Below are 230,686 nucleotides of genomic sequence, written 5' to 3'. Positions count from 1 at the left end.
GGCCCCCGGCCGGCTCCAGGGCAGGGTGCACAGCGCCGCCGCGCCCGGCACCGTGCGCGGGGAGGGCGAGTCCTCGTCCGGCCAGGGGGCGAGGCAGACCAGGGCGTGCAGGCCGTCGGCGTCCGGGCCGAGGGCGGTGCGCAGGGCGGTGACGGCCATGTCGTACTGCCAGCCGCGCTCGGCCGTCAGGGCGGCACGCAGTTCCCGCGAGAGGTCCGCCCCGGCACGTTCCTCGTCGGCGAGGAGGTCGCCGATCCGGGCGGCGACCTCCATGGCGGCGGTCAGCTGCGCGTGCGAGGGGCCCGGCTCGGCGTCGAGCAGCCACACGTAGCCGAGGACGACCCCCCGATGGCGTACCGGCAGGCAGATCCGGTCGCGGAAGACGCCCGCGTCCGGGGCGGCCGGGATGCGGACCGGGCCGGTCGCCCGGGTGATGCCGAAGCCCTCGAACCAGGCGCGGACCGCCGGGGTGGACTTCCTGGTGAGGATCGACCGGGTGCGGACCGGGTCCATGGCGCTGTCGTCGTCGCTGTCGTGGGCGCCGAAGGCGATCAGGCCGAAGTCGCGGTTCTCCAGGGTGGCCGGGGCGCCGAGCAGCGCCGAGATCTCGTCCACCAGGTCCTGGTAATCGCCCTTCACGGCGCCATTCTCGCACCGCCGCAGCGGTTCTTCAGACAGATGTCTGAGGGCGGGGCCACGGATGCGTGACAGCTGTAGATGGCGGACGATCGGAGCGATCCTTAGGTTTCACGGTGGTTCTTCGTGCTGTTCCCGTTCGGTTACGTACATTCGGGTACGGCACCTTTCGTCACCCTGCCCTCTGGAGGTGCCCCGTGCTGGGTCCCGTGATCCTCGCCGCGTCGCGCAGCGACAAGATGCGCCGTTTCGTGTCGGCCGCCCCCGGGACCAAGCAGGTCGTGGCTCGCTTCATCGCCGGCGAGACGGTGAACGACGTCGTCCCGATCGTGCAGGACCTGGCGGCCCGCGGCCTGGAGGTAACCCTCGACGTGGTCGGTGAGGACATCACCACCGTCGAGCAGTCCTACGCCGCCCGGGACGCCTACCTGGAGCTGATCGGCCGCCTCAAGGAGCTGGGCCTGGGCGCCCGCGCCGAGATGTCCGTCAAGCTGTCGATGTTCGGCCAGTCCCTGGAGAACGGCCACGAGCTGGCCCTCGCCAACGTGCGCCCGGTCGTCGCGGCCGCCGCCGAGATCGGCACCACCGTCACCCTCGACGCCGAGGACCACACGACCCTCGACTCGATGTTCGCCATCCACGAGGAGCTGCGGAAGGACTTCCCGCAGACCGGCTGCGTCATCCAGGCCTACCTCTTCCGCACCGAGGACGACGCCCGCCGCCTCGCCGCGAACGGCTCGCGCGTGCGCATCGTGAAGGGCGCCTACAAGGAGCCCGCCTCGGTCGCCATCCAGGACAAGCCCGAGATCGACAAGGCCTACGTCCGGATCATGAAGATCCTGATGGAGGGCGAGGGCTACCCGATGATCGGGTCCCACGACCCCCGGCTCATCTCCGTCGGCCAGGAGCTCGCCCGCCGCGCAGGGCGCAAGCTGGACGAGTACGAGTTCCAGATGCTGTACGGCATCCGCACCGAGGAGCAGAACCGGCTCGCGGCCGAGGGTCACCGGATGCGCGTCTACACCGCGTACGGCACCGACTGGTACGGCTACTTCATGCGCCGCCTGGCGGAGAAGCCGGCCAACCTCCTCTTCTTCGTCCGCTCCATCCTCACCAAGGGCTGAGCCCCACACCCCTCCGAAGGAGTTCCGAGACTCATGGACGCTGTGACCCAGGTCCCCACTCCCGTCAACGAGCCGGTGCACGGCTACGCCCCCGGCTCCGCCGAGCGCACCCGCCTGGAGGCCAAGCTCAAGGAGCTGGCCGACAACCCGCGCGAGCTGCCGATGACCATCGGCGGTGTGAAGCGCATGGGCGGCGGCGAGCGCGTCGACGTCGTGCAGCCGCACAACCACAAGGCCGTCATCGGCACCTTCGCCGGCGCCACCCAGCAGGACGCCCAGGACGCCATCGACGCCGCCCTGGCCGCCGCCCCGGCCTGGCGCGCGATGTCCTTCGACGACCGCGCCGCGATTATCCTGCGCGCCGCCGAGCTGCTCGCCGGCCCGTGGCGCGAGACGCTGGCCGCCTCGACGATGCTCGGCCAGTCCAAGACCGCGCAGCAGGCCGAGATCGACACCCCCTGCGAGCTCGTCGACTTCTGGCGCTTCAACGTGGCCTACGCCCGCCAGATCCTCGCCGAGCAGCCGCCGGCGAACTCCCCCGGCGTGTGGAACCGTCTGGACCACCGCCCGCTGGAGGGCTTCGTCTACGCGATCACGCCGTTCAACTTCACGGCCATCGCGGGCAACCTGCCCACCGCCCCCGCCCTGATGGGCAACGTGGTGGTCTGGAAGCCGTCCCCGACCCAGACCCACTCCGCCGTGCTCCTCATGGAGCTCCTGGAGGAGGCCGGTCTGCCGAAGGGCGTCATCAACCTGGTGACCGGCGACGGCATCGCCGTCTCCGAGGTGGCCCTGAACCACCCCGACCTGGCCGGCATCCACTTCACCGGCTCGACCAAGACCTTCCAGCACCTGTGGAAGACGGTCGGCAACAACATCGAGAAGTACCGCTCCTACCCGCGGATCGTCGGCGAGACCGGCGGCAAGGACTTCGTCGTCGCGCACCCGAGCGCCGACCGCGCCGTCCTGAAGACCGCGCTGACCCGCGGCTCCTTCGAGTTCCAGGGCCAGAAGTGCTCCGCGTCCTCGCGTGCGTACATCCCGGCCTCCATCTGGAACGACGGCTTCAAGGAGGAGTTCGCGGCCGAGGTCGACGGCATCAAGATGGGTGACGTCACCGACCTGTCGAACTTCATCGGCGCCGTCATCGACGACCGCTCCTTCGCCAAGAACAAGGCCGCGATCGACCGCGCGAAGGCCGACGCCTCGTGCACGATCGTCGCGGGCGGCACCTACGACGACTCGGAGGGCTACTTCGTCCGCCCGACCGTCATCGAGTGCACCGACCCGGAGAACGAGGTCTTCACGACCGAGTACTTCGGCCCGATCCTCGCCGTGTACGTCTACGACGACGCGAAGTACGACGAGATGCTGACCCAGATGGAGTCGGTCTCGGACTACGCGCTCACCGGCTCGGTCATCGCGGGTGACCGCGCGGCCGCCGCGTACACGATGGAGAAGCTGCGCTTCGCCGCCGGCAACTTCTACATCAACGACAAGTCGACCGGCGCCGTCGTCGGCCAGCAGCCCTTCGGCGGCGGTCGTGCCTCCGGCACCAACGACAAGGCGGGCGCCCCGCAGAACCTGATGCGCTGGACGCTGACCCGCGCCATCAAGGAGACGCTGGTCCCGCCGACCGAGTACGGCTACCCGCACATGGGCTGACGCCTCTCCGCCGCTCCCCGAGCGGTCCCCGAACACCGCCCCCTTCCTCGGTCCCCCAACCGAGGTCGGGGGCGGTTTCCATGGGGCGGGCTTAGGCTGCTGGGAAGGGGGGCCGGCTCTGCGAGGAGGTACGGCATGCCTGGTTCGACGACCCTCGGCCCCGGGCACGGGGTCGACGCGATCGACCACCCCGACGCCCAGCGGATGACGCGCGTGATGCGGGAGCTGCACCGGCTGCTCACTGCGACGGGGCCGGAGCGGCTCACGGACGCGCAGGCGACCGCCCTGTGCGGGGGCGACGCGCACGCGCGCGGGGAGCTCACCGCCTGGGTGGAGCGGGTGACCCACGAGCTGGAGCGGGCTACGGCCTGACCGGGACCCGGCGCTTCAGGAAGTCGCCGATCAGCGAGGCGACCTGCGGGGCGTGGGTCTCCAGGGCGAAGTGGCCGGTCGGCAGGAGGTGCACCTCGGCGTCCGGCAGGTCACCGCGGAAGGCCTCGGCGCCGGCCGGGACGAACACCTGGTCGCCCTCGCCCCAGACGGCGAGGAGGGGCACCTGGCTGGTGCGGAAGTACTCCTGGAAGGCGGGGTACAGGGCGAAGTTGGAGCCGTAGTCGGCGATCAGGCCGAGCTGGATCCCGTCCTGGCCCTCGCGCGCCATCAGGGCCGCGTCGTGCTCCCAGGCGTCGGGGTCGAGGAGGTCGCGGTACTCGGCGGGCACGCCCGTCTCGTACTGCCAGCGGATGCCGTCGAGGGAGCGGATGGCGCGGACCGGGGCCTCGGTCTCCGGGGTGCGCTCGGCGATCAGCGCGAGGACGGGGGCCCAGGCGTCGGCGCCGAGGCCTTCCAGGTAGGCGTTGCCGTTCTGCGAGACGATCGCGGTGATCCGCTCGGGGTGGGCGAGGGCCAGCCGCAGGCCGATCGGGGCGCCGTAGTCCTGGATGTAGACCGCGAACCGGTCGAGGCCGAGTGTCTCCGTGAACTCCGAGGTGAGCGCCGCCAGTTCGGCGAAGGTGTACGAGAAGTCGGCGGCGTCCGGCGCGGCGCTGCGGCCGAAGCCGAGGTGGTCGGGGGCGATGAGCCGGTAGCGGTCGGCGAGCAGCGGGATCAGGTCGCGGAACATGCGCGAGCTGGTCGGGAAGCCGTGCAGGAGGAGCAGGACGGGGGCGTCGGCGGGGCCCGCCTCCCGGTAGAAGATCTCGTGGCCGCGGACGGTGACGGTGCGGTGGTGGATCGGCAGCACGGACATCTCTCTAACCCCTCATTGCTTGATGACTGGTTACGAGGAGAGTCAACCGTGCCGCGCCTAACCTGTCAAGAAGTATTGAGGGGTTAGAAGTTCCGAGTGGGAGGTGGGAAGTTCAGGAAGCCGACCCTCTCCCGGGCTTCGTCGACTCCAGGTGCGCGGTGTACACCCCGGACACCATCGAGCCCAGCGCCAGGGTGATCGCGAGGCCCGACATCCCCAGGACCCCGACGAAGAAGGCCCCCGTCGACGCCAGCACCAGCGCCGCCCACGCCGCGAGCACGACCTTGCCCCGGCGGCTCAGGAACAGCCACCGGCGGGGCGTCTCGGGCAGGGTGTCCAGCGCACCCGCGGGGCCCGCCGTCGCCGCCCTGGGGCGCTTGAAGTAGCCGTACACCAGCCACTCGCCGCACAACTCCCAGCCTTCGGGCGAGAGTTCGCCCAGCATCCGGGCGCGCCGCCGGCCGGCGATCACCTCCCGGCGGTACTCCCAGCGCAGCGCGGCTCCCGGCGCCCGCCGGCAGACGAACCGGCCGAGCGGGTCCAGCGACTCGACCTCCCAGCCCTGGTCGCCGTGGACCGCGAGCATCCGCCGGTCGTTGAAGAGGTCGGCGGTCCAGGTCCAGTGCTCCGCCGCCGCGCCGGGCTCCTCGGGCTCGGGCGCGCGCCCGCCCAGTGAGGCGGCGAACCGCGCGACGGGCCCGAACTCCTCCTCCGGCGCGGTCCCCGTCTCCGCCACGTGCCCCCGCAGATCGGCGACGGTCGCGGTGATCTGCTCCTCGGGCACGCCCGCGGCGCGCAGGGCGGCGGTCAGGTCGTCGAAGTACGCGGTCATGAAGTGCTTCCCCCTGGGTGCAGCTTGCCTTGTACGGCCCGGTGGAACTCGGTCCAGGCCTCGCTCTCGGCCGCGAGGTGCGTCCGGCCCGGCCCGGTGAGCCGGTAGTAGCGCCGCCCGGGGCCGCGCTCGGCGGCCCGGAACTCGGCCTCGACGAGTCCCGCCTCCTCCAGGCGGTTCAGCACGGGATACAGCGTCCCGCCCTTGATCTCGCCGAGGCCCGCCTCGGCGAGTGACTTCGCGATCTCGTACCCGTAACTCTCACCGTCGGTCAGGCAGGAGAGGACGAGCAGGTCGAGGACTCCCTTGAGCCAGCTGGAGCGACGTTCTGCGGCCATGGCGGCATTCCATCACTACATAGGTAGGAACGCAATCTAGCTAGCCATCCAGCCCCGGGCGGGCGACCAGCATCTTCCCGATGTTCTCGCCGCGCAGCATCCCCAGGAACGCCGTGACGATGTGCTCGAAGCCCTCGACGACCGTGGTGTCGAGCTCCAGGCTCCCGGACCGGAGGTGCGGCACGGCGAAGTCGTACAGCTCCTCCTGGGCGTCCATGTGGTCGCGCACCAGGAAGCCCTCCAGGCGGATGCTCTTCTCCACCACGTCGAAGAGGTTGTGGGGGGCCGGCGGGGGAGTGGCCAGGGAGTGGTACTGGGCGACGGCGCCGACCCAGGCGATCCGTCCGAACGCGCGCAGCGAGGCGATCGAGGCCTCCAGGTGGTCGCCGCCCACCCCGTCGAGGACCGCGTCGAGACCGTCCGGCGCCGCCTTCGCGAGGAGTTCGGTGACCGGCCCGTCGTGGTAGTCGAAGGCCGCGTCGAAGCCCACCCGCTCGGTGAGGTGCGCGACCTTCCGCGCCGAGCCCGCGCTGCCGACCAGCCGCCCGGCGCCGAGCAGCCGGGCGAAGCGGCCGGCCGCCGTGCCGACCCCGCCGGCCGCGGCCGACACGAACAGGTCCTCGCCGGGCTGCAGCCGGGCGATCCGGGTCAGACCCACGTACGCGGAGAGGCCGGTGCCGCCGAGCAGGCTGAGGTGCGCGGCGAGCGGGACGCCGGGGCCGAGGTCCGGCACCGGGCGGACCTCGGCGTGCGTGACCAGCGAGTGGGTCCGCCAGCCCTTGCGGTGCATGACGAGGTCGCCGGGGCGCAGCGCGGGGTCCCGCGAGTCCAGGACCCGGCCGAGGGTGCGGCCCTCCATGGGCGCGTTCAGGCTCCACAGGAAGTCGCCGTCCATCGCCTCGCGGTGGTACGGGTCCACGGACCAGAGCAGGTTCTCGACCAGGGCCGTGCCCGGCTCGGGCGCGGGCACCGGGGACTCGACGAAGTCGAAGAGGAGGGGGGTCGGGAAGCCCTGGGGGCGGGCGGTCTGCTGGACGGTGATCATGGTCTCGTTCGTCATGCCGCAGACCGTAGGGAGGAATCGCGCGGCCGGGGAGTAGGTTGCGTCGATGGCATCGAGCGATCCATCAATCCTGCTCATACTCCGAGGTGAGAACCCTGACGACCGACCCCTATCCGACGCCGAACGAACTGCGCGTGCTGCTCGCCGTCGGGCGCGAGGGCGGGTTCTCCGCCGCCGCGGCCGCGCTCGGCATGACGCAGTCGGCCGTCTCCCACTCGGTCCGGGCGAGCGAGCGCAAGCTCGGGGCCGTCCTCTTCGACCGGGGCCGCGCCGGGGCCACCCCGTCCGCGGCCGGCGAGCGGGCGCTCGCGCACGCCCGGCGGGTGCTGCGGCTGCTCGACGTGATGGGGGCGGAGGTGCGCGGCGCGGCCGCCGGCGGCGCTGACGAGGCCGTCGCCGGTCCGCTGCGGATCGCCGCCTTCCGCAGTGCCGCCCTGCACCTGCTGCCCGGCGCCCTGGCCCGCCTGACGGCCCGTCACCCGGAGCTGGCGCCCGAGGTGCGGATCGTGCGGGAGGTGGGGCGCGGCACCGCCGGCGAGGTCCTCGACGGGCGGGCCGACCTCGGCATCGCGACCCTCGGCACCACCTCGCCCGTGCCGCCCGCCCTGGTCGGCGGGGTTCTCCTGGAGGAGGGGTACGCGCTGGTCCACCCGGCCGGGCATCCGGCGCCGCGCTCGCTGCCGCTGGTCGACTGGGCGGAGAACTGCACCTCCTACACCCGGGAGTGGTGGGCCGCCCAGGAGTGGCTGCCGGCGGCGACCGTGGAGGCCGAGGACGACGGAGCAGTGCTCTCGATGGTGAGCAGTGGTTTCGGCATGGCCGTGATGCCGGAACTGTCCCTGATCGGAGCACCGCCCTCGGTGGAGATCACCGATCTCGGACCGGACCGGCCGACCCGCTCGGTCGGCTATGTCACCACCCCTGAGCTGGCGAAATCCCTTGCGGTACGGGCGCTGATCCGCGAGCTTCGCGGCCGGGCGGGTTGATCGCCGTCTCAGATAGTAGGAAGTCCGAGTAATTGTGGAGACAGATGCGGGCTCCTGCCCTAGCTTTGTAGAAGCCGAACGTCCCGCTCCATCGAGCGCAGGCGGACGCGAGCGCGATGCCCCTAGGCAGGCAACCCCTGCGGCGGCGCTCCCCGCCCCTTCCGGCGCCTTCGATCACCACTGATCTCCGCACATCCGGATCACCACTGATCTCAAGGAGTCGATCCCTCATGGCCGCTCAGACCGCCCGCCGCGTCCGCCACTCCACCACCCGCCCCAACGACGAGGCCCGCAAGAACGCCGCCGCCGCCCTCCAGCGCGCCCTCGACCGCCGCGACAACGGCGGCGCCACCGGTCACTGACCGCCGCACCGGCGCACCCTCCGGCGTCCGCGGGTCTCCGCACCCCCGCGGACTCCGCCCACGCCGCCGGGGCCCCACCGGTCACCGCCCGCGCTCCGTCACCGCCCGCGCCTCGTCACCGCTCCGGCTTCCGCGCCTCGATCAGCGTCCGCGCCGCGTGCGCCACGAAGGGGCCCCGCTCCCGGATCCGCGCGTCCAGCTCGCGCAACCGCGTCAGCTGGCGCTCCACCGTGAAGCCCGGCATGATCCAGATCACCTTGCGCAGGAACCAGACCACGGCCCCCACGTCGTGGAACTCCATCCGCAGCCGCTCCGCCCGCAGGTCGACGACGTCGAGACCGGCGGCGCGGGCCGCCGCGCTCTCGTCGTCGGGATGCCGCAGCCGGGCCGCCTCGGGCTGCGGCCCCAGGAAGTGCTCCACCAGCTCCCACACGCTGGCCGGCCCCACGTGCTGGGCGAGATACGTGCCCCCGGGGCGCAGCACCCGGGCGATCTCCGTCCACCACACGGTGGTCGGGTGCCGGCTGGTCACCAGGTCGAAGGCCGCGTCGCCGAACGGCAGCGGCGGCTCGTCCGGATCGGCCACCACCACGACCCCGCGCGGATGCAGCAGCTCCGTGGCCCGGGCGATGTTCGGCGGCCAGGACTCGGTGGCCGCCGCCGTCGGCGGCAGCACCGGCACGCCGGCGAGCACCTCCCCGCCGCCGGTCTGGACGTCCAGCGAGGCCGTGACCGTGGCGAGCCGCTCGCCGATCAGGCGCTGATACCCCCAGGACGGGCGTTCCTCGGTCGCCCTGCCGTCCAGCCAGGAGAAGTCCCAGCCGTCCACAGGCGCCCGGGACGCCTCCGCCACCAGTTCCTCGAACGTTCCGATCTCTCCGAAGGCGTGCGTCATGGCTCCATCATCGGCGGCGCGCCTCCCCGCGAGCAGGAGGATCGTCCGCATCCTGGACATGATGTGTCAGACGATGGGACGAAGAGTAGGGTGCCGACATGTCTCACAGCATCGATCTCGCAGTCATCCCCGGCGACGGCATCGGCCAGGAGGTCGTGGCCCAGGGCCTCAAGGTCCTCGCGGCCGTGCTTCCCCAGGATGTGAAGCTGGAGACGAAGGAGTACGACTTCGGCGCCAAGCGCTACCACGCCACCGGTGAGACCCTCACCGACGCCGACCTCGACGCCCTCAAGCAGCACGACGCGATCCTGCTCGGCGCGATCGGCGACCCGTCGGTCCCGTCCGGCGTCCTGGAGCGGGGCTTCCTGCTGAAGCTGCGCTTCGCCTTCGACCACCACGTCAACCTGCGCCCCTCCAAGCTGCTCCCCGGTGTCGCCACCCCGCTCGCCGGCCAGCCGGAGATCGACTTCGTCGTCGTCCGCGAGGGCACCGAGGGCCCGTACACCGGCAACGGCGGCACCATTCGCAAGGGCACCCCGCACGAGGTCGCCACCGAGGTCTCCGTCAACACGGCCTACGGTGTCGAGCGCGTGGTCCGGGACGCCTTCGCCCGTGCCCAGGCCCGCCCGCGCAAGAAGCTGACGCTGGTCCACAAGAACAACGTCCTGACCTTCGCGGGCCACCTCTGGACGAACATCTTCCACAAGGTCGCGGCCGAGTTCCCCGAGGTCACGACCGACTACCTGCACGTCGACGCCGCGACGATCTTCCTCGTCACCGACCCGGCCCGCTTCGACGTCATCGTCACCGACAACCTCTTCGGCGACATCATCACCGACCTCGCCGCGGCCGTCTCCGGCGGCATCGGCGTCGCCGCCTCGGGCAACATCAACCCGAGCGGCGAGTTCCCGTCCATGTTCGAGCCGGTCCACGGCTCCGCGCCGGACATCGCGGGCCAGGGCAAGGCCGACCCGACGGCCACCGTCCTCTCCGTCGCCCTCCTCCTGCGCCACCTCGGCCACGAGGCCGAGGCCGCCCGGATCGAGGCGGCCGTCGCCGCCGACCTCACGGAGCGCGGGGACAGCGTCCGTACGACGGACCAGATCGGTGACGCGCTCGCGGTACGCGTAGCGAGCTGACCCGCCGCTGAACTCCCACCCAGCCGCCGGGTCGCGACCACGCACCCGGCGGCTGTACCTATGCGGTCGTCGGGTGCCACCATCGAACCCTTGGACCGCGCACACACCGTTTCGTGCAGCGTCCCCCACGCGCGATAATCGAACGTGGGGCCGCGGCATGCGGGAAAGCTCGGACGTCCTAGCAGTGACTTGCGTGACTGCGGAGCGGCGTGAGCGCGGTCCGACACACACAACCGGTGAAGGACAAGCACTCATGACGACGCCCACCATCGAGCTCAAGCCCTCCTCCAGCCCGCTGTCCGACGCGGAGCGCGAGGCGATCCTGGCCAATCCGGGATTCGGCCGGCACTTCACCGACCACATGGTCACCATCCGCTGGACGGAGGGCCGCGGCTGGCACGACGGTCAGCTCGTGCCGTACGGCCCGCTCTCCCTCGACCCCGCGACGAACGTCCTGCACTACGCGCAGGAGATCTTCGAGGGCCTGAAGGCCTACCGCCGCCCCGACGGTTCCGTCGCCAGCTTCCGCCCCGACGCCAACGCCCGCCGCTTCCAGCGCTCCGCGCACCGGCTCGGCATGCCCGAGCTGCCGGTCGAGACCTTCGTCGAGGCCTGTGACGTGCTGGTCCGGCAGGACATGGCGTGGGTCCCGGAGCACGGTGGCGAGGCCTCGCTCTACCTGCGTCCGTTCATGATCGCGACCGAGGTCGGCCTGGGCGTCCGTCCGGCCAACGAGTACCTGTTCGTCGTCATCGCCTCCCCGGCCGGCCCGTACTTCCCGGGCGGCGTGAAGCCCGTCTCCATCTGGGCCTCGGAGGACCGCGTCCGTGCCGTCCCCGGCGGCATGGGCGACGCCAAGACCGGCGGCAACTACGCGGCCTCCCTGCTGGCGCAGGCCGAGGCGGCGGCGAAGGGCTGCGACCAGGTCTGCTACCTCGACGCGGTCGAGCACAAGTGGGTCGAGGAACTCGGCGGCATGAACCTGTACTTCGTGTACGGCAACAAGATCGTCACGCCGACCCTCACCGGTTCGCTGCTCGCGGGCATCACCCGTGACTCCCTCCTCAAGGTCGCCGAGGACCTCGGTTACGAGGCCGAGGAGGCCCGCGTCTCCATCGACCAGTGGCAGGCCGACACCGCGAACGGCACCCTCACCGAGGTCTTCGCCTGCGGCACCGCGGCCGTCATCACCCCGGTCGGCACGGTCAAGTCCGCCCGGGGCGAGTGGCAGCAGTCGGGCGGCGAGCCCGGTGAGGTCACCATGAAGCTGCGTGAGGCCCTGCTCGCCATCCAGACCGGGAAGTCCGAGGACGTCCACGGCTGGATGCACGAACTGGGCAAGTAGGTCCTGGGACCGGGGTTACGACTCCGAGTCCACCAGGTCCGGCTCCGCCAGTGCGCCCGGGACGGTCACCGTCCCGGGCGTCCGCGTCTTCCCGGCCGGGGTCAGCACCGCGTACAGCACACCGCCCACGATCCCGGACAGCACGAAGCTGCAGTCGATCCCGCCGGTCAGGGAGAGCAGCGGGCCCTCGTAGAGCGGGGTCGACACGCCGGCCAGGCCGACGGCCGCGCCGATCGCCCAGGAGGCGGTGGCGCGCGGGTGCCAGCCGGCCGAGAACCAGTAGACGCCGCCGCGCGAGCGCCGGTTGTAGACCTGGAGCGCCTCCGCGTCGTAGACGCCGCGACAGCGCCGGTGCCCGATCAGGGTGATCACGGCCCACGGCGTGCCGATCGCGGTGAGCAGCAGCACGAACGAGGTCATGGCGGTCTGCGCGTCCGAGGCGAAGTGGCCGAGGAAGACGAAGGCGGTGGCCACCGCCGCCACGACGAGGGTGGCGCGGGCGCGGGTCGCCTTGGGCAGGATCGCGTCGAGGTCGAGGCCCATCGAGTAGAGCATCAGGCCGGCGTTGCCGACCGAGCCGGCGGTCGCGGCGATCAGCAGCGGCACCAGATACCAGACGGGCGAGGCCGCGACGAGCGGGCCGGCGTAGTCGGCGCCGCCCCGGGCGGCGAGCGCCGTGAACGTACCGAAGAGCTGCGGCACCAGCAGGCCGATGACCAGGCCGAGACAGGTGGCGCGCCAGACCTTCTTCGGGCTGTGCCGCTCGGGCGAGATGTAGCGGGTGTAGTCGCCGAGCAGGGTGATGAAGGCGACCGGGCCGCTGAGGCCGGCGGCGACCGCGGAGAGCAGCCAGGTCGGCCAGAACGAGCCGAGCAGGTACGGGGTGTCGGGCACCGCGGCGGTGGTGAAGTCGCCGGCGTACGCGACGAGTCCGATGGCGAGCAGCACGGTCATGCCGACCGCGAGGGCCTGGCTCAGCTTGAGCAGCAGCCGGTAGCCGTAGACGGCGCCGACCACGGTGAGAGCGGCGAGCAGCGCGTACACGGCCGCGTGCGCCGCGCCGCCGGTGGGCAGCCCGACGAGGCGCTCCAGCGTGCCCACCATCACGTCGCCGCCGATCCACAGGGTCAGCGCGGTGTAGCCGAGGGAGAGCAGCAGGCCGACCACCGAGCCGACCAGCCGGCCGCGTACGCCGAAGAAGGCGCCGGAGGAGGTGGACAGGTTGGTGGCGGTGCGCAGCGAGACGAGCGCGAGCGGGGCGGTGACCGCCACGCCGACCAGGGTGCCGGCGACGACCGAGGTCACCGAGGCCCACAGGCCGAGGCCGAAGGACACCGGCAGCCAGCCGAAGACGATCACTCCGAGGCAGAGGTTGGAGCCGAGCAGGATCGAGACGAGGTCACGGGGGCCGCTGGTGCGTTCCACCTCGGGGATGGTGTCGACTCCGCGCTGTTCTATCGCCATGGGGACTCCCTGGGGGACGGGGGTGGGGGCGGGCGGGACGTGGGGGGTTTAGAGCGACGCTCAATGTCAATCAATGTGACTCATCGCGGACAGCCACGTCAATGCTTGGAAGATGCCGTGACAACATTTAGAGTGGCACTCAAACAGGAGGTGTACGGACGTGCGACTGACCCCAACGGAACGCGACCGGCTGCTGCTCTTCGGCGCCGCCGAGCTCGCCCGCGCCCGCCGGGCCCGGGGCCTGCGGCTCAATGTGCCCGAGGCGACCGCGCTCATCGCGGACACCGTCTGCGAGGCGGCCCGCGACGGCAAGCGACTCGCCGAGGCGATCGAGGCGGCCCGTTCCGTCCTCGGACCCGAGGACGTCCTCCCGGGCGTCGCAGACGTCGTCACCGAGGTCCACGTCGAGGCCGTCTTCGACGACGGCTCCCGGCTCGCGGTGGTCTCCGACCCCATCGGCGGGGGCACGCTGGGCGCGGATGCGCCGGGCGCGCTGCTGCCCGGGGCCGGGTACGAGGAGGCCGAGCCGGTGGTCCGGCTGAACGTGCGCAACACGGCCGCCGTCCCGGTCAGCGTCACCTCGCACTTCCACTTCTTCGAGGCCAACCCGCGCCTCGACTTCGACCGCGCCGCCGCCTACGGCATGCGGCTCGCCATCCCGGCCGGTGCCTCCTTCCGCTTCGACCCGGGCGGCGAGGCCGAGGTCGGGCTCGTACCGATCGGCGGCGCGCGCGTGGCCATCGGCTTCGCGGGCCTGGTCGACGGCCCGCTGGACGCCCCCGGGGCGAGGGAAGAGGCCCTGCGCAGGGCCGCGGCCTGCGGATATCTCGGCGCTGACGCCCCGAAGGAGGGTGAGTGATGGACCCCTACGAGTACGCCTCCGTGCACGGCCCCCGCGCCGGTGACCGGGTCGTCCTGGGTGACTCCGGCCTCGTCGTGCGCGTCGAGTCCGACGCGCAGAAGCCCGGTGACGAGTTCCTCGCGGGCTTCGGCAAGACCGCCCGCGACGGCCTCCTCCTCAAGGCCGCCGCGGTCCGTGAGACCTGTGACGTCGTGATCAGCAACGTCCTCGTGATCGACGCCGTGCAGGGCATCCGCAAGGTGTCCATCGGCATCCGCGAGGGCCGGATCCATGCCATCGGCCGGGCCGGCAACCCCGACACCCTCGACGGGGTCGACGTCGTCGTCGGCACCGGCACCTCGATCGTCTCCGGCGAGGGCCTGATCGCCACCGCGGGCGCCGTCGACACCCACGTCCACCTGCTCTCCCCGCGGATCATGGAGGCCTCGCTCGCCAGCGGCGTCACCACGGTCATCGGCCAGGAGTTCGGCCCCGTGTGGGGCGTCGGCGTCAACTCCCCGTGGGCGCTGCGCCACGCCTTCAACGCCTTCGACGCCTGGCCCGTCAACATCGGCTTCCTCGGCCGGGGCTCCTCCTCGGACCCGGCCCCGCTGGTCGAGGCCCTCGCCGAGGGCGGTGCCTCCGGCTTCAAGGTCCACGAGGACATGGGCGCCCACACCCGCGCCCTCGACACCGCGCTGCGGGTCGCCGAGGAGCACGACGTACAAGTGGCGCTGCACAGCGACGGGTTGAACGAGTGCCTGTCGGTCGAGGACACCCTGAGCGTCCTGGAGGGCCGGACGATCCACGCCTTCCACATCGAGGGCTGCGGCGGCGGCCACGTCCCCAACGTCCTCAAGATGGCGGGCGTGCCGAACGTCATCGGCTCCTCCACCAACCCCACGCTCCCCTTCGGGCGCGACGCGGTCGCCGAGCACTACGGCATGATCGTCTCCGTCCACGACCTGAAGACCGACCTGCCCGGGGACGCCGCCATGGCGCGCGACCGGATCCGGGCCGGGACGATGGGCGCGGAGGACGTCCTGCACGACCTCGGCGCGATCGGCATCACCTCGTCCGACGCCCAGGGCATGGGCCGCGCGGGCGAGACCGTCCGGCGGACCTTCGCCATGGCGGGCAAGATGAAGGCCGAGCTCGGTCCCATGGAGGGCGACGGCGCGCACGACGACAACGCGCGTGTCCTGCGCTACATGGCCAAGCTCACGATCAACCCGGCGATCGCGCACGGTCTCGCGCACGAGATCGGCTCCATCGAGGTCGGGAAGCTGGCCGACATCGTGCTGTGGCGGCCCGAGTTCTTCGGCGCGAAGCCGCAGCTGGTGCTCAAGTCCGGCTTCCCCGCGTGGGGCGTCGTCGGCGACCCGAACGCCGCCACCGACACCTGCGAACCGCTCGTCCTCGGACCGCTGTTCGGCGCCCATGGAGCGACCCCGGCCGACATCTCTGTCGCGTTCGTCGCCCAGGCCGCGGTCGACCTCGGCTCCGACCGCATGCCGACCCGGCGCCGTCGCGTCCCCGTGCGCGGCACCCGCGGCATCGGCCCGGCCGACCTGCTGCTCAACTCCCGGATCGGCGACGTCCAGGTCGACGGCCGTACCGGCCTCGTCTCCCTCGACGGCTCGCCGATCCGCTCCGAGGCGGCGGAGTCCGTCTCCCTCAACCGCCTCTACTTCCTCTGATCTCCCTAGGACCCGTGACCATGACGTACCGCATGCCCGCCGAGTGGACCCCGCACGAGCGCACCTGGATGGCCTGGCCCAGCCCCAACCCCACCTTCACCAACGAGGAGGAGCTGGCCGTCGCCCGCGCCGCCTGGGCGTCCGTGGCCCGCGCCGTGCGCCGCTTCGAGCCCGTGACGATGGTCGTCGCCCCCGGTGACGCCGACTCGGCCCGGGCCCTCCTCGGCGAGGACGTGGAGCTGGTCGAGCGCGAGCTCGACGACGCCTGGATGCGCGACATCGGCCCCACCTTCGTGAAGGACGAGGAGGGCCGGCTCGCCGCCGTGGACTGGGTCTTCAACGGCTGGGGCGCGCAGGACTGGGCCCGCTGGGAGCACGACTCGAAGATCGCCCGCCACGTGGCGGACGCGGCGGGCGTGCCCGTGGTGAGCAGCGCGCTCGTGAACGAGGGCGGCGCCATCCACGTGGACGGCGAGGGCACCGTCCTGCTCACGGACACCGTGCAGCTCGGTTCGGGCCGCAACCCCGAGTGGAACCGCCAGGACGTCGAGACGGAGATCCACGCCAAGCTCGGCACCACCAAGGCGATCTGGCTCCCGCACGGCCTGGCCGGCGACTACGGCCTCTTCGGCACCCAGGGCCACGTCGACATCGTCGCCGCCTTCGCCCGCCCCGGCACCGTCCTGGTGCACAGCCAGCAGAACCCCCAGCACCCCGACTTCGAGCGCTCCCGTCTCTACGTCAACCTGCTCCGCGGCCAGACCGACGCCCAGGGCCGTCCCCTGGAGGTCATCGAGGTGCCGGCCCCGACCGTCCTGAAGGACGAGGAGGGCGACTGGGTCGACTACTCGTACATCAACCACTACCTCTGCAACGGCGGCGTGGTCCTGTGCGCCTTCGACGACCCGCACGACGAGGTCGCCGCGGAGATCTTCCGCCGCCTGTTCCCGGAGCGCGAGGTGGTCCTGGTCGACGCCCGGCCCATCTTCGCGGGCGGTGGCGGCATCCACTGCATCACCCAGCAGCAGCCCGCGGTCTGAGCCGGGCGCGGCCCCCGGAGCCGCCCGGGTGGACACCGGACGTGCGGCGCCCTCCCTCCGGGTGAACGGAAGGCGCCGCCGGGCCGCTAGCATCGCGGGACCTGAGAACAGGTGTCCGGTGTTTCGGTGCAGGGACGGAGTGGGGCTGTGGCGCGACCGCGTGTGGGTGTGGCGGTGCTGACGATGGGGAACCGACCCGAGGAGCTGCGGGCCCTGCTCGCCTCCGTGGCCGGGCAGGACGAGCCGGCCACCCGCGTGGTCGTCATCGGCAACGGCGTCGGGTCCCTCGCCCAGCTCCCCGAGGGCGTGCACGGGGTCGAGCTGCCGGAGAACCGCGGGGTGTCCGGCGGCCGGAACGTCGCCATCGAGACGCTCCGGGGCTTCGGCGACGTCGACGTGCTCGTGGACCTCGACGACGACGGCCTGCTCGTCGACACGGACGTCTTCCGGCGGCTCGCCGACCTGTACGAGGCCGATCCGGGGCTCGGCATCGTGTCCTTCCGCATCGCCGACGAGAACGGCGAGACGCAGCGGCGGCACGTGCCGCGGATCGGCGCCTCGGACCCGATGCGCGGCGGCGAGGTGACCACCTTCCTCGGCGGCGGCCACGGCCTCTCGATGCGGATGCTCGACGGGATCGGCGGCTGGCCCGAGGAGTTCTTCTTCACCCACGAGGAGACCGACCTCGCCTGGCGCGCCCTCGACGCGGGCTGGAGCGTGCGGTACGAGCCGACGCTGCTGCTGCAGCACCCCAAGACCAGCCCGGCCCGGCACGCGGTCTACCACCGCATGACCGCCCGCAACCGCGTCTGGCTGGCCAAGCGCAATCTGCCGGCCCCGCTCGTCCCCGTCTACCTGGGCGTCTGGACGCTGCTCACCCTGGCCCGCACCCGCTCCCTGCCGGGGCTGCGCGCCTGGTTCGGCGGCTTCTTCGAGGGCGTCCGCCGCAGCGGGGGCACCCGCCGCCCCATGCGCTGGACCACGGTCTGGCACATGTGCCGCCTGGGCCGCCCGCCGGTCGTCTGAGGCGTGCCCCGGGCCCGTCCGTTCCCGATCCGCCGGACGGACGGGCCCGGGCCCCGGCCGCCACCCGATCCGGACACCGCCCGATCCTGTAGAACGTACGAGTGAGTCAGAGCAGCAACCCGACCCCCCACCCCCGCCGGCGCAACCAGGCCGCACCGCCCCGTGAGGACGTGCTCGCCGCCGCCATGGACACCATCGCCGAGCGTGGGCTCGACGGACTGACCATGGCCGGGCTCGGGCGGCAGGTCGGGATGAGCAGCGGGCACCTGCTCTACTACTTCCGCACCAAGGACGAGCTGTTGCTGCAGACCCTGGAGTGGAGCGAGGGCCGGCTCGGGGCCGAGCGCAGCGCCCTGCTGTCCGGGCCGGGGACCGCCCGGCAGCGGCTGGACGGCTATGTGGACGTGTACGTGCCGGACGGGCCGCGCGACCCGCACTGGACGCTGTGGCTGGAGGTCTGGAACCGCTCGCAGAACGCCGACGACGACGCCCGTGCCCGGCAGGCCGCGATCGAGGGCGCCTGGCACCGGGACCTCGTGGCGATCCTCGCCGAGGGCGTCTCGCGCGGGGAGTTCCGGGCGGTCGACCCGGACCGGTTCGCGCACCGGATGCGCGCCCTGCTCGACGGGTTCAGCGTCCATGTCGCGGTCGGCATTCCGGGGACCGGGCGTGAGCAAGTGCTCGGTCACGTAAGGGAGTTCGTCGCCGAAACCCTGCTTCCGTGATCTTTAGGCACGCAAGTACTCCTGATCGTTGCGCGATGCACCCTTGTTGTCGCCCGGCCGTCTCCGGCACGGTTCGGGGCCATGGGACGAGAGCACTGGAAGAAGATCTGGGTCGGTTCGGCCGGCAACATGGTCGAGTGGTTCGACTGGTTCGTGTACGCGAGCTTCGCGACCTATTTCGCGGGGGCGTTCTTCCCCGAGGGCAACGACACCGCCAAGCTCATGAACACCGCCGGCATCTTCGCCGTCGGCTTCTTCATGCGCCCGGTCGGCGGCTGGCTGCTCGGCCGGGTCGGTGACCGCAAGGGCCGCAAGGCGGCCCTCACCCTCACCGTGACGCTGATGTCCGCGTCGGCCGTCCTGATCGCCGTAGCGCCGACGTACGCCGTCGCGGGATACGGCGGGGCAGCCGTCCTGCTCGTCGCCCGGCTGCTCCAGGGGCTCTCCGTCGGTGGCGAGTACGCCGCCAGCGCCACCTACCTCACCGAGGCCTCCGCCCCGCGGCACCGCGGCTTCGCCTCCAGCTTCCAGTACGTGTCGATGACGGCCGGTCAGATCATCGGCCTGGGACTGCAGATCGTCCTCCAGCGGACCATGTCCGCCGAGGCCCTGCACAGCTGGGGCTGGCGCATCCCCTTCGTCGTCGGCGCCCTCGGCGCGGCCGTGGTCTTCTACCTGCGCCGCACCATGCTGGAGACGGAGGTGTACGAGGAGACCGCCGACTCCGGTGTCCCGGGCGGCGAGAAGGGCACCCTCAGGGCCCTGTGGGCGCACCGGGGCGAGGCCTTCCTCGTCGTCGCGCTGACCATGGGCGGCACGGTGGCCTACTACACGTACACCACCTACCTCACGAAGTACCTGTCCAACTCCGCGGGACTGCCCAAGCAGACCGCCACCCTGGTGTCCTTCTGCGCGCTGATCGTCTTCGCCTGCCTCCAGCCGCTGGCCGGCCGGCTCTCCGACCGGATCGGGCGCCGCCCGCTGCTGATCACCTTCGCGGTCGGCTCCACCCTCCTGACCGTGCCGATCATGACGATGCTGCGGCACGCGGGCTCCTTCTGGCCCGCCCTCGGGCTCGCCCTGCTCGCGCTCGTCGTCGTCACCGGCTACACGTCGATCAACGCCTGCGTGAAGGCCGAGCTCTTCCCGACCGGCGTGCGCGCCCTCGGCGTCGCCCTGCCGTACGCCGTCGCCAACGCCCTGTTCGGCGGCACCGCCGAGTACGTGGCCCTGTGGTTCAAGGACGCCGGGATCGAGTCCGGCTACTACTGGTACGTCGCCGGCTGCGCGGCCGTCTCCCTGGTCGTGTACGTCACCATGCGCGAGACCCGCGACATCGACCTCGGCCGGGTGGGCCGCGCGGGGACGGGGGCCGAGGGGGCGGCCGCCGGGCGGAAGGACGCCGACGCCGGGCCCGTGCGCACCCCCGGGAACGCCGTGGATTCCGCATCGTGAGATTCGTGTCCGGGCCCGCGAGCGGGTGTGGCAGACTGCCGACGTGCTTGCTACCGCCATGATTATCGGCAGCAGCGCGCCGGTCCGCAGTGACCGCTGAACCGCGGGACTCCACCCCCGCGGCAGCGGCCACCGTGCCCCAGACCCGCGCGCAGACCTCTCGCACCCGCGAGGGGTTTTTTCGTTTTCCGGCCTCACCACCGCCGGAAGCGGACGGCGCGTGAGAATGGGGGCAAGTGGATCCAGACCTTCCGGAGCCACATCCGACAGGAGCCATCACAGTCATGAGCACGGAGAACGGCGAGAGCCCGCGTCTCGACGCCGGCCGCCTCGACGACAGTTTCCATGTCTTCGACACGACGCTGCGCGACGGAGCGCAGCGCGAGGGCATCAACCTCACCGTCGCGGACAAGCTGACCATCGCGCGGCACCTCGACGACTTCGGCGTCGGCTTCATCGAGGGCGGCTGGCCCGGTGCCAACCCCCGTGACACCGAGTTCTTCGCCCGCGCCCGGCAGGAGATCGCGTTCAGGAACGCGCAGCTCGTCGCCTTCGGCGCCACCCGCAGGGCCGGCGGCAACGCCGCCGACGACCCGCAGGTCAAGGCGCTGCTCGACTCCGGCGCCCCGGTGATCACCCTCGTCGCCAAGTCGCACGACCGGCACGTCGAGCTGGCGCTGCGCACCACCCTCGAAGAGAACCTGGAGATGGTCCGCGACACCGTCTCCTACCTGCGCTCCCAGGGTCGCCGCGTGTTCGTCGACTGCGAGCACTTCTTCGACGGCTACAAGGAGAACCCCGGCTACGCCAAGGACGTCGTCCGGGCCGCGCACGAGGCCGGCGCCGACGTCGTCGTCCTCTGCGACACCAACGGCGGCATGCTGCCCGCCCAGGTGCAGGCCGTGGTCGCCACCGTCATCGCCGACACCGGCGCCCGCCTGGGCATCCACGCCCAGGACGACACCGGCTGCGCCGTCGCCAACACCCTCGCCGCCGTCGACGCGGGCGCCACTCACGTCCAGTGCACCGCCAACGGCTACGGCGAGCGGGTCGGCAACGCCAACCTCTTCCCCGTGGTCGCGGCCCTGGAGCTCAAGTACGGCAAGAAGGTGCTCCCCGAGGGCGCGCTGGCCGAGATGACCCGGATCTCGCACGCCATCGCCGAGGTCGTCAACCTCACCCCCTCCACCCACCAGCCGTACGTGGGCGTCTCCGCCTTCGCGCACAAGGCGGGCCTGCACGCCTCCGCCATCAAGGTGGACCCGGACCTCTACCAGCACATCGACCCGGAGCTGGTCGGCAACACCATGCGGATGCTGGTCTCCGACATGGCCGGCCGCGCCTCCATCGAGCTCAAGGGCAAGGAGCTCGGCATCGACCTGGGCGACGACCGCGCCCTGGTCGCCCGGGTCGTCGAGCGGGTCAAGGAGCGCGAGCTCAAGGGCTACACCTACGAGGCCGCCGACGCCTCCTTCGAGCTGCTGCTCCGCGAGGAGGCCGAGGGCCGGCCGCGCCGCTACTTCCGCACCGAGTCCTGGCGCGCCATCGTCGAGGACCGCCCGGACGGCACCCACGCCAACGAGGCCACCGTGAAGCTGTGGGCCAAGGGCGAGCGGATCGTCGCCACCGCCGAGGGCAATGGCCCCGTCAACGCCCTCGACCGGGCGATGCGGGTCGGCCTGGAGCGCATCTACCCGCAGCTCGCCAAGTTCGAGCTGATCGACTACAAGGTGCGCATCCTGGAGGGCCGCCACGGCACCGAGTCCACGACCCGGGTCCTGGTCACCACCAGCGACGGCAACGGCGAGTGGGCCACGGTCGGCGTCGGCGAGAACGTCATCGCCGCCTCCTGGCAGGCCCTGGAGGACGCTTACACGTACGGGATGCTGCGGGCGGGCATCGACCCCGCCGAGTAGTCCCGGGCCGGTCCCGGCTCGAAGGAATTCGCCCTTTATGTCTCGTTCGGTGCTGTTTCGGGTAGCGTCGAACCATGAGGACCAGGGCGATATCCGTGTGGCCGGCCCTCGTCGGCCTCGCGCTCATGCTGCTCCTGGTCCTGGCCCCGTCCGTGGGGGCCAGGGCCACGGGCGTACCCGACGTGGCCGCCGCCCTGAAACAGGGCCCGGTCTACGTCGACCCAGGCGCCGCCGCGCAGCTCTCGACGGCCGACGCGGCCGCCCTCGCGCAGAAGATCAAGAATGCCGACAAGCCGCTGTTCGTCGCCGTTCTGCCCGCGAACGCGCAGTTCCCGCCCGAGAACCTGCTGCGCAACCTGCGCACCCAGACCGGCATCACGGGGCTCTACGCGGTCCGCCTCGGCAACGGCTTCGACGCGGGCGCCGACCGTTCGGTGATGTCCCGCGACGCCGTGGACAACCTCGTCACCTCCGTACGGCAGCCCGGGGTGGACGCGAAGACCGAGCTCGACAACTTCGTCGACCAGGCCCTGCCCGCCATGCGCGGCTCCGCCCCGGCCTCCTGGGGCGCGGTCGGCACCGGCTCGGACGTCCCGGTCGGCGGACTGATCACCCTCGGCGCGGTCGTGGTGGCCGCCGGCGCCGGCGCCTACACGGTCGTCCGGCAGAAGAGGCGCCGCCGGGAGGCCGAGGAGCGCGAGGCCCTCGAACGCCTGCGGGTCGTCGTCGACGAGGACATCACCGCCTTCGGCGAGGAGCTGGAGCGGCTGGACTTCCACCCGGCCGAGGCCGGCGCCGACGACGCCATGCGCGGCGACTACGAGCGCGCCCTCGACGCGTACGACCGGGCCAAGTCCCTGATGGGCTCGGCCACCCGCCCGCACGACGTGCGCGGGGTCACCCAGGCCCTGGAGGACGGCCGCTTCTCGCTCGCCGTGCTGGCCGCCCGCCGCGAGGGCCGGGCGCTGCCCGAGCGGCGCCCGCCCTGCTTCTTCGACCCGCGCCACGGCCCCGCCACCGAGGACCGCAGCTGGGCCCCGGCCGGCGGGCCGCCGCGGGAGATCCCGGTCTGCGCCGCCGACGCCGCCCGCCTGGACGACGGGCTCGACCCGGTGGCCCGTACCGTCGAGACCGCCGGCGGCCGCCGCCCGTACTGGGAGGCGGGGCCCGCGTACGGCCCCTGGGCCGGCGGCTACTTCGGCGGCGGCATGCTGCCCGGCCTGCTCGTGGGCACCCTGCTCGGCTCGGCGCTCTCCACCCCGGCCTACGCCGCCGAGTACGGCGGCGGGGACTTCCAGGACTTCCAGGGCGGTGACTTCTCCGGGGCCGACTTCAGCTCCGGCGACTTCGGGTCGAACGACTTCGGCGGCTTCGACGGGGGCGGCGGTTTCGACGGCGGTGGAGGCTTCGACGGCGGCGGCGGCTTCTGAGTCCCGTCCGGCTCAGACCAGGGGCTTCACCGACATCAGCAGATGGCGGTGGGTCCCGGCCCCGCCGTCGAGGGAGTCCGTGAGCAGGGCCCGCTGCCCGGGACCGAGCAGCCGCAGAGCGATCTCCGGCGCGTCGAACGAGCCGAGCGCGTCCAGCAGATAGCCCGGGTTGAAGGCCACCGTCACCGACGCGGCGCCGGTCAGCGTGGCGGGGAGCCGCTGCGAGGCCACGTCGTCCTCGTATCCGGCCTGCAGATGGACACCGCTCCCGTCGAAGGCCAGCTGGACGGGGCTGTCGCCCTCCGCGACCACCGCGACCCGCTTCACCGCCTCCAGGAGCGGGGCCCGCTCGGTGACCGCCACCGCGTGCTCCCCGAGCGCGAAGAGCTTGTCGTGCCGGGGCAGGCGTCCGTCGATGAGCCGCGTGGTGGTGCGGCAGGACAGGCTCTCGAAGCCGATGGAGCCCGCGTCCAGGGCCAGCCGCACGGTGCCCGCGCCCGCGTGCGAGCGGGCGATCTCGGTGAGCCGGCGGGCCGGCACCACCACGTCGACGGGGGCCGCGGCGCCCTCGGCGGAGGCCTCGGGCCGCCACTCCAGCGTGCGCACCGCGTACCGGTAGCGGTCGGTCGCGGCGAGCGTCATCGTCGTGCCGTCCAGGCCGAGCCGTATCCCGGTGAGCACCGGCAGCGAGTCGTCCCGGCCGGCCGCCACCGCCACGTGCCCGACGGCCGCCGCGAACGCGTCCGCGTCCACCTCGCCGCGCCGCGCGGGCAGCGCGGGCTGGGCCGGGTAGTCGTCGAGGGGCAGCAGCGAGAGGCCGAAACGGGCCTCGCCGCCGGTCACCGAGAGCCGGGCCCCGTCGACGGCGCAGGCCACGGGTCCGTGCGGCAGCACCTTGCAGATGTCGAGCAGCCGCCGCCCGAGCACCAGGACCCGGCCGTCCCGCAGGGTGTCGGCGGCCACCTCGATCCGGGCCGAGGCCTCGTAGTCGAGACCGGAGACGCGCAGCCGGCCGTCCGCCGCCTCCAGGAGCAGCCCGCCGAGGACGGGGACGGGGGAGCGGGCGGGCAGCACCCGGGCGGCCCAGGCCACGGCCTCGGTCAACTCGCCGCTGTCGATACGGAATTCCATGCCGCCGACGCTAGCGACCACCACTGACAATCGCGCCGACCAGCAGTTCCAGGCGCCCTTCGGCGAGTTCGGGGCGGAGCCGGCTGCTGCCGTCGAGGGTGGCGAGCCCGTGCAGGGCGCTCCAGGTGAGCTCGGCGAGCGTGTCGGGGTCGCGACCTCCCGCGAGCGGACCGACCGTCAGGAGGAACTCGGCGAAGGCGGCCTTCAGGACCTCCGGGGTGTTCTCGGTGGCGAACTCGAGTGCGCTGCGCCGCACGAACATCGCTTCGTAGAGGGCGGGTTGGGCGCGGGCGAAGTCCAGGTAGGCGCGCGCGAGAGCGGTGAGGGCGGCGGCCGGGCCGGCGGCATCGGCCCGGGCGGCCCGCAGGACGCCGGTCAGCTCCTCGACGCCCTCGAGGGCGACCGCCGCGACGATCGCGTCCTTGCCCGCGAAGTGGCTGTAGAGGACGGGCTGGCTGTAGGCGACGGCCTCGGACAGCCGGCGGGTGGTGACGGCCTCCCAGCCCTCGCGCTCGGCCAGCTCGCGGGCGGCCCCGACGATCAGCCGGTGGCGTTCTGCTCGTTCGCGCTCACGGCGCTGCTGCGGTGCGGACATACGAGAACGCTAGCACTGCTAGACAACGGAGCGCAGCTAGGTCTAGCGTTGCTATCAGTCCTAGCGCCGCTAGAAAGTCTCGCTGTAGCGATCCCAGGGGGTACCCATGTCCGCAGCGTCCGCCGTCCTCCCGCACCGCCGCCCGCTAGCCCACCGCGCCGCCACCGTCCTGTCGGTCCTCCTCGGCCTCGCCTGCCTATGGTTCGGTTTCGACTTCACGGTCCTCCCCGAGACCGCCGCCGCCGGCTTCGGCATCCCGTCCTGGCCGGACGGGCAGGCCGCGGGCTACTTCGGCGTCAAGGCCGCCCGCGACTTCGCCAACGGGGCCGTGATCCTCACCCTGCTCGCCCTCGGGCGGCGGCGCTCGCTCGCCTGGGTGATGCTGCTCCTGGCGATCGTCCCCTTCGGCGACGCGCTCGCCGTGCTCGGCCACGGCGGCAGCTACGCGGCGGCCCTCGGCATCCACGCGGCGACCGGGGTCGTCGTCGTCCTGACCGCCGCGCTCCTCTTCGTCACCAGCCGCGACGTCACGCGGAGCGCCTCACAGACGCGATGACGGCGGCCACGGACCGGCGGGGCCGGCGGCCCTCCGGTCCCCGTACGCCTGGTCCTGCGCGAACGCCTGGTCCTGTGTGTACCCCTGGTCCTGCGCGTACCCCTGATCGTGCCCGTACCGCTGGTCCTGTGTGTACCCCTGGTCGTGCTCGTACCCCTGGCCCTGTGCGTATCCCTGGCCCTGGGCATACCGCTGGTCGTGCCCGTGCCGCTGGCCGTGGCCGGGGGCCTGCCCGTACTCGTACGCGTGTCCGTATGAGGACCCGTCGTCGTGCCGGAGCCCGCCGTCGTACCCGCGCCCGTCGTCGTACGCGTTCCCGTCGTCGTACGTGTGCCCCGTGCGCTGCGCGGGGACGGGGGGCGCGGGTTCGGCCGGCGTCACCGGCACCTGGAGGCTCCCGTAGCGTTCCATCCGCTGCCAGCGCAGCCGGGACCCGGCGAGCGCCGTGAAGACGGACTGGATCACGACCAGGTACATCAACTGGCGGTAGACGAACTGCTGGAGCGGCAGGCTCCACAGCGGTCCCGGGCGCTCGCCGTCCAGGCGGAAGGCGTACAGGCCCATCAGCACCTGGACGAACAGGAAGCCCACCCACAGGCCCAGGATGCGCACCGGGTCGAGGAAGACCAGGCCGTAGACGGCGAAGACGTCGACGACGGGCGCGAGGAGGGGCAGCAACACCTGGAACATCAGCAGGTAGAGCAGACCGCGCCGGCCGAGCTTGCCCGCCTGGCCGCGCTGGACGAGCGCGCCGCGGTGCTTCCACATGGCCTGCAGGGTGCCGTAGCACCAGCGGTAGCGCTGCTTCCACAGGGCGCCGAGGGAGGCCGGCGCCTCGGTCCACGCCTTGGCCCGCTCCTCGTAGACCACCCGCCAGCCGTCCCGGCACAGGGCCATGGTGAGGTCGGTGTCCTCGGCGAGGGTGATGTCGCTGACGCCTCCGACCCGCAGCAGCGCCTCGCGGCGGAACGCGCCCACGGCTCCGGGCACGGTGGGCATGCACTCGGCGAGGTCGAAGAGCCGGCGGTCGAGGTTGAAGCCGACCACGTACTCGATGTGCTGCCAGCGCCCGAGCAGCCCGCCCCGGTTGACCACCTTGGCGTTGCCCGAGACGGCGCCGACCCGGCGGTCGGCGAAGGGCTGGACGATCATGCGTACCGCGTCCGGCTCGAAGACGGTGTCCCCGTCCACCATGACCAGCAGCTCGCAGGAGGCCGCGGCGATACCGGTGTTGAGGGCGGCCGGCTTGCCCGCGTTCTGCTGCCGGATGACCCGTACGCCGGGCAGCCGCAGGGCCTCGACGATGTCGGCGGTGCCGTCCGTGGACCCGTCGTCGACGACGATGACCTCCACGGGATGGTCGGAGGCCAGCAGGGAGCGGACGGCCGCCTCGATGCCCGCGCTCTCGTTGTACGCGGGGACGATCACGCTCACCGGTTCGGTGACCGGCTGCCCCCACGGCCGGCGGCGCTTGCGCACGTGGCGCCGGGCGGCGACGAGGACGGCGAGCGCGCGCAGCACGCTGATCGCGCCCGCGGCGTACAGCAGCCAGGACAGCATGTTCACGACCCAGCCGCTGGCCCGGATCGCCGCGATCAGGGCCGAGCCCTGCCACTCGTTCGCCGTCGTCGCGGGCTGCTCCGCCGTGGGCAGGGCCACCGCCTCGCCGACGGTGGTGAACCGCCGGCCGTCCGCCTTCAGCCGGGGCAGCAGCCGTTCGAGCGCGGCGACCGTCTGCGACCGGTCCCCGCCGGCGTCGTGCAGCAGGACGATCTGGCCCGCGGCGCCCTTGGGCGTGGCTCCGGCGACGATCCGGTCGACACCGGGGCGCCGCCAGTCCTCGCTGTCCTGGGTCGTCAGGACGGTCAGATACCCCTCCTGCCCGGCCTGCACGACGGTGTCCCAGTCGGCGTCCGAGAGCGCGGGGTTCGTGGACGAGTACGGGGGCCGCAGCAGCGGTGTGGTGACTCCGGTGGCACCGGCGACGACGAGCTGCGTCTGGCGCAGTTCCAGCGAGCGCCGCCAGGGGGAGGCGGCGCCGAGGTCGGTGTGGGTGAAGCTGTGGAGTCCGATCTGGTGGCCCTCCGCCACGATCCGGCGGGCCAGCTCCGGGTGCTCGGCGACCCGGGTGCCGACGGTGAAGAAGGTGGCGTGCACCTGGTGGCGCCGCAGCACGTCCAGGATCCTGGGGGTCCACACCGGATCGGGGCCGTCGTCGAAGGTCAGGGAGACCGTGCGGTCCAGCGGGCGGATGGCCCGGCCCGACGCCCCTTCGATCACCGGCCCCCCGGAGGTGATCCGGGCCGGCACGGAGGTGGCCGCCCGTCGCTCCCGGGGTGCCGAGTCCGGGGTCTGGTCGAACAGGTGCTGGGTCCAGCCCTGGACGAGCAGGGCCGCCGAGAGGGTGAGCACGAGGGTGGTCAGCAGCAGCCAGTGCGTGCGCAGGGGGACGGTGCGGACCGAGCTGTGTCGGCCGCGGGCCCGGCGGCCGGAGTTCTTCGACAAGGAGCGGGATTCCTGCCTGGTGCGGGGGACTGCGACGGGGTGCGCCGGTGGGGCGCGGCGAGGAGGGAGGGGGGTAGGGAGGCGAGCGGCGGGCTCACGGACCGGCGAGGGGGGAGGGAGGCGAGCGGCGGGCTCCCGGACCGGTGCGGGGGTAGGGGGGCGAGCGGCGGGCTCACGGACGGACCGGTGCGGGGGGAAGGAGGCGAGCGGCGGGCTCACGGACCGGTGCGGGGCGATGGGCGGTCTCGTGGACCGGCGCCGGGCCCGCCCGGTGTGCCGGAAGGCGGCCCTAGGGGTGGCTGGTGGGCTTGCCGCCGCCCTGGCCGGGCGGGGCGGTGGGCTTGCCGGCGCCCGCGCCCGGCGGCGTCGGCTTGCTGGTCGCCCCCGCGGTGGCCGTCGGCGCGGTGGTCCGGCCCGACGCCGGCGGGGTGGTGGACGCCCGCCCCGCGGCCGGGGTCGTGGCACCGGGGGTGGGAGAGGCCGCCGTGTCCCCGCCGGTGGTGGAGTCGGGGCGGGGCGCGCCGCTCGTCGCGGACCGGGTGGCGTCGGCGGAGGTCGGCGCCGGGCCCGGAGCCGGGGTCTGCGGGGCGCGGGCGGAGGGCAGGAACGGCGCCTGGACGGTCGGACCGCCCAGCAGGGCGCTGACGAGCAGGGCGACGTAGCCGACGGCCGGCACCACGAGGAGATAGCCCCAACGGCGGAGGCGGCGCTGCCTGCGCCCGGAGGTGTCCACGAAGACGGGGCTGGGCTCGGGGGCCCCCGCCGCCGGCCCGGGCCGCGTCGCACCGCCGGCAGCCGCGTCGGGGAGGAAGAGCTCCACGGTGTCGTCGTGCAGGGGGGCGGGGTGAGGGTGCATGTGGGGGCGGCCTCTGGGGATCGGGGACATGCGGTCGTCTCATGCCCTACAGCGTCGGCGAACCCGTTCTCGTCACTGCCGGAGCCCCGGCCGCGCCTTTCGCGAGCCGAGGGGATCACCTCCCGGAGAGTCCCGGGACGCCGAGCGCCCGCCTTCCGCGGGTGCGGAGAGGCGGGCGCGCTCGTGGGGGACGTGCCGGGCGGGATCAGCCCCGTCGGTCCGGCGTCGGAAGGCTCAGGCGGCGTTCTTGATCGCGGAGATGTCGAAGTTCAGCTTGACCTTGTCGCTGACCATGACGCCGCCGGTCTCCAGGGCCGCGTTCCAGGTCAGGCCCCACTCGGAGCGCAGGATCTCGGCGGAGCCCTCGAAGCCGACCCGCTCGTTGCCGTAGACGTCGGTGGCGGTGCCGTTGAACTCCAGGTCGATGGAGAGCGGCTTGGTGACGTCCTTGATGGTCAGGTCGCCCTTGATCCGGTACTTGTCGCCGCCCAGCTGCTCGGCCTCCGTGGAGCGGAAGCTCATCAGCGGGAACTGCTCGGCGTCGAAGAAGTCGCCGCTGCGCAGGTGCCCGTCACGGTCGGCGATGCCGGTGTCGATGGAGGCGATCTTCACGTCGATGGCGGCGGAGGAGGCGGCCGGGTTCGAGCCGTCCAGCTTCAGCGTGCCCTCGTGCTCGGCGAAGGAGCCGCGGACGTTGGTGACCATCGCGTGGCGGACGGTGAAGCCGATGCTGCTGTGGGCGGGGTCGATCGCGTAGTCGCCGGTCAGGGCGGCCAGGGCCGGGTCGACCGGGAGGGTGGCGACGGCGACGGCGGACTCGTTGTTCTTGCGGTTGAAGAGACCCATGACTGCTCCTTGGGGACGGGGCGCGGCGGGGGATTCCGCGCTTTGTTGAAGGTTCAACGAGAACGACCATAGACCTATTCCGTTCAAGTTTCAACATCTTTGGTCCGTCGCGTCGCGATGTTCACCAGAACGGCTCCGCCCGGTTCGCCGACGCCCTCTGGCGAACGCGCGTAGACATGCGCCACCATCTCCGGCGAGCACCACCTGCACAGCCGTCCCCGTCCGTACGCACGGTCACCAGCAGGAGGCACTGTGAAGCTCCGCCCCGTCCTCACCGCACTCGCCCTGGTCCTCGGCGCCCTCTTCGCCCCCGGCTTCGGCGTCCTCTCCACGGCCACCGACGCCCACGCCGTCACCAAGATCAGCCACGCCACCGCGACCTCGATGTTCCGCGAGGTCGGCATCACCTGGTCCTCGTCCGGCAACTGCTCGGACCGCTACAACTCCACCTGCACGTCCTTCGAGCAGCTCAACCTCGCCACCGCCCAGGGCGCCCAGACCCTCAAGCGGGCCAGCGGCTGCGCCCTGAACATCACCGGTGGCACCGAGACCGGTCACGCGAGCGGCACCTACTCGCACTGGAACGGCTACAAGCTCGACTACAGCAAGTACACCTGCGTCGGGAACTACATCAAGAACACGTTCACCTACATCGGCCTGCGCGGTGACGGTGCCCCGCAGTGGAAGTCCGGCTCCGGCAACGTCTACGCCGACGAGGGCAGCCACTGGGACGTGACCTACTACAACTGCGGCGGCTGCTGAGCCCCGTAGGCGCCGCCGGGGGCAGGGGAGTGGCCCCGGGGCCGTCATCACAGGGGGAAAGCGCTTTCGGTCGACGCCGTCGTGCTCATTGATTGCGTCGGAGAAGCGGTGCTACACCGGGCGCCGACCGGTCCCACCCCTTCCCCCGGGAGGCTTCCGTGCCCCTTCCCGTCTGGTCCCGCCGCACCTTCCTCGCCGCCGGCTCCGCCGCCGCGGCCGCCCTCGCCCTCGCGCCCCAAGCCCGGGCCGCCGAGGGGGAGTTCGAGACCCTGCGGCGGCGCTGGGTCGACCTCCAGCTCGGCTCCGGCTACGACGCCGGGGCCGAGCCCTACGCCTCCCGGCTGGCCGAGACCGGCGCCCTCGCCCGGGGCTTCCGGAGCGCCATGGCCCCCACCGCCACGTCCCTGTGGCCGGATCACGCCTTCGACCCGCCGGCCGGGATCACCCAGAGCTACGGCCGCCTGTGGACCATGACCCAGGCCTACCTCCAGGACGGCACCGGCCTCACCGGCGACCCCGCCCTCCTCGCCGACATCCTGCGCGGCCTCGACCACCTCTCCGAGCGGATCTACCACGCGGGCACGGTGCGCTACGGCAACTGGTGGGAGTGGCAGATCGGTTCGCCGCGTCTGCTCATGGACATCGTCGCCGCGCTCCACCCGCTGCTCGGCGCCGACCGGATCGCTGCGGCCTGCGCCGCGGTCGACCACTTCGTCCCGGACAGCGCGCTCGGCGCGTACACCGGCACCTCCACCGGGGCCAACCGCGTCGACCTGTGCCGCTCGGTCGCGCTCCGCGGGGTGGTCGGCGCGAACCCCGCCAAGATCGCCCTCGCCCGGGACGCCCTCTCGCCCGTCTTCCCGTACGTCACCAAGGGCGACGGCCTCTACGCCGACGGCTCCTTCGTCCAGCACACCTGGGTCGCCTACTCGGGCACCTACGGCCAGGTCATGCTGGACGGCCTCGGCCGGCTCTTCACCCTGCTCGCCGGATCCTCCTGGGAGGTCACCGACCCGGGCCGGCAGATCGTCCTCGACAGCGTCGAGCACGCCTACGCGCCCCTGATCCTCGACGGGCTGATGATGGACAGCGTCAACGGGCGCGCCGTCAGCCGCGGTTACCTCAGGAGCGACGAGCGGCGGATCATGCGCTCGGACCACTTCCACGGACAGGGCGTCATCGCCGCCATAGCCCTTCTCGCCGGCGGCGCGAGCCCCGCCGAGCGCGAGCGCTGGCACGCCCGCGTGAAGGGCTGGATCGAGCGCGACACCGTCGCCCCCATCCTCGCCGCCCGGCAGTTCGGCGTCGCCGACCTCGCCCGGCTGCACGCCGTCGCCGCCTCGCCCGTCCCCGCCGCCCCCGAGCCCACCGGACACCGGCTCTTCGCGTCCATGGACCGGGCCGTGCACCGCCGCCCCGGCTGGGCGGCCAACATCTCGATGGCCTCCGAGCGCATCTCCCACTACGAGTGCGGCAACGGCGAGAACCCGCGCGGCTGGCACACCGGCGCCGGAATGCTCTACTGGTGGCCGCGCGGCCAGGGCGGGCAGTACACCGACTGGTTCTGGCCCACCGTCGACCCCTACCGGCTGCCCGGCACCACGGTCTCCACCCGGCGGCTCGCCGACCGGGCCGGCGGCGAGTGGGGCGCGCCCCGGCCGGCCGTGCAGTGGGTCGGCGGCGTCACCGACGGCGAGTTCGCCGCGGTCGGCCAGCACCTCAAGGGCCTCGGCTCCACCCTGGAGGCGCGCAAGTCCTGGTTCTGCGCCGCCGACACCGTGATCTGTCTGGGCGCCGGCATCACCGCCACCGACGGGGTGCCGGTCGAGACGATCGTCGACAACCGGTGCCTCGGCGAGAACGGCACCGCCGCGTTCACCACCGGGCCCGGCTGGGCCCATCTGGCGGGGCACGGCGGCTGGGTCTTCCCCGGCGGTACGGAAGACCTGCGCACCCTGCGCGAGGACCGCACCGGCGCCTGGAGCGACATCAACACCACCAGCTCCACCGAGCGCCGCACCCGCCGCTACCAGACCCTCTGGTTCGACCACGGCACCGATCCGGCGGACGCCTCGTACGCCTATCTGCTCATGCCGGGCGCCGCGCCGCGGACCCTGGCCGCGCGCGCCGCCGACCCGGGCTGGCTGCGTATCCTCGCCAACGGCGCCGACCGGCAGGCCGTGGCCGTCCCGTCCCTCGGACTGACCGCCGCCAACTTCTGGCGGGCCGGCACGGCGGACCGCCTCACCGTCTCCGCGCCCGCGAGCGTCCTGCTGCGGCGCGGCAGGAGCACGGTGACCCTGCGGGCGGGCGAGCCGGCGCGGTCCGGGCAGCCCTTCGAACTGGTCTGGGACCGCCCGGTGAAGGCGGTGCTCGCCCGGGACGCCTCGGTGGAGGTGCTCGCCGCCGGGACCGGCGGGCTGCGGCTGCGGATCACCCCGGGTACCGCGGGCGCCACCCACCGTTGCGATGTGGTTGTGTAGAAAACCTACAATCACCTGGGGTGTCTGGCTGTTGACTCGGCCTGGTGGGGCGAGGCTTCTGTCAAGCCCCACCAGGATTCGACACGCGAACCTGTACGGAGTCGACGGCGGGGTTTTCTTGGGAGAGTTCGTAGGGTCGGTACATGACCGTTGTGGACCAGATCCCGAGCGAGCCCGCTGACGCCCGTGGCCGTGTGGCCGAGCTGCACGAGCTGCGCGAGCAGGCTCGGCGTGGCCCGAGTGACCGAGCGACCGAGGCCCAGCACGCCAAGGGCAAGCTGACTGCTCGCGAGCGCATCGAGCTGCTGCTCGACGCTGGTTCCTTCCAGGAGGTCGAACAGCTGCGCCGGCACCGCGCCGTCGGCTTCGGCCTGGAGGCGAAGAAGCCCTACACCGACGGTGTCATCACCGGCTGGGGCACCGTCGAGGGCCGCACGGTCTTCGTCTACGCGCACGACTTCCGGATCTTCGGCGGCGCCCTGGGCGAGGCCCACGCCACCAAGATCCACAAGATCATGGACATGGCCATCGCGGCCGGTGCCCCGCTGGTCTCCCTGAACGACGGCGCCGGCGCCCGCATCCAGGAGGGCGTCTCCGCCCTCGCCGGCTACGGCGGCATCTTCCAGCGCAACACCAAGGCGTCCGGCGTCATCCCGCAGATCAGCGTGATGCTCGGCCCGTGCGCCGGCGGCGCGGCCTACAGCCCCGCCCTCACCGACTTCGTCTTCATGGTCCGCGAGACCTCCCAGATGTTCATCACCGGCCCGGACGTCGTCAAGGCGGTCACCGGCGAGGAGATCACCCAGAACGGCCTCGGCGGTGCCGACGTGCACGCCGAGACCTCGGGCGTCGCGCACTTCGCGTACGACGACGAGGAGACCTGCATCGCCGAGGTGCGCTACCTCCTGTCGATGCTCCCGCAGAACAACCGCGAGAACCCGCCGGCCGCCCCGTCCGAGGACCCGGCCGACCGCCGCTCGGACGTGCTGCTCGACCTCGTGCCCGCCGACGGCAACCGCCCGTACGACATGCACAAGGTCATCGAGGAGCTCGTCGACGAGGGCGACTACCTGGAGATCCACGAGCGCTGGGCGCGCAACATCATCTGCGCCCTGGCCCGGCTGGACGGCCAGGTCGTCGGCATCGTGGCGAACCAGCCGCAGACCCTCGCCGGTGTCCTGGACATCGAGGCCTCCGAGAAGGCCGCGCGCTTCGTCCAGATGTGCGACGCGTTCAACATCCCGATCATCACCCTTCTGGACGTACCCGGCTTCCTGCCGGGCGTCGACCAGGAGCACGGTGGAATCATCCGGCACGGCGCGAAGCTGCTGTACGCCTACTGCAACGCGACCGTCCCCCGGATCTCGCTGATCCTGCGCAAGGCGTACGGCGGCGCGTACATCGTCATGGACTCCCAGTCCATCGGCGCCGACCTGACGTACGCCTGGCCCACCAACGAAATCGCCGTCATGGGCGCCGAGGGCGCCGCCAACGTCATCTTCCGCAAGCAGATCGCCGATGCCGAGGACCCGGAGGCCATGCGCGCGCGCATGGTCAAGGAGTACAAGGCCGAGCTCATGCACCCGTACTACGCCGCGGAGCGCGGTCTGGTCGACGACGTCATCGACCCGGCCGAGACCCGCGAGGTGCTGATCAAGTCCCTCGCCATGCTCCGCACCAAGCACGCCGACCTGCCGTCCCGCAAGCACGGCAACCCGCCTCAGTAAGAGGAGCCCACCGAAGTGACCACGCCTGCCACAGCCAGTCTTCTCCGCGTCGAGAAGGGCCACGCCGACCCCGAGGAGCTCGCCGCCATCACCGCGGTCCTCCTCGCCCGCGCCGCCGCCCAGCCGGCCGAGCCCGCCCACGACGGCCGCTCCACGGCCCGCTGGCGCCGCCTGGAGCGCGAGAACGGCTTCCGCGCCCCGCACAGCTGGCGCTGACCGAGGCACCCCCGAAGGGCCCCCGCTCCCGCAAGGGAAACCGGGGGCCCTTCGGCGTGCCCGGGACGTAGCATCGCCCGATGCGGAAGATCGACACGCTGATACCGGACCGGGGGCAGCCCGACACCGACGCCCTGCGCGCCCACGACCCCGACGCCCTCGCCCGCTACGTCCTGGACCCCGGCAAGGCCTGGTGGCGCCGCCGGATCTGCGCGCACGCGCTCGCCGGCCGGGTCCCGGAGGCCCGGGTCCCCGGACTCCTCGAACGGATCCGCGACGAGGACGAGACGGCCGAGGTGCGCATCGCGCTCCTCGACCTCCTCCCGGGCCGCACGGAGCTGCTGCCCTGGCTGCGGGAGGTGGAGCGGCGGGGAGAGGACGGGGCGTACGGCGTCGCCGAGGCGGCCCTGAAGGCCCGCGGTCTGCTCGGCGACCGCACGGCCGCCCGCGCCCTGGCCACGCTCGCGGCCTCGCCCTGGCAGGGGAGGCGGGAGACCGGCGAGGCCGGTCTCGACGGCCTCGTGGCGCACCACGGCGCCGACGCGATCCTGGCGGAGCTCGGCGAGGACCGGCCCGAGGACCGCCGCTTCGCGCTCCTGACCCGGCACCGCGCGGGACGGGACGTGCTGCCGTACCTGGCCGACCCCGACCGCGGCGTCGCGCACCTCGCCGAGTCGCTCGTCACGGACCCCGACGGCCTGCGCGCCCTCCTGGCGGAGGCGCCCGGTCCCGAGACCGCCGTGCGGGCCGCCTGCGCCCTCCACCGGCTCACCGGGGACGCGGCGGAGACCCGTCGGATCGACGAGCGGATCGGCCGCCCGCGCACCGGGGTGGAGGGCCTGGACGAGGAACTGCGCCGGGTGATCGTCCACGCGTACGCGCCCTGGTGCGAGCGGCAGAGCGACCCCCGCTGGCGCCTCGAAGCCCTGTGCACCGAGCCGCCCGGCCGCCCGGACCCGGACGGGCAACTGGCGCGTGCGACGGCCGCGTTGACGGCGGCCGGTCTCGCCCCGGGCCCGCCCGTGGCCGCGGGGGACCACCACCAGCAGGGCGAGGGCACCTATCACGTGATCCCGTGCGGCGACGAGGACGTCCGGATCAGTGTCCTCGGGCGCTTCGCGACGGGCCACGACGACCGGCACCCCGCCCGGCGGGCCCTGGAGGAGGCCGGCTTCCGCTGGATCGACGGGGCCACCGGCGGCATCCGCGTCACCGGCCTGTGCGTCTACTACTTCGGCGGACGCGAGCCCCTCGACGTCGACTCCCTGCTCTTCTACTGGCAGGACTGAGCGGGCAGGACCGGGACGACCGGGCCGGGACTGCAGGACCGGGACACCAGGACCCGGACGCCACGACCGGGAAGGCCCCGCGCACCGAACCGGTGCGCGGGGCCTTCCTTCGACGTCGTACCCGTCGGGACTACCGCAGGCGGGCCATGAGGGCGTGCTCGACGAGGGTGATGAGCGCGCTCTTGGCGTCCGCGCGGTGGCGGGCGTCGGTCGTGATGATCGGGGTGTCGGGGCCGATCTGAAGGGCTTCGCGGACCTCGTCCGGGGTGTACGGCTGGTGGCCGTCGAAGCCGTTCAGGGCAATGACGAAGGGGAGGCCCGAGTTCTCGAAGTAGTCGACCGCGGGGAAGCAGTCGGCGAGGCGCCGGGTGTCGACCAGGACGACGGCGCCGATGGCACCGCGCACCAGGTCGTCCCACATGAACCAGAAGCGGTCCTGACCGGGCGTACCGAAGAGGTACAGGATCAGGTCCTGGTCCAGGGTGATACGGCCGAAGTCCATGGCGACAGTCGTCGTCGTCTTGTCGCCGGTGTGGGTGAGGTCGTCGATGCCCGCGGACGCGGACGTCATCACGGCCTCGGTTCGCAGCGGGTTGATCTCCGAGACCGCGCCGACGAACGTGGTCTTGCCCACGCCGAAGCCACCCGCCACCACGATCTTCGCGCTGGTGGTTGAACGGGCCGCGCCGCCGTTAGAGCTTGCGAAGTCCACTGAGCACCCTTTCGAGCAGTGTCACGTCTGGCTGACCGCCGGCGGCCTCGTCGCCGCCGGGCTGGTGGATGGCGACGAGTCCGGCCTCGGCCAGGTCGGCGACGAGAATCCGGGCAACGCCGAGGGGGATGGAGAGAAGGGCCGAGATCTCGGCGACCGACTTGATCTCGAAGCACAGCCGGCAGATCCGCTGGTGCTCGGGCAACTGCCCCTGCAGCCGGGACGGATCGGCCGTCGTGCTGACCAGCGCCTCGATGGCGAGCTGGTAACGCGGGCGGGTCCGGCCGCCGGTCATCGCGTACGGACGGACGAGCGGGTTGTTGCCACCCGAGCCGCCCGCACCGCCCGCGCCCCGCCGGCCGGCGGGCGCGCTCGGCGAACCGGCGTGCATGGGCTGGGTCTGCGGCTGCTGATAGGGCTGCGACACACCCTGTCTGCTCGGCGCGGAGGGAAAGTTGAAGCGGTTCTGCGCGGTGTCGCCCAGCGGCGCCTGATGCGCGTCAAAACCGTTGTAGGGGCTTCCGCCCGGGGGTGTGCCCACGTCTCCTCCTCCGACTGCCTCGCGGCCCCATGTCCCTTGGAACCGCGCCACCGCACCCTACGGTGCGGTGGCGAGAAACGCACTGTCTGTCTGTTAGTTGAGAAGACTTCCCTGAAGTTCCGCCCGCAGGTCGGGAGTCAGGACGCTTCCCGCCCGGTCGACGAGCAGTGCCATCTCGTAGCCCACGAGACCGATGTCGGACTCCGGGTGCGCGAGCACGGCCAGCGAGGAGCCGTCCGAGATCGACATGATGAAGAGGAAGCCGCGCTCCATCTCCACGACGGTCTGGTTGACCGCGCCGCCCTCGAAGATCCGGGACGCGCCCGCGGTCAGCGAGGTCAGTCCGGACGCGACCGCCGCCAGCTGGTCGGCGCGGTCCCGGGGGAAACCCTCGGACATCGCCAGCAGGAGGCCGTCGGCGGAGACCACCACCGTGTGGGACACCCCGGGGGTGTTGTCCACGAAGTTGGTGATCAACCAGTTCAGATTCTGCGCCGCCTGGCTCATCGCGCTCACACTAACGCTCCTGGTTGTAGGTGTTGCCCGGGCCGAGGCCCGATCCGTTCGTGTCCGTTCCCGCGCTGCGTCCCTGCTGGATGCCGCGGCGCAGGTTGCTCAACCTGCCCCGGACGTCCTCGGGTGCGCGGGAGACCTGGGGGCCGCCCTGCGGGGTCTGCTCCGCCGCTCCCTCGACCAGGTTGGCCTTGGGAACCCTTCGCGGAAGGCCGGAGGGGGTGACCCCGCCCGCCTTCGGGTCGCGCAGCTTCTCGGCCCGGGACCAGCGCTCGTCGTTGGCGGAGCGCCATTCACCGGGGCCGTCGGCTTCCTCGACGACCGGTCGCACGGGCTGGGCCGGCGGCGCGGGCTGCTGCGGTGCCTGCGGGGTCTGCGGCGCCTGCGGGGCGACGCTGCCGCGGCGCGGCAGACCGGCGTCGGTCAGCGCGTGGCCGGCGTCCGGGGTGGGACTCGGCGTGGCACCCGGACGGTCGAAGCCTACGCGCTCATGGTCCTGTGCGGGAGCGACCGGGACGGATTCCGATTCCGTCCCGTACTCCTGTGCGTAGCCGTCGCCGTACCCGGTCTGCTGCTGCCAGTCACCCTGGTGGGGCTGGGAATCGTAGCTGTTCTCGTACCCCGCGTGGGTACCCTGGCCGCCGTCGTACGCGGCTTCCGCATACGCCTGCTGCGGGTAGCCGGCGGTGGGCTGCTCGTAGCCCTCGTACCCCTGCTGCGGGTAGCCGTACGCGTCCTGCCCCTGCGGGTAGTCCTGCGTGTAGTCGGCGTACTCGGCGGCGTACTCCTGCTCGTTCTCCTGCTGTACGTACGCCTGCTGCGCGTGTCCGGTCCGGTCCGGCTCGTCCTGGTACAGCGGCTCTTCGCCACCGTGGTGGGCCTGGGCCTCCAGGGCCGCCCGGCGCTCCTCGCGCATCAGCGAGCGGTTCACCGGGTCGAGCTGGCGGTCGTCGGCCGGCTGCTCGTAGCGCGAGTCGTCGAAGCCGAGCTCCGCCGCGGTGCGCATCGGCTGGGCCTGCGGCTCGAACGCGGTCTGCGCCTGCTGCGGGATCATCTGCGAGACGGTGAAGTCGTCGTGCATCGGCTGCTCGCCGCCACCGCCGTGCGTGATCGCGTCCGGCAGCATGACCAGCGAGGTGGTGCCGGCCTGCTCGCCGGAGGGGCGCAGCTGGACGCGGATGCCGTGCCGGTCGGCGAGCCGGCCGACCACGAAGAGGCCCATGCGCTGCGAGACGGCGGCGTCCACGGTCGGCGGGTTGGCCAGCTTGTGGTTGATGTCCGCGAAGTCCTCGGCGGTGAGGCCGATGCCCTTGTCGTGGATCTCGACCATGACGCGGCCGTCGGGAAGACGGGTCGCGGTGACGCGGACCTTGGTCTGCGGGGAGGAGAACGTGGTGGCGTTCTCCAGGAGCTCGGCGAGCAGGTGCACGAGGTCGGTCACGGCCTGGCCGTGGATGTCGGCCTCGGGGACGCCGGCGATGTCGATGCGCTCGTACTGCTCCACCTCGGAGGCGGCGGCGCGCATGACGTCGACCAGCGGGACCGGCTGGTCCCAGCGGCGGCCCGGCTCCTCGCCGGCGAGGACGAGGAGGTTCTCGCCGTTGCGGCGCATACGGGTGGCCAGGTGGTCCAGGCGGAAGAGGTTCTCCAGCTGGTCCGGGTCGGCCTCGTTGTTCTCCAGGTCGGTGATGAGGGTCAGCTGGCCCTCGATCAGCGACTGGTTGCGGCGCGAGAGGTTCGTGAAGATCGCGTTGACGTTGCCCCGGAGCATGGCCTGCTCGGCGGCGAGCCGGACGGCCTCGCGGTGCACCTGGTCGAAGGCGCGGGCGACCTCGCCGATCTCGTCCTGGGAGTCGATCGGGATGGGCTGCACGCGGGTGTCGACCCGGCCGGGCTCGGTACGGGACAGCTGGTCGACGAGCATCGGCAGGCGCTGCTCGGCGATGCCGAAGGCGGCGGTGCGCAGCTCGCGCATCGAGCGGCTCATCTGGCGGGCCATCATGCCGGCCAGGATGAAGGCGGCGAGCAGGGCGACGACGACGATGCCACCGATGACCCAGGCGTCGGTCTTGGCCTCCCCGGAGATGTCGGCGGCCTCGGTCACGGCCTTCTCGACGAGCTCCTTCTCGACCTCGGTGTAGCCGTCGAACTTGGCGGTGGCGACGGCGGCCCAGGTCTCGGCGGTGATGCCCTGCTGCTTCAGGTCGGCGAGGGCGTCGGCGTCCTTGGCGGAGCCGATGGCCTGCGCGACGCCGGCGTAGACGGAGGAGTCCTTGCCGCCGCCCTTGGGCAGCTCGATGCCCAGCGCCGCCATCTTCTTGGAGCCCTCGGCGGCCTTGCCCGCCATGACCTGCTGGAGCCGCTCCACGTCGGCCTGGGTGCCACCCGACTGGTACTCGCCGAGGGCGATCTGCTCCAGATAGTTGTACGAGTTGAACGCAACCGACTGCTGCGCGAAGACGTCGTCCTTCTTGCTGGGGCGGATCAGCAGCTGGGTGCCGATCGAACGCTGCAGGGACTCGGCGGCCTTCGCGAGCTGGATCGCGTAGACGGTACGGCCGTAGCTGGTGATGTTGCCGGTGCCCAGCCCGAGCTCGTTGGAGAACTCCATCAGGTAGTGCTGGACCTCGGTGTACCCGAGCTGGGTGTTCACCGGGTCGAGGGAGCGGGTGTAGGCGACCTTGCGCAGCGCCGTGAGCTTGGGCTCGGCGTTGCGGAAGAGGCCGAGGCGGCGCTCGAGGCCCTGCCCGCTCGGCATGTTCTTGACGGCCTCGTCGAACTTGAGCTTGGCGGCGTCGGTGGCGGCGTAGGCCTGGGTGACCTCGTCGCTCTCGCGGTCCGCGGGCGTCTTGGCCTTGAGGAGGGGAGCGGCGGTGAGGTCACGCTCGTTGAGCAGCGCCTGGCCGTAGTCCGAGGCGGCGCGCACGATGAGCGCCGTCTTCTCGGCGTCCTGCGCCTCCTGCCAGGTGTCGATGGCGGCCTTCACCTGGAAGCCGCCCATGACGAGGCCGACGAGCACGGGTATGAGGAGGATGGCGTTCAGCCGGGTGGGCACGCGCCAGTTGCGCGGGGCCAGCTTGCTGGAGCTGCCCTTGCGTACCGGGGCCGGCGGCGTCACGGGCTCGTCCGCGTGCGGGATCACCGCGCGGGACGGCGGCGTGAAGTTGCCCCGCGTCTGCTGCTCCGCGGAGCTTTCCTTGCTTCGCCTCACTCGACCAACAACCTCTCGGCGTCGGCACCTACGTCGTGCCGGGTGTTTCGTTCAGGGCCGTACTACTCGGGAGTTCATGAATTCCAGCACGTGAAGGGGGTCCCTTCCAAACAGTGCGAAGCAGCCGGTTTCTGGGCCTCACGTGCGCGATAAAACGGGCATAAAGAGCGAGCCCCGCCAAAAAGCGGGGCTCATGTGAGCGCAGCGGCACCGATCGGATGCGTCGGGTGTCCGAGGCGCCCCAATTCTCTGTCGAAACGTTATGAACCTGGGGGCGGCCGTGTCGAAGGACACAGACCGCCCCCAAAACCTCTACGACAACTGCCGTATATCGACTTCTACTTGATGTGTACTACTTCAGACGCGCCATGAGGGCGTGCTCGACGAGGGTGATGAGCGCGCTCTTGGCGTCCGCGCGGTGCCGCGCGTCGGTCGTGATGATCGGGGTGTCGGGCCCGATCTGGAGCGCTTCGCGCACCTCGTCCGGCGCGTACGGCTGGGCGCCGTCGAAACCGTTCAGGGCGATCACGAAGGGGAGGCCCGAGTTCTCGAAGTAGTCGACGGCCGGGAAGCAGTCGGCGAGGCGCCGGGTGTCGACCAGGACGACGGCGCCGATGGCACCGCGTACCAGGTCGTCCCACATGAACCAGAAGCGGTCCTGACCGGGCGTACCGAAGAGGTACAGGATCAGGTCCTGGTCCAGGGTGATACGGCCGAAGTCCATCGCCACCGTGGTGGTCGACTTCCCCCCGGTGTGCGTCAGATCGTCGATGCCCGCCGAGGCCGCCGTCATCACGGCCTCGGTCCGCAGCGGATTGATCTCGGATACCGCACCCACGAACGTGGTCTTGCCCACGCCGAAGCCGCCCGCCACCACGATCTTCGCGCTGGTGGTGGAACGACCCGCAGGAGCGGAGCCGCTGCTAGAGCTTGCGAAGTCCACTGAGCACCCTTTCGAGCAGTGTCACGTCCGGCGTGCCGCCGGCCTCTCCGTTACCCGGCTGGTGGATGGCCACCATGCCCGCCTCGGCCAGGTCGGCCACCAGGATGCGGGCGACACCGAGCGGCATCGACAGCAGCGCCGAGACCTCGGCCACCGACTTCACCTCACGGCACAGGTGGCAGATCCGCTGGTGCTCGGGGAGCAGGGTGGCCAGGTGCGCCGGGTCGGCCGTGGTGCTGACCAGGGCCTCGATGGCGAGCTGGTAGCGCGGCCGGGTCCGGCCGCCGGTCATCGCGTACGGACGGACCAGCGGCTGGTCGCCCTCAGCTCCGTAGCCGTCGTCTATCGACGCGCCGTACGGATCGTGAGAGGCGGGGGGCGGGGTCATGAATCCTCCGGGCGTGACAGCAGAGACTTCTGCCGTCTGATGGGGCCGGTGGGGGGCCGGGTGGGGCGGCCGGACGGTGAACGGTCCAGGTCGGTGCGGAGGGGCGCACCGACCCTTGCGTGTCGGTTCGGGTGACGCGACGCGCGTACGGGACGCGGTCGCACGGGACTAGTGGAGCAGGCTGCCCTGGAGCTCGGCCCGCAGATCCGGGGTGAGCACGCTGCCCGCCCGGTCCACGAGGAGCGCCATCTCGTAGCCCACGAGGCCGATGTCGCACTCCGGGTGCGCGAGCACGGCCAGCGAGGAGCCGTCCGAGACGGACATCAGGAAGAGGAAGCCGCGCTCCATCTCCACGACGGTCTGGGCGACGGGTCCGCCCTCGAAGATCCGGGACGCCCCCGCGGTCAGCGAGGTCAGTCCGGACGCGACCGCCGCCAGTTGGTCGGCACGGTCACGGGGGAACCCTTCGGACATGGCAAGGAGCAGTCCGTCGGCGGAGACCACCACCGTGTGGGACACCCCGGGGGTGTTGTCCACGAAGTTGGTGATCAACCAGTTCAGATTCTGCGCCGCCTGGCTCATCGCGCTCAACTAACGCTCCTGCTGCTGGGTCGGACCGACATGGAAGGAACCCGTGGTGGAGTTGCCCGCCTGACGGCCCTGCTGGATACCGCGACGCAGATTGGTGAGTCGGCCGCGGACGTCGTCGGGTGCGCGGGACACCTGGGGGCCGGCCGTGTTGGCCTGCTCCTGGGCGGTCCCGGGCACGAGGTTGGCCCGCGGCACGCGCCGCGGAAGCCCGGAGGTGGTGACACCGCCGGCCGCGGGCTTGCGCACCCGCTCGGCCTGGCGCACCAGCTCGTCGTTGGGCGAGGTCCGCCAGGCGGCCCCGCCGTTCTGCCGGCCGGCGTCGGGCTGCTGCGGAGCCGTCGTGCCGGGGCGCTGGGGAGCGGTCGTCCCGGGCCGCTGCGGGGCGGACGTGCCGGGTCGCTGCGGAGCCGTCGTGCCGGGTCGCTGCGCCACCACCGGGGTCTGCATGGTGCGCTCGACGTCCGGGACGCCCTGGGCCGGAGGCTGCTGGGGGCCGTGTCCCTGGTGCGCGGCCGGGGCGGGCGCCTGGCCCTGCTCCTGGCGGAACCAGTTGGTCTCCAGCGTGTCGTACAGCGGGGTACGCCCATCACCGGAGCCCGGCGCCGCCGGCAGTGCCTCCGGCTGACGCGGCTGCTGGAGCTGCGGCTGCTGGGGCTGCTGCGGCTGCTGCGCGGCGCGCTGACGCGGAGCCGGCGCCTGCTGCTGGGCCTGCTGGCCCTGCTGGCCCTGCTGCGGGGCCTGCGCCTGCGGGACGAACGGCTGGTGACCGTACGCCTGCTGCTGCGGGGCCTGCTGCTGGGCCTGCTGCGGCTGGCCGAAGTCCGGCCGCGGGAACTGCGCGGTGGACGCCGGGTCCTGGAAGCCGCCCTGGTAGCCCTGCGGGGCCATGGGCTGCGGGGCCTGCTGCGGCGTACCGAAGTCCGGGCGCGGGAACTGGCCCGTGGAACCGGGGCCGTCGGGCTGCGCGTAGCGGCCCGTGTTCTCCGGCTCCTCGTGACCGCGCGGCGCGTCGAGCGGCGTCATGTCCTGCTGCGGCCGGCGGACCGGCTGCGCCTGCTCGTTGCCCCAGCTGGTGGCCTGCGGTCGCTGCGGGTGCTGCGGCTGCGGGGTGCCACCGGGGAGCTCGGCACGCGGGAAGTCGTCCTGCGGGGCCTGCGGGGCCGGGCCGCCCTGGCCGCCCCAGACGTCCGTACGGGACGGGATCGCGCTCTGCGCGCCGCCGACGAAGCCGCCGGGCGCCCCGGCACCGGGGCCCGGACGCTGCTGCTCCTGCGGAACGGGCGGGAGCTGCGCGGTCTGCGGAGCCTGCGCCTGGGCGGGCGCGGGGGCCTGCGAGGAGCGCTCCTGGAAGAGGTTGGGGCCGCTCTGACCGGCACCGCCCTGGCCCTGCGGGCCGTTCGGGGCGCCGTCCCGGGCCGGGAGCGCGCCGCGGGCACCGGCGGCGGCACCGAGCCGGCCGCCGGGCGCGGACGGGGCACCGCCCGGACGCCCGCCGGGGCCACCGGCCGCGCCGGGGCCGCCGGTGAGCCGGCCGCCCGGGGCGCCGGCGCCCTGCGGCACCGCACCCTGGCCGCCCGCACCGGGCTTCGGCGCGGGCTTCTTGCCGCCGTGGGCGACGTCGACCGGGAGCATGACGAGCGCCGTGGTGCCGCCCGAGTCGGACGGGCGCAGCTGGATCCGGATGCCGTGTCGCAGGGACAGGCGGCCGACCACGAACAGACCCATGCGGCGGGAGACCGAGACGTCCACGGTGGGCGGCGAGGCGAGCCGCTCGTTGATCGCGGCCAGGTCCTCGGGGGAGAGGCCGATGCCGGTGTCGTGGATCTCGACCAGGACGCGGCCGTCGGGCAGGGCGTGACCGGTGACGCGGACCTTGGTCTGCGGCGAGGAGAACGAGGTGGCGTTCTCCAGCAGCTCGGCGAGCAGGTGCACGAGGTCGTTGACGACGCGGCCGGCGACGTCCGTCGCGGGGACGGCGGCCAGCTCGATGCGCTCGTACTGCTCCACCTCGGAGGCGGCGGCGCGCAGCACGTCGACCAGCGGGACCGGGCGGGTCCAGCGGCGGCCCGGCTCCTCACCGGCGAGGACGAGGAGGTTCTCGCCGTTACGGCGCATGCGGGTCGCGAGGTGGTCGAGCTTGAACAGCGAGGACAGCTGGTCCGGGTCGGCCTCGCGGGACTCCAGCTCGGAGATGAGCGAGAGCTGACGCTGGATGAGGCCCTGGGAGCGGCGCGAGAGGTTGGTGAACATCGCGTTGACGTTGCCCCGGAGGAGGGCCTGCTCGGCGGCGAGGCGGACGGCCTCGCGGTGCACGTCGTCGAAGGCCGCGGCCACCTGGCCGATCTCGTCCCGGGAGTGCACACCGACGGACTCGACGGAGGTGTCGACGTCCTGCGGGTCGGACTCGGAGAGCTGCTTGACGAGCTCGGGCAGACGTTCCTGGGCGACCTTGGTGGCCGTGTCCTGGAGCCGGCGCAGCGAGCGGATCATGGACCGGGCCACGACGAAGGCGCCGACGAGGGAGACGCCGAGGACGAGGAGGATCAGCGCACCGTTGATGATGGCGTCGCGCTGCGACTCCTGGCGCAGCTCACGGGCCTTGGTCTCCATCTCGCCCAGCAGCGTGGCCTCGATGGTCTTCATGGCACGCATCTTGGTGCCGTACTCGTCGGTGAAGTTGAGGTGACCGCGCTTGACGTCCGGCAGGCCGCGGTCGGACTTCAGCATCCGCTCGGCGTAGTTGTCGGCCGCCTCGATCGACGGGTTGCCGTTGGTCAGCGAGGCGGTGAGCTCCTCGGCGTCGCCGCCGGACGACTCGTAGATCGCCCGGAAGGACTTGAACTCGTCGTTCTCACTGGTCTGCGCGGCCTCGCCGTAGAGCCGGTCGCCGAGCTGGAGGGTGGCCGCGCGGCTGTCGTTCGGGGGCAGCGCGGCGGCGATGATCGCCTGCTGGATGGAGGCGTACTCCTTGGCGGACGAGAACGCGGCGAGCGCGCGGGTCCGCTTGATCATCTCCGGGTTGCTGGTGGCCTGGGCCATGTCCTGGGACAGGCTGAGCAGGGACCGGATGAGACGGCTGTACGCCTCGACCGTCACCGAGTGGGCGATGTTCTTCTTGTACGCGTCGATGCGGATGGTGTTCAGCTGGTTGACCTGCGCGGCGATCTGGCTGACGTTCTGCCGGATGCTGCGGAGCGACTCGTCGTTCTCGGTCGTCGGGATGCCGTTGGTGGCGTCGAGGAAGGCCTTGTACGCGCGGTCGGCCTTCTTGCGCGGGTTGGCGACCTGGTAGTCGCTGGGCGAGTTGCCGTTGGCGAGCGGACCGGCGGAGAGGTCGCGCTCCTCCTGGAGGGCCTCCGCGAAGTTGGTGGCCTCCTTGGTCAGCTTGGTGAGCAGCTGCATGTTGTCCAGCTGCTCCATGTCCTTCAAGGACTCGCTGATACGGATGCCACCGAGGCTGGTCGCCGCGACCACGGGGAGGGTCAGCAGGGCGACGAGGCGGGTGGAGATACGCCAGTTGCGCAGGGCTATTCGAGGCCCGACCTGGTTCTCGGACTTGAGCTTGGGCAGCGGGGCGTGCTCGGCCGCGGCGTCGGCGGCGGTCCCGCGCGCGGCGGCGTCGCCGCCGTCGCCCTTCCCGTTGTTCTGGGGGTGCGAGGCCGGGGAACCGTGGTGGGTCCCGGCACGCGGCTCCTGCTCCGCCGGAGCTTCCCCTCGGCCCTTTCGGGCCTGGGAAGAGCCCGTGCCATCCCTCTTGAAACGTCCCTGCACTAGCGTCGCAACCTCTGGACCAGGCGTCCTTCCGGGTGAACGGAGAGGACGGTGTCGGCTTCGTGGGGCGCAGGTGCGCCCCAGTGGTGGTCGTCGGTGACCGGCGCAGATCCCCCCTGTCTCCCGCCACTCGGCCGGCGCTGCGTTGCGCCCCCTGCGCGCCGGCCTGAAACCCGCGACGGTGCGTGGAATTCCAGCACAGTGCCGGATCTCCAACAAGGGCCGCGGGGCGCGTCGCGAAGGGGATGACAACGCGTGAACGACGTGTCACCCCATGTAGAAGATGATCACGGGCGAATCGGGCGTATCTCCCCGAAAGGGCAGGAGGGGAGGGGTGTCCCAGTCGCCATGATCAGGAGCGGAATGGAGCATTCAGTAGCGGAATGTCCGTTTCGGTAACCCCGCATGGCGGTGCGTAATGCCCGGATTGTTCCCGGAGTGGTGAGCAAACTCACACGTAGTTCGTTGGATCCGCCGTGCAATCGAAGGGAATTGCATGTTTAGCCTGACGCTTTGACAAGATGGGGCGCTCTGCCTACGCGGCCGCGTGGGCGCCCCCCACCGCAGACAAGGGTCCGACACCGCGATGAAGACGACGTCCGTACTCCGCACCACGGCCAACCCCCGCCGCTCCACCCTCGTCCACCTGGCGGACGCCGCGCAGCTGGACCGGGGCGCCCGGCCCGAGTACGCCGCCGAGCTCCCCGGCAGCACCGCCAACCCGCGCCGCACCGTGCTCATGACGGCCCCCGCGCCGTACCGCCCCGCCGAGTAGTACCGGCGGCCGCGCCCCCCTGCCGCGTTAGCCTGGAGCGTCAGACTCCAGCCAGTAGCAAGGGAGGGGCGACAGCACTCGTGCGCATCGCCAGATTCTCCATCGACGGCAATGTCGCCTTCGGCGCCGTCGAGGGCGAGGGAACCGTCGAGTCCGGCGGCCTGGTCCTCGACATCATCAAGGGCATCCCGTACACCGACTTCGAGCTCAGCGGCACGAAGGTCCCGCTGAGCAAGGTCCGGCTGCTGCCGCCGGTGCTGCCCAACAAGATCGTGGCCGTCACCCGCAACTACGCGGAGCACGCCAAGGAGCTCGGCAACGAGGTCCCCGAGGTCCCCGTGACCTTCTTCAAGCCCACGACCTCGGTCATCGGCCCCGGCGACGCCATCGAGTACCCCTCCTTCTCCAACGAGCTGCACCACGAGGCCGAACTGGCAGTGGTCATCGGCCGCATGTGCCGCGAGGTTCCGCGCGAGCGGGTGAAGGACGTCGTCTTCGGCTACACCTGTGCCAACGACGTCACCGCCCGCGACGTCCAGAAGCGCGAGGCCCAGTGGGCCCGCGCCAAGGGCTTCGACACCTCCTGCCCGCTGGGCCCCTGGGTGGAGACCGACCTCGATCCGAGCGACCTGACCATCCAGGCCACGGTCAACGGCGAACAACGCCAGCTCGGTCGTACGAGCGACATGGTTCGCTCCATCGAGGACCTGGTCGTCCACATCTCCGAGGCCATGACGCTGCTCCCGGGCGACGTCATCCTCACCGGCACCCCCGCCGGGGTCGGCCCCCTCACCGTCGGCGACGAGGTCGCCGTCACCATCGAAGGCATCGGCACTCTCACCAACAGGGTGATCAAGCGTGGCTAACGCGAACGTCCGCGTACGTTTCTGTCCCTCCCCGACCGGCAACCCCCACGTGGGCCTGGTCCGCACCGCCCTCTTCAACTGGGCCTTCGCCCGGCACAACCAGGGCACCATGGTCTTCCGCATCGAGGACACCGACGCGGCGCGCGACTCCGAGGAGTCGTACAACCAGCTGCTCGACTCGCTGCGCTGGCTCGGTCTCGACTGGGACGAGGGCCCGGAGATCGGCGGCCCGCACGCGCCCTACCGGCAGTCCCAGCGGATGGACATCTACCGGGACGTCGCCGCCAAGCTGCTGGCCGGTGGCCACGCCTACCACTGCTACTGCAGTCAGGCCGAGCTCGACGAGCGCCGCGACGCCGCCCGCGCCGCCGGCCGGCCCTCCGGCTACGACGGTCACTGCCGCGAGCTGTCCGCCGAGCAGGTCGAGGTCTACCAGGCCGAGGGCCGCGAGGCGATCGTCCGCTTCCGCATGCCGGACGAGCCGATCACCTTCACCGACCTCGTCCGCGGCGAGCTCACCTTCACCCCGGACAACGTCCCGGACTACGGCATCGTGCGCGCCAACGGCGCCCCGCTGTACACCCTGGTCAACCCGGTCGACGACGCCCTGATGGAGATCACCCACGTCCTGCGCGGCGAGGACCTGCTCTCCTCCACCCCGCGCCAGATCGCGCTCTACAAGGCGCTGATCGAGCTGGGCGTCGCCAAGGAGATCCCGGCCTTCGGCCACCTGCCGTACGTCATGGGCGAGGGCAACAAGAAGCTCTCCAAGCGCGACCCGCAGGCCTCCCTCAACCTCTACCGCGAGCGCGGCTTCCTGCCCGAGGGCCTGCTCAACTACCTCTCCCTCCTCGGCTGGTCCTTCTCCGCCGACCAGGACCTCTTCACCATCCCCGAGATGGTCGAGAAGTTCGACATCGCGGACGTCAACGCCAACCCGGCCCGCTTCGACCTCAAGAAGGCCGAGTCCATCAACGCGGACCACATCCGGATGCTGGACGTGAAGGACTTCGCCGCGGCCTGCGAGCCGTGGCTGAACGCCCCGCACGCGAACTGGGCCCCGGAGGACTTCGACCGGGCCGCCTGGGAGGCCATCGCCCCCTACGCCCAGACCCGCCTGACCGTCCTGTCGGACATCACGGCCAACGTCGACTTCCTCTTCCTCAAGGAGCCGGTCGCCGACGAGGCCAGCTGGACCAAGGCGATGAAGGAGGGCTCGGACGCCCTCCTGATCACCGCCCGCGAGCACCTGGAGACGGCGGACTGGAACGACCCGGAGTCGCTGAAGAACGCCGTCCTGGCCGCCGGCGAGGCCCACGGCCTCAAGCTCGGCAAGGCCCAGGCCCCGGTCCGCGTCGCCGTCACCGGCCGCACGGTCGGCCTGCCGCTCTTCGAGTCCCTCCAGATCCTGGGCAAGGACAAGACCCTCGCCCGCATCGACGCGGCCCTGGCGAAGCTCGCCGGCTGACCCGCGCCGTACGCACCGGTACCCCCCTCCCGCGCCCGGGACGGGGGTACCGTCGTTTCCATGACCATCCGCGCGGTGCTCTGGGACATCGACGACACGCTCTTCGACTACGCGAGCGCCGACCGGGCCGGGATGCGGGCGCATCTCGCGGCCGAGGGGCTGCTGGGCGCGTACGGCTCCGTCGAGCAGGCCCTGCTGCGCTGGAAGGAGCTCACGGAGCTGCACTGGCGCCGGTACGAGGCCACCGGCGGGGACTTCCAGGAGCAGCGGCGCGACCGGGTGCGGGACTTCCTGGGGCGGCCGGAGCTCACCGTCGCCGAGGCCGACGACTGGTTCGACCGGTACGTGGTGCACTACGAGGCGGCCTGGGAGCTCTTCCCGGACACCGTGCCCGTCCTCGACCTGCTGGCCCGTGACTACCGTCACGGGGTGCTGTCCAACTCCAGCATCCGCAACCAGGACCACAAGCTCCGTGCCCTGGGTCTACGGGACCGCTTCGAGGCCGTGGTGTGCGCCGCCGAGCTCGGGGTGGCCAAGCCGGCCGCGGAGGCCTTCCACGCCGCCTGCACCGCCCTTGACCTGCGTCCTCACCAGGTGGCGTACGTCGGGGACCAGCCGGACATCGACGCCCGGGGCGCCGTGGAGGCGGGCCTCACGGGGATCTGGCTGGATCGCGCGGGGACCGGTGGCAGACCCGAGCTGACCCGGATCACCGACCTCCACCAGCTGCCCGCGCTGCTGCGTGCGGATACGCGTTTTGGAGCACCGTCCACCTTCAGGTAATGTTCTTCCTGCGCCGAGGGGAACGGGCCGAAAGGCCGGAAAGCCCCGGAAGCGCAAGCCGAGCAGGATCCCTTCTCGAAGTGATCAAGTTCCGGTGGCCTATGGTGTAATTGGCAGCACGACTGATTCTGGTTCAGTTAGTCTTGGTTCGAGTCCAGGTAGGCCAGCTCGCAGAGCTCATCTGCAAACCGTGGATGGCATCCACAAAGCCCCCGTTGTGTAGCGGCCTAGCACGCCGCCCTCTCAAGGCGGTAGCGCCGGTTCGAATCCGGTCGGGGGTACAGATCCTTCCCGCGGGATCACTTGGGTAGCTCCCGGTGAACCCGATGCAGGATCGCTAGGGCCCCCGTTGTGTAGCGGCCTAGCACGCCGCCCTCTCAAGGCGGTAGCGCCGGTTCGAATCCGGTCGGGGGTACCAACTGGTCTAGACCACCAGTGGCCTATGGTGTAATTGGCAGCACGACTGATTCTGGTTCAGTTAGTCTTGGTTCGAGTCCAGGTAGGCCAGCGGATCTCTTTTGATCTTGCCCCCGTTGTGTAGCGGCCTAGCACGCCGCCCTCTCAAGGCGGTAGCGCCGGTTCGAATCCGGTCGGGGGTACCAAACGAAGAAGCCCTTCCCTTCGGGGGAGGGCTTCTTCGCTGTTTCCGGCACGTCATGATCGCGCACACAACTCCGGCCCACCGCTGCGGCGTTGGAGCGGTGGGCCGGGGTCGGGACGGGCCGGAGCAGGCCCGACAGATGAAGAGAGTGAGGAACGGGAGGGCTCAGCCGTTGCGGCGGAGGGCCTCGGTCAGGCGGGCGGCCGCGTCGATGACCGCCTGGGCGTGCATACGGCCCGGGTGGCGGGTCAGGCGCTCGATCGGGCCCGAGACCGACACGGCGGCCACCACGCGGTTCGAGGGCCCGCGTACGGGCGCGGAGACGGACGCGACGCCCGGCTCCCGCTCGCCGATCGACTGGGCCCAGCCGCGGCGCCGTACGCCCGACAGGGCCGTCGCCGTGAAGCGGGCTCCCTGAAGGCCGCGGTGCAGCCGCTCGGGCTCCTCCCAGGCCATGAGGATCTGCGCGGACGAGCCGGCCTTCATGGTCAGCGTGGAGCCGACCGGGACGGTGTCCCGGAGTCCGGACAGCCGCTCGGCCGCCGCCACGCAGATCCGCATGTCGCCTTGGCGCCGATAGAGCTGGGCGCTCTCGCCCGTCACGTCGCGCAGATGCGTCAGCACCGGCCCGGCGGTCGCGAGCAGGCGGTCCTCACCGGCCGCGGCGGCGAGCTCCGCCAGCCGCGGTCCGAGGATGAACCGGCCCTGCATGTCGCGGGCCACCATCCGGTGGTGTTCCAAAGCCACGGCGAGTCGGTGTGCCGTGGGTCGTGCGAGTCCCGTCGCCGCGACCAGACCTGCGAGGGTGGCCGGACCGGACTCCAGGGCGCTCAGGACAAGGGCTGCCTTGTCGAGAACGCCTACGCCGCTAGAGTTGTCCATGCAACGATATTCGCGTCTCACTCTGTGAAACGCAAGTTCAATTTTCCGAGGAACCCGTCACTCTGGTGAGGCGGCCGCACAACGGCCCGCGAAACGGGTCTCTAGTGGTGCCGGCGCAGCCGCCGGCCGGAGGGAAAGCGATGGGTAGGACACTCGCGGAGAAGGTCTGGGACGACCACGTCGTCCGGCGCGCCGAGGGCGAGCCCGACCTCCTCTTCATCGATCTGCACCTGCTGCACGAGGTGACCAGCCCCCAGGCCTTCGACGGTCTCCGGCAGAACGGCCGGCAGGTGCGGCGGCTCGACCTCACCATCGCCACCGAGGACCACAACACCCCGACCCTCGACATCGACAAGCCGATCGCCGACCCGGTCTCCCGCGCCCAGCTGGAGACGCTGCGCAAGAACTGCGCCGAGTTCGGTGTCCGCCTGCACCCGCTGGGTGACGTCGAGCAGGGCGTCGTCCACGTCGTGGGACCGCAGCTGGGTCTGACCCAGCCCGGCATGACCGTGGTCTGCGGCGACTCGCACACCTCCACGCACGGCGCCTTCGGCGGCCTGGCGTTCGGCATCGGCACCAGCCAGGTCGAGCACGTCCTGGCCACCCAGACGCTGCCCATGGCCCGTCCGAAGACCATGGCGATCACGGTGAACGGCGAGCTGCCCGAGGACGTCACGGCCAAGGACCTGATCCTGGCGATCATCGCCAAGATCGGCACCGGCGGCGGCCAGGGCTACGTCCTGGAGTACCGCGGCTCCGCCATCGAGAAGCTCTCGATGGAGGCCCGGATGACCATCTGCAACATGTCGATCGAGGCCGGCGCCCGCGCGGGCATGATCGCCCCCGACCAGACCACCTTCGACTACCTCGAGGGCCGTGCCCACGCCCCCAAGGGCGAGGACTGGGACGCCGCCGTCGCGTACTGGAAGACGCTGAAGTCGGACGAGGACGCGGTCTTCGACGCCGAGGTCGTCATCGACGCCGCCGAGCTGGCCCCGTTCGTCACCTGGGGCACCAACCCCGGCCAGGGCGCCCCGCTTTCGGCGAACGTCCCCGACCCGGCTTCGTACGAAGACGCTTCGGAGCGTCTCGCCGCCGAAAAGGCCCTGGAATACATGGGGTTGACCGCCGGCCAGCCGCTGCGCGACATCAAGGTCGACACCGTCTTCGTAGGCTCCTGCACCAACGGCCGCATCGAGGACCTGCGCAACGCCGCCTCCCTGCTGCAGGGCCGCAAGGTCGCCGACGGCGTCCGGATGCTGGTCGTTCCCGGCTCGGTCCGGGTCGCCCTGCAGGCCGTCGAGGAGGGCCTGGACAAGGTCTTCAAGGAGGCCGGCGCCGAATGGCGGCACGCGGGCTGCTCGATGTGTCTGGGCATGAACCCCGACCAACTGGCGCCCGGTGAGCGTTCCGCGTCCACCTCCAACCGCAACTTCGAGGGCCGGCAGGGCAAGGGCGGCCGCACCCACCTGGTCTCCCCCCAGGTCGCCGCCGCCACCGCCGTCCTGGGTCACCTGGCCTCCCCGGCCGATCTGTCCGACGTCGCCACCACCGCGGGGGTCTGAGGAACCATGGAAGCTTTCACCACGCACACCGGCCGCGCCGTTCCGCTGCGCCGCAGCAACGTCGACACCGACCAGATCATCCCCGCGCACTGGCTCAAGAAGGTCACCCGCGACGGCTTCGAGGACGGCCTGTTCGAGGCCTGGCGCAAGGACGAGCAGTTCGTCCTCAACCGCCCCGAGCGGCAGGGCGCCACGGTCCTGGTCGCCGGCCCCGACTTCGGCACCGGCTCCTCCCGCGAGCACGCCGTCTGGGCGCTGCAGAACTACGGCTTCAAGGCCGTGATCTCCTCCCGCTTCGCCGACATCTTCCGCGGCAACTCGCTGAAGAACGGGCTGCTGACCGTCGTCCTGCCGCAGGAGACCGTCGACGCCCTGTGGGAGCTCACCGAGGCCGACCCGACCGTCGAGGTCACCGTCGACCTGGAGGCCCGCAAGGTCCTCGCGCCCGGGATCGACGCCGACTTCGAGCTCGACGAGAACGCCCGCTGGCGGCTGCTGAACGGTCTGGACGACATCAGCCTCACCCTTCAGAACGAAGCGGACATCGCCGCCTACGAGGCCTCTCGGCCGGGCTTCAAGCCCCGTACAATTACGGCCTGAGCAGCGCTTTTCCAGTACTGCGCCCCCCACCGTCCGGTGGGGGGCGCAGTCGCTTGTTGAGACCCTGTCGGGCGACAACTCGCCCTAGATGGCACAATCGGTGCATGGAACGCGACAGCCAACTCGAGCTCTACGAGGCAGTCGCCGCCCGATTGAAGGAAGCGCACAGAAGGGTGCGCGAACTGCAAGTCCCGGAGGGCGTAAGGATGGCGCTGTCCCGGAAGCTGCTGGTCGTCACGGCCGCGGCGAAGCACGATCTCTCGGACGCGGCAACGCGTCTGGACCGGTTGATGAAGGACCTCGACGAGGGCCGATTCCCTGAAGACGACTGACACCAGGAACTCCGCAACGGCACTTCTGCGTTGCGGCACTAGGGTGATTAGCCCGTTTCGTGTTTGATTTGCGGTATATACATGCCTAACGTGCGAAAAAGCTTGAACACTTTCGTTCCGGCAATGTCTCCGAAGGGGAAGACGTGAACAAGGCGCAGCTCGTAGAAGCGATTGCCGACAAGATGGGCGGTCGCCAGCAGGCCGCCGACGCCGTCGACCACGTGCTCGACGCCATCGTGCGCGCCGTGGTCGGCGGGGACCGGGTCTCGGTCACCGGCTTCGGCTCGTTCGAGAAGGTCGACCGTCCGGCCCGCTACGCCCGCAACCCGCAGACGGGTGAGCGCGTGCGGGTCAAGAAGACCTCGGTTCCGCGCTTCCGTGCGGGTCAGGGCTTCAAGGACCTGGTCAGCGGCTCGAAGAAGCTCCCCAAGGGCGGCGAGGTCTCCGTCAAGAAGGCCCCGAAGGGCAGCCTCACCGGCGGCGCCGCCTCGGCGACCGTCAAGAAGGCGGCGGCCAAGAAGGCCACCACCGCGAAGAAGGCCGCCGCGAAGAAGGCGACCCCGGCGAAGAAGACCACGGCCGCCGCGAAGAAGACCACGCCGGCCGCGAAGAAGACCACCACGGCCGCCAAGAAGTCCACGCCGGCCGCGAAGAAGACCACCACGGCCGCCGCCAAGAAGGCGGCTCCGGCCAAGAAGGCCACCCCCGCGGCCAAGAAGACCGCCGCCAAGAAGACCGCGCCGGCGAAGAAGGCCACCGCGAAGAAGGCGCCCGCCAAGAAGACGACGGCGCGCAAGACCACCGCGAAGAAGACCGCCGCGAAGAAGTAGGACCCACGGCGACAGGTGCTCACACGCCGGGCCGGGCTCCCTCACGGGGAGCCCGGCCCGCGGCGCGTTCCGGCGAAGACCCGACGGGACCGGCGAAGGCCCGGACCCGGAGCGCGAAAGCCCGGTGCGGACCCGCCGGCGGGTCCCTAGAAGGTCTGCAGCGTCACCAGCGTGATCCGCAGGGCGGTGCCCTCGCCCTCCGTCTCGATCCGCACCCGCTGCCCCGGACGCAGCAGCCGCAGCCCGCCCGCCTCGAAGGCCTCGGCCCCGAACTCCACCGGGGTGCCGTCGTCGAGCAGCACACTGCCGCTGCGGGTCTCGGAGTCGTACGTGTACGCGGTCGCCTGCATGACCCGCAGCCTATCCGGCCGCGGGCATCCAGCGGGCCGCCGTCCGCGGCCCCACGCCCAGCGCCACCGCGGCCGCCAGATCCTCGCCGGTGTCCACGTCCCGGCGTACGGAATCCACCCCCGCGAGCCGGATTTCCACGGCCCCCGAGGACAAATGCCGACGCCGTGAAGCCCCTCCGAAAGCCGGTTCCAATTCCACCCCCGGACCCGCCGAGAGGAATGTCGTACCTATTTCGGCGGCATCCGCGAGAAAAGCCCGCGGAAATTGCCCCGCCACGCCCAGGACCCGCGCCAGCTCGGCGGGCCGGAGCGCCGGCAGGTCCGCGTTGAGTGCCGCCACCCGCGTCCCCGGCCGCAGCGCCCGCACCGTACGGGCGCCGTGCGCGAGGGCCTCGTTGAGACCCGCGCCCGGCAGGTCCGGCACGATCCGGGCCCCCAGGGCCGACAGCGCCGCCGCGGCGGCCGGATCGTCCGTGACGACCGCCACATCCCGTACCCCCGGGCAGGCCAGGGCCGCCGCCACGGTGTCCTCGGCGAAGGCGAGCGCCAGCCTTCCCCGCAGCCGGCCGCCCACCGCGGGGCCCAGCCTGCTCTTGGCCCGCGCCAGCGGTTTGAGGGGAACGACCAGGGACCAGTCGTCGTAGGCGGTGTCGGCCACGTACTCGGCCGCGGTGTCGTCGGCGTAGCTCGTCATCGCGCCCCATTCTGTCCCGCCCGCGCGATCCGCCCGAGCGCCGGGGCGTACGGTGTCCTCGACAGGCCAGGAGCAGGAGGCGACACTTGACCCCCTGCGCACCCGTCCGGAGAAAGGTGTCCGAGTGTCCCGCCGCAGAATCGGCTTCTGGTACCGCCTGGCGGCGGTCATCGCCAAACCCCCGCTGGTGGTGCTGTTCAAGCGGGACTGGCGCGGAACGGAGCACATCCCGGCCGAAGGCGGCTTCATCACCGCGGTGAACCACAACTCGTACCTGGACCCGCTGTCCTACGCGCACTACCAGTACAACACCGGGCGCGTGCCCCGCTTCCTCGCCAAGGCCGCGCTCTTCAAGGGCTCGTTCGTCGGCGCCATCCTCCGCGGCACCGGCCAGATCCCCGTCTACCGCGAGACCACCGACGCCCTGGACGCCTTCCGGTCCGCCGTCGACGCCATCGAGCGCGGCGAGTGCGTCGCCTTCTACCCCGAGGGCACCCTCACCCGCGACCCCGACATGTGGCCCATGGCCGGCAAGACCGGTGCCGCCCGCGTCGCCCTGCTCACCAAGGTGCCTGTCATCCCGGTCGCCCAGTGGGGCGCCAACCTCGCGATGCCGCCGTACGCCAAGGAGAACAAGCTCCGGCTCTGGCCGCGCAAGACCCTGATCGTGCAGGCCGGTCCGCCGGTCGACCTCTCCCGCTTCCACGACCTCGAGCCGACGCCCGACGTGCTGCGCGAGGCCACCGAGGAGATCATGGCGGCCATCACCCGGATCCTCGAGGAGGTCCGCGGCGAGAAGGCCCCGGCCGCGCCCTACGACCACCGCAAGGCCCGCCTGGAACAGCGCCGCAAGGCCGCGGGGGAAGGCAAGAAGTGACCAAGGCAGCCGTCTTCGGCAACGGATCCTGGGGCACCGCGTTCGCCATGGTGCTCGCCGACGCGGGCTGCGAGGTGAGCCTGTGGGGCCGCCGCGCCGAACTCGCCGCGACGATCAACCGCACCGGGGCCAACCCGGACTACCTCCCGGGGGTCGAACTCCCCAAGGGCATCACGGCCACCGCAGACCCGGCCGAGGCCGCCCACGGCGCCGACTTCACCGTCCTCGTCGTGCCCTCCCAGACCCTGCGGACCAACCTCGCCGCCTGGGCGCCCGAGCTGGCCCCCGACACGGTCCTGGTCTCGCTCATGAAGGGCATCGAACTCGGCACCGCCAAGCGGATGAGCGAGGTGATCACCGAGGTCGCGGACGTGCCGGCCGAGCGCGTCGCCGTCCTCACCGGCCCCAACCTGGCCAAGGAGATCGCCGCCCGGCAGCCCGCCGCGGCCGTCGTCGCCTGCGCCGACGAGACCGTCGCCCAGCGGCTCCAGACCGCCTGCCTGACCCCGTACTTCCGCCCGTACACCAACACCGACGTCGTCGGCTGCGAACTCGGCGGCGCGGTCAAGAACGTCATCGGGCTCGCCGTCGGCATCGCGGACGGCATGGGCCTCGGCGACAACTCCAAGGCCACCCTCATCACCCGCGGCCTCGCCGAGACCACCCGGCTCGGCCTCGCCATGGGCGCCGACCCGCTCACCTTCTCCGGCCTGGCGGGCCTGGGCGACCTGGTCGCCACCTGCTCCTCGCCGCTGTCCCGGAACCACACCTTCGGCACCAACCTGGGCCGCGGCATGACCCTCCAGGAGACCATCGCCGCCACCAAGCAGACCGCCGAGGGCGTCAAGTCCTGCGAGTCCGTGCTCGATCTGGGCCGCCGGCACGGCGTCGACATGCCCATCACCGAGACCGTCGTCTCGATCGTGCACGAGGGCAAGCCGCCGATCGTCGCCCTCAAGGAGCTCATGTCGCGCTCCGCGAAGGCGGAACGCCGGTGACGCCCCGCTGAGCCGGACGCGCGCGGCACACGCGGGGCGCTCAGCAGTTCGGACGCCGCAAGGTACCCTCATCGCGATATGAGCGAGAACACCCAGAGCCCCCGCAAGCCGCGCGTCGCCGTCGTCTTCGGCGGACGCAGCTCCGAGCACGCCATCTCCGTCGTCACCGCCGGTGCCGTCCTCAAGGCAATCGACCGGGACAAGTACGACGTGCTGCCGATCGGCATCACCCGGGAGGGGCGCTGGGCGCTGACCGCCGACGCCCCCGAGCGGATGGCGATCGCCGACCGCACCCTGCCGGACGTCGCCCAGCTCGCCGAGTCCGAGACCGGCGGCGTGATCCTGCCCGTCGACCCGGCCAGCCGCGAGGTCGTCCTCAACGAGCCCGGCTCCCTGCCGCAGGCCCTCGGCGAGGTCGACGTGGTCTTCCCCATGCTGCACGGCCCCTACGGCGAGGACGGCACCCTCCAGGGCCTCCTGGAGCTCTCCGGCATCCCGTACGTCGGCGCGGGCGTCCTCGCCTCCGCCGTCGGCCAGGACAAGGAGTACATGAAGCGCGTCTTCGTCTCCTTCGGCCTGCCGGTCGGCCCGTACGCCGTCGTCCGCCCCCGCGAGTGGGAGCAGAACCCGGCCGCGGCCCGCAAGAAGATCGTGGAGTTCGCCGCCGACCACGGCTGGCCGCTCTTCGTGAAGCCGGCCCGCGGCGGCTCGTCCGTCGGCATCACCAAGGTCGACGACCTCTCCGGCCTCGACGAGGCCATCGAGGAGGCCCGCCGCTTCGACCCGAAGATCATCGTCGAGGCGCTGGTCCGCGGCCGCGAGATCGAGTGCGGCGTCCTGGAGTTCGAGGACGGCCCGCGCGCCAGCGTGCCCGCGGAGATCCCGCCGGTCACCGACCACGACTTCTACGACTTCGAGGCCAAGTACATCGACTCGGCGTCCGGCATCGTGCCCGCGCCCATCGGTCCCGAGGCCACCGCCGAGATCCAGCGCCTGGCCGTCCTCGCCTACGAGTCCGTGTCCTGCGAGGGCCTGGTGCGCGCCGACTTCTTCCTCACCGAGGACGGCGAGTTCGTCATCAACGAGATCAACACCATGCCCGGCTTCACGCCCATCTCCATGTACCCGCGCATGTGGCAGGAGAGCGGCGTCAGCTACCCGGAGCTCGTCGACCGGCTCATCCAGGCCGCGCTGAACCGCTCCACGGGCCTGCGCTAGCGGCGGCGACCCCCTGGGTCGAGGGCCCCCCGGGCCACGGACCCGGGGGGCCCGGTCACGGACTCTGCCCGGTCACGGACTCGGGTCACAGACTCGGGGGGACGGCCTTCTTCACGGGGGCGGCGAGATCCACCAGCGGGCCGACGTCGTGCGCGTACCGCTCGTCCAGCGACACCTCGACGTACGCCTTGCGGTAGGTCGTCGTGAAGCGGGGTCCGTCGCCCTCGCGCGGCTCGTAGAGCCAGTTCACGCCGTCGGCCTCCACCGCGTGCGCCTGCGGATCGTTCATCTTTTCGGGCCGGGGGACGCCGCAGCGCAGTACGATCGCCGCATCCCCCCACGCGGCGGTCAGTTCGGACTCCGGCTCGGTGCCGGTCCGGGCCAGACCCGCCACGGTGCCGGGCAGCTCCTTCGCGAGGGCACGGCAGAAGGCGGCCTCGGCCGCCGGAGGGCTGGGAACCGGGACCGACGCCTTCGCGTCCGCGGTGGAACAGCCCGCGACGGCCAGCAGTACGGCGGCCGAAGCGGCGGAAGCGGGCAGGCCGAAGGGCCGGTGGGAAGACGTCACCGGCCAAGGGTAGACGGGGGCTAGAGATGCACGACCGGGCAGGTGAGGGTGCGCGTGATTCCTTCCACTTGCTGGACCTTGGCGACCACCATGCGGCCGAGCGCGTCCACGGTGTCGGCCTCGGCTCGGACGATCACGTCGTAAGGACCGGTCACGTCCTCTGCCTGGATCACTCCAGCGATCTTGGAGATGGTCTCGGCGACGGTCGACGCCTTGCCCACCTCGGTCTGAATAAGGATGTACGCCTGTACCACGGAACCTCCAGGGCGGCCACGAGGATCTTGTGGGAGAAAGAGACGCCACGGTACCGCGTCGCCGCGGGCCGCGGGGAGACCTCCGAGCTCGGAGGTGCCCGCGGTGTGGCGTACACAGATGAGAAGTTGACGGTCTACTTGACGGTATCCGGCACGGTGACGGCCCGCGACCCGCACGGCGAGGAGCAGCGGAGCGGCGCGGCGGCCGGCACGACGACACGAGGTGACACGCGGTGAAGGGCACAGTCGGAGAGCTGGGCGAGTTCGGGCTCATCAGGGAGCTCACCTCCCGGCTCACCTCCACCCCCGCGGTGCGGATCGGGCCCGGCGACGACGCCGCCGTGGTCTCCGCCCCCGACCGGCGGGTGGTGGCCAGCACGGACATCCTGCTCGAAGGGCGCCACTTCCGCCGCGACTGGTCGACGGCCTACGACGTCGGCCGCAAGGCCGCGGCGCAGAACCTCGCCGACATCGCCGCCATGGGCGCCGTCCCCACCGCGCTGCTGCTCGGCCTGGTCGTGCCCGCCGAACTGCCGGTCACCTGGCCCACGGAGATGATGGACGGATTGCGCGACGAATGTCAGGTCGCGGGCGCGGCGGTGGTCGGCGGCGACGTCGTCCGCGGTGACACGATCATGGTCTCCATCACCGCGCTCGGCGATCTGCGCAACCACGACCCGGTCACCCGCGGCGGCGCCCAGCCCGGCGACGTCGTCGCCTACACCGGCTGGCTCGGCTGGTCCGCGGCCGGCTACGCGGTGCTCTCCCGCGGTTTCCGCTCCCCGCGCGCCTTCGTCGAGGCCCACCGCCGCCCCGAGCCCCCGTACCACGCGGGCCCCGCGGCCGCCGGGCTCGGCGCCACCGCCATGTGCGACGTCAGCGACGGCCTGATCGCCGACCTCGGCCACATCGCCGAGGCCAGCAAGGTCCGCATCGACCTGCGCTCCGGCCTCATCGACATCCCGACCCAGATGAACGACATCGGCCAGGCCGTCGGCGTCGACCCGCTGCAGTGGGTGCTCACCGGCGGAGAGGACCACGCGATCGTCGCCACCTTCCCGCCGGACGTGAAGCTCCCCGCCCGCTGGAAGGTCATCGGCGAGGTCCTCAACCCCTCCGCGCTGCCCCAGGTCACCGTCGACGGCGCGCCCTGGCACAGCGCGGGAGGCTGGGACCACTTCGGGGGCACGGAGTGACCTCCCGGCCGCCGCTCGTCCTCACCGTCGCCGGATCCGACTCCGGCGGCGGTGCCGGCATCCAGGCCGACCTCAAGACGATGCTCGCGCTCGGCGTCCACGGCATGAGCGTGATCACCGCCGTGACGGCCCAGAACTCCCTGGGCGTCCAGGGCGCCTGGGAACTGCCCGAGGAGGCCGTACGGGCCCAGTACCGGGCCGTGGTGGACGACATCGGCGTCCAGGCCGTCAAGACCGGCATGCTGGCGAGCGCGGCGCTCGTGGAGACCGTCGCGGAGCTGCTCGCCGGCACGGACGCCCCCGTGGTCGTCGACCCGGTGGGCGTCTCCAAGCACGGCGACCCGCTGCTCGCCGCGTCCGCGCTGGACTCCGTGCGGACGAAGCTGCTGCCCGTCGCCACCGTCGCCACGCCCAACCTGGACGAGGTCGCGCAGCTGACGGGCGTCGTCGTCGAGGACGAGGCCGGGATGCGCCGGGCCGCCGAGGCGATCCTCGCCCACGGGCCGCGCTGGGCGCTGATCAAGGGCGGCCACCTGCCGTCCGGCGAGGCGGCCGTCGACCTGCTCACGGACGGCGCGGAGGAGCTGTGGCTGCGCGCCCCGCGGCACGACAACCGGCACACGCACGGAACGGGCTGCACGCTCGCCTCGGCGGTGGCGTCGGGCCTCGCGAAGGGCCTGGCGGTGCCGCGGGCGGTACGGGAGGCGAAGGCGTACGTGACGGGCGCGATCGCGGCGGGCTTCGCGCTGGGCGGGGGCATCGGACCCGTGGACCACGGCTGGGTCCACCGCCGTTGACCCACCGCCGTCGCCCCACCGCCGTAGGGCATGGCAAAAGGCCGGTTCACCGAGGTGAACCGGCCTTCAAGGCAACCGGGGGGCTGCGCTACGACGAGACGTCGGCGGGGCTGTCCCCGCTTCCGCGGGGGAGCACCAATTAGCGCGAGACCTTGCCGGCCTTGATGCACGAGGTGCAGACGTTGAGCCGCTTCGGCGTCCGACCGACCACGGCACGCACACGCTGGATGTTCGGGTTCCAGCGACGAGACGTACGGCGGTGCGAGTGCGAAATGTTGTTGCCGAAGCCCGGCCCCTTGCCGCAGACGTCGCAGTTGGCAGCCACGGGTCACTCCAAAGACTTCAGATTTACAGTGAAACCGGCGCACCGGAATCGGATCAGGGATCTGAAGTGGCTTGCCGGGGAATGGCCCGACGTGTGCCGGGCAACCGAAGCAGCATACAACGGCTGCTCCCGTGGAACGAAACTACCACGGTCCGCACGGCCCCCGCCCCGGGCACCGGCCGGGACCGGGTCTACCCTGCGGTGAACCCACCGCAGCGCACAGGAGGACCACCCGTTGCCGCGAGCTCCGCAGACCCTCGACGCCGAGGCGGTCCGATCCTGGTGCGCAGGGGCGCTGGCGGCGCTCGGCAGGGAGCGCGAGGAGATCGACGCCATCAACGTCTATCCCGTCGCGGACGGGGACACCGGCACGAACCTCTATCTGACGCTGGAGGCGGCGGCCCACGCGGTCGACGAGGCCTTCGCCGAGCGGTCCGAGGCGGCCCCCGACGTGGCGGAGGCCATACGCGCCATGGCGCACGGCGCGCTGCTCGGCGCCCGGGGCAACTCCGGGACGATCCTCTCCCAGCTGCTGCGCGGCACGGCCGCGGTCCTCGCCGAGGGACGTGACGGGGATCACCTCGCCCGCGCCCTCGCGAGCGCCGCCGAGGCGGCCCGGCAGGCCGTCGCCCACCCCGTCGAGGGCACCCTCCTCACCGTCGCCGACGCGGCGGCGGGCGCCTGCGCCGGGGGCGGTGAGCTCGTGACGGTGGCCACAGCGGCCTACGAGGGGGCCAGGGCGGCCCTGGAGCGCACCCCCGGCCAACTGGACGTACTGCGCCGCGCGGGCGTCGTGGACGCCGGTGGACGCGGTCTGGTGGCGGTCCTCGGAGCGCTGGTGGAGGCGCTGACCGGCGAGGCGCCCGTACGGTCCGCGGAGCCGGCGCACCGCCCGGTCCTCGCCGCGGCGGACTGCGAGGGCGCCGCGGCGGGCCCGGCGTACGAGGTCATCTACCTCCTGGAGGCCGAGGACGGGGCCGTGGAGCGGCTGCGGGCCCGGCTGGACGAGCTGGGGGAGTCCCTGGTGGTCGTCGGCGGGGACGGCCTGTGGAACGTGCACGTCCATGTCGACGACGCGGGCGCGGCGGTCGAGGCCGGCGTGGAGGCGGGCCGCCCGTACCGGATCCGCGTCACGCACTTCGAGGGACGAGGCGAGCCGGCCGGGCGGGCGGTCGTCGCCGTGCTCCCGGGCGAGGGCCTGGCCGGGCTGTGCGCCGAGGCCGGCGCGACCACGCTGCTGGCCCGGCCCGGGGAGCCCCCGTCCGGTGCGGAACTGGCCGAGGCGATCCGCCGGGCCCACGCGCGCGAGGTCGTCCTGCTGCCCAACGACGGCGACCTGCGCCAGGTCGCCGCGGCGGCGGCCGAGCAGGCCCGAGCCGAGGGCATCCGGGTCGCCCTCATCCCGACCCGCGCGGCCGTCCAGGGCATCGCCGCCCTCGCCGTCCACGAACCGGACCGCCGCTTCGACGAGGACGTCGTCGCCATGACGGCGGCGGCCGGTGCCACCCGCTACGCCGAACTCGCCGTCGCGGAACGCCAGTCCTTCACGTCGGCGGGCGTCTGCCAGGCCGGCGACGTCCTGGGCCTCATCGAGGGCGACGTCGCCGTCATCGGCCAGGACCTCACGACCACCGCCCGCACGGTCCTCGACCGCATGCTCTCCGCCGGCGGTGAACTCGTCACCCTCATCGTCGCCGCCGACACCCCCGACACCCTGGCCGCGACCCTGGAATCCCACGTCCGCGCGACCTATCTGGCGGTCGACACGACGACGTACCACGCGGGCGACGGGGCGCCGCCGCTGCTGATCGGCGTCGAGTAGCGCGACCGCCCCGGCGTTCGCCCCTTCCCCCGGCCGCCCCGACGGTGGACCCCCGCCGGGTGCGGCTCGCTCGGGCGGTGGCCGGCGGCCCCCGGCAGGGTTCCGGGAAGGCAGGACGGGGGTCACTCCGTCGCGGGCGCCGTCGCTTGGGCGAGGAGGGACTCCGCCTCCGACCGCAGGTCCGGGGTGCCCAGCTCCAGGACCTCCCGGGCCAACGGGATCGCCGACCCGGGATCGGACAGGTCCAGGTGGATCCAGGCCATGAGGAGCCGCGCGGAGAGGCGGGCCTCGGCGGCGGGCCCGCCGGCCTCGCCGTGGGTGGCGGCCGCGCGTTCCGCGAAGGGGAGGGCGGCCCGGAGGTCTCCGCCCCGGGCGAGGAGTTCGGCGGTCTGGCGGTAGGTGTCCGCCAGCAGCTCACCGTCCTCGCCGCACGCGTCCGCCGCCGTCGCCATCAGGGCCCGCCCCGCCTCGTCCGGGCCCGCGATCCACGCCCGGGCGCGCAGGGTGCGGACGTACGCCGGTGTGTTGCCCAGCTCCCGCCACAACTCGCCCGCCCGCTCGTACGCGGCCGCCGCCTGCTCGTCCAGGTCCGCCCGGGACAGCGCCTCCGCCGCCAGGTTCGCCAGCATCGCGTGGTCCCGCTGCTCCGGCCACTCCTTGGCCAGCTCCGCCGCCTTCAGCCACTGTTCGGCGGCCGAGCGCGGCTCGTTCAGGGCCATCAGGCAGTCGCCGAGCCACCACCGCGTCTGGACGACCATCCCGTCACCGTGCTCGTCGGCCGACAGGTCGAGCAGCGCCGCCTCCAGGATCGCCGCCGCCTCCTCGCGCCGGCCCTCGCGCAGCAGCCAGCCGCCCAGCAGATGGCGGGCGTACGCGCCGATGCCCCGGCTCTCGCCCGCCTCGTCGGCCCAGTGCGCCGCCTCCAGCGCGTGCTCGGCCGCCTCGCCGTACCGCTCCGTCGCGCCGAGCACCTCCGCCAGCCGCAGCCGCAGCCGCGCCTGCCCGTCCGGCCCGACGAACGCCGCCCCGTGCTCCAGGGCGGCCCGCGCCGCGCGCTCGGCCGTCACCAGGTCCCCGGTGTGCTGGGCGAGGCCCGAGAGCCGGGCCTCGGGCTCCACCGCGTACCAGGGGAGACCGGCCCCGACGAGGAGCCCGGCCGCGCGCTCGTACCGCTCGGCGGCCGCCGCCAGGTCCCCCTCCCGCGCCGCCAGGTCGCCGAGCAGCGACTCGGCGTCGGCGATCCGGTCGGCGACGTCCGGGGCGTCCGCCCAGCCGAGGACCTCCTCGGCCGCCTCGCGCGTCAGCAGCAGCCGGGCCCGCAGCAGCAGCGCGCCCGACAGCTGACGCGCCGTCGCCACGCCCTCCGCGTGCAGCGCCCGCAGCCGGGCCACCGGCTCGTCCGTCTCCTCGGCCGCGCCACGCGCGAACGCGCCCCGGGCCCGCGCCGTCCACGCCTCCGCGGTCGCGCCGGCCGCCTCGTACGCCTCGGCCGCCTCCTGGAACAGCTCGGCGTCCACCCGGGACATCGCCCGGTGGTCGAGCACCTCGGCGCGGGCCAGGGCGTCGAGCTCCACACGCCCCTCCTCGGCGGCCTTCGCGACCGCCTCCCACGCCTCGTCCGCGTCCGGCCGCCGCTCGGCGGACAGCCGGCGCGCCTCGGCGAGCGGATCGCCGGCTGCGGCCGCTCCCGCGGCCACCGCGGGGGCGGGAACGGGGGCGGGCACGGCGGTGACGCTCGCCGCCCGCACCCCCAGCGGCAGCCGGTCCAGCAGCGGCTGCGCCGCCATCCGCTCCCGGACGGTCCGGCTCACCTGGTCCGTGCCGTTGCGCTCGTCGAAACGGCGGGCCAGTTTCTCCGCCTCCACGCGCGCGTGCCGCCCCAGTTCGGCCGCCGTCCGGTCCGTGCCCGCCGGCCCCGGCACCGTCCGGTCGCCCAGGCCGCGCGCGACCAGCCGGTCCATCAGGAGCGCCGTCACGGCGAGGAAGTCCAGCTCGCTGTCGGGGTCGCCGTGGTCGGTCAGATACGCCGGGCGCTCCGCGAGCAGCTCCAGGCCCCGCGCCTCGTTCCCCGTCAGCGCGCAGAACTCGATGTGGTCGGCCAGCGCACTCCGCATGCTCTCCATCGGCCGCACCAGCCGGTAGCCGCGCAGATGGTTGGCCCGCGCCTGCTCGGTCCGGCCGAGCCGCAGCAGCGGAAGCAGCGAGGAGGCGAGCACCGCGTGCGGCTCGTGGGCGCAGCTGTGCTCGCCCTCCAGGACGGGTGCCCAGGTCGCCAGCGCCGCCTCGTCGTCGCCGAGCTGCGCCTGCCACGAGCCCTGCCCGTGCAGCTCGCAGGCATGGCAGTCGGCCATGTCGTCCCGGTCCGCCGCCAGCCACGCGGCGTACGCGCGCCGCGCCCGCTCCTGGTCGCCGATGTGCCGCGCGACCCGGAACTCGCCCTGGCGCACGGCCCGTTCGGAGTGGCCGGCGAGCCGGTAGCGGTGCTCCATCTCGCCCAGCCACTTCTCGATCGAGGCGAGCGGGATGTCCGGCTGGTCGAGCATGCCGCTGGAGACCCACTTGAAGACCCAGTGCAGCGAGTGCGTCTCGTACGCGTCGAAGTCGCCGGGGTTCTCGTCCCACATCCGCAGCAGCCGGGCGAAGGGCACGAACATCTTCGCCTTCTCGGAGCTGTAGTTGTAGACCTGCAGCTGGTGCCCGAGCGCCTCGATGACGGCGAGCGGCTCGCCGAGCAGCTCGGCCTCGGCGAGGATCCGCTCGGCGCGCGCGTTGCGGGCCGGTCCCTCGGGCTGGGCGTAGTTGTCCCGCATGGCCTCGCGCAGGGCCTGGAAGGTCGACGTCATGCCTGGGCACCTCCGTTGTCGGTCGTCCACTCGAGCAGCCCGAGGAACGTGCGGTTGAGCAGGGCGGTGTCGGCCGGGCGAAGAGGGCGCTGGGCCATCAGGAGCGCCTGCCCGTAGAGCGCCTCGACGGCCGTGGCGGTCAGCCGCGGGTCGGCGAGGGCGCCGATCCTGCGGACCAGGGGGCTGTTGTGGTTGAGGACGAGCCGGGCGCGCGGCGCGCTGCCCCGCAAGGAGCCCAGGATCCCCGCCCACAGCCCGTCGGCCTGCTCCTCGGCCTCCGCCCGCGCCCGCTCGTGCCGCGCCGACCGGTCGTCGAAGTGCAGCGCGGGCACGGTCAGCGGATGGAACGAACGCAGCCACACGTCGCAGTCCAGCGCGTCCAGGGTCGCCCGGGCCACCGACAGGAACCCGGTGAGCGCGAGCTCCTGCGCCGGGTCCACCGCGTCCAGGTGCGCCGTCACGGTGTCCGCGTCCAGCTCGGCGACCGAGGTCCCCGGGCGCACGTCGGGCAGCCGCTCGACCAGCTCCGCGTCGTACGTGTAGCCGCCGTTCACGACGCCGATGCCCTGCGCGGCCGCGATCGCCGCGACCTGGCGGAACTCCTCGACGGTACGGGTGAAGTGGACGACCCGGTGACGGCGGGCGAACTCGTCCAGCGACAGCTGTCCGTCCGTGGTCTCGAACGGCAGCCACGGCAGCATCGCCGACAGGACGGCGTCGTCGTGCCGGGCCAGCGACTTCACGCCCAGATGGTGCACGGACAGGAACTGCCCGAGCCGCTCGGGCGAGCCGGCCGCCAGATCGGTCAGCCAGCCCCGGATCGCGTCCCCGAGCGCGTCCCGCACCCCCGCCAGGGCCTCGTCCTCGTACAGCGCTTCACGCGAGGCGGTGGGGCGCAGGGTGTCGGTGTCCAGGACGCAGCGCACGAAGAACGCCCAGTCGGGCAGCAGCCCGTCCGCCCGCTCCGTGAGCAGCATCCCCTTCAGATGGACCCGGTGCCCGGCCCGCTGCGCCGGACTCACCGCCGACGGCAGCACGTACGCGACCCCCCGGATGCCCGCCAGCGGCAGGTCGAGGTCGATCGAGTCGAGCGGCCGGAAGCCGAACAGGCTCTCGCAGTGCGCGGCGAGGGCGACCCGGCGGGCGGCGGGGGAGGCGTGGTCGCGGTCCCAGGGCGCGGGCAGGTCGGTGACGGACTGCTCGCCGACCCGGATGTCGTACGGGAGCAGGGAGCCGAAGTCGCGGGCGAGGGTGAGGACCCGGTCGTGGCCGAGCCACTCCTCGGTGCCCGGGCGGGCGGTGAGGTGGACCGTGGTGCCCGCCTCGGGGTGCTCCTCGGACGCCAGGGTGCGGACGGTGTACGAGCCGTCGTCCCGGGCGCGCCATTCGACGGGCAGGGCGCCGGGGGTGCGGGCCGAGCGGGAGACGACGCGGATCTCGCGGGCGACGACGAAGCAGGCGAGCAGGCCGATGCCGAACTGGCCGAGGAAGTCGCCGCGGGCGGTCTCCAGGCCGTGGGCGGCGTCGCGTTTGGAGCTGCGGCCGATGGTGGCCAGGAGGGTGTGGACGTCGGTCTCGGTGAGACCGATGCCGGTGTCCGTGACGCGCAGACCGGTGCCGTCCGCGTGGATGCGGACGCGCGCGGGCGCCTCGGGCTGCTCGGCGCGTCGGGCGGTGAGGGCGTCGACGGCGTTCTGGAGGAGCTCGCGCAGGAACACGCGCGGGCTGGAGTAGAGGTGGTGGGAGAGCAGGTCCACCAGGCCACGCAGATCGACCTGGAACGTGTGCGGTGTCTGGTCAGCAGTCATCGTCGCTGCGCCGGTGGGGGGACGGGCGACGGCGCGGGGTCGGGCGATCCCGGCGGCCGGTGATCGCGGATGAGGAGCGGAAGAGCGGCCATCCTAGGCGCCGCGCCGACGACGTGACCAGCGGATAAGCCGACGTGACCGGCGGATGCGGCGGGCTTGCGCGACGACTGTCGGTGCCGTGGTGTGCAATGGATCGCGTGCCTGCGCTCGACGAACCTCTGAAGAAGCTGCTCGGCGCCGCCACCGCCAAGGTGATGGCCGAGCACATGGACCTGCACACGGTCGGCGACCTGCTCCACCACTACCCCCGGCGGTACGCGGAGCGCGGCGAGCTGACCGCGCTCGCCGACCTGCCGCTGGACGAGCACGTCACGGTCGTCGCCCAGGTCGCCGACGCGCGCGTGCACACCTTCAACAAGGGCGGGCGCGGCAAGGGCCAGCGCCTGGAGGTCACCATCACCGACGGCAGCGGCCGCATGCAGCTGGTGTTCTTCGGCCGCACCGTCCACTTCCACCAGAAGGAGCTGCTGCCCGGCCGGCGGGCCATGTTCGCCGGCAAGGTCGGCGTCTTCAACCGCCGCCTCCAGCTCGCCCACCCCGAGTACAAGCTCCTCGACGCCGACAGCGGCACCGAGACCGTCAAGGCCTTCGCGAGCGAGCTGCTGCCCATCTACCCGGCCTGCAAGCAGCTGGAGTCCTGGACCATCGAGCAGTCCGTCGCCATCGCCCTCGACTCCATGGCCGCCACCGGCTGGGAAGGGCTCGTCGACCCGCTGCCCGCCGCCCTGCGCGAGGGCCGCGGCCTCACCGACCTGCCCGACGCCCTCGCCAGGATCCACCGGCCCCGGACGAAGGCCGACATCGCCGACGCCCGCGACCGCCTCAAGTGGGACGAGGCCTTCGTCCTCCAGGTCGCCCTCGCCCGCCGCCGGCACGCCGACACCCAGCTCCCCGCCGTCGCGCGCCGCCCCGCCGAGGGCGGTCTGCTCGAGGCCTTCGACGCCAAGCTCCCCTTCACCCTCACCGAGGGCCAGCGGAAGGTCTCCCAGGAGATCTTCGACGACCTCGCCACCGACCACCCCATGCACCGCCTCCTCCAGGGCGAGGTCGGATCGGGCAAGACCCTGGTGGCCCTGCGCGCCATGCTCGCCGTCGTCGACGCCGGAGGACAGGCCGCGATGCTCGCGCCCACCGAGGTGCTCGCCCAGCAGCACCACCGGTCGGTCACCGAGATGATGGGCGAGCTCGCCGAGGGCGGCATGCTCGGCGGGGCCGAGCACGCCACCAAGGTGGTGCTGCTCACCGGATCCATGGGCGCCGCCGCCCGCCGCCAGGCCCTGCTCGACCTGGTCACCGGCGAGGCCGGGATCGTCATCGGCACCCACGCGCTGATCGAGGACAAGGTGCAGTTCCACGACCTCGGTCTGGTCGTCGTCGACGAGCAGCACCGCTTCGGCGTGGAGCAGCGCGACGCCTTGCGCGGCAAGGGGAAGCAGCCGCCGCACCTGCTCGTCATGACGGCCACGCCCATTCCCCGTACGGTCGCCATGACCGTCTTCGGCGACCTGGAGACCTCCGTCCTCGACCAGCTGCCGGCCGGCCGCTCCCCGATCGCGAGCCATGTCGTCCCGGCCGCCGACAAGCCGCACTTCCTCGCCCGCGCCTGGGAGCGGGTCCGCGAGGAGGTGGAGGCCGGCCACCAGGGGTACGTGGTGTGTCCGCGCATCGGGGACGAGGAGGACCAGAAGGCCAGGAAGAAGGCGAGTCCCGAGGACGAGGCCGAGAAGCGGCCGCCACTCGCCGTCCTGGAGGTCGCCGAGCAGCTGCGGGCCGGCCCGCTCGCCGGGCTCCGCGTGGAGGTGCTGCACGGCCGCATGCACCCCGACGACAAGGACGACGTCATGCGCCGCTTCGCCGCCGGCGAGGTGGACGTGCTGGTCGCGACCACCGTCATCGAGGTCGGCGTCAACGTGCCCAACGCCACCGCCATGGTGATCATGGACGCCGACCGCTTCGGCGTCTCCCAGCTGCACCAGCTCCGCGGCCGTGTCGGCCGCGGCTCCGCCGCCGGTCTCTGCCTGCTGGTCACCGAGATGCCGGAGGCCGGCCCGGCCCGCCAGCGACTGAACGCGGTCGCCTCCACCCTCGACGGCTTCGAGCTCTCCCGCATCGACCTCGAACAGCGCCGCGAGGGCGACGTCCTCGGCCAGGCCCAGTCCGGCGTGCGCTCCTCGCTGCGGATGCTCGCCGTCATCGAGGACGAGGAGGTCATCACCGCCGCCCGCGAGGAGGCCACCGCCCTGGTCCTCGCCGACCCGGACCTCACCGCCCACCCCGAGCTGCGCACCGCCCTCGACGCGCTCCTCGACAAGGACCGGGAGGAGTACCTGGACAAGGGCTGACCGCCGCACGGCCGACTCTCTCCGGGCCCGGCCGCCCTAAGCTGTTGCTTACGCAATGGCTATGGATGACGAGGACCCCAGATGACCCGCGTGATCGCCGGCACCGCCGGCGGACGCCGAATCGCCGTGCCGCCGGGCAACGGCACCCGGCCCACCTCCGACCGCGCGCGGGAAGGCCTCTTCTCCACGTGGGAGTCCTTCCACGGCGTGGAGGGGGCCCGGGTGGCGGACCTGTACGCGGGCTCCGGGGCCGTCGGCCTGGAGGCGCTCTCCCGGGGCGCGGCCCACGCCCTCCTGGTGGAGGCCGAACCGCGCGCCGCGAAGACCGTCCGCGACAACATCCGGTCGCTCGGGCTGCCCGGGGCCGAACTGCGCACCGGCAAGGCGGAGCAGCTCGTCACGGGCCCGGCCCCGGCCGAGCCGTACGACCTGGTCTTCCTGGACCCGCCCTACGCCGTCGCGGACGCCGATCTTCGCGAGATCCTCCTCACAATGCGCTCCGGGGGCTGGATCGCCGATGATGCCCTCGTCACCGTGGAGCGCAGCACCCGAGGCGGTGAATTCGGCTGGCCGGACGGTTTCGAGCCACTGCGGTCCCGTCGCTACGGCGAGGGAACGTTTTGGTACGGTCGCGCCGCCTCTACGTGCGAAGACGCACGATGACCGGACCGGAGAGCGAGGGACTCAAGTTGCGCCGCGCCGTATGTCCGGGGTCATTCGACCCCATCACCAACGGACACCTCGACATCATCGCCCGCGCCTCCAAGCTGTACGACGTCGTGCACGTCGCGGTGATGATCAACCAGTCGAAGAAGGGCCTCTTCAGCGTCGACGAGCGGATCGAGCTCATCCGCGAGGTCACCGCCGACTTCGGCAACGTCGAGGTGGAGTCCTTCCACGGGCTGCTCGTCGACTTCTGCAAGCAGCGCGACATCCCCGCCATCGTCAAGGGGCTGCGGGCCGTCAGCGACTTCGACTACGAGCTGCAGATGGCGCAGATGAACAACGGGCTCTCGGGCGTCGAGACCCTGTTCGTGCCCACCAACCCGACCTACAGCTTCCTGTCGTCCTCGCTGGTCAAGGAGGTCGCCGCCTGGGGCGGCGACGTCTCCCACCTGGTGCCCCCGCAGGTGCTGGGCAAGCTCACCGAGCGGCTGCGCGAACGGTGACCCCCGGCCACCTCCGCTGACGCTCCGTCACCAGGTCCCGGACAGGGCCCGACTGGCCTTACAGTCGTCCCGTCCGTCTCCATCCAGCTGTAGAGAGTGGCGAGCACCGGTGGACGTGCAGAAGAAGCTCGACGAGATCGTCGCGACGGTCCAGAACGCCCGCTCCATGCCCATGTCGGCGTCCTGCGTGGTCAACCGGGCCGAGCTGCTTTCCCTGCTCGACGAGGTCCGCGAGGCCCTGCCGGGCTCCCTCGCCCAGGCCCAGGAACTGCTCGGCGGGCGCGAGCTCATGGTCGAGCAGGCCCGCCAGGAGGCGGAGCGGATCATCGAGGCCGCCCACGCGGAGCGCGGCTCGATCGTCTCCGACAGCCAGGTCGCCCGCCAGTCCCAGGACGAGGCCGAGCGCATCCTCGCCGAGGCCCGCCGGGAGGCCGAGGAGATCCGCGCCGAGGCCGACGACTACGTCGACTCCAAGCTGGCCAACTTCGAGGTCGTGCTGAACAAGACCATCGCGTCCGTCGACCGGGGCCGCGAGAAGCTGCTCGGCCGCGGCCCGGGCCTGGACGCCGACGGGTACGGCGACGAGGACGCCCCCGAGTACAGCGCGGACCCGCAGACCCTGATCCAGCGGGCGGACGCCTACGTGGACACCAAGCTGGGCGCCTTCGAGGCGGTCCTGAGCAAGACCCTGGAGGCGGTCGGCCGCGGCCGGCAGAAGCTCCACGGCCGGATCGCCAGCGACGCCCTCGGCGAGCACATGGCGGCCCAGGACGCGGCCGGCAGCCCGCTGCACACCAGCGACGCCGACTACCTGGCCGGCCTCGCGGAGCTGGCCGACCCGGAGCCCGTACAGATCCCGGCGCAGCAGGCGGCCCCGCCGCAGCCCGCGGCCGACCCGTACGCCTACCAGCAGCCGGCCCACGACCCGTACGCCTATCAGCAGCAGCCCGTCCAGGACCCCTACGCGTACCAGCAGCAGGACCCGTACGCCTACCAGCAGCCGGTCCAGGACCCGTACGGCTACCCGCAGCAGCCCCCGGCGCCGCCGCAGGCCGCCGCCCTCGACGAGACCAGCTTCTTCGACACGAGCATGATCGACCTGGAGCAGCTGCGCCGCTACGAGCAGGGTCGATGACCCTGATTGGGCCCTGAGCGAAGCGTCCAGTATCCTGGCTGTTCGGTCGCGTGCATGCCCGCGATCCATGCTGCCCTGCTTCGTCTCCCGAAGCGGACGTGGCAGCGCCCCCCCATGTGGACGACCCGAAAGCAGGAAGAGCCCTGAGCACGCGCCTCGACCATCGCAACCCCCTCGTGTTCGACACACACGAGCTGGGGCGGCGTCCTGGTGCCATGCAGCGGCTCTCCCGCACGGTCGACGCCCCCAGGGACCTGGGGATCGCGGGGGTCATCGCAGTGCCCGAGGGCGCTCCGGTGGAGATCGAGCTCCGTCTCGAGTCGGTCATGGAAGGGGTGCTTGTCACAGGCACCGCCCGTGCGTCGGCCGAGGGGGAGTGCGTAAGGTGTCTGGAGCCCGTCGAGCTGGAGCTCGACGCGGACTTCCAGGAGATGTTCTCGTACCCCGACTCCGACGACCGGGGCCGCTCCAAGGCGGCCGCGGACGACGAAGCCGAGGACGACGAGGACATGACCCCCCTCGAGGACGGCCTGTTCGACCTCGAGCCCGTGCTGCGCGATGCGGTGGTGCTCGCACTGCCCATGCAGCCGGTGTGCCGGGAGGACTGTGAAGGTCTGTGTTCCGAGTGCGGAACCAACCTGAACGACAACCCGGACCACCACCATGACGCCGTCGACATGCGTTGGGCGGCACTGCAGGGACTCGCCGGTTCGCTGGGAACCGATGAGAAGGACAACATGAGCGATGCCGCATCCGGTGTCGACGAGAAGCAGGAGAAGTAGCCGTGGCTGTTCCGAAGCGGAAGATGTCGCGCAGCAACACGCGCCACCGCCGGTCGCAGTGGAAGGCTGCGGTCCCCACCCTGGTTTCGTGTGAGCGTTGCCAGGAGCCGAAGCAGCAGCACATCGCGTGCCCGAGCTGCGGCACCTACAACAAGCGCCAGGTCCTCTCCGTCTGAGGGGCCGGTGAGAGGCACGATGTCTGACCACGTCAATTCGGCCTCGTCCCACACGCTTCTGGAAGGGCGGCTCGGGTATCAGCTCGAGTCCGCCCTTCTGGTGCGTGCGCTGACCCACCGTTCCTACGCGTACGAGAACGGCGGTCTGCCCACCAACGAGCGTCTCGAGTTCCTCGGGGACTCCGTGCTCGGCCTGGTGGTCACGGACACGCTCTACCGCACCCACCCCGACCTGCCCGAAGGCCAGCTGGCCAAGCTGCGGGCCGCGGTGGTCAACTCGCGTGCGCTGGCGGAAGTGGGCCGCGGCCTCGACCTGGGCTCCTTCATCCGGCTCGGCCGGGGCGAGGAAGGCACGGGCGGCCGGGACAAGGCGTCCATCCTCGCCGACACCCTTGAAGCGGTGATCGGCGCGGTCTATCTCGACCAGGGCCTCGACGCGGCGTCCGAGCTGGTGCACCGGCTCTTCGACCCGCTGATCGAGAAGTCCTCGAACCTCGGCGCCGGCCTGGACTGGAAGACCAGTCTCCAGGAGCTGACCGCGGCCGAGGGTCTGGGTGTTCCGGAGTACCTCGTCAGCGAGGAGGGTCCGGACCACGAGAAGACCTTCACTGCTGCCGCCCGCGTCGGTGGTGTCTCGTACGGCACCGGCACCGGCCGCAGCAAGAAGGAGGCGGAGCAGCAGGCGGCGGAGTCCGCGTGGCGCGCGATTCGCGCGGCTGCGGACGAACGCGCGGCGGCGGCGAAGGCCGCGGCCGAGGGAGAGGCCGCCGACCCCTCTTCCGGCGATTCCACCGGGGAGCAGGCTTCGGTCTGACCCCTCCGCGATCCTTCGCGGTCCTTCTTCACCCGATGCCCCCGTCCCCCAGGGACGGGGGCATCGGCGTGTCCGAGGGCGGCGGTAGGCTGCCGACAGAAGCCACCGCAACCATCTCCGGAGGAGTCCCGTGCCCGAGCTGCCCGAGGTCGAGGTCGTCCGACGCGGTCTTGAGCGCTGGGTCGCCGGACGGACCGTGGCCGAGGTCGAGGTCCTGCACCCCCGGGCGGTCCGCCGCCATCTCGGGGGCGGGGCGGACTTCGCGGCCCGGCTGACGGGGCAGCGCTTCGGCACGGCACAGCGGCGCGGCAAGTACCTGTGGCTGCCGCTCGCGGACGGCGGCGCCTCCGTGCTCGGACACCTGGGCATGAGCGGCCAGCTCCTCGTCCAGCCCGAGGACGCCCCGGACGAGAAGCACCTGCGGATCCGGATCCGTTTCACCCCGTCGGACCGCGACGCCGTCGCGGGCACCGCGGGCACCGAGCTGCGCTTCGTCGACCAGCGCACCTTCGGCGGCCTGTCCCTGCACGACACCACCCCGGACAGCGCCGACGGGATCCCGGACGTCATCGCGCACATCGCCCGCGACCCGCTGGACCCGCTCTTCGACGACGCCGCCTTCCAGACGGCGCTGCGGCTGCGCCGTACGACGATCAAGCGGGCGCTGCTGGACCAGTCGCTGATCAGCGGCGTCGGCAACATCTACGCCGACGAGGCGCTGTGGCGCGCGCGACTGCACTACGAGCGGCCCACGGCCACGCTCACCCGGCCCCGGTCCGCCGAGCTGCTGGGGCACGTGCGGGACGTGATGAACGCGGCGCTCGCCGCCGGCGGCACCAGCTTCGACTCGCTGTACGTCAACGTGAACGGCGAGTCGGGGTACTTCGACCGCTCGCTCGACGCGTACGGGCGGGAGGGCGAGCCCTGCCGCCGCTGCGGTACGCCGATGCGCCGGCGCCCGTGGATGAACCGGTCCAGCTACTACTGCCCGCGCTGCCAGCGCCCGCCGCGCCTCACCGTGTGACCGGCTCGGCCGGCTCGGCCCGCTCGGCGTCGTAGCCCTGGCGGGCGGCGAGCACCTGGGGCATCCGGCCCTCGACCAGCCGGATCAGCGTGAGGAGCTGCTCGGCGACCTCGGCGCCCAGCGGCGTGAGCCGGTAGTCCACGCGCGGCGGGTTGGTCGGCTGCGCCTCGCGGTGCACGAGGCCGTCGCGCTCCAGCGCGTGCAGCGTCTGGGACAGCATCTTCTCGCTGACGCCGTCCACCCTGCGCCGCAGTTCGTTGAAGCGGAAGCCGCCCTCGTGCAGCGCGCCCAGGGTCAGGCTGCCCCAGCGGCCGGTCACGTGCTCGAGCGTGCCGCGGGACGGGCAGGACTTCGCGAAGACGTCGAAGACGTCGCAGGTGCGCTGGGCGTCGACGCCGTCGAGGGCATCGTCGGCATCGACGGCGTCGACGCAGGAGGGGGCCGGGTCGTCGGTCATGCTCTCTACCATACTCCGCCACAGCGCTGTACTTCCGATCGCGCTATGGAATACGGCGGCGCTGTGGTGTGCATCGCGCTGAGTGGGGGTTTGCGCTTTCTGAAAGTTAGTGCTCTACTTCTCGACGTTTCCCCCTGCCGTTCCGTCGCACCGCCGAGGAGCCCTTCATGACCACGCCCGTCGTCTCCATCGCGTACCACTCCGGCTACGGCCACACCGCCGTCATCGCAGAGGCCGTCCGGAACGGCGCCGCCGACGCCGGTGCCACCGTCCACCTGATCAAGGTCGACGAGATCACCGACGCCGAGTGGGAGCTCCTGGACGCCTCCGACGCGATCGTCTTCGGCTCGCCGACCTACATGGGCACCGCCTCCGGCGCCTTCCACCAGTTCGCCGAGGCCACCTCGAAGCGCTGGTTCAGCGACGCCTGGCTGGACAAGCTCGCGGCCGGCTTCACCAACTCCGGCTCGAAGAGCGGCGACAAGCTGCACACCCTGCAGTTCTTCCAGACCCTGGCCGGCCAGCACGGCATGACCTGGGTCAACCTCGGCCTGAAGCCCGGCTGGAACACCAGCGAGGCCTCCGAGAACGACATCAACCGCCTCGGCTTCTTCACCGGTGCCGCCGCCCAGACCCCGGCCGACCTCGGTCCGGAGGGCGTCCACAAGGCCGACATCGCGACCGCCGAGCACCTCGGCCGCCGCGTCGCCGCGACCGCCCGCACCTTCGTCCTGGGCAAGGCCGCGGCCTGACGCCCCCGCGCCCTCGCCCGGCGCACACGGAAGGGCCCCGTCACCGGAGTGGTGACGGGGCCCTTCCCCGCTTTCGCGAACATCAGGGGCGGCTCGGAGTCCGGAATCCCGCCCGGAGGCGGAGGCCTGGCCCGGAGGCGGAGGCCCGGCCCGGAGGCGGAGGTCGGATCAGAAGCCGAGGTCCGGGTCAGAAGCCGAGGTCCGGCTCAGAAGCCGAAGTCCTGGGTCCACCACGGTCCGCCGTCGCCGAAGTGGACGCCGACGCCGAGCCTCGTGTAGTCGCAGTTCAGGATGTTCGCGCGGTGGCCGTCGCTGGCCATCCAGGACTTCATGACCGCGGCCGCGTCCACCTGGCCGCGCGCGATGTTCTCGCCGCCGAGGCCCGTGATGCCGGCCTTCGTGGCGCGGTCCCAGGGGGTGGCGCCGTCGGGGTCGGTGTGGTCGAAGTAGCCGCGGGCCGCCATGTCCGCGCTGAAGGCACCCGCCAGCGAGGCGAGCCCGGAGTCGGCGTGGATCGGGGTGCAGCCGACCTTGGCGCGCTCCAGGTTCACCAGGCGCACGACCTCCGCCTCGGCCGCCGACTCACGGCTGCTCAGCGAGCGCACGACGGTGGTGGGCGTGGTGACCGGGGCCTTCGTGGCCGGCGCCGGCGGGGCCTCGGTCCGGCGGACCGTCCGCGTCGGCTCGGGGGCCGGCGTCTTCGAGGCCTTGGGGGTCGGGGTGGGCGTCGGCTTGGTCGCGGAGGGCTTCGGCTTCGGCTTCGCCGAGGGGGACGCGGGCCTGCCGTTCCCCGCGGGCCTTCCGGCGCCCTGGCTCGTCGGGGTCGCGGAGGCGCCGCCCTGGGTGGTCAGGCTCGGGGCCTGCTGGGCCTCCACGTGTCGCTCGGCCGTGGCCGTACTGCCCACCGTGAAGGTGTCACCGCCGGGCAGCAGGCCCGAGGCGACGGCCGCCGCGCCCACCGCGACCGCCGCGGAGACACCGAGCAGTCCGGTGCGTACGGGCGCGCCGCGCCGTGTGCCGCGATGCCGTCCCATGTACTCCGCCTCCTGACCTCTGAACTGCGATCTTTGCTGATCTTTGCTTTCGTTGACGCCTTCGAACGGGGCTCGGCCGACCGGGTGAGCCTCATTCCGTCGGGACTGTACGCCATGAGGCGCGGGGCTGACGTGCTCCTTCCGTAATTCGCCGGTTAGCGTGCAGCCATGGACGACGACGTACGGATGACCGCCTGGGTGCGCGGCCGGGTACAGGGAGTGGGCTTCCGCTGGTTCACCAGGGCAAACGCACTGGAGATCGGCGGGCTCGTGGGCTTCGCCCTGAACCTCGACGACGGCCGGGTGCAGGTCGTGGCCGAGGGGCCGAGTGAGAATTGCCACCGTCTGCTCGACTGGCTGCGGTCCGACGACACGCCCGGGCGGGTGGACGGAGTCACTGAGATCTGGGACACCCCGCGCGGCATCTACGAGACCTTCGCGATCCGCTGAGCGCCCTTGGCGATCTTGCTTCCGCAACGCCGCCCGAGGCCCCCGAACGGGTCTCGGGCGGGTGTTCGGGGAACGTGCGGGAAAGCGGAAACGACCTGGTGGTTGCCAAGAAGGGCTTGCCGTGCCAGGCTGCGCGAGTAAGGATGATCGAAACGCCCCTCGGGCACCGAGTTGCGAGGCGCCGCCGCCCTGGGTGCGGCCGCGGACCCCCCGGTGGCCCCCTGATGCAGGGCGTGATCGTGTTGACCGTCAAACTTTTTGGTGAGACTCTGGAAGCCCCGCGCACCTTAGCTGTTCGAGCGTGAGAACGGGCACGACACAGAGCACGGTCGAGCACCGCGGGTGCGAATCCCTCACGACCCACACCGCTTCGGTCGGTCACTCAGTGTGGAGGACCATCCATCATGGCAAAGGCGCTTCTCGGTTACGTCGGCGGCTCCGACCCGCGACTCCTCGCCGAGATGCGACGGCTTCAGCAGCGCGTCCAGGACCTGGAGTCCGAGCTTGTACGGATCCAGTCGGAGAACGACGCGCTCACGGCTGCCGCCGCTCAGCACCAGGGAGAGTCGCTGCTGGACAGCATCGATCTCGACGTCACCAAGGCGGAGCCTGCGCTCACCTGAGACCTCAGCGCCCCGAGGGGCCAGGTGAGAAACACTCTCGCCAGCACCGCTGGACATGCAAGGGACGCTTCGGCGTCCCTTCTTTCTTGCGCAGGCCGCACCGCGCCCCGTGCTCGCCGCTCGCGTACCCCCCTGCCCCCGTGTCACATGTTCTTGGGGGAGGGTGTGCCCTGCACCTTCGGGGGTGAAACCCAGGACCCCGGGTAGAGTCCGCAGGCGTGCATCTCAAGGCCCTGACGCTCCGCGGTTTCAAGTCGTTCGCCTCCGCCACCACGCTGCGGTTCGAACCGGGAATCACCTGCGTCGTCGGGCCCAACGGCTCGGGCAAGTCCAACGTCGTGGACGCGCTGTCCTGGGTCATGGGAGAGCAGGGCGCCAAGTCGCTGCGCGGCGGCAAGATGGAGGACGTCATCTTCGCCGGCACGACCGGGCGGCCCCCGCTCGGCCGTGCCGAGGTCTCGCTGACCATCGACAACTCCGACGGCGCGCTGCCCATCGACTACGCCGAGGTCACCATCACCCGGATCATGTTCCGGGGCGGCAGCAGCGAGTACCAGATCAACGGCGACACCTGCCGGCTGCTCGACATCCAGGACCTGCTGTCCGACTCGGGCATCGGCCGCGAGATGCACGTCATCGTCGGCCAGGGCCAGCTCGACTCCGTCCTGCACGCCGACCCGATGGGTCGCCGCGCCTTCATCGAGGAGGCCGCGGGCGTCCTCAAGCACCGCAAGCGCAAGGAGAAGGCGCTGCGGAAGCTCGACGCGATGCAGGCCAACCTCGCGCGCGTCCAGGACCTCACCGACGAGCTGCACCGCCAGCTCAAACCGCTCGGCCGGCAGGCGGCGGTCGCCCGGCGTGCCGCCGTCATCCAGGCCGACCTGCGCGACGCCCGCCTCCGGCTGCTCTCCGACGACCTCGTACGCCTCAAGGAGGCGCTCAAGGCCGAGGTCGCCGACGAGGCCGCGCTGCTCGCCCGCAAGCAGGCGACCGAGGCCGAGCTGAAGGCGGCCCTGGCGAAGGAGGCCGGCCTGGAGGACGAGGTGCGCCGCCTCGCGCCGCGGCTCCAGCGCGCCCAGCAGACCTGGTACGAGCTGTCGCAGCTCGCCGAGCGGGTGCGCGGCACCGTCTCGCTCGCCGACGCGCGCGTCAAGAGCGCCACCGACCGGCCCGCCGAGGAGCGGCGGGGCCGCGATCCCGAGGACATGGAGCGCGAGGCGGCCCGCATCCGCGAGCAGGAGGCCGAACTGGAGGCCGCCCTGGAGGCCGCCGAGCGCGCCCTGGAGGACACGGTCGCCCACCGCGCCGAGCTGGAACGCGCCCTCGCCGTCGAGGAGCGGCGCCTGAAGGACCTCGCCCGCGCGATCGCCGACCGCCGGGAGGGCCTGGCCCGGCTGCACGGCCAGGTCAACGCGGCCCGCTCGCGCGCCGCGTCCGCCCAGGCCGAGATCGACCGGCTGGCCGCCGCCCGCGACGAGGCGCAGGAGCGGGCGGTCGCCGCGCAGGAGGAGTACGAGCAGCTGAAGGCGGAGGTCGACGGCCTGGACGCGGGCAACACGGAGCTGGGGGAGCGGTACGAGGCCGCGCGCGGCGAGCTCGCCGAGGCGGAGACCGCCCTCGCCGCCGCCCGTGAGGCCGCCGCCGACGCCGACCGCGCCCGCGCCGCGACCCGCGCCCGGCACGACGCCCTCGCCCTCGGCCTGCGCCGCAAGGACGGCACGGGCGCCCTCCGCACCGCCGGCCTCACGGGCCTGCTCGGTCCGGCGGCCGAACTCCTGACGGTCGCCCCGGGCCACGAGGTGCCCGTGGCCGCGGCCCTGGGCGCCGCCGCCGACGCGCTGGCCGTGACCGACCCGTCGGCCGCCGCCGAGGCCCTGCGCCTGCTGCGCAAGCAGGACGCGGGGCGGGCGTCGCTGCTGCTGGCGGGCGTGGTGGAGCCGGGTGAGGCGGCGGAGCCGGAGCAGGCGGGGCAGCGCGGGGAGGCGGGCCCCCGTTCGCCGCTCGCCGCCGAGGGCCTCGCCCCGGCCGGCGGCTCCTCCGCGCCGACCGGCGCCGGCTCGGGCGCGGAGCGCGGCGGCCCGGGGGCCGGCCGCCCGGCCGACTCGCCCGACGGCGCCCGGTCGACGGTCGGCGGCGTCACCGTCCTGCCCGCCGCCTCCCTCGTCACCGGTCCCCCGGAACTCATGGGCGCCGTACGCCGGCTGCTCAAGGACGTCGTGGTCGTCGACGGTCTCGACGAGGCCGTCCAGGTGGTCCGGACCCGGCCCGCGCTGACCGCCGTCACCGCCGAGGGCGACCTGCTCGGAGCGCACTTCGCGCAGGGCGGGTCCGCCGGGGCGCCGAGCCTCCTCGAGGTGCAGGCCTCGGTGGACGAGGCGGCGGCCGAACTGGCCGAGCTCGACGTGCGCTGCGCGGAGTCGGCCGCCGCCCGGGAGGCGGCCGCCGAGCGCCGCCGGGAGGCGGCACGGCACGTCGAGGAGCTGACCGAGCGGCGGCGGACCGCCGACCGGGAGAAGTCGGCGGTGGCCCAGCAGCTCGGCCGGCTCGCCGGGCAGGCCAGGGGCGCCGCCGGGGAGGCCGAGCGCACCGCCGCCGCGGTCGCCCGCGCCGAGGAGGCCCTGGAGAAGGCGCTGGTCGAGGCGGAGGAGCTGACCGGGCGGTTGCTCGCCGTCGAGGAGAGCTCCCCGGAGGGAGGGGACGAGGAGCCCGACACCGCCACGCGCGACCGCCTCGCGATCGACGGCTCCAACGCGCGCCAGACCGAGATGGAGGCCCGCCTTCAGGTCCGTACCCACGAGGAGCGGGTCAAGGGCCTGGCCGGCCGGGCCGACTCCCTCGACCGGGCCGCCCGCGCCGAGCGCGAGGCCCGGGCCCGCGCCGAGCAGCGCCGGGCGCGCCTGCGCCACGAGGCGGAGGTGGCCGCGGCCGTGGCGTCGGGCGCTCGCCAGCTGCTCGCCCACGCCGAGGTGTCCCTGGTCCGCGCCGAGCAGGAGCGTGCCCTGGCCGAGGCCGCCAAGGGCGCCCGCGAGCAGGACCTGAACGCCGCCCGCGCCCGGGGCCGTGACCTGAAGGCCGAGCTGGACAAGCTGACCGACTCGGTGCACCGCGGCGAGGTCCTCGGCGCCGAGAAGCGGCTGCGGATCGAGCAGCTGGAGTCCCGCTCCCTGGAGGAGCTGGGCGTGGAGCCGGCCGTGCTGATCGACGAGTACGGCCCGCACCAGCTCGTACCGCCGTCCCCGCCCGCCGAGGGAGAGGACCTCCCCGAGGACCCGGAGCATCCGCGCAACCAGCCGCGTCCCTTCGTCCGTTCGGAGCAGGAGAAGCGGCTCAGGTCCGCCGAACGGGCGTACCAGCAGCTCGGCAAGGTCAATCCGCTGGCCCTGGAGGAGTTCGCGGCCCTGGAGGAGCGCCACCAGTTCCTCTCCGAGCAGCTGGAGGACCTGAAGAAGACCCGCGCCGACCTGCTTCAGGTGGTGAAGGAGGTCGACCTGCGGGTCGAGCAGGTCTTCACCGAGGCGTACCGGGACACCGCCCGCGAGTTCGAGGGGGTGTTCTCGCGGCTCTTCCCGGGCGGCGAGGGGCGCCTCGTGCTCACCGACCCGGAGAACATGCTCACCACCGGCGTCGACGTGGAGGCCCGCCCGCCGGGCAAGAAGGTCAAGCGGCTCTCGCTGCTGTCGGGCGGCGAGCGCTCGCTGACGGCGGTGGCGCTGCTGGTCTCCATCTTCAAGGCACGCCCCAGCCCCTTCTACGTGATGGACGAGGTCGAGGCGGCGCTCGACGACACCAACCTGCAGCGGCTGATCCGGATCATGCAGGAGCTCCAGGAGTCCTCGCAGCTGATCGTGATCACGCACCAGAAGCGCACGATGGAGGTCGCCGACGCGCTCTACGGGGTGTCGATGCAGGGCGACGGGGTATCGAAAGTCATCAGCCAAAGGCTCCGCTGAGAGACCCCATCTTCAACTTGTGAAGCCAACGTGCCTCACTGTGCGGTTCAAGTCATACGACATCAGGTCTTGACTTCGAAACCTGAAGGCATAGTCTCTGCAACGTTGCTTTTACCTTCAAGTGGTGGGCGACGTGAAGTTGTGCGCCACTTGAAGGGCTCGCCCCCCCACCGCACCGGCGACGCTGCCGGAGCCCCGAGGAGTCCCCGTGACCAGCACCGCGCAGGCGCCCACACCGCCTTCGTCCGAAGGCCGTTCGGCCCATCCGGACCACATCGGACACGTCATCTTCATCACGGCCTCGGCCGCGATGGGCGGCTTCCTCTTCGGTTACGACAGCTCCGTCATCAACGGCGCCGTCGAGGCCATCCGCGAGCGGTACGACATCGGCTCCGCGGGCCTCGCCCAGGTCATCGCCATCGCCCTGATCGGCTGCGCCATCGGCGCGGCCACCGCCGGCCGGATCGCCGACCGCATCGGCCGCATCCGCTGCATGCAGATCGCCGCCGTCCTCTTCTCCATCAGCGCCGTCGGCTCCGCGCTGCCCTTCGCCCTGTGGGACCTGGCCTTCTGGCGGATCGTGGGCGGTTTCGCCATCGGCATGGCCTCCGTCATCGGCCCCGCCTACATCGCCGAGGTCGCCCCCGCCGCCTACCGCGGCCGGCTGGGCTCCTTCCAGCAGGCCGCCATCGTCATCGGCATCGCCATCTCCCAGCTGGTCAACTACGGCATCCTGCAGCTCGCCGACGGCGACCAGCGCGGCGAGATCGGCGGCCTGGAGGCCTGGCAGTGGATGCTCGGCGTGATGGTCGTGCCCGCGCTCCTCTATGGTCTGCTGTCCTTCGCCATCCCCGAGTCCCCGCGCTTCCTCATCTCCGTCGGCCGCACCGACAAGGCCAAGGAGGTGCTCGCCGAGGTCGAGGGCCGCGGCGTCGACCTGGACCGCCGTGTCGCCGAGATCGACCAGGCCATGCGCAGCGAGCACAAGTCCACCTTCAAGGACCTGCTGGTCGCCGGCGGCCGGTTCAAGCTGCTGCCCATCGTCTGGGTCGGCATCGGCCTCTCCGTCTTCCAGCAGCTCGTCGGCATCAACGTCGCCTTCTACTACTCCGCGACGCTGTGGCAGTCCGTCGGCATCGACCCGTCGAGCTCGTTCCTCTACTCGTTCACCACGTCGATCATCAACATCATCGGCACCGTGATCGCGATGGTCCTGGTCGACCGGGTCGGCCGCAAGCCGCTCGCCCTCGTCGGCTCCGTCGGCATGGCGATCGCCCTCGCCTTCGAGGCCTGGGCCTTCTCCGCCGACCTCGTCGACGGCAAGCTGCCCACCACCCAGGGCGTCGTGGCGCTCGTCGCCGCCCATGTCTTCGTGCTCTTCTTCGCCCTCTCGTGGGGCGTGGTCGTCTGGGTCTTCCTCGGCGAGATGTTCCCCAACCGCATCCGGGCCGCCGCCCTCGGCGTCGCCGCCTCCGCCCAGTGGATCGCCAACTGGGCCATCACCGCCAGCTTCCCGTCCCTCGCGGACTGGAACCTCTCCGGCACCTACGTGATCTACACGGTCTTCGCCGTGCTCTCGATCCCCTTCGTACTGCGGTACGTCAAGGAGACGAAGGGCAAGGCGTTGGAGGAGATGGGCTAATCCCCGCTGCCCCTCTCCTCACGCACCGCACCGCCCCGGTCCGAGGCCCCATGCCCCGGACCGGGGCAGTACGTTTTCACGCACCGCACCGCCCCGCCCCGCCCCGGCGCCCCTCCCCAGCGCCCCGGCGCCCCGCCCCGGCGCCCCCGCGCCCCGCCCCGGCACCCCCCGCCTCAGGCCCGGAGGCGGGGTAGCACGGCGTCGCAGAACAGCCGCACGCTCCGCCAGCCCTCCTCGAGCGGCATCCCGCCGCAGAGCGGATGCAGCACCAGACTGTCGAGCTCCCCGCCGAGCGCCACGCACTCCTCCGGCGTCACCACCCGGTACACCCCCTCCGCACGCAGCTCCGGCACCGTCGTCGCGGTCGAGCGGACCGCCGAGCGGATGTCCTTGGACTGCCAGGAGGCGTAGGTCCGGGCCTCGTGCAGGAAGTGCTCGCCGTGCTCCGCCCAGGTCCGCTCCGGGTCCTCCGACACGTGCAGCAGCGGGGTCTCCCGCGCCGGCATCATCGTCCAGCCCTCGGTGCCGTACGCGGCGCACTGCTCCTGGTAGTACGTCTCCAGCTCCGGCAGGTGCGCGCTGGGGAAGAGCGGCAGTCCGAGCCGGGCCGCCCGGCGGGCCGCCGCCTTCGACGAGCCGCCGACCAGCAGCAGCGGGTGCGGCTGGGTGAGCGGCCGCGGGGTGATCCGTACCGTACGGCCCTGGTAGGTGAAGGGCTCGCCGGACCAGGCCGCGAGCAGCGTCTCCAGGAGAAGGTCCTGCAGCTTGCCGCGGCGGCCCCAGTCGACCCCGCGCTCCTCGTACTCCTCCGGCCGGTAGCCGATCCCCGCGACCGTCACCAGACGCCCGCCGCTCAGCAGGTCGAGGACCGCGATCTCCTCCGCGAGCCGCAGCGGGTCGTGCAGCGGCCCGATGATCGCCGAGACGGTGACCGCGATTCTCTTCGTCGCCCCGAAGACCGCGCCCGCGAAGGCGAAGGGGGACGGGAGCCAGTTGTTGGCGGCGCCGTGGTGCTCCTCGGTCTGCACGGTGTCGACGCCGTGCGCGTCGGCGTGGACGGCCATCCCGACGGCGGCGCGATAGCGCGCCGAGAGGGAGACGGGGTCCGCGTGCGGGTCGACGAGGTTGAACCGGACGACGGTGAACGGCATGGGAAGTCCCCCTCCACGGGTGCGTCGTGGAGGGGGACGGTAGCTGACGTCGCGTCAGATGGAAACGGTCTCGCGCGTCCCGGCCGGATCGGCGCTCACGCCCGCGGGCTCCGCCGCCCGGCGCGCCCGGTCCCGCGGCAGCACCGCGTACAGCACGCCCGCCACCACGATCGTCGCCGCCCAGCCGAGCCCGTTCCGCCCGATCCAGGACGAGGCCAGCGGGCCCGCGAACCAGTCGACCTCGGTGAACAGCAGGCCGGTGACCAGGGCCACGCCCCAGGCCGTCATCGCCTGCCAGGCGAAACCGCCCCGGTACCAGTACGCGCCCGACCGGGTGGTGTCCATCAGCGCCTCCGCGTCGTACGACCGCCGGCGCAGCATGTCCACGCCGAAGACGCCGATCCACGCCGAGAACGCCACCGCGAGCAGCGTCAGGAAGGAGATGAAGGAGCCGATGAAGCTGGTCGCCACCACCATCAGCAGGAAGCCGAAGACCAGACTGATCGCCGCGTTGACGCTGACCGCCGCCGCCCGCGGCACCTTGATGCCCAGGGTCTGCGCGGTGAAGCCGGCCGAGTACATCGACATCGAGTTGATCAGCAGCATCCCGATCAGCGCGATCACCAGGTACGGCACCGAGATCCACATGGGCAGCAGCTCGCCGATGAAGGAGACCGGGTCCTGCGCCGAGGCCAGGTCCGGCGTCGACACCGCCATCACCGCGCCCATCAGCACCATCGGCAGCACGACGATCCCCGCGCCGCCGACGGTCGAGCCGACCACCGCCCTCGAGGAGGCGGTGCGCGGCAGATAGCGCGTGAAGTCGGGGCCGGACGGCACCCAGCTGATGCCGCCCGCCGCGATCGTGCCGATCCCGGCCACCAGCATCGCGGTCGAACCGGCCGGCTTGGCGAAGACCGCCGACCAGTCGGTGTTCGCCACCAGATAGCCCAGGACCAGCACCGAGAAGGCGCCGAAGAGATACGTCGACCACGTGCTGCACACCCGCAGCGCGCTGATCCCGAGCCCGGAGACCAGGAAGGTGCAGGACACGAACACCAGCAGCGTCACGACGATCAGGAAGGTGTTCGACCGCACGCCGAAGAGCAGGTCGAGGACCGTCAGCACCGCGTACGCGCCGGTGACCGCGTTGATGGTCTCCCAACCCCAGCGGGCCACCCAGATCAGCGCCCCGGGAAAAAGGTTTCCGCGCTGACCGAAGACCGCCCGCGACAAGGCCATGCCCGGCGCTCCGCCCCGCTTCCCGGCGATCGAGATCAGACCGACGATCCCGTACGACAGGACCGGCGCGGCCACCGCCACCACCAGGACCTGCCAGAAGTTCAGGCCGTTGAAGACGATCAGGCCGGCGCCCATCGTGAGCAGCAGCACACTGATGTTGGCCGCCACCCAGGTCGGGAACAGCTCCCGGACCCGGCCGGTCCGCTCGGCGTCGGGAACGGGTTCGAGGCCGCGGCTCTCCAGCCGCCCGCCGCTCGGCGCGGCTTCGGTCTCGGACGCGTGGGACATAGGGGTACTCCGTCGTACAGATGTGGGGGAAGCACCCACTTTACGTGCCACGCTCCCGTGCCCCGCGCGACGTACTCCGCCCCCGGCGCCTTCGTGGCCGATACTGGGTGACGTTATGGAACTCATCCTTGCTGTAGTCATCGCTCTGGTCGTCGCGGTCGCCGTGACCAGCGGTCTCGTGATCAGCGGTCGCAAGAAGAAGCAGCTGCCGCCGGCCGAGCCGCCGTCCACCACGCCGACCATCACCGCTCCGCCCGCCGAACCGCACGTCGGCGACGAGGCGGAGACACCGCGGGAAGAACCACGCCGCACCGTCGAGGAGGTCGAGCTCCCCACCGCCGAGGCGCTCGAGACGCCGGTCGCGGTCGAGGACCCGGTCGTCGAGGCCCCGGAGGCCCCGGCGATCGAGGTGCCCGAGCCGACCGCCGGCCGCCTCGTACGGCTCCGGGCCCGGCTCGCCCGCTCCCAGAACTCGCTCGGCAAGGGGCTGCTCACGCTCCTGTCCCGCGAGCACCTCGACGAGGACACCTGGGAGGAGATCGAGGAGACCCTCCTCACCGCCGACGTCGGCGTCGCCCCCACCCAGGAGCTGGTCGAGCGGCTGCGCGAGCGCGTCAAGGTGCTCGGCACCCGCACCCCCGACGAGCTGCGCGGCCTGCTCCGCGAGGAGCTCGTCACCCTGCTCGGCCCCGACTTCGACCGCTCGGTGAAGACCGAGAGCCCCGAGGACACCCCGGGCGTCGTCATGGTCGTCGGCGTCAACGGCACCGGCAAGACCACCACCACCGGCAAGCTCGCCCGCGTGCTCGTCGCCGACGGCAAGTCCGTCGTCCTCGGCGCCGCCGACACCTTCCGCGCCGCCGCCGCCGACCAGCTCCAGACCTGGGGCGAGCGCGTCGGCGCCCGCACCGTGCGCGGCCCGGAGGGCGGCGACCCGGCGTCGATCGCCTACGACGCGGTCAAGGAGGGCATCGCCGAGAAGGCCGACGTCGTCCTCATCGACACCGCCGGCCGCCTGCACACCAAGACCGGCCTCATGGACGAGCTCGGCAAGGTGAAGCGCGTCGTCGAGAAGCACGGCCCGCTCGACGAGATCCTCCTCGTCCTCGACGCCACCACCGGCCAGAACGGCCTCATCCAGGCCCGCGTCTTCGCCGAGGTCGTCGACATCACCGGCATCGTCCTGACCAAGCTCGACGGCACCGCCAAGGGCGGCATCGTCGTCGCCGTCCAGCGGGAGCTGGGCGTCCCGGTCAAGCTGGTGGGCCTCGGCGAGGGCCCGGACGACCTGGCCCCGTTCGAGCCGGGTGCCTTCGTCGACGCCCTCATCGGCGACTGACCGGCGACCACCCCCCCACACGCAGCCTGTACGAGAAGGGCCCCTGCCGCAGCTCAACGGCAGGGGCCCTGCTCTGTCCCGGGGCCCGGTCAGCAGTGCGTGCGGTGACAGATGTACGCGAGCGTCCCCAGCAGCAGCCGGGCCTGCGGCGGCGCCCCCGCCGCGTCCAGGGTCGGCGGCCGCAGCCAGCGCACCGGCCCGAGCCCGCCCAGATCCGAGGGCGGGGCGGTGATGTGGGCGCCCGCGCCCAGACAGTGCAGGTCCAGATCGGCGTCGTCCCAGCCCATCCGGTAGAGCAGCTGCGGCAGCTCCGCCGCCGCGCCCGGGGCGACGAAGAACTGCGCCCGGCCCGTCGGCGTCGCGCACACCGGCCCCAGCGGCAGGCCCATGCGCTCCAGCCGGACCAGCGCCCGGCGGCCCGCCGCCTCCGCGACCTCGATCACGTCGAAGGCCCCGCCGACCGGCAGGAGCAGCGCCGCTCCCGGGTAGTCCGACCACGCCTTCGTCGCGTCGTCGAGGCCCGCGCCCGCCGGCACCGGCTCGGCGAAGGCCAGCGGGTGCGCCCCCGGAGCCGTACAGCCGAGATCACCGCAGGAGCAGCGGCCGGCGACGGCCCGCGCCCCCGGGACCACGTCCCAGCCCCACAGTCCCGTGTACTCGGCCACCGCTGTGCACTCCGTGGTGCGTACGCGGCGGCGTGAGCCGGACCGCATCTCACGAATGCCGCCGATCGTGAAGCCCATGCCCCCTCCAACGGGTCGAGCGCGCCGGTGGTTACGGACCGGAGGTCCTCCGTCACGATCCGCGACCTTCCGGCCCGGGGGTGGCCCTCGCCGGGAGGTGTGCGGTGGCGTGGCGGGTGGTGCGCACCGCGACGCGCGCCTCTTCGCGCTGCGGTTCGCCGACCCCGTTCCGTCGCATGTCAAGTGAATCGTGTTCCGCGCGCGGCGAGTTCATTCGAAGGGGTGGCGAATGGTGGCGTTTCTTGAAACGCCATGCGCGGACGGGTGATCGTAGGATTACCTTCGGTACACGAACCCCGGGGCGAACCGTACGCGCGGGTATGCCGGAGGCAACCCGGTTTTCTGTTCGGGGGAGTGCAAACACCGGACGGGACCCGTGGAACACGGCATCCTGGCAGGGGTTCGCGCAGACGACATCAGGTGGATGGGGGCGTTCCAGTGGGCGGCAACGGCGCAGACGGTACGACTGCCGGCAAGCGCCCCAACGAGCAGCTGGGCTCGTGGTTCGTGCGCAGCGGCTGGTCGAAGGGCGAACTGGCGCGCCAGGTGAACCGCCGGGCCCGTCAGATGGGCGCGCACCACATCTCCACCGACACCTCCCGGGTGCGCCGCTGGCTCGACGGGGAACAGCCCCGCGAGCCCATCCCGCGGATCCTCTCCGAGCTGTTCTCCGAGCGCTTCGGCTCCGTCGTCGCCATCGAGGACCTCGGCCTGCGCACCGCCCACCAGTCGCCCTCCGTCTCCGGCGTCGACCTGCCCTGGGCCGGCCCCCAGACCGTCTCCCTGCTCAGCGAGTTCTCCCGCAGCGACCTGATGCTCGCCCGGCGCGGCTTCCTCGGCTCCTCGCTCCAGCTCGCCGCCGGGCCCTCCCTCATCGAGCCCATGCAGCGCTGGCTGGTGCCCACCCCGGCCGGCGAGGCCGTCCCCGAACCGGCCGGCGACGAGCGGCGCGCCCACCGGCTCTCCGCCGTGGAACTCGACCTGCTCGAGTCCACCACCGCCATGTTCCGCCAGTGGGACGCCCAGTGCGGCGGCGGCCTGCGCCGCAAGGCCGTCGTCGGCCAGCTCCACGAGGTCACCGACCTGCTCCAGGAGCCGCAGCCCGCCCCCACCGCCCAGCGCCTCTTCCGCTGCGCCGCCGAACTGGCCGAACTGGCCGGCTGGATGAGCTACGACGTGGGCCTCCAGCCCACCGCCCAGAAGTACTTCGTGCTCGCCCTGCACGCCGCCAAGGAGGCCGGCGACAAGCCCCTCGGCTCGTACATCCTGTCCTCGATGAGCCGCCAGATGATCCACCTCGGCCGGCCCGACGACGCCCTCGAACTCATCCACCTGGCCCAGTACGGCAGTCGGGACTGCGCCACCCCGCGCACCCAGGCCATGCTGTATGCGATGGAGGCCCGCGCCTACGCCAACATGGGCCAGCCCTCCAAGTGCAAGCGGGCCGTGCGCATGGCCGAGGACACCTTCGCCGACGTCGGCCTCGACGGCGAGCCCGAGCCCGACTGGATCCGCTTCTTCTCCGAGGCCGAGCTCAACGGCGAGAACTCCCACTCCTACCGCGACCTCGCCTACGTCGCCGGACGCTCCCCGACCTACGCCTCGCTCGCCGAGCCCGTCATGGAACGGGCCGTCGAACTCTTCGAGAAGGACCCCGAGCACCAGCGCTCCTACGCCCTCAACCTCATCGGCATGGCCACCGTCCACCTCCTCAAGCGCGAGCCCGAGCAGTCGGTCGTGCTCGCCGAGAAGGCCCTCGGCGTCGCCCGCAAGGTTCGCTCCGAGCGGGTCAACACCCGGCTCCGCAAGACCGTCGACACCGCCGCCCGCGACTACGGCGACGTCGCCGAGGTCGTCCAGCTGACCGACCGGCTCACCGCCCTGCTCCCCGAGACGGCGGAGGCCGTCTGAAAACCGGCGCCCAGCGCCCCCCCGACCCCGGCCGCGCCGGCCGTCCCGTCAAAGCCCGATCGGCTCCCCCGCCGCAAGGACACACGGACGGCCGACGCGGCCGGTTCCGTACCTCCGCCGTCCGGGCGGATGGTAGCGCCGTTACCTCCCCGTGACCCCGGCGTTCACGGCGGCGTAACACGCCCCGCCCCTTCGTCACTGCGGCGAAACATCGAGCGGCATCGGCGGAAACCGCGCTGCGCGAATCTCTGGCGCATAACCGGCCACCCCTCAGGCCGAGCCCGCTCCCGGCCGCCGCCCCGCACAGGCCGACCGACGACGAGGAGACGCCGATGGCAGCAGCCATCACGACCCTGGCAGCAGACGCGCCCACGCTGTCCGCCGCCAACACCGGGTTCATGCTCATCTGCTCCGCCCTGGTCATGCTGATGACCCCGGCCCTCGCCTTCTTCTACGGAGGCATGGTCCGCGTGAAGTCCACCCTCAACATGCTGATGATGAGCTTCATCAGCCTCGGGATCGTCACGATCCTGTGGGTGCTCTTCGGCTTCAGCGTCGCCTTCGGCACCGACTCGGCCTCGCTCTTCGGCTGGTCCTCCGAGTACGTCGGCCTCAGCGGCATCGGCCTCACCGAACTGTGGGACGGCTACACCATCCCGGTGTACGTCTTCGCCGTCTTCCAGCTGATGTTCGCCATCATCACCCCGGCCCTCATCAGCGGCGCCCTCGCCGACCGCGTCAAGTTCACCGCCTGGGCCCTCTTCATCACCCTCTGGGTCACGATCGTCTACTTCCCCGTCGCCCACTGGGTCTGGGGCACCGGCGGCTGGCTCTTCGAGATGGGCGTCATCGACTTCGCCGGCGGCACCGCCGTCCACATCAACGCCGGTGCGGCGGCCCTCGGCGTCATCCTCGTCATCGGCAAGCGCGTCGGCTTCAAGAAGGACCCGATGCGCCCGCACAGCCTCCCGCTCGTGATGCTCGGCGCCGGTCTGCTCTGGTTCGGCTGGTTCGGCTTCAACGCCGGCTCGTGGCTCGGCAACGACGACGGCGTCGGCGCCGTGATGTTCGTGAACACCCAGGTCGCCACCGCCGCCGCCATGCTCGCCTGGCTCGGCTACGAGAAGCTGCGCCACGGCTCCTTCACCACCCTCGGCGCCGCCTCCGGCGCGGTCGCCGGCCTCGTCGCCATCACCCCGTCCGGCGGCTCCTGCTCCCCGCTCGGCGCCATCGCCATCGGCGCGATCGCCGGCCTGCTCTGCGCCATGGCCGTCGGCCTCAAGTACAAGTTCGGCTACGACGACTCCCTCGACGTCGTCGGCGTCCACCTCGTCGGCGGTGTCGTCGGCTCCCTCCTCGTCGGTTTCTTCGCCACCGGCGGCGTCCAGTCCGAGGCCAAGGGCCTCTTCTACGGCGGCGGCCTCGACCAGCTCGGCAAGCAGGCCGTCGGAGTCTTCTCCGTCCTCGCCTACTCTCTGATCGCCTCCGCGATCCTCGCGCTGATCATCGACAAGACCATGGGGATGCGGGTCAGCGAGGACGACGAGATCTCCGGCATCGACCAGGTCGAGCACGCGGAGACCGCGTACGACTTCAGCGGAGCCGGCGGCGGCATCGCCCCGCGCACCACCGCCGCCCCCGCCCCCGCCCCGACGCAGAACACGAAGGTGGACGCATGAAGCTCATCACCGCGGTCGTGAAGCCGCACCGGCTCGACGAGATCAAGGAGGCCCTCCAGGCCTTCGGCGTCCACGGGCTGACGGTCACCGAGGCCAGCGGCTACGGCCGGCAGCGCGGCCACACCGAGGTCTACCGCGGCGCCGAGTACACCGTCGACCTCGTCCCCAAGATCCGCATCGAGGTCCTCGTCGAGGACGACGACGCCGAACAGCTCATCGAGGTCGTCGTGAAGGCCGCCCGCACCGGCAAGATCGGTGACGGAAAGGTGTGGAGCGTCCCGGTCGAGACCGCCGTACGGGTCCGCACCGGGGAACGCGGACCGGACGCGCTGTAGAGCGCCTGACCTTCGAAGGAGCCGCCGGGTGACGAGCATCGACGTGAAAACGGACACGGAAGATTCGGGACCCGGCGGCTACGCGGCGGCCCGGCTGCGCCTTCTCACCGAGAAGGCGCGGTCCGGGCCGCCGCGCCGTAGCGCCCTGGCCCGCCTCACCGACGACTGGCTGGCCGGCCTGTACGAGGCGGCCGGGGCTCCCCCCGGCACGGCCCTCGTCGCCGTCGGCGGCTACGGACGCGCCGAACTCTCCCCGCGCAGCGACCTCGACCTGCTCCTGCTGCACGACGGCAGCGCCGACCCGCGCACCGTCGCCGCCCTCGCCGACCGCATCTGGTACCCGGTCTGGGACCTCGGCCTCGCCCTCGACCACTCCGTCCGCACCACCACCGAGGCCCGCAGGACGGCCGGCGAGGACCTCAAGGTCCAGCTCGGCCTCCTCGACGCACGGGCCGTCGCCGGCGACAGCGGCCTCGTCGCCGCCCTGCGCACCACCGTCCTCACCGACTGGCGCAACCAGGCCACCCGCCGCCTCCCCGAGCTCCACGCCCTCTGCCGCGAGCGCGCCGAACGCTCCGGCGAACTCCAGTACCTCCTCGAACCCGACCTCAAGGAGGCCCACGGCGGACTCCGCGACGCCCAGGCACTACGCGCCGTCGCCGCCTCCTGGCTCGCCGACGCCCCCCGCGAAGGACTCTCCGACGCCCGCCGCCGCCTCCTCGACGCCCGCGACGCCCTCCACCTCGCCACCGGCCGCGCCACCGACCGGCTCGCCCTCCAGGAACAGGACGCCGTCGCCGCCGAACTCGGCCTCCTCGACGCCGACACCCTGCTCCGTGAGGTGTACGAGGCCGCCCGCACGATCTCGTACGCCTCCGACGTCACCTGGCGCGAGGTCAACCGCGTTCTCCGTGCCCGTGCCGCCCGGCCCCGGCTCCGCTCCCTCCTCGGGCGCTCCGGCGCCGCGAAACCGCCCGTCGAGCGCACCCCGCTCGCCGAAGGCGTCGTCGAGATGGACGGCGAGGCCGTCCTAGCCCTGAGCGCCCGCCCCGAACGCGACCCCGTCCTGCCGCTGCGGGCCGCCGCGGCCGCCGCCCAGGCCGGCCTGCCGCTCTCCCCGCACGCCGTACGCCGGCTCGCCGCCGCCGCGAAACCGCTGCCCGTGCCCTGGCCCGCCGAGGCCCGCGAGGAACTCGTCACCCTCCTCGGCGCCGGCGAGCCCACCGTCCCCGTATGGGAGGCCCTGGAGGCCGAAGGCCTCGTCACCCGGCTCCTGCCCGACTGGGAACGCGTCCGCTGCCGCCCCCAGCGCAACCCCGTCCACACCTGGACCGTCGACCGGCACCTCGTCGAGACCGCCGTCCGCGCCGCCTCCCTCACCCGCCGGGTCCACCGGCCCGACCTGCTGCTCGTCGCCGCCCTCCTGCACGACATCGGCAAGGGCTGGCCCGGCGACCACTCCGTGGCCGGCGAGACCATCGCCCGCGACGTCGCCACCCGCGTCGGCTTCGACCGCGCCGACGTCGCCGTCATCGCCACCGTCGTCCGCCACCACCTCCTCCTCGTCGAGACCGCCACCCGGCGCGACCTCGACGACCCCGCCACCGTCCAGTCCGTCGCCGCCGCCGTCGGCTCCCTGGGCGCCCTGGAACTCCTGCACGCCCTCACCGAGGCCGACGCCCTCGCCACCGGCCCCGCCGCCTGGTCCACCTGGCGCGCCTCCCTCGTCGCCGACCTCGTCAAACGCGTCGCCGGCGTCCTCGCGGGGGAGGAGCTCCCCGACCCGGAGGCCGCCGCGCCCAGCGCCGAACAGGAACGGCTCGCCATCGAGGCGCTGCGGACCGGCGAGCCCGTCCTCGCCCTGCACACCGAGCCGGTCGACCCCGACGACGCCGAAGAACCCCGGGAACCCGAGCCCGTCGGCGTCGAGCTCCTCGTCGCCCTGCCCGAGCGGCCCGGCGTCCTGCCCGCCGTCGCCGGCGTCCTCGCCCTGCACCGCCTCACCGTCCGCGCCGCCGACCTGCGCGCCGTCGCCCTGCCCCACGAACTCGGCGACGGCCCGGTCCTCGTCCTCGACTGGCGGGTCGCCGCCGAGTACGGCGCGCTGCCCGAGGCCCACCGGCTCCGGGCCGACCTGGTCCGCGCCCTCGACGGCTCCCTCGACGTGCCGGCCCGGCTCGCCGAACGCGACGCCGCCTACCCACGCCGGCGCGGCGTCCAGGCCCCGCCGCCCCGCGTCACGGTCGCCGCCGCCGACTCCCGCCTCGCCACCGTCCTGGAGGTCCGCGCGCAGGACGCGCCGGGCCTGCTCCACCGCATCGGCCGCGCCCTGGAGGGCGCCGACGTCCGCGTCCGCAGCGCCCACGTCTCCACCCTGGGCGCGAACGCCGTCGACACCCTGTACGTGACCCGCCCGGACGGCTCGCTCCTCGGGTCGGAGGAGGCGGCGGGGCTGGCGAAGACGCTGGAGGAGGCGTTGCGGTGAGGGGGTGACCTCCAGGGTTCGCGGCTCGTTGAGCACGGCGTGCTCCCCGCTGGGCGGGGATGGTCCGTCCCTGCGGGGCAAAGAACGCCTCGCCGAACACTCCTCCCCACTCACGCGGGGATCAGGTGCCCTCGGCTGCCGTATCCGGCGGGCGAGGGCACGCACTTCGAGCGGCCGGATACCCTGGAGGGCAGTCCGCCCGCCCGCTCACGACATCGAGGATCCGCGACCGCCGTGTTCGATACCCTCTCCGACCGCCTTGCAGCGACCTTCAAAAACCTCCGCGGCAAGGGGCGCCTCAGCGAGGCGGACATCGACGCCACCGCGCGCGAGATCCGCATCGCCCTGCTCGAAGCCGATGTCGCGCTGCCGGTCGTCCGGGAGTTCATCAAGCAGGTCAAGACCCGTGCTCTGGGCTCCGAGGTCTCCAAGGCCCTCAACCCGGCCCAGCAGATCATCAAGATCGTCAACGAGGAGCTCATCGGCATCCTCGGCGGCGAGACCCGCCGTCTGCGGTTCGCCAAGACCGCGCCGACCGTGATCATGCTGGCCGGTCTGCAGGGTGCCGGTAAGACCACCCTCGCCGGAAAGCTCGGCCTCTGGCTCAAGAGCCAGGGCCACACCCCGCTGCTCGTCGCCTGTGACCTCCAGCGCCCCAACGCCGTCACCCAGCTCGGCGTCGTCGCCGAGCGCGCCGGCGTCGGCTTCTACGGTCCGCAGCCGGGCAACGGCGTGGGCGACCCGGTCCAGGTCGCGAAGGACTCGGTCGAGTACGCCCGGTCGAAGATGTTCGACGTCGTCATCGTCGACACCGCCGGCCGCCTCGGCATCGACCAGGAGCTGATGCAGCAGGCCGCGGACATCCGTGACGCCGTCAGCCCCGACGAGGTCCTCTTCGTCGTCGACGCCATGATCGGTCAGGACGCCGTCAACACCGCGGAGGCCTTCCGCGACGGCGTCGGCTTCGACGGCGTGGTGCTCTCCAAGCTCGACGGCGACGCCCGCGGTGGTGCCGCGCTCTCCATCGCGCACGTCACCGGCAAGCAGATCATGTTCGCCTCCAACGGCGAGAAGCTGGACGACTTCGACGCGTTCCACCCGGACCGCATGGCGTCCCGCATCCTCGGCATGGGCGACGTGCTCTCCCTCATCGAGAAGGCCGAGCAGACCTTCAGCCAGGAAGAGGCCGCCAAGATGGCCTCCAAGCTGGCGTCCAAGAAGGGCCAGGACTTCACCCTCGACGACTTCCTCGCCCAGATGGAGCAGGTCCGTCGCATGGGGTCGATCTCCAAGCTCCTCGGGATGCTGCCCGGCATGGCGCAGATGAAGGAGCAGATCAACAACATCGACGAGCGCGAGGTCGACCGCGTCGGCGCCATCATCAAGTCGATGACCCCGGCCGAGCGCCAGGACCCGACGATCATCAACGGCTCGCGCCGCGCCCGTATCGCCAAGGGTTCCGGTGTCGAGGTCAGCGCCGTCAAGGGCCTGGTCGAGCGCTTCTTCGAGGCGCGCAAGATGATGTCGCGCATGGCGCAGGGCGGCGGTATGCCGGGCATGCCGGGGATCCCGGGCATGGGCGGCGGCCCCGGCCGGCAGAAGAAGCAGGTCAAGCAGGCCAAGGGCAAGCGCAAGAGCGGCAACCCGATGAAGCGGAAGGCCGAGGAGCAGGCCGCCCAGGCGAAGCGCGAGCAGGCGCAGGCCGGCGGCGCCTTCGGCCTCCCGGCGGCGGACCAGGGCCCGGGCGACTTCGAGCTCCCGGACGAGTTCAAGAAGTTCATGGGCTGACGCTCGGTACGGCGTCCCCGGGAAGGGGCCCGCGACGGTTCGAAACCGCCGCGGGCCCTTTTCCTTCGCCCGGATCATCCGGATTCCCGCACCGGGAGCATCCGGAATGCCGGGAAGATGGCGTTCTTCGATACTGGGGCCACTGCCGCCCCGAGGAGAGCCCGTGGCCAACCCCGTACCCCCGCGCGACCGGACCGACCAGCCCTGGCGCTCGGAAGGGGCCCCGCCGCCCCCGCCGGCCAGGAGGAAGATGCCCGGCGGCTGGGGCGGACTCATCCTCACCGCGCTCGTGGTCTACCTGATCGCCAACCTCGTGCTGTCGTTCTTCAACGAGAAGGACGGCCCGACGATCTCGTACACCGAGTTCGACAAGCAGGTCGCCGCCGGCAACGTCACCAAGATCTATTCCAAGGGCGACGCCATCCAGGGCCAGCTGAAGAACAAACAGCCCGTCCCGAACGGCGACGGCGACTACACCAAGTTCACCACCCAGCGCCCCGCCTTCGCCGACGACGACCTGTGGGCGCAGCTCACCAAGAACAACGTCACGGTCACCGCCGAGCCCGTCGTCCAGGAACGCAGCTTCCTCGCCAACCTGCTCATCTCGCTCGCTCCGATGCTGCTGCTCGTCCTCCTGTGGGTGTTCATCGCCCGCCGGATGAGCTCCGGGCTCGGCGGCGCCGGCGGCATGCTCGGCCGCAAGGCCCCGCCCAGGCCCGTCGAGCTGGAGGGCGGCAAGCGCACCACGTTCGAGGACGTGGCCGGCATCGACGAGGTCGAGGGGGAGCTCAACGACGTCGTCGACTTCCTGAAGAACCCCGACGCCTACCGCGCCATGGGCGCCAAGATGCCCCGCGGCGTGCTGCTCGCCGGACCGCCCGGAACCGGCAAGACCCTGCTCGCGCGGGCCGTCGCGGGGGAGGCCGGCGTGCCCTTCTTCTCCGCCTCCGCCTCCGAGTTCATCGAGATGATCGTCGGCGTCGGCGCCTCCCGGGTCCGCGAGCTCTTCGCGGAGGCCCGCAAGGTCGCCCCCGCGATCATCTTCATCGACGAGATCGACACCATCGGCCGGGCCCGCGGCGCCGGCGCCGGCATGGGCGGCCACGACGAGCGCGAGCAGACCCTCAACCAGATCCTCACGGAGATGGACGGCTTCACCGGCTCCGAGGGCGTCATCGTCCTCGCCGCCACCAACCGGGCCGACGTCCTCGACCCCGCCCTCACCCGGCCCGGCCGCTTCGACCGGATCGTCCACGTCAACCCGCCCGACCGGGGCGGCCGCGAGGCCATCCTCAGGATCCACACCCGCGAGATCCCGCTCGCCACGGACGTCGACCTCGAACACGTCGCCAAGACCACCCCCGGCATGACCGGTGCCGAACTCGCCAACCTCGCCAACGAGGCCGCGCTCCTCGCCGTCAAGCGCCGGCAGCGGTCCGTCACCCGGTCCGACCTCTCCGACGCCCTGGAGAAGGTCCAGCTCGGCGCCGAACGGCCGCTGGTCATGCCCCTCGAGGAGCGCCGCCGCACCGCGTACCACGAGAGCGGCCACGCCCTCCTCGGGATGCTCCAGCCCGGCGCCGACCCGGTCCGCAAGATCACCATCGTGCCCCGCGGCCGCGCCCTCGGCGTCACCCTCTCGACCCCCGAGTCCGACAAGTACGCCTACACCGAGGAGTACCTGCGCGGCCGGATCATCGGCGCGCTCGGCGGCATGGCCGCCGAACAGGTCGTCTTCGGCGTCATCACCACCGGCGCCGAGAGCGACCTGGAACAGGTCACCAACATCGCCCGCGGCATGGCCGGCCGCTGGGGCATGAGCGAACGCGTCGGCCGCCTCACCGCCATCCCGGCCGACGCCCAGCAGGCCTACGGACTCTCCGCCGCGCCCACGACCCTCGACACCGTCGACGAGGAGATGCGCCGCATCGTCGACGAGTGCTACGAGAGCGCCCTGCGCCAGCTCCGCGACCACCGCGACCGACTCGACGCCCTGGCCGAGGCCCTCCTGGCGAACGAGACGCTGGAGGAGGCGGAGGCGTACCGGGCGGCGGGGATCCCGCGGATGGAGAAGGGGGCGTAGGGGAGGGGGCGGGTGGGGGAGGTGGGAGGCGGAGGGGCGGGTGGGGTCCGGCGCCGGGGGCGGGGAGGGGAGGCCGGCGAGCCCGGGAAGGACGGCGAGCCCGGGAAGGCCGGCGAGCCGGAGGGAGCCGGCGGCCGGGCGGCTGGCGTGCGGGGAGGCCGGCGCTCCGGAGGGCCGGTGATCGGGAGGTAGGGCGTGCGGGGAGGTCGGCGCCCGGAGTCGGCGGCCCGGAGGTCCGGCGCGCCCGGGACACGACGACCGGGACCCGGCGCCCGGCAGGTCCGCTGACAAGAGCCTGAGAGGCCCGGCTCGCCCGGGAGGTCCCGCCTCTGCGCAGGTACGGCCTCCGGAGAGGTCCGGCCTCCCGGGGCCGGTACCCGGGCGCGTGCGGGGCGTCAGGGCGGGCGGGCCGCGCGGATCGTCAGGGCCTGCGGGCCGCGCGGATCACCGGGCCCCGCCGATCGTCAGGGCGTGCGGGCGATCACGTAGCGGAAGACGTTCGGCATCCAGACCGTGCCGTCCGGGCGGACGTGGGGTTCCAGGGCCTCCTGGAGCTCCTTCTCCACCTGGTCCGGGTCCGTCGCCCGGACCGCCGCGTCGAACTCGCCCGTCGACAGCAGCCCCCGTACCGCGCTGTCCCGGTCCGCGTAGCCGAACGGGCAGGCCACCCGGCCCGAGGTCGCCGGGCGCAGCCCCGCCGCCCTGACCGTCTCCTCCAGGCCGCCCCGCTCCGTACCGGACCAGCCCGTCAGCCGGGCCGCGACCCGCAGCACCGAGGCCGTCGCGCACCGCTCCGCCGGGCCCCAGCCCGCGAGCACGATCGCCGCGTCCCGTTCGGCCGAACGGGTGACGGCGGCCAGTCCCGCCGGGGACCCGGCCGTCCCGTGGAAGGCCGTGATCACGTCGTACGGACCGGCCTCCGGGACCGTCGCCGTACCGAGCGGCGCCTCGGGGAGCCGCTCCCTGGCCAGCGCCACGCGCGCGTGGTCCCGGTCCGCGCCGGCCACCCGCGCCCCGCGTCCCGCGGCCATCAGGAGGGCGAGGCCGGAGCCGCAGCCCAGGCCGAGCACCCGTGACCCGGCGCCCACGCCGAGCCGGTCGTACACCGCCTCGTAGAGCGGGACGAGCATGCGCTCCTGGATCTCGGCCCAGTCGCGCGCGGGGTGGTGCGGGACGAGCGTAGGTGTCATGGAAAGCGCCCCAATCCGAGCCTGGACGACAACCCCCCGTAGCCAGGGAACTGCGCATCGCGCCCCCCGTCCAGTGCTCGCGCCGGACGACTCGCGGGTACTTCCCGGCGGGCCCGGTCGGCTCCGGCCGGATGTCGTCGGCGGACGGGGGCCGGTGCCCGAGTTCGGGCAGACACCCGGTACTGTCCTCCCACCGCCGTCCCGGCGCGCGTGAACTGCCCGCGCGCCGGGGCGTATGCGCCGCTAAGCGCAGCTCGGCACGCATCGGCGCCGACTGACGGGTACGTGCAAAATATTTGACTTGCCCCGGAATGGAACCCGGAGGGGATCCGGCTCGTTGTACCCGACGTGAGCACGACACCACCTGTTCTCGCCGCAGAGCTGGCACAGGCGTGGGCCGACATTCAGCGGCACCACCCCGAGCTGCCCGACCTTGCCGCGCCCGAGTCCCTGATCGGAGAGTCCTCGTCCGCCTGCGGCGCCGAGCTCTCCTTCGAGCGACTGCTCCACGAGGCAGTCCACGGCATCGCCGCCGCCCGAGGAGTCCGCGACACCTCGCGCGCCGGCCGCTACCACAACCGCAGATTCCTCGCGATCGCCGAGGAGCTGGGCCTGGACCATCCCGAGGAACCGCACGCCAGCAGCGGCTTCTCCCTGGTCACCCTGAACGCCGAGGCCCGGCGTCGCTACCGGCCCACCATCGAGCGGCTCCAGCGCGCCCTCAAGGCCCACACCGTCGCGACCGCCGCCGACACCAAGCGCTCCTTCCGCGGGCCGGCCGCCCGGCACGGCTCCTCCGGCGGCGGCGTGCGGGTCAAGGCCGTCTGCGACTGCGGGCGCAACGTGCGCGTGGTCCCCTCCGTGCTCGCCCAGGCGCCGATCGTCTGCGGCGGCTGCGGCAAGCCCTTCCGTATCCCGGAGACGGTCGGCGCCGCGAGCTGACCCCGGTAGGCCGACCCGGGCCGGGGGACCCGGGGCCGGTGGACCGCGGGCGGGCGACCCCACGGCGTGTGGCACAATGGCTAGCTGTACTCGACAGTCGCACAGGACCCCTCTCTCCTCCGGCTGACGCGTCCATCGGGCACCCGAGTACCGCAACCCCACGTGGCATCTCAAGTGCCCAACCACGTCAAGACCAGGAGACACCACTTCAGTGGCAGTCAAGATCAAGCTCAAGCGCCTCGGCAAGATCCGCCAGCCGCACTACCGCATCGTCGTCGCCGACTCCCGCACCCGCCGGGACGGTCGTGCGATCGAGGAGATCGGCCTCTACCACCCGACGTACAACCCGTCGCGCATCGAGGTCGACTCCGAGCGTGCGCAGTACTGGCTGTCCGTCGGCGCCCAGCCGACCGAGCCGGTTCTCGCCATCCTGAAGCTCACCGGCGACTGGCAGAAGCACAAGGGCCTCCCCGCTCCGGAGAAGCCGCTGCTCGCCCCGGCGACCAAGGAAGCCAAGCGCGCCACCTTCGACGAGTTCGCCAAGGCTCTCGAGGGCGACGACACCAAGGGTGAGGCCATCACCCCGAAGGCCAAGAAGGCGAAGGCGGACGAGGCCGAGGCCGAGTCCACCGAGTCCACCGAGGCCTGATCATGCTCGAGGAGGCTCTCGAGCACCTCGTCAAGGGCATCGTCGACAACCCCGACGACGTGCAGGTCGCTTCCCGCAACCTGCGCCGTGGCCGCGTCCTCGAGGTCCGGGTGCACCCCGACGACCTCGGCAAGGTGATCGGCCGCAACGGCCGCACCGCGCGTGCGCTGCGTACCGTCGTGGGCGCCATCGGCGGCCGTGGCATCCGGGTCGACCTCGTCGACGTGGACCAGGTCCGCTGAACGTTTGACACCGGCACGGGCCGGGGAGGGCCGACGGCCCGCCCCGGCCCGTTGTCGTACGACAGGAGAGATCACCAGTGCAGTTGGTAGTCGCGCGGATCGGCCGCGCCCACGGCATCAAGGGCGAGGTCACCGTCGAGGTGCGGACCGACGAGCCCGAGCTGCGGCTCGGCCCCGGCGCCGTCCTGCACACCGACCCGGCCTCCGCCGGGCCGCTCACCATCGAGACCGGCCGGGTGCACAGCGGCCGGCTGCTGCTGCGCTTCGCGGGCGTGGCCGACCGCAACGGCGCAGAGGCCCTGCGCAACGTCCTCCTCATCGCCGACGTCGATCCCGACGAACTGCCCGAGGGCGAGGACGAGTACTACGACCACCAGCTGGTCGACCTCGACGTGGTCCTCGCCGACGGCACCGAGATCGGCGTGATCTCCGAGATCTCCCACCTGCCGTCCCAGGACCTGTTCATCGTCGAGCGGCCCGACGGCAGCGAGCTGATGATCCCGTTCGTCTCGGAGATCGTCACCGACATCGACCTGGAGAACCAGCGCGCCGTCATCTCCCCGCCGCCGGGCCTGATCGACGAGGCCGACGCGGTCGTCGCCTCCGCGCGCGACGCCGAGGCCGATGCCGATGCCGCGCCCGAGGGTGAGACCGAGCCCGATGGCGAGGCCGGCGCCGGCGTCGGCGCCGACACCGCGGCCGACACCGCGCCCGCTCAGGAGGACGCGGACGGCGCCACGGACGCCGCCGCGGACAAGGACGCGTCCTGATGCGCCTCGACGTCGTCACGATCTTCCCCGAGTACCTCGAACCGCTGAACGTCTCGCTCGTCGGCAAGGCCCGGGCCCGCGGCCAGCTGGACGTGCACGTCCACGACCTGCGGGAATGGACGTACGACCGGCACAACACGGTCGACGACACCCCGTACGGCGGCGGCCCCGGGATGGTCATGAAGACCGACCCCTGGGGCGACGCCCTCGACCAGACCCTCGCCGACGGCTTCGAGGCCGGCGCCCACGGCCCGGTCCTCGTCGTCCCCACCCCCAGCGGCCGCCCGTTCACCCAGGAGCTCGCCGTCGAGCTCTCCGAGCGGCCCTGGCTGATCTTCACGCCCGCCCGCTACGAGGGCATCGACCGGCGCGTGATGGACGAGTACGCCACCCGCATGCCGGTCTACGAGGTCTCCATCGGCGACTACGTCCTGGCCGGCGGCGAGGCCGCCGTCCTGGTCGTCACCGAGGCCGTCGCCCGGCTCCTGCCCGGCGTCCTCGGCAACGCCGAGTCGCACCGGGACGACTCCTTCGCCCCCGGCGCCATGGCCAACCTCCTGGAAGGCCCCGTCTACACCAAGCCCGCGGAGTGGCGCGGCCGCGGGATCCCCGACGTGCTCCTCAGCGGGCACCACGGGAAGATCGCCCGCTGGCGCCGCGACGAGGCCTTCCGCCGCACCGCCGCGAACCGGCCCGACCTGATCGAGCGCTGCGACCCCGCCGCCTTCGACAAGAAGGACCGGGAGATCCTCTCCATGCTGGGCTGGTCCCCCGACCCCGCCGACGGATTTTGGCGCAGGCCCCGGAGCGTGGAAGAATAGGCCGCTGTCGTGCGTCCGGCGCGCGCCCCTGCCACAGGGGGACGACGCCCGCCAGGGACGGACGACGATCGACCATCATTCGTACGTACCGCTGATGACCTGTGGCATCAGCGAGGAAAGAGACCTCCATGGCCTCCCTGCTCGACCAGGTCAACGCCGGTTCGCTGCGCTCCGACGTCCCGGCCTTCCGCCCCGGCGACACCGTGAACGTCCACGTTCGCGTCATCGAGGGCAACCGCTCCCGTATCCAGCAGTTCAAGGGTGTCGTCATCCGCCGTCAGGGCTCGGGCGTCTCCGAGACCTTCACGGTCCGCAAGGTCTCGTTCTCGGTCGGCGTCGAGCGCACCTTCCCGGTGCACAGCCCGATCTTCGAGAAGATCGAGCTCGTCACCCGCGGTGACGTCCGTCGCGCCAAGCTCTACTACCTCCGTGAGCTGCGCGGCAAGGCTGCCAAGATCAAGGAGAAGCGCGACAACTGAGCTCCGGCCCACAGGGTGGCGGGATAGGCTCTGCCCCCGATGGACACCGAAGCACAGCACACGGAGCGCGATCGCTCCTCCGGCAAGGAGGAGCGGTCGCGCTCCGCGCGCGTTTCCGGGGTTCCGGGGTTCGAGGGCGAGTCCGCGGCTCCTTCCGGAGTTCCGGGGGTCGAGGGCGAGTCCGCCGCTTCGTCCGGGGGTCCGGCAGCCGACGGCGAGTCCGGTGCTCGTCCCGGAGCTCGTTCCGATGCTCCTTCCGGCGCTCCTTCCGGCGCCCCGGCGGCCGACGACGGGGCCGAGGCCCCTTCCGGTGGGCTGAGCTGGCGGCGTACCGGGTTCGTCGGCGTCGCCTGCGTGGTCTTCCTGCTGCTCTTCAGCCACTTCGTGCTGCAGCCCTTCCTGGTGCCCAGCAGTTCGATGGAGCCCACCCTCCAGGTCGGCGACCGGATCCTGGTCAACAAGCTGGCGTACCGTTTCGGCGACCAGCCGCGCCGCGGTGACGTGGTGGTCTTCGACGGCACCGGCTCCTTCGTCCAGGAGGAGTCCGCCGGAAACCCGGTCACCGGTGTGCTGCACGACGCGGCGGCCGCCCTGGGCCTGGCCGAGCCCGACGAGACGGACTTCGTGAAGCGGGTCGTCGGCACCGGCGGCGACCGTGTGGTCTGCTGCGACAAGGACGGCCGGATCAGCGTCAACGGCGTTCCCGTGCGGGAGACGTACGTGATGCTCGGCGACCGGCCCTCCGACGTGCCCTTCGACATCGTGGTGCCGGACGGCACCCTCTGGGTGATGGGGGACCACCGCAGCCAGTCCAGCGACTCCCGCGACCACCTCGGGCAGCCCGGCGGCGGCATGGTCCCGGTCGACAAGGTGATCGGCCGAGCCGACTGGATCGGCTGGCCCTTCGGCCGCTGGTCCACCGTGCCCGGGACCGACGCCTTCGACGCCGTCCCGGCGTGGACGACGGGCGGCCACGGGACCGCGCACGCGGCCGGGCCGGCCGATCCCCGCGGGCCCGGCCATGGGTAGCCGGGGGAAGCCCCCCACGGGCCGCCGCGCAGCCGGGGCCCGCACCGCGGCCGACGGCGAGGTCCGTGCCGCGCCGGGACGGGCCGAGCGGCGCAAGCTCGCCCGCAAGGTCAAGCGGCGCCGGCAGCGCTCCGCCATCAAGGAGATCCCGCTCCTCCTCACCGTCGCCGTCCTCATCGCCCTGGTCCTGAAGACCTTCCTGGTGCAGGCCTTCGTGATCCCCTCGGGTTCCATGGAGCAGACGATCCGGATCGAAGACCGGGTGCTCGTCGACAAGCTGACGCCCTGGTTCGGCGCCGAGCCGCAGCGCGGTGACGTCGTCGTCTTCAGGGACCCGGGCAACTGGCTCCAGCAGGAGGCCGAACCGGCCGCCGACCCCCCGGTGGGCGTCAAGCAGCTCAAGCAGGCGCTGACCTTCATCGGACTGCTGCCCTCGGCCGACGAGCGAGACCTGATCAAGCGGGTCGTCGCGGTCGGCGGGGACACCGTGAAGTGCTGCGGCGCCGACGGCAGGCTCACGGTCAACGGCGTACCGTTGGACGAACCGTATCTGCACCCGGGGAACCCGCCCTCGAAGATCCCCTTCGAGGTCAAGGTGCCCCAGGGGAGGGTGTTCGTCATGGGCGACCACCGGTCCGACTCCGCCGACTCGCGCTACCACCTCGACGAGAAGGACCACGGCACGGTCTCCGAGGAGCAGATCGTGGGCCGGGCCGTCGTCATCGCCTGGCCGGTGGGCCACTGGCGGCGCCTGGAGGAGCGCTCGACCTTCGCGTCCGTCCCCGACGCCGACGGCGTGGGCGAGGCAAAGGCGCACGGTGTGTCGCATAGTGTGTCCCCGCGCGATCTCAACGGATTGCCCGGGCTCCCGACCCCTGCGGAACTTCTGCTCGTTATGGGAGTGGTGGGCCTGTCCCTGTTCCGGGACGGGCGGTTGCACGGACTGAGGAGTGGATGTGGGGGATTTGGCCGTCGGCGCACGATCAGGACACGACGAGCCCGAGCGGAGGCCCGAGCGGCCCGCCCCGTCGGCGGCGGCCATGACGGATGACGCCGCGGGCCGTCCCGACCCCGATCCGCGCTCCGACCGGCGCCGGGACGAGGACCCCGCACCGGCGTCGGGTCCCGGCGACGCTCCGGCGGCCGACGGCGGCGACGGTGGCGACGGCGACGACGAGGAAACGGCCCGCGACGGCCGTGGCCCGCAGCGGCCGCGTTCCTTCTGGAAGGAACTGCCCCTCCTCATCGGTATCGCGCTCGTCCTCGCGCTGCTGATCAAGACCTTCCTGGTGCAGGCGTTCTCGATCCCCTCGGACTCGATGATGAACACGCTCCAGCGCGGCGACCGGGTCCTCGTCGACAAGCTCACCCCGTGGTTCGGCGCCGAGCCGGAGCGCGGCGAGGTCGTCGTCTTCCACGACCCGGGCGGCTGGCTCGAAGAGGGCAAGACCCCCGAGCCGAACGTGGTGCAGAAGGTCCTCAGCTTCATCGGCCTCATGCCGTCCGCCGAGGAGAAGGACCTGATCAAGCGGGTCATCGCGGTCGGCGGCGACACCGTCTCCTGCAAGGAGGGCGGCAAGGTCGTCGTCAACGGCAAGGAGCTGAACGAGACCTACCTGTACCCCGGCTCGGTGCCCTGCGACCCCGCCTTCGGCCCGGTCAAGGTCCCCAAGGACCGTATCTGGGTCATGGGCGACAACCGGCAGAACTCGCTCGACTCCCGCTTCCACATGGAGCTCGCGGGCGGCGGCACCGTCTCCACCGACGAGGTCGTCGGACGCGCCGTCGTCATCGCCTGGCCGGTCACCCGCTGGGCCACCCTGCCCGTCCCGGCCACCTTCGACCAGCCCGGACTCGCGCAGGCGCTGGCCGTCGCCCCCGGCGCCGCAGGGTTCGCCGGAGCGCTTCCGCTGGTGCTGTGGCGCCGCAAGAAGCGCGCCGCTCGCCATACCGCGGAGTAGCGACCCGCGGGTAGGGTGCCGTCCCGGACCGTCGCACGGACGGTCCGCGGACCATCCGGGGTGCCCCATGAGCGTCGAACCGCGTACGAAGGACGGCCACGGCCGCCTCGGCAGAGTCCTGTCGGGGCTGGCCGTGGCCGTCGGCTGTGTGCTCTTCCTCGGCGGCTTCGCCGTCGGCGCCGTCCTCTACGAGCCGTTCTCGGTCCCCACCGACTCGATGACCCCGACACTCGACGTCGGCTCCAAGGTGCTCGCCCAGCGCGTCGACGGAGCGGACGTGAAGCGCGGGGACATCGTCGTCTTCAACGACCCGATGTGGGGCAACGTGCCCATGGTCAAGCGGGTCGTCGGCGTCGGCGGCGACACCGTCGCCTGCTGCGGCACCGGTGGACGGGTCACCGTCAACGGCAAGGAGATCGAGGAACCGTATCTCCGGCCCGGCAAGCTCGCCTCCGCCGTCGAGTTCTCCGCCACCGTCCCCGCCGGAAAGCTCTTCCTCCTCGGCGACGAGCGGCACAACTCCCTGGACTCCCGCGCCCACCTCCAGGAAGCCGGCCACGGCTCCGTGCCCGCCTCCGCCGTCATCGGCCGCGTCGACGCCGTCGCCTGGCCCGCCAAGGGCGTGGTGGAGCGCCCCGCGAACTTCGCCGCCCTGCCCGGCGGCATCTCCGGCCCCGGCCCCGTCGCGCCCCTCTTCTACGCGATCGTCGCCGGGTGTGTACTGATCCTGGCCGGGGCCGCGTACGGGCCGCTCGCCCGGGCAATGGCACCGAAGAAGCCCGCGGCCGCGGCGACGGGCCGGACCGAGGGCAGGGTGAACGCATGACGGAAGCGGCGAGGACGGCGAGGACGGGAGCGGCCGCGGAGCGCGCCGACGGCACGGCTGGAGACATCGGAACGGCCGCTCTCGCGACGGCGGCTTCCACCACTGCGGCGGCTCCCACCACCGCAGCGGCTTCCACCACGGCGGCGGCCCCTGCGGCGGCGACCCCCGCCGGAGCCGGAGCCGCGGCGGCGGCCCCCGCGGCAGCTCCGGCCGTGGCCCGGCGCGTGGCACGGGTCGTCCTGCTCGACCCGGACGACCGCATCCTCCTCCTGCACGGCTACGAGCCCGACGACCCCGCCCAGACCTGGTGGTTCACCCCCGGCGGCGGCCTGGAGGGCGACGAGAGCCGGGAGGAGGCCGCGCTGCGCGAGCTCGCCGAGGAGACCGGCATCACCGACGTCGACCTCGGGCCCGTGCTGTGGCAGCGCTACTGCTCCTTCCCCTTCGACGGCCGCCGCTGGGACCAGGACGAGTGGTACTACCTGGCCCGCACCACACAGACCGCCACCGCTCCCGGCGGGCTCACCGAGCTGGAGGCCCGCAGTGTCGCCGGCCTGAGGTGGTGGACCTCCGCCGAACTGTCGGCGGCGCGTGAGACGGTGTACCCCAACAGACTGGCCGAGCTGCTCCGCACGCTGCTCGACGAAGGACCCCCGAGCGCGCCGCTCGTTCTCGCCCCGGAAATCGTCTAGGGGCCCGGACGACTGGCGCACAATAGGGGGACGCACGGCTGAAGGGGAACATGCCATGAGCGCCGAGGACCTCGAGAAGTACGAGACCGAGATGGAGCTGAAGCTCTACCGGGAGTACCGCGACGTCGTCGGGCTGTTCAAATACGTGATCGAGACCGAGCGGCGCTTCTACCTCACCAACGACTACGAGATGCAGGTGCACTCGGTCCAGGGCGAGGTGTTCTTCGAGGTCTCCATGGCCGACGCCTGGGTCTGGGACATGTACCGGCCCGCCCGCTTCGTCAAGCAGGTCCGCGTCCTCACCTTCAAGGACGTGAACATCGAGGAGCTCAACAAGAGCGACCTGGAGCTCCCCGGCAGCTGAGACCACCCGTGAGGGTGGCCCGGTTTTCCACAAGGAGCCGCCTGTCCACAGCGCCGCACACGCGGCGTCACGATGCGTCACATTCGGTGCCGGAGGTGGTACCGAATGAACGCAACCCGCGCCCTCGGGCGATACGGCGAAGAGCTCGCCGCCCGCCTGCTCACCACGACCGGACTCCAGATCCTCGCCCGGAACTGGCGCTGCGGCCGCACCGGAGAGATCGACATCGTCGCCCGCGACGGCGACACCCTCGTCATCTGCGAGGTCAAGACCCGCCGTGAAGGCGCCTTCGAGCACCCCATGGCCGCCGTCACCCCCCGCAAGGCCGCCCGGCTGCGCCGACTCGCCGCCTGCTGGCTCGACCGGCACGGCCGCCCACCCGGCGGCGGCGTCCGCATCGACCTCGTCGGCGTCGTCCTGCCCCGCCGCGGCGCAGCCCTCGTCACCCACGCCCAGGGGGTGGCCTGATGGGATTCGCCCGCACCTGCTCCGTCGCCCTCGTCGGCGTCGAAGGCGTCCTCGTCGAGGTCCAGGCCGACCTCGAAGCCGGAGTCGCCGCCTTCACCCTCGTCGGACTCCCCGACAAGAGCCTCACCGAAAGCCGCGACCGCGTCCGCGCCGCCATCGCCAACTCCGGCGCCGAGTGGCCCCAGAAGAAGCTCACCGTCGGCCTCAGCCCCGCCTCCGTCCCCAAAGGAGGCTCCGGCTTCGACCTCGCCGTAGCCGCCGCGGTCCTCGGCGCCGCCGAACGCATCGACCCCCGCGCCATCGCCGACCTCGTCCTCATCGGAGAACTCGGCCTCGACGGACGCGTCCGCCCGGTACGAGGCGTCCTGCCCGCCGTCCTCGCCGCCGCCGACGCCGGATACCGGCAGGTCGTCGTCCCCGAACAGACCGCCGGCGAAGCCGCCCTCGTCCCCGGCGTCTCCGTCCTCGGCGTCCGCACCCTGCGCCAGCTCATCGCCGTCCTCGCCGACGAGCCCGTCCCCCAGGAAGAACCCGACGAGGACGGCCGCCCCGACCCCATGCTCGCCGGCCTCCTCGTCCCCGGCGCCGGAGTCGGCACCGGACTCGCCGCCGACCCGGCCGACGGACCCGACCTCGCCGACGTCGCCGGACAGCACACCGCCCGCCGCGCCCTCGAAGTCGCCGCCGCCGGCGCCCACCACCTGCTGCTCTCCGGACCACCCGGCGCCGGCAAGACCATGCTCGCCGAACGCCTCCCCGGCATCCTGCCGCCCCTCACCCGCCAGGAATCCCTCGAAGTCACCGCCGTCCACTCGGTCGCCGGCATCCTCCCGCCCGGCGAACCCCTCGTCCACCGCGCGCCCTACTGCGCACCCCACCACTCCGCGACCATGCAGTCCCTCATCGGCGGCGGCAACGGACTGCCCCGCCCCGGCGCCGTCTCCCTCGCCCACCGCGGCGTCCTCTTCCTCGACGAAGCCCCCGAATTCACCACCAAAGCCCTCGACGCCCTCCGCCAGCCCCTCGAATCCGGCCACGTCGTCGTCGCCCGCGCCGCCGGCGTCGTCCGCCTCCCCGCCCGCTTCCTCCTCGCCCTCGCCGCCAACCCCTGCCCCTGCGGACGCCACACCCTCCACGGCACCGGCTGCGAATGCCCCTCCTCCCTCATCCGCCGCTACCAGGCCCGCCTCTCCGGCCCCCTCCTCGACCGCGTCGACCTACGCGTCGAAGTCGAACCCGTGACCCGCGAGGACCTCCTCGGCCCCGGCGGCCGAGGCGAACCCAGCACCACCGTCGCCGACCGGGTCCGAGAAGCCCGCGCCCGCGCCGCCGCCCGCCTCGACGGCACCCCCTGGACCGTCAACAGCGAAATCCCCGGCCACGAACTCCGCACCCGCTACACCGCCGCACCCGGAGCCCTCGCCGCCGCCGAACGCGACATCGAACGCGGCCTCCTCACCGCCCGCGGCCTCGACCGCGTCCTCCGCGTCGCCTGGACCGCCGCCGACCTCGCCGGCCACGACCGACCCGACGCCGAGGACCTCGCCCTCGCCCTCGAACTCCGCACCGGCATCGCCCGAGGCGTCCCCGTCGCCGCGGGGGAGTGGCCATGACACCGACCGACGACGAGCGCCTCGCCCGAGCCGCCCTCACCCACATCGTCGAACCCGGCGACGAACACGCCGGCCGAGCCGTCCGCCGCCACGGAGCCACCACCTTCCTGCAACTGCTGAAGGAGCCGGACGACGACGCGGCACTGTTCCCCGCCCCCAGGACATCCCCCAAGGACGGCGACCGCCGGGCCCCCACCCGCGCCCCCGAGACACCGCCCGGCATCGGCGAGCGGCGCCTCGCCAACTGGCGGCGCCGCGCCCGAACCGCCACACCCGAACGCGACCTCGACCACGTCGCCCGACTCGGCGGACGCTTCCTCGTCCCCGGCGACCCCGCATGGCCCCGGCAGCTCGACGACCTCGGCGACGCCCGCCCCCTCGGCCTCTGGTGCCGCGGCCCCGCCGACCTCCGCGGCTGGGCCCTCCGCTCCGTCGCCGTCGTCGGCGCCCGCGCCTGCACCCCCTACGGCGCCCACACCGCCGCCACCCTCGCCGCCGGACTCGCCGAACGCGGCTGGGTCGTCGTCTCCGGCGCCGCCTTCGGCATCGACGGCGCCGCCCACCGCGGCGCCCTCGCCGGCGGCGGCGCCACCATCGCCGTCCTCGCCTGCGGAGTCGACGGCGCCTACCCACCCGGCCACGCCGCCCTCATCAACCGCATCGCCGAACAAGGCCTCCTCATCGGCGAACTGCCCCCCGGCGCTCACCCCACCCGCAGCCGCTTCATCCTCCGCAACCGGGTCATCGCCGCCCTCACCCGGGGAACCGTCGTCGTCGAAGCCGAACACCGCAGCGGCTCCCTCGTCACCGCCCGCGCCGCCGCCCGCCTCGGCCGCCACACCATGGGCGTCCCCGGCCCCGTCACCAGCGGCCTCTCCGCCGGAGTCCACGAACTGCTCCGCGGCGAAGCCACCCTCGTCACCGACGCCGCCGAGATCGTCGAACTCGTCGGCGCCATCGGCCAGCTCGCCCCACCCCGCCGCGGCCCCGTCCTGCCCCGCGACCTCCTCGCCCCCGACACCGCCCGCGTCCTCGAAGCCCTCCCCGGCCGCGGCCCCGCCCCCCTCGCCGACATCGCCGCCCGCGCCGGCACCCACCCCGACCACACCCTCGCCAAGCTGTACGAACTCCACTCCCTCGGGTTCGTCGAGCGACAACAGGACGACTGGAGGTTGACGAACAGGCGCACAGAACCGTCGAACGCCCGGCATGGCGGTACTTGACCCGGAGCATTCGGGTGAAATGGTGAAGCCGATGAGCAAGCGAGTTCTCTCGGCCGCACCCGAGGGGCCGACCCGCGCCACGGCCCCTGTTCGAAGACCCCGGCGACGGCGGCCACCCCGACCGGCGCCATCCCTCGTCGTTCGCGCACCGCGACAGCCCACTCACGCTACGCTCACGTGGATCCCCCACCCGACAACAGGAACGACGCCTCCTTCGCACCCGACAGCAGAACGGCACAAGTCAACGCATGCCCCAGCACACCTCCGGGTCTGACCGCGCCGCGGTGCCCCCAGCAGCCCGGGGCACCGTGCGACCACCCGCACCCACCTCGCTCGACGAGCTGTGGCGCTCCTACAAGGACACGGGCGACGAGCGGCTGCGGGAACAGCTGATCCTGCACTACTCGCCCCTCGTCAAATACGTCGCGGGACGCGTCAGCGTCGGCCTCCCGTCCAACGTGGAACAGGCCGACTTCGTCTCCTCCGGAGTCTTCGGACTCATCGACGCCATCGAGAAGTTCGACGTCGAGCGGGCCATCAAGTTCGAGACCTACGCCATCACCCGCATCCGCGGCGCCATGATCGACGAACTCCGCGCCCTCGACTGGATCCCCCGCTCCGTCCGCCAGAAGGCCCGCAACGTCGAACGCGCCTACGCCACCCTCGAAGCCCAACTGCGCCGCACCCCCACCGAGGCCGAGGTCGCCGACGAGATGGGCGTCACCCTCGAAGAACTCCACTCCGTCTTCAGCCAGTTGTCCCTGGCCAACGTCGTCGCCCTGGAAGAACTCCTGCACGTCGGCGGAGAAGGCGGCGACCGGCTCTCCCTCATGGACACCCTCGAGGACACCGCCGCCGACAACCCCGTCGAGGTCGCCGAGGACCGCGAACTGCGCCGGCTGCTCGCCCGCGCCATCAACACGCTCCCCGAGCGCGAGAAGACCGTCGTCACCCTCTACTACTACGAGGGCCTCACCCTCGCCGAGATCGGCCACGTCCTCGGCGTCACCGAGAGCCGGGTCAGCCAGATCCACACCAAGTCCGTCCTCCAGCTGCGCGCCAAACTGGCCGACGTAGGTCGCTGACCGAGCCGGGCCCGCTCGCCGTACAGTGGAGCCGTGCCCAGGATTCGAGCGGCCTCCGTGGCCGAGCACCGGACCATGCAGCGCGGCGCCCTGCTCGACGCCGCGCGTTCCCTGTTGTCCGAAGGCGGGACGGAGGCGCTGACCTTCCCCGCCCTCGCCGAGCGCACCGGCCTGGCCCGCTCCTCGGTCTACGAGTACTTCCGCTCCCGCGCGGCCGTGGTCGAGGAACTCTGCGCCGTCGACTTCCCCCTGTGGGCCGCCGAGGTCGAGGCGGCCATGGCCGCCGCCGACACCGCGGAGGGCAAGGTCGAGGCGTACGTCCGCAGCCAGCTGGAGCTCGTCGGGGACCGGCGCCACCGCGCGGTCGTCGCGATCTCCGCGAGCGAGCTCGACGACGGCGCCCGCGAGAAGATCCGAGCCGCCCACGGCGGCCTCGTCACCATGATCGTCGAAGCCCTCACCGCTCTCGGCCGGCCCCAGCCACGCCTGGAGGCGATGCTCCTCCAGGGCGTCGTCGACGCCGCCGTCCGCCGCATCGAACTCGGCGCGGCCGAAGACCCCGCCACCATCGCCGACGCGGCCGTCTCCATGGCCCTGGGCGGAGTCTGCGGGGCTTGAGCCCCGGCACCGACTCCGGGGCTTGAGCCCCGGCCTCCGTCCCCGGGGCTTGATCGCCGGTCCCCGCCTCCGGGGGCCCTCCCCCTCCCCCCGTCCCCTCCCTCCCCCCACCCCTCCCCTCCCTTCCCGCCCCCGTCTCGTGTCTCAGTCCGGCACCCCCCGTACCGGCAGCAGCCGGGACGGGCCCGTGCGCATCAGGGTCAGGGGATTCAGGTAGGTGTCGCCGCGGAGGAGGCCCCAGTGGAGGCAGGACTCCGGGCAGTGGCCGCCGGGGGCGACGCGGGCCAGGACGTCGCCGGGGCGGACCGGGGTGCCTGCCGGTACCAGGGGGTCGACCGGGCCGTAGGTGGTGCGGAGCGGCGGGGCGCCCGTACCCGACAGGGTGACGACCAGGACGCCGCGACCGCCGACGGGGCCCGCGAAGGTGACCGTGCCGGCTGCGGGGGCCAGGACCGGGGTGCCCGGTGGGGCGGCGAGGTCGACGCCGCGGTGGCCCGCTGCGTAGGGGCCGGGCGGTGGTTGCCAGCCGCGCAGGATGTCCGGGCGGGGCGGCCCGAGGGGCCAGACCGCGGTGATCAGGGTCAGCAGGATCAGGGTGACGTGGTGCATGGGACGAGGCTGCCCGGCCGGGGTGGGCGATGACCGGCATCAGCGGAATCTGTGGACAACGGCCCGGTTGTGGACAGTCCCGTCACCCGGTGCCTCCGGGGTCCCGTACACTTTCCATGGCGACCCGGGTCACCGGGTCGACTTCGCACGCCCCGCCACCGGTCTCCGCGGCAGGTGGCAGCGCCTTTCGGTCCCTCGTGGCACGGCGCGCCGGGGCGTCAGGAACACAACCGAGAACCCAAGGAGATACGGCCATGGCCGTCGTCACGATGCGGGAGCTGCTGGAGAGCGGCGTCCACTTCGGTCACCAGACCCGTCGCTGGAACCCGAAGATGAAGCGCTTCATCTTCACCGAGCGCAACGGCATCTACATCATCGACCTGCTCCAGTCGCTGTCGTACATCGACCGCGCCTACGAGTTCGTCAAGGAGACCGTCGCGCACGGCGGCTCCATCATGTTCGTCGGTACGAAGAAGCAGGCCCAGGAGGCCATCGCCGAGCAGGCGACCCGCGTCGGCATGCCGTACGTCAACCAGCGCTGGCTGGGCGGCATGCTCACCAACTTCTCGACCGTCTACAAGCGTCTGCAGCGCCTCAAGGAGCTCGAGCAGATCGACTTCGAGGACGTGGCCGCCTCCGGCCTCACCAAGAAGGAGCTCCTGGTCCTCTCCCGCGAGAAGGCCAAGCTGGAGAAGACCCTCGGCGGCATCCGCGAGATGCAGAAGGTGCCGAGCGCCGTCTGGATCGTCGACACCAAGAAGGAGCACATCGCCGTCGGTGAGGCGCGCAAGCTCCACATCCCGGTCGTCGCGATCCTCGACACCAACTGCGACCCCGACGAGGTCGACTACAAGATCCCGGGCAACGACGACGCGATCCGCTCCGTCACCCTGCTCACCCGCGTGATCGCCGACGCCGTCGCCGAGGGCCTCATCGCCCGCTCCGGCGCCGCGACCGGCGACTCGAAGCCGGGCGAGAAGGCCGCGGGCGAGCCGCTCGCCGAGTGGGAGCGCGACCTCCTCGAGGGCGAGAAGAAGGCTGACGAGGCTCCGGCCGCCGAGGCTCCGGCCGCGGACGCCGCCGAGGCTCCGGCTGCGGAGGCCGCCGAGGCTCCGGCCGCCGACGCCGAGCAGGCCTGACCCTTCCGGTCCCTCAGGACCTTCGGGTGACGACGGCGGGGGCCCACGAAGCCCCCGCCGTCCACCCGTGGACCCGCCCGATCTTTCAGACTTCGAAAGAGAAAAAGACTCATGGCGAACTACACCGCCGCTGACGTCAAGAAGCTCCGCGAGCTCACCGGCGCCGGCATGATGGACTGCAAGAAGGCCCTGGACGAGGCCGACGGCGACGTCGACAAGGCCGTCGAGGCCCTGCGCATCAAGGGCCAGAAGGGTGTCGCCAAGCGCGAGGGCCGCTCCGCCGAGAACGGTGCCGTGGTCTCCCTCATCGCCGACGACAACACCTCCGGTGTCCTGGTCGAGCTGAAGTGCGAGACGGACTTCGTCGCCAAGGGCGACAAGTTCCTCGCCGTCGCCAACGCGCTCGCCGCCCACGTCGCCGCCACCTCCCCGGCCGACCTGGAGGCCCTGCTCGCCTCCGAGATCGAGGCCGGCAAGACCGTGCAGGCGTACGTCGACGAGGCCAACGCCAACCTCGGCGAGAAGATCGTCCTCGACCGCTTCGCGCAGTACAACGACGGTTTCGTCTTCGCGTACATGCACCGCACCATGCCCGACCTGCCGCCGCAGATCGGTGTCCTGGTCGAGCTGGACAAGGAGAACGCCGAGGTCGCGAAGGGTGTCGCGCAGCACATCGCCGCGTTCGCCCCGAAGTACCTGACCCGCGAGGACGTCCCGGCCGAGGTCGTCGAGTCCGAGCGTCGCATCGCCGAGGAGACCACCCGCGCCGAGGGCAAGCCCGAGGCCGCGATCGCCAAGATCGTCGAGGGTCGCGTCAACGGCTTCTTCAAGGACGCCACGCTGCTCGGCCAGCCGTACGCCCTTGACAACAAGAAGTCCGTCCAGCAGATCCTGGACGAGGCCGGTGTCACCCTGAAGCGCTTCACCCGCATCAAGGTCGGCATCTGAGTCCGTACGCAACGGACACCGGACCCCGGTAGGGTCTGAGGCAGTCGTCCGCGCACGCGTGGGACGACCGCAGATCTGACGAGGAGGCCATTGCCGTACGGGAAACCGCAAGGACCCACGGGCAATGGCCTTCTTCGTATGTGCACGAGGAGATCTCCATGAATCAGGGCGCCGCACAGGGCGACGACAACAACGGCAAAAAGGCCGGCCGCTACATGCTGAAACTGTCCGGAGAAGCCTTCTCCGGCGGTACCGGCCTCGGGGTCGATCCGGACGTCGTGCACGCCATCGCGCGCGAGATCGCCGCCGTCGTCCGCGACGGCGCGGAGATCGCGATCGTGATCGGCGGCGGCAACTTCTTCCGCGGCGCCGAGCTCCAGCAGCGTGGCATGGACCGGGCCCGCTCCGACTACATGGGCATGCTCGGCACCGTGATGAACTGCCTCGCCCTCCAGGACTTCCTGGAGAAGGAGGGCATCGACTCCCGCGTCCAGACCGCCATCACCATGGGCCAGGTCGCCGAGCCGTACATCCCGCTGCGCGCCGTGCGCCACCTGGAGAAGGGCCGTGTGGTCATCTTCGGCGCCGGTATGGGCATGCCCTACTTCTCCACCGACACGACCGCCGCGCAGCGTGCTCTCGAGATCGACGCCGAGGCCCTGCTCATGGGCAAGAACGGTGTCGACGGGGTCTACGACTCCGACCCGAAGACCAACCCGGACGCGGTCAAGTTCGACGCACTCGAGTACGGCGAGGTGCTCTCCCGCGACCTCAAGGTCGCCGACGCCACCGCCATCACCCTGTGCCGCGACAACAACCTGCCGATCCTCGTCTTCGAACTGCTCGCCGAGGGCAATATCGCGCGCGCGGTGAAGGGTGAGAAGATCGGCACTCTCGTGAGCGACCAGGGCACCCGGGCCTGACCCGAACCGGGAACCGCCCCGCGAGGGGGATGGACAGAGCCCTGCCGGTCGTACACCGTGCAGGACACAACGCGACGACACGCAGGAGCAAGTGGTGATCGAAGAGACCCTCCTCGAGGCCGAGGAGAAGATGGAGAAGGCCGTCGTGGTCGCCAAGGAGGACTTCGCCGCGATCCGCACGGGCCGTGCGCACCCGGCGATGTTCAACAAGATCGTGGCGGACTACTACGGTGCCATCACCCCCATCAACCAGCTGGCGTCGTTCTCGGTGCCGGAGCCGCGCATGGCCGTGGTGACCCCGTTCGACAAGAGCGCGCTGCGCAACATCGAGCAGGCCATCCGCGACTCGGACCTCGGCGTCAACCCGAGCAACGACGGCAACATCATCCGTGTGGTGTTCCCGGAGCTGACCGAGGAGCGCCGCCGCGAGTACATCAAGGTCGCCAAGGGCAAGGCCGAGGACTCCAAGATCTCGATCCGCTCCGTGCGCCGCAAGGCCAAGGAGACCATCGACAAGTTCGTCAAGGACGGCGAGGTCGGCGAGGACGAGGGCCGCCGTGCCGAGAAGGAGCTCGACGACACCACCGCGAAGTACGTGGCGCAGGTGGACGAGCTGCTGAAGCACAAGGAAGCCGAGCTGCTCGAGGTCTGATGAACGACTCTTCCTGGGGGGCCCCGGCCGGAACCGGCTTCGGGGGACCCGACCAGGGGCCTGCCCCGGCGGGTCCCGCCTACGAAGGGCGGCAGGCGGCGCAGACTCGGCCCATGCCCATCGTGTCCGACGTTCCCGCCGGCGACAACCAGGACGATCACGACCGGGGGGCCGCTCAGCCGAGTGGTCCCCTGTTCCGTGACGAGACGCCGCACGAGCACCCGCAGGAGCCCATGTCCAGCCCGTCCCAGCCCGCGCCTTCGCCTCGGCAGAAGCCTCGGCAGAAGAAGAGCGCGGGTCGTGACCTGGGCGCGGCGATAGGGGTCGGCCTGGGGCTCGGCGCCGTCATCATCGCGTCGTTGTTCATCTGGAAGCCCGCGTTCGTCGGTGTCATCGCGGTCGCCGTGGTCGTCGGCCTGTGGGAGCTCACGTCCCGTCTCCAGGAGCGCAAGGGGATCAAGGCTCCGCTGGTGCCGCTCGCGGTCGGTGGCGCGGCGATGGTGGTCGCCGGTTACGTGCGGGGCGCGGAGGGCGCGTGGGTGGCGATGGCGCTCACGGCGCTCGCGGTGCTCGTGTGGCGTATGACGGAGCCGCCCGAGGGCTATCTGAAGGACGTAACGGCGGGTGTCTTCGCCGCGTTCTACGTGCCGTTCCTGGCGACCTTCGTGGCGATGCTGCTGACGGCCGACGACGGTCCGGAGCGGGTGCTGACCTTCCTGGTGCTGACGGTGGTCAGCGACACGGGGGCGTACGCGGTGGGCTGGCGTTTCGGCAAGCACAAGCTGGCGCCGCGGATCAGCCCCGGCAAGACGCGGGAGGGCCTGGTCGGCGCGGTGGCGTTCGCGATGGCGGCGGGTGCGCTGTGCATGGAGTTCCTGATCGACGACGGCAGCTGGTGGCAGGGCCTCCTGCTGGGTCTCGCGGTCGCGGCCAGCGCGACCCTGGGTGACCTGGGCGAGTCGATGATCAAGCGTGATCTCGGCATCAAGGACATGGGCACGCTGCTGCCGGGCCACGGCGGCATCATGGACCGGCTGGACTCGTTGCTGCCGACGGCGCCGGTGGTGTGGCTGCTGCTGGTGGCGTTCGTGGGCAGCGGCTGAGCGGATCTCCCGGTTGCACGGAAGGGCCCCCGGCCCGGCACGTCAGGTGCCGGCCCGGGGGCCCTTTCCCGTTCCGCCCGGCGGGTCAGCGGTCGGGGTTGATCCAGGTTCGAGTGAGTCGCCGATCGGCCGATCCGGCGGGCGCGCCTTTCCCGGAGGCGGGGTCTGCCCGGCGGGGCAGGACGTCGCGCCGTCGGGCGAGCCGCCGCCGGTCGCCAGGGCCTCCGGCTTCGCGGCCCTTGCCGGCCCCTCCCGGTCGGCGGATCGTGGAAAGGGCAGAGCCCGCGGCGGAGTCACCGAGCCGTCTCCGGGCTGTCCGAAGTGACCTGAGACGCGCCCGAGCGGCGGTAACGGACACCTCACAAGCTTCTGCCCCGGCCCACCGGCTTCCGTCTGCGACACTGGTAGCACCATGCCCAAGCCCGGAGAACTCACTTTCGTCGCCCCGCGCGGAGCCAAGCAGCCGCCGCGGCACCTCGCCGACCTCTCGCCCGCCGAGCGCAAGGAGGCGGTCGCCGCGATCGGCGAGAAGCCGTTTCGCGCCAAGCAGCTGTCCACGCACTACTTCGCGCGGTACGCGCACGACCCCGCGGAGTGGACCGACATCCCGGCCGCCTCGCGCGAGAAGCTCGCGGGGGAGCTGCTGCCCGATCTGATGTCGGTGGTGCGGCACGTCTCCTGTGACGACGACACCACCCGCAAGACGCTGTGGCGGCTGCACGACGGCACCCTCGTGGAGTCGGTGCTCATGCGCTACCCGGACCGGGTGACCATGTGCATCTCCTCGCAGGCGGGCTGCGGCATGAACTGTCCGTTCTGCGCCACCGGGCAGGCCGGGCTCGACCGGAACCTGTCGACCGCCGAGATCGTGCACCAGATCGTCGACGGCATGCGTGCCCTGCGGGACGGCGAGGTGCCCGGCGGGCCCGCGCGGCTGTCCAACATCGTCTTCATGGGCATGGGCGAGCCGCTCGCCAACTACAAGCGGGTCGTCGGCGCGATCCGGCGGCTGACGGACCCCGAGCCGGACGGGCTCGGTCTGTCGCAGCGCGGCATCACCGTGTCCACGGTCGGTCTGGTGCCGGCGATGCTGCGGTTCGCCGACGAGGGCTTCAAGTGCCGGCTCGCCGTCTCGCTGCACGCGCCGGACGACGAGCTGCGGGACACGCTGGTGCCGGTGAACACGCGCTGGAAGGTCCGCGAGGTCCTCGACGCGGCCTGGGAGTACGCGGAGAAGTCGGGCCGCCGGATCTCCATCGAGTACGCCCTGATCCGCGACATCAACGACCAGGCCTGGCGCGGGGACCTCCTCGGCCGGCTGCTCAAGGGCAAGCGGGTGCACGTCAACCTGATCCCGCTGAACCCGACGCCCGGCTCCAAGTGGACCGCGTCCCGTCCCGAGGACGAGAAGGCGTTCGTCGAGGCCATCGCCGCCCACGGCGTGCCCGTCACCGTCCGCGACACCCGCGGCCAGGAGATCGACGGCGCCTGTGGACAGCTGGCCGCCGCCGAACGCTGACCTTGTAGTCTGAGCTCGAACACATCTGCATATTCCGACAGGGGAGCGCCACAGCGCTGAGAGTGCGGCACCGTCAGGCCGCAGACCCTCTGAACCTCGCCCAGGTCATTCTGGGTAGGAAGTTCGGTCGTACCTCGAGCTGTTGCGCCCTGCCCGCGTCCGCCGCCCGGACGCGGGCAGGGCCGCGTCTCTTCCTGGTCACACCCAGGAGGAAGTCCACGTGACCACCAAGAAGGCCGCCGCCGCCGCGCTCGTCGCGGCGCTCGGCGTCACCACCCTCGCCGCCTGCGGCGGCGGGAACGGCGGCAAGGACAAGGCCGACGGCGCGTCGCCCGCGCCGAAGACCGTGACCCTGGTCAGCCACGACTCCTTCAACGCCTCCAAGGAGGTGCTGGCGGAGTTCACCCGGCAGACCGGCTTCACGGTCAAGGTCCTCAAGAGCGGCGACGCCGGCGAGGCCGTCAACAAGGAGATCCTGACCAAGGGCTCCCCGCAGGGCGACGTCTTCTTCGGCGTCGACAACACCCTGCTGTCCCGCGCCCTCGACAACGGCATCTTCACGCCGTACGAGGCCAAGGGCCTGGAGCGGGTGCCGGCGGCGCTGCAGCTCGACAAGGAGCACCGGGTCACCCCGATCGACACCGGCGACATCTGCGTCAACTACGACAAGAAGTACTTCGCCGACAAGAAGCTGGCCCCGCCGCAGACCTTCGACGACCTGGCCGAGCCGGCGTACAAGGATCTGCTCGTCGTCGAGAACCCCGAGCGTTCCTCCCCGGGCCTGGGCTTCCTGCTGGGTACGGCCGCGAAGTACGGCGACGCCGGCTGGCCGGACTACTGGAAGAAGCTCAAGGCCAACGGCGTGAAGACCGTCGACAGCTGGGAGCTCGCCTACAACCAGGAGTTCTCCGGGTCGGCCGGCGGCAAGCAGGCCAAGGGCGACCGTCCGCTCGTCGTCTCGTACGCCTCCTCCCCGCCGGTCGAGGTGCTCTACGCGCAGCCGCAGCCCAAGGTGGCCCCGACCGGTGTGTCCACCGGCACCTGCTTCCGGCAGACCGAGTTCGCCGGCCTCCTGAACGGGGCGAAGAACCCCGAGGGCGGCAAGGCGCTGATCGACTTCCTGATCTCCAAGAAGTTCCAGGACGACATGCCGCTGCAGATGTTCGTCAACCCGGTCGCCAACGACGCCACCCTGCCGGAGCTGTTCACCAAGCACGGCGTGGTGATCGACAAGCCGGAGACCATGGCGCCCGACAAGATCGCCCAGAACCGCGACCAGTGGATCGAGCAGTGGACCTCGCTCGTCCTGAAGTAGGCCGGGAAGGCACCCCGGCGGTCCGCGTCCGCGCGGACCGCCGGGGTGCGGTGGCGCGGCCGGCCCTCATGGTGCTGCCGGTCGCGTTCTTCGCGGTCTTCTTCGCCTGGCCCGTCGTCTCGATCGTCGAGCGCGGGCTCAGGCCGGAGGGGCACTGGGAGCTCGGCCGTTTCGGCGAGACGCTGACCCGGCCGGACATCCTCGACGTGCTGTGGTTCACGCTGTGGCAGGCGCTCGCCTCCACGGCGCTGACCCTGCTCGTGGCCCTGCCCGGCGCGTACGTCTTCGCCCGTCTCGACTTCCCCGGGAAGCGGATCCTGCGGGCCGTCGTCACCGTGCCGTTCGTGCTGCCCACGGTCATGGTCGGCACGGCGTTCCTCGCCCTCGTCGGGCGGCGCGGGCTGCTCGACGCGTGGTGGGGCGTGCGGCTCGACACCACGGTGTGGGCCATCCTCATCGCCCATGTCTTCTTCAACTACGCCGTCGTCGTGCGCACCGTCGGCGGCCTGTGGTCCCAGCTCGACCCACGCCAGGAAGAGGCCGCGCGGGTGCTCGGCGCCTCCCGCTGGCGGGCCTGGCGCACGGTGACGCTGCCCGCGCTCGGTCCGGCCGTCGCGGCCGCGGCGCTCATGGTGTTCCTGTTCACCGCGAGCTCCTTCGGCATCGTGCAGATCCTCGGCGGCCCCGCGTACTCCACCCTGGAGACGGAGATCTACCGGCAGACCGCCGACCGGCTCCAGCTGTCCACGGCCGCCGTCCTCACGATGGTGCAGTTCGTCGCGGTCGGCGTGATCCTCGCCGTGCACGCGCGGACCGTACGGCGCCGGGAGACCGCCCTGAAGCTGGTCCCGGCCGAGCGCACCGCCCGCCGGCCGCGCGGCGCCGGTCAGTGGGCGCTCCTCGGGGCCGTGCTGCTGTCGATCGCGCTGCTGATCCTGGCCCCGCTGGGGGTCCTCGTCGAGCGCTCCTTCGCCACCCCGGCCGGCTACGGCCTCGACTACTACCGGGCGCTGCAGCACGTCGACGACAACGGCACCTTCCTCGTGCCGATGACCGACACCATCGTCAACTCCCTCCAGTACGCCCTGGCCGCGACCGCCGTCGCCGTCGTCGTCGGAGGACTCGCCGCCGCGGCCCTCACCCGGCGCGCCGGGCGGCTGGTCCGCGGCTTCGACGCGCTGCTGATGCTGCCGCTCGGGGTGTCCGCCGTCACCGTCGGCTTCGGCTTCCTCATCACCCTCGACGAGCCGCCGCTGGACCTGCGCGCCAGCTGGATCCTCGTCCCTCTCGCGCAGGCGCTGGTCGGCGTCCCCTTCGTCGTGCGGACCATGCTGCCCGTGCTGCGCGCCGTCGACGAACGGCTCCGGGAGGCCGCCGCCGTCCTCGGTGCCTCGCCCTGGCGGGCCTGGCGCGAGGTCGACCTGCCGCTCGTGCGGCGGGCGCTGCTCATCGCCGCCGGCTTCGCCTTCGCCGTGTCCCTCGGCGAGTTCGGGGCGACCGTGTTCATCGCCCGTCCCGACAACCCGACCCTGCCGGTCGCCGTGGCCCGGCTCCTCAACCGGCCCGGCGAGCTCAACTACGGCCAGGCCATGGCCCTTTCGACGATTCTCATGGTGGTGTGCGCGGTGTCCCTGCTGCTGCTCGAACGCCTGCGCACCGACCGCACCTCGGGGGAGTTCTGATGCTGACGCTCGACCGGGCGACCGTACGCTTCGGCGACCGCGCCGTCCTGGACGCGGTGGACCTCGACGTCGCCGACCACGAGATCGTGTGCGTGCTCGGTCCCAGCGGCAGCGGCAAGTCCACCCTGCTGCGGGCGGTCGCCGGACTCCAGCCGCTGTCGGCCGGCCGGGTGCTGCTCGGCGGCGCCGACCAGGGCGGGGTGCCCGTGCACCGGCGCGGGGTCGGCCTCATGTTCCAGGACCACCAGCTCTTCCCGCAGCGGGACGTCGCCGGCAACGTCGCCTTCGGCCTGCGCATGCACGGCGTGCCGAAGGCCGAACAGGGCGCCCGCGTCGAGGAGTTGCTGGACCTCGTCGGCCTGCCCGGGGCCGGCCGCCGGGCCGTCTCGGCCCTCTCCGGCGGGGAGCAGCAGCGCGTCGCCCTGGCCCGGGCGCTCGCGCCCCGCCCCCGGCTGCTGATGCTCGACGAGCCCCTCGGCCAGCTCGACCGCGGCCTGCGGGAGCGCCTCGTCGTCGAACTCCGGCAGTTGTTCGCGCGGTTGGGTACGACGGTGCTGGCCGTCACCCACGACCAGGGCGAGGCCTTCGCCCTCGCCGACCGGGTCGTCGTGATGAACGACGGGCGGATCGCCCAGACCGGCACGCCCCTCGACGTGTGGCGCCGCCCGGCCTCCGAGTTCGTCGCCCGGTTCCTCGGCTTCGACAACGTCGTGCCCGCCACCGTCACCGGCGCCGCCGCCGACACCCCGTGGGGCAAGGTCCCCGTCCCCGACGGCTCCCCCCAGGGCGACCGCCGCCTCCTCGTCCGTCCCGCCGGCGTCCGCCTCGTCACCCCCGGCGAGGGCCTGAGCTGCCGGGTCGAGACCCGCACCTTCCGCGGCGACCACGTGGCCGCCACCCTCCGCCCCGCCGAAGGCCCTCCGCTGGAGGCCGAGTTCGCCCCCAGGGACGCGCCGGAGCAGGGCGCGCGGGTGGACGTCGAGTTCCTCGCGGAGGACGTGGTCGTCCTCGACGCCTCCTAAGGCCTGTCGTCGAACTCCCGTCGTGGCCCGGGGGGATGGCGGGAGTTCGACGACAGGGCCTGGGGCGCGTCCGCGAAGTCCCGCCTGGCTCGCCGGGCGGACGACGTCACTTTCCGGACGCGCCCCAGGCGTGTCCTCCGGATCGTGCCGGGCTCGCCCTAGAGGCCGTCCCTCAGTCGGGCCAAGGCCTCCTGGGCCTCGTCGATCGTGTCGACCAGGGCGATGCGGGCACGCATCGAGCGGTCGGACGCCAGGGCCTGGAGGAGGGGCCAGGCGGGGAGGTGCGTGGTCCAGTGGACGCGGTTCACGAGGACCATCGGGGTGGGGGCGCCGCGGGAGGCGTAGTAGTTCGGGGTCGCGTTGTCGAAGATCTCCTGCACCGTGCCCGCCGCGCCGGGCAGGAAGACCACGCCGGCGGTGGAGCGGGCGAGCAGGCCGTCCTCGCGGGTGGCGTTGGCGAAGTACTTGCCGATGTGGGTCGCGAAGGCGTTCGGGGGCTCGTGGCCGTAGAACCAGGTGGGGATGCCGACCGAGTCGCCGCCGCGCGGCCAGCGGGACCGCACCTCGAAGGCGGCGCGGGCCCAGTCCGTGACCGACGGGGTGAAGGAGGGCGCCTTCGCCAGGAGTTCCAGGGCCTCGTCGAGGGCGGCGTCCGGCAGCGGGGCGGCGTAGGCGCCGAGGTTGGCGGCCTCCATGGCACCCGGGCCGCCGCCGGTCACGACCGTCAGGCCCGAGCGGGTCAGGGACCGGCCGAGCCGCGCGGCGCCCGCGTAGGCGTCGGTGCCGCGGCCCATCCGGTGCCCGCCCATCACGCCGACGACCGGCGCTCCCCGGAGGTGTTCGTCCAGCGCGTCCGAGAGGGCGTCGTCGTGGAGGGCGCGGAGCATCGAGGAGAAGATGTCGCCGTCCGCCCTGGTCCGCCGGAACCAGGCGTAGGCGCGGGCGTCCGGGGTCTCCTCGTACGGGTGCTCCGCGATGCCCTCGAACAGTTCGCCGGGGGAGTAGAGCCGGGCCCGGTACGGGTCGAACGGCAGGTCGGGAACGGGCGGGAAGACCAGCGCCCCGTCCGCGCGCACCTTGGTCGCGGCCTCCGGCTGCATCGCGCAGCCCAGGAAGACGGCGTCGCCGGCCGGGAAGGACAGCAGCGCGAAGGTGCGGTCGGTGAGGTCCACGGACTGGATCCGGAAGCCGGCGAGGGAGGTGCCCGAGCCGAGCGCCGCGTCGAACTCGTCGAGCGAGTGGATCTCCCGGTCGTGCCGCTGCGTCGCCATGCGCCCACGATAGGCGCGCCGACCTCCGGCCGCGTCTGCGTCCGTCAGCCCCGGAGCGGGATCGCCGCCAGGGCGCCCACCACCCAGGTGAGGGGGACGAAGACGGCGAGGAGAACGCCCGCGCGGAGCAGGGCCGTGGTGCGCAGGACGGTGGGCGGGGCGCCGAGGCGGAGGAGGGCCTCGGTGGTGTGGGTGCGGGCCTGCTTCGACTCCAGGGCGGCGGTGAGCAGGGTCGCCGTGGTGCAGCCGACGACGAGGAGCGCGCCCAGCCAGGTCAGCGGGCCGAGGACCGTGCCGCCGTGGAGCGACAGGGCCGCCACGGCGCCGGAGCCGACGGCGCAGACCACGCCGAGCGGGCGGCCGATGCGGCGGGCCTCGTCCATCAGGACCCGGCCCGCGAGGAGGCGTACGGCGCCGGGGCGGATCATCTGGAGCAGGCGGCCGCACCAGTGCGTCAGGCCCGGGCCGGTCATCGCGAGGCCGACGGCGGTGAGGATCCAGCCGGCGAGGACGCCGCCGCCGTCGCCGCGGGCCGTGTACGTCTCCACGGCCAGGCCGAGGGCGACGAGCGCGACGCCCCAGGGCAGGCCGGAGGGCACGCCCGGCTGCTCCTCGCGTGCCTTCCTCGGGCGCAGGGCGAGGCCCGCCGCCGTGCCGCCGGCGACCGGGACGATCGCGAGGAGGGTGAGGGCCGCCGCGAGCGGCACGGGCTGGTCGGCGGCGAGCAGCTCGGCGGCCGCGCCGTCGAAGGGGAGGCCGGTGATGTCACCGCGCAGGTGCAGGTAGAACAGCAGCGCGACGGCGGAGCCGAGGGTGCAGGCGACGGCGGTGGAGGCCGCGGCGATCGCGGTCAGCCGGGCCGGGCCGAGGCCGATCGCGGAGAGGCCGGGGCGCGGCCGGGTGCTGGGGTCGGTGCGGGCCACGGCCACCGCGAACTGCACCGTCGCGGCGAGCGGGAGCACGCACCACAGCAGGCGCAGCACCGCGGCGGGGTCCGCGGGGTGGCCGACGGCGTAGCCGAGGGCGCACAGCAGCAGGAAGCCCACTCCGGCGGCCGCCGCCGCGACGAGGAGGCGGCGGAGCTGCACGACGGGGTGGGTCCCGCGGACTAGACGGAGAGCGAGCACGCGGCGACGCCCTCCGCCCCGGTGGCCGGCGGTACGGAGCCCACCCGGCGTCCGTCGAGGAGCGTGACCGTGCGGTCGGCCAGCGCCGCGACCTCGGCGTCGTGCGTCGCGAGAACCACCGTGATGCGGTGCGAGCGGGCCGCGGCGGTCAGGGTGCGCAGCACCTGCGCGCCGTCGGCGCGGTGCAGGGTGGCGGTCGGCTCGTCGGCGAAGAGCACGGAGGGCGTGGTGACCAGGGCGCGCGCGATGGCGATGCGCTGGCGCTGCGACTGGGTGAGGGCGTGCGGGCGCTTACGGGCGCACGCGCCGATGTCGAGGCGCTCCAGCCATTCGCCGGCGGCGGTCTTGGCCGCCCGGTGGGACACCCCGCGCAGCAGGAGTGGGAGGGCGGCGTTCTCCCAGCCGGTGAGCTCGGGGACGAGCCCCGGCTCGGGGTCGATCCAGCCGAAGCGGTCGCGGCGGAGGCGTTCGCGCTGCGTCCCGGTCAGGGTGTGGACGGGGGCGCTGTTGAACCAGACCTCGCCCTGGTCGGCGACGAGCTGGCCGGAGAGGCAGCGCATGAGCGTGGTCTTGCCGCTGCCGCGGGGGCCGACGAGGGCGAGGATCTCGCCTTCGCGTACGCCGACGGACACGCCGGTCAGTACGTCCGAGCCGCCCAGGGCGCAGCGCAGGGAACGCGCCCAGAGCACGTCGTTGTCCGGTGGGGCCATCGCGTACACCTCGATGTCGAAGCCAGTCCGTGGTCGTTCCCCCGGACGGGGGAACGAATGGGCGGGCCGGTCGGTCACTGGGGTCTTCCCGGCACCGTAAGGATTTCCATCGGTTTGTACGGACAGCACGCGGCCCGGGCCGCCGCCATCCACTCGGATGGCGGCATGCCCGGGCCGGGGTCACGCCGTGAGGGCGGCGTGAGGTCCTACGGGATCAGAGCTTCGTCCAGGCCTCGGTGAGGGTGGCGCGGAGGATCTGCTCGATCTCGTCGAACGTGGACTGGTCCGAGATCAGCGGCGGAGCCAGCTGGATGACCGGGTCGCCACGGTCGTCGGCACGGCAGTACAGGCCGTTGTCGAAGAGCGCCTTGGAGAGGAAGCCGTAGAGCACGCGCTCGGTCTCCTCGTCGTTGAAGGACTCCTTGGTGGCCTTGTCCTTGACGAGCTCGATGCCGTAGAAGAAGCCGTTGCCGCGGACGTCGCCGACGATCGGCAGGTCGTGCAGCTTCTGCAGCGTGGAGAGGAAGTTGCCCTCGTTGTCCAGCACGTGCTGGTTGAGCTTCTCCTTCTCGAAGATGTCGAGGTTGGCGAGGCCCACGGCCGCGGAGACCGGGTGGCCGCCGAAGGTGTAGCCGTGCAGGAAGGTGTTGTCGCCCTTGTAGAACGGCTCGGCGATCCGGTCGGAGACGATGCAGGCACCGATCGGGGAGTAGCCGGACGTCATGCCCTTCGCGCAGGTGATCATGTCCGGCACGTAGCCGAACTTGTCGCAGGCGAAGGTGGTGCCGAGGCGGCCGAAGGCGCAGATGACCTCGTCGGAGACGAGCAGCACGTCGTACTGGTCACAGATCTCGCGGACCCGCTGGAAGTAGCCGGGCGGCGGCGGGAAGCAGCCACCGGCGTTCTGCACCGGCTCCAGGAAGACGGCGGCGACGGTGTCGGGGCCCTCGAAGAGGATCTGCTGCTCGATCTGGTCGGCGGCCCAGCGGCCGAAGGCCTCCGGGTCGTCGCCGAAGAGCGGCGCGCGGTAGATGTTGGTGTTCGGCACCTTGTGCGCGCCGGGGACCAGCGGCTCGAAGGGGGCCTTCAGGCCGGGCAGGCCGGTGATGGACAGGGCGCCCTGCGGGGTGCCGTGGTAGGCGACCGCGCGGGAGATGACCTTGTACTTGGTGGGCTTGCCGATGAGCTTGAAGTACTGCTTGGCGAGCTTCCAGGCGGTCTCGACGGCCTCGCCGCCACCGGTGGTGAAGAAGACCTTGTTGAGGTCGCCGGGGGCCTCGTTGGCGAGGCGCTCGGCCAGCTCGACGGCCTTCGGGTGGGCGTAGGACCACACGGGGAAGAAGGCGAGCTCCTGGGCCTGCTTGGCGGCCGTCTCGGCGAGCTCGGTACGGCCGTGTCCGGCCTGCACCACGAACAGGCCGGCGAGGCCGTCGAGGTACTTCCTGCCCTTGTCGTCGAAGATGTACGTGCCCTCACCGCGGACGATGGTGGGGACGGGGTTGTTCTCGTACGACGACATGCGGGTGAAGTGCATCCACAGGTGGTCGTAGGCGGACTTGGAGAGGTCGCTGCGGGAGTTGCTCACGGCTATCGGGTTCCCCACATATAGGTCTGCTTCTTGAGCTTCAGGTAGACGAAGCTCTCGGTGGAGCGCACCCCGGGGAGGGTGCGGATGCGCTTGTTGATCACATCCAGGAGGTGGTCGTCGTCCTCGCAGACGACTTCCACCATGAGGTCGAACGAGCCCGCGGTCATCACCACGTACTCGCACTCGGCCATGGCCGTCAGAGCGTCCGCGACCGGATCAAGGTCACCCTCGACGTTGATGCCGACCATCGCCTGCCGCCGGAATCCCACGGTGAGCGGGTCGGTGACGGCGACGATCTGCATGACGCCCTGGTCGAGCAGCTTCTGGACGCGCTGTCTCACAGCGGCTTCGGAGAGGCCGACGGCCTTGCCTATCGCCGCGTAGGGACGGCGACCGTCCTCTTGGAGCTGTTCGATGATCGCCAGGGAGACGGCATCGATCGTCGGGGACGAACCGGATGCGGTCCTGGACTCTGTGCTTCGACTGGCCACAACCTCACTGTGCACCGAACCTCGTCCGTCTTGCAACCCCAGAGTGATGAAATTCGTTGTTGAGGCCTTCTGATCTTACTGAATTCGAAGTTCCGGGGGGTCGGGCCTGTTGAAAGCGTCAGTGAACCGATTACCCTGGGGTGTCTCGCCCATCGGGACACCGCACGACGAAGTGCGGAGACAGAACGTGACAGGAGGGGTGGCAAGTGACCACCGAGCTGCGCCGGCTGCGCAACTACATCAACGGGGAGTTCCGGGACGCGGCCGACGGCCGCACGATCGACGTGATCAACCCCGCCACCGGTGAGGTGTACGCCACCTCCCCGCTGTCCGGCCAGGCCGACGTCGACGCCGCCATGGAGGCCGCCGCGGCCGCCTTCCCCGCCTGGCGTGACACCACGCCCGCGGAGCGCCAGAAGGTCCTCCTCAAGATCGCGGACGCCTTCGAGGAGCGCGCCGAGGACCTGATCGCCGCGGAGGTGGAGAACACCGGCAAGCCGGTGGCGCTCACCGCGAGCGAGGAGATCCCGCCGATGGTGGACCAGATCCGCTTCTTCGCGGGTGCCGCCCGGATGCTCGAGGGCAAGTCCGCCGGCGAGTACATGGAGGGCATGACCTCGATCATCCGCCGCGAGCCGGTGGGTGTCTGTGCCCAGGTCGCGCCGTGGAACTACCCGATGATGATGGCCGTGTGGAAGTTCGCCCCGGCCCTCGCCGCGGGCAACACCGTCGTCCTCAAGCCCTCGGACACCACCCCGGCGTCCACCGTGCTGATGGCCGAGATCATCGGCGCGATCGTCCCCAAGGGCGTCTTCAACGTCATCTGCGGCGACCGGGAGACCGGCCGCGCCATGGTCGAGCACCCGACCCCGGCGATGGCCTCGATCACCGGCTCGGTCCGTGCCGGCATGCAGGTCGCGGAGTCGGCGTCCAAGGACGTCAAGCGCGTCCACCTGGAGCTGGGCGGCAAGGCGCCCGTCGTGGTCTTCGAGGACACCGACATCGCCAAGGCCGTCGAGGACATCGCCGTCGCCGGCTACTTCAACGCCGGCCAGGACTGTACCGCCGCCACCCGCGTGCTGGTCCACGAGTCCATCCACGACGAGTTCGTCGCCGCGCTCGCCAAGGCCGCGTCCGAGACCAGGACCGGTCAGCCGGACGACGAGGACGTGCTCTACGGCCCGCTGAACAACGCCAACCAGCTCAACCAGGTCAGCGGCTTCATCGACCGCCTCCCGGCGCACGCCAAGGTGGAGGCCGGTGGCCACCGGGTCGGCGACAAGGGCTACTTCTACGCCCCGACCGTCGTCTCCGGCCTCAAGCAGGACGACGAGATCGTCCAGAACGAGGTCTTCGGCCCGGTCATCACGGTCCAGTCCTTCACCGACGAGGCCCAGGCCCTGGAGTTCGCCAACGGCGTCGAGTACGCCCTGGCCTCCTCCGTCTGGACCAAGGACCACGCCCGCGCGATGCGCATGTCCAAGTCCCTCGACTTCGGCTGTGTGTGGATCAACACCCACATCCCGCTGGTCGCCGAGATGCCGCACGGCGGTTACAAGAAGTCCGGCTACGGCAAGGACCTCTCCGCCTACGGCTTCGAGGACTACACGCGCATCAAGCACGTGATGACCTCCCTGGGCTGACCCGCCCGGCCCGCGGCCCCGGCACCCATGATCGACAGGGTGTCGGGGCCGCGGCGTCCCCGTCGACGGAGCGTCCATTGCCGCACGCCGTGGCCCGCGGTGATGCTGCTCGGGTGACAGCGAGAGCGAGAGTCCCCGCCAGGAAGACCATGTCCCGCCGTGCCCTGCTGCGGGGGATCGGCGGCACCGGCGCCGCGGCCCTGCTCGCCGGCTGCGGGGTGCCCCCCGCGTACGTCGACCCCGGGGACCGGGCCGGTCGCGACCTGTCCGCCCGGGACCGGGTGCTCGACTTCGCCAACTGGCCGCTCTACATCGACACCGACGACGCCGACACGTCCAGGCGCCCCACCCTGGACGCCTTCCGGAAGCGCACCGGCGTGGCCGTGCGCTACACCGAGGAGATCAACGACAACGACGAGTTCTTCGGCAAGATCGGCCCGGCCCTCATGAACCACCAGGAGACCGGCCGGGACCTCGTCGTCGTCAGCGACTGGATGGCCGCCCGCTTCGTCCGCCTCGGCTGGGTGCAGGAGATGGACCGCGCCCGGCAGCCGAACGTCGCCCGCCACCTGGACCCGCTGCTGCGCTCGCCCGCCTTCGACCGCGGCCGGCTGCACTCGGTGCCCTGGCAGTCCGGCATCACCGGCATCGCCTACGACCGCAGGCGGCTCGGCCGGGAGATCCGCTCGACCAAGGAGCTGTGGGCCGACGACCTGCGCGGCCGGGTCACCCTGCTGTCCGGGCTCGACGAGTCCTTCGCCCTGCTCATGCAGGGCAACGGCGTCGACGTCACCCGGTGGACCGCGGACGACTTCCACGCCCTGTGCGAGCAGATCGAGGGGCTCGTACGGAAGCGGCACATCCGCCGCTTCACCGGCAACGACTACATCAAGGACCTGTCGACCGGCGACGTGCTCGCCTGCCAGGCCTACTCGGGCGACGTCGTCCAGCTCCAGGCCGACAACCCGGACATCGAGTTCGTCGTGCCCGAGGAGGGCGCGGAACTGTGGGCCGAGTCCCTCATGATCCCCAACCTGGCCCGGCACAAGACCAGCGCCGAGCGGCTCGTCGACTACTACTACGAGCCCGAGGTCGCCGCCGAACTCGCCAGCTGGGTCAACTACGTGTGCCCCGTGCCGGCCGCCCGCGACGTCCTCGCCGACTCGGGCGACGAGGAGCTCGCCGCGCTCGCCGAGGACCCGCTGATCTTCCCCGACGACGCGATGCGCGCGCGGCTCGCGATCGCCCGGGACGTCACGGCCGAGGAGCGCACCGAGTTCGCCCAGCGCTGGAACTCCCTCGTCGGTCTGTGAGTTGGCACGGTGTGACAGCGACCCTGAACCCCCTCGCCACCTACGGCCTGTTCGCCGCCTGGGCGATCCACGACTGCGAGGAGCTGGCCTTCGGGCCGCGCTGGACGAGGGAGAACCTGCCGCGGCTGCGCGAGCGGTTCCCCGGCGTCCCGGAGGCCGTGTGGAAGGCCGTCGAGGCCGTCGACGAGCGTGAGTTCGCCCTCGCCGTCGGGGCGATGGCGGCGATCGTCGGCTCGGCGGCCGTGGCCGGAGGCCGGTCCGAGGGGCGGTCGGCCTTCTTCCAGGGGGCGTTGAACGGCTTCGGCCTGCACGGCCTGGTGCACCTCGCACAGGCGGCGGCCGTCCGCGGCTGGACCCCGGGCTCGGCCACCTCGCCGCTGGTCGTCATCCCCTTCACCCTCTGGGCGCGGGGGCGGCTGCGGCGGGCCGGGGTGCTGCGGCCCACCCGGGCCCGGGACGTGGCCGTCGGGCTCGCGGTGGCGGCCGGTGCCACGGTCGTCTCGCACGCCGTGGCGCGCACGGTCGCACCCCGGTTTTGAACGCGTTCATGAGGGGCGTACGCTGCCCTCATGAGCGACACGAACGGGCCGAGAGCCCTCCTCAAGCGCATCCGCGTCTGGCTGGTCGTCTTCATCGTCTGTCTGGTGCTCAGCGGGGCCACCGCGTTCCCGCTGGTCACCGAACTCCGCCTGGCCGACGGCGCCCTGAACTCCTGGGCCGCGCCCCTCGCCGACGCCTTCCCCGGACTCGCCGAGTGGATCGCCCGGGTGCGGACCGGGCTCGAAGGGGCCGACGCGCAGGCCCCGTACCTGCTCTACGGCACCGACTGGCTGGCCTTCGCCCACCTCGTCATCGCCGTCGCCTTCCTCGGGCCCTACCGCGAACCGGTGCGCAACATCTGGGTGATCGAGTTCGGCATGATCGCCTGCGTCGGCATCGTCCCCCTCGCCCTGATCTGCGGACCGGTGCGCGGCATCCCCTTCTGGTGGTCGGTGATCGACATGTCCTTCGGCGTCTTCGGCATCCTGCCGCTGCTCGTCGTGCACCGGCTGATCAAGCGCCTCGAAGCGCTGGAGGCCGCGCCGGTGCTCACTTCGACGGCAGGCCGTACGTCGCCAGCATGATCTTCATGGCGACCTTGTTCATGTCCTGGCCCTTGGCGTCCGTGGAGTTGACGCTGTAGACCAGGGTCCGCTCGCCGCGGCGGGTCGAGGCGATGGCCGTGTTGTAGCCCCAGCGGCCGCCCGTCTTGCCCCACACCTCGCGCCCGCCCAGCTTCTTCATCGACAGGCCCACCGAGTACGCGGCCGGGGCGCCGGTCGTGAGGTCCGCGACCTTCGGCAGCGTGAACATCTCCTCCAGGAGCGGTCCGCGCACCACCCGGCCGGCGAACAGCGCCGTCGTGAACCGCTCCAGGTCCGCGGTGGTGGAGATCAGGTCGCCGGCCGCCCAGCCGTCCGTGGTGCCCCACACGCTGACGTCACGCAGACCGGTCGTCCCGTCCTCCAGCCGCATCCACTGGTAGCCGTGGTTGTACCGGCCCTCGATCCGGGGGTTCGCGCCGGGGAGGTACGTGTCGCGCAGGCCGAGCGGCCGCAGCACCCGCGCCGCCACCTGGTGCTCGTACGAGTCGCCCGTGACGCGCTCGACGATCAGGCCGGCGATCGTGTAGCCGATGTTCAGGTAGTGCTGCTTCTCGCCGGGGGCGAACTCGCGCGGCCGCGCGGTCGCCGAGCGCACCAGGTCACGCGGGTCGTACGTGACGAAGCGGCGCGCGTACCACTCCTCGACCGTCTCGCCCGGCAGGTCCGCCGCCGGGATGCCGTGGGTGTGGTCGAGCAGCTGGCGCACCGTGACCCCGCCGTACGCCGCCGGGATCAGCTCCGGCAGGTACGAGCGGGCCGGGCGGTCCAGGTCGATCCGGCCCTCGCCCGCCAGCTGCAGCACGACCGCCGCGGTGAACACCTTGGTCACCGAACCGGCCCGGAAGCGGGCACCGGCGTCCGCCGGCCGCCCGGTCCGCAGGTCGTGGACGCCCGCGCTGCCCTGCCAGACGCCCTCCGAGCCGCCGACCCGGACCAGGGCCGCCGTCGCGTCCTTCGACGGGAGACCGGCCACCGCCGCCTCCAGATCCGCGAACGAGGCCCCGGACGCGGTGGCGGCCGGGGCCGCGACGGGGGCGGCGGCGCCGGCCGGCAGCACCGCCGGGCCCGCGGCGACCCCCAGGACCAGGGCGGCGGCCAGCAGGGTGCGGGTGGTGTTCCTCATGGTCAACTCCGTGGGTGTGAGCCGTTGTTCTCGCTGACTCCATCCTGCTGACCTGCGGCGATCCGCGGATCGCCCGCACCGGCGGTCTTCGCCGGACTAGTTCCTCGCCCACCCGGGGGAGGTGCCCGCGCCGGCGCCTCCCCCGCCCGGGGGACCGCCCGCCGCGACCAGGCCCGTCTCGTAGGCGCAGATCACCGCCTGGATCCGGTCGCGCAGCCCCAGCTTGGCGAGCACCTTCCCCACATGTGTCTTCACGGTGTGGTCGCTCACCACGAGCTCCGCGGCGATCTCCGCGTTCGACAGGCCCCGCGCGAGCAGCAGCAGCGTCTCCCGCTCCCGCGCCGTCAGCACGTCCAGGCGCGGATCGGCCCGCCGCGGACCGCCCGAGGTGTACTGCTCCACGAGCCGCCGCGCCACCGACGGGGCGAGCAGCGCCTCGCCCTCCGCCACCACCCGCACCGCGTGCACCAGGTCGTCCCGGCGCACGTCCTTCAGGAGGAAGCCGCTGGCGCCCGCGTGCAGCGCCTCGTACACGTACTCGTCCGAGTCGAAGGTCGTCAGCATCACCGTCCGGCACGAGGACTCCGCGGAGATGATCCGGCACGCCTCGATCCCGTCCATCCGGGGCATCCGGATGTCCAGGAGCGCCACGTCGGGCCGGTGCCGGCGCACCGCCTCCACCGCCTCCGCGCCGTCCGCGGCCTCCGCGACCACCTCGATGTCCGCCTGGACGTCCAGGATCAGCGCGAAACCGCTGCGCACCAGCTCCTGGTCGTCCGCCACCACCACGCGCAGCGTCATCCCCGCACCTCCCGCTCGTCCAGCGGGAGCACCGCCCGCAGTTCGAAACCTCGCCCGCCCGGGCCGGGCCCGGCCGAGGCCGTGCCGCCGTGGGCGGCCGCGCGCTCACGCACCCCGACCAGGCCGTGGCCGCCGGAGCCGCCGGGCCGCGGCCCGCGCCCGTCGTCCGTCACCCGTACCTCCACCTCGCCCTTCCGGTAGCCGAGGCGCACCGACACCGAGCCGGCCCGCGCGTGCCTGACCACGTTCGTCAGCGCCTCCTGCACGATCCGGAAGACGGTCGCCCCCGTCGCCGCGGGCAGCGGCCGCACGGCGCCCTCCGTCGTGTACCGCACGTCGAGCCCGCCGCCCCGCACCCGCTCGACGAGCCCGGGCAGTTCCCCGATGCCCGGCTGCGGGTCCCGGGGCGCGTCGGACGTGCCCTCGTCCCGCAACAGGCCCAGCATCCGGCGCAGTTGCACCATGGCGTCCCGGCCCGTCGCGGAGATCGCCTCGAACGCGGCCTCCGCCCGCTCGGGCGCCGCCCGCACGGCCAGTGGACCCGCCTCCGCCTGCACGATCATCAGGCTCACCGCGTGCGACAGGATGTCGTGCATCTCCCGGGCGATCCGGGCCCGTTCGCGGGACGCCGCCTGCTCCGCCTCGATCCGGTGCGCCGTCTGGCGGGCGTCCGTGAGCCGTCCGAAGGCGTACGCGGCGCCGAAGACGAAGAGGGAGAAGGCCAGTTCCCGTGCCGACCGGGTGTTGAGCCAGACCGAGACCGGCACCGCGACCAGCATCAGCAGACCGGTCACCAGCCGCTTCCACGCCGACGACAGCACGGCGATCGTGTAGACGCTCACCAGGCCCGGGTACGGCAGCGGCTGACCCGGCCCCTCCAGGGCGAGCCGGTACAGCGCACTGGCCGCCAGGATCGCGAGCAGCACCGCCATCGGCGCCCGCCGCCGCCACACCAGCGGCACCACCATGAGCGTGGTGAGCCCGTACGCCGGCCAGGTCGCGGGCTCCAGCTCCGGCGGCCGCGGCACCACGAACGGGATGGTCATGGCCGCCTGCACGAGCAGCGCGAGCCCGATGTCCACGGCCCACGGATTGGCCGCGGCCCAGCCGCGGATCTCCTGGATCCGCTCTCTCCCCCCGGCGCCCATTACGGCTTGCGGCCCACCGCGCCGAACTGCGCCACCTCGGCCGCCTCCGGGGCGCGCCAGCGCGCGCACGACACGATGCCCGGCTCCAGGACGTCGAGCCCCTCCAGGAAGCCGGCGAACTCCGCCCGGCCGCGCGCCGTGATCGGCGGCGTCGCGTGGGCGTTCCAGAACTCCATGGCCGCCACGTTCGCCTCCCCGCCCAGGTCGGCGTCGTAGGTCGGGTGGGTCAGCACCAGGTGGCTGCCCGACGGGACCGCGTCCATCAGGGTCCGTACGATCGCCCGGGCCTCGTCGGTGTCCAGGACGAAGTTGAGGATGCCCAGCATCAGGACCGCCACCGGGCGCGTGAGGTCGAGCGTCCTGGCGGCCGCCGCCAGGATCTTCTCCGGGTCGCGGGCGTCGGCGTCCACGTACTCCGTGGCGCCCTCCGCCGAGCCGGTGAGCAGGGCCCGGGCGTGGGTCAGGACGATGGGGTCGTTGTCCACGTAGACGATCCGCGCGTCCGGCGCGATCCGCTGCGCCACCTCGTGGGTGTTGTCGGCCGTCGGCAGCCCCGTGCCGATGTCCAGGAACTGACGCAGCCCCGCCTCGGCCGTCAGATGGGTCACCGCCCGGCCCAGGAAGGCCCGGTCCGCGCGGGCCACCGCACCGATGCTCGGATGGAACGACGTCACCTGGTCGCCGACGGCCCGGTCCACCGGGTAGTAGTCCTTGCCGCCCAGCCAGTAGTTCCACACACGGGCGTTGTGCGCGATGTCGGTGCGGATCCTGTCGGTCATGCGCGGACCTTTCGCAGTACGGCGGTCAGCGCGTCGACCCGGTTGGTCGTGATCGAGTCGACGCCGTTCCTGATCAGCTTACGCATGGTGCGTTTCGTGTCCGGGGTCCAGACCGAGACCAGCAGGCCGTCCCGGTGCACCCGCTCCACCAGCTGCCGACTCGCCAGCCCGAAGCGGTAGTTGAGCCACCGCGGCCGCACCGCGTCGAGCAGGACGGGGCGGGGCGGGGCCACGCTGTTCCAGGTCAGCGCGATCTCCGCGGACGGGTCCGCCGCCCGCACGTGCAGCATGGCCGTGCCCCCCGCGCAGTAGTAGACGCGCTCGCCCGCGCCGCACTCGCGGACCGTGCCCACGACCGTGCGGACCGACTCCGCGTTCCCGCCCGGCAGATCCAGCATCAGGCGCTTCGTGCCGACGGCCATCAGGGTCTCGCGCAGGGTCGGCACCCCGCCGTCGGTCAGCTCCGCCAGCTGCGACACCGTGAGCGAGGTGAGCGGCCGGTCGTGGCCCCACAGGCGTTTCAGGGTGTCGTCGTGCAGCAGGACCGGGACGCCGTCCTTGGTGAGCCGGACGTCGACCTCCACCGCGTCCGCGCCCTGCGCGATCGCCGACAGGACCGAGGAGAGGGTGTTCTCGCGGAGGCGGTAGGGGTCGCCGCGGTGGGCTACGACAGTCAGAGGGGCCATGCCCTCATTCTGCTGAGGATCAGCGCGCCAGCCACTGCTCCGTGTACGTGTCGATCTCCTCGGTGATCCGCGCCTTGCCGGCCTCGTCCAGGAAGGAGGCCTCGACCGCGTTCTTCGCGAGGGCGGCCAGGCCGCGCTCGTCCAGGTCCAGGAGCCGGGCGGCGACCGCGTACTCGTTGTTCAGGTCCGAGCCGAACATCGGCGGGTCGTCGCTGTTGATCGTCACCAGCACGCCGGCCTCCACCATCTGCTTGAGCGGGTGGTCCTCCAGGCGCTCCACCGCGCGGGTGGCGATGTTCGAGGTCGGGCAGACCTCCAGGGCGATCCGGTGCTCGGCCAGGTGCTTCAGGAGCTCCGGATCCTGGACCGAGCTGGTGCCGTGACCGATGCGCTCCGCGCCCAGGTCGTTCAGGGCGTCCCAGATCGTCTGCGGGCCCGTGGTCTCGCCCGCGTGCGGGACGGAGCGCAGGCCGGCCGCGCGCGCCCGGTCGAAGTACGGCTTGAACTGGGGGCGCGGCACACCGATCTCCGGGCCGCCGAGGCCGAACGAGACCAGGCCCTCCGGGCGCAGGTCGACCGCCAGGCGCGCGGTCTCCTCCGCGGCCTCCAGACCCGCCTCGCCGGGGATGTCGAAGCACCAGCGGAGGATCACGCCGAGCTCGTTCTCCGCCGCCACGCGGGCATCCTCGATGGCCGCCATGAAGGCGTGCTCGTCGATGCCGCGACGCGTGGAGCTGTACGGGGTGACGGTCAGCTCCGCGTAGCGGATGTTCTGCCGGGCCATGTCCCGCGCGACCTCGTACGTCAGCAGCCGCACGTCCTCCGGGGTGCGGACCAGGTCCACGACGGAGAGGTAGACCTCGATGAAGTGCGCGAAGTCGGTGAAGGTGAAGTAGTCGGCGAGGGCCTCGGGGTCCGTCGGGACCTTGGAGTCCGGGTGCCGGGCGGCGAGCTCGGAGACGATCCGGGGCGAGGCGGAGCCCACGTGATGGACGTGCAACTCGGCCTTGGGAAGCCCGGCGATGAAGGAATGCAGGTCGGTCATCACGTCATCGTAGGCCGGGACCTTCCCCCGTAAGAGCGAGGTCGTAGCATGGCGTGACCACGATGGGGGAGGCCCATGTCCGAGAACAACGACCAGCCGGTGGACCCGTGGGCGCCGCCGAACCAGGACGGCGTCGAACTGAGCAAGTCCGCTGACACCCCCGGCGCGGCCGTGCCGCCGCCGGTGCACAACCAGCCGACCGTGGCCTCGATGCCGGGCGCCGACCTCCCGCCGCCGCCGGCGGCACCGGGGGGCGGCTTCGGCCAGCCGGCCGCGCCGCAGCAGCCGGGCTACGGGTATCCGGCGCCGGCGCCCGCGTACCCGGGCCCGGGATACGGGGCGGGCTATCCCGGCGGCTACGGCCAGCCGGGCTGGGCGCCGGGCCCGTCGAACGGCATGGGCACCGCGGCGATGGTGCTCGGCATCCTGGCCGTGGTCCTCGCCTTCTGCAGCTACGGCGTCCTCGGCCTGATCCTGGGCGGCGTGGCGCTGGGCCTCGGCATAGCGGCGAAGAAGAAGTCCGACCGGGGCGAGGCCACGAACCGGGGCCAGGCCATCGCGGGCATCACGCTCGGCTCGATCGGCCTCGTGCTCGGCGTGGCCGGCATCGCGCTGATCGTCTACCTGGTCGCCCACGCCGACGAGTGGGACAAGGGCGGGTCCTCCTCCGACGAGGACCCCTGGTCCACCAGCCTGACCGTGGCCTCCGCGCCGCGCTGACCGCGGAAGGCACCACGCCCGGCCGGCATCGTGCCGCCCGGGCGTGGTCCCGTCCGGCTCACCGCAGCCTCTTCCGCGCCTCCATCAGCGCGAAGCCCAGCAGGTTCAGGCCCCGCCAGCGGTCGGGGTCCCTTGCCTCCGGTGCGTCCGCCGCCAGGCCGATGCCCCAGATCCGGTCGACGGGACTCGCCTCCACCAGGACCCGGGAGCCGGTGCCGAGCAGATAGCCGCGCAGGGCGTCGTCCGAGGCGAACTTGTGCACGCTGCCGGCCACGACGACGTCGTAGCGCCGCTCCGTCCACCGGCCCTCGTCGAATCCGCGGACCAGGCGGCCGGCCGCCTTCGCCGCCGCGGGCGACCGCGCGGACAGCGCCGCCGCCTCCGCCTCCGCGTCGCCGAAGAGCCGCGCCTTCTCGGCCATCATCCAGTGCTCGGCCGTCGCGTACCGCACCCCCTCCACCACGAAGGGTGAGGGCCACCACTGGCTGAGACAGCTCGCCGAGAGCCGCCCGTCCGGGTGCGGACGATGGCCCCAGAAGTGCAGCCATTTCACCCTCTTCCCGGCCCTGACCTGCTGCTTCAACTCCTCGAGATCCGTCATGCACGCCAGCTTCGCACCCGCCACGGACACTCCGTACGCCAATTTCCCGCCGCCCTCGACACATGGTCGACCGATTCCGTCGCGTAACCAAAAGGCAACAACGGAATCACTTGTTGGACGTGGTGGCCTCTGTCAGGATCGGCACTCAACTCGAGCTGGAACAACGGAGAGCGTCATGGGCAACCGCTTCCAGGTGTCGGACCGCTTCGCGGACGGCGCGCAGTACATCGGGGGGCGGCTCCGCCCCGGAACCTCGGAGGACCGGCACAGCGTCGTCGACCCGGCGACGGGCGAGAGCGTCCACACCTACACGCTGGCCTCCACGGACGATGTCGACGCGGCGGTCGCCGCCGCCAAGGAGGCGTTCCCCGGCTGGGCGGGCGCCACCCCCGGCGAGCGGTCCGAGGCGCTGCACCGGTTCGCCGGCGTGCTGGCCGAGCGGGCGGAGGACTTCGCCCGGGTGGAGTCCCTCCAGTGCGGCAAGCCCATCAAGCTGACGACCGAGTTCGACGTGCCGGGCACCGTGGACAACACCGCCTTCTTCGCGGGCGCCGCCCGGCACCTGCAGGGGCAGTCGGCAGGCGAGTACAGCGGCGACCACACCTCCTACGTCCGGCGCGAGGCGATCGGCGTGGTCGGCTCCATCGCGCCGTGGAACTACCCGCTGCAGATGGCGGCCTGGAAGATCCTCCCGGCGATCGCCGCGGGCAACACCGTCGTCCTCAAGCCGGCCGAGCTGACGCCGCTGACCTCGCTGATGTTCGCGCAGGCCGCGGCCGACGCCGGCATCCCCGACGGGGTGGTCAACGTGGTCACCGGCGCCGGCCGGGTCGCCGGCGAGCACCTGGTGGGCCACCCGGACGTCGGCATGACCTCGTTCACCGGGTCCACGCCGGTCGGCAAGCGGGTCGCGGAGATCGCGACCTCCACCGTGAAGCGGCTCCACCTGGAGCTGGGCGGCAAGGCGCCGTTCGTCGTCTTCGACGACGCCGACCTGGAGGCCGCCGCCCACGGCGCCGTCGCCGCCTCGCTCATCAACAGCGGGCAGGACTGCACCGCCGCGACCCGGGCCTACGTGCAGCGGCCGCTGTTCGACGCCTTCGTGGCACGGGTCGCCGAGCTCATGGAGACGGTCCGGCTCGGAGACCCGTTCGACCCGGCCACCGACCTCGGCCCCCTCATCAGCCACGCCCAGCGCGACCGGGTGGCCGGCTTCGTGGAGCGGGCCCGCGGCTACGCCACCGTCGTCACCGGCGGCGAAGCCCCTGGTGGCGAGCTCAAGAACGGCGCATACTATCGGCCCACCCTGATCACCGGCGCCCCGCAGGACAGCGAGGTCGTGCAGTCGGAGATCTTCGGACCGGTCCTGGTGGCCCTGCCCTTCGACGGCGACGACGAGGGCATCCGGCTCGCCAACGACACCCCGTACGGGCTCGCCGCCTCCGCCTGGAGCCGTGACGTCTACCGGGCGAACAGGGCCACCCGCGAGATCAAGGCCGGTTGCGTCTGGGTCAACGACCACATCCCGATCATCAGCGAGATGCCGCACGGGGGCTACAAGGCCTCCGGCTTCGGAAAGGACATGTCGGCGTACTCCTTCGAGGAGTACACCCAGGTCAAGCACGTGATGTACGACAACACGGCGGTGCCCGCCAAGGACTGGCACCGCACGATCTTCGGGGACCGATAGCAGCCAGCCGTCCGACCAGCGGCGAACCCATCCCGAAAGGGCACAGCGCATGGAGCAGTACGAGTCCGACAGCCTGTCGGCCGCGCAGACAGCGGCGATGCGGCGCAGCCTCACGAGCGGCCGGGGCGCGCTCACCCGCCGCTCGATGCTGCGGGCCGGCGGCGTCGGCGCGCTCACCGTCGGCGGCCTCGCGTCCCTCAGCGCCTGCGGCATCCCGCCGGCCAAGCGGGAGGGCCAGGGCCCGGCCTCCACGGACTTCTCGGCCAAGGAGAAGACGCTCAGCTTCTCCAACTGGACCGAGTACATGGACGTCAGCGAGGACGAGAAGTCCCGGCCGAGCCTGGAGGCCTTCGCCAAACGGACCGGCATCAAGGTCAAGTACACCGAGGACATCAACGACAACGTCGAGTTCTTCGGCAAGATCAAGCCGCAGCTCGCGGCCGGTCAGGACACCGGCCGTGACCTGATCTGCGTGACCGACTGGCTCGCCGCCCGCATCATCCGGCTGGGATGGGCGCAGAAGCTGGACCCGGCGCACCTGCCGAACGCGTACGCCAACCTGTCCCCGCAGTTCCGCCGGCCCGACTGGGACCCGGGCCGCGCCTACTCGTACCCCTGGACCGGCATCTCCACGGTCATCGCCTACAACGCCAAGGCGACCGGCGGCAGGAAGGTCGACTCCGTCACGCAGCTGCTCGACGACCCGGCGCTCAAGGGCCGCGTCGGCTTCCTCACCGAGATGCGCGACTCGGTCGGCATGACGCTGATCGACATGGGCAAGGACCCGGGGAAGTTCACCGACGCCGACTTCGACGCCGCGATCGGGCGGCTGCAGAAGGGCGTCGACAAGAAGCAGATCCGGCGCTTCACCGGCAACGACTACACCTCAGACCTGGACAAGGGCGACCTGGCGGCCTGTCTGGCGTGGGCCGGAGACGTGATCCAGCTCCAGGCCGACAACCCGGACATCAAGTTCGCCATCCCGTCCGCCGGCTACATCACGTCCAGCGACAACCTGCTCGTCCCGGCGAACTCCCGGCACAAGACCAACGCCGAGAAGCTCATCGACTACTACTACGAGCTCCCGGTGGCCGCGCAGCTCGCCGCGTACATCAACTACGTCTGCCCGGTCGACGGGGTGAAGGACGAGCTCGCCAAGATCGACCCCGAGCTCGCGAACAACACCTTGATCCTCCCGGACAAGGCGATGGCGGCGAAGTCGCGCGCCTTCCGTTCGCTCAGCAGCGCGGAGGAGACGGCGTACGAGGAGAAGTTCGCCAAGCTCATCGGTGCCTGAGGCCGTCGTCCGTTCCTTCACGAATACCGGGATCCCCTCCATGACTGACAAGACTGCTCACACTGGCAAGAACACGGGCGGCGGCGACGTCCGTCTCTCCGGCATCAGCAAGACCTACGGTTCCTTCACCGCCGTCCACCCGCTCGACCTGACGATCCCCCAGGGCTCCTTCTTCGCCCTGCTCGGCGCCTCCGGCTGCGGCAAGACGACGACGCTGCGCATGATCGCCGGCCTGGAGGACCCGACCACGGGCACCGTCCACCTCGGCGACCAGGACGTCACCGACCTTCCGCCGTACAAGCGGCCGGTGAACACCGTCTTCCAGTCCTACGCGCTCTTCCCGCACATGGACATCTCCGAGAACATCGCCTTCGGTCTGCGCCGGCGCGGCGTCAAGTCGGTGAAGAAGCAGGTCGACGACATGCTGGAGCTCGTCCAGCTCGGCGACAAGGCCCGGCACAAGCCGCACCAGCTCTCCGGCGGCCAGCAGCAGCGCGTCGCCGTGGCCCGCGCGCTCATCAACCACCCCCAGGTCCTGCTGCTCGACGAGCCGCTCGGCGCGCTCGACCTCAAGCTGCGCCGCCAGATGCAGCTGGAGCTCAAGCGCATCCAGACCGAGGTGGGCATCACCTTCGTGCACGTCACCCACGACCAGGAGGAGGCCATGACCATGGCCGACCAGGTCGCGGTGATGAACGGCGGCCGCGTCGAGCAGCTGGGCGCGCCCGCCGACCTGTACGAGAACCCGCAGACCACCTTCGTCGCGAACTTCCTCGGCACCTCCAACCTGATCGAGGCCGAGGTCGTCGAGACCGGCGGCGACGTCCTCGTCACCGCCGGGGGCGGCAAGCTCCGGGTGCCCGGCGACCGCTGTACCTCCGCCGTGCGCGTGGGCGGCGGGGTGCTGGTCGGCGTGCGGCCCGAGAAGATCTCGCTGACGCACGCCGACGACGCCGGCGAGATCGCGGACGGCCGCAACCGGGTGACCGGGCGGATCGCCGACTCCTCGTTCATCGGCGTCTCCACCCAGTACGTGGTGAACTCGCCGGCCGGCGCCGAGCTCCAGGTCTACGAGCAGAACATCGAGCGGGACAGCCGTCTGGTGCCCGGTGCCGAGGTCGTCCTGCACTGGAACCCGGCCCACACCTTCGGCCTCGACGCCGCCCAGGACATCGACGCGGGCGTGGAGACGGTGGAGGACTCCCTGTGAGCGACGCACGCGAGGCCACCGCCCAGCAGCCGACGACGACGCCCGAGCCGCTCAGCCTCGTGGGCGGAGAAGCGAACGAAGGAGACGAGGCATGAGCGCCACCCTGGTCAAGGAGGCCCCGCCCATAGAGGAGCCGGTGCTGCGCAAGCCCTCCGCCCGCAAGCGGCTCGTGCCGTACTGGCTGCTGCTGCCCGGCATCGTGTGGCTGCTGGTCTTCTTCGCGCTGCCGATGGTCTACCAGGCCTCGACCTCGGTGCAGACCGGCTCCCTGGAGAAGGGTTTCGAGGTCACCTGGCACTTCCAGACCTACTGGGACGCCTTCCAGGAGTACTGGCCGCAGTTCGTCCGCTCGCTGCTCTACGCGGGCACGGCCACCCTGCTGTGCCTGCTGCTCGGCTACCCGCTGGCGTACCTCATCGCCTTCAAGGCCGGACGCTGGCGCAACCTGCTCCTGGTGCTCGTCATCGCGCCGTTCTTCACCAGCTTCCTGATCCGGACGCTGGCGTGGAAGACGATCCTCGCCGACGACAGCCTGGTCGTCGACGCGCTGAACGCGCTGCACGTCCTCGACGTGACCAGCTGGCTGGGCTGGACCGAGGGCGACCGGGTGCTCGCCACCCCGATGGCGGTGGTCTGCGGTCTCACGTACAACTTCCTGCCGTTCATGATCCTGCCGCTCTACACCTCGCTGGAGCGGATCGACGGGCGGCTGCACGAGGCCGCGCAGGACCTGTACGCCTCGCCGGCGACCACCTTCCGCAAGGTGACCTTCCCGCTCTCCATGCCGGGCGTCGTCTCCGGCACGCTGCTCACCTTCATCCCGGCGAGCGGTGACTACGTCAACGCCGAGCTCCTCGGCTCGACCGACACCAAGATGGTCGGCAACGTCATCCAGTCGCAGTTCCTGCGGGTCCTGGACTATCCGACGGCCGCCGCCCTGTCCTTCATCCTCATGGCGATCGTGCTGCTCATGGTCACCGTCTACATCCGCCGTGCGGGAACGGAGGACCTGGTCTGATGCGCTGGATCCGACAGCACCTCGTCGCCATCGCGGGCCTGCTCACGCTCGCGTACATGATCCTGCCGAACGTCGTGGTCATGGCGTTCTCGTTCAACAAGCCGAACGGGCGCTTCAACTACGCGTGGCAGCAGTTCTCGCTGGACGCCTGGAAGGACCCCTGCGGCGTCGCCGACATGTGCGAGTCGCTCACGCTCTCGCTCCAGCTCGCCGCCTGGGCGACGGTCGGCGCGGTGGTCCTCGGCACGATGATCGCCTTCGCGCTGGTCCGCTACCGCTTCCGGGCGCGCGGCGCGGTCAACTCGCTGATCTTCCTGCCGATGGCGATGCCCGAGGTCGTCATGGCCGCCTCGCTGCTCACCCTGTTCCTCAACATGGGCGCGGAGCTGGGCTTCTGGACGGTTCTCATCGCCCACATCATGTTCTGTCTGTCGTTCGTCGTGACCGCGGTCAAGGCGCGCGTGATGTCCATGGACCCGCGCCTGGAGGAGGCCGCGCGCGACCTCTACGCGGGGCCGACGCAGACCTTCCTGCGGGTCACGCTGCCGATCGCGGCGCCCGGCATCGCGGCGGGCGCGCTGCTCGCCTTCGCCCTGTCGTTCGACGACTTCATCATCACCAACTTCAACGCGGGCTCGACCGTGACCTTCCCCATGTTCGTCTGGGGCTCGGCACAGCGAGGAACCCCCGTTCAGATCAACGTCATCGGCACCGCGATGTTCGTCCTCGCGGTACTGGTGGTCGTGGCCGGGCAGATCATCACGAACCGGCGCAAGAAAACAGCAACGGCCTGACCGGCAGCCGGTCAGGCACCGAAGGAGTTGGAAACCATGGCCCCAGTCGCCATGCGTCTCGCTGCACAATCTCTCTCCGACGCCCAGCCCGTCCCCTTCTGGCTGGAAGACCCCGGCAAGCCCGGAGCCCTGCCCGCCCTCGCCGGCCCCGAGCGGTGCGACCTGCTCGTGGTGGGCGGCGGCTACAGCGGACTGTGGACCGCGCTCCTCGCCAAGGAGCGCGACCCCTCCCGGGATGTCGTACTGCTCGAAGGCCGTGAGGTGGGCTGGGCCGCCTCGGGCCGCAACGGCGGCTTCTGTGCCGCTTCTCTGACGCACGGCTTCGGCAACGGACTCGCCCGTTGGCCGGACGAGCTCGCGAAGCTGGAGCAACTGGGCGAGCGGAACCTCGACGCCATCGAGGAGACCGTCGCCCGCTACTCCCTGGACTGCGACTTCGAGCGTACCGGCGAGATCGACGTGGCCACCGAGGCCTATCAGGTCGACGAGCTGCACGCGTGGTACGAGGAGGCCGACCGGCTCGGGCTGGCCGGCGGCCTGGAGCTCCTCGACCGTGACGCGCTGCGCGCCGAGGTCGACTCGCCGACCTTCGAGGGCGGTCTGTGGGACCGCCGCGGCGTCGCCATGCTGAACCCCGCGAAGCTGGCCTGGGGGCTCAAGCGGGCCTGCCAGGAGCTGGGGGTGCGGATCTACGAGAACACCCCGGCGCTCGACCTGGTCCCGGCGGGCGGCGGCATGGCCGTGCGCACCCCGTACGGCCGGGTCGCGGCCCGACGGGTCGCCCTCGGCACCAACGTGTTCCCGTCGCTGGTCAAGCGGGTGCGGCACTACACCGTCCCGGTGTACGACTACGCGCTGATGACGGAGCCGCTGAGCGCGGAGCAGCTGGCCGCGGTCGGCTGGAAGAACCGGCAGGGCCTCGGCGACTCCGCCAACCAGTTCCACTACTTCCGGATCACGGCCGACCACCGCATCCTGTGGGGCGGCTACGACGCCGTCTACCGCTTCGGCGGCAAGGTGGCGGCGGAGATGGACAACCGCCCGGAGACGTACCTCAAGCTGGCCCAGCACTTCTTCACCTGCTTCCCGCAGTTGGAGGGCCTGCGCTTCAGCCACGCCTGGGGCGGTGCGATCGACACCTGCTCGCGCTTCTCCGCCTTCTTCGGCACGGCGCACCAGGGCAAGGTGGCGTACGCGGCCGGCTACACGGGTCTCGGCGTGGGCGCGACGCGCTTCGGCGCGGACGTCATGCTGGACCTGCTGGCGGGGGAGCGGACCGAGCGGACCGAGCTGCGGATGGTGCGGTCCAAGCCGCTGCCGTTCCCGCCGGAGCCGATCGCCTGGGCCGGCATCGGGCTCACCAAGTGGTCGCTGGCGCGCGCCGACGAGAACGGCGGCCGGCGGAACCTGTGGCTGAAGACGATGGACCGGCTGGGCCTGGGCTTCGACAGCTGACCCACCCGTGATGTGATGCAGGTCACACCTTGCGGGTGAGGAACCCGCGTCATAGTCGCGAGCGAGCGCCCTCTCTCCGTGTGGACACCGCAGCCGGCGGGTCCCTGCGGAGAGAGGGCTTTCGTGATGACGGGTGCGAGGACGGGGACCGGGGCGGGGGCGGGTGCGGGTTCCGGCTCGGGAGGCGGCGGGCCGGCGGCCAGGGCCGTGGTGGAGTGGCTCGCCTCGGTCGCGCCGGACCCCGAGGCCTGCCGCTGGGAGTGGGAGCGCAACCCGCACGGGATCACGCTGCTGCCCGCCGGGCGCCGCTGGGACGTGCTGATCCTGTCGGCCGAGCTCGGCTATCCCACGCTCGACGTGCTGAACCGGCTCGTGGACCGGCCGGGCCCGGTCCTCGCGGACTTCGGCGACGCCCGGATGGGCTTCTTCGTACCCCCGGGCACCGCCGCCCGCTGGCTCGGCACCGGGGTGCGCAGCGCGGGCGCCGGAACCTGGATCGTCGTCCCGTACCCGGGGCGCGCGACGGGCGGGGTGCGCTGGCTGGTGACCCCGGACGCGTCCGGCACGCTCACCGACGCCGCGCTGCTCGAACTGGCGATGCACGAGGCCGCGGGCCAACTGGCCCGCGGCGCAGGGGGGATCGGCCGGGTCTGACCGCGCGCACCTTCCGTACAGAGGTCTTGACCACTCGATTGGTCTGGACCATGCTGTGGCGCGCTCCACCACCCCGATTCCCCCACATCCGGAGGCAGTTGTGGACCGCACCAGACCCCTGACCCTCACCCTGGCGGGCGTGCTCGCCGCCGGCGGACTCGTGGCGCTGACCCCCGCGGCCCACGCCGCCGACACCGAACTCGCCCGCAACGGCGGCTTCGAGTCCGGCCTGGACGGCTGGAGCTGTACGGCCGGCAGCGGGACCGCGGTCACCACCCCCGTGCACACGGGGACCAGGGCCCTGCAGGCCACCCCGGCCGGCAGCGACAACGCCCGGTGCTCCCAGACCGTCACCGTCCGGCCGAACTCCACGTACACCCTGAGCGGCTGGGTCCGCGGCAGCTACGTCTACCTCGGCGCCTCCGGCACCGGCACCACCGACGTCTCCAGCTGGACCCAGTCGGCCCCCGACTGGCAGAAGCTCGGCTCCACCTTCACGACGGGCGCCTCGACGACCTCGGTCACGCTCTACACCCACGGCTGGTACGGCACCGGCGCCTACGTCGCCGACGACCTCTCACTGCTCGGACCCGGCGGCGACCCGGTCGGGATCCCGGCCACGCCCACCGGCCTCTCGGCGGCCCCGCCCACCTCCACCTCGGTGACCCTGACCTGGCCGGCCGTCCCCGGCGCCACCTCGTACCGGGTGTACCGCGACGGCGTCCTCGCCGCCACCGTCACCGGCACCACCTACACCGCCACCGGCCTCACGCCCGCCACCTCGTACGGCTTCCAGGTCTCGGCGGCCAACAGCGCCGGCGAGTCGGCCAAGTCGCCGGCCGTCACCGTCACCACGACCTCCGGAGGCGGCGGCGACCCCGGCGGGCAACTGCCCGCCCACGCCCTCGTCGGCTACCTCCACGCGAGCTTCGCCAACGGCTCCGGCTACACCCGCATGGCCGACGTCCCCGACTCCTGGGACGTCATCAACCTGGCCTTCGGCGAGCCCACCTCGGTCACCTCGGGCGACATCCGCTTCAGGCTGTGCCCGGTGACCGAGTGCCCGAACGTCGAGTCGGAGGCGGACTTCAAGGCCGCCGTCAAGGCCAAGCAGGCCGCCGGCAAGAAGGTCCTCATCTCCATCGGCGGCCAGAACGGGCAGGTCCAGCTCGCCACCACCGCCGCCCGCGACACCTTCGTCGCCTCGGTCTCGAAGATCATCGACACCTACGGCCTCGACGGCCTGGACATCGACTTCGAGGGCCACTCCCTCTCGCTCCAGACCGGCGACACCGACTTCCGCAACCCCACCAGCCCGGTCGTCGTCAACCTGATCTCGGCGGTCAAGGCCCTCAAGGCCAAATACGGACCGGCGTTCGTCCTGACCATGGCCCCGGAGACCTTCTTCGTCCAGCTCGGTTACCAGTACTACGGCTCGGGCCCCTGGGGCGGCCAGGACCCGCGCGCCGGCGCCTACCTCCCGGTCATCCACGCCCTGCGCGACGACCTCACCCTGCTGCACGTCCAGGACTACAACTCCGGCTCCGTCATGGGCCTCGACAACCAGTACCACTCCATGGGCGGCGCCGACTTCCACATCGCCATGACCGACATGCTGCTCACCGGCTTCCCGGTCGCCGGCAACACCGACCGCGTCTTCCCGGCCCTGCGCCCCGACCAGGTCGCCATCGGCCTCCCCGCCTCCACCCAGGCCGGCAACGGCCACACCACCCCGGCCGAGGTGAACAAGGCCCTCGACTGCCTCACCAGGAAGACGAACTGCGGCACCTACCAGACCCACGGAACCTGGCCCGCCCTGCGCGGCCTGATGACCTGGTCGATCAACTGGGACCGCTACAACCAGTTCGAGTTCAGCCGCAACTTCGACGCCTACCGCTGGAGCTGACGCTCCGCCGGCTCCAGCCCGGCCCGCCGCAGCGCCCGGACCATCGCCGGATGGTCCGGGTCGCCGCGGTCCTCCGCCACGACGTGCGCCGCCAGCAACTCCGGCGTGAGCCGGCGCCCTTCGGCCGCCGTCATCAGGATCTCCGCCGCCGGACGGTCGTACGCCACGAGGTCCGCCAGCAGGCCCAGCGCCTCGCCCCGGTCGACGAACCGGCTCATCCCGCAGTCGAGTCCGTCGTCGTCCAGGTCCTCGGGGTAGCCGGCCCGGGCCCAGGCGCCGTTCTCGTACCAGTACACACAGCCCAGCTCGTTCCCCGCGAGCCGGTCGCGCAGCTCCTCGTACGGCAGCCAGTCCGGGCCGCCCGCCAGCATGTCCACCGGCGGCTCGTGCCACTTGCAGCCGCTCGACTCGTCCTCGCCGTACAGCACGTAACGGCCCTCGGCGATCCGGGAGAACGTCCACCAGGTGCAGCCGCAGTCGTCGAGGTGCAATCCCTCTTCGTCGATCCAGACACCGGTCCGGTGGACCCTGTCCCCCTCCTTCGCGGTCGTCGCCCGGACCACCGCGTTCAGGGCCCAGCGCGCCCACAGGAGTTCGGGGTCGGGCAGGTCGCTCGGCAGTCCTGGCCGGTGGATCGTCATCGGTGCTCCGGTTCGTCCGCTCGGGTACGGGCGACGCGACCGTACCGCGCCGCGTACACCGGCCAGCGCAGCAGGGGCAGGCAGAGCGCGACGGACGCCAGCACGTCCAGCGGCCAGTGGAAGCCGCGGAGGATCAGCCCGGCGGCCGTGACGGCGGTCAGCAGGACGGCCACCGGGAGCAGGCGCCGCGAGACCAGGAGGGCCGCGCCGGCGTACGCGACCATCGCCGTGGCCGTGTGGCCCGAGGGGTAGTAGCCGTGCGCCCACGGTTCCAGGGGGCCGGGGCGGCCCGTCCAGATCTTCAGGGGGAGGACCAGCAGCGGGACGAGGGCCATCGCCAGGCCCGCGAGGAGGGCGGCGGCGCGGTGGCCGCGCCGGGCCGCGTACGCCATGGCGCAGGCCAGCACCGGCAGGGCGACGCTCATGTTGCCGAGATCGGCGGCGGATTCGCTCAGGCCGCGCGGGACGGTGTCCACCAGGGCGCGGGAGAGGCGTTCGTCGAGGCGGGCGAGCGGGCCGTGGACCAGCACCTGCCAGGTGACGACGGCGAGGGTGACGATCGCCCAGAGAACAGCCGACCGCCCCGGAACAGGGGGGGTGGTTCCGGAGCGGTCGCCTGGACCGGGCTGCCGCGCGCCCCGGGGGGTGTGGGGCGGGCGGCCATCCGATCGGTGAGGAGTTCCGGAGCCCAGGGCACCGGCGGTGTGCGCGATGGCACGGTGTGGGCGGGGCTGGGGAGGCTCCGCCCGGGGTGTTTCTCTCATCTGCAGAAACCGTACGGCACGAAACAGGGGACCGACAGCCGGATCGCCATCCCGCCATCGGCCCCCCACAGCTTCTTCACACGGAGTGTCAGAAGTCGCTGTCCGGCCGTCAGAACCGGTCGGATCGTCAGATCTGCGCGAGCGCGGCCTCGATGACGTCCAGACCCTCGTTGAGCAGGTCCTCGCCGATGACCAGCGGCGGCAGGAAGCGCAGCACGTTGCCGTAGGTGCCGCAGGTGAGGACCAGGACGCCCTCGTTGTGGCAGTACTTGGCGAGCGCGGCGGCGGCCTCGGCGAACGGCTCCTTCGTCGCCGGGTCCTTCACCAGCTCGATGGCGATCATGGCGCCACGGCCGCGGATGTCGCCGATGACCGGGAACTTCTCCTGCATGGCGGTGAGGCGGTCCTTCATGACCTCCTCGATGCGCTTGGCCTTGCCGTTGAGGTCGAGCTCCTTCATGGTCTCGATGGCGCCCAGCGCACCGGCGCACGCGACCGGGTTGCCGCCGTAGGTGCCGCCGAGGCCGCCACCGTGCACGGAGTCCATGATCTCGGCGCGGCCGGTCACGGCGGCGAGCGGCAGACCGCCCGCGATGCCCTTGGCGGTGGTGATGAGGTCCGGGACGATGCCCTCGTCCTCGCAGGCGAACCACTGGCCGGTGCGGCAGAAGCCGGCCTGGATCTCGTCCGCGACGAAGACGATGCCGTTGTCGTTGGCGAACTTCACGATCGCCGGGAGGAAGCCCTTGGCCGGCTCGATGAAGCCGCCCTCGCCGAGCACCGGCTCGATGACGATCGCGGCGACGTTCTCGGGGCCGATCTGCTTGGTGATGTTGTCGATCGCCTGCGCGGCGGCCTCGGGGCCGCAGTTCTCGGCACCGGTGGGCCAGCGGTAGCCGTAGGCGACCGGCACGCGGTAGACCTCGGGCGCGAACGGGCCGAAGCCCTGCTTGTACGGCATGTTCTTCGCCGTCATGCCCATGGTGAGGTTGGTACGGCCGTGGTAGCCGTGGTCGAAGACGACGACGGCCTGGCGCTTGGTGTACGAACGGGCGATCTTGACGGCGTTCTCGACGGCCTCGGCGCCCGAGTTGAACAGCGCGGACTTCTTGGCGTGGTCGCCCGGGGTCAGCTCGGCGAGGGCCTCGCAGACCTCCACGTAACCCTCGTACGGCGTCACCATGAAACAGGTGTGGGTGAAGTCCTGCAGCTGCGCGGAGGCGCGGCGCACGACGGCCTCGGCGGAGGCGCCCACGGAGGTCACGGCGATGCCGGAACCGAAGTCGATCAGCAGGTTGCCGTCGACGTCCTCGATGATGCCGCCACCCGCGCGCTTGGTGAAGACGGGCAGCGTGGAGCCCACGCCACCGGCGACCGCGTCGAGGCGACGGGCCTGAAGCTCCTGCGACTTCGGGCCGGGGATGGCGGTGACGACGCGCCGCTCCTGCGGGACAGCGTTCATGCGGGGCTCCTGGGGGTGTTCTGGACGCACTTGCGGGTTTCCTCCGCAGGCTAGGCGCGGCCGGGGACCCGGCGCATGCTACGGATGGGAGTGGTCCCGGCGTGTCCTTGTCCGTATCGGCCATACGCGCTGTTGTCCGGACCGTCTCCACGTCATCGGCCTGATCGGGGGCGTGATCCACGCGCGAGGCCCTAGATTGGGGCGTCGGACGCGGCACGGTGCGCGGCAGAGTGAAGGGGCCAGGGGGCAGGGGTCATGGAGTTCGAGGGCACGCAGGGCTCGCGGGGGACGCACGACGGCCGCCCCCGCGCCGACCAGGTCCCCCGCCCGGCCGGCCCACCACCGATGCCGACGGCTCCGCCTGGGGCGGTGCCCCCGGCCGCACCGACGGGGGGTGGGGCGCCGACCGCGCCCACCGGTCCGGTGGGCGGGGGCCTCGCGGCACCCGGCGCGCCCGCGCACGCGGCCTCGACCGGTCCCGGCGCGCCTGGCGCACCCGGGCCCGCGGTCTCCGCTTCCTCCTCCACCTCCTCCACCTCCGCCGGGCTCTCCCTCGCCGAGTGGCTGCGGACCCCCCGGCCCGCCGCCGGGCCCGGGGTATGGCGGTACGGGCATGTCCCCCGGCCCGACCAGGAGCCCAGCGAGACGCCGCTGCGGGCCGTGCTCTCCGGTGCGGTGATCTCGTTCCTCGCCTGCGTCCTGCTCTGGTCCCTGCTGCGCAACGGCTACATCCCCTACTGGAGCGTCCCGCTCAAGCTGTTCACCCCCGACGACTGGTGGCACCCGCTCGGCGGCGGGCCGCAGGCCGGGACCGGCGGGGTGCTCGCGCTCGCCGTCTACGAGCTGGTCGTCTTCGCCGGCGTCTTCTACGGGCTCGGCCGCTTCGGCCGCTGGCCGTACGCGTGGCGCCGGGTCACCGAGGCGCGCGGCCGCGCGGCCCAGATCGTGCTCGCCGTCGTCGTCGGGCTCGTGGCCGTCGCCCTCGTCCGAGGCGGCTGGATCCCCGTCAAGGGAGTCGTCTACGCGCTGCTCCCGTACGAGCGGGGTACGCCCACGGCCGCGTACGCCAACCAGGACATGGTCGAGACGGCCGACCTGTTCGTCACCGTCGCCGCCGCCCTGCCCTTCGTCTGGCTCGCGCTGCGCCGCACCGGCCGCCCCGAGGCCACCACCGCGCCGGCGGCGGCGGTCGCCGACCCGGACGCACCCGATCCGGCCGACTGGCCGGAGCTGCGGGCCGCCGGTCTTGCCGAGGCCGCCGACCGGCTCGCCGCCGAGGGCGCCGCCGGGCGCATGAACGACGTCGACCACACCCGTATCCGCGCCGCCTGGGACACCGCCCGCACCGGCCCGGACCGGCAGGCCGCCTTCGTCCGGGACGTGCACGCGCGCGGCGCCGCCGCCTTCCTGCACCCGTCCGGGGCCCGCCAGCTGCCCGGCCGGGCAGCGGCGCACGACCTCAGCCTCCGGCAGGTCAGGCTGGGCACCGTCGCCGACGTCCCGCGCAACCCCTACCCCCGCCGCGGCACCGGCCTCGCCCTCGACCCCGCCGTCCTGGGCACCTCCATGCTCGTCGTCGGCCCCTCCGGCAGCGGGAAGACCACCCGGCTGATGCGCCCGGTCGTCGAGTCCCTCGCCCTGCAGGCGCTCGCGGGGCAGGCCGCCGTCGTCGCCGTCGGCCCCGCCGGCGCGCCGCTCGGCCCGGACGAGGCGTACGACGTCGTCATCCGCATCGGCGACCCGGCCTCCCCGCACGACCTCGACCTCTACGGCGGCACCGGCGACCCCGACCAGGCCGCCGCCCTCCTCGCCGACGTCCTCGCCGACGACACCACCGACCCCCGGCGGGCCGCGACCGCGCTCGCCCAGCTCCTCGGCCCCTTCCACGCGGTCCACGGGCGCTTCCCGTCGGTTCCCGAACTCCGCGAACTCCTCGACGGGGCGCCCGGGCCGCGCCAGGATCTCCGCGCGGCCCTGGAGCGGGACGGCCACGCCTCGCTCGTCCGCGAACTCGACGCCCGCGAGCGGCAGCAGGGCGCCGCGGGCGACCCCGCCACCGCCCTCGCCGACCGGGTGGCGCTGCTCGACCGGCCCGCGTTCGCCGGTTTCTTCGACACGTCGGGCCACGGGCAGCCGTTCACCATGCGCGCGCTCGAACATCCCGTACGGGTCCGGATCGACCTGCCGGAGACGGGCCACGCCGAGGCCTCCCGGCTGCTGGCCCGGCTCGTCCTCGCGCAGTTCCTCGCCCGGGCCGTGACCCGCACGGACCGGTCCCGCTTCGCCTGCCTCGTCCTCGACGACGCCGCCCACACCCTCACCGCGGGGACCGTGCGCGGGCTGCAGCGGCTGCGCTCCGCGCACGCCGGTGTCGTGCTCGGGCTGCGGAGCCTCGACGACGTCCCCGAGCACCTGCGCACCCCGCTGCTCGGGGCGGTCGGCTGCCGGGTCGCGCTGGCCGGCGTCACCACCTGGGACGGCAAGCGGTTCGCCGAGACGTGGGGCACCGAGTGGGTCGAGACGCGGGACGTCACCAGCCGGACCGTGCTCGCCGACGAGCCGCTCACCCGGGTGATGCACACCCTGCGCAAGCTGGTCACCGGGCGGGCCGTCACGACGGACGCCGTGACGGTGCGCGAGGTCGAACGCGAACGCTGGTCCGCCTCCGACCTGGCCCACGCCGTGCCGCCCGGCCACGCGGTCCTGTCCCTCACCCACGTACGCGGCGAGCACACGCCGCCCCTCCTGGTGGACCTGCGCGGCTGACACCGAGCCACGGGCTCACGCCGACCGGAATCCTCCGCCGACCTGCGAGGCCCTCGTCGACCTGCGAGGCTGGGGGCGGGCCCCGGAACGGGCTGGCACAATCGGGGGCGCGCCGCCCGTCGGGCAGCGTGGCCTCCGCTTTCCTCCCCCCACGCGCCCCCTCCCCCCAGAACCTCAAAGGTCCGACGGTCCCCAATGCCGCCCACCCTCGCCTCGCTCGTCCAGCACTCGGCGCTCAAACTCACCGTCCGCGCCGGTGAGGACCGCCTCGACACCCCCGTGCGCTGGGCCCACGTCAGCGAGCTCGCCGACCCCGTCCCGTACATGGAGGGCGGCGAACTGCTGCTCACCACCGCGCTCACCCTCGACGCCGAGGACCCCGACGCGATGCGGCGCTATGTGCGGCGGCTGCTCGGCGCGGGCGTCGTCGGGCTCGGCTTCGCCGTCGGCGTCAACTACGAGGACATCCCGGCGGCGCTGCTCGACGCGGCCCGCGAGGAGCAGCTGCCGCTGCTCGAAGTGCCCCGGCGCACCCCGTTCCTCGCCATCAGCAAGGCCGTGTCCGCGGCCATCGCCGCCGACCAGTACCGGGCCGTGACCGCCGGTTTCGAGGCCCAGCGCGAGCTGACCCGGGCCGCGCTCGCCGAGGGCCCGGACGCGGTCGTCGCCCGGCTCGCGGCGCACGTCGACGGCTGGGCCGCGCTGTACGACACCTCGGGCACCGTGCTCGCCGCCTCGCCCGAATGGGCCGCGCGCCGGGCCGCCCGGCTCACCCCCGACGTGGAGCGCCTCCGGGAGCGCCCCGCGCCCGCCAGCGCGGTCGTCGGCGGCACCGACGACCGGGTGGAGCTCCAGTCGCTCGGCACCGGGCGCCGCGTTCGCGGGGCGCTCGCGGTCGGCACCGGCGCGCCGCTCGGCACGGCGGAGCGGTACGCGGTGCACTCCGCCATCGCCCTGCTGACCCTCACGACGGAACGCTCCCGCTCCCTCCAGGCCGCCGAACAGCGGCTCGGCGCGGCGGTGCTGCGGATGCTGCTCGCCGGGCAGCCGGACCACGCCCGTGGCGTCGCCGGTGATCTGTACGGCGGGCTCCTCGACGCCCCGTTCCGGCTGCTCATCGCCGAGCCGGTGGCGACGGCCGAGACGAAGGAGAACGGCGAGACGCCGCTCGCCGCGTTCGTCGAGACCCTGGAGGCCGCGGCCGCCCGGGCGGGCGAGTCGGTCCTGACCGTGCCCGAGGGCCCGGAGGGCGGCGAACGGTTCGTCGTCCTGGCCGGCGACGGGGGAGCGGTCGTCACCGTCTGCGAGGGCTACGCGACGCGGGAGGCGGAGGACGCCGGGCTCGTCGTCGGCCTCTCCGCCCCCACCGGCCCGATCGCCGCGGCCGCCGCCTACAAGCAGGCCGAGCAGGCGCTGTCCGTCGCCCGGCGACGCGGCCGGGCGCTGGTCGAGCACGAGGAACTCGCGGCCGGCTCGGTCCTGCCCCTGCTCGCCGACGACGCCGTCCGCGCCTTCGCCGACGGCCTGCTGCGCGCCCTGTACGAACACGACGCCACCGGCCGCGGCGACCTGGTCGCGTCCCTCCGCGCCTGGCTCTCCCGGCACGGCCAGTGGGACGCCGCCGCCGCCGACCTGGGCGTCCACCGGCACACCCTCCGCTACCGGATGCGCCGCGTGGAGGAGATCCTCGGCCGTTCCCTGGACGACGCGGACGTCCGCATGGAGCTGTGGCTGGCCCTGAAGGCCACGGGCGACGGCGGCGCCACGACCCCGCCCCCGAGCCCCGGACCCGCCTCCGCAGGGCCGGCACCGGCGGGGGACTGACGGCGGCGGGGGACCGGCGGCGGCGGGGGACCGACGGCGGCGGGGGACTGACGTCGGCGGGGGACCGACGGCGCTGGGGGACTGGCGGCGGCCCGCGCGGGCGCCGCACACCCGGGGCGGCGAGCCGCGCCTTCCCGCCCGCCCGCCGCCCGTTTCCCCCCGGCGCCTTCGAAAGTCCCGCCACCCTGCCCGATCGCGGGCAAATTTCTGGCCCAGGCGCCGCTTGCTCCGTAATCTCCTGGGCATGACAAGCCCCGCCGTCGAACCGGCCGCCTCCCAGGTCCCGTCCGTCCCGGCCCCCGCCCCGCGGCGCATACCCGTCGCCGTCTGGGCCGCGCTCGCGATCGTGTACGTCGTGTGGGGGTCCACGTACCTCGGGATCCGGATCGTCGTCGAGACGCTGCCGCCCTTCCTCTCCGCGGGGACCCGGTTCATCACGGCCGGGCTGCTGCTCGCCGGGATCATCGCCTGGCGGCAGGGGCCGGCCGCGCTCAAGGTGAGCCCGCGGCAGCTGCTCTCGGCGGTCGGCGTCGGCCTGCTGCTCATCCTCGGCGGCAACGGGCTCGTCGTGCTCGCCGAGACCTCCGTGCCGTCCGGCCTCACCGCGCTGCTGATCGCCGTCGTCCCGGCCTGGGTGGTGCTGCTCAAGGCGGGTGCGGGGGAGCGGCCGAGCGCGGGCGGGATCGTCGGGGTGCTGCTCGGACTGGCCGGGCTCGCCGTGCTGACGCTGCCCGGCCTCAGCGGCGAGGTGCACGTCGGCGGCGTCCTGCTCGTGATCGCCGCGACCGTCTGCTGGTCGGTCGGTTCCTTCTCCTCCTCGCGGATCCCGATGCCCGGCAATCCGTTCACCGCGAGCGCGTACGAGATGCTGGCCGGTGGTCTCGCGGGCGTCGGCGTCGGGCTGGTCCGGGGCGAGCAGCACGGCCTCGACCTCACGGCCGTGTCGGGGCGTTCCTGGACCGCCCTCGCGTACCTCGTCGTCTTCGGCTCGCTGATCGCCTTCACCGCGTACGCCTGGCTCCTCCAGGCCGCGCCCCTCTCGCTGGTGGCGACCTACGCGTACGTCAACCCGGTCGTCGCCGTCGCCCTCGGCGCCCTGGTCCTCGGCGAGGCCCTGTCCTGGCCCATCGTGCTCGGCGGCGCGATCGTCGTGGGCGGCGTCTGCCTGATCGTCTCGACCGAGCGGCGCGGGTGATCATCCTCGCCTACCCTGACAGGGCTTCGAACGATGCGAGCCAGGGGTGGGGAAACGCATGGCCACGAACACGACCGATGCCGCGCGCCCGAGGCGGCGGCCGACGCGCTGGGCGCTCGGCATCCTGATCGGCGTCGGCGTACCGTTCGCCCTCGTCGGCGGCATCGCCTCCTGCGTCGCCCATGAGAAGGGCAAGCTCCCGGGCGACTCCATGGAGCGGGCCTGGGACACGCCCTTCGACAACAACGCCGCCGAGCACGGAAACGCCGCCTGGGTCGTCGGCGACAGCGTGGTCCGCAGCCGCTACGACGCCGTCACCGCCTTCGACGCCGCCGACGGCCACCGCCGCTGGGAGTACGTCGTGCCGGGCCGCGCCGAGATCTGCGACGTCAGCCGCCCGGACGGCGGCCCGGTCGCCCTGGTCGTGTACGGCGAGAAGGGTGAGGAGTACGGCGAGCCGGCCAAGGACAAGGGCTGCCGCACCGTCGCCGCGATCGACCTCGCGGACGGCCGCGAGCTGTGGCGCACCGGCCGCCTGCCCGCCGACGCCGCTCTGAAGGCCGGGGGCGGCCTGGTCGCCACCGGCGGGGGGCTCGCCGTGCTGCTCGACGCCGACGACGACTGGGGACATGAGCCGTACTCGAGCGAGCCGCCGGTCCTGCCGGGCGACCAGGCGCTGCGCGCCCTCGACCTGCGCACCGGCGCACCGCGCTGGAAGGCCGCCGTGCCGAAGGGCTGCTTCCCCTCCGCGGCCGCGGCCACCGAGCGGCAGGTGCTGGCGGTGCTCGCCTGCGACCGCACCGAGCTCAAGCTCGCCGCGTTCGAACCGGCCGCCGGCAAGCAGCGCTGGATGGTTCCGCTCGGCACTCGCCGGGCCGTCGCCCCGGACGCGGTGGTGACCTTCCTGTCAGCCGACCCGCTGGTGATCGCGGTCGCGGAGCCCGAGGAGCGCGGCGTGCACGGCTTCCTCTCCTTCGGCCAGGACGGGCGACCGCAGGGCCTGATCGAGGCCAAGGGCCCGTACGGCGACATCGCGCTCGACGAGCCGGCCCGGTGGTCCGTCGCCGACGGGATGTTCTACGCCGCCGCCGAGGGCAGCGGCCTCTCCGGCGAGCAGATCGTCGCCTTCTCCGTGGCGGGCGGCGGCGAACGGTGGCGGTCGGAACGGTTCGCCTACTCCAAGGACGTCACCGGCCTCCATGCCGAGGGCGGCCGCGTGTGGGCCGTGGTGCGTTCCTCGAAGGAGAACGACAGGCTGTACGCCTACGACGCGGCCTCCGGCGCGGAGCGGGACGTGCGCACCTTCGCCGAGGAGGTCGACAAGGGCAAGGGTCGGATCGCCGGTCTTCTCCGGCACGGCGACCACCTCATCGCCGCGCGCTGGGGCGAGGGCGTCCAGCCCTTCTCCGCGTACCGCCCCTGGTGAGGCCCTGGGTGGGGTCTTGGCCCAAGGCCTCACTTCCGCGGGATCTTCCGCGGGCGTCTCCCGCAGGGTTTGCCGCGAGGTCCCGCGCGGGCGCTCCCGTGGAGCCGCCGCGAGGCCCCCCGCCGGCGCTTCCCCAAGGTCCGCCCCTGGGCCCCCGCCCGACTTCCGGCCGGTTCCGCCAAAGCGGACAGAAGGCCCTTCGCACCACTCCACCACGGACAAGCGCCCCTCCGCCCGCTTCGCCCTAACGTGGCACAAGAGCGCGAGAGCACCCCCTCGCACCACCCCGAAACGGAAAGGGCCGGTACGCAATGACGACCACCCACGCCTTCTGGCTCGCCGGCCGCGAGGCCACCGGCGAGGCCACCTTCGACGTCACGAACTCGTACGACGGACGTCTGGTCGGCAAGGTCAGCGTGCCCACCGAGGCCCAGGTCGAGGAGGCCGTCGCCGCCGCCCACGCGGTCGTCGACGAGTTCGCCGCCACCCCGGCGCACGTCCGCGCCGCCGCCCTCGACCACGTGTCGAAGCGGCTCGCCGAGCGCACCGAGGAGATCGCCCAGCTGATCTCCGCCGAGAACGGCAAGCCCATCAAGTGGGCCCGCGGTGAGGTCGGCCGTGCCGTCTCCGTGTTCCGTTTCGCCGCCGAGGAGGCCCGCCGCTGGAACGCCGGCGAGGCCCAGCGCCTGGACACCGAGGCCGGCGGCGCGGGCCGCCTCGCGCTCACCCGCCGCATCCCCAAGGGCGTCGTGCTCGGCATCGCGCCGTTCAACTTCCCGCTGAACCTCAGCGCCCACAAGGTCGCCCCGGCCATCGCCGTCGGCGCCCCGATCATCCTCAAGCCGGCCCCGGCCACCCCGATCTCCTCCCTGATCCTGGGCGAGATCCTGGCCGAGACCGACCTGCCGGCCGGCTCCTGGTCGATCCTCACCGTGCCGAACGACCGCATGCCCGCCCTGGTCCAGGACGAGCGCCTCCCGGTCATCTCCTTCACCGGCTCCGACAAGGTCGGCTACGCCATCCAGCAGTCCGTGCCGCACAAGCACTGCACCCTGGAGCTCGGCGGCAACGCCGCCGCCGTCGTCCTGCCCGACTGGTCCTCCGAGGCCGACCTGGACTGGGCCGCGAGCCGCATCGCGACCTTCTCCAACTACCAGGGCGGCCAGTCCTGCATCTCCGTGCAGCGCGTGATCGCCGACGCCTCCGTCTACGACCGCCTGCTGCCGAAGATCGTCGCGGCCGTCGAGGCCCAGGTCACCGGTGACCCGGCGGACGACGCCACCGACGTCGGCCCCCTGGTCGACGAGGCCGCCGCCCAGCGCGTCGAGGCCTGGGTGGACGAGGCCGTCGCGGCCGGCGCCAAGCTGCTCGCCGGCGGCAAGCGCGAGGGCGCCACCTACGCCCCGACCGTGCTCGCCGACCTCCCGGCCGACGTCACCCTGGCCCGCGCCGAGGTCTTCGGCCCGGTCCTGACCGTCGCCAAGGTCGACGGCGAGGCCGAGGCCTTCGCCGCGGTCAACGACTCGGACTTCGGCCTCCAGGCCGGTGTCTTCACCCGCGACCTGCAGGCCGCCTTCCGCGCCCACCGGGCCCTGGAGGTCGGCGGCGTGATCGTCGGCGACGTCCCGTCCTACCGCGCCGACCAGATGCCGTACGGCGGCGCCAAGCGCTCCGGCGTCGGCCGCGAGGGCGTCAGGTTCGCCATGGACGACTACACCTACGAGCGCGTCCTGGTCCTCACGGGCCTGGCGCTCTAGGCAACCCGTACGGACCAACACGTCCGTACGCACCAGACCGACGGTCCGGGCCCACTGTGCGGGGGCCCGGGCCGTCCTCTTTCCTCCCCGCCCGTCCCGAACGGGCGCCGCGGCCGTTTCCGAAAGCGCCGATTTCGGGTACGACGGACGAGTAGCCATCCGGCACCCGACGACGAGCGGCGAGGTGAGCCCCTCATGTCCGCACCCACCCAGCGGCCGCCCAAGGTCACCGAACGCGAGGCCCGGCAGGTCGCCGAGGCGGCCCGCCAGCAGGACTGGCACAAGCCGAGCTTCGCCAAGGAACTCTTCCTCGGCCGCTTCCGACTCGACCTCATCCATCCGCACCCGCTGCCCGCCGACGAGGACGTCCGGCGCGGCGAGGCCTTCCTCGCCAAGCTCCGCACGTTCTGCGAGACACGGGTCGACGGCGCCCGCATCGAACGCGAGGCCCGCATCCCCGACGAGACCGTCACCGGCCTCAAGGAGCTCGGCGCGCTCGGCATGAAGATCGACCCCAAGTACGGCGGTCTCGGTCTCACCCAGCTCTACTACAACCGGGCGCTGGCCCTGGTCGGCTCGGTCAGCCCGGCGCTCGGGGCGCTGCTCTCGGCCCACCAGTCGATCGGCGTCCCGCAGCCGCTGAAGCTCTTCGGGACCCAGGAGCAGAAGGACGCCTTCCTGCCCCGGCTCGCCCGCAGCGACATCTCCGCCTTCCTCCTCACCGAGCCCGACGTCGGCTCCGACCCGGCCCGGCTCGCCACCACCGCCGTGCCCGACGGCGACGACTACGTCCTCGACGGCGTGAAGCTGTGGACCACCAACGGCGTCGTCGCCGACCTCCTGGTCGTCATGGCCCGGGTCCCCGCCTCCGACGGGCACCGCGGCGGCATCACCGCCTTCGTCGTCGAGGGCGACTCGCCCGGCATCACCGTCGAGCACCGCAACGCCTTCATGGGCCTGCGCGGCCTGGAGAACGGCGTCACCCGCTTCCACCAGGTGCGGGTCCCGGCCGCGAACCGCATCGGCCCCGAGGGCTCCGGCCTCAAGATCGCCCTCACCACCCTCAACACCGGCCGGCTCTCGCTGCCCGCCGCCTGCGCCGGCGCCGGCAAGTGGTGTCTGAAGATCTCCCGCGAATGGGCCGCCGAACGCGAGCAGTGGGGCAAGCCGGTCGCGCACCACGAGGCCGTCGGCACCAAGATCTCCTTCATCGCCGCCACCGCCTTCGCCCTGGAGGCCGTCGTCGACCTCGCCTCCCAGATGGCCGACGAGGACCGCAACGACATCCGCATCGAGGCCGCCCTCGCCAAGCTGTACGGCTCCGAGATGTCCTGGCGGATGGCCGACGAGCTGGTCCAGATCCGTGGCGGCCGCGGCTACGAGACGGCCGACTCGCTCGCCGCCCGCGGCGAACGCGCCGTCCCGGCAGAACAGCTGTTGCGCGATCTCCGCATCAACCGGATCTTCGAGGGCTCCACCGAGATCATGCACCTGCTGATCGCCCGCGAGGCGGTCGACGCCCACCTCGCCGTGGCCGGCGACATCATCGACCCCGACAAGGCCTTCGCCGACAAGGCCAAGGCGGGCGCCCGGGCCGGCGGCTTCTACGCCCGCTGGCTGCCGAAACTCGTCGCCGGGCAGGGCCAGCTCCCCGGCGCGTACGCGGAGTTCGGCGAGCTCGCGACCCATCTGCGGTACGTCGAGCGCACCTCCCGCAAGCTCGCCCGCTCCACCTTCTACGCCATGTCGCGCTGGCAGGGGAAGATGGAGCTCAAGCAGGCCTTCCTCGGCCGGATCGTCGACATCGGCGCCGAACTCTTCGCCATGAGCGCCGCCTGCGTACGGGCCGAACTCCTGCGCACCACCGGCGAGCACGGCCGCGAGGCGCAGCAGCTCGCCGACGCCTTCTGCCGCCAGGCGCGGCTCCGGGTCGCCGAGCTCTTCGGCCGTCTCTGGAGCAACACCGACGACCTGGACCGCAAGGTCGTCGACGGCGTCCTGGCGGGCAAGTACACCTGGCTGGAGGAGGGCATCCTCGACCCCAGCGACGACGGCCCCTGGATCGCCGACACCCCCCACGGCCCGTCGGACCACCCCAACGTCCACCGCAAGATCCCGTAGGGGACCGGAGCCGAGCCGAGCCGAGGCGACCCGACCCGACCCGAGCCGAGCCGAGGCGGCCCGACCCGACCCGAGCCGAGCCGACCCGAGCCGAGCCGACCCGAGCCGAGGCGACCCGAGCCGAGCCTTGCCGAGCCGAATGGGCCGGGGGCTCGGCTCGGTGGGGCCGAGTCCCTTCCCGTCCCCCTTGCCCGACATCCCCTCGGCCCGGACGGAGTTCCGAGCCGACCGTCCCGAGTGACCGCCCCTGGCCGCCCCGGTCGCACCGGCCGCACCGGCCGGTCCGAGCCGATCGCCTGCGTCCGCTCCGACCGGCCGTCCGCCCCGCCTCGCCCCGTCGCCCCACCCCCCAGTCCACCCTCCGGACGCCGCCGCCAGAAGGTCGGTGGGTCGCGGCAGGATGGGGGTCGTGACCGTCATCGACATTCCCGGCTCCAAGTCCGTCACCGCCCGCGCCCTGTTCCTCGCGGCCGCCGCCGAAGGCACCACCACGCTGCTCCGGCCGCTGCGCTCCGACGACACCGAGGGCTTTGCCGAGGGTCTGCGGGTCCTCGGCTACACCGTGCGGCAGGAGCCGGGCGCCTGGCACATCGAGGGGCGGCCGGCCGGGCCCGGGGTCGAGGCGGCCGACGTGTACTGCCGGGACGGCGCTACCACCGCCCGCTTCCTGCCCGCGCTCGCCGCCGCCGGGCACGGCACCTTCCGCTTCGACGCCTCCGCCCAGATGCGCCGCCGCCCCCTCGGCCCCCTCACCACCGCCCTGCGCGAGCTCGGCGTCGAGCTGGCGCACGGCGAGCGCGAGGGGCGCCACCCGCTCACCGTCACCGGCCGCGGCATCAAGGGCGGGGCGATCCGCCTCGACGCCGGTCAGTCGTCCCAGTACCTGACCGCGCTGCTGATGCTCGGCCCGCTCACCGCCGAGGGCCTGTCGATCACCGTCACGGACCTGGTCTCGGAGCCGTACGTCGAGATCACCCTCGCGATGATGCGGAGCTTCGGCGCGGAGATCGCCCGGGCGGACGGTCCCGAGGGCCGTACGTACACCGTCGCCCCGACCGGCTACCGGGCCACCACCTACGCGATCGAGCCCGACGCCTCCACCTCCAGCTACTTCTTCGCCGCGGCCGCCCTCACCCCCGGCGCCGCCGTCACCGTCCCCGGTCTCGGCACCGGCGCCCTCCAGGGCGACCTCGGCTTCGTCGAGGTGCTGCGCCGCATGGGCGCCGAGGTCGAGATCACCGACCGGGGCACGACCGTCCGGTCGACCGGGTCCCTGCGCGGCCTCACCGTCAACATGCGCGACATCTCCGACACCATGCCGACGCTCGCCGCGATCGCCCCCTTCGCCGACGGCCCGGTCCGCATCGAGGACGTCGCCAACACCCGGGTCAAGGAGTGCGACCGGCTCGACGCCTGCGCCGAGAACCTGCGCCGGCTCGGGATCGACGTGGCCACCGGACCCGACTGGATCGAGATCCGCCCCGGCAGCCCCGCCGGCCCGGCCGAGATCGCCACCCACGGCGACCACCGCATCGTGATGTCCTTCGCGGTCACCGCCCTGCGCACCCCGGGCGTCACCTTCGACGACCCGGGCTGCGTCCGGAAGACCTTCCCGGACTTCCACACCGTTTTCGAGGCGTTTCGAACGGCGCTGTGAGGCAGGCGGTGTGAAGGGCGCACAGCCTTTGCGGCAAGAATGGGGGGCATGAGCGACCGCCCCTCTCCTCTCGCCGACCCGCACATCGCCTTCGACGTCACCGAAGGGCGCCGGGACATCGTCGTCCTCGGCTCGACCGGGTCCATCGGCACCCAGGCCATCGACCTGGTCCTGCGCAACCCCGACCGGTTCCGGGTCACCGCCCTCGCCGCCTCCGGCGGCCGCGTCGGACTGCTCGCCGAGCAGGCGCACCGGCTGCGGGTCGGCACGGTCGCCGTCGCCCGCGAGGACGTGGTGGAGGAGCTCCGTACGGCGCTGAAGGCGCGGTACGGCTCCGAGCCGCTGCCCGAGATCCTCGCCGGCCCCGACGCCGCCACCCGGCTCGCGGCCTCGCCGTGCCACACGGTCCTCAACGGCATCACCGGCTCCATCGGCCTGGCCCCCACCCTCGCCGCCCTGGAGGCCGGCCGCACCCTCGCGCTCGCCAACAAGGAGTCGCTGATCGTCGGCGGCCCGCTGGTGAAGGCGCTGGCGAAGCCGGGCCAGATCATCCCGGTCGACTCCGAGCACGCGGCGCTGTTCCAGGCCCTGGCGGCCGGCACCCGCGCCGACGTCCGCAAGCTGGTCGTCACCGCCTCCGGCGGCCCCTTCCGCGGCCGTACCCGCGAGGAGCTGGCGGACGTCACGCGCGAGGACGCGCTCGCGCACCCGACCTGGGCGATGGGCCCGGTCATCACGGTGAACAGCGCGACCCTGGTGAACAAGGGCCTGGAGGTCATCGAGGCCCACCTGCTCTACGACATCCCGTTCGACCGCATCGAGGTCGTCGTCCACCCGCAGTCGTACGTGCACTCCATGGTCGAGTTCACCGACGGCTCGACCCTCGCCCAGGCCACCCCGCCGGACATGCGCGGCCCGATCGCCATCGGCATCGGCTGGCCCGAGCGGGTCCCGGACGCGGCCCCCGCCTTCGACTGGACCAAGGCCTCCACGTGGGAGTTCTTCCCGCTCGACGACGAGGCCTTCCCGTCGGTGAACCTCGCCCGGCACGTCGGCACCCTCGGCGGCACCGCGCCCGCCGTCTTCAACGCCGCCAACGAGGAGTGCGTGGACGCCTTCCTCGCCGGAAGGCTGCCGTTCAACGGAATCATGGATACCGTCACCGCAGTCGTCACCGAGCACGGGGACCCCGGCCGGGGAACCTCGCTCACGGTGTCGGACGTCCTGGAAGCGGAGACCTGGGCACGTGCCCGGGCCCGGGAACTCGCGGCGAAGGCAATCGCGGAGGCGCGCGCATGACCATTCTCCTGACCGTCCTCGGCATCGTGCTGTTCGCGGTGGGGCTGCTCGTCTCCATCGCGTGGCACGAGCTGGGCCACCTCTCGACGGCCAAGCTCTTCGGCATCCGCGTGCCGCAGTACATGGTGGGCTTCGGCCCGACCATCTGGTCGCGCAGGAAGGGCGAGACGGAGTACGGCATCAAGGCCATCCCGGCCGGCGGCTACATCCGCATGATCGGCATGTTCCCGCCCGGCAAGGACGGCCGGATCGAGGCCCGCTCGACCTCCCCGTGGCGCTCCATGATCGAGGACGCCCGCGAGGCCTCCTTCGAGGAGCTCCAGCCCGGCGACGAGGAGCGGCTCTTCTACACGCGCAAGCCGTGGAAGCGCGTCATCGTCATGTTCGCCGGCCCGTTCATGAACCTGGTGCTCGCCGTCGTGCTGTTCTTCGGCAGCGCCATGGCCATCGGCTTCGAGACCCAGACCACCAAGGTCGCCGGCGTCACCAACTGCGTCATCGACCAGAGCGAGAAGCGCGACACCTGCAAGCCCAGCGACCGCCCGTCCCCCGCGAAGGCGGCCGGGCTCCTCAAGGGCGACCGGATCGTGGCCTTCAACGGCGAGCGCGTCTCCGACTGGAACACCCTCTCCGACCGCATCCGCGCCACCACCGGCCCGGTCACCGTCACCGTCCGGCGCGACGGCGAGGAGCTGGTCCTGCACGCGACGCTCCTGGAGAACAAGGTCCTCAAGAAGGACGCGGACGGCCGGGTCGTCCAGCCCGCCCAGTACGTCTCCGCCGGCTACCTCGGCTTCGAGTCCGGCCGCGAGGTCGTGCCGCTCACCTTCGGCCAGTCCGCCGACCGCATGACCGAGCAGCTCCAGGCCGGCGTCGAGTCCGTCCTCGCCCTGCCGAGCAAGATCCCCGCCCTGTGGGACGCCGCCTTCGGCGACGGCGAGCGCAAGCAGGACTCCCCGGTCGGCGTCGTCGGCGCCGCCCGGCTCAGCGGCGAGCTGATGAGCGTCGAGGCACCGCCGCAGACCCGGCTGGTGTTCTTCCTCCAGCTGGTCGTCATGTTCAACGTGTCGCTGTTCCTGTTCAACATGCTCCCGCTGCTCCCGCTCGACGGCGGCCACATCGCCGGCGCCGTGTGGGAGGCGATCCGCCGCCACACCGCCCGGATCTTCAAGCGGCCCGACCCGGGCCCGTTCGACGTGGCGAAGCTGATGCCGGCCGCCTACGTGGTGGCGGGCGTGTTCGTCTGCTTCACGCTGCTCGTCCTCGTCGCCGACATCGTCAACCCGGTGAAGCTGACCTAGGACCCGTCGGCGGATCCCCGGCCGGCCCGCGACGGCCCGATCCGCCGGACCCGCCCCGGCGCGCATTCGGCCGGACACCCCCTGCGGTGTCCGGCCGCCCGCCCCCGGGGCGGTAATCTCGAAGACCTGAGCCCGATGAACCACACCTTGGGGTTGTACAGCTGATGACCGCGATCTCTCTCGGTATCCCGACCGTTCCGACCCGGCTCGCCGAACGGCGCAAGAGCCGCCAGATCCAGGTCGGATCGGTGGCCGTCGGCGGCGACGCCCCGGTGTCGGTGCAGTCGATGACCACCACCCGCACCTCCGACATCGGCGCCACGCTCCAGCAGATCGCCGAGCTGACCGCGTCCGGCTGCCAGATCGTGCGCGTGGCCTGCCCCACCCAGGACGACGCCGACGCCCTCGCCACCATCGCGAGGAAGTCGCAGATTCCGGTCATCGCCGACATCCACTTCCAGCCGAAGTACGTGTTCGCCGCCATCGACGCCGGCTGCGCCGCGGTGCGCGTCAACCCGGGCAACATCAAGCAGTTCGACGACAAGGTCAAGGAGATCGCCAAGGCGGCCTCCGCGGCCGGCACCCCGATCCGGATCGGCGTCAACGCCGGTTCGCTCGACGCCCGCCTGCTCGCGAAGTACGGCAAGGCCACCCCCGAGGCGCTCGTCGAGTCCGCCCTCTGGGAGGCCTCCCTCTTCGAGGAGCACGGCTTCCACGACATCAAGATCTCGGTCAAGCACAACGACCCGGTCGTGATGGTCAACGCCTACCGCCAGCTCGCCGCCCAGTGCGACTACCCGCTGCACCTCGGCGTCACCGAGGCCGGCCCCGCCTTCCAGGGCACCATCAAGTCCGCCGTCGCCTTCGGCGCCCTGCTCTCCGAGGGCATCGGCGACACGATCCGGGTCTCCCTCTCCGCCCCGCCGGCCGAGGAGATCAAGGTCGGCATCCAGATCCTGGAGTCGCTCAACCTGCGCCAGCGCCGCCTGGAGATCGTCTCCTGCCCGTCCTGCGGCCGCGCCCAGGTCGACGTCTACAAGCTCGCCGAGGAGGTGACCGCCGGCCTGGAGGGCATGGAGGTCCCGCTCCGCGTCGCCGTCATGGGCTGCGTCGTCAACGGCCCCGGCGAGGCCCGCGAGGCCGACCTCGGCGTCGCCTCCGGCAACGGCAAGGGCCAGATCTTCGTCAAGGGCGAGGTCATCAAGACCGTGCCCGAGTCGAAGATCGTCGAGACCCTCATCGACGAGGCGATGAAGATCGCCGAGCAGATGGAGAAGGACGGCGTCATGAGCGGCGAGCCCACGGTCTCCGTCGCCGGCTGATTCCCGGCCGCGCACCCGAGCCCCTCCGGCCACGTGCGGACGGAGGGGCTTTCGCGCACCCCCGTCCCGGCGGGAACGGGGGTACAGTGCCAGGACCAGCAGAACCGTACGGTGAGGCCCCACGTGTTGACGCAATCATCGACGCGGGTCCTCGAACCCGCCGACCTCGGCGCCGCGCTCGCCGTCCTGGACAGCGCTCCCGTCGAGAACGCCTTCGTCACCGCCCGGGTCCAGCTCGCCGGGCTCGACCCCTGGCGTCTCGGCGGCGAGATGTGGGGCTGGTACACCGACGGACACCTCACCTCGCTGTGCTACTCCGGCGCCAACCTCGTGCCCATCTGCGCCACCCCCGAGGCCGTCCGCGCCTTCGCCGACCGGGCCCGCCGCACCGGCCGCCGCTGCTCCTCCATCGTCGGCCCCGCCGCCCCCACCGCCGAACTGTGGCGGCTCCTCGAACCCAGCTGGGGGCCCGCCCGCGACATCCGCGCCCACCAGCCGCTGATGGTCGCCGAGGAGCCGTCGGCCACCGTCGCGCCCGACCCGCTGGTGCGCCGGGTCCGCAAGGACGAGATGGAGGTGATCATGCCCGCGTGCGTGGCCATGTTCACCGAGGAGGTCGGGGTCTCCCCGCTCGCCGGGGACGGCGGACTCCTCTACCAGGCCCGGGTCGCCGAGCTCGTCGGTTCGGGACGCTCCTTCGCCCGCATCGAGGACGGCAAGGTCGTCTTCAAGGCCGAGATCGGCGCCGCCACCCGCCAGGCCTGCCAGATCCAGGGCGTCTGGGTCGACCCCGAGTACCGCGGCCGCGGCCTGTCCGAGACCGGCATGGCCGCCGTCCTCGCCTACGCGCTCGCCGAGGTCGCCCCCGTCGTCAGCCTCTACGTCAACGACTACAACGCGCCCGCCCGGGCCGCGTACCGCCGCGTCGGCTTCCAGGAGGTCGGCGCCTTCATGAGCGTGCTGTTCTGACCGGCTTGTAGGGTGCGGCGCATGGATGACACCGAGGTCGTGATCGCGCCGGTCAATCTCGCCGCCCGGGTCGACGAGGCCCTCGCCGTCCAGGCCGTCGCCTTCGGCCTCGACGCCGGCGAGGTCGCCGTGCGCCGGCACATCGTGCTGCGCCACCTCCTCAGCCCCGGCGCCCGCGCCTACGGTGCGACGACCCCCGACGGGCGGCTCGTCGGCTTCGTCTACGGGATGCCCAACGACCGCTCCCACTGGTGGTCGACGATCGTGGAGCCGTACCTGCGCGCCCAGGGCAACGTCGAGTGGCTCGACGACTCCTTCGTCATCACCGAACTGCACGTCCACCCCGCCTTCCAGGGCCGCGGCGTGGGCCGCGAGCTGATCACCACCATCACCGACGGCTCGGACCTGCCGCGTTCGATCCTCTCCGCCATCGACACCGAGAGCCCCGCCCGCGGCCTCTACCGCTCGCTCGGCTACGCCGACCTCGCCCGTCAGGTGCTCTTCCCGAGCGCCCCCCGGCCGTACGCGGTGATGGGCGCGCCGCTGCCGCTCAAGCGCCGGTAGCCGGCGGGTTACTGATTTCACCGAGCAGGGCCCGCCCGGCTAACCTCGGGGCCATCACCTATCTCTGCAGGAGTACGAGAACCATGGCCAACGCACCGGTCCAGCGCATGTCCCAGTTGATGGCGAAGACGCTGCGCGACGACCCGGCGGACGCCGAGGTCCTCAGCCACAAGCTCCTCGTCCGCGCCGGCTACGTCCGCCGCACCGCCGCCGGTATCTGGAGCTGGCTGCCCCTCGGCAAGAAGGTGCTCGCGAACGTCGAGCGCATCGTCCGCGAGGAGATGGACGCCATCGGCGCCCAGGAGGTCTCCCTGCCGGCCCTGCTGCCCAGGGAGCCGTACGAGGCCACCGGCCGCTGGGAGGAGTACGGCGCCGAGCTGTTCCGCCTCCAGGACCGCAAGGGCGGCGACTACCTCCTCGGCCCGACCCACGAGGAGATCTTCACCCTCCTGGTGAAGGACCAGTGCTCGTCCTACAAGGACCTGCCGGTCATCCTGTACCAGATCCAGACCAAGTTCCGTGACGAGGCCCGTCCGCGGGCCGGCATCCTGCGCGGCCGCGAGTTCCTCATGAAGGACTCGTACTCCTTCGACCTCGAGGACGAGGGCCTCGCCCAGTCCTACGCCCTGCACCGCCAGGCCTACCAGCGCGTCTTCGAGCGCCTGGGCCTCGACTACCGCATCTGCGCCGCGACCGCGGGCGCCATGGGCGGCTCGAAGTCCGAGGAGTTCCTCGCCCCGGCCGAGGCCGGCGAGGACACCTTCGCCGACTGCCCGAACTGCGACTTCGCCGCGAACACCGAGGCGGTCGCGTACGAGCTGAAGGCCGTCGACGGCTCCGCGGTGCCGGCCGCCGAGGACATCCCGACGCCCGACACCCCGACCATCGAGTCCCTGGCCGCGTTCCTCGGCGTCCCGGCCTCCGCCACGCTGAAGAACCTGCTCGTGAAGGTCGACGGCGAGATCGTCGCCGTGGGCGTTCCCGGCGACCGCGAGGTCGACCTCGACAAGGTGGAGGCGCACTTCGCCCCCGCCGCCGTCGAACTGGTCACCGAGACCGACTTCGCCGAGCGCTCCGACCTGGTCCGCGGCTACGTCGGCCCGCAGGGCCTCGACAAGGTGAAGTACCTCGCCGACCCGCGCGTCGCACCGGGCACCGCCTGGATCACCGGCGCCAACCGGGAGGGCGTGCACGCGAAGAACGTCGTCGCGGGCCGTGACTTCGAGGTCGACGAGTACGTCGACGTCGTCGTCGTGCAGGAGGGCGACCCGTGCCCGAAGTGCGGCACCGGCCTGAAGCTGGACCGCGCCATCGAGATCGGCCACATCTTCCAGCTGGGCCGCAAGTACGCCGACGCCCTCAAGCTCGACGTCCTCGGCCAGAACGGCAAGCCCGTCCGCGTCACCATGGGCTCGTACGGCATCGGCGTCTCCCGCGCCGTCGCCGCCCTCGCCGAGCAGTCCGCCGACGACAAGGGCCTGTGCTGGCCCGCCGAGGTCGCCCCGGCCGACGTGCACGTCGTCGCCGCCGGCAAGGCCCTCCAGACGGAGCTGGCCCTGGAGGTCTCCGACAAGCTGTCCGCGGCCGGCCTGCGGGTCCTGGTCGACGACCGCGCCGGGGTCTCCCCGGGCGTCAAGTTCACCGACGCCGAGCTCATCGGCGTCCCGAAGATCCTCGTCGCCGGCCGCCGCTCGGGCGAGGGCGTCGTCGAGCTGAAGGACCGCCGCACGGGCGAGCGCGAGGAGCTCACCGTCGACGAGGCGATCGCCCGCCTCACCGCGTAACCGATCGCACGGCACGAACGGCACGGAGGGGTGGGGGGGCCGGCGGGCCCCCCCCCCCCCCCCCGCCCCCCCCCCCCCCCCGCCCCCGCGCGCGGGGGGGGGGGGGGGCCCCCCCCCCCCCCCACCCCTCCGGCGTCTCCTCCGGCGTCCCTGTCAGGGCCCCTCGTCCTGCCGCGGCGCCGGCTCCACCGACGCGCCGGTCAGGTCCTCGATCGCCTCCACCGCGTCCGCGCGGCCCGCGAGATACGCCTCGGACGGGGCGTCCGGAGGCACCGGCGGCGGTTCGGGGGTCGGCACCAGGCCGTGCGGGGGCTCGTGGGACACCGTCGCGGGCCCATGGGGGGACGGCGGCGTCGGGGCGGCGCGCTCCAGGAAGCGCAGCAGCTCGACCGGGATCGGCAGCACCAGCGTCGAGTTCTTCTCCGCCGCCACGGCCATCACGGTCTGCAGCAGCCGCAGCTGCAGCGCCGACGGAGCCTCCGCCATCTGGTGCGCCGCCTCCGCCAGCTTCTTCGAGGCCTGCAGCTCCGCGTCCGCGTTGATCAGCCGCGCCCGCCGCTCGCGGTCGGCCTCCGCCTGGCGGGCCATCGACCGTTTCATGGTCTCCGGCAGCGAGACGTCCTTGATCTCGACCCGGTCGATCTGCACGCCCCAGCCGATCGCCGGCGAGTCCAGCATCAGCTCCAGGCCCTGGTTCAGCTTCTCCCGGTTCGACAGCAGGTCGTCGAGGTCGCTCTTGCCGATGATCGACCGCAGCGAGGTCTGCGCCATCTGCGAGACGGCGAACTTGTAGTCCTCCACCCGCACCAGCGCCTCGGCCGCGTCGACGACCTTGAAGTAGACGACCGCGTCCACCCGCACCGTCACGTTGTCCCGGGTGATGCCCTCCTGGGCCGGCACCGGCATCGTCACGATCTGCATGTTCACCTTGTGGAGGCGGTCCACGCCCGGGATGATCATCGTGAATCCGGGCGTGCGCACGGCACCGCGCAGCCGCCCGAAGCGGAAGACCACGCCGCGCTCGTACTGCTTCACGACGCGCGCCGCAGCGCCCGCGTACACCGCGGCCGCCACGCACACTCCAGCGGCCGCCATCAACAGGTCTTCGATCATCACGGCCCCCTAAGGGTTACAAAAAGGGTATTCCCTTCCGCCGTGTCATGGACTCACAGCCAGCCCGCGAACTCCAGCAGCAGCTCCGCGTCCGCCCGCCGCCCGGCGCTCAGCGCGCGGGTGGCGGACTCGACCGCCCGGAACAGCGTCCAGCCGCGCAGCCGCTCCCGGTCGAGCTCCAGGGAGTCCGCCAGCTTGTTCACCCGGCGCCGGGCCGCCGACGCGCCCGCCGACGCGGCCACCAGGTCCTCGACCCGGTCCCGCACCAGCCGCGCCAGGTCGTAGGCCCGCTCGCCGACCAGCGGCTCGGGCCCGACCGCGAGCCACGGGGCCCGGTCGCCGGCCAGGACCTTGCCCTGCCGGAAGTTGCCGTGCAGCAGCAGGGCCTCCGCGGGCCCGGCCACCAGCTCCTCGCGCGCCGCCAGGGCCGCCGACACCAGGGCGCCGGTCCCGTCGTCCTCGGAGCCGTACCGGGCCATGCCCTCCGCCTGGCGGCCCGTGCGCTCGGCCACCGACTCGAAGCCGTGCCCGGCCGGCGGCTCCACCCACAGCTTGCGCACCGTCCCGGCCGCCTCCAGGAGCGCCTTCGCCTCCGGCAGGGAGCGCAGGGACACCTCGGGCTGCAGCCGCTCCAGGACCAGCGCGCCCTCCCCGGTCTCCGCGAGGAGCCGGGCCGCGCCCCAGCCGTTCCAGTGCGCGAGCGCGTCCCGCTCCAGGTCCGGACGGGTGAATCCGGGCGCGATCTTCACGACGGCGTCGGGGGCGAGGACGACGAGACTGCTGCGCCCGCCCGGGGCCACCGCCCGCTCGGCGACCAGGCCGGCGTGCTCCAGCGCGTCCTGGGCGAGCTCGGGGAGCTTCCCGAGCCACTCGGCCGCGGCAGCGTCCCCGTACGTCTCGCCGAGAGCCCGCACCAGTCGCTGCGGCGGTTCGAAACCCATGCGTGCGTTGTTCCTTCGTTCGGCTCAGGCCCGTTCGGCGAGCCCAGGAAAGGTTACGTCGCTGCCGCGCCAGCGGACCGCCCGCACCGCCGCCTCGCGCAGCGCCGCCGCCGCGTCCCGGCGCAGCGGGCCGTCGGCGGCCCGGACGAGGTCGGAGCAGACCCCGGCGACCCGCTCCTCCAGGACGGCCGCGAGGCGCACGGCGGCCGCCTCGTCGGGCACCGCGAACGGCAGCTCGTACCCGGCGGCCGCGGCGACCGGCTCGCCGCCCAGGTCCCGCACGGTCCGGCGCAGCGCGTCGCGGCGGGCCCGGTGGGCCTCGTAGGCGGCGGTGGCCTCGGCGCGCCGGGCCTCGCCGACCCGGGCGCCGACCACCCCGTAGCCGTACACGGCGGCGTGCTCGGCGGCGAGTGCGGCCTGGGCCGCGACGAGCGCGGTCATCCGCGGCCCCCTTCGGTCAGCAGATAGGCGTGGGCGGCGCCGGAGGCGGCGACGGAGGCGAGCAGCCGGGCGTACTCGGGCGGCGCGGTCAGCAGCGCGGCCGTATGGGTGTCGGCGGTCGCCCGGGCCGCGGCGGCCAGGTCCCGGAGCGCGGCGGCGGGGTCGGCCGGAACCCGGACGAAGGCGAGGGACCGGGTGGGAGAGGGGGTGGGGGAGGGGGAGGCTGACGCGTCGGGGCCGGCGGCGGGCGCCGTGCCCCCTTCGGCCAGCGCCTTCACCTGGGCCGCCACGGACGCCCGCAGCGGCGCGAGCCGCGCGGCGAGCGCCGGGTGCCCGTCGACGACCGCGTCGTAGCGCAGCAGCAGCTCACGGCTGGTGGTCGCCGACCGGGCGCGCAGGGCCGCCTCCGCGGCCGCCGCCCGTTCCGCGGCGGTCGGCTTCCTGGGGCCCTCGTCCCCGCCGGACGTGCAGCCGGCGAGGGCCGTCGCCGCCCCGGCCGCGCCCGCCGTCAGGAGCGCGCGTCTGCCCACGGTCGTCACGCTGTCTCCCTCGCGTTCACGTTTTCGAAGATTCGAAGATCACCGCAGGCGAGCGTACCCGCGGCCCCCGGCCCGGTGGACGGCAACACCCTCCGGGACCGGATACCCTTTGATCTGACACGCGACGAACCCACAACAGCACACGCGGCCGAGGAGTCACCCGGATGAGCACCACCCAGAGCGAACGGCTGCGCGGTCTTCTGGAGCCGCTCGTCCACGCGAAGGACCTCGACCTCGAGGAGATCGAGGTGTCCCGGGCCGGCCGCCGCGGACTGCTGAGGATCGTCGTCGATTCGGACGAGGGCGTCGAGCTGGACGCCTGCGCCGAGCTGAGCCGCGTCATCTCCGAGAAGCTCGACGAGACGGACGCGATGGGCGAGGGCGAGTACGTCCTCGAAGTCAGCTCCCCGGGCGCCGACCGCCCGCTCACCCAGCACCGCCACTACGTGCGCGCCACCGGCCGCCTGGTCAAGCTGCAGCTGACCTCCGAGGCGGGCGGCGGCGAGGTCGTCACCCGCATCCTGGCCGTGGACGAGAACGGTCTGGACACCGAGGTGCCGGGCGTGAAGGGCCGCAAGGCCACCGCCCGCCGGGTGGAGTTCGCCGAGATCGCCAAGGCGCGTGTCGAGATCGAGTTCAACCGCAAGGACAAGAAGGAAGAGGAGGCGTAGCCGTGGACATCGACGTGAAGCTCCTGAAGGGCTTGGCACAGGAGAAGGAAATCTCCTTCGAGATGCTGGTCGAGGCGATCGAGTCGGCCCTCCTCATCGCCTACCACCGCACTCCCTCCGCCCGGCGCCACGCGCGCGTGGAGCTGGACCGGCACACCGGTCACGTGACGGTCTGGGCGAAGGAAGACCCCGCCGACCTCGAGGAGGGGCAGCAGCCGAAGGAGTTCGACGACACGCCGTCGGACTTCGGCCGGATCGCGGCGAGCACCGCCCGCCAGGTCATCCAGCAGCGGCTGCGGGACGCCGAGAACGACGTCACCTTCGGCGAGTACGCGCGCCGCGAGGGCGACATCGTGGCCGGCCAGGTGCAGCAGGGCAAGGACCCGAAGAACGTCCTCGTCAAGCTGGACGACAAGCTGGAGGCCATCCTTCCGGTGCAGGAGCAGGTGCCGGGCGAGGAGTACACGCACGGTCTGCGGCTGCGCACGTACGTCGTCCGGGTGGCGAAGGGTGTCCGCGGTCCGTCCGTCACCCTGTCGCGTACGCACCCCAATCTGGTGAAGAAGCTGTTCGCCCTGGAGGTGCCGGAGATCGCCGACGGTTCCGTCGAGATCGCCGCCATCGCCCGTGAGGCCGGCCACCGCACCAAGATCGCCGTCCGGTCCACCCGTTCGGGCCTGAACGCCAAGGGCGCCTGCATCGGTCCCATGGGCGGCCGGGTGCGCAACGTGATGGCGGAGCTGCTCGGCGAGAAGATCGACATCGTCGACTGGTCGGACGACCCGGCCGAGATGGTGGCGAACGCGCTCTCCCCGGCCCGGGTCTCCAAGGTCGAGATCGTCGACCTGGCCGCCCGGTCCGCCCGGGTGACGGTGCCCGACTACCAGCTGTCGCTCGCGATCGGCAAGGAGGGGCAGAACGCCCGTCTGGCCGCACGCCTCACCGGCTGGCGGATCGACATCCGCCCGGACACCGAGCAGCAGGGCGACGCCCAGTAACACGGCTGCCCGGTCCCGTACCGGCACTGATCCTTTTTGGCCAACGACTGTTCGATTTTTGCCCCAAACGGGTGAGGTCGGTACGGGGAGGTAGACTTAAGCGTGTCTGGCCGGACGCATGCCCGCGTATGCCCTGAGCGAACCTGTGTGGGATGCCGGGAGCGAGCGGCCAAGAGCGATCTGCTGCGGATCGTGATGAATAAGGACGAGTGCGTTCCGGATCATCGCGGTACGCTGCCCGGCCGGGGTGCGTACCTGCACCCCGCCTCGGTCTGTCTCGACCTGGCGGTGCGTCGCCGGGCGTTCCCGAGGGCCTTCAAGGTCCAGGGGCCGCTCGACACGGCGACGCTTCGCGCATCCGTCGAGCAGAGCGCACCGTAGAGAAGTACGGCACAAAAGATGTACGGCACGGAGTCCCGTGCGGTCAGGTACCTCGCGAGTTGGAAGTAGGTCGAGATTGCGATGAGCACTCGATGAGTACGCGATGAGTACGCCCATGAAGTAGCGACGGTCCGGCGGTAACCGGACCTAAAAGGAGCGAAGTGGCTAAGGTCCGGGTATACGAACTCGCCAAGGAGTTCGGTGTGGAGAGCAAGGTCGTCATGGCCAAGCTCCAAGAACTCGGTGAATTCGTCCGTTCGGCGTCCTCGACGATCGAGGCGCCGGTCGTGCGCAAGTTGACTGACGCTTTGCAGGGTCCCGGCGGTGGCGCCGGGAAGTCCGCTGCGAAGCCCGGAGCGCCCCGCAAGGCGGCGCCCGCCCCCAAGCCCGCGGCACCGGCTCCGGCCGCCGCGGCCCGTCCCGCTGCCCCCAAGCCCGGCGCCCCGGCCCCCAAGCCGGCCCCCGCCGCGCCTGCGGCCCCGGTCACCCCGGCGCCCGCGAGCAGCACCCCGGCTCCGGCTCCGGCCGCGTCGGGTCCCCGTCCGGGGCCGAAGCCCGCGCCGAAGCCGGCTCCGGCCGCCCCGGCGCCGACCACCCCGGAGTTCACCGCGCCTCCGTCGGCCCCGGCCGCCGGTCAGCGCCCCGGTGGTGCCGCCCCCGGCCCGCGTCCGGCCGGTGCCCGTCCGGGCCAGCAGGCGCCGCGCCCGGGTCAGCAGGCTCCCCGTCCCGGCCAGCAGGCCCCGCGTCCGGGCGGTCGTCCGGCCGGCCCGCGTCCGGGCAACAACCCCTTCACGTCCGGTGGCTCGACCGGCATGGCGCGCCCGCAGGCTCCCCGCCCGCAGGGTGGCGCGCCGCGTCCCGGCGGCCCCGGTGCCCCGGGTGCCCCGCGCCCGCAGGGTCCGGGCGGCGTGCCCGGCGCCCCGCGTCCCCAGGGCGGCGCTCCGCGCCCGACCCCGGGTGGCATGCCCCGTCCGCAGGCTCCCCGTCCGGGCGGCGCGCCCGGCGGTAACCGTCCGAACCCGGGCATGATGCCGCAGCGTCCCGCTGCCGGCCCGCGTCCGGGCCCCGGCGGCCGTGGCCCGGGTGGCCCCGGCGGTCGTCCCGGCGGTGGCGGTGGCGGCGGCGGTCGTCCCGGATTCGCCGGTCGTCCGGCCGGTCCCGGCGGCGGTGGCGGCGGTTTCGCCGGCCGTCCCGGCGGTCCCGGTGGCGGCGGCGGTCGTCCGGGTGGTCCCGGCGGCGGTGGCGGCGGCTTCGGCGGTCGTCCCGGCGGCTTCGGTGGCCGTCCCGGCGGTCCGGGTGGCCGTGGTGGCACGCAGGGCGCCTTCGGTCGTCCCGGCGGTCCCGCGCGTCGCGGTCGCAAGTCGAAGCGTCAGAGGCGCCAGGAGTACGAGGCCATGCAGGCCCCGTCCGTGGGCGGCGTGATGCTGCCTCGCGGCAACGGCGAGACCATTCGCCTGTCGCGCGGTGCGTCCCTCACCGACTTCGCGGAGAAGATCGGCGCCAACCCGGCGTCGCTCGTCGCGGTCATGATGAACCTCGGCGAGATGGTCACGGCCACGCAGTCCGTCTCCGACGACACGCTGGTCATGCTGGCCGAGGAGATGAACTACGTCGTCCAGGTCGTCAGCCCGGAGGAGGAGGACCGCGAGCTTCTCGAGTCCTTCGACATCGAGTTCGGTGAGGACGAGGGCGGCGAAGAGGCCCTGGTCTCCCGTCCGCCGGTCGTGACCGTCATGGGTCACGTCGACCACGGTAAGACCCGCCTCCTCGACGCCATCCGCAAGACCAACGTGGTCGCCGGCGAGGCCGGTGGCATCACCCAGCACATCGGTGCCTACCAGGTCGGTACCGAGGTCAACGGCGAAGAGCGTCGCATCACCTTCATCGACACCCCGGGTCACGAGGCGTTCACCGCCATGCGTGCCCGTGGTGCGAAGTCGACCGACATCGCGATCCTCGTGGTCGCGGCCAACGACGGCGTCATGCCGCAGACGATCGAGGCGCTCAACCACGCCAAGGCCGCCGGCGTCCCGATCGTCGTCGCGGTCAACAAGATCGACGTCGAGGGCGCGGACCCGGTCAAGGTCCGTGGCCAGCTGACCGAGTTCGGTCTGGTGGCCGAGGAGTACGGCGGCGACACGATGTTCGTCGACATCTCCGCCAAGCAGGGTCTGCACATCGACTCCCTGCTGGAGGCCGTCGTCCTCACCGCCGACGCCTCGCTCGACCTGCGGGCCAACCCCGACCAGGACGCGCAGGGTATTGCGATCGAGTCCCACCTCGACCGCGGTCGCGGTGCCGTCTCGACCGTCCTCGTCCAGCGCGGAACGCTGCGCATCGGCGACACGATGGTCGTCGGCGACGCGTACGGCCGCGTCCGGGCCATGCTCGACGACAAGGGCAACAACGTCGAGGAGGCGACCCCGTCGACTCCGGTCCTGGTTCTCGGTCTGACCAACGTTCCGGGCGCCGGCGACAACTTCCTCGTCGTCGACGAGGACCGTACGGCCCGCCAGATCGCCGAGAAGCGCGCCGCGCGTGAGCGCAACGCCGCCTTCGCCAAGCGCGTCCGCCGGGTGTCCCTCGAGGACCTCGACAAGGTGCTCAAGGCCGGTCAGATCCAGGAACTCAACCTCATCATCAAGGGCGACGCGTCCGGTGCGGTCGAGGCTCTCGAGTCCTCGCTGCTCCAGCTCGACGTCGGTGAAGAGGTCGACATCCGTGTCCTGCACCGCGGTGTGGGTGCGGTCACCGAGTCCGACATCGACCTGGCCATGGGCTCCGACGCCATCGTCATCGGCTACAACGTCCGTGCGGCCGGCCGTGCCGCGCAGATGGCGGAGCGCGAGGGCGTCGACGTCCGGTACTACTCGGTCATCTACCAGGCGATCGAGGAGATCGAGGCGGCGCTCAAGGGCCTCCTCAAGCCGGAGTACGAAGAGGTCGAGCTCGGTACGGCGGAGATCCGCGAGGTCTTCCGCTCGTCCAAGCTGGGCAACATCGCCGGTGTCCTCATCCGCTCCGGCGAGGTCAAGCGCAACACCAAGGCGCGCCTCATCCGCGACGGCAAGGTCGTGGCCGAGAACCTCAACATCGAGGGTCTGCGCCGCTTCAAGGACGACGTCACCGAGATCCGCGAGGGCTTCGAGGGTGGTATCAACCTCGGAAACTTCAACGACATCAAGATCGACGACGTCATCGCGACGTACGAGATGCGCGAGAAGCCGCGCGCGTAGCGCACAGCGCTGAGACCGGGGCCGGTCGGCGGGAAGGTATTTCCGTCGATCGGCCCCGGCCGTTGCGTGTACGGTTTTGATGTTCCTGCCGGGCGAGCGCCCGGCAGGCCGTCGAACCCGAACCGGCGGGACATCCGGCACCGCATGTACGTGGGGACTCTGTCCTTCGATCTGCTCCTCGGCGACGTTCATTCGTTGAAGGAGAAACGCTCCGTCGTCCGGCCCGTCGTCGCCGAGCTCCAGCGCAAGTTCTCCGTGAGCGCGGCCGAGGTGGGCGACCAGGACCTTCACCGCAGGGCCCGTATCGGGGTCGCTCTGGTGTCCGGGGACGCGGGGTTCGTGTCGGACGTGCTGGACCGCTGCGAGCGGCTGGTCGCGGCCCGGCCCGAGGTGGAGCTGCTGTCGGTGCGACGCAGGCTCCACACTGATGAAGACTGAATGAGCAAGGCAAAGAAGGAGAAGGACCAGTGGCCGACAACGCGCGGGCGAAGAAGCTGGCGGACCTCATCCGGGAGGTGGTCGCCGAGAAGCTGCAGCGCGGCATCAAGGACCCGCGCCTGGGTACGCACGTGACCATCACGGACACCCGCGTCACCGGTGACCTGCGGGAGGCCACGGTCTTCTACACGGTCTACGGCGACGAGGAGGAGCGCGCGAGCGCCGCCGCCGGCCTGGAGAGCGCCAAGGGCATCCTGCGCTCGGCCGTCGGCAGGGCCGCGGGCACCAAGTTCACCCCGACGCTCACCTTCGTGGCGGACGCCCTTCCGGAGACCGCCAAGAACATCGAGGACCTCCTCGACCGGGCGCGGGCCTCCGACGCCGCGGTGCGCGAGGCGTCCTCGGGCGCCACGTTCGCCGGTGAGGCCGACCCGTACAAGAAGCCGGGCGAGGACGAAGCCGCCGAATGAGCACCGCAGCAAAGACGCCCGACGGGCTTGTCATCGTCGACAAGCCGTCGGGCTTCACCTCTCACGACGTCGTGGCCAAGATGCGCGGGATCGCCAGGACCCGCCGGGTCGGCCACGCCGGCACGCTCGACCCCATGGCCACGGGCGTCCTCGTCCTCGGCGTGGAGCGGGCCACCAAGCTGCTCGGTCACCTCGCGCTGACCGAGAAGGAGTACCTGGGCACCATCCGCCTGGGCCAGACCACCGTCACGGACGACGCCGAGGGCGAGATCACGGCGTCGGTCGACGCGTCGAAGGTCACCCGCGAGCAGATCGACGCGGGCGTGGCCGAGCTCACCGGCGAGATCATGCAGGTGCCGTCGAAGGTCTCCGCGATCAAGATCGACGGCAAGCGGTCCTACGCGCGGGTGCGCGGCGGCGAGGAGTTCGAGATCCCGGCCCGGCCGGTCACCGTCTCCTCCTTCCGGGTGTACGACGTGCGCGAGGCCACCGCGGAGGACGGCACCCCGGTCGTGGACCTGGTGGTCTCCGTCGTCTGCTCCTCCGGCACGTACATCCGGGCGCTCGCCCGGGACCTGGGCGCCGGGCTGGGCGTGGGCGGGCATCTGACCGCCCTGCGCCGCACCCGGGTCGGCCCGTACAAGCTGGACAGCGCCAGGACCCTGGACCAGCTCCAGGAGGACCTGACGGTCATGCCGGTCGCCGAGGCGGCCGCGGCGGCGTTCCCGCGCTGGGACGTCGACGAGAAGCGGGCCCGGCTGCTGCTCAACGGCGTGCGCCTGGAGATGCCGGAGTATCCGGCGGGCCCGGTCGCGGTCTTCGGACCGGCCGGGCGGCTGCTCGCGCTGGTCGAGGTCCACCGGGGCAAGGCGAAGAGCCTGGCCGTCTTCGGCTGAGACGCCCGGAGCCGGGACGGTCCCGGCATCGCGTCATGGTGGGGCGGGCACGCGTGCGTGCCCGCCCCACGATCCCCCTCCGGGGAAGGTCTGTCCCCGCGACGATCACCCATTCACCCCTTCGGGTAGGCGCTCGGAGTGAACGGGGGGAGTGCGAGGGGGCGCTTTTCCTGCACGGCTTCTCCCGCTGATCACCGTCGACCTACCGTCGACCCATGGGGAGCGGGGACCGGGCGACGCTGGTACGGATCGAGGATCCGGCCGGCCGGCCCGTCGGGACCGGATTCCTCGCCGACCACCGCGGCACCCTCCTCACCGGCCACGAAGTCGTCGCCGGCCACCCCGCCCTCCGACTGGCCACCCCCGACGGGCACACCTGGCGCGTCACCGCCGCCGACATCACCCCGCTGCCCGAGACCGGACTCGCGCTCGTCCGCACCCAGGGCCTGGGCGCCCGACCGCTGCCCCTCGCGGCCCGGCAGGCCATCGAACCCGGCACGTACGTACGGATCGCCGCCCACGGCTGGCGCGAGGCGCGCGTGCTCGGCGCCACCGCGGGACCCGCCCTCGAACTCGCCATCGGCACCGAGGGCGCCGAAGCCCTGCACGGCGGCGGACCCGCCGCCGGAGGCCCCGTCCTCGACCCCGTCACCGGCGCCGTCCTCGGCGTCCTGGGCACCGCCGCGCACGGCGACCGGCGCGCCGCGGGACACGCCCTGCCGCTCCCGCCCCGCGGCCCACTCGCCGCGCTGCTCCGCCGCAACGGCGCCACCGTCCCCTGCTACGGGCAGGACCTCAACCTGGCCGGCGTCCTGGAGCTCACCGCCACCACGACCGGAACGCCCGAGGACCCGCCCGCCCCCCGGATCCTGGACGACGGCACCGCGCCCGTCCTCGCCGTCGTCGGCGTCCCCGGCACCGGCCGCACCACCGCCCTCGCGGGCCTCGCCGCCGGGCGCGCCCGCGGGCCCGCCCCCGCGCCCACCGTCTGGCTGCGCGGCGCCGACCTGCGCGCCGACGACCGGTCCCTCGCCGACGCCGTCGGCCGCGCCCTGCGCCGCGCCGGGCGCGTCGCCGCCGCCTCCGGCACCCCCGGCGACCCCGCCGCCGTGACCCCGGAGCAGGCCGCCGCCCTGGCCGGAGCCGCGGGCCGGCCGCTGCTCGTGCTCCTCGACGGCCCCGAGGAGATGCCCCCGGTCCTCGCCCACCGGCTCGCCGCCTGGACCGGCGCCACCGAGGAGTGGCTCACCGCCCACGGCGCCCGCCTGGCCGTCGCCTGCCGCCCCGAGCACGCGGAGCAGGCACTCGGCCTGTACGCCACCGAGCCGGCCGTCGTCCTTCTCGGCGACCTCACCGAGGAGGAGGCGGCGGAGGCGCGCCGCCGGCACGGCGTCCCCGACGACGCCGTCGCCGCGCCGGACGCCCGGCACCCGCTCGCGCTGCGGCTGCTCGGCGAGGTCCGGGCGGCGGCCCGCGGCGAACTGCCGGGCCGCCCCGACCGGGACGCCGTCTTCCAGGCCCATCTGGACCTCATGTGCCTGCGGATCGCGGTACGGATCGCCGCCGCCGGCCGTCCCGTCCTGCGCGGCACCGCCGTCCGCCGCCTCGCCGCCCGGGTGAGCGGCCGGGTCCACGAGGCCGCCCGCCGCTGCCTCGGACCCGGCCAGGGCGAACTCGACCGCGAGTCCTTCGAGGAGCTCTTCCCCTGGCGCACCGGCTGGGCCTCCGCCGTCCTCACCGAGGCCCTGCTCGTCCCCGCGGGCGGCGGCTACCGCTTCGCCCACGAGGAGCTCGCCGACTGGCTCCAGGGCGCCCACCTCGACATCGACCGCGCCCTCGACACCCTGATCCACCACCCCACGCCGCTCCCCGTCCCGCGCCACCGCATCGGCCCCGTCCTCCAGGCCCTCCGCCACCTCCACCGCGACCACGGCCCGACCGCCCTGACCCCGAGACTGACGGCCCTGACGGACGCGCTGGCGGCGTTCGCGGACGGGGAGACGGGCGTGGACCGGGAGACGGGAGCGGACGGGCAGACGGGCGAGGGGAGGGGGCCGGGGGCCGGGGGAGCGGGAGGCTGTGCGTGGGCGGGCGGTTCGGGCGCGGAGGGTTCAACGGACGGGCCGTTGGCAGACCCAGGCGGCGCGGCGGACGTGGCCTGGGCGGACGGCCCGGGCGCGGGTCCGGGTGACGCGGCGGGCGGTTCGGGCGCGGGTACGGAGGGTCCAACGGACGGGCCGTGGGCGGGTGGGGGCGGCGCGGCGGGCGGGGCCTGGGCGGTTGCCCCGGGCGCGGGCCCGGGGGCCCCGGCGGATGGCCCCGGCGTGGGCCCGGGGGCCCCGGCGGACGGTCGTCCGTGGGCGGGCCCCGGCGGCGCGGGCCTGGGCGGCGCGACGGAGGGGCCGTGGGCGGACTCGGGAAGCGCGGCGGACCGGCCCTGGGCGGATGGCCTGGGCGCGGGTTCGGTTGGCGCGGCGGGCGGTTCGTGGCCGGGCGGTTCGGGCGCGGGTGCGGAGGGTCCAACGGACGGGCCGTGGGCGGGCCTGGGCGGCGCGACGGACGGTGTCTGGGCGGGCCCGGGCGGCGCAACGGACGGTGCGTGGGCGGGCCTGGGCGGCCCGGCGGACGGTGCGTGGGCGCACCCGGGGAGCCCGGCGGACGGGCTGTGGGCGGATCCGGGGGGCTCGGGCGCGGGCTGCAGCGGCGCGGGCTCCGGCGTCTCTGGCGCGGTCGGCTTCGGCGCGGATGCGGCGGTGGACGGCTCGGCGGGCCGGGACGTGCTCGCCGTCGCCCCCGGGGCCGAGGAAGGCGTCTGGTGGGCCTCGCGGCTGCTCGCCGGGGTCCTGGAGGGGATGGCCGATCTCCGGCCGTACCTGGGGGTGCTGCGGCGGCTCGCCGACCACATCGGGGCGCGGCCCGGGGCGCGGGCGGCGTTCGCCCGCTTCGGGGTGGACTTCTGGGACCGGCTCGCCGTGGCCGAGGGGGAGGGCATGGACCTGCTGCGGCGGCTCGTGCCCGCCGACCCGGTGCCCGGAGGCCCCCGGCCCCGGTTCCTCGACCTCGTCGCCGCGCGGCTCACGGCGGACCCGCGCGGGGTGCAGCCGCTGCTCTGCCGCTGGTTCGGCGACGAGCGGCCGCTGGCCGGGGCGCCCGGGGCCACCGTCGGCACGGCCGCCCAGGCGCTGCTCCACACCCATCGGGCGCTCGCCCTGGACGACCTGTGCGAGGCGTTGGTCGCGACCGCGCACCCGCTCGCGGAGGGCCTGCTCGCCGTGCTCGCCGAGGACGAACCGGCCGCGCTGTGCCGGGCCGTGGACCGCTGGGCGCACGACGACGGGCGCCCCGAACGGCGCGCCGCGGCCGCCGCGTACGGGCAGCTCGTCGCCCCGCACGTCAGGACCGCGGACGACCGCGGCACCCTCCGCTACGCCGCCCTCGCCCTGCTCGCCCGGCCCGGCGACCGGACGTTGCACGGCGCGGCCGTCGGACTGCTCGTACGGGACCCGGCCTCGCGTGCGCGGTTCCTGCCGCGCGCGCTCGCCGAACCGGCCGTACCCGTGGACGCCCTGGTCGCCGCGCTCGCCACCCACCCGGAGCCGGTCCTCGCGGCCCTCCGCGCCCGGCTCCTCGGCGCGGAACCCGCGCCCGTCCTGCGGGCGCTCGCCCGGGTCGACACGCCCCGCCTCGCGCGGCGCGCGGCCGCGCTCGTCGGCGAGTACGCCCAGCGGCACCCCGAAGGCGCCCCGCTGGTCGCCGCCTTCGTCGACACGCGCCTGGAGGAGGGGCCGGTCGTGCGCTGCGTGCTGCACCCCCTGGTCAGGCACCTGCTCGCGCTTCCCGCCCCGCGCGCGGCGCTCGCCCCGGTGCTGTCCGCGCCCGGCACCGGAGCCTCCCGCTTCCTGCGCGCGGAGCTCCGAGACATGGCGCACACCATGCCGATGCCTCCGGAGACTCACGCGCATGGCAGTCTTAGACCTGCGCCAACAGGCGTACACGCGGACATGGGTACAGGCGGACGAGGAGCGGTCACAGTGCAGCGCTGGCGTGGCTTGGAGGACATCCCCCAGGACTGGGGGCGCAGCGTCGTCACCATCGGCTCCTACGACGGAGTGCACCGCGGGCACCAGCTGATCATCGGGCGGGCCGTGGAGCGCGCCCGCGAGCTCGGCGTCCCGTCGGTCGTCGTCACCTTCGACCCGCACCCCTCCGAGGTCGTGCGCCCGGGCAGCCACCCGCCGCTGCTCGCCCCGCACCACCGGCGCGCGGAGCTCATGGCCGAGCTCGGCGTGGACGCGGTGCTGATCCTGCCGTTCACGGCCGAGTTCTCGCAGCTGTCCCCGGCGGACTTCATCGTGAAGGTCCTCGTCGACAAGCTGCACGCGAAGCGCGTCATCGAGGGCCCCAACTTCCGCTTCGGGCACCGGGCGGCCGGCAACGTCGCGTACCTCGCCGAGCTCGGCGCCACCTACGACTACGAGGTCGAGGTCATCGACCTGCGCGTGTCCGGCGCCGCGGGCGGCGGCGAGCCGTTCTCGTCGACGCTGACCCGCCGACTGGTCGCCGAGGGCGACATGGCGGGCGCCGCCGAGATCCTGGGCCGCCCGCACCGCGTCGAGGGCATCGTGGTGCGCGGCGCCCAGCGCGGCCGCGAGCTCGGCTTCCCGACGGCCAACGTCGAGACGCTGCCGCACACCGCGATCCCGGCCGACGGCGTCTACGCGGGCTGGCTGACGGCCGCCGGCGAGCGGATGCCCGCGGCGATCTCGGTGGGCACCAATCCGCAGTTCGACGGCACCGAGCGGACCGTCGAGGCGTACGCGATCGACCGCGAGGGCCTGGACCTGTACGGCCTCCACGTCACCGTCGACTTCCTCGCCTACGTGCGGGGGATGCTCAAGTTCGACACGCTGGACGACCTGCTCGCGGCGATGGCCGAGGACGTCAAGACGTGCCGCGAGCTGACCACCGCCTACGACGAGGCGTAATCCCACCCCCCACCCCGTGTCCCGGGCCGGGGCCGCCCGTGCGGGGCGGCGCGGTGGCGGTGGGGTCAGTCTCGGGGCGGTGACCAGTGGCAGGCCGCCGTCGCTCGTCGCGCGCCGCCGTGGAGGATCGGGAGGTCCTCCGTGCGGCAGCGGTCGGCCACCTCGGCCGCCTCGCCGGAGGCGAGGACCTGGCAGCGGGCGTGGAAGCGGCAGCCCGAGGGGATGCGGGCCGGGTCGGGGGGCTCGCCGGTCAGCACCACCGGTTCGCCGCCCGATTCGGGGAGCACCGACAACAGGGCCCGGGTGTAGGGGTGCTGAGGGCGGGTCAGGACCGATTCCACCGGGCCCGTCTCCACGATCCGGCCCAGGTACATGACCGCCACCCGGTCCGCGATGTTCCACGCCAGACCCAGGTCGTGCGTCACGACCAGGGCCGACAGGCCCAGTTCCTCGCGCAGGCGCAGCAGCAGGGCCAGGATCTCCCCGCGTACCGACGCGTCGAGCGAGGCCACCGGCTCGTCCGCCACGATCAGCTCGGGCTCCAGGACCAGCGCGCCCGCGATCACCACGCGCTGCCGCTGCCCGCCGGACAGCTCGTGCGGATAGCGCAGGAAGAAGCGCTCGGGCGGGCGCAGTCCGGCCCGGGACAGCGCCTCGGCGACGGCCGCGCGCTCGTCCCCGGCGTACCCGTGGATCCGCAGCCCCTCCGCCACCGCCTCGTACACCGTGTGCCGCGGGTTCAGCGAGCCGCTCGGGTCCTGCAGGACCAGCTGGGCCCGTTTCCGGTACGCCTTCAGGGACCGGCCCGCGTACGACAGCGGCCGCCCCGCGAAACGCACCTCGCCCCCGCTCGGCCGCACCAGGCCGAGCAGCGAGCGGGCGAGCGTCGTCTTGCCGCAGCCGGACTCGCCGACCAGGGCCACGATCTCGCCCGCGCCGATGTCCAGGTCCACCCCGTCCACGGCCCGGGCGGCCGGTGCGCCCCGACGCCCCGGGAACACCACCCGCAGGTCCTTCGCCGACAGCAGCGGCGCCCCCGGATCCCCGTTCATCCCGTCCGTCCCTTCACGAGGCACTTCCCACGTGTACGCAGGCCGCGCGGCGCCCCGCGCCGGCGTCCCGCAGTTCCTGGTCCTCCTCCGCGCACCCCTCGACCGCCACCGGGCAGCGCGGGTGGAAGGCGCAGCCGCCCGGCAGGGCCGCCGGGTCCGGCGGGTCGCCCGGCAGACCGCGCGGGGCCCGCCGCGAGGCCGGGTCGCCGATCCGCGGGAACGCCGAGGACAGCGCCCGCCCGTACGGGTGCGCGGCGGCCTCGTACACCGCCTTCGCCGGCCCCTCCTCGACCACCCGTCCCGCGTACATCACGGCCAGCCGGTCGCAGGTGTCGGCGAGCACCGCCAGGTCGTGGCTGATCATCAGCAGTCCGATGTCCTGCCGGGCGACCAGCTGCTCGATGAGCCGCAGGATCTGCGCCTGGATCATCACGTCCAGCGCGGTGGTCGGCTCGTCCGCCACGATCAGCCGCGGATCGCAGGCGAGCGCCATCGCGATCATCACGCGCTGCCGCTGCCCGCCGGACAGCTCGTGCGGATACGCGTCCGCCCGCGCGGCCGGCAGCCCGACCTGCTCCAGGAGCTCCCCGGCCCGGCGACGGGCGGCCGCCGGGGTGGCCCGGCCGTGCACGAGCAGCGGTTCGGCGATCTGGTCGCCGATCCGCCGCACCGCGTTCAGCGAGTGCATCGCGCCCTGGAAGACGATCGACGCGCCCGCCCAGCGCACCGCCCGGAGCCGCCCCCACTTCATGGTGAGGACGTCCTCGCCGTCGAGCAGGATCTCCCCGGTCGTCCGCGCCGAGGCCGGCAGCAGCCGGAGCAGGGCCAGCGCCATCGTCGACTTGCCGCAGCCGGACTCGCCGGCGACGCCGAGCTTCCGCCCGGCGGGCAGGCTGAGGTCCACCCCGCGTACGGCGGGGACGGCGGCCGCCCCCGACCCGTACGTCACGCTCAGGTTCCGTACTTCGAGCAGGCCCGGCGTGCTCATCGGCTCACCCCCAGCTTCGGGTTGAGGACGGACTCGACGGCCCGTCCGCACAGCGTGAACGCGAGCGCGACCAGCGCGATGGCGATCCCGGGCGGCGCCAGGTACCACCAGTGCCCCGACGAGACCGCGCCCGCCTCCCGGGCGTCCTGGAGCATCCCGCCCCACGAGACCACGGTCGGATCGCCGAGCCCCAGGAAGGCGAGGGTCGCCTCGGTGAGGATCGCCGTCGAGATGCCGAGGGTGGTCTGGGCGAGCACGAGCGGCATGACGTTGGGCAGCACGTGCCGGGTCATGACGTGCCCGTGCCCGCCGCCCAGCGCGGTCGCCCGCTCGATGTACGGCCGGGACTCGACCGCGATCGTCTGCGCCCGCACCAGCCGGGCGGTGGTCGGCCAGCTGGTGACGCCGATCGCGATGATCACCGTCCACATCGACCGGGACATGACGGTCGCGAGCACGATCGCCAGGACCAGCGTCGGCATCACCAGGAACCAGTCGGTGATCCGCATGACGACCGTGGAGAACCAGCCGCCGTAGTGCCCGGCGACGATCCCCACCAGGGTGCCGATGGCCACCGACAGGGCCGCCGCGAGCAGCCCCACCAGGAGCGAGATCCGCGCCCCCCAGATCAGCAGCCCGAGCAGCGAGCGCCCGAACTGGTCGGTGCCCAGCGGGAATTCGGCGCTCGGCGACTCCAGGGCGGTGCCCGGCGCGTCCGTCACCGACTGCACGTCCGCGCCGACGGTCAGCGGTGCCGTGAGCGCGAGCAGCCCGATGAGGGCGAGCCCGGCCAGGCCCCACAGCCCGGCGCGGTGGCCGCGGTACTGCTTCCAGAAACGGGTGGCGGTGCCGCGGCGCCGCTCCCAGGTCAGTGACGTCATCGGCCCACCCGGGGGTCGAGCAGCGGATAGAGCAGGTCGGCGATCAGGTTCATCACGATCATCGCGCCGGCGAACACCACGAACAGGCCCTGCACCAGCGGCAGATCGGGCACGCTGAGCGCCTGGTAGAAGAGCCCGCCGAGGCCCGGCCAGGAGAAGACCGTCTCCACCAGGATCGAACCGGCCGCCACATGGCCGAGGTTGATGAAGACCATCGTCACCGTCGGCAGCAGCGCGTTCGGGACCGCGTGCCGGCGCCGTACGCTGTCGTCGCGCAGCCCCTTCGCGCGGGCGGTGGTCAGATAGTCGCTGCCCATCTCGTCGAGCAGCGAGGACCGCATGACGAGCAGGGTCTGCGCGTAGCCGACCGCGACCAGGGTGAGGACGGGCAGGACCATGTGGTGGGCCACGTCGAGGGCGTACCCGAAACCCGTCTCGCCCGTGCCGGACTCCATGCCGCCGGTCGGGAAGAGGCCCGGGACCGGCCCCACCCCCACCGAGAACACGATGATCAGCAGCAGGCCCAGCCAGAACGACGGCACGGACCACAGGGTGAGGGCCACGCCCGTGTTCAGCCGGTCGCCGAGGCTGCCGTGCCGCCACGCCGAGCGGGTGCCCAGCCACAGCCCGAGCGCCGAGTAGAGCACCACGGCCGTGCCCGTGAGCAGCAGCGTCGCCGGCAGCTTCTGCGCGATGAGGTCGCCGACCGGGGCGCGGAACTGGTAGGAGGTGCCGAGGTCGCCGCTGAGCGCCTTCCCGCAGTAGTCGGTGAACTGCTGCCACAGCGGCAGGTCGAGACCGAACTGGCGGCGCAGCGTGGCGAGTTGCTCGGCGGTGGTGGGCATGCCGTGGGTCATCGTCTTCACCGGGTCGCCGGGGATGATCCGGAACAGGAAGAAGCTGGTGACCAGGACGGCGAGGAGCGAGACGGCCGCGCCGGCGACCTTCGTCGCCGCGTGCCGCAGATAGGGCAGGGCCGTACGGGTGCGGGGGGCGCCGCCCTCCGTGGTGCGGGCCGCGTCGGCCCGGACCACGGAGGAGGCGGGAGTGCTCGCGCTCGTCACGGGGCTACTCGCGGTCGTCGGCGGTGGAGCGGCGGCGCATCAGCAGGAGGACGCCGGCGCCGGCGACCAGCACGACGGCCACGCCGATCCCGGCGACCACGCCGGTGGACGAACCGCCGCCGTCGGACTCCGCGCCGGCCGCCCGCGCGGCGGGCGTGGCCGACCACCAGCTCCAGTAGCCGTCCTGCCCGTACAGGTTGCCGGCCGCCTCGGGCATCGTGGTGATGGAGCCGATCTGGTCGGTGCGGTAGGCCTCCAGGGCGTTCGGGTAGGCGATGACGTTCATATACCCGGTGTCGTACAGCCGTGACTGCATCTGCTTGACCAGGCCGGCCCGCTTCCCGGCGTCGTACTCCACGGCCTGCTGCGCGTACAGCGCGTCGAACCGCGGGTCGCAGATGAAGTTGTCGGTGGCGCCGGTGTCCTTGGGCGTCGCGGGCAGCGTGCCGCAGGTGTGGATCGACAGCACGTAGTCCGGGTCGGGGTTGACCGACCAGCCGTCGAAGGCGAGGTCGTAGTCCCCCTTCACCCACGGGTCGGAGACGCTGTCCAGGCACTCGACCTCGAGCCCGATGCCGAGCTTGCCCCACCACTCCTGGAGGTACTTGCCGATCGCCTTGTCGTTGGGGTCGGTGGCGTGGCACAGGATGCGGAAGTCCAGCGGCCTGCCGTCCTTGCCGATCCGCTTGCCCGCGGCGTTCTTCCGGTACCCGGCGGCGTCCAGGACCTGTGCGGCCCTGCCCGGGTCGTAGGAGCGCTTCTGCGTGCCGTCGGGCCGCCAGAAGTACGAGCCGAAGCGCGGCGGGATGTAGCCCTCGCCCTCGACGGCGTGGCCCTGGTAGACCTTGTCGACCAGGGTGGCGCGGTCGACGGCGAGGAAGAGCGCCTTGCGCACCTCGGGGTCGAGCAGGGCCTTGTGCCCGTTGCCGAAGGTCTTCCCGTCCTGGGCGCGCGCGCCGGGGTTGGTGGCGAGGGCGAAGAAGCGGCGGCCGGGGGCGTCGTTGACCTTGATGTTCTTCTGGGTCTTCAGGGCGGCCGCCTGGGCGGGCGTCAGGTTCGGGACGAAGGACACCTCGCCCTTCTGGAGGGCGGCGACGGCCGCGTCACCGTCCTTGTAGTACTTGAAGATGAGCTCGTCGAACTTGGGCGCCCCGCGCCAGAAGGTCTTGTTCGGCTTCAGCTTGATGTACTGGTCGACCTTGAAGTCCGTGATGACGAAGGGCCCGTTGCCCACGATCGGGAACTGCCGGTCGTTGTTGAACTTCGAGAAGTCGCCGACCTTCTCCCAGACGTGCTTGGGCACGATCGGCACGTCGAGCGCCGTCATCGTCGCCTGGGGCTTCTTCAGCTCGATGACCAGGGTCTGCGGATCGGGCGCGGTGACCTTCCGGAAGTTGGCCGTGAAGCTGCCGTTGGCGGTGGCCGCGTTCGGGTCGGTCATCATCTTGTTGAAGGTCCAGGCCGCGTCCTCGGCGGTGGCCGGCTGCCCGTCGGACCACAGCGAGTTCTTGCGGATCGTGTACGTCCAGGTCAGCTTGTCCGGCGAGGGCTTCCACGCGGTCGCGAGGCCCGGGATCGGGTGCGCGTCCTTCGGGTCGTAGTTCGTCAGGTACTCGTAGGCCAGCCGGTGGATGCTGGTGGAGACGAGCTTCTGGGCGAGGAACGGCGAGAGCGAGTCGACGCTCTGCGAGACGGCGACCGTGAGCGTCGTGCCGCCGTCCGCCTTGCCGTCCGCCCGGGCGGTCACCGCCTGGGCCTGCGGGACGGCCACGAGGGAGGCGGCCGTGACACCCGCCGCGGCCAGCAGGCGGAGGGCTCTGTGGGTGGGTGCCGGACGGGGTGGAACCTTCGTGACCATGACCATGGGACGTGACCTCGCGTCGGGGATGCGTGCGTCGGTGAGCTGCCGTGGATCTTGGGCTGACGATGGATGAAGCGAAGGTGTATCAGCGGTGGTCTGCCGTCGTCAACGATGTCTCAAACACCGTGTGGGCTGCGGGAATGCCGAAAGGCCCCGTACCGGAACACCGGTACGGGGCCTCATTGGTCTACTCCTGTGACGCCCTACTGCTGAGGGGCTGGCGGAGCCTGCGGAGGCTGCTGAGGGGCCTGCTGCTGCCAGTTGGGCGGCGGAACCTGTCCCTGAGCCTGCGCCTGCGGATCCGCCTGCGGCGGCAGCGGCTGCGCCGGGGCCTGCTGCCATCCCTGCGGCACACCCGGCTGAGCGGGCTGCGCCCCGTACGGATGTCCGGGCGCGGGCTGTGCTCCGTACGGCTGACCGCCGGGCTGGCCCGGCGCCGGCTGTGGCGGATAGCCCTGCGGCGGGTACGGCTGCCCCGGCGCGGGCTGCCCGGGCACGGGCTGCTGCGGCGGATAGGGCTGACCGGGCGCCGGCGGCTGGGGGGCGTACGGCTGCCCGGGCATCGGCTGCCCCGGCACCTGCTGACCCGGCATCGGCTGGGGGGCGCCCTGTCCCGGCATGGGCGGGGCCAGGTGCGGGGGCATCGCGCCCTGTCCGTCGGCGGTCCACAGGCCCTGCGCCTGCTGCGCCCGTACGAAGTCCTCGGCCACCATCGCCGACAGGTTGAAGTACGCCTCGCGGGTCTTCGGCCGCATCATGTCGAGGTCGACCTCGGCGCCGGCCGCGAGGTGCTCGTCGAAGGGCACCACGACCACACCGCGGCAGCGCGTCTGGAAGTGCTGCACGATGTCCTCGACCTTGATCATCTTGCCGGTCTCGCGGACCCCCGAGATGACCGTGATCGACCGCTGCACCAGCTCCGCGTACCCGTGCGCCGACAGCCAGTCCAGGGTCGTCGAGGCGCTGGAGGCGCCGTCCACGGACGGGGTGGAGATGATGATCAGCTGATCGGCCAGGTCGAGCACCCCGCGCATCGCGCTGTAGAGCAGACCCGTGCCGGAGTCCGTCAGGATGACCGGGTACTGCTTGCCCAGGACGTCGATCGCCCGCCGGTAGTCCTCGTCGTTGAAGGTCGTCGAGACGGCCGGGTCCACGTCGTTGGCGAGGATCTCGAGACCGGACGGCGCCTGCGAGGTGAACCGGCGGATGTCCATGTACGAGTTGAGGTACGGGATCGCCTGCACCAGGTCGCGGATGGTCGCCCCGGTCTCGCGCCGCACCCGGCGGCCGAGCGTGCCGGCGTCCGGGTTGGCGTCGATCGCCAGGATCTTGTCCTGCCGCTCGGTGGCCAGGGTCGCGCCCAGCGCGGTGGTCGTCGTGGTCTTGCCGACACCGCCCTTGAGGGAGATGACCGCGATCCGGTAGCAGGAGAGCACCGGCGTCCGGATGAGCTCCAGCTTCCGCTGCCGCTCCGCCTCCTCCTTCTTGCCGCCCAGCTTGAACCGCGCCGAAGCGCCGGGGTTCCGGCTGGACTTGGGCTTCTGCTTGTTGTTGCGCAGCAGCCGGTCGGACGACAGCTCGACGGCCGCGGTGTACCCGAGCGGCGCCCCCGGCACGGACCGCTCCCGCTGGTCGTGCGTCACGGCGGAGGGCCACGCGGCGCCGGTGCGGGGGTCGATGGGGCCGGCCGGGCCGGCGGGCGCGGGCTGCCCCGGCTGGGCGTCCTGACCCGGGTGCGGGAACCCGTAGCCGGCCTGGGGCGGCTGCGGGACCTGCGGGGGTACGGGCGCGGGGGCGCCGGGCTGAGGCTGCGGCTGACCGGGCTGGGCGTCCTGACCCGGGTGCGGGAAGCCGTAGCCGCCCTGGGGGGCGGGAGGCTGCCCGGGCTGTCCCGGCTGCGGGAAGCCGTATCCGCCCTGCGGCGGCAGGGGCGGCTGTCCGGGCTGCGGGACGGCCTGAACGGGCTGGTCCTGCTGACCCGGCTGACCAGGCTGCATCGGCTGGCCCGGATGCGGGAAGCCGTATCCGCCCTGCGGCGGCAGGGGCGGCTGTGCGTGCTGCGGGGCGGCCTGTACGGGCTGGTCCTGCTGACCCGGCTGCACCGGCTGGCCCGGATGCGGGAAGCCGTATCCGCCCTGCGGCGGCAGGGGCGGCTGTCCGGGCTGCGGGGCGGGCTGACCCGGCTGGCCGCCGGGGTGCGGGAAGCCGTATCCGCCCTGCGGCGGCTGCGGGGCCTGCGGCGGTACGGGTCCCGGGGCGCCCGGCGTCGCGGGCGCGGGCCAGGATCCGGCCGGGGGCAGCGGCGCGGCCTGCGGCACCGGCTGGTCGCCGGGAGCGGCCTGGGCCGGCCACTGAGGCGCGGGCGCGGGCGTCGCGGGCTGGAACGACGGCGGCAGCGGCGGCAGTCCGGCACCCTGCCCCGGAATCTGCCCCGCGACCGGCGGGAGGGCGCCGGGCACGGCGTCCTGCGGTTCGGCGGAGGCGGTGGCGGCGGGCGGCGTGAGCGGAGCACCGGCGGGACCGTCCGTACCGGGGGCCGGCACGGACGGAACGCCCGCGTCGGCGGCGGCGGGGGAGGCGCCGGGGGCGCTGTCGAAACCGGGCGCCGGCCCAGCGGGAGTCGCGGCCTCGGCGGCACCGGGGGTGCCGTCGACGCCGGGCGCGCCAGCGGCCGGGTCGGACGCGGCGGGAGCGGTGTCGGGGGCGATGCCCGTGACGGCGTCCGTGGCGGAGGCCGGGACCGCGTGCGGCGTGGAGTCCGTGGCCGTGTCGGGCGTGGTGACGTCGCCGGCCGGGGCGCTGTCGGGCGTGCCCGCCGCCGGGACGGGGGCGTCCGAGGCCTCGTCGGCCGTGCCGCCGGCGTCGACGGCCGCCGGGGCCGCGTCCGCGTCCGCGTCGGCGTCGGCGGACGGCGCGGCGCTGTCGTGGGCGCTCCCGGCGCCGGAGCCTGACATCCAGGCCGGGGCCGCGTCGGACCCGCCGTCCGCCACGGCCGCGCCGGTGACGACCGGCGCGGCCTGCGCCGGCTCGTCGGCGTCACCCGCGTCGCTCGCGGGCGGGACGGCCTGGGCGTCGCTCCCCGCGGGCGTCTCGGCCGCCTCGCCCGCCGGCGCGACGGCACCGGTCGTGTCCAACGGCGCGGGCGCGGCAGGCGCGTCACTCGCGGCGGGCGCCGCGGGCGCGTCACCCGCGGGCGTCCCCTGCTCCGCCAGCTCCGCCATCTCGCGCTTCAGCGCGGCGGGGGAGAAGCGCATGGTCGCACCGCTCTCCACGTCCCCGCCGCCGAACGGCGTCGCCGCGGCGGGAGCGGGAGCGGCGGGAGCGGGCGGGACGGGCGCGGCCGGGGCCGGAGCGGCAGGCGCGGGCGGGACCGGGGCCGCCGCCGCGGGCGGGGGAGGCGGCGAGGCCGGGGCGCCCCAGCTCGGCTCGAAGCCGCCGCTCGGCGGCAGCCCGGGCACGGCGACCGGCGCGCCGGTCGGCGGCGGAGGCGTGGGCGCCCCGCCGCCCGTGCCGCCGGACGCGTTCTGCGTGTACCAGGCCGGAGGGGTGTAGTCGATGGTGAACTCACCCGTCATCTCGGCGGGGTCTGCGTCGGACTGATCGTCGACGGGTGGGTTCCAGCCCCCGTGGCTCTCGTCCCGATCGCGGTTCACTTTGCCTCCTGGTGTGGTCGCGCACCCTTGTGCCGTCGTGGGCGGGCACATCCCACCCTAAACGCCAACCGTGTCGGCCGGGCAGGGCCGACGGCCCGCCGCTGCCCGCCGTGAGGACCGGTCGCGTCCCCAAGTGACCCACGGGTACCGGAGAGTGAAACCCTCGGTTCTCCAAACCTGTACAAAGAGGGACAGGTTCGGTGCTCTCCGCGGTCGCCGTTCCCGCTCAGTCCATGCGGCGGGCGCTGCCCAACAATCCGGTCTCGGCGTCCGTGGCCTGCGTCATCACGAACTGCCGGTCGCCCGGGGTGCACCACAGGGTCACCCCGTCGGCCAGCGTCGACAACGCCTCCCACTCCGCGCGCTGGAGACCCATGATGCGGCCGATCTGCGCGGCCTCGTCGGGTGAGACCCGCTGCACGCCGACGAGCGAGGACTTCTCCAACAGGCGCGGCGCCACGGGGCTCAGATAGGGGAGGAGCGTCAGGACCGACTGCCAGGGTCCCGAGACGACCCGGCCGCGCGGCGGCCGCATGCCGCAGTCGCGGACCACGACCACCGGGCTGCCCGCGGACGCGCCCTGGGGCGGCACCCGGCCCACGTCGTGCAGCGTGATGCAGGGCTGGCCGCCGCCGGCCGCCTGGGCGAGCGCCGTCCAGGCCTGGGCGCGGCCGGTCTCCACGGCCACGCGGGCACCGGTGGCCGCCGCGCGCAGCGCGAGGACCTGCGCGGTCCACAGGCCGCCGATGAGCGTGACGTCGTACGGGCTGGGTCGGTTGATGCCGAGCACGGCCGGCCGGCCCTCGGCGTCCACGCCGACGACCATGCCGTCGTCGCCCACCGGCAGGGCCAGCGCGCCGAGTTGGTCCACGGGCACGGAGTGGCGGTCGCGGCGCGGGCCGATGAGCCCGAAGCCGAAGCGGGGCTTCGAGCCCCGCCCCGTACGCCGGTCGCCGCGTCCGCCGCCCGCGGTCCGGGCGGCGGCCCGCCGCCCGGGAACGCCACCGGTCACCCCGCCGGGCGCCGCGGCGCCGAAGGGCGCGGCACCTCCCGGCGCCGGACCACCGGCCGCGGCGCCCGCGGGGGCGAGACCCCCGCTGGAGACCGGACCGCCGCCCGTACCAGGGCCACCCGTTCCAGGGCCGCCGGCACCCGGTCCCATGCCCGGATTGCCCGGGTGCACAGGATGCCCGGGATTCCCCGGGTGCACCGGATGCCCGGGATTCCCCGGCCCCGACGGGTAAGCCGCCCCCGTAGGAGTCGTCATCAGCGCGCACCCCCCAGCGGCAGCGTCGCCAGCATGCCCGGGCCCTGCTCGCGGTCGAGCCGCACCAGACCCGTCTTCACGCCGCGCGCCGCGCGCTCCAGTTCGTGCCGGGCGGCCACCAGCTCCTCGTCGCTGCGCCCGGTGATCCGTACATGTCCGGTGACCGTCACCTCCTGGCGGTCACCACCGCTCAGGGTCAGGCTGAAGGTCGTCGCGAGCGCCGGCAGCGAGGTGAGCAGCGCCACCAGCTGCGGCATCGACGCCCCCGCGCCGCCCGCGCCGCCCAACTGGGGCCAGCGGCCCACCCAGTAGGTCGTGTGGCGCCGGTCGTCGACCCGCCAGGTGCGGGCGGTCTCCTGGGTACGGCGGCTCTGCGCCTGCCCCCGGCCCGCCTGCGCTATCGCCATCGGGCTGGCGCACGTGGAGGTCGCGAGGGCCGAGACGAGCTCCTGCTCGGTGAGGACCGTGGCCCGGAACCCGGCGCCCGCGAGCCGGCTCGCCAGCTGGTCCGCCGCCCGCACGAGACACTTCTGCGCGCCCTCCAGACCGCCGCCGCGCGCCTCGACGGCCTCCGGGCACAGCTCGGGGTCGAGCTTGAGCGCGATCCAGGTGATGCGGACCGCGGGCGAACCCGTCTGGGCCTGCAGCGGGCCGTAGTTGCGGGCCGCCATCGACTGCGCGGGCAGGTGCGGCGCGGGCGCGGGCTGGGTGTGCTGCACGACCTGCGCGGACTCCAGCCGGATGCCGTCCACGGAGAGGACGTCCTGGATCAGCCCGACGGGCAGCGGGCGCGCGCCGCGGTCGGGGCGCAGCGCCGTGGCCTCGGACTCGATCCGTACGACCGCGGTGAGGAAGGTGCCGTCGCCGATCATCCCGATCGGGCGCCGGTCGCGGTCGCTGTAGGCGTACGTGCGCAGCGCCGGGTCGCACTCCACGACCGGGGCGAGCCCCGGCTCCGTGCCTTCCGGCAGCGTGAAGGAGGCGGCCCGGCGGGTGCGGGCGCGCAGCGCGAGGAAGGTGGAGAGCCATTCGGGCAGCGAGCGCCGGTGCCGGCGCACCACCGCGAGCAGCACGAGCAGCGCCGCGGCCACGCCGGCGGGGACGAGCATCAGCTTGTCGACGACCGCGGCGACGAGCAGCAGCGCCGCCGCCACCTCGATCAGCACCAGTTGTTGCAATCGGAACGCCCCGAAGTGTCCCGGACGCGCCTGGAGTCTCGGGGAGACCGAGGACGCGACCGGCGAACCGGGCCCCGCGGAGGGGGAGGCGGAGGGCGCGGAAGGCGCGGCGACCGCCGTGGGCCGCGTCCGCGTCGCGGAAGCCATGATGGAGAATCCCCCTCAATTCGTCCCGATCACCGTGGCCCGCCAGGCCTTTGGCGGCTGGATCACCCTACCCGCCCCACGCGCACCGGTGGACAGCAGGCATAGTAGGGGGCCGGTCCGACAGGCCGGGGGCCGGGCGCCATGCTCCCCGGACTCCCGCGCGGAGACTGCGCCAGACGAAAATGGGGACTCATGGCATCACGGCGGGACGAGCTCAACGCGTACACCTTTGCGAAGAAGCGCACGGTCGCGGCATTCCTCCAACCCTCTCCCTCGGGTACGGAGGAGGGGGCGCCCAAGCCGCTGCGCGCGGTCGTCCCCGGCCTGGTCATCGGCGCGCTGGTGATCGCGGGCTTCGGCGCGTGGGGCATGTTCAGGCCGACCGCGCCCAAGGGTTGGGACGATCCCGGCACCAAGGTGATCGTCGGCAAGCAGTCCACCACCCGGTACGTGGTCCTCACCACCGGCAAGGGCAAGGACAGGAAGACCCTGCTCCACCCGGTGCTCAACCTGGCCTCCGCCCGGCTCCTGCTCAACCCGGACAAGTTCGAGGTCATCCAGGTCGACGACAAGATGCTCGACGAGGGCAAGCCGCCGCGCGGCCCGATCCTGGGCATCCCGTACGCCCCCGACCGGCTCCCCGCCCCCGACGACGCCGGCCGGCAGAAGCGCTGGGCCGTGTGCGAACAGCCCGGCGGCGGCAGCGGCGGCAGCGTCCAGAAGGCGACGTTCCTGTTCGCGCAGCGGGACTTCAAGCGCACGGACGACAAGAACAAGCTGAGCGCCGGCCAGACGCTGTACGTCAAGGGGCAGAAGGACAGCGCCCAGTACCTCGTCGACCACACCGGCACCAAGTACCGGGTCAACGAGAAGTCCCCGAACCTCACCACGGCCCTCTTCGGCGTCAACCGGCAGCCCCAGCAGGTCACCGACGACTGGCTGGCCACCCTGAAGACCGGTGAGCCCGTCGACTTCCCGCAGATCCCCGGCGCGGTCGGCAGCAGGGCCGGCGCGAGCGCCGAACTCAGCCAGACCGAGGACCGGGTCGGCATGGTGCTGCTCGCCCAGACCGGCTCCGGCCCCCAGCACTACGTCGTGCTCCCGGGCAAGGTGCAGCCGGTCTCCCCCTTCACCGCCTGGCTGCTCATCAACTCCCCGAAGACCGTGACCCTCGACATGGACGGCAAGCCGCGCCCCGTCGACGCGGCCTCCGTCGCGAACGCCTCCCCCGAGGCCTTCGAGGGCACCCGCCGCTGGCCGCAGCGGCAGTCCGTGCAGATCAACTCCGTCGGCGGCGAGGACGCGCGCGACACCATCTGCTCGGTCCTGGTGAAGGTCGGAGAGAAGGGCGAGACGACCCTGTCGACCTGGGCGGGCCCGAAGTACCCGGCCGACATCACGGCCGGCGGCACCAGCACCTACGTCACCCCCGGCACCGGCCTCCTCTACACCCAGACCCAGGGCAGGCAGTCCAAGCCCGACGGCTCCCTCTTCCTCGTCACCGACACCGGCCTGCGCTACGCGGTTCAGGCCAACGGCGACAGTGACTCCGGACGTTCGGAGATCGGCGCCGGGGAGCAGAAGCAGCCGGACGGGCGCCCGGAACCCAGCGACGCCCAGAAGCGCCTCGGCTACGAGAAGGTCGTGCCCGTCCTCGTACCGATGGAGTGGTCGGAGTTCCTGTCCAAGGGCCCGCGCCTGGACACCAACAGCGCGCGCCAGCCCCAGGGTTCGTGAGAAGGGCGGCACAGGTGACGACAGCGACACGCAGGAGCGCGGCCCTGCTGGCGGCCGCGACCCTCACGGCCCTGCTGGCGGCCTCCCCGGCGGCGGCCAGGCCGGCCGAGACCCCGGGCCCGGTGGACATAGACGGCAGTGGCGAGTGCACCTTTCCGATGAAGGAGCAGATCGAGGGCATTCCCTGGTCGCTCCAGCGGGTGCTGCTCGACGAGCTGTGGCAGGACACCAAGGGCAAGGGCGTCCGGGTCGCGGTCATCGACACCGGCGTGGACGACGTCAACCCGCAGCTGAAGGCCGCGGTGGACGCCAAGGCGGGCAAGGACTACCTGAAGCCCGACAAGGAGAGCCCGGGCGGCGGCGACGACCAGCGCGGCAAGACCGACGGCACCGTCGACCTGGTCGGCCACGGCACCAAGGTGGCCGGCATCATCGCCGCCCGCCCCCGCAAGGGCACCGGCTTCGTGGGCCTGGCGCCCGAGGCGACGATCATCCCGATCCGCCAGAACGACGAGAAGAACAGTGGCAAGTCCGACTCGATGGCGGAGGCCGTCAAGCACGCGGTCGCCAAGGGCGCGGACGTCATCAACATCTCGCAGGACACCACCCAGCCCCTCAGCCCGCAGTCCTCGCTGGGCAGGGCGGTGGCCGAGGCCATCGACGCGGGCGTGGTCGTGGTCGCCTCCGCCGGCAACGACGGCATGGACGGCAAACTGAAGGACACCTACCCGGCGGCCTTCCCGGGCGTGCTCGCCGTGGCCTCCTCCGACCGCAACAACGAACGCGCCGCGTTCTCCCAGGCGGGCACCTTCGTCGGCGTCGCCGCCCCCGGCGTGGACATCGTCTCCACGGTGCCGGGCGGAGGCCAGTGCGTGGACAACGGCACCAGCTTCTCCGCCCCGTACGTGGCGGGCGTGGCGGCGCTGCTGAAGGCCAAGTACCCCGACTGGAAGCCGGCCCAGATCGTCACGAGGATCGAGCAGACGGCGATCCGCTCGATCAACGGACGTGACAACTACGTGGGTTGGGGAGTGGTCGACCCCGTACGCGCCCTCGCCGACGGCCCGGTCCCGCCCCTGACGGGCCCCACCCCGGACCCGGGGCCCCCCAAGCCGCCGGCCCCCGAACCGGCCCACCTGGCCCTGTCGGAGACCCCCCAGGAGCGCGCCGAACGCCTGGCCACGTACGCGCTGGGGATCGGTGCGGTGCTGGTCGCGGTGGTCGCCGGCGTGGCGGTCGTGATCCGCGACAGCAGGCGCCGCCGCGGCACCGCCTGACGAGCCGTCGAATGAGTAGGAATACCTAGGTAGCTTTGCAGTTGGAACTGTCGTACCGAGTGGTTAGAGTGGGCGAGTTCGTGCATGTGACGAGGGGGAACTGAAGTGGCAGGGCCGAACGGGGACGGTGGCAAGAAGGACCTGGAAGTCGAGGACGTCACGCTCCAGACCTTCCAGACGCGTATGCAGAAGATCGTCGACGACTTGAAGGGCTCGCCCGCCGAGCACAAGAAGATCGGCGAGCAGAAGGTCACGGCCGCCTCGTACGGAACGGGCTTCGCCGCGGCGTCGGACCTGCACGGGGCGTACGAGAAGGTGCGCACCCGGCTCGAGGAACTGACCAAGATCTTCGGCGAGACGATCGAGGCCATGGGGATCCGGGCCCAGATCGCCGACAAGGGTTACGCGGGCGTGGACGAGGACGAGCGACGGCGCTTCGCGGAGATCCAGAAGCTCACCAAGGAAGACTACGAGAAGCGCCACAGCGGCACGGAGCAGCCGGCGACCGGATCCACCCAGCCGACGGCCAAGCCGACCACGAACACCGGCGATTCCGGCGGATTCAGCTAAGCGGGGGAGTACAACACGATGTCTGGAGAGTTCGAGGGCAAGTCCCTGGACGCTTTGTACGCGATGATCGCGTCCGCCAAGCCGGAGGACATCACGAGCGCCGGCGACGCGCTCGCGGCGGCGGTGCCGAAGATCCTCGACATCGCCGCGGACCTGCGGCACTACATCTCCCGCGTCCAGTGGGAGGGCGAGGGCGCCGAGGCCTTCCGCACGTGGGGTGCGGGCATGGTCTCGGAGACGCTCGTCCTCGGCGACTTCACCAAGGTCGTGTCCGAGCAGATGAAGCACGCCGGCGGGGCGCTCAAGGTGGCGCAGACGTCCGTGCCGAAGCCGGCGGGCATGTGCTTCGCGGACCCGGAGAAGGAGAAGGCCCGCATCGAGGCCGAGACCGGCCCGAAGCTCCAGGAAGCGGTCAGCGCGATGGAACGGCTGGCGTCGTTCTACGACACGTCGAAGAACCGGATCACTTCGGAGAAGCAGCCGGACTTCAAGCCGATGACTGACGGCGGCGTCACCGATGGAGAGCGGGAGTACGGCACGGGCAGTGGTACCGGCTCTGGGACGTACTCGAGCACGGGTACGGGCACCACGCAGACGGGTCACACGACTGTTCAGCGTGCCGACGTATCGACTCCGAGCGGCACCGACCGGCAGATCCCTGACAACCGGGTCATCCAGCCGCCGACCACGCCGACCCGGCCGGACACCGACGTGGACACCAACCTGGACTCCGTGATCACGCCGGAGAAGCCGACCCGGCCCACGGTGCAGCCCCCGACCCAGCAGCCGCCGACGACGACCGGTCCGACGCCTGTTCCGTCGCTGCCGAACGTGCCGCCGCCGCTCGTCTCTCAGCCGGGCCTCCCCCGTACGAGCCCCCGCATGCCTGGCATGCCGGGCCTGCCGGGACCCGGCACGCGCACCGACCTGAGGATGCCGGGCCCGATGGGTACGGGTCCGCGGCCCGAGGGCATCACGGGCGGCCGCCAGGTGCAGATGCCCGGTCGCCCGGGCGGACCGGGGCAGCGGGTGCCCCAGGCGACCGTCATCGGCGAGGAGAGGGCTGCCTCCCAGTACGGGCGTGGCGCCGGCGGCATGCACGGCCCCGGTGCCGGCGGACCTGGCGGCACCGGTTCGGCACGCGGTTCCGGCCGTCGACTGGCGATGCAGCCGGGTGGAACCGTGGGGACTCCTTCGGCGTCCGGTGTGAGTGGACGCTCGGCCTTCACTCCCGGTGGTACGGGTCTCGTGCGTCCGCCGGCTTCGACGCAGCCGGGCGAGGAGGAGCGGCAGCAGCCGCGCCACCGTCCCGACTACCTGTCCGAGGACGAAGAGACGTGGACCTCGGGCCAGCGCCAGATCGTCCCGCCCGTCATCGACTAGGAGCTATCCCTGATGTCCCCCCTCACCCGGGTCGCTCGCAACCGAGCGGTCGGCCTGCTCGGCGCCATGGCAGCCGTCGTCGCGACGTGGACCGTCGCGGCGCCGGCCGCCCAGGCGGACGACATGCGGTCGCGTCAGTGGTACCTGGACGCGATGAAGGCCGACGAGCTGTGGAAGGTGGCCACGGGCAAGGGCATCACCGTCGCTGTCATCGACACCGGTGTCGACTCGACGTTGCCGGAGCTCCGCGGAAAGGTCCTGCCTGGCCGCAACTTCGACACGGGGGGCCTGGGCCGGGTGGACGACAAGGACACCGACCGCCATGGCACGAACATGGCCCTCGCTATCGCTGGTAGCGGAGCCGGCGGCGGGGTGAAGGGCATCGCCCCCGATGCGACGATCCTTCCCGTAAAGACGGGTGCCTTCTGGCAGGGAGGATCGGAAACCAAGTTCAAGGGCATCCGCTACGCCGTGGACAACGGCGCTCGCGTCATCAACATCTCGTTGGCCGGTTTCGCGAACGAGACGACGACAGCCGGATGGCGCGAGGTGGTCGACTACGCCAACAAGAAGGGTGCGTTGGTGTTCGCCGGGGCCGGCAACGACGGCAGCGGAGGCCCGGTCTATCCGGCCGCCATCCCCGGCGTGATCGCCGTCGGAGCTCTCGACACCGAGGGTAAGGTCGCCAAGTTCTCCAATTACGGTCCTCACCTCGCCCTCGCAGCCCCCGGCGTAGAGATTCCAGGGCGCTGCACCAGCGACAAGAACAAGTACTGCGCTCAACAGGGCACCAGCCAGGCCACCGCCATCGCCTCCGGCACCGCCGCCCTCATCTGGTCCGCTCATCCCGACTGGACCGGGAACCAGGTCCTCCGGGTCATGATGGAGACCGCCGGCCACAACGGCCCGGTGCCCAGCAAGTACATCGGCTACGGATCCGTGCGTCCCGCCCAGGTCCTGCTGGAAGGCAAGGGGAACCCGGGCGACCCCGACGTCAACCCGCTGCTCGCCGCCCAGAAGGTGAGCGCGTCGCCGACAACATCCCAGACCTCCCCCTCTCCTGAGAACACGGGGGCAAGCGGTAGCGGCCAGGCCAAGGACAAGAACCTGGACCAGGCCGCAGGCTCCGAGGACGGCGGATTCCCGCTGTGGGCCATCGCCGCTGGTGCCGTCGCCGTCGTCGCCGTCATCGGCCTCGTCGTAGCGGCGGGAGTACGCAGGAGAGCGTCGACAGACGCATGAAACACGCCATCGACAACAACGAGGAGCTTCACAATGGGTACTCCCGCAGGTGGGTTCGGACTCGCAGACGATCCGATCGTCAAGGCGAAGAACAAGATCACGGAGACCGGCGAGGCCGTCTCCAAGCAGGCTCGTGAGCTCGCCAACATCCTCGAGACCTGCAGCGCCGGCTGGACCGGTGTCGGTGCCGCGGGCTTCAAGACGGCCCAGACGCTGCTCAACGAGGACCACGACACCATCCGGCGACTGCTGAACGTCCTGCTCCACGCGGTCGGCGAGACGAAGAACCTCAGCAACGCGAACGACGACGAGGTGCGCGCCACCTTCGCCGCCGTCAACCACTCCTCGCTCAACAACATCTGACGTAAAGGGGGATCAGAATGTCTGTCGACAACGCCGGTACCAAGGTCCGGTACGAGTCCGTCCAGGAGATGGCGAACCGTATCCGTACGGTCTCGCAGAACATCATCAAGGACATCGCGGAGATGGACGCCGCCCTGCGGGTCGTCACCGACACGTGGGACGGTGACGCGCACCACGAGTACGAGCTCCTTCAGGGCAAGTACAAGAAGCGCGCCGAGGACATGAAGGACCGCCTCGAGAAGACGGCCAAGATCATCGAGCAGGGCAAGGACAGCTACCGCTCCACCGACGTCAAGGCTTCGCGTCTGTTCACCGAGGCCTTCTGACTCCGACCCGGGCCTTGGCTCAGGGGTACACGAGAAGGGGCCCGCTCCGTCCGGAGCGGGCCCCTTCTCGCCGTCTGCTGCTGTTCCCCTAGCGCAGGTCGAACTCGCCGTCCTTCGCGCCGAGGACGAAGGCATCCCACTCGGCCTTCGTGTACCGCAGCACGGTGTCGTGGTCGAGGGAGGACCGCATCGCGACGCCGCCGCCCGGCAGGTGGGCGATCTCCACGCGCTCCTCGTCGGGGCTGGTACCGGGGGCGCCCTCCCACGTGACGCCGCTGATGTCGAGCGCGTACAGCTCGTCCTTCTCCTGCTGGGTGCCCATGTGGCTCTGCTCCTTCATACGGCGGCGGAACACGCGTCGTTGCAGGTCAATCATGGGTGCCTTGGGGTCCGGCTGTCAGCCGGACCCCGGAATCGGCCCCGCCGGTTCACTCCGCCTGCGCGGCGAAGGTCTTCGCGAGCTTGAGGACCTGCTCCGGCGTCAGCGAGGTCTTCCCGGAGCCGTCCTTCTCGGCGGTCAGCACCAGGGCGACGTCGCCCTGGCCGCCGGAGTCGAGCCGGACCGTGACGACGTTCCCACCCTTGGTGGGTACGGCCTCGCCGGCCTTCGCCTTCGCGGCCTTGTCGGTGTAGGCCTGCAGTTCCTCAACGCTCAGGCCACCGGCACTCTGGATGAGAGGTGCCTGAAGGTACACCGCGTTCCCCTCGGCCGTGGCACCGGTGTGGACGTCCACGTCATCCGCGCCCGCGTGGTACGAGCAGGTGACGAGCGCACCGGTTGTGCCCTGCCAGGGCGACTGCGGATCGGTCGTCTTCCCGCCACTCGCGGAGGCCTTGGGGTCGTCGGACTCCCCGCCGGCAGCGCCCGGCTCGAGACCAGGGTCGTCGAGCTCGGCGGCGTCGGCCGCCTCCTTGAGGTCGTACGGCAGCGGACAGCTGTCGGATCCGTCCTTCTTGACCTTCTCCGCGAGCTCGACGACACGGTCGACGCTCAGGGAGCCCGCGGCTCCCGCCCCGCTCCCGCACCCGACGAGCACGGACAGCAGCACCGCCCCCACAACCGCTTGCCCCCCGCGCCCCACGACGCCCTTCACGACGCACTCCCCCCGGCGACCGCCTTCACGACCGGATCCTTCTCCAACGGCTTGTTCTCGCAGCCCAGAACCTCGGTGGCCTTGCGCGTCATGCGGTAGACGAAGTCCATCTGCTGGTCCTGGGTGTGGTGATCGTGAACGGGACCCAGATTCACCGTGAACGCGGCACCTGTGTGAAGGAGGACCTTCCTCGACGGCTCCTTCAGCTCACCTGGCATGAGGCACTGGACGTACAGATCCGTCGTGACATCATCGGATCTTCCGGTTGCGCCATTCAATCGGTATTCCCGGGTGTCCTTTTCGGCGGGCTTCTTCTTCGCGTCATCGAGGGTTACCCACTCGAAGTCGATCGTGGCGCGGCCGACGTCTGCTTGACCTGTCGGTACGTAGGAGCATGCCGTGACGGCGTAGGTCGCGGCTGGGTCTGCGATGTTGTGGAGGTTCTCCTCCATCCTCTCGACGAAGCGCTGGTCGCGAGGGAGGTGTGAGTCAGTCCTATAGCTCTTCGTCCGGATGACGGTGTGCAGCAACTCTTCCTCGACAGAACTCGCCGAGATTTTGCAGAGCCTGTTTTCAGGAGGGGCCGCAGGCTTGGAAGTGCAGGAGGTCATGACGACCGCGGAAATGGCTGCGAGCAGGAGCCGAGAGCGGCGATTCAAGGTATTCATCCCAGATGGCGCCTGGCCTCGTTGATGCCGCTGGTGTGACCGTTGTAGGCAGAATCCCGTGCGGCATGGAACGGCCCGGAGTCCAGGTGATTCTGCTCCTGCCATTGGTTGAAGATCTTGGTCATGCCTTGCTTGCCGGAGGCGAAGTTGCTGCTGACTTGCTTGTCCCGCTGTTCTTCTGCGAGGTCGGTGACGTCCTTCACCCATTCGTACTTGACGGAATCGATGATCGAACCTCCCGCGGTGCCGACCACCGGGATCTCTCCGATCATTCCGTTGGCCGCCGCTGCCGTGTGCTCGGAGGTTCCCTCGGCCCACTTCACCTTGTCATCCGCCCTGTCCATGTAGACATCGGCGCCGATTTCGTTGAGTGCGCCCATCGCCATTCCGATTTGACGTGACCGGTGGTTCCAGTCCGCGCTGTCAGAATGGGTGGGATCACCATGGAATCCCGGGGCCTCGCCAAGCAGGTGGGCGGAATAGGAGCGTTCCGCCTCGTAGAGGAGAGCATACGAGGGACCGTCTTCGGCGATGCCACGCATCACGCGAACGAGGCTTCCCTGACCCACGGCAATGTTCGAGGTGTCACCCTTTCCCTCCCGAGTGGTGATGTCGTCCTTGCCGTCGACCTCCCCGTACGCCGACTCTTCCCCTGTGAGGGTGAGGTGCGTATCGGCGACGTAGTCCGCCAAGGCCCTTGCCATGGGTTGCCGGAGGTTGGCCAGGTCTTCGGGGAACTCGGCGCCGCCTTGGTCATCGTCGAGGAATTTGATCGCGTTGTGCATGACCCGCGCCTGGCCCTCGGTGTGCAGGGCGACCGGGCCGAGCTTCTCGCCGGGCTCGTGCCCCGTCGCCGCTGCCTGAATGGCATTCCCGAGGCCCGTGGCCTTCAAGGGGTCGTCCATGAACTGGGGAGTTCCATAGAGGTTGTTCAGCCCCTCCTTCGGCCACTCCCGCTCTGTGAGGAGGAACTTCAGGTGACCGTTCTCGTTCCCCGGAGCCTTGGGGTCGAGGAAGTACTCGGCATCCCCCGGGTCCTTGCTCATGATGTCGAGCAGCCCGTCCAGCGGGTCGGCAGCGATGTTGGGACGCAGGACGTCCCTGAAGTGCTGCCAGTGGTCTGGTTCCTTCTTCTCGATCTCGATCATGTCGTGACCGAGCTCGTTGAGGAACTCCTTGCCGTAGCCGTCCGGGTTCCCCTGGTTCATGAGGGTGACGAGGACCTGGTACCCCTGTGTCGGGACGTTGTCGCCGAAGGGGCCGGTCTCGTCTGTGACGACCTTGCCACCGAGCTCCTTCAGCCCGTCCACGAACGGCCGGTACGCGTAGCTGTTCGGGTCCTTCGTGCCGGAGGCGATCGTGTCCGCCAGGCCGGCCTGGATCGACTCGTAGAGCTTCTTCTGGTCGGCCGGAATGCCCCGCTCGTTCGCGGCCAGGTTCATCCTGTCGGCGATCGTCAGCGTGTCCTTGGCGCCGAGGCCGTTCAGGTACGCCTCGCTGAAGTGCTTGTCGTCGGAGTTCTGCTTCAGCAGGTCGCGGTAGTGCTCCAGCTCCGCCTTCGACGCCTTGCCCTCGCGGACCTTCTCCGACAGGGCGAGCGCCTCGACGGCCTCGACGTCGTCGACCGGCTTCGAGTTGAAGCCGAACATGGCCGTGCCGTCGGCGCCGGAGGCGTTGAGCAGAGCGACCTTGACGTCCGCATCGAACTCCGTGACCGCCTTGACCGCGTCGTTGATCTTGCGGGTGTACGACATCTCCACCTCCCGCAGATCCGGGTCATGGCGGATGGCGTTCGCCTCCTGGGCGCTGACCTTGCTGAAGTCGTAGCTCGCGCTGCCGGACTCGGAGACCTTCATGCCGGCCGCGACCGCCTCGTCGACCGCCGCCTTCACCCGCCCCTTGAGCTCGGTGAACGTGCCGTGGGCGTCCCGGAGCAGCGACTCCATGGCGAGCGCTTCCTTCTGGGCCGCGTCGAGCTCGTTGCGCGTGATCCCGAAGTTCTGCGCGCTGAACTGCTGGGCCTGGCCCATCCACAGCGGGTTCTTGGTGGCGACGCTCTGGACCTCCTTCTCGTAGAGGTCCTCGACCTTCTTCAGCTTCTCCGCCATGCTCTTCCAGCCGTCGGCGGCGGTGCTCAGCTTGCCGAGGTCGGTCTGCACGATCTCCTGGTACGTCGGCACCGCGATTCCCCCTAGATTCCCGAGACCTTGGACTGCGTCGGCGCGAAGCTGTATCCCGTCGTCAGGTCGTTGTTCTGGAACAGCGTCGACGTGTTCCGCAGCGCGCTCTTCTCCGATTCGAGGCGCGCGTTCAGCCGCTTCACCTGGCTGTCCCAGTGCTCGTGGGCCTTCTTCAGGCCGGCGGACGTGTCCCAGCCCTTGAACTCCGTCACCGCGCCGTCGGTGCCCTCGTCCGCCGCGTCCGCGGCCGACTTCAGGTTCGGCTGGATCTGGGTCTCGATGGTGTTGGCGGCGGCCTTCTTCCTGGCGGGCGACGTCGCGAGGTCCGGGCTGCCGGAGCCGCCGCCGGGGTCCGCGGGCAGCTGGTTCAGCCGCATGTCCGACGCCTGCGTCCGCGGCGTCCTCGCGTTGTCCTTGTCCTGAGCCCACTCGTCGTCGAACGACACGGGTTCCCCCTTCGCTGAGTTACGGCGATGTTTGCAGTTCTGAAGTGCTCACGTCCAACCATGGCCAACGGCAGGGTCACGGTCCGGTGTCGAAACCGGAACCGCAACCCTGCCGCGGGCCCCCAGGAAGGGATGGACCTCACCTCTCCGGCAAACGCCCCGTCTGCACCAGCGAAGCCGCCCCCCGTCGCGAGACGAAGTAGCCCCGGCCCGGCGGCATCGGCCGCGGCCGAACGTTGCCGAGCAGGTCGCCCTCCTGCGGGTCGCCGGACAGGACCACGCCCTGCGCGCCCAGCTCCTTGATGCGCTGCATGAACGTCTCGTACATGGAACGCGAGGCGCCCGCGCTGTTGCGCGCGATGATGAAGCGCACGCCCGTGTCACGGGCGAAGGGCAGGAACTCCGCGAGCGGCGCCAGCGGGTTGCCGCCGCTCGTCGCCACCAGGTCGTAGTCGTCGACGATGATGAAGACCTGCGGGCCCGACCACCAGCTGCGGTCCCGCAGCTGCTGCGGCGTCACGTCCTGCGGCGGCTGGCGCCGCGAGAACACTCCGGACAGCGCCTCCATGTGCATCTGCATGGAGCTCGCCATCGGCGCGTACTCCAGCAGGTGCTCCTCCGGCAGGCTGCCGAGCAGCGCGCGGCGGTAGTCGCCGACGACCAGCTTCGCCTCGTCGGGGGAGTACCGCTCGCCGATCTGCTTGGCGATCAGCCGCAGCAGGTTCGTCTTGCCCGACTCGCTCTCACCGAAGATGAGGAAGAACGGATCGGTGTCGAAGTTGACGAACACCGGCTCCAGACGCGTCTCGTCGATGCCGATCGCGATGCCGTGCTGCGGGAACTCGAAGCCCTTCGGCAGCTGGTCGGCGGCCAGCTTGTGCGGCAGCAGCCGGACCGCCGGCGCCGGGGGACCCTGCCAGGCACCGCGAACGGCCTCCACGAAGGCCGCCGTGCCCGTCGCCAGGTCCTGCGCCGAACTCGAGCCGTCGATCCGCGGCAGCGCCCCCATGAAGTGCAGCTTCTCCGGCACCTGACCCCGCCCGGGCACGCCCGTCGGCACGTTCGCCGCGACCTTGCGGTCGAACTCGGAGTCCATGACGTCACCGAGCCGCAGCTCCAGCCGGCCCAGCATCTGGTCCTTGAGCGCCGCCCGCACCTCCATGTAACGGGCCGCGGTGATCACCACGTGGATGCCGTAACCGAGACCGCGCGCCGCCAGGTCGGCGACCGTGGACTCGAGCCCCTCGTACTCGTTGCGGAAACCGCCCCAGCCGTCGATGACCAGGAACACGTCGCCCCAGGCCTCGCCCGCCAGTTCACCCGCCGCCCGCTTGCGCCGGTAGGTGGTCATGGAGTCGATGTTGTGCGAACGGAAGAACTCCTCGCGCCGGTTGAGCACGCCGAGCACCTCGGCGACCGTGCGCCGCACCCGCTCCGGGTCCAGCCGGGACGCGACCCCGCCGACATGCGGCAGCTCGGCCAGCGACGACATGCCGCCGCCACCGAAGTCCAGGCAGTAGAACTGCACCTCGGCCGGCGTGTGGGTGAGCGCGAACGACGAGATCAGCGTGCGCATCAGCGTCGACTTGCCCGACTGCGGACCGCCGACCACCATCATGTGGCCCGCCGCCCCCGAGAAGTCCCGGTACAGCACCTCGCGCCGCTGCTCGAAGGGCTTGTCGATGAGGCCGAGCGGCACCGTGAGCCCGCCCGGGCGGGTGTACTCGGTCGCCGTGAGCCCCCGGTCCGCGGTCTGCGCCAGCCCCGGCAGCAGCTGGTCGAGCGACGGCGCCTGGTCGAGCGGCGGCAGCCACACCTGATGGGCCGGCACGCCCTGACCCTCCAGCCGCCGCACGATCACGTCGAGGACGGTGTCCGCGAGCGCGTCGTCCTCCTCGCCGCGCTGCGCCGTCAGGTACGCCGGGTCCGGCGCGGCGTACACCACCGGCACCGGCGAGGCCGTGAACACCGCGGGCCGCCGCTCGATCTGCAGGTTCCCCGCCTCCAGGCGCGGACCACCGGTCCGGTACGTGCCCGAGACGTACGCCGCCTTGAAGCGGGTCATCTCGTCCGTGCCGAACTTCAGATAGCCCGAACCCGGCACCGACGGCAGGTGGTACGCGTCCGGCACGCCGATCGCCGTGCGCGACTCGGCCGCCGAGAAGGTCCGCAGACCGATCCGGTACGACAGGTACGTGTCCAGGCCGCGCAGCTTGCCCTCCTCCAGGCGCTGCGAGGCGAGCAGCAGATGCACACCCAGCGAGCGGCCGATGCGGCCGATCTGGATGAACATGTCGATGAAGTCGGGCTTGGCCGTCAGCAGCTCGCTGAACTCGTCGATGACGAGGACCAGCGAGGCCAGCGGCTCCAGGGGAGCACCGGCCGCCCGCGCCTTCTCGTAGTCGTGGATGTTGGCGTAGTTGCCCGCGGAACGCAGCAGCTCCTGGCGCCGCTGCAGCTCACCGCGGATCGCGTCGCCCATGCGGTCGACCAGCGTCAGGTCGTCCGCCAGGTTGGTGATGACGGCGGCCACGTGCGGCATCTGCGACATGCCCGCGAACGTGGCACCGCCCTTGAAGTCCGCGAGGACGAAGTTCAGCGTCTCCGAGGAGTGCGTGACGGCCAGACCGAGCACCAGCGTGCGCAGCAGCTCCGACTTTCCGGAGCCGGTCGCGCCCACGCACAGACCGTGCGGGCCCATGCCCTCCTGCGCGGCCTCCTTCAGGTCCAGCATGACCGGCGAGCCGTCCTCGCCGACACCGATCGGCACGCGCAGCCGCTCCGCCACCGACCGCGGCCGCCAGGTGCGGGCCACGTCCACCGAGGCGGCGTCGCCCAGGTTCAGCAGATCCGTGAAGTCCAGGTTGGCGAGCAGCGGTTCGTCGTCGTCCCCGCCGCCCATCCGCAGCGGCGCCAGCTGCCGGGCCAGCGCCTCCGCCGCCGGCAGCGACATGACGTCCGGCACGCCCTCGTACGCGAAACCGCCGCCCGACTCCAGGCGCAGCCGCCCCGGCCGCACGACCACGGACAGACCGCCGCGCGGCTCGTCCAGCTCGCCGGAGACCACCTCGACGATGGTCACGCCCTGCAGCCCCTCGGCCGCCGCGAACAGCGAGTCCGGCGGCACCATCCCGCCGTCCAGGATCACCACGACGTGCGGCTGGTCCAGGACCGGCTGGTTGTCCCGGCTGAACCGCGGCCGGCCGTCGAGCCGGTTGCGGATGAGCTGCTCCAGCTCGCCCAGGTCGTCGCCGAACAGACGCTTCGTGCCGGCCCCGTCGACGGTCCCCTGCACCTGGCTGTGCGGCAGCCACTTGGTCCAGTCCCAGCGCTCCTGCGCGCCCCGGGCCGCGACCACGGCCAGCATCAGGTCGTCGGGGGAGTGCAGCGTCACCAGCTGCGCCACCAGACCGCGCGCGGCCGACTGCGCCGCCTCCGGGTCGCCCGACACCGTCACGTGGTAGAACGCCCGCAGCGAGACCGCCATCGGCAGTCCGTCCAACGTGCCGTGCACCGCCAGGAACTGCTGCATGGCGCCCGCGCACAGCGGCTCCAGCTCGTCCACCGGCGCCGTGTCCGGCGCCACCAGCGGAGTCGCCAACTGCTGGGCGCCCAGGCCGATCCGCGCCTGCGCGAAGTCGTGGTCGCCCACCCGGCGCTCCCACAGCCGCGAACCCTCGGCGACCACCGACCACAACTGCTCGGGCGCCGGGTGCAGATACAGCTGAGCGTCCCGCTGCTTGCGCGCCGTGCGCCGCACCGTACGCCGGGTCTGCGCGAGGTATTTGAGGTAGTCCCGCCGCACATCGGCCATTTGCCCCTGCGACCCGCGACGGAATCTGACGAACTGGGCGATGGCCATGCCGACCGTCGACGCCAGCATCAGCGTGCCCATGATGCGCATGATCGGAGACGGCGTCATGAAGAAGAACACCACGGACGAACCCATGCCGAGCATCGGCAGGAGCTGCATCAACGCGGACTCCTGCTGCCCCCGCGGCAGTTCGGGCGGAGACTCCAGGACCAGTTCCTCGCTGGGTACTTCCGGAGGAAGGGACCTCGGCGGGCGTTTGACGACGATCTGGCTCACCGGCGCATCAATCCCTCGTTACGAGCGGGCTGGTGCGGGAACCTTCCGCTCCGGCGCCCCCGTCGGCTGTGTTCAAAGCGGACTCCCCCACAAGACGGCGATCCTACTTGCCACCACCGTCACCACTCCCCGGTAGGGTGTCGCCGCACCGTGCGCAACCGCGAATCAGGGGGTCCAGACACGTGAGTACGACCGCAACGACCGGCTTCTGCCGCGTCACCGTCGTGGCGCCGGACAGCCGCATCGACGTCGCACTCCCCGAGGACATCGCCGTCGCCGACGTCTACCCGGAGATCCTCCGGCTGACCGGACAGACCCAGCCGGCCGGCGCCCCCACCGGCTACCACCTCGTCCGCCGCGACGGCACCGTCCTCGACGGCGCGCGCAGCCTCGCCGCCCAGCAGGTCCTCGACGGCGAGGTGCTCTCGCTGCGGCCCTTCGCGCAGTCCCTGCCGCCCGCCGTCTTCGACGACGTGTCCGACGCCGTCGCCTCCGCCGTCACCCGCGACCGGCACCTGTGGAGCGACGAACTGCTGCGCGGCGCCGGCCTCGTCGGCGGCGTGCTGCTGCTCGTCCTCATGGGCTTCGTGCTCTGGTTCGCCGACCCGGTCCGCCACGACATGCACAGCCTGCCGGGCGTCATCGCCGGCGCCGCGGGCGTGCTGCTCACCGCCTTCGCCGGTGTCCGCGCCCGCGTGTACGGCGACCGCGCCACCGCCGTCGCCCTCGGCCTGGGCGCGCTTCCGCTGCTGCTCATCGCCGGCTCCGGCATCGTCGCGCCCGACGCGGGGCAGGGCCCGGGCCGGCTCCAGTTCCTGCTGGGCTGCGTCACCGTCCTGGTCGCCGCCGTCGCGCTCGTCGCCCTCACCCCGAGCGGCGACGCCCCGTTCGTCGCCGCGACCTTCCTGGCCACCGTCGGCACCCTCGCCACCTTCGTCGCGATCCTGACCGAGGCCACGGCCACCGGCACCGCCGCCGTGTGCGTGCCCGTCGCCATCGGCCTGGTCGCCTTCCTGCCCGGCCTCTCGGCCCGCTTCGCCCGGCTGCCCATCGGCTACGCCTCCCCGCGCAGCGCCGCCGACGACGAGTTCCTCGCCGACCCGCACCAGGCCGCCCACGCCGAGGCGCAGCCCGTCGACGGCGAGCGCATCGCCCTGCAGGCCCGCCGCGGCCACGAGATGCTGCTCGGCCTGGTCGGCGGCTGCGCGGCCGTCGTCGTCGGCTCCTGCGCGGTGCTCGGCTTCGCCGGCAACACCTGGGGCCAGCTCCTGGCCCTCGCCGCGGGCCTCGCGATGCTGCTGCGCGCCCGGCTCTTCCGCTACACCTCGCAGGTCGCCTGCGTCCTGGTGGCCGGCCTCGCCGCCATCGCCCTGCTGGTCCTCGGCCTCTCCCTGAACCCGCCGGTCGACCTCGTGAAGGACCTCCTCATGTACGGGGACCGGGGCGGCCTGGACATCCGTACGATCTGGCTGAGCGCGGCCGTCGCCGCGGGCGCCGCCCTGGTCACCGCGATCGGCCTGATCATCCCGAGGAAGGGCCTCTCGCCCTTCTGGGGCCGGCTGCTCGACCTCACGGAGGGCTTCGTCCTGCTCTCCCTGGTCCCGCTGTGCCTCGCCGTCCTCGACGTCTTCATGCGGGCCCGCTCGCTGACCGGCTGACCGGCCGGCCGGCCGGCCGGTCAGCGGAACCGCCGACCCGCCGACCCGCCGACCGCCCGCCCCGCCCGCTGACCCGTCCGCCCCGCCCGCCGACCCGTCCGGCCCAGTCCGGCCGAACGGGTCGGCCCCGGGACTCCCGGAACCCGCTCCAGGTCGCCTCGGCCGAGCTGGTACGCTGTGTGACGGCCGTTTGTGTACGCGCTCCCGGAAGCCTCGAGCATCGGGGAGCAGCGCTCATCGGACCTTCGCTCCCGAGTCATGGAAGCTTCCCCTGAGACCTAGACCAGGGGCACTCGTGGGCGCACGAACCAGAGGAGATCCGCGTGGCTCTCGACGCCGCCGTCAAGAAGCAGATCATGGCCGAGTTCGGCACCAAGGAGGGCGACACCGGCTCCCCCGAGGTCCAGGTCGCCATGCTGTCCCGCCGCATCTCGGACCTGACCGAGCACCTCAAGACCCACAAGCACGACCACCACTCCCGTCGTGGTCTGCTCATCCTGGTCGGTCAGCGCCGCCGTCTGCTGCAGTACCTGGCCAAGAAGGACATCCAGCGCTTCCGTACGCTGGTCGACCGCCTCGGCATCCGCCGCGGTGCGGCCGGCGGCGCCAAGTAAGACGCCGTGAAGGGAGCGGTTCCCACTTTCAGGGGGCCGCTCCCTTTGCTGTACGTGCGCGATGTACCCACCGGCAATTAGTCTGGTCACACAACGCCACATCCACGCGCGAGAAGCAGCCGGCACGCCGCCGGTCCTCGGTAGTGGCCCCCGGGCATCGGCCCCGGGAGCTTCGATCGAAGACCGGCCCGCCACGACAGCGCTTCTCCCGCACCGCCCCTGGCCACACGGGCCCGCGGGCGCAAAGACGAAACGTAGGAGAAACCGCTAGTGGAGAACGAGACCCACTACGCCGAGGCCGTCATCGACAACGGCTCCTTCGGCACCCGCACCATCCGCTTCGAGACGGGCCGTCTGGCCCGCCAGGCCGCCGGCTCCGCCGTCGCCTACCTGGACGACGACACGATGGTCCTCTCCGCGACCACCGCGTCGAAGAAGCCCAAGGACCAGCTCGACTTCTTCCCCCTCACGGTGGACGTCGAGGAGCGGATGTACGCCGCCGGCAAGATCCCCGGCTCCTTCTTCCGCCGGGAGGGCCGCCCCTCCGAGGACGCGATCCTCACCTGTCGCCTGATCGACCGCCCGCTGCGCCCGTCCTTCAAGAAGGGCCTGCGCAACGAGATCCAGGTCGTCGCCACCGTCATGGCGCTGAACCCGGACCACCTGTACGACGTCGTCGCGATCAACGCCGCGTCCGCGTCTACCCAGCTGGCCGGCCTGCCCTTCTCCGGCCCGATCGGCGGCGTCCGCGTCGCGCTGATCAAGGGCCAGTGGGTCGCCTTCCCGACGCACACCGAGCTCGAGGACGCCGTCTTCGACATGGTCGTCGCGGGCCGCGTCCTGGAGGACGGCGACGTCGCGATCATGATGGTCGAGGCCGAGGCCACCGAGAAGACCATCGCCCTCGTCAAGGGCGGCGCCGAGGCGCCGACCGAGGAGGTCGTCGCCGCCGGTCTCGAGGCCGCGAAGCCGTTCATCAAGGTCCTCTGCAAGGCCCAGTCGGACCTGGCCGCCAAGGCCGCCAAGCCCGAGGGCGAGTTCCCGGTCTTCCTGGACTACCAGGACGACGTGTACGAGGCCCTCGCGGCCGCCGTCAAGGGCGAGCTCTCCCAGGCGCTGACCATCGCGGGCAAGCAGGACCGCGAGGCCGAGCTGGACCGCGTCAAGGAGATCGCCGCCGAGAAGCTCCTCCCGGCCTTCGAGGGCCGCGAGAAGGAGATCTCCGCCGCCTACCGCAGCCTGACCAAGGCCCTGGTGCGCGAGCGCGTCATCAAGGACAAGGTCCGCATCGACGGCCGCGGCGTCACGGACATCCGTACGCTGGCCGCCGAGGTCGAGGCGATCCCGCGCGTGCACGGCTCCGCCCTGTTCGAGCGTGGCGAGACCCAGATCCTGGGCATCACCACCCTCAACATGCTCCGCATGGAGCAGCAGCTGGACACCCTCTCCCCGGTGACCCGCAAGCGCTACATGCACAACTACAACTTCCCGCCGTACTCCGTCGGTGAGACCGGCCGCGTCGGTTCGCCGAAGCGCCGCGAGATCGGCCACGGCGCGCTCGCCGAGCGCGCGATCGTGCCGGTCCTGCCGAGCCGCGAGGAGTTCCCGTACGCGATCCGCCAGGTGTCCGAGGCCCTCGGCTCCAACGGCTCGACGTCCATGGGCTCGGTCTGCGCCTCCACCATGTCGCTGCTGAACGCCGGTGTGCCCCTCAAGGCCCCCGTCGCCGGTATCGCCATGGGTCTGATCTCCCAGGAGATCAACGGCGAGACGCACTACGTCGCCCTCACCGACATCCTCGGTGCGGAGGACGCCTTCGGCGACATGGACTTCAAGGTCGCCGGCACCAAGGAGTTCGTCACCGCCCTCCAGCTCGACACCAAGCTGGACGGCATCCCGGCCTCCGTCCTGGCCGCGGCCCTCAAGCAGGCCCGCGACGCCCGCCTCCACATCCTCGACGTGATGATGGAAGCGATCGACACCCCGGACGAGATGTCCCCCAACGCCCCGCGGATCATCACCGTCAAGATCCCCGTGGACAAGATCGGCGAGGTCATCGGCCCCAAGGGCAAGATGATCAACCAGATCCAGGAGGACACCGGCGCCGAGATCACGATCGAGGACGACGGCACCATCTACATCGGTGCCGCCGACGGCCCGGCCGCCGAGGCCGCGCGCGCCACGATCAACGGCATCGCCAACCCGACCATGCCGGAGGTCGGCGAGCGGTACCTGGGCACGGTCGTCAAGACCACCACCTTCGGTGCCTTCGTCTCCCTGCTCCCGGGCAAGGACGGCCTGCTGCACATCTCGCAGATCCGCAAGCTCGCCGGCGGCAAGCGCGTGGAGAACGTCGAGGACGTGCTCGCGATCGGCTCGAAGGTCCAGGTCGAGATCGCCGAGATCGACCAGCGCGGCAAGCTCTCCCTGATCCCCGTGATCGAGGGCGAGGACGAGGCGAAGGACGACACCGACCAGTGACGTCCCGCAGTTCCGCGACGACGGCCCGCCCCTCTTCCGAGGGGCGGGCCGTCGCCCGTACCCAAACGCTTCTCCCGGGCAAGGACGGCATCGGCACGGTCCGTCGCACCACCCTTCCCGGCGGCCTCCGCATCGTCACCGAGACCCTGCCCTCGGTGCGCTCCGCCACCTTCGGCATCTGGGCGCACGTCGGCTCCCGGGACGAGACCCCGGCCCTCAACGGCGCCACCCACTACCTGGAGCACCTCCTCTTCAAGGGCACCCACAAGCGGTCCGCCCTCGACATCTCCGCCGCGCTCGACGCGGTCGGCGGCGAGATGAACGCCTTCACGGCGAAGGAGTACACCTGCTACTACGCCCGGGTCCTCGACACCGACCTGCCGCTGGCGATCGACGTCGTCTGCGACATGCTCACGGGCTCGCTCATCCTCGACTCCGACGTGGACGCCGAACGCGGCGTCATCCTCGAGGAGATCGCGATGACCGAGGACGACCCCGGCGACGTGGTGCACGACCTGTTCGCGCAGACGATGTTCGGCGACACCCCGCTGGGCCGCCCGGTCCTCGGCACCGTCGACACCATCAACGCGCTCACCCGGGACCAGGTCGCCCGCTTCTACAAGAAGCACTACGACCCCACCCACCTGGTCGTCGCCGCCGCCGGCAACGTCGACCACGCCACGGTGGTACGGCAGGTCCGCCGCGCCTTCGAGAAGGCCGGCGCCCTCGGCCGTCCGGACGCCCGCCCGGTCGCCCCGCGCGACGGGAAGCGCACCATCCGCACCGCGGGCCGGGTCGAGCTGCTCGGCCGCAAGACCGAGCAGGCCCACGTGGTCCTCGGCATGCCGGGCCTGGCCCGCACCGACGAGCGCCGCTGGGCCCTCGGCGTGCTGAACACGGCCCTCGGCGGCGGCATGTCCTCCCGCCTCTTCCAGGAGGTCCGGGAGAAGCGCGGCCTCGCCTACAGCGTGTACTCGTACACCTCCGGATTCGCCGACTGCGGCCTCTTCGGCGTGTACGCGGGCTGCCGGCCCAGCCAGATACACGACGTGCTGCGGATCTGCCGGGACGAGCTCGACAAGGTCGCCTCGGACGGACTCACCGACGACGAGATCGCCCGCGCCATCGGTCAGCTCTCCGGCTCGACCGTCCTCGGCCTGGAGGACACCGGCGCGCTGATGAACCGCATCGGCAAGAGCGAGCTGTGCTGGGGCACCCAGATGTCGGTCGACGACATGCTGGCCCGGATCGCGGCCGTCACCCCCGACGACGTACGGGAAGTGGCCCGCGATGTACTGGAGCAGCGGCCCTCGCTCTCGGTGATAGGCCCGCTGAAGGACAAGCAGGCGAGCCGCCTCCACGAAGCGGTCTCCTGACCCCCGAGTCCCCCGAGTACGAGTAAGGAAGAGCAATGAGCAAGCTGCGCGTGGCGGTCCTCGGAGCCCAGGGCCGGATCGGCTCCGAGGCGGTCAAGGCCGTCGAGGCCGCCGAGGACATGGAACTGGTCGCGGCCCTCGGCCGCGGCGACAAGCTGGAGACGCTCGTCGAGGCGGAGGCCCAGGTCGCCGTCGAGCTGACCACCCCGGCCTCGGTCATGGGCAACCTCGACTTCTGCGTGCGCCACGGCATCCACGCGGTCGTCGGGACCACCGGCTGGACCGAGGAGCGCCTCGCGCAGCTCAAGGGCTGGCTCGCCCAGTCCCCGGAGACCGGCGTCCTGATCGCCCCGAACTTCTCCATCGGCGCGGTCCTCACCATGAAGTTCGCGCAGATCGCGGCTCCCTACTTCGAGTCCGTCGAGGTCGTCGAGCTGCACCACCCGCACAAGGTGGACGCCCCCTCCGGCACCGCCACCCGCACCGCCCAGCTGATCGCCGCCGCCCGCGCCGAGGCCGGCCTCGGCGCCCAGCCGGACGCCACGGCGACCGCCCTGGAGGGGGCGCGCGGCGCGGACGTGGACGGCGTCCGGGTGCACGCGGTACGGCTCATGGGCCTGCTCGCCCACCAGGAGGTGCTGCTCGGCGGCGAGGGCGAGACCCTCACCGTCCGGCACGACTCCCTGCACCACTCCAGCTTCATGCCGGGCATCCTTCTGGGCGCCCGCCGTGTCGTGACCACCCCGGGCCTCACCTTCGGCCTGGAGCACTTCCTGGACCTGGGCTGACGGTCATGGGCGGAAAGATCACGTACGTCTTCCTCTCCACCGTCCTCGTCCTCGTCTTCGGCGTGGTGGGGATGGAGGGGGTCCTGCTCCTGCTGACCGGCGAGCCTGCGGCCATGGGCATGGGCGCGGTCGCGTTCCTGCTGCCGCTGGTCGGCGGCTGGTTCCTGTGGAAGAACACCAGCTTCGCGCGCCGGGCGAATCGCCTGGCCGCGGAGCTGGAGGCCGAGGGCGGACTGCCCGTCGACGAGCTGAGGCGCACCGAGGGCGGCCGGATCGACCGCGACTCGGCCGACGAGGTCTTCGCCCGGCGCAAGGCCGAGACGGAGGACTCGCCGGACGACTGGCGCTGCTGGTTCCGCCTCGCGGTGGCGTACCACGACGCCCGCGACACCCCGCGCGCCCGCAAGGCGATGCAGCGCGCGATCACGCTGCACGCGGCGCGCTGACGCTGTACGCGGCGGACTGACGCGCCCGGCGCGCTCAGTGCGCGCCGGCGTACTCCGCGTTCCAGGCCTCGATCGTGTCCGCCGCGCGGTCGAAGGCCTCGACGCGGGACAGGAAGTCGGCGTTGTGGTCGGTGAGCAGCGGCGCCTGCTCACCGTCCCGCCGTACGAGCACCAGGGCCTGGCCCTGGACCGTGCGGGGGAGTCCCAGCCAGCGCACCGGCTGCTGGGTGGTGCGTACGGCGGCGGCCTGGGCCCACGGCACGGTCCGGGTCGAGAAGAACGAGACGTGCCGCAGACCGGCCCGGCTCACCCACACGCCCATGCGCAGCACGCGCAGCGCGGCGCCGATGACCAGCGCGGCGACACCGAAGGTGAACAGGGCCCCGCCGGTCGCGCCGGCCACGGTGACGATGACGGCCGCCAGCAGCACGAACGAGGCGAGCAGCAGCGCGAGCGCGGCGATTCCCACCCGCCACGGCCCGGGCCGGTACGGGCGACGCCACTGGTCGTGGTCGTCGAACGGCAGCGCGATGTCGTCGTCCGCCTCGAAATCGTGGTCGGCCGTCAGAAAGGGCAGGGGCACGACAGGTCCTCACTCACAAGCACGTTCGGTGGGCTGTGCCCGGTGAGGCTACCTCAGCGCCCGTGGGAAGCCTCGGACTGCTGCCGTCCCCCCGCGTCCCCGGACTGGAGGGAGGGCATGCCGAGCACGAGCGACCCGACGAGCCCCGCGACGACGGTCAGCCCGATCAGCGTACGGCCGAGGACCTCGGAGGGCCTGAGACGCTCCCGGGGAGGCGGAGTGACGTTACTGCGGAAGCGGTCGGACTCCGCGACGAACGCGAACGGTACGGCCTCTCGCCGGCGGAACATCAGGGCCACTCTCCTCGAATCGGTGGTGTGCGTGTCTGTCACAGGTACAGACGAGCGAACCGGCGCTTTGGTGCCGTTTTTTCATCAAAGCGGCCGAATCTCATCCTCCGGGAGGACCTGGCTAGAGTGGGCGACTGCAATGAGCCCCGCCGGGAAGGACCGCTGGTGACCGACACCCCCTCCGAGCACGACGCGAAGATCGACATCCGGAGCGACGTCACCGTCGACCTGGTACGGAGCGCCGCCACCGACTCCGACGTCCTCTGGGCGGCGCGCGTGTCCACCGCGGGCGAGCAGTCCCTCGAAGAGCTCCAGAAGGACCCGGAGCGCTCCAAGGGCCTCATCAACTTCCTGATGCGGGACCGCCACGGCAGCCCCTTCGAGCACAACTCGATGACCTTCTTCATCAGCGCCCCGATCTTCGTGTTCCGCGAGTTCATGCGGCACCGGGTGGGCTGGTCGTACAACGAGGAATCGGGCCGCTACAGGGAGCTGCAGCCCGTCTTCTACGTGCCGGACGCCTCCCGCAAGCTGGTCCAGCAGGGCCGCCCCGGCAAGTACGTCTTCGTCGAGGGCACCGAGGAGCAGCATCAGCTGGTCAGCCGGACCATGGAGGACTCGTACCGCCAGGCGTACGCCACGTACCAGGAGATGCTGGCGGCCGGCGTCGCCCGCGAGGTCGCCCGTTCGGTCCTGCCGGTCGGCCTTTTCTCCTCCATGTACGCCACCTGCAACGCCCGCTCGCTGATGCACTTCCTCGGCCTGCGCACCCAGCACGAGCTCGCCGCGGTGCCGTCCTTCCCGCAGCGGGAGATCGAGATGGTCGGCGAGAAGATGGAGGCCCACTGGGCCCGGCTGATGCCGCTGACCTACGAGGCCTTCAACAAGAACGGCCGTGTGGCGCCGTAGCGCACGGGCCGTATGCACATAAGTACGAACTTCACGCACGAAGTGTCCGTATTGCGACGTTTCACGAAGTTCATCTAGGCTGATCAAACGGACCCGGCACTGCTTGAACCCCCGAGCAGGCAGTGCCGGGCTCCCCTTATCACGTCCCCCGAGGGGGCACCCGGCGCTGAGCAGCGAGTAGCGTGTTACCCATGGCTCCGATCTCCACTCCGCAGACCCCCTTCGGGCGGGTCCTCACCGCCATGGTCACGCCGTTCACGGCGGACGGCGCACTCGACCTCGACGGTGCCCAGCGACTCGCCTCCCACCTCGTCGACGCGGGCAACGACGGCCTGATCGTCAACGGCACCACCGGCGAGTCCCCCACCACCACCGACGCGGAGAAATCGCAGCTGGTACGGGCGGTACTGGAGGCGGTCGGCGACCGCGCACACGTCGTCGCCGGCATCGGAACCAACGACACCCACCACAGCCTCGAGCTCGCCCGCGTCGCCGAGCGCGACGGCGCGCACGGCCTGCTCGCCGTCACGCCGTACTACAACAAGCCCCCGCAGGAGGGCCTGTACCGGCACTTCTCGGCCATCGCCGACGCCACCGAGCTCCCGGTGATGCTCTACGACATCCCCGGCCGCAGCGGCGTCCCGATCGACACCGAGACCATCGTCCGGCTCGCCGAGCACCCCCGGATCGTCGCCAACAAGGACGCCAAGGGCGACCTCGGCCGCGCCAGCTGGGCCATCGCCCGCTCCGGCCTCGCCTGGTACTCCGGCGACGACATGCTCAACCTGCCGCTGCTCTCCGTGGGCGCCTGCGGCTTCGTCTCCGTGGTCGGCCACGTCGTCGCCCCGGAGCTCCGCGCCATGCTCGAGGCCTACCTGGCCGGCGACGTCCAGAAGGCCACCGAGATCCACCAGCGGCTGCTCCCGGTCTTCACCGGCATGTTCCGCACCCAGGGCGTCATGACCACCAAGGCCGCCCTCGCCCTCCAGGGCCTCCCGGCCGGCCCCCTGCGCCTGCCCCTCGTCGAGCTCTCCCCCGAGGAGACCGCCCAGCTCAAGGTCGATCTGGCCGCCGGCGGGGTACAGCTCTGACAACAGACTTCACAACTGAAGATCCGTAACTGAATGACGACAGCAAGTGCACGAATGTCATGCGCGCCACGTGCCGAGCCGGTACGTGGCGCGCATGGTGAGGAGAGACTTTTGAGCCATCCGCATCCTGAACTCGGCGCCCCGCCGAAGCTGCCCAAGGGCGGCCTGCGCGTCACCCCGCTCGGTGGCCTCGGCGAGATCGGCCGGAACATGACGGTCTTCGAGTTCGACGGCCGCCTTCTCATCGTCGACTGCGGCGTCCTCTTCCCCGAGGAGGAGCAGCCCGGCGTCGACCTGATCCTGCCGGACTTCACCACCATCCAGGACCGCCTCGACGACATCGAGGGCATCGTCCTGACCCACGGCCACGAGGACCACATCGGTGGCGTGCCGTACCTGCTCCGCATGAAGCAGGACATCCCGCTCATCGGCTCCAAGCTGACCCTCGCCCTGATCGAGGCCAAGCTCCAGGAGCACCGCATCCGCCCCTACACCCTTGAGGTGGCCGAGGGGAACCGCGAGCGGTTCGGCCCCTTCGACTGCGAGTTCATCGCCGTCAACCACTCCATCCCCGACGCCCTGGCCGTCGCCGTCCGCACCCCCGCGGGCATGGTCGTCCACACCGGCGACTTCAAGATGGACCAGCTGCCGCTGGACAACCGCCTCACGGACCTGCACGCCTTCGCGCGCCTGAGCGAGGAGGGCATCGACCTCCTGCTCACGGACTCGACGAACGCCGAGGTCCCGGGCTTCACGGCGCACGAGCGCGACATCTCCAACGTCCTGCGCAACGTCTTCGCCAACGCCCAGAAGCGCATCATCGTGGCCAGCTTCGCCAGCCACGTGCACCGCATCCAGCAGATCCTGGACGCCGCCCACGAGTACGGCCGCCGGGTCGCCTTCGTCGGCCGCTCCATGGTCCGCAACATGGGCATCGCCCGTGACCTCGGCTATCTGCGGGTCCCGGCCGGTCTGGTCGTCGACGTGAAGACGCTGGACGACCTCCCGGACGACGAGGTCGTGCTGGTCTGCACGGGCTCCCAGGGCGAGCCCATGGCCGCCCTGTCCCGGATGGCCAACCGTGACCACCAGATCCGGATCGTCCCCGGAGACACGGTCATCCTGGCCTCGTCCCTGATCCCGGGCAACGAGAACGCGGTCTACCGCGTGATCAACGGCCTGACCCGCTGGGGCGCCAACGTCGTCCACAAGGGCAACGCCAAGGTCCACGTCTCGGGCCACGCCTCGGCCGGCGAGCTGCTGTACTTCTACAACATCTGCAAGCCGCGGAACCTCATGCCGGTCCACGGCGAATGGCGCCACCTGCGCGCCAACGCCGAGCTCGGCGCGATGACGGGCATCCCCAAGGACCACATCGTCATCGCCGAGGACGGCGTCGTCGTCGACCTGGTCGACGGTCGCGCCCGCATCACCGGCAAGGTCCAGGCCGGCTACGTCTACGTGGACGGCCTCTCGGTCGGCGACGTCACCGAGTCCTCCCTCAAGGACCGCCGGATCCTCGGCGAGGAGGGCATCATCTCGGTCTACGTGGTCGTGGACGCCTCCAGCGGCAAGATCGTGGGCGGCCCGCACGTCCACGCCCGCGGCTCCGGCATCGAGGACTCCGCCTTCGACGCGGTGCTCCCGAAGATCGACCAGGCCCTGAACAAGTCCGCCCAGGACGGCGTGGTCGAGCCGCACCAGCTCCAGCAGCTGATCCGCCGCACGGTCGGCAAGTGGGTCTCCGACACCTACCGCCGCCGCCCGATGATCCTCCCGGTGGTCGTGGAGGTCTGACGGACCGTCTCGTACGGCGGAGGGGGGCGCCTCGATTTGCATCGGGGCGCCCCCCTCCAGTACGTTTACGGCTCCGCCAGAGGGAACCACCCGGGCACCGCTGTGTGCCGGGAGGGTGAACCGGGAGGCGGGAAATCCGACTCAGAACCTCTGATAAAGTCGGAACGCGCCGGAAGGCCTCGGAAAGAAGACGAAAGTCGGAAAGCCGGGACCGGAAAGCACCGAGAAAATCGGATCGAAAAGATCTGATAAGCTCGAAACCGCCGGAAGGGCCCGGAGCGAAAGCGAAAGGGACCGGAAAGCACCGAGGAAATCGGATCGGAAAGATCTGATAGAGTCGGAAACGAAGGAAG

General features: G+C 72.3%; 202 protein-coding genes, 5 tRNA genes and 1 riboswitch (1 of these 208 cut by a window edge). Of the genes, 137 read left to right on the top strand and 70 right to left on the bottom strand.

What is annotated here, in order from left to right; translation table 11 throughout:
- Nucleotides 1-639, bottom strand: the 5' portion of a protein-coding gene (locus tag ACIGXE_RS22520; protein WP_399750027.1) for a PucR family transcriptional regulator. It extends 531 nt beyond the left edge of the window; only the first 639 of its 1,170 coding nucleotides appear in the window; its start codon is at nt 637-639; its stop codon lies off the left edge, out of view.
- A gap of 194 nt (nt 640-833) precedes the next feature.
- Between ACIGXE_RS22520 and ACIGXE_RS22515 the strand changes: the two genes are divergently transcribed.
- The 3 genes from ACIGXE_RS22515 to ACIGXE_RS22505 all read left to right on the top strand — a co-directional run bounded on the left by ACIGXE_RS22515 (nt 834) and on the right by ACIGXE_RS22505 (nt 3,797).
- On the top strand, nt 834-1,760 hold the full coding sequence (locus ACIGXE_RS22515) for a proline dehydrogenase family protein (protein ID WP_399750025.1): 927 nt from the start codon (nt 834-836) through the stop codon (nt 1,758-1,760).
- Between the two features lie 33 nt (nt 1,761-1,793).
- Nucleotides 1,794-3,425, top strand: a complete 1,632-nt coding sequence (pruA, locus tag ACIGXE_RS22510; RefSeq protein WP_399750023.1) for an L-glutamate gamma-semialdehyde dehydrogenase — start codon at nt 1,794-1,796, stop codon at nt 3,423-3,425.
- A gap of 135 nt (nt 3,426-3,560) precedes the next feature.
- Nucleotides 3,561-3,797, top strand: coding sequence for a hypothetical protein (locus ACIGXE_RS22505; protein ID WP_399750021.1), 237 nt, complete (start codon nt 3,561-3,563; stop codon nt 3,795-3,797).
- On the opposite strand, the gene ACIGXE_RS22500 is transcribed toward ACIGXE_RS22505, so the two are convergent.
- The 4 genes from ACIGXE_RS22500 to ACIGXE_RS22485 form a co-directional block, all read right to left on the bottom strand.
- Nucleotides 3,787-4,674, bottom strand: a complete 888-nt coding sequence (locus ACIGXE_RS22500; RefSeq protein WP_399750020.1) for an alpha/beta fold hydrolase — start codon at nt 4,672-4,674, stop codon at nt 3,787-3,789. The genes ACIGXE_RS22505 and ACIGXE_RS22500 overlap by 11 nt on opposite strands.
- A gap of 112 nt (nt 4,675-4,786) precedes the next feature.
- A complete protein-coding gene (locus tag ACIGXE_RS22495; RefSeq protein WP_399750018.1) occupies nt 4,787-5,506 on the bottom strand; it encodes a hypothetical protein in 720 nt (239 codons plus the stop codon).
- A complete protein-coding gene (locus ACIGXE_RS22490) occupies nt 5,503-5,844 on the bottom strand; it encodes a PadR family transcriptional regulator (RefSeq protein WP_399750017.1) in 342 nt (113 codons plus the stop codon). The genes ACIGXE_RS22495 and ACIGXE_RS22490 overlap by 4 nt, the downstream gene beginning before the upstream one ends.
- A 40-nt stretch (nt 5,845-5,884) precedes the next feature.
- Nucleotides 5,885-6,904, bottom strand: a complete 1,020-nt coding sequence (locus ACIGXE_RS22485) for a zinc-binding dehydrogenase (RefSeq protein WP_399750015.1) — start codon at nt 6,902-6,904, stop codon at nt 5,885-5,887.
- Between the two features lie 89 nt (nt 6,905-6,993).
- Here ACIGXE_RS22485 and ACIGXE_RS22480 point away from each other — a divergent pair, with 89 nt between their 5' ends.
- Both ACIGXE_RS22480 and ACIGXE_RS22475 read left to right on the top strand, forming a co-directional pair.
- The gene (locus tag ACIGXE_RS22480; RefSeq protein WP_399750013.1) at nt 6,994-7,893 is read left to right on the top strand and encodes a LysR family transcriptional regulator; all 900 of its coding nucleotides are present in this window, start codon (nt 6,994-6,996) and stop codon (nt 7,891-7,893) included.
- A 230-nt stretch (nt 7,894-8,123) separates the two neighbouring features.
- Nucleotides 8,124-8,255: a hypothetical protein gene (locus ACIGXE_RS22475; protein ID WP_399750012.1), complete on the top strand. Its 132-nt coding sequence runs from the start codon at nt 8,124-8,126 to the stop codon at nt 8,253-8,255.
- Nucleotides 8,256-8,370: 115 nt separating this feature from the next.
- Here ACIGXE_RS22475 and ACIGXE_RS22470 read toward each other — a convergent pair whose 3' ends face one another.
- Nucleotides 8,371-9,150, bottom strand: coding sequence for a class I SAM-dependent methyltransferase (locus tag ACIGXE_RS22470; RefSeq protein ID WP_399750149.1), 780 nt, complete (start codon nt 9,148-9,150; stop codon nt 8,371-8,373).
- A 98-nt stretch (nt 9,151-9,248) separates the two neighbouring features.
- Here ACIGXE_RS22470 and ACIGXE_RS22465 point away from each other — a divergent pair, with 98 nt between their 5' ends.
- Nucleotides 9,249-10,289, top strand: coding sequence for a 3-isopropylmalate dehydrogenase (locus ACIGXE_RS22465; RefSeq protein ID WP_399750010.1), 1,041 nt, complete (start codon nt 9,249-9,251; stop codon nt 10,287-10,289).
- A 253-nt stretch (nt 10,290-10,542) separates the two neighbouring features.
- Nucleotides 10,543-11,634, top strand: a complete 1,092-nt coding sequence (locus ACIGXE_RS22460) for a branched-chain amino acid aminotransferase (RefSeq protein ID WP_399750007.1) — start codon at nt 10,543-10,545, stop codon at nt 11,632-11,634.
- A 15-nt stretch (nt 11,635-11,649) separates the two neighbouring features.
- On the opposite strand, the gene ACIGXE_RS22455 is transcribed toward ACIGXE_RS22460, so the two are convergent.
- Entirely contained in the window at nt 11,650-13,098 is a 1,449-nt protein-coding gene (locus tag ACIGXE_RS22455) for a cytosine permease (RefSeq protein WP_399750006.1), read from the bottom strand.
- Between the two features lie 160 nt (nt 13,099-13,258).
- Here ACIGXE_RS22455 and ureA point away from each other — a divergent pair, with 160 nt between their 5' ends.
- The 8 genes from ureA (at nt 13,259) to ACIGXE_RS22415 (ending at nt 23,231) form a co-directional block, all read left to right on the top strand.
- Entirely contained in the window at nt 13,259-13,957 is a 699-nt protein-coding gene (gene ureA / locus ACIGXE_RS22450; protein WP_399750004.1) for an urease subunit gamma, read from the top strand.
- Nucleotides 13,957-15,639: an urease subunit alpha gene (locus tag ACIGXE_RS22445; protein WP_399750003.1), complete on the top strand. Its 1,683-nt coding sequence runs from the start codon at nt 13,957-13,959 to the stop codon at nt 15,637-15,639. Before ureA ends, ACIGXE_RS22445 begins: the two co-directional genes overlap by 1 nt.
- A gap of 20 nt (nt 15,640-15,659) precedes the next feature.
- Nucleotides 15,660-16,679, top strand: coding sequence for an agmatine/peptidylarginine deiminase (locus ACIGXE_RS22440; protein WP_399750001.1), 1,020 nt, complete (start codon nt 15,660-15,662; stop codon nt 16,677-16,679).
- A gap of 147 nt (nt 16,680-16,826) precedes the next feature.
- Nucleotides 16,827-17,705, top strand: a complete 879-nt coding sequence (locus tag ACIGXE_RS22435; RefSeq protein ID WP_399749999.1) for a glycosyltransferase family 2 protein — start codon at nt 16,827-16,829, stop codon at nt 17,703-17,705.
- Nucleotides 17,706-17,890: 185 nt separating this feature from the next.
- Complete coding sequence (locus ACIGXE_RS22430; RefSeq protein WP_399750147.1) at nt 17,891-18,430, top strand: TetR/AcrR family transcriptional regulator; 540 nt, start codon at nt 17,891-17,893, stop codon at nt 18,428-18,430.
- An 81-nt stretch (nt 18,431-18,511) separates the two neighbouring features.
- Entirely contained in the window at nt 18,512-19,885 is a 1,374-nt protein-coding gene (locus ACIGXE_RS22425; RefSeq protein WP_399749997.1) for an MFS transporter, read from the top strand.
- A gap of 284 nt (nt 19,886-20,169) precedes the next feature.
- Nucleotides 20,170-21,801 (top strand): citramalate synthase, encoded by a 1,632-nt coding sequence (gene cimA / locus ACIGXE_RS22420; RefSeq protein ID WP_399749995.1) that lies wholly within the window; start codon nt 20,170-20,172, stop codon nt 21,799-21,801.
- A gap of 74 nt (nt 21,802-21,875) precedes the next feature.
- Nucleotides 21,876-23,231 (top strand): hypothetical protein, encoded by a 1,356-nt coding sequence (locus ACIGXE_RS22415; protein ID WP_399749993.1) that lies wholly within the window; start codon nt 21,876-21,878, stop codon nt 23,229-23,231.
- Between the two features lie 12 nt (nt 23,232-23,243).
- On the opposite strand, the gene dnaN is transcribed toward ACIGXE_RS22415, so the two are convergent.
- Together dnaN and ACIGXE_RS22405 are read right to left on the bottom strand one after the other, a co-directional pair.
- A complete protein-coding gene (gene dnaN / locus ACIGXE_RS22410) occupies nt 23,244-24,362 on the bottom strand; it encodes a DNA polymerase III subunit beta (protein WP_399749991.1) in 1,119 nt (372 codons plus the stop codon).
- Nucleotides 24,363-24,372: 10 nt separating this feature from the next.
- On the bottom strand, nt 24,373-24,957 hold the full coding sequence (locus ACIGXE_RS22405; RefSeq protein ID WP_399749989.1) for a TetR/AcrR family transcriptional regulator: 585 nt from the start codon (nt 24,955-24,957) through the stop codon (nt 24,373-24,375).
- A gap of 106 nt (nt 24,958-25,063) precedes the next feature.
- Between ACIGXE_RS22405 and ACIGXE_RS22400 the strand changes: the two genes are divergently transcribed.
- Nucleotides 25,064-25,513 carry a DUF4267 domain-containing protein gene (locus tag ACIGXE_RS22400; protein ID WP_399749987.1) on the top strand — a complete coding sequence of 150 codons (450 nt, stop codon included), beginning with the start codon at nt 25,064-25,066 and terminating at the stop codon, nt 25,511-25,513.
- Here ACIGXE_RS22400 and ACIGXE_RS22395 read toward each other — a convergent pair.
- The 3 genes from ACIGXE_RS22395 to ACIGXE_RS22385 all read right to left on the bottom strand — a co-directional run bounded on the left by ACIGXE_RS22395 (nt 25,499) and on the right by ACIGXE_RS22385 (nt 29,720).
- Nucleotides 25,499-28,018 (bottom strand): bifunctional polysaccharide deacetylase/glycosyltransferase family 2 protein, encoded by a 2,520-nt coding sequence (locus tag ACIGXE_RS22395; RefSeq protein ID WP_399749985.1) that lies wholly within the window; start codon nt 28,016-28,018, stop codon nt 25,499-25,501. The two genes, ACIGXE_RS22400 and ACIGXE_RS22395, sit on opposite strands and share 15 nt — an antisense overlap.
- Nucleotides 28,019-28,307: 289 nt before the next feature.
- Entirely contained in the window at nt 28,308-28,874 is a 567-nt protein-coding gene (locus ACIGXE_RS22390) for a hypothetical protein (RefSeq protein ID WP_399749983.1), read from the bottom strand.
- Nucleotides 28,875-29,108: 234 nt separating this feature from the next.
- Nucleotides 29,109-29,720 carry a YceI family protein gene (locus ACIGXE_RS22385; RefSeq protein WP_399749981.1) on the bottom strand — a complete coding sequence of 204 codons (612 nt, stop codon included), beginning with the start codon at nt 29,718-29,720 and terminating at the stop codon, nt 29,109-29,111.
- Nucleotides 29,721-29,972: 252 nt separating this feature from the next.
- Here ACIGXE_RS22385 and ACIGXE_RS22380 point away from each other — a divergent pair, with 252 nt between their 5' ends.
- From ACIGXE_RS22380 to ACIGXE_RS22360, 5 genes are all read left to right on the top strand, one after another.
- Nucleotides 29,973-30,482 (top strand): hypothetical protein, encoded by a 510-nt coding sequence (locus ACIGXE_RS22380; RefSeq protein WP_399749980.1) that lies wholly within the window; start codon nt 29,973-29,975, stop codon nt 30,480-30,482.
- 158 nt (nt 30,483-30,640) lie between these two features.
- Nucleotides 30,641-32,965 (top strand): polysaccharide lyase 8 family protein, encoded by a 2,325-nt coding sequence (locus ACIGXE_RS22375; protein WP_399749978.1) that lies wholly within the window; start codon nt 30,641-30,643, stop codon nt 32,963-32,965.
- A 143-nt stretch (nt 32,966-33,108) separates the two neighbouring features.
- Nucleotides 33,109-34,692 carry an acyl-CoA carboxylase subunit beta gene (locus tag ACIGXE_RS22370; RefSeq protein WP_399749976.1) on the top strand — a complete coding sequence of 528 codons (1,584 nt, stop codon included), beginning with the start codon at nt 33,109-33,111 and terminating at the stop codon, nt 34,690-34,692.
- Between the two features lie 15 nt (nt 34,693-34,707).
- Nucleotides 34,708-34,908, top strand: a complete 201-nt coding sequence (locus ACIGXE_RS22365; protein WP_399749974.1) for an acyl-CoA carboxylase subunit epsilon — start codon at nt 34,708-34,710, stop codon at nt 34,906-34,908.
- A gap of 80 nt (nt 34,909-34,988) precedes the next feature.
- Nucleotides 34,989-36,197 carry a hypothetical protein gene (locus ACIGXE_RS22360; RefSeq protein ID WP_399749972.1) on the top strand — a complete coding sequence of 403 codons (1,209 nt, stop codon included), beginning with the start codon at nt 34,989-34,991 and terminating at the stop codon, nt 36,195-36,197.
- A 130-nt stretch (nt 36,198-36,327) separates the two neighbouring features.
- Here ACIGXE_RS22360 and ACIGXE_RS22355 read toward each other — a convergent pair whose 3' ends face one another.
- From ACIGXE_RS22355 to ACIGXE_RS22320, 8 genes are all read right to left on the bottom strand, one after another.
- Nucleotides 36,328-36,909 (bottom strand): GTP-binding protein, encoded by a 582-nt coding sequence (locus ACIGXE_RS22355; RefSeq protein WP_399749970.1) that lies wholly within the window; start codon nt 36,907-36,909, stop codon nt 36,328-36,330.
- Entirely contained in the window at nt 36,890-37,450 is a 561-nt protein-coding gene (locus ACIGXE_RS22350; protein ID WP_399749968.1) for a DUF742 domain-containing protein, read from the bottom strand. Before ACIGXE_RS22350 ends, ACIGXE_RS22355 begins: the two co-directional genes overlap by 20 nt.
- 93 nt (nt 37,451-37,543) lie before the next feature.
- Nucleotides 37,544-37,957 (bottom strand): roadblock/LC7 domain-containing protein, encoded by a 414-nt coding sequence (locus ACIGXE_RS22345; protein WP_128978734.1) that lies wholly within the window; start codon nt 37,955-37,957, stop codon nt 37,544-37,546.
- A 10-nt stretch (nt 37,958-37,967) separates the two neighbouring features.
- On the bottom strand, nt 37,968-41,174 hold the full coding sequence (locus ACIGXE_RS22340; RefSeq protein WP_399749966.1) for a nitrate- and nitrite sensing domain-containing protein: 3,207 nt from the start codon (nt 41,172-41,174) through the stop codon (nt 37,968-37,970).
- A 352-nt stretch (nt 41,175-41,526) separates the two neighbouring features.
- On the bottom strand, nt 41,527-42,117 hold the full coding sequence (locus ACIGXE_RS22335; protein WP_399749964.1) for a GTP-binding protein: 591 nt from the start codon (nt 42,115-42,117) through the stop codon (nt 41,527-41,529).
- Nucleotides 42,098-42,505, bottom strand: coding sequence for a DUF742 domain-containing protein (locus ACIGXE_RS22330; protein ID WP_128978535.1), 408 nt, complete (start codon nt 42,503-42,505; stop codon nt 42,098-42,100). Before ACIGXE_RS22330 ends, ACIGXE_RS22335 begins: the two co-directional genes overlap by 20 nt.
- Before the next feature lie 168 nt (nt 42,506-42,673).
- Nucleotides 42,674-43,087: a roadblock/LC7 domain-containing protein gene (locus ACIGXE_RS22325; RefSeq protein ID WP_030496942.1), complete on the bottom strand. Its 414-nt coding sequence runs from the start codon at nt 43,085-43,087 to the stop codon at nt 42,674-42,676.
- A 9-nt stretch (nt 43,088-43,096) separates the two neighbouring features.
- The gene (locus tag ACIGXE_RS22320) at nt 43,097-46,867 is read right to left on the bottom strand and encodes a nitrate- and nitrite sensing domain-containing protein (protein WP_399749962.1); all 3,771 of its coding nucleotides are present in this window, start codon (nt 46,865-46,867) and stop codon (nt 43,097-43,099) included.
- 586 nt (nt 46,868-47,453) lie between these two features.
- Between ACIGXE_RS22320 and ACIGXE_RS22315 the strand changes: the two genes are divergently transcribed.
- The 9 genes from ACIGXE_RS22315 to ACIGXE_RS22275 all read left to right on the top strand — a co-directional run bounded on the left by ACIGXE_RS22315 (nt 47,454) and on the right by ACIGXE_RS22275 (nt 51,361).
- Entirely contained in the window at nt 47,454-47,642 is a 189-nt protein-coding gene (locus ACIGXE_RS22315; RefSeq protein ID WP_399749959.1) for a hypothetical protein, read from the top strand.
- Nucleotides 47,643-47,722: 80 nt separating this feature from the next.
- Nucleotides 47,723-48,508: a fumarylacetoacetate hydrolase family protein gene (locus tag ACIGXE_RS22310; RefSeq protein ID WP_399749958.1), complete on the top strand. Its 786-nt coding sequence runs from the start codon at nt 47,723-47,725 to the stop codon at nt 48,506-48,508.
- The gene (gene gltX, locus ACIGXE_RS22305) at nt 48,501-49,976 is read left to right on the top strand and encodes a glutamate--tRNA ligase (RefSeq protein WP_399749956.1); all 1,476 of its coding nucleotides are present in this window, start codon (nt 48,501-48,503) and stop codon (nt 49,974-49,976) included. Before ACIGXE_RS22310 ends, gltX begins: the two co-directional genes overlap by 8 nt.
- A gap of 60 nt (nt 49,977-50,036) precedes the next feature.
- Entirely contained in the window at nt 50,037-50,759 is a 723-nt protein-coding gene (locus ACIGXE_RS22300) for an HAD family hydrolase (protein WP_399749955.1), read from the top strand.
- Between the two features lie 95 nt (nt 50,760-50,854).
- Nucleotides 50,855-50,926, top strand: a tRNA-Gln gene (locus ACIGXE_RS22295).
- Nucleotides 50,927-50,967: 41 nt separating this feature from the next.
- A tRNA-Glu gene (locus ACIGXE_RS22290) sits at nt 50,968-51,040 on the top strand.
- Nucleotides 51,041-51,101: 61 nt separating this feature from the next.
- Nucleotides 51,102-51,177: transfer RNA gene (locus tag ACIGXE_RS22285), tRNA-Glu, on the top strand.
- Nucleotides 51,178-51,195: 18 nt separating this feature from the next.
- Nucleotides 51,196-51,267 (top strand) — tRNA-Gln (locus ACIGXE_RS22280).
- 18 nt (nt 51,268-51,285) lie between these two features.
- Nucleotides 51,286-51,361, top strand: a tRNA-Glu gene (locus ACIGXE_RS22275).
- A 164-nt stretch (nt 51,362-51,525) separates the two neighbouring features.
- Here the strand turns inward: ACIGXE_RS22275 and ndgR are convergent.
- The gene (gene ndgR / locus ACIGXE_RS22270; RefSeq protein ID WP_128977462.1) at nt 51,526-52,242 is read right to left on the bottom strand and encodes an IclR family transcriptional regulator NdgR; all 717 of its coding nucleotides are present in this window, start codon (nt 52,240-52,242) and stop codon (nt 51,526-51,528) included.
- Between the two features lie 140 nt (nt 52,243-52,382).
- On the opposite strand from ndgR, the gene leuC reads away from it, so the two are divergent.
- The 4 genes from leuC (at nt 52,383) to ACIGXE_RS22250 (ending at nt 55,569) form a co-directional block, all read left to right on the top strand.
- Complete coding sequence (gene leuC, locus ACIGXE_RS22265; RefSeq protein ID WP_399749953.1) at nt 52,383-53,807, top strand: 3-isopropylmalate dehydratase large subunit; 1,425 nt, start codon at nt 52,383-52,385, stop codon at nt 53,805-53,807.
- Nucleotides 53,808-53,813: 6 nt separating this feature from the next.
- Nucleotides 53,814-54,407 (top strand): 3-isopropylmalate dehydratase small subunit, encoded by a 594-nt coding sequence (gene leuD / locus ACIGXE_RS22260; RefSeq protein WP_399749951.1) that lies wholly within the window; start codon nt 53,814-53,816, stop codon nt 54,405-54,407.
- 104 nt (nt 54,408-54,511) lie between these two features.
- A complete protein-coding gene (locus tag ACIGXE_RS22255) occupies nt 54,512-54,739 on the top strand; it encodes a hypothetical protein (protein ID WP_365348999.1) in 228 nt (75 codons plus the stop codon).
- 143 nt (nt 54,740-54,882) lie between these two features.
- The gene (locus ACIGXE_RS22250) at nt 54,883-55,569 is read left to right on the top strand and encodes an HU family DNA-binding protein (protein WP_399749949.1); all 687 of its coding nucleotides are present in this window, start codon (nt 54,883-54,885) and stop codon (nt 55,567-55,569) included.
- Between the two features lie 146 nt (nt 55,570-55,715).
- Here the strand turns inward: ACIGXE_RS22250 and ACIGXE_RS22245 are convergent, their stop codons facing one another.
- Nucleotides 55,716-55,919, bottom strand: a complete 204-nt coding sequence (locus tag ACIGXE_RS22245; RefSeq protein WP_391107826.1) for a hypothetical protein — start codon at nt 55,917-55,919, stop codon at nt 55,716-55,718.
- A gap of 10 nt (nt 55,920-55,929) precedes the next feature.
- On the bottom strand, nt 55,930-56,613 hold the full coding sequence (gene cofC, locus ACIGXE_RS22240) for a 2-phospho-L-lactate guanylyltransferase (RefSeq protein WP_399749948.1): 684 nt from the start codon (nt 56,611-56,613) through the stop codon (nt 55,930-55,932).
- Between the two features lie 124 nt (nt 56,614-56,737).
- Between cofC and ACIGXE_RS22235 the strand changes: the two genes are divergently transcribed.
- From ACIGXE_RS22235 to ACIGXE_RS22225, 3 genes are all read left to right on the top strand, one after another.
- The gene (locus ACIGXE_RS22235) at nt 56,738-57,490 is read left to right on the top strand and encodes a lysophospholipid acyltransferase family protein (protein WP_399749946.1); all 753 of its coding nucleotides are present in this window, start codon (nt 56,738-56,740) and stop codon (nt 57,488-57,490) included.
- Nucleotides 57,487-58,488, top strand: a complete 1,002-nt coding sequence (locus ACIGXE_RS22230) for an NAD(P)H-dependent glycerol-3-phosphate dehydrogenase (protein ID WP_399749944.1) — start codon at nt 57,487-57,489, stop codon at nt 58,486-58,488. The genes ACIGXE_RS22235 and ACIGXE_RS22230 overlap by 4 nt, the downstream gene beginning before the upstream one ends.
- A gap of 78 nt (nt 58,489-58,566) precedes the next feature.
- Nucleotides 58,567-59,706, top strand: a complete 1,140-nt coding sequence (locus ACIGXE_RS22225; RefSeq protein WP_399749943.1) for a D-alanine--D-alanine ligase family protein — start codon at nt 58,567-58,569, stop codon at nt 59,704-59,706.
- A gap of 85 nt (nt 59,707-59,791) precedes the next feature.
- On the opposite strand, the gene ACIGXE_RS22220 is transcribed toward ACIGXE_RS22225, so the two are convergent.
- Entirely contained in the window at nt 59,792-60,274 is a 483-nt protein-coding gene (locus tag ACIGXE_RS22220; protein WP_399749941.1) for a DUF3515 domain-containing protein, read from the bottom strand.
- Nucleotides 60,275-60,294: 20 nt separating this feature from the next.
- Nucleotides 60,295-60,528 (bottom strand): Lrp/AsnC ligand binding domain-containing protein, encoded by a 234-nt coding sequence (locus ACIGXE_RS22215; RefSeq protein WP_399749939.1) that lies wholly within the window; start codon nt 60,526-60,528, stop codon nt 60,295-60,297.
- A gap of 105 nt (nt 60,529-60,633) precedes the next feature.
- Between ACIGXE_RS22215 and ACIGXE_RS22210 the strand changes: the two genes are divergently transcribed.
- From ACIGXE_RS22210 to thiD, 3 genes are read left to right on the top strand one after another with little or no spacing between them, the layout of a single operon-like run.
- Complete coding sequence (locus ACIGXE_RS22210) at nt 60,634-60,765, top strand: hypothetical protein (protein WP_382483160.1); 132 nt, start codon at nt 60,634-60,636, stop codon at nt 60,763-60,765.
- On the top strand, nt 60,762-61,724 hold the full coding sequence (locus ACIGXE_RS22205; protein ID WP_399749936.1) for a thiamine-phosphate kinase: 963 nt from the start codon (nt 60,762-60,764) through the stop codon (nt 61,722-61,724). Before ACIGXE_RS22210 ends, ACIGXE_RS22205 begins: the two co-directional genes overlap by 4 nt.
- A complete protein-coding gene (thiD, locus tag ACIGXE_RS22200) occupies nt 61,721-62,521 on the top strand; it encodes a bifunctional hydroxymethylpyrimidine kinase/phosphomethylpyrimidine kinase (protein WP_399749934.1) in 801 nt (266 codons plus the stop codon). The genes ACIGXE_RS22205 and thiD overlap by 4 nt, the downstream gene beginning before the upstream one ends.
- Nucleotides 62,522-62,660: 139 nt before the next feature.
- Here the strand turns inward: thiD and rpmB are convergent, their stop codons facing one another.
- Nucleotides 62,661-62,846 (bottom strand): 50S ribosomal protein L28, encoded by a 186-nt coding sequence (gene rpmB / locus ACIGXE_RS22195; RefSeq protein ID WP_003957616.1) that lies wholly within the window; start codon nt 62,844-62,846, stop codon nt 62,661-62,663.
- Nucleotides 62,847-63,081: 235 nt separating this feature from the next.
- On the opposite strand from rpmB, the gene ACIGXE_RS22190 reads away from it, so the two are divergent.
- Nucleotides 63,082-64,668: a DAK2 domain-containing protein gene (locus ACIGXE_RS22190; protein WP_399749932.1), complete on the top strand. Its 1,587-nt coding sequence runs from the start codon at nt 63,082-63,084 to the stop codon at nt 64,666-64,668.
- A gap of 122 nt (nt 64,669-64,790) precedes the next feature.
- Here ACIGXE_RS22190 and ACIGXE_RS22185 read toward each other — a convergent pair whose 3' ends face one another.
- Nucleotides 64,791-67,511, bottom strand: coding sequence for a tetratricopeptide repeat protein (locus ACIGXE_RS22185; RefSeq protein ID WP_399749930.1), 2,721 nt, complete (start codon nt 67,509-67,511; stop codon nt 64,791-64,793).
- Nucleotides 67,508-69,319, bottom strand: coding sequence for an HSP90 family protein (locus ACIGXE_RS22180; protein WP_399749929.1), 1,812 nt, complete (start codon nt 69,317-69,319; stop codon nt 67,508-67,510). Before ACIGXE_RS22180 ends, ACIGXE_RS22185 begins: the two co-directional genes overlap by 4 nt.
- Before the next feature lie 188 nt (nt 69,320-69,507).
- On the opposite strand from ACIGXE_RS22180, the gene recG reads away from it, so the two are divergent.
- The 8 genes from recG (at nt 69,508) to mutM (ending at nt 76,821) form a co-directional block, all read left to right on the top strand.
- On the top strand, nt 69,508-71,721 hold the full coding sequence (gene recG, locus ACIGXE_RS22175; protein ID WP_399749927.1) for an ATP-dependent DNA helicase RecG: 2,214 nt from the start codon (nt 69,508-69,510) through the stop codon (nt 71,719-71,721).
- Nucleotides 71,722-71,802: 81 nt separating this feature from the next.
- Nucleotides 71,803-72,384 carry a 16S rRNA (guanine(966)-N(2))-methyltransferase RsmD gene (gene rsmD, locus ACIGXE_RS22170; protein WP_399749925.1) on the top strand — a complete coding sequence of 194 codons (582 nt, stop codon included), beginning with the start codon at nt 71,803-71,805 and terminating at the stop codon, nt 72,382-72,384.
- Between the two features lie 26 nt (nt 72,385-72,410).
- A complete protein-coding gene (gene coaD / locus ACIGXE_RS22165) occupies nt 72,411-72,890 on the top strand; it encodes a pantetheine-phosphate adenylyltransferase (RefSeq protein ID WP_399750143.1) in 480 nt (159 codons plus the stop codon).
- Nucleotides 72,891-72,999: 109 nt separating this feature from the next.
- Nucleotides 73,000-74,025 (top strand): ATP synthase F0 subunit B, encoded by a 1,026-nt coding sequence (locus ACIGXE_RS22160; protein WP_399749923.1) that lies wholly within the window; start codon nt 73,000-73,002, stop codon nt 74,023-74,025.
- A 215-nt stretch (nt 74,026-74,240) separates the two neighbouring features.
- Nucleotides 74,241-74,807 (top strand): YceD family protein, encoded by a 567-nt coding sequence (locus tag ACIGXE_RS22155; RefSeq protein WP_399749920.1) that lies wholly within the window; start codon nt 74,241-74,243, stop codon nt 74,805-74,807.
- A 2-nt stretch (nt 74,808-74,809) separates the two neighbouring features.
- Complete coding sequence (gene rpmF, locus ACIGXE_RS22150) at nt 74,810-74,983, top strand: 50S ribosomal protein L32 (RefSeq protein WP_030496967.1); 174 nt, start codon at nt 74,810-74,812, stop codon at nt 74,981-74,983.
- A 19-nt stretch (nt 74,984-75,002) separates the two neighbouring features.
- Nucleotides 75,003-75,797: a ribonuclease III gene (gene rnc / locus ACIGXE_RS22145; RefSeq protein WP_399749918.1), complete on the top strand. Its 795-nt coding sequence runs from the start codon at nt 75,003-75,005 to the stop codon at nt 75,795-75,797.
- A 130-nt stretch (nt 75,798-75,927) separates the two neighbouring features.
- A complete protein-coding gene (mutM, locus tag ACIGXE_RS22140; RefSeq protein WP_399749916.1) occupies nt 75,928-76,821 on the top strand; it encodes a bifunctional DNA-formamidopyrimidine glycosylase/DNA-(apurinic or apyrimidinic site) lyase in 894 nt (297 codons plus the stop codon).
- Here the strand turns inward: mutM and ACIGXE_RS22135 are convergent.
- The gene (locus ACIGXE_RS22135) at nt 76,811-77,278 is read right to left on the bottom strand and encodes a winged helix-turn-helix transcriptional regulator (protein WP_399749915.1); all 468 of its coding nucleotides are present in this window, start codon (nt 77,276-77,278) and stop codon (nt 76,811-76,813) included. The genes mutM and ACIGXE_RS22135 overlap by 11 nt on opposite strands.
- A gap of 167 nt (nt 77,279-77,445) precedes the next feature.
- Here ACIGXE_RS22135 and ACIGXE_RS22130 point away from each other — a divergent pair, with 167 nt between their 5' ends.
- On the top strand, nt 77,446-78,030 hold the full coding sequence (locus ACIGXE_RS22130; protein ID WP_399749913.1) for a flavodoxin family protein: 585 nt from the start codon (nt 77,446-77,448) through the stop codon (nt 78,028-78,030).
- Between the two features lie 206 nt (nt 78,031-78,236).
- Here ACIGXE_RS22130 and ACIGXE_RS22125 read toward each other — a convergent pair whose 3' ends face one another.
- Nucleotides 78,237-79,064, bottom strand: a complete 828-nt coding sequence (locus ACIGXE_RS22125) for a CAP domain-containing protein (protein WP_399749911.1) — start codon at nt 79,062-79,064, stop codon at nt 78,237-78,239.
- 168 nt (nt 79,065-79,232) lie between these two features.
- Here ACIGXE_RS22125 and ACIGXE_RS22120 point away from each other — a divergent pair, with 168 nt between their 5' ends.
- From ACIGXE_RS22120 to ACIGXE_RS22105, 4 genes are all read left to right on the top strand, one after another.
- Nucleotides 79,233-79,514: an acylphosphatase gene (locus tag ACIGXE_RS22120; RefSeq protein WP_382548017.1), complete on the top strand. Its 282-nt coding sequence runs from the start codon at nt 79,233-79,235 to the stop codon at nt 79,512-79,514.
- Nucleotides 79,515-79,918: 404 nt separating this feature from the next.
- On the top strand, nt 79,919-80,137 hold the full coding sequence (locus ACIGXE_RS22115; RefSeq protein WP_399749909.1) for a hypothetical protein: 219 nt from the start codon (nt 79,919-79,921) through the stop codon (nt 80,135-80,137).
- A gap of 218 nt (nt 80,138-80,355) precedes the next feature.
- Nucleotides 80,356-84,087 carry an AAA family ATPase gene (locus ACIGXE_RS22110; protein WP_399749907.1) on the top strand — a complete coding sequence of 1,244 codons (3,732 nt, stop codon included), beginning with the start codon at nt 80,356-80,358 and terminating at the stop codon, nt 84,085-84,087.
- Between the two features lie 208 nt (nt 84,088-84,295).
- Entirely contained in the window at nt 84,296-85,729 is a 1,434-nt protein-coding gene (locus tag ACIGXE_RS22105; RefSeq protein WP_399749905.1) for a sugar porter family MFS transporter, read from the top strand.
- Between the two features lie 173 nt (nt 85,730-85,902).
- Here the strand turns inward: ACIGXE_RS22105 and ACIGXE_RS22100 are convergent, their stop codons facing one another.
- A complete protein-coding gene (locus ACIGXE_RS22100; protein WP_399749903.1) occupies nt 85,903-86,880 on the bottom strand; it encodes an LLM class flavin-dependent oxidoreductase in 978 nt (325 codons plus the stop codon).
- 54 nt (nt 86,881-86,934) lie between these two features.
- Nucleotides 86,935-88,410 carry a cytosine permease gene (locus tag ACIGXE_RS22095; RefSeq protein WP_399749901.1) on the bottom strand — a complete coding sequence of 492 codons (1,476 nt, stop codon included), beginning with the start codon at nt 88,408-88,410 and terminating at the stop codon, nt 86,935-86,937.
- A gap of 115 nt (nt 88,411-88,525) precedes the next feature.
- Here ACIGXE_RS22095 and ftsY point away from each other — a divergent pair, with 115 nt between their 5' ends.
- A complete protein-coding gene (ftsY, locus tag ACIGXE_RS22090) occupies nt 88,526-89,749 on the top strand; it encodes a signal recognition particle-docking protein FtsY (RefSeq protein ID WP_399749899.1) in 1,224 nt (407 codons plus the stop codon).
- A gap of 89 nt (nt 89,750-89,838) precedes the next feature.
- On the opposite strand, the gene ACIGXE_RS22085 is transcribed toward ftsY, so the two are convergent.
- A complete protein-coding gene (locus tag ACIGXE_RS22085; protein ID WP_399749897.1) occupies nt 89,839-90,492 on the bottom strand; it encodes a bifunctional DNA primase/polymerase in 654 nt (217 codons plus the stop codon).
- Nucleotides 90,493-90,930: 438 nt separating this feature from the next.
- Here ACIGXE_RS22085 and ACIGXE_RS22080 point away from each other — a divergent pair, with 438 nt between their 5' ends.
- The 6 genes from ACIGXE_RS22080 to ftsH all read left to right on the top strand — a co-directional run bounded on the left by ACIGXE_RS22080 (nt 90,931) and on the right by ftsH (nt 100,773).
- Nucleotides 90,931-92,403: a hypothetical protein gene (locus ACIGXE_RS22080; RefSeq protein WP_399749895.1), complete on the top strand. Its 1,473-nt coding sequence runs from the start codon at nt 90,931-90,933 to the stop codon at nt 92,401-92,403.
- 332 nt (nt 92,404-92,735) lie between these two features.
- Nucleotides 92,736-94,082, top strand: coding sequence for an ammonium transporter (locus ACIGXE_RS22075; protein WP_399749893.1), 1,347 nt, complete (start codon nt 92,736-92,738; stop codon nt 94,080-94,082).
- Nucleotides 94,079-94,417 carry a P-II family nitrogen regulator gene (locus tag ACIGXE_RS22070; protein WP_128977495.1) on the top strand — a complete coding sequence of 113 codons (339 nt, stop codon included), beginning with the start codon at nt 94,079-94,081 and terminating at the stop codon, nt 94,415-94,417. The genes ACIGXE_RS22075 and ACIGXE_RS22070 overlap by 4 nt, the downstream gene beginning before the upstream one ends.
- Nucleotides 94,418-94,445: 28 nt before the next feature.
- Complete coding sequence (locus ACIGXE_RS22065; protein WP_399749892.1) at nt 94,446-96,902, top strand: [protein-PII] uridylyltransferase; 2,457 nt, start codon at nt 94,446-94,448, stop codon at nt 96,900-96,902.
- A 234-nt stretch (nt 96,903-97,136) separates the two neighbouring features.
- Nucleotides 97,137-98,690, top strand: coding sequence for a signal recognition particle protein (ffh, locus tag ACIGXE_RS22060; RefSeq protein WP_399749889.1), 1,554 nt, complete (start codon nt 97,137-97,139; stop codon nt 98,688-98,690).
- A 163-nt stretch (nt 98,691-98,853) separates the two neighbouring features.
- Nucleotides 98,854-100,773 (top strand): ATP-dependent zinc metalloprotease FtsH, encoded by a 1,920-nt coding sequence (ftsH, locus tag ACIGXE_RS22055; protein ID WP_399749887.1) that lies wholly within the window; start codon nt 98,854-98,856, stop codon nt 100,771-100,773.
- Between the two features lie 464 nt (nt 100,774-101,237).
- Here ftsH and ACIGXE_RS22050 read toward each other — a convergent pair whose 3' ends face one another.
- Complete coding sequence (locus ACIGXE_RS22050; protein ID WP_399749884.1) at nt 101,238-101,963, bottom strand: class I SAM-dependent methyltransferase; 726 nt, start codon at nt 101,961-101,963, stop codon at nt 101,238-101,240.
- Between the two features lie 348 nt (nt 101,964-102,311).
- Here ACIGXE_RS22050 and ACIGXE_RS22045 point away from each other — a divergent pair, with 348 nt between their 5' ends.
- The 17 genes from ACIGXE_RS22045 to ACIGXE_RS21965 all read left to right on the top strand — a co-directional run bounded on the left by ACIGXE_RS22045 (nt 102,312) and on the right by ACIGXE_RS21965 (nt 115,745).
- Entirely contained in the window at nt 102,312-102,905 is a 594-nt protein-coding gene (locus ACIGXE_RS22045) for a hypothetical protein (RefSeq protein ID WP_345485364.1), read from the top strand.
- Nucleotides 102,906-103,116: 211 nt separating this feature from the next.
- Complete coding sequence (gene rpsP, locus ACIGXE_RS22040; protein ID WP_399749882.1) at nt 103,117-103,554, top strand: 30S ribosomal protein S16; 438 nt, start codon at nt 103,117-103,119, stop codon at nt 103,552-103,554.
- A 2-nt stretch (nt 103,555-103,556) separates the two neighbouring features.
- Nucleotides 103,557-103,796 (top strand): RNA-binding protein, encoded by a 240-nt coding sequence (locus ACIGXE_RS22035; RefSeq protein WP_005311361.1) that lies wholly within the window; start codon nt 103,557-103,559, stop codon nt 103,794-103,796.
- 77 nt (nt 103,797-103,873) lie between these two features.
- Nucleotides 103,874-104,566 carry a ribosome maturation factor RimM gene (rimM, locus tag ACIGXE_RS22030; RefSeq protein WP_399749880.1) on the top strand — a complete coding sequence of 231 codons (693 nt, stop codon included), beginning with the start codon at nt 103,874-103,876 and terminating at the stop codon, nt 104,564-104,566.
- Nucleotides 104,566-105,387, top strand: coding sequence for a tRNA (guanosine(37)-N1)-methyltransferase TrmD (gene trmD / locus ACIGXE_RS22025; protein WP_399749878.1), 822 nt, complete (start codon nt 104,566-104,568; stop codon nt 105,385-105,387). Before rimM ends, trmD begins: the two co-directional genes overlap by 1 nt.
- A 128-nt stretch (nt 105,388-105,515) precedes the next feature.
- Complete coding sequence (rplS, locus tag ACIGXE_RS22020) at nt 105,516-105,866, top strand: 50S ribosomal protein L19 (RefSeq protein ID WP_365348922.1); 351 nt, start codon at nt 105,516-105,518, stop codon at nt 105,864-105,866.
- Between the two features lie 39 nt (nt 105,867-105,905).
- The gene (gene lepB, locus ACIGXE_RS22015) at nt 105,906-106,895 is read left to right on the top strand and encodes a signal peptidase I (RefSeq protein ID WP_399749875.1); all 990 of its coding nucleotides are present in this window, start codon (nt 105,906-105,908) and stop codon (nt 106,893-106,895) included.
- Nucleotides 106,888-107,946, top strand: a complete 1,059-nt coding sequence (gene lepB, locus ACIGXE_RS22010; protein WP_399749873.1) for a signal peptidase I — start codon at nt 106,888-106,890, stop codon at nt 107,944-107,946. Before lepB (ACIGXE_RS22015) ends, lepB (ACIGXE_RS22010) begins: the two co-directional genes overlap by 8 nt.
- Nucleotides 107,861-108,856 (top strand): signal peptidase I, encoded by a 996-nt coding sequence (gene lepB / locus ACIGXE_RS22005; protein WP_399750140.1) that lies wholly within the window; start codon nt 107,861-107,863, stop codon nt 108,854-108,856. The genes lepB (ACIGXE_RS22010) and lepB (ACIGXE_RS22005) overlap by 86 nt, the downstream gene beginning before the upstream one ends.
- Before the next feature lie 67 nt (nt 108,857-108,923).
- Nucleotides 108,924-109,682, top strand: coding sequence for a signal peptidase I (gene lepB / locus ACIGXE_RS22000; RefSeq protein ID WP_399749871.1), 759 nt, complete (start codon nt 108,924-108,926; stop codon nt 109,680-109,682).
- A 212-nt stretch (nt 109,683-109,894) separates the two neighbouring features.
- Nucleotides 109,895-110,374 carry an NUDIX hydrolase gene (locus ACIGXE_RS21995; RefSeq protein WP_399750139.1) on the top strand — a complete coding sequence of 160 codons (480 nt, stop codon included), beginning with the start codon at nt 109,895-109,897 and terminating at the stop codon, nt 110,372-110,374.
- A 55-nt stretch (nt 110,375-110,429) separates the two neighbouring features.
- Nucleotides 110,430-110,738, top strand: a complete 309-nt coding sequence (locus tag ACIGXE_RS21990; protein ID WP_005311352.1) for a DUF2469 domain-containing protein — start codon at nt 110,430-110,432, stop codon at nt 110,736-110,738.
- Between the two features lie 105 nt (nt 110,739-110,843).
- Nucleotides 110,844-111,206 carry a YraN family protein gene (locus tag ACIGXE_RS21985; RefSeq protein ID WP_399749869.1) on the top strand — a complete coding sequence of 121 codons (363 nt, stop codon included), beginning with the start codon at nt 110,844-110,846 and terminating at the stop codon, nt 111,204-111,206.
- Nucleotides 111,206-112,819, top strand: a complete 1,614-nt coding sequence (locus ACIGXE_RS21980; RefSeq protein WP_399749867.1) for a YifB family Mg chelatase-like AAA ATPase — start codon at nt 111,206-111,208, stop codon at nt 112,817-112,819. Before ACIGXE_RS21985 ends, ACIGXE_RS21980 begins: the two co-directional genes overlap by 1 nt.
- Nucleotides 112,816-114,042 carry a DNA-processing protein DprA gene (gene dprA, locus ACIGXE_RS21975; protein ID WP_399749865.1) on the top strand — a complete coding sequence of 409 codons (1,227 nt, stop codon included), beginning with the start codon at nt 112,816-112,818 and terminating at the stop codon, nt 114,040-114,042. The genes ACIGXE_RS21980 and dprA overlap by 4 nt, the downstream gene beginning before the upstream one ends.
- Before the next feature lie 248 nt (nt 114,043-114,290).
- On the top strand, nt 114,291-115,127 hold the full coding sequence (whiG, locus tag ACIGXE_RS21970; protein ID WP_128977543.1) for an RNA polymerase sigma factor WhiG: 837 nt from the start codon (nt 114,291-114,293) through the stop codon (nt 115,125-115,127).
- A 57-nt stretch (nt 115,128-115,184) separates the two neighbouring features.
- Nucleotides 115,185-115,745 (top strand): TetR/AcrR family transcriptional regulator, encoded by a 561-nt coding sequence (locus tag ACIGXE_RS21965; protein ID WP_399750137.1) that lies wholly within the window; start codon nt 115,185-115,187, stop codon nt 115,743-115,745.
- Between the two features lie 144 nt (nt 115,746-115,889).
- Here ACIGXE_RS21965 and ACIGXE_RS21960 read toward each other — a convergent pair whose 3' ends face one another.
- Nucleotides 115,890-116,354, bottom strand: a complete 465-nt coding sequence (locus ACIGXE_RS21960) for a M23 family metallopeptidase (RefSeq protein WP_399749863.1) — start codon at nt 116,352-116,354, stop codon at nt 115,890-115,892.
- A 254-nt stretch (nt 116,355-116,608) separates the two neighbouring features.
- On the opposite strand from ACIGXE_RS21960, the gene rpsB reads away from it, so the two are divergent.
- From rpsB to ACIGXE_RS21915, 9 genes are all read left to right on the top strand, one after another.
- Nucleotides 116,609-117,493, top strand: a complete 885-nt coding sequence (gene rpsB / locus ACIGXE_RS21955) for a 30S ribosomal protein S2 (RefSeq protein ID WP_399749861.1) — start codon at nt 116,609-116,611, stop codon at nt 117,491-117,493.
- A 111-nt stretch (nt 117,494-117,604) separates the two neighbouring features.
- Complete coding sequence (tsf, locus tag ACIGXE_RS21950; protein ID WP_399749859.1) at nt 117,605-118,441, top strand: translation elongation factor Ts; 837 nt, start codon at nt 117,605-117,607, stop codon at nt 118,439-118,441.
- A gap of 158 nt (nt 118,442-118,599) precedes the next feature.
- Nucleotides 118,600-119,364 carry a UMP kinase gene (gene pyrH, locus ACIGXE_RS21945; RefSeq protein WP_365348889.1) on the top strand — a complete coding sequence of 255 codons (765 nt, stop codon included), beginning with the start codon at nt 118,600-118,602 and terminating at the stop codon, nt 119,362-119,364.
- Nucleotides 119,365-119,458: 94 nt separating this feature from the next.
- Entirely contained in the window at nt 119,459-120,016 is a 558-nt protein-coding gene (gene frr, locus ACIGXE_RS21940; protein WP_030690629.1) for a ribosome recycling factor, read from the top strand.
- The gene (locus ACIGXE_RS21935) at nt 120,016-121,119 is read left to right on the top strand and encodes a phosphatidate cytidylyltransferase (RefSeq protein WP_399749856.1); all 1,104 of its coding nucleotides are present in this window, start codon (nt 120,016-120,018) and stop codon (nt 121,117-121,119) included. The genes frr and ACIGXE_RS21935 overlap by 1 nt, the downstream gene beginning before the upstream one ends.
- Nucleotides 121,120-121,531: 412 nt before the next feature.
- Nucleotides 121,532-122,638: a 23S rRNA (adenine(2503)-C(2))-methyltransferase RlmN gene (rlmN, locus tag ACIGXE_RS21930; protein WP_399749854.1), complete on the top strand. Its 1,107-nt coding sequence runs from the start codon at nt 121,532-121,534 to the stop codon at nt 122,636-122,638.
- Nucleotides 122,639-122,667: 29 nt separating this feature from the next.
- A riboswitch (TPP riboswitch) is annotated at nt 122,668-122,777 on the top strand.
- Nucleotides 122,778-122,858: 81 nt separating this feature from the next.
- Nucleotides 122,859-123,953 (top strand): thiamine ABC transporter substrate binding subunit, encoded by a 1,095-nt coding sequence (locus ACIGXE_RS21925; RefSeq protein ID WP_399749852.1) that lies wholly within the window; start codon nt 122,859-122,861, stop codon nt 123,951-123,953.
- A gap of 68 nt (nt 123,954-124,021) precedes the next feature.
- On the top strand, nt 124,022-125,635 hold the full coding sequence (locus tag ACIGXE_RS21920) for an ABC transporter permease (protein WP_399750135.1): 1,614 nt from the start codon (nt 124,022-124,024) through the stop codon (nt 125,633-125,635).
- On the top strand, nt 125,635-126,657 hold the full coding sequence (locus ACIGXE_RS21915; protein ID WP_399749850.1) for an ABC transporter ATP-binding protein: 1,023 nt from the start codon (nt 125,635-125,637) through the stop codon (nt 126,655-126,657). The genes ACIGXE_RS21920 and ACIGXE_RS21915 overlap by 1 nt, the downstream gene beginning before the upstream one ends.
- 158 nt (nt 126,658-126,815) lie before the next feature.
- On the opposite strand, the gene ACIGXE_RS21910 is transcribed toward ACIGXE_RS21915, so the two are convergent.
- From ACIGXE_RS21910 to ACIGXE_RS21890, 5 genes are all read right to left on the bottom strand, one after another.
- Entirely contained in the window at nt 126,816-127,928 is a 1,113-nt protein-coding gene (locus ACIGXE_RS21910; protein ID WP_399749848.1) for an LOG family protein, read from the bottom strand.
- A 44-nt stretch (nt 127,929-127,972) separates the two neighbouring features.
- On the bottom strand, nt 127,973-129,055 hold the full coding sequence (locus tag ACIGXE_RS21905) for a hypothetical protein (RefSeq protein WP_399749846.1): 1,083 nt from the start codon (nt 129,053-129,055) through the stop codon (nt 127,973-127,975).
- Nucleotides 129,037-129,765, bottom strand: coding sequence for an ABC transporter ATP-binding protein (locus tag ACIGXE_RS21900; RefSeq protein ID WP_399749844.1), 729 nt, complete (start codon nt 129,763-129,765; stop codon nt 129,037-129,039). Before ACIGXE_RS21900 ends, ACIGXE_RS21905 begins: the two co-directional genes overlap by 19 nt.
- A gap of 214 nt (nt 129,766-129,979) precedes the next feature.
- Nucleotides 129,980-131,368, bottom strand: a complete 1,389-nt coding sequence (locus tag ACIGXE_RS21895) for an aspartate aminotransferase family protein (protein WP_399749842.1) — start codon at nt 131,366-131,368, stop codon at nt 129,980-129,982.
- Nucleotides 131,353-131,859: an Lrp/AsnC family transcriptional regulator gene (locus ACIGXE_RS21890; RefSeq protein ID WP_399749840.1), complete on the bottom strand. Its 507-nt coding sequence runs from the start codon at nt 131,857-131,859 to the stop codon at nt 131,353-131,355. The genes ACIGXE_RS21895 and ACIGXE_RS21890 overlap by 16 nt, the downstream gene beginning before the upstream one ends.
- 191 nt (nt 131,860-132,050) lie before the next feature.
- On the opposite strand from ACIGXE_RS21890, the gene ACIGXE_RS21885 reads away from it, so the two are divergent.
- The 4 genes from ACIGXE_RS21885 (at nt 132,051) to ACIGXE_RS21870 (ending at nt 135,924) form a co-directional block, all read left to right on the top strand.
- Nucleotides 132,051-133,487 carry a gamma-aminobutyraldehyde dehydrogenase gene (locus tag ACIGXE_RS21885; RefSeq protein ID WP_399749838.1) on the top strand — a complete coding sequence of 479 codons (1,437 nt, stop codon included), beginning with the start codon at nt 132,051-132,053 and terminating at the stop codon, nt 133,485-133,487.
- A gap of 149 nt (nt 133,488-133,636) precedes the next feature.
- Nucleotides 133,637-134,800 carry an extracellular solute-binding protein gene (locus ACIGXE_RS21880; protein WP_399749836.1) on the top strand — a complete coding sequence of 388 codons (1,164 nt, stop codon included), beginning with the start codon at nt 133,637-133,639 and terminating at the stop codon, nt 134,798-134,800.
- A gap of 11 nt (nt 134,801-134,811) precedes the next feature.
- A complete protein-coding gene (locus ACIGXE_RS21875; protein ID WP_399749834.1) occupies nt 134,812-135,339 on the top strand; it encodes an HXXEE domain-containing protein in 528 nt (175 codons plus the stop codon).
- Nucleotides 135,340-135,369: 30 nt separating this feature from the next.
- Nucleotides 135,370-135,924: a hypothetical protein gene (locus tag ACIGXE_RS21870; protein ID WP_399749832.1), complete on the top strand. Its 555-nt coding sequence runs from the start codon at nt 135,370-135,372 to the stop codon at nt 135,922-135,924.
- Here ACIGXE_RS21870 and ACIGXE_RS21865 read toward each other — a convergent pair.
- From ACIGXE_RS21865 to ACIGXE_RS21840, 6 genes are all read right to left on the bottom strand, one after another.
- The gene (locus ACIGXE_RS21865; protein WP_399749830.1) at nt 135,890-137,068 is read right to left on the bottom strand and encodes a serine hydrolase domain-containing protein; all 1,179 of its coding nucleotides are present in this window, start codon (nt 137,066-137,068) and stop codon (nt 135,890-135,892) included. The genes ACIGXE_RS21870 and ACIGXE_RS21865 overlap by 35 nt on opposite strands.
- Nucleotides 137,069-137,164: 96 nt before the next feature.
- Nucleotides 137,165-137,869: a response regulator gene (locus ACIGXE_RS21860; RefSeq protein WP_399749827.1), complete on the bottom strand. Its 705-nt coding sequence runs from the start codon at nt 137,867-137,869 to the stop codon at nt 137,165-137,167.
- Nucleotides 137,866-139,017, bottom strand: a complete 1,152-nt coding sequence (locus ACIGXE_RS21855; protein WP_399749825.1) for a sensor histidine kinase — start codon at nt 139,015-139,017, stop codon at nt 137,866-137,868. Before ACIGXE_RS21855 ends, ACIGXE_RS21860 begins: the two co-directional genes overlap by 4 nt.
- The gene (locus tag ACIGXE_RS21850; protein ID WP_399749823.1) at nt 139,017-139,796 is read right to left on the bottom strand and encodes an SAM-dependent methyltransferase; all 780 of its coding nucleotides are present in this window, start codon (nt 139,794-139,796) and stop codon (nt 139,017-139,019) included. The genes ACIGXE_RS21855 and ACIGXE_RS21850 overlap by 1 nt, the downstream gene beginning before the upstream one ends.
- Nucleotides 139,793-140,482 (bottom strand): glycerophosphodiester phosphodiesterase, encoded by a 690-nt coding sequence (locus tag ACIGXE_RS21845; RefSeq protein WP_399749821.1) that lies wholly within the window; start codon nt 140,480-140,482, stop codon nt 139,793-139,795. Before ACIGXE_RS21845 ends, ACIGXE_RS21850 begins: the two co-directional genes overlap by 4 nt.
- Nucleotides 140,483-140,501: 19 nt before the next feature.
- Nucleotides 140,502-141,527, bottom strand: a complete 1,026-nt coding sequence (locus tag ACIGXE_RS21840) for an adenosine deaminase (RefSeq protein ID WP_399749819.1) — start codon at nt 141,525-141,527, stop codon at nt 140,502-140,504.
- A 75-nt stretch (nt 141,528-141,602) separates the two neighbouring features.
- Here ACIGXE_RS21840 and ACIGXE_RS21835 point away from each other — a divergent pair, with 75 nt between their 5' ends.
- Entirely contained in the window at nt 141,603-142,247 is a 645-nt protein-coding gene (locus ACIGXE_RS21835; RefSeq protein ID WP_399749817.1) for a DUF4190 domain-containing protein, read from the top strand.
- Between the two features lie 58 nt (nt 142,248-142,305).
- Here ACIGXE_RS21835 and ACIGXE_RS21830 read toward each other — a convergent pair whose 3' ends face one another.
- A complete protein-coding gene (locus ACIGXE_RS21830; RefSeq protein WP_399749815.1) occupies nt 142,306-142,848 on the bottom strand; it encodes an NADAR family protein in 543 nt (180 codons plus the stop codon).
- 175 nt (nt 142,849-143,023) lie between these two features.
- On the opposite strand from ACIGXE_RS21830, the gene ACIGXE_RS21825 reads away from it, so the two are divergent.
- From ACIGXE_RS21825 to ACIGXE_RS21790, 8 genes are all read left to right on the top strand, one after another.
- Nucleotides 143,024-144,538, top strand: coding sequence for a gamma-aminobutyraldehyde dehydrogenase (locus tag ACIGXE_RS21825; protein ID WP_399749813.1), 1,515 nt, complete (start codon nt 143,024-143,026; stop codon nt 144,536-144,538).
- A gap of 49 nt (nt 144,539-144,587) precedes the next feature.
- Complete coding sequence (locus ACIGXE_RS21820) at nt 144,588-145,835, top strand: spermidine/putrescine ABC transporter substrate-binding protein (RefSeq protein WP_399749811.1); 1,248 nt, start codon at nt 144,588-144,590, stop codon at nt 145,833-145,835.
- Between the two features lie 40 nt (nt 145,836-145,875).
- The gene (locus tag ACIGXE_RS21815) at nt 145,876-147,045 is read left to right on the top strand and encodes an ABC transporter ATP-binding protein (protein WP_399749809.1); all 1,170 of its coding nucleotides are present in this window, start codon (nt 145,876-145,878) and stop codon (nt 147,043-147,045) included.
- 91 nt (nt 147,046-147,136) lie between these two features.
- Nucleotides 147,137-148,063 (top strand): ABC transporter permease, encoded by a 927-nt coding sequence (locus tag ACIGXE_RS21810; RefSeq protein ID WP_399749807.1) that lies wholly within the window; start codon nt 147,137-147,139, stop codon nt 148,061-148,063.
- Entirely contained in the window at nt 148,063-148,857 is a 795-nt protein-coding gene (locus ACIGXE_RS21805; RefSeq protein ID WP_399749805.1) for an ABC transporter permease, read from the top strand. The genes ACIGXE_RS21810 and ACIGXE_RS21805 overlap by 1 nt, the downstream gene beginning before the upstream one ends.
- Nucleotides 148,858-148,893: 36 nt before the next feature.
- A complete protein-coding gene (locus tag ACIGXE_RS21800; protein ID WP_399749803.1) occupies nt 148,894-150,312 on the top strand; it encodes an NAD(P)/FAD-dependent oxidoreductase in 1,419 nt (472 codons plus the stop codon).
- Nucleotides 150,313-150,522: 210 nt separating this feature from the next.
- Nucleotides 150,523-150,966, top strand: a complete 444-nt coding sequence (locus ACIGXE_RS21795; protein ID WP_399750133.1) for a hypothetical protein — start codon at nt 150,523-150,525, stop codon at nt 150,964-150,966.
- Nucleotides 150,967-151,066: 100 nt separating this feature from the next.
- Nucleotides 151,067-152,872, top strand: a complete 1,806-nt coding sequence (locus tag ACIGXE_RS21790) for a chitinase (protein WP_399749801.1) — start codon at nt 151,067-151,069, stop codon at nt 152,870-152,872.
- Here the strand turns inward: ACIGXE_RS21790 and ACIGXE_RS21785 are convergent.
- The 3 genes from ACIGXE_RS21785 to gabT all read right to left on the bottom strand — a co-directional run bounded on the left by ACIGXE_RS21785 (nt 152,857) and on the right by gabT (nt 155,739).
- Complete coding sequence (locus tag ACIGXE_RS21785) at nt 152,857-153,513, bottom strand: hypothetical protein (protein WP_399749799.1); 657 nt, start codon at nt 153,511-153,513, stop codon at nt 152,857-152,859. The genes ACIGXE_RS21790 and ACIGXE_RS21785 overlap by 16 nt on opposite strands.
- Complete coding sequence (locus tag ACIGXE_RS21780; RefSeq protein WP_399749797.1) at nt 153,510-154,043, bottom strand: phosphatase PAP2 family protein; 534 nt, start codon at nt 154,041-154,043, stop codon at nt 153,510-153,512. The genes ACIGXE_RS21785 and ACIGXE_RS21780 overlap by 4 nt, the downstream gene beginning before the upstream one ends.
- Nucleotides 154,044-154,404: 361 nt before the next feature.
- Entirely contained in the window at nt 154,405-155,739 is a 1,335-nt protein-coding gene (gabT, locus tag ACIGXE_RS21775) for a 4-aminobutyrate--2-oxoglutarate transaminase (protein ID WP_399749795.1), read from the bottom strand.
- Nucleotides 155,740-155,994: 255 nt separating this feature from the next.
- On the opposite strand from gabT, the gene ACIGXE_RS21770 reads away from it, so the two are divergent.
- The 13 genes from ACIGXE_RS21770 (at nt 155,995) to ACIGXE_RS21710 (ending at nt 175,724) form a co-directional block, all read left to right on the top strand.
- Nucleotides 155,995-158,505 carry an ATP/GTP-binding protein gene (locus ACIGXE_RS21770; protein ID WP_399749793.1) on the top strand — a complete coding sequence of 837 codons (2,511 nt, stop codon included), beginning with the start codon at nt 155,995-155,997 and terminating at the stop codon, nt 158,503-158,505.
- A gap of 195 nt (nt 158,506-158,700) precedes the next feature.
- Nucleotides 158,701-160,329 (top strand): PucR family transcriptional regulator, encoded by a 1,629-nt coding sequence (locus ACIGXE_RS21765; protein ID WP_399749791.1) that lies wholly within the window; start codon nt 158,701-158,703, stop codon nt 160,327-160,329.
- A 244-nt stretch (nt 160,330-160,573) separates the two neighbouring features.
- The gene (locus tag ACIGXE_RS21760) at nt 160,574-161,524 is read left to right on the top strand and encodes an EamA family transporter (RefSeq protein ID WP_399749789.1); all 951 of its coding nucleotides are present in this window, start codon (nt 160,574-160,576) and stop codon (nt 161,522-161,524) included.
- A 58-nt stretch (nt 161,525-161,582) separates the two neighbouring features.
- Complete coding sequence (locus ACIGXE_RS21755) at nt 161,583-162,950, top strand: PQQ-binding-like beta-propeller repeat protein (protein WP_399749787.1); 1,368 nt, start codon at nt 161,583-161,585, stop codon at nt 162,948-162,950.
- Between the two features lie 311 nt (nt 162,951-163,261).
- On the top strand, nt 163,262-164,707 hold the full coding sequence (locus ACIGXE_RS21750; protein WP_399749786.1) for an aldehyde dehydrogenase family protein: 1,446 nt from the start codon (nt 163,262-163,264) through the stop codon (nt 164,705-164,707).
- Between the two features lie 195 nt (nt 164,708-164,902).
- The gene (locus ACIGXE_RS21745) at nt 164,903-166,828 is read left to right on the top strand and encodes an acyl-CoA dehydrogenase family protein (RefSeq protein ID WP_399749784.1); all 1,926 of its coding nucleotides are present in this window, start codon (nt 164,903-164,905) and stop codon (nt 166,826-166,828) included.
- A gap of 409 nt (nt 166,829-167,237) precedes the next feature.
- Complete coding sequence (gene aroA / locus ACIGXE_RS21740) at nt 167,238-168,485, top strand: 3-phosphoshikimate 1-carboxyvinyltransferase (RefSeq protein ID WP_399749782.1); 1,248 nt, start codon at nt 167,238-167,240, stop codon at nt 168,483-168,485.
- A gap of 48 nt (nt 168,486-168,533) precedes the next feature.
- The gene (gene dxr / locus ACIGXE_RS21735) at nt 168,534-169,784 is read left to right on the top strand and encodes a 1-deoxy-D-xylulose-5-phosphate reductoisomerase (RefSeq protein WP_399749780.1); all 1,251 of its coding nucleotides are present in this window, start codon (nt 168,534-168,536) and stop codon (nt 169,782-169,784) included.
- Nucleotides 169,781-171,085: a M50 family metallopeptidase gene (locus tag ACIGXE_RS21730; protein ID WP_399749778.1), complete on the top strand. Its 1,305-nt coding sequence runs from the start codon at nt 169,781-169,783 to the stop codon at nt 171,083-171,085. The genes dxr and ACIGXE_RS21730 overlap by 4 nt, the downstream gene beginning before the upstream one ends.
- A 164-nt stretch (nt 171,086-171,249) precedes the next feature.
- Nucleotides 171,250-172,407 carry a flavodoxin-dependent (E)-4-hydroxy-3-methylbut-2-enyl-diphosphate synthase gene (gene ispG, locus ACIGXE_RS21725; RefSeq protein ID WP_399749776.1) on the top strand — a complete coding sequence of 386 codons (1,158 nt, stop codon included), beginning with the start codon at nt 171,250-171,252 and terminating at the stop codon, nt 172,405-172,407.
- 123 nt (nt 172,408-172,530) lie between these two features.
- The gene (locus ACIGXE_RS21720) at nt 172,531-173,376 is read left to right on the top strand and encodes a GNAT family N-acetyltransferase (RefSeq protein ID WP_399749774.1); all 846 of its coding nucleotides are present in this window, start codon (nt 172,531-172,533) and stop codon (nt 173,374-173,376) included.
- A gap of 21 nt (nt 173,377-173,397) precedes the next feature.
- Entirely contained in the window at nt 173,398-173,940 is a 543-nt protein-coding gene (locus ACIGXE_RS21715) for a GNAT family N-acetyltransferase (protein ID WP_399749772.1), read from the top strand.
- Nucleotides 173,941-174,023: 83 nt separating this feature from the next.
- Nucleotides 174,024-175,724, top strand: coding sequence for a proline--tRNA ligase (locus ACIGXE_RS21710; protein ID WP_399749770.1), 1,701 nt, complete (start codon nt 174,024-174,026; stop codon nt 175,722-175,724).
- Nucleotides 175,725-175,877: 153 nt separating this feature from the next.
- Here the strand turns inward: ACIGXE_RS21710 and ACIGXE_RS21705 are convergent, their stop codons facing one another.
- Genes ACIGXE_RS21705 through ACIGXE_RS21690 form a run of 4 tightly spaced genes read right to left on the bottom strand, consistent with a single transcriptional unit; the run spans nt 175,878 to nt 178,758 of the window.
- Entirely contained in the window at nt 175,878-176,837 is a 960-nt protein-coding gene (locus ACIGXE_RS21705) for a slipin family protein (RefSeq protein WP_399749768.1), read from the bottom strand.
- Between the two features lie 53 nt (nt 176,838-176,890).
- A complete protein-coding gene (locus tag ACIGXE_RS21700; RefSeq protein WP_399749766.1) occupies nt 176,891-177,778 on the bottom strand; it encodes an aminoglycoside phosphotransferase family protein in 888 nt (295 codons plus the stop codon).
- A 24-nt stretch (nt 177,779-177,802) separates the two neighbouring features.
- Nucleotides 177,803-178,219 carry a ferritin-like domain-containing protein gene (locus ACIGXE_RS21695; RefSeq protein WP_399749764.1) on the bottom strand — a complete coding sequence of 139 codons (417 nt, stop codon included), beginning with the start codon at nt 178,217-178,219 and terminating at the stop codon, nt 177,803-177,805.
- Nucleotides 178,216-178,758 (bottom strand): hypothetical protein, encoded by a 543-nt coding sequence (locus ACIGXE_RS21690; protein WP_399749762.1) that lies wholly within the window; start codon nt 178,756-178,758, stop codon nt 178,216-178,218. The genes ACIGXE_RS21695 and ACIGXE_RS21690 overlap by 4 nt, the downstream gene beginning before the upstream one ends.
- A 164-nt stretch (nt 178,759-178,922) precedes the next feature.
- On the opposite strand from ACIGXE_RS21690, the gene rimP reads away from it, so the two are divergent.
- The 8 genes from rimP (at nt 178,923) to ACIGXE_RS21650 (ending at nt 190,833) form a co-directional block, all read left to right on the top strand.
- Nucleotides 178,923-179,429 (top strand): ribosome maturation factor RimP, encoded by a 507-nt coding sequence (gene rimP / locus ACIGXE_RS21685; RefSeq protein ID WP_399749760.1) that lies wholly within the window; start codon nt 178,923-178,925, stop codon nt 179,427-179,429.
- Between the two features lie 2 nt (nt 179,430-179,431).
- Nucleotides 179,432-180,427: a transcription termination factor NusA gene (gene nusA / locus ACIGXE_RS21680; RefSeq protein WP_399749758.1), complete on the top strand. Its 996-nt coding sequence runs from the start codon at nt 179,432-179,434 to the stop codon at nt 180,425-180,427.
- A 102-nt stretch (nt 180,428-180,529) separates the two neighbouring features.
- Entirely contained in the window at nt 180,530-180,808 is a 279-nt protein-coding gene (locus ACIGXE_RS21675; RefSeq protein WP_399749755.1) for a YlxR family protein, read from the top strand.
- A gap of 161 nt (nt 180,809-180,969) precedes the next feature.
- The gene (gene infB / locus ACIGXE_RS21670) at nt 180,970-184,044 is read left to right on the top strand and encodes a translation initiation factor IF-2 (RefSeq protein WP_399749753.1); all 3,075 of its coding nucleotides are present in this window, start codon (nt 180,970-180,972) and stop codon (nt 184,042-184,044) included.
- 144 nt (nt 184,045-184,188) lie between these two features.
- On the top strand, nt 184,189-184,482 hold the full coding sequence (locus ACIGXE_RS21665; protein ID WP_128976674.1) for a DUF503 domain-containing protein: 294 nt from the start codon (nt 184,189-184,191) through the stop codon (nt 184,480-184,482).
- Between the two features lie 29 nt (nt 184,483-184,511).
- Entirely contained in the window at nt 184,512-184,952 is a 441-nt protein-coding gene (gene rbfA, locus ACIGXE_RS21660; protein WP_399749751.1) for a 30S ribosome-binding factor RbfA, read from the top strand.
- A complete protein-coding gene (gene truB / locus ACIGXE_RS21655; protein ID WP_399749749.1) occupies nt 184,949-185,848 on the top strand; it encodes a tRNA pseudouridine(55) synthase TruB in 900 nt (299 codons plus the stop codon). The genes rbfA and truB overlap by 4 nt, the downstream gene beginning before the upstream one ends.
- 4,031 nt (nt 185,849-189,879) lie before the next feature.
- Entirely contained in the window at nt 189,880-190,833 is a 954-nt protein-coding gene (locus ACIGXE_RS21650; RefSeq protein ID WP_399750131.1) for a bifunctional riboflavin kinase/FAD synthetase, read from the top strand.
- A 65-nt stretch (nt 190,834-190,898) separates the two neighbouring features.
- Here ACIGXE_RS21650 and ACIGXE_RS21645 read toward each other — a convergent pair whose 3' ends face one another.
- From ACIGXE_RS21645 to eccE, 8 genes are all read right to left on the bottom strand, one after another.
- A complete protein-coding gene (locus ACIGXE_RS21645; protein ID WP_399749747.1) occupies nt 190,899-191,885 on the bottom strand; it encodes an ABC transporter ATP-binding protein in 987 nt (328 codons plus the stop codon).
- 13 nt (nt 191,886-191,898) lie between these two features.
- Nucleotides 191,899-192,873 (bottom strand): ABC transporter ATP-binding protein, encoded by a 975-nt coding sequence (locus tag ACIGXE_RS21640; protein ID WP_399749745.1) that lies wholly within the window; start codon nt 192,871-192,873, stop codon nt 191,899-191,901.
- Nucleotides 192,870-193,754: an ABC transporter permease gene (locus tag ACIGXE_RS21635; protein ID WP_399749743.1), complete on the bottom strand. Its 885-nt coding sequence runs from the start codon at nt 193,752-193,754 to the stop codon at nt 192,870-192,872. Before ACIGXE_RS21635 ends, ACIGXE_RS21640 begins: the two co-directional genes overlap by 4 nt.
- Nucleotides 193,751-194,818 (bottom strand): ABC transporter permease, encoded by a 1,068-nt coding sequence (locus ACIGXE_RS21630; protein ID WP_399749741.1) that lies wholly within the window; start codon nt 194,816-194,818, stop codon nt 193,751-193,753. The genes ACIGXE_RS21635 and ACIGXE_RS21630 overlap by 4 nt, the downstream gene beginning before the upstream one ends.
- A gap of 4 nt (nt 194,819-194,822) precedes the next feature.
- Nucleotides 194,823-196,676, bottom strand: a complete 1,854-nt coding sequence (locus ACIGXE_RS21625; protein WP_399750129.1) for an ABC transporter substrate-binding protein — start codon at nt 196,674-196,676, stop codon at nt 194,823-194,825.
- Between the two features lie 206 nt (nt 196,677-196,882).
- Complete coding sequence (locus ACIGXE_RS21620) at nt 196,883-200,332, bottom strand: SCO5717 family growth-regulating ATPase (RefSeq protein WP_399749739.1); 3,450 nt, start codon at nt 200,330-200,332, stop codon at nt 196,883-196,885.
- A gap of 226 nt (nt 200,333-200,558) precedes the next feature.
- On the bottom strand, nt 200,559-201,236 hold the full coding sequence (locus ACIGXE_RS21615; RefSeq protein ID WP_399750127.1) for a hypothetical protein: 678 nt from the start codon (nt 201,234-201,236) through the stop codon (nt 200,559-200,561).
- A gap of 362 nt (nt 201,237-201,598) precedes the next feature.
- Nucleotides 201,599-202,924: a type VII secretion protein EccE gene (eccE, locus tag ACIGXE_RS21610; protein WP_399749737.1), complete on the bottom strand. Its 1,326-nt coding sequence runs from the start codon at nt 202,922-202,924 to the stop codon at nt 201,599-201,601.
- 192 nt (nt 202,925-203,116) lie between these two features.
- On the opposite strand from eccE, the gene eccB reads away from it, so the two are divergent.
- The 7 genes from eccB to ACIGXE_RS21575 all read left to right on the top strand — a co-directional run bounded on the left by eccB (nt 203,117) and on the right by ACIGXE_RS21575 (nt 209,822).
- A complete protein-coding gene (gene eccB / locus ACIGXE_RS21605) occupies nt 203,117-204,661 on the top strand; it encodes a type VII secretion protein EccB (protein WP_399749735.1) in 1,545 nt (514 codons plus the stop codon).
- Between the two features lie 14 nt (nt 204,662-204,675).
- Nucleotides 204,676-205,938, top strand: a complete 1,263-nt coding sequence (mycP, locus tag ACIGXE_RS21600) for a type VII secretion-associated serine protease mycosin (protein WP_399749733.1) — start codon at nt 204,676-204,678, stop codon at nt 205,936-205,938.
- 105 nt (nt 205,939-206,043) lie between these two features.
- Nucleotides 206,044-206,508, top strand: a complete 465-nt coding sequence (locus ACIGXE_RS21595; RefSeq protein WP_399749731.1) for a hypothetical protein — start codon at nt 206,044-206,046, stop codon at nt 206,506-206,508.
- Between the two features lie 18 nt (nt 206,509-206,526).
- Nucleotides 206,527-207,891, top strand: a complete 1,365-nt coding sequence (locus tag ACIGXE_RS21590; protein WP_399749729.1) for a hypothetical protein — start codon at nt 206,527-206,529, stop codon at nt 207,889-207,891.
- A gap of 12 nt (nt 207,892-207,903) precedes the next feature.
- Entirely contained in the window at nt 207,904-209,133 is a 1,230-nt protein-coding gene (locus ACIGXE_RS21585; RefSeq protein WP_399749727.1) for a S8 family serine peptidase, read from the top strand.
- 33 nt (nt 209,134-209,166) lie between these two features.
- A complete protein-coding gene (locus ACIGXE_RS21580; protein WP_399749725.1) occupies nt 209,167-209,496 on the top strand; it encodes a hypothetical protein in 330 nt (109 codons plus the stop codon).
- 17 nt (nt 209,497-209,513) lie between these two features.
- Nucleotides 209,514-209,822, top strand: coding sequence for a WXG100 family type VII secretion target (locus tag ACIGXE_RS21575; protein ID WP_399749723.1), 309 nt, complete (start codon nt 209,514-209,516; stop codon nt 209,820-209,822).
- 88 nt (nt 209,823-209,910) lie between these two features.
- On the opposite strand, the gene ACIGXE_RS21570 is transcribed toward ACIGXE_RS21575, so the two are convergent.
- The 6 genes from ACIGXE_RS21570 to eccCa form a co-directional block, all read right to left on the bottom strand.
- Nucleotides 209,911-210,144, bottom strand: coding sequence for a DUF397 domain-containing protein (locus ACIGXE_RS21570; protein WP_399749721.1), 234 nt, complete (start codon nt 210,142-210,144; stop codon nt 209,911-209,913).
- 106 nt (nt 210,145-210,250) lie between these two features.
- Nucleotides 210,251-210,871, bottom strand: a complete 621-nt coding sequence (locus tag ACIGXE_RS21565; protein ID WP_399749719.1) for a hypothetical protein — start codon at nt 210,869-210,871, stop codon at nt 210,251-210,253.
- Between the two features lie 41 nt (nt 210,872-210,912).
- Nucleotides 210,913-211,446, bottom strand: a complete 534-nt coding sequence (locus tag ACIGXE_RS21560; RefSeq protein ID WP_399749717.1) for a hypothetical protein — start codon at nt 211,444-211,446, stop codon at nt 210,913-210,915.
- Nucleotides 211,447-211,580: 134 nt separating this feature from the next.
- On the bottom strand, nt 211,581-213,743 hold the full coding sequence (locus tag ACIGXE_RS21555; protein ID WP_399749715.1) for a hypothetical protein: 2,163 nt from the start codon (nt 213,741-213,743) through the stop codon (nt 211,581-211,583).
- Nucleotides 213,744-213,775: 32 nt separating this feature from the next.
- Complete coding sequence (locus ACIGXE_RS21550) at nt 213,776-214,210, bottom strand: hypothetical protein (RefSeq protein ID WP_399749713.1); 435 nt, start codon at nt 214,208-214,210, stop codon at nt 213,776-213,778.
- Between the two features lie 139 nt (nt 214,211-214,349).
- Nucleotides 214,350-218,300: a type VII secretion protein EccCa gene (gene eccCa, locus ACIGXE_RS21545; protein WP_399749711.1), complete on the bottom strand. Its 3,951-nt coding sequence runs from the start codon at nt 218,298-218,300 to the stop codon at nt 214,350-214,352.
- 182 nt (nt 218,301-218,482) lie between these two features.
- Between eccCa and eccD the strand changes: the two genes are divergently transcribed.
- From eccD to ACIGXE_RS21515, 6 genes are all read left to right on the top strand, one after another.
- On the top strand, nt 218,483-219,958 hold the full coding sequence (gene eccD, locus ACIGXE_RS21540) for a type VII secretion integral membrane protein EccD (protein ID WP_399749709.1): 1,476 nt from the start codon (nt 218,483-218,485) through the stop codon (nt 219,956-219,958).
- Nucleotides 219,959-220,281: 323 nt separating this feature from the next.
- On the top strand, nt 220,282-220,572 hold the full coding sequence (gene rpsO / locus ACIGXE_RS21535) for a 30S ribosomal protein S15 (protein ID WP_128976159.1): 291 nt from the start codon (nt 220,282-220,284) through the stop codon (nt 220,570-220,572).
- A 270-nt stretch (nt 220,573-220,842) separates the two neighbouring features.
- Entirely contained in the window at nt 220,843-223,053 is a 2,211-nt protein-coding gene (locus tag ACIGXE_RS21530; RefSeq protein ID WP_399749707.1) for a polyribonucleotide nucleotidyltransferase, read from the top strand.
- On the top strand, nt 223,050-224,429 hold the full coding sequence (locus ACIGXE_RS21525; RefSeq protein ID WP_399749705.1) for a M16 family metallopeptidase: 1,380 nt from the start codon (nt 223,050-223,052) through the stop codon (nt 224,427-224,429). Before ACIGXE_RS21530 ends, ACIGXE_RS21525 begins: the two co-directional genes overlap by 4 nt.
- Nucleotides 224,430-224,464: 35 nt before the next feature.
- Nucleotides 224,465-225,217 carry a 4-hydroxy-tetrahydrodipicolinate reductase gene (gene dapB / locus ACIGXE_RS21520; protein WP_399749702.1) on the top strand — a complete coding sequence of 251 codons (753 nt, stop codon included), beginning with the start codon at nt 224,465-224,467 and terminating at the stop codon, nt 225,215-225,217.
- Between the two features lie 5 nt (nt 225,218-225,222).
- A complete protein-coding gene (locus ACIGXE_RS21515; RefSeq protein WP_399749700.1) occupies nt 225,223-225,663 on the top strand; it encodes a hypothetical protein in 441 nt (146 codons plus the stop codon).
- A 34-nt stretch (nt 225,664-225,697) separates the two neighbouring features.
- On the opposite strand, the gene ACIGXE_RS21510 is transcribed toward ACIGXE_RS21515, so the two are convergent.
- Both ACIGXE_RS21510 and ACIGXE_RS21505 read right to left on the bottom strand, forming a co-directional pair.
- Entirely contained in the window at nt 225,698-226,246 is a 549-nt protein-coding gene (locus ACIGXE_RS21510) for a PH domain-containing protein (RefSeq protein ID WP_399749698.1), read from the bottom strand.
- A gap of 53 nt (nt 226,247-226,299) precedes the next feature.
- Nucleotides 226,300-226,536: a hypothetical protein gene (locus ACIGXE_RS21505; protein WP_399749696.1), complete on the bottom strand. Its 237-nt coding sequence runs from the start codon at nt 226,534-226,536 to the stop codon at nt 226,300-226,302.
- A gap of 165 nt (nt 226,537-226,701) precedes the next feature.
- On the opposite strand from ACIGXE_RS21505, the gene thyX reads away from it, so the two are divergent.
- The 3 genes from thyX (at nt 226,702) to ACIGXE_RS21490 (ending at nt 230,333) form a co-directional block, all read left to right on the top strand.
- A complete protein-coding gene (thyX, locus tag ACIGXE_RS21500; protein ID WP_399749694.1) occupies nt 226,702-227,445 on the top strand; it encodes an FAD-dependent thymidylate synthase in 744 nt (247 codons plus the stop codon).
- Nucleotides 227,446-227,636: 191 nt separating this feature from the next.
- On the top strand, nt 227,637-228,536 hold the full coding sequence (dapA, locus tag ACIGXE_RS21495) for a 4-hydroxy-tetrahydrodipicolinate synthase (protein WP_399749692.1): 900 nt from the start codon (nt 227,637-227,639) through the stop codon (nt 228,534-228,536).
- 111 nt (nt 228,537-228,647) lie between these two features.
- On the top strand, nt 228,648-230,333 hold the full coding sequence (locus ACIGXE_RS21490; protein ID WP_399749690.1) for a ribonuclease J: 1,686 nt from the start codon (nt 228,648-228,650) through the stop codon (nt 230,331-230,333).
- Nucleotides 230,334-230,686: the final 353 nt, after the last annotated feature.

The sequence above is a fragment of the Streptomyces sp. NPDC053431 genome, from assembly GCF_044544925.1.
Taxonomy (GTDB): Bacteria; Actinomycetota; Actinomycetes; order Streptomycetales; family Streptomycetaceae; genus Streptomyces.
The sequence above is the reverse complement of the archived record's forward strand: the minus strand, read 5'-3'. Positions and strand labels throughout refer to the sequence as shown.

Coding starts and splice junctions, on each gene's coding strand:
- lepB (WP_399749873.1), top strand. CDS start 106,888: ATGGGTAGCCGGGGGAAGCCCCCCACGGGCCGCCGCGCAGCCGGGGCC.
- rnc (WP_399749918.1), top strand. CDS start 75,003: ATGTCTGACCACGTCAATTCGGCCTCGTCCCACACGCTTCTGGAAGGG.
- ACIGXE_RS21730 (WP_399749778.1), top strand. CDS start 169,781: ATGACCATTCTCCTGACCGTCCTCGGCATCGTGCTGTTCGCGGTGGGG.
- ACIGXE_RS22360 (WP_399749972.1), top strand. CDS start 34,989: ATGCGGAAGATCGACACGCTGATACCGGACCGGGGGCAGCCCGACACC.
- ACIGXE_RS21830 (WP_399749815.1), bottom strand. CDS start 142,848: ATGACGGATCTCGAGGAGTTGAAGCAGCAGGTCAGGGCCGGGAAGAGG.
- ACIGXE_RS21765 (WP_399749791.1), top strand. CDS start 158,701: ATGCCGCCCACCCTCGCCTCGCTCGTCCAGCACTCGGCGCTCAAACTC.
- ACIGXE_RS21770 (WP_399749793.1), top strand. CDS start 155,995: ATGGAGTTCGAGGGCACGCAGGGCTCGCGGGGGACGCACGACGGCCGC.
- ACIGXE_RS21800 (WP_399749803.1), top strand. CDS start 148,894: ATGGCCCCAGTCGCCATGCGTCTCGCTGCACAATCTCTCTCCGACGCC.
- ACIGXE_RS21920 (WP_399750135.1), top strand. CDS start 124,022: ATGGTGCTGCCGGTCGCGTTCTTCGCGGTCTTCTTCGCCTGGCCCGTC.
- lepB (WP_399749871.1), top strand. CDS start 108,924: ATGAGCGTCGAACCGCGTACGAAGGACGGCCACGGCCGCCTCGGCAGA.
- rplS (WP_365348922.1), top strand. CDS start 105,516: ATGGCCTCCCTGCTCGACCAGGTCAACGCCGGTTCGCTGCGCTCCGAC.
- ACIGXE_RS21710 (WP_399749770.1), top strand. CDS start 174,024: ATGGCCAACGCACCGGTCCAGCGCATGTCCCAGTTGATGGCGAAGACG.
- ACIGXE_RS22405 (WP_399749989.1), bottom strand. CDS start 24,957: ATGTCCGCACCGCAGCAGCGCCGTGAGCGCGAACGAGCAGAACGCCAC.
- ACIGXE_RS21635 (WP_399749743.1), bottom strand. CDS start 193,754: ATGACGTCACTGACCTGGGAGCGGCGCCGCGGCACCGCCACCCGTTTC.
- ACIGXE_RS21825 (WP_399749813.1), top strand. CDS start 143,024: ATGGGCAACCGCTTCCAGGTGTCGGACCGCTTCGCGGACGGCGCGCAG.
- gabT (WP_399749795.1), bottom strand. CDS start 155,739: ATGAACGCTGTCCCGCAGGAGCGGCGCGTCGTCACCGCCATCCCCGGC.
- ACIGXE_RS21575 (WP_399749723.1), top strand. CDS start 209,514: ATGTCTGTCGACAACGCCGGTACCAAGGTCCGGTACGAGTCCGTCCAG.
- lepB (WP_399749875.1), top strand. CDS start 105,906: ATGGACACCGAAGCACAGCACACGGAGCGCGATCGCTCCTCCGGCAAG.
- ACIGXE_RS21695 (WP_399749764.1), bottom strand. CDS start 178,219: ATGACCGCGCTCGTCGCGGCCCAGGCCGCACTCGCCGCCGAGCACGCC.
- ACIGXE_RS22470 (WP_399750149.1), bottom strand. CDS start 9,150: ATGACGCACGCCTTCGGAGAGATCGGAACGTTCGAGGAACTGGTGGCG.
- ACIGXE_RS22185 (WP_399749930.1), bottom strand. CDS start 67,511: ATGACGTCGACCTTCCAGGCCCTGCGCGAGGCCATGCGGGACAACTAC.
- pyrH (WP_365348889.1), top strand. CDS start 118,600: ATGAATCAGGGCGCCGCACAGGGCGACGACAACAACGGCAAAAAGGCC.
- leuC (WP_399749953.1), top strand. CDS start 52,383: ATGGGTAGGACACTCGCGGAGAAGGTCTGGGACGACCACGTCGTCCGG.
- ACIGXE_RS21980 (WP_399749867.1), top strand. CDS start 111,206: ATGGGATTCGCCCGCACCTGCTCCGTCGCCCTCGTCGGCGTCGAAGGC.
- ACIGXE_RS21915 (WP_399749850.1), top strand. CDS start 125,635: ATGCTGACGCTCGACCGGGCGACCGTACGCTTCGGCGACCGCGCCGTC.
- ACIGXE_RS22370 (WP_399749976.1), top strand. CDS start 33,109: ATGACCGTTGTGGACCAGATCCCGAGCGAGCCCGCTGACGCCCGTGGC.
- ndgR (WP_128977462.1), bottom strand. CDS start 52,242: ATGGACAACTCTAGCGGCGTAGGCGTTCTCGACAAGGCAGCCCTTGTC.
- ACIGXE_RS21820 (WP_399749811.1), top strand. CDS start 144,588: ATGGAGCAGTACGAGTCCGACAGCCTGTCGGCCGCGCAGACAGCGGCG.
- ACIGXE_RS22385 (WP_399749981.1), bottom strand. CDS start 29,720: ATGGGTCTCTTCAACCGCAAGAACAACGAGTCCGCCGTCGCCGTCGCC.
- whiG (WP_128977543.1), top strand. CDS start 114,291: ATGCCCCAGCACACCTCCGGGTCTGACCGCGCCGCGGTGCCCCCAGCA.
- recG (WP_399749927.1), top strand. CDS start 69,508: ATGGATCGCGTGCCTGCGCTCGACGAACCTCTGAAGAAGCTGCTCGGC.
- ACIGXE_RS21870 (WP_399749832.1), top strand. CDS start 135,370: ATGAGCGACACGAACGGGCCGAGAGCCCTCCTCAAGCGCATCCGCGTC.
- ACIGXE_RS21590 (WP_399749729.1), top strand. CDS start 206,527: ATGTCTGGAGAGTTCGAGGGCAAGTCCCTGGACGCTTTGTACGCGATG.
- ACIGXE_RS22245 (WP_391107826.1), bottom strand. CDS start 55,919: ATGCAGGCGACCGCGTACACGTACGACTCCGAGACCCGCAGCGGCAGT.
- rsmD (WP_399749925.1), top strand. CDS start 71,803: ATGACCCGCGTGATCGCCGGCACCGCCGGCGGACGCCGAATCGCCGTG.
- ACIGXE_RS21585 (WP_399749727.1), top strand. CDS start 207,904: ATGTCCCCCCTCACCCGGGTCGCTCGCAACCGAGCGGTCGGCCTGCTC.
- ACIGXE_RS22255 (WP_365348999.1), top strand. CDS start 54,512: ATGGAACGCGACAGCCAACTCGAGCTCTACGAGGCAGTCGCCGCCCGA.
- ACIGXE_RS22455 (WP_399750006.1), bottom strand. CDS start 13,098: ATGGCGATAGAACAGCGCGGAGTCGACACCATCCCCGAGGTGGAACGC.
- ACIGXE_RS21645 (WP_399749747.1), bottom strand. CDS start 191,885: ATGAACGGGGATCCGGGGGCGCCGCTGCTGTCGGCGAAGGACCTGCGG.
- pruA (WP_399750023.1), top strand. CDS start 1,794: ATGGACGCTGTGACCCAGGTCCCCACTCCCGTCAACGAGCCGGTGCAC.
- ACIGXE_RS21855 (WP_399749825.1), bottom strand. CDS start 139,017: ATGGGCGCCGGGGGGAGAGAGCGGATCCAGGAGATCCGCGGCTGGGCC.
- ACIGXE_RS21985 (WP_399749869.1), top strand. CDS start 110,844: ATGAACGCAACCCGCGCCCTCGGGCGATACGGCGAAGAGCTCGCCGCC.
- ACIGXE_RS21515 (WP_399749700.1), top strand. CDS start 225,223: ATGGGCGGAAAGATCACGTACGTCTTCCTCTCCACCGTCCTCGTCCTC.
- ACIGXE_RS22425 (WP_399749997.1), top strand. CDS start 18,512: ATGGGACGAGAGCACTGGAAGAAGATCTGGGTCGGTTCGGCCGGCAAC.
- ACIGXE_RS21715 (WP_399749772.1), top strand. CDS start 173,398: ATGGATGACACCGAGGTCGTGATCGCGCCGGTCAATCTCGCCGCCCGG.
- cimA (WP_399749995.1), top strand. CDS start 20,170: ATGAGCACGGAGAACGGCGAGAGCCCGCGTCTCGACGCCGGCCGCCTC.
- ACIGXE_RS21960 (WP_399749863.1), bottom strand. CDS start 116,354: ATGCACCACGTCACCCTGATCCTGCTGACCCTGATCACCGCGGTCTGG.
- ACIGXE_RS22125 (WP_399749911.1), bottom strand. CDS start 79,064: ATGGGACGGCATCGCGGCACACGGCGCGGCGCGCCCGTACGCACCGGA.
- ACIGXE_RS21880 (WP_399749836.1), top strand. CDS start 133,637: ATGTCCCGCCGTGCCCTGCTGCGGGGGATCGGCGGCACCGGCGCCGCG.
- ACIGXE_RS22430 (WP_399750147.1), top strand. CDS start 17,891: ATGGACACCATCGCCGAGCGTGGGCTCGACGGACTGACCATGGCCGGG.
- ACIGXE_RS21805 (WP_399749805.1), top strand. CDS start 148,063: ATGCGCTGGATCCGACAGCACCTCGTCGCCATCGCGGGCCTGCTCACG.
- truB (WP_399749749.1), top strand. CDS start 184,949: ATGAGCACCGCAGCAAAGACGCCCGACGGGCTTGTCATCGTCGACAAG.
- ACIGXE_RS22180 (WP_399749929.1), bottom strand. CDS start 69,319: ATGACTGCTGACCAGACACCGCACACGTTCCAGGTCGATCTGCGTGGC.
- rimP (WP_399749760.1), top strand. CDS start 178,923: ATGAGCACCACCCAGAGCGAACGGCTGCGCGGTCTTCTGGAGCCGCTC.
- ACIGXE_RS22120 (WP_382548017.1), top strand. CDS start 79,233: ATGGACGACGACGTACGGATGACCGCCTGGGTGCGCGGCCGGGTACAG.
- ACIGXE_RS22440 (WP_399750001.1), top strand. CDS start 15,660: ATGACGTACCGCATGCCCGCCGAGTGGACCCCGCACGAGCGCACCTGG.
- ACIGXE_RS21910 (WP_399749848.1), bottom strand. CDS start 127,928: ATGGCGACGCAGCGGCACGACCGGGAGATCCACTCGCTCGACGAGTTC.
- ACIGXE_RS22490 (WP_399750017.1), bottom strand. CDS start 5,844: ATGGCCGCAGAACGTCGCTCCAGCTGGCTCAAGGGAGTCCTCGACCTG.
- ACIGXE_RS21640 (WP_399749745.1), bottom strand. CDS start 192,873: ATGAGCACGCCGGGCCTGCTCGAAGTACGGAACCTGAGCGTGACGTAC.
- ACIGXE_RS21760 (WP_399749789.1), top strand. CDS start 160,574: ATGACAAGCCCCGCCGTCGAACCGGCCGCCTCCCAGGTCCCGTCCGTC.
- eccB (WP_399749735.1), top strand. CDS start 203,117: ATGGCATCACGGCGGGACGAGCTCAACGCGTACACCTTTGCGAAGAAG.
- ACIGXE_RS21845 (WP_399749821.1), bottom strand. CDS start 140,482: ATGGCCCCTCTGACTGTCGTAGCCCACCGCGGCGACCCCTACCGCCTC.
- ACIGXE_RS22050 (WP_399749884.1), bottom strand. CDS start 101,963: ATGACACCTACGCTCGTCCCGCACCACCCCGCGCGCGACTGGGCCGAG.
- ACIGXE_RS21745 (WP_399749784.1), top strand. CDS start 164,903: ATGTCCGCACCCACCCAGCGGCCGCCCAAGGTCACCGAACGCGAGGCC.
- ACIGXE_RS22445 (WP_399750003.1), top strand. CDS start 13,957: ATGGACCCCTACGAGTACGCCTCCGTGCACGGCCCCCGCGCCGGTGAC.
- ACIGXE_RS22505 (WP_399750021.1), top strand. CDS start 3,561: ATGCCTGGTTCGACGACCCTCGGCCCCGGGCACGGGGTCGACGCGATC.
- ACIGXE_RS22485 (WP_399750015.1), bottom strand. CDS start 6,904: ATGACGAACGAGACCATGATCACCGTCCAGCAGACCGCCCGCCCCCAG.
- ACIGXE_RS22460 (WP_399750007.1), top strand. CDS start 10,543: ATGACGACGCCCACCATCGAGCTCAAGCCCTCCTCCAGCCCGCTGTCC.
- ACIGXE_RS21750 (WP_399749786.1), top strand. CDS start 163,262: ATGACGACCACCCACGCCTTCTGGCTCGCCGGCCGCGAGGCCACCGGC.
- ACIGXE_RS21810 (WP_399749807.1), top strand. CDS start 147,137: ATGAGCGCCACCCTGGTCAAGGAGGCCCCGCCCATAGAGGAGCCGGTG.
- ftsY (WP_399749899.1), top strand. CDS start 88,526: ATGGAACTCATCCTTGCTGTAGTCATCGCTCTGGTCGTCGCGGTCGCC.
- rlmN (WP_399749854.1), top strand. CDS start 121,532: ATGCCCAAGCCCGGAGAACTCACTTTCGTCGCCCCGCGCGGAGCCAAG.
- ACIGXE_RS21900 (WP_399749844.1), bottom strand. CDS start 129,765: ATGGCCCCACCGGACAACGACGTGCTCTGGGCGCGTTCCCTGCGCTGC.
- ACIGXE_RS21505 (WP_399749696.1), bottom strand. CDS start 226,536: ATGTTCCGCCGGCGAGAGGCCGTACCGTTCGCGTTCGTCGCGGAGTCC.
- ACIGXE_RS21840 (WP_399749819.1), bottom strand. CDS start 141,527: ATGACCGACCTGCATTCCTTCATCGCCGGGCTTCCCAAGGCCGAGTTG.
- ACIGXE_RS21700 (WP_399749766.1), bottom strand. CDS start 177,778: ATGGGTTTCGAACCGCCGCAGCGACTGGTGCGGGCTCTCGGCGAGACG.
- ACIGXE_RS21755 (WP_399749787.1), top strand. CDS start 161,583: ATGGCCACGAACACGACCGATGCCGCGCGCCCGAGGCGGCGGCCGACG.
- ACIGXE_RS21570 (WP_399749721.1), bottom strand. CDS start 210,144: ATGGGCACCCAGCAGGAGAAGGACGAGCTGTACGCGCTCGACATCAGC.
- dnaN (WP_399749991.1), bottom strand. CDS start 24,362: ATGGAATTCCGTATCGACAGCGGCGAGTTGACCGAGGCCGTGGCCTGG.
- dprA (WP_399749865.1), top strand. CDS start 112,816: ATGACACCGACCGACGACGAGCGCCTCGCCCGAGCCGCCCTCACCCAC.
- ACIGXE_RS22115 (WP_399749909.1), top strand. CDS start 79,919: ATGGCAAAGGCGCTTCTCGGTTACGTCGGCGGCTCCGACCCGCGACTC.
- trmD (WP_399749878.1), top strand. CDS start 104,566: ATGCGCCTCGACGTCGTCACGATCTTCCCCGAGTACCTCGAACCGCTG.
- dapB (WP_399749702.1), top strand. CDS start 224,465: ATGAGCAAGCTGCGCGTGGCGGTCCTCGGAGCCCAGGGCCGGATCGGC.
- ACIGXE_RS21625 (WP_399750129.1), bottom strand. CDS start 196,676: ATGGTCACGAAGGTTCCACCCCGTCCGGCACCCACCCACAGAGCCCTC.
- ACIGXE_RS21850 (WP_399749823.1), bottom strand. CDS start 139,796: ATGACCGACAGGATCCGCACCGACATCGCGCACAACGCCCGTGTGTGG.
- ACIGXE_RS21665 (WP_128976674.1), top strand. CDS start 184,189: ATGTACGTGGGGACTCTGTCCTTCGATCTGCTCCTCGGCGACGTTCAT.
- rpsB (WP_399749861.1), top strand. CDS start 116,609: ATGGCCGTCGTCACGATGCGGGAGCTGCTGGAGAGCGGCGTCCACTTC.
- tsf (WP_399749859.1), top strand. CDS start 117,605: ATGGCGAACTACACCGCCGCTGACGTCAAGAAGCTCCGCGAGCTCACC.
- ACIGXE_RS21815 (WP_399749809.1), top strand. CDS start 145,876: ATGACTGACAAGACTGCTCACACTGGCAAGAACACGGGCGGCGGCGAC.
- ispG (WP_399749776.1), top strand. CDS start 171,250: ATGACCGCGATCTCTCTCGGTATCCCGACCGTTCCGACCCGGCTCGCC.
- ACIGXE_RS22300 (WP_399749955.1), top strand. CDS start 50,037: ATGACCATCCGCGCGGTGCTCTGGGACATCGACGACACGCTCTTCGAC.
- ACIGXE_RS22330 (WP_128978535.1), bottom strand. CDS start 42,505: ATGACCCCGCCCCCCGCCTCTCACGATCCGTACGGCGCGTCGATAGAC.
- ACIGXE_RS22135 (WP_399749915.1), bottom strand. CDS start 77,278: ATGACCGACGACCCGGCCCCCTCCTGCGTCGACGCCGTCGATGCCGAC.
- ACIGXE_RS22345 (WP_128978734.1), bottom strand. CDS start 37,957: ATGAGCCAGGCGGCGCAGAATCTGAACTGGTTGATCACCAACTTCGTG.
- ACIGXE_RS21990 (WP_005311352.1), top strand. CDS start 110,430: ATGAGCGCCGAGGACCTCGAGAAGTACGAGACCGAGATGGAGCTGAAG.
- ACIGXE_RS21860 (WP_399749827.1), bottom strand. CDS start 137,869: ATGACGCTGCGCGTGGTGGTGGCGGACGACCAGGAGCTGGTGCGCAGC.
- ACIGXE_RS22315 (WP_399749959.1), top strand. CDS start 47,454: ATGAAGACGACGTCCGTACTCCGCACCACGGCCAACCCCCGCCGCTCC.
- ACIGXE_RS22085 (WP_399749897.1), bottom strand. CDS start 90,492: ATGGGCTTCACGATCGGCGGCATTCGTGAGATGCGGTCCGGCTCACGC.
- cofC (WP_399749948.1), bottom strand. CDS start 56,613: ATGACGAGCTACGCCGACGACACCGCGGCCGAGTACGTGGCCGACACC.
- ACIGXE_RS22070 (WP_128977495.1), top strand. CDS start 94,079: ATGAAGCTCATCACCGCGGTCGTGAAGCCGCACCGGCTCGACGAGATC.
- leuD (WP_399749951.1), top strand. CDS start 53,814: ATGGAAGCTTTCACCACGCACACCGGCCGCGCCGTTCCGCTGCGCCGC.
- ACIGXE_RS22035 (WP_005311361.1), top strand. CDS start 103,557: ATGCTCGAGGAGGCTCTCGAGCACCTCGTCAAGGGCATCGTCGACAAC.
- ACIGXE_RS22500 (WP_399750020.1), bottom strand. CDS start 4,674: ATGTCCGTGCTGCCGATCCACCACCGCACCGTCACCGTCCGCGGCCAC.
- ACIGXE_RS22325 (WP_030496942.1), bottom strand. CDS start 43,087: ATGAGCCAGGCGGCGCAGAATCTGAACTGGTTGATCACCAACTTCGTG.
- ACIGXE_RS21865 (WP_399749830.1), bottom strand. CDS start 137,068: ATGAGGAACACCACCCGCACCCTGCTGGCCGCCGCCCTGGTCCTGGGG.
- ACIGXE_RS22465 (WP_399750010.1), top strand. CDS start 9,249: ATGTCTCACAGCATCGATCTCGCAGTCATCCCCGGCGACGGCATCGGC.
- ACIGXE_RS21785 (WP_399749799.1), bottom strand. CDS start 153,513: ATGACGATCCACCGGCCAGGACTGCCGAGCGACCTGCCCGACCCCGAA.
- ACIGXE_RS22100 (WP_399749903.1), bottom strand. CDS start 86,880: ATGCCGTTCACCGTCGTCCGGTTCAACCTCGTCGACCCGCACGCGGAC.
- ACIGXE_RS22225 (WP_399749943.1), top strand. CDS start 58,567: ATGAGCGAGAACACCCAGAGCCCCCGCAAGCCGCGCGTCGCCGTCGTC.
- dapA (WP_399749692.1), top strand. CDS start 227,637: ATGGCTCCGATCTCCACTCCGCAGACCCCCTTCGGGCGGGTCCTCACC.
- ACIGXE_RS22415 (WP_399749993.1), top strand. CDS start 21,876: ATGAGGACCAGGGCGATATCCGTGTGGCCGGCCCTCGTCGGCCTCGCG.
- dxr (WP_399749780.1), top strand. CDS start 168,534: ATGAGCGACCGCCCCTCTCCTCTCGCCGACCCGCACATCGCCTTCGAC.
- ACIGXE_RS22130 (WP_399749913.1), top strand. CDS start 77,446: ATGACCACGCCCGTCGTCTCCATCGCGTACCACTCCGGCTACGGCCAC.
- ACIGXE_RS22390 (WP_399749983.1), bottom strand. CDS start 28,874: ATGCACCCTCACCCCGCCCCCCTGCACGACGACACCGTGGAGCTCTTC.
- ACIGXE_RS21835 (WP_399749817.1), top strand. CDS start 141,603: ATGTCCGAGAACAACGACCAGCCGGTGGACCCGTGGGCGCCGCCGAAC.
- ACIGXE_RS21935 (WP_399749856.1), top strand. CDS start 120,016: ATGAACGACTCTTCCTGGGGGGCCCCGGCCGGAACCGGCTTCGGGGGA.
- ACIGXE_RS22475 (WP_399750012.1), top strand. CDS start 8,124: ATGGCCGCTCAGACCGCCCGCCGCGTCCGCCACTCCACCACCCGCCCC.
- ACIGXE_RS22095 (WP_399749901.1), bottom strand. CDS start 88,410: ATGTCCCACGCGTCCGAGACCGAAGCCGCGCCGAGCGGCGGGCGGCTG.
- eccE (WP_399749737.1), bottom strand. CDS start 202,924: ATGGCTTCCGCGACGCGGACGCGGCCCACGGCGGTCGCCGCGCCTTCC.
- ACIGXE_RS21705 (WP_399749768.1), bottom strand. CDS start 176,837: ATGATCGAAGACCTGTTGATGGCGGCCGCTGGAGTGTGCGTGGCGGCC.
- ACIGXE_RS22400 (WP_399749987.1), top strand. CDS start 25,064: ATGTCCGCAGCGTCCGCCGTCCTCCCGCACCGCCGCCCGCTAGCCCAC.
- ACIGXE_RS21580 (WP_399749725.1), top strand. CDS start 209,167: ATGGGTACTCCCGCAGGTGGGTTCGGACTCGCAGACGATCCGATCGTC.
- ACIGXE_RS22155 (WP_399749920.1), top strand. CDS start 74,241: ATGCAGCGGCTCTCCCGCACGGTCGACGCCCCCAGGGACCTGGGGATC.
- ACIGXE_RS22075 (WP_399749893.1), top strand. CDS start 92,736: ATGGCAGCAGCCATCACGACCCTGGCAGCAGACGCGCCCACGCTGTCC.
- ACIGXE_RS22495 (WP_399750018.1), bottom strand. CDS start 5,506: ATGACCGCGTACTTCGACGACCTGACCGCCGCCCTGCGCGCCGCGGGC.